The organism is Gordonia prachuapensis, from assembly GCF_036350515.1.
GTDB lineage: Bacteria > Actinomycetota > Actinomycetes > Mycobacteriales > Mycobacteriaceae > Gordonia > Gordonia prachuapensis.
This window is the reverse complement of the sequence record NZ_JAZDUE010000006.1, coordinates 115343-277708: the sequence shown is the minus strand read 5'-3', so window position 1 is coordinate 277708 and position 162366 is coordinate 115343. Positions and strand designations below refer to the sequence as shown.

Below are 162366 nucleotides of genomic sequence, written 5' to 3'. Positions count from 1 at the left end.
GTCAACACCAACTCGATCTTCGGTCGCCCACCTGCCATACCCCAGGATCCCACGCCCGAGCAGCCCGTTTGCCGCGCAACATCCCTCCGTTACAGTTATTTAACGAATTTATGGCGCAGGACACTAGGCGAGTGGCGTATCGAGACCTGGTGTGCGGGATCTCGATACGCTTCCTCGCTGCCGCTCGTCAGCTACTCGATCAGCGGTTGGGGAGTCGCTCGTCGGCTACTCGATCAGCGGGTGGGAGTTGCTCGTCGGCTACTCGATCAGCGGATGGAGAGCGGCTCAGTGGTGCGCCGGCTGGAACGTGCCGTGGCTGGCCGCCTCCTCGGCCCGGATCACATGCATGACCGCATTGATCAGCGCCAGGTGGGTGAAGGCCTGCGGAAAGTTCCCGAGGTGCTGCCCGGTTTTCGCGTCGATCTCTTCCGCGTACAGCTTCAGGGGGCTGGAGTACGACAACAGCCGCTCGCACAACGCCTTTGCGCGCGGCAGCTCACCGATCTCCACCAGTGCGGACACGAGCCAGAACGAGCAGATCGTGAACGTGCCCTCCTCGCCCGACAGCCCGTCGTCGGTCTCCTCCACCCGATACCGCAGAACCAGTCCGCTCTCGGTCAACTCGTCCGCGATGGCGAGGACGGTGTTACGGACGCGGTAGTCGTCGGACGGTAGGAAACGCAGCAGCGGGATGAGCAGCGCGGAGGCGTCCAACGCCGAGTCGCCGTAGCGCTGGGTGAAGACACCGCGCTCGTCGACCCCGTACTCGAGGATGTCCGCCCGGATCTCGTTGGCGATCTCGGCCCACGTCTTCGCGTACGACTTCTCGCCGTGCAACGCGGCGAGACGCGCGCCGCGATCGAGCGCCACCCAGCACATCACCTTCGACGACGTGAAGTGCTGCGGTTCGCCACGGACCTCCCAGATGCCGCGATCAGGCTTACGCCAGTTCTTCACCGCCTCCTCGACCTGCGCCTTGAGCACCGGCCACAAGGTCTCGGGCACCGCCTCGGTCGACTTAGTGTTGAGGTACACCGAGTCGAGCATCGTGCCCCAGATGTCATGCTGCGCCTGGTTGTACGCGCCGTTGCCGATGCGCACCGGGCGTGCCCCGTCGTACCCGGAGAGATGACGCAGCTCTTCTTCTTCGAGGGTGCGTTCGCCACCGACCCCGTACATGACCTGCAGCGGATGGTGTTCGCCGTTCGTCGCGCCGGAGACGTCGGCGATGAAGGAGAAGAAGTCGTCGGCCTCGCGGTCGAGGCCCAGCGTGTACAACCCCCACAGGGCGAACGTCGAATCGCGTACCCACGCGTAGCGATAATCCCAGTTGCGTTCGCCACCAGGCGTTTCCGGAAGGGACGTGGTCGCCGCGGCGAGCAGCGCGCCGGTCGGGGAGTAGGTGAGACCCTTCAGCGTGAGCGCCGACCGCTGCAGGTGGGTCCGCCACGGGTGATCGGGGAACGTGCCGACGTTGATCCACTGCCGCCAGCATTCCGACGTCGACCACATCTTCTGCGCGGCCTCTTCGAAGTTCTGCGGCGCCGGTTGACGGGACCACGACAGCGCCACGAAGCGGTTGTCGCCCTCGACCAGGCGTGTCCGCGCCCGGGCTTCGCGCCCCTCCAGGCCGAGCCGCAGATCCGTCGTCAGCTTGAGCGTCGGACCAGGTGACGTGGTTCCGGTGCCCGTCGCGATCGCCTCGCCGTATGCGGGACCCGAGTACTCCCAGACCGTGTTGCCGCGGTGATAGTCGAATGCCGGCTCACAGCTCAGTGACAGCTCCACGGTGCCCGACACACACCGGACCGTCCGCAGCAGGATGTGCTCGGCGTCCCAGTCGGTGGGGGTGCGGCGATGCGTCGTGGAACGACGTTCATTGTCGTGCCACGGCCCCATCACCAGAGCGTCGCGGACCACGATCCATCCGGTGTCGGTCTGCCACGTCGTCTCGACCATCAGGCTGCCCGGCAGGTACCGGCGGTCCACCGGCACGTTGACCCCGTACGGCGCGAGCCGGAAATGGCCCGCGCTGCGGTCGAGGATGGCGCCGAACACACTCGGCGAATCGGGTCGCGGCACACACATCCACTCGATCGAACCGTTGCGGGCGATCAGACAGTTCGTCTCGGTGTCCGAGAGGAACGCGTAGTCGCCGATCGGGGGAAAGGTGTTGTGACTCGGTGTCGCAGGTGAGAAGGCTTTCGCCTCGGGGTCGACCGGGGCATCGGAATGCGTGCTGTCGACCGAGGCGTCGTGCTCGGCGGAGTCGATCGGCAGTGCAGTGACGGCAGCGTCTTCCGGTGGAGTCATGGCTATATCATTGCGAGCAGCCCCGGGAGACGCCACTCGGCCGTCGCACGGGACGCGACGTGATCGGTGCGCGAACGAGACGAGGTGAACGTGACGTCGGTGCTCTCCTGGTGGGACGGTGTGGAGGAGTGGCTGACCGGCCTCTCCTTCGTTCCGCAACTGCTGGTCACGCTCGTGGTCGTGATCCCGCTCGCCGTCGCCGTGGCGGCTCTTCTCAACGTGCTGGTCGACACCGTCTCCGCGGTGTTCGACCGCCGACGATTCGCCGACGACGACGGAAAGGGGCTGTAGTCGATGTTCCGTTCGCGCGTGACGTGGGCCCTGGTGGCGCTTATCGTGTTGGTGATCCTCGCGTGGCTGCTCACCCGATAGCAGGGCGGCCGCCCCGTGCAGACGCAGGTGGGTTGCGACTACTACGCGCGCGTGACGAAGGCCGCCGCGCCCAGCGACTCCTGATCGGCTGCCGCGCCGTTGGTGGCGCCCAGCCAATACTGGTGGCACACCGCCTCGACGACATCGGGATGGGCGCCGAGCGGACCCGCGACCGTGACGGGCTCCGCATGCGAGTCCAGAGCCGCCTCGACACGTTCGGTCAGCAGGCCCGCGGACAGGAAGTACGGACTGACGACGATGCGCTGGGCGCCCGCGGAGCGTAGCCGCCGGATGGCGTTGCGGAGACGATGCTCACGCGAACCGAGCTTGGTCGCGAACACCACCTCGACGGGGCGATTGATCAGCATCGACAGCTCGATCGCCCGTCGCCGGACATGTGAGTCGGCAGCCCGATCCGACGACCCGACCGCCGTGAGGATCACGCCGACCCGATCTCCGGCCGGGTCGGCGACCCCGGCCTCGGCGATCCGTTCGGCCAGCGCAGCTGCCAAGGGGAAGGTGCCGATGACATCGGTCTGGGTCACTTCACGATGTCCACCCGCATGCCCGGCGATGATCTCCGGCAGGTCGACCTTGCTGTGATAGCCCGCCGCGAACAGCAGGGGGACCACGACGCAGTCACCGACGATCTCGTCGAGCGCGTGACCGACCAACGGCTCGTTCAGGTCGAGATAGGCCAACCGGGTGTCCACACCCGGCAGTGCGGCACCGACTGCGTCGCGGAGGCGTCCGGCGGTCGCGGCGAACCGGGGGTCACGGCTGCCGTGCGCCACGAGCAGGAGAGTGGGGAGCATCAACCTGTGTCAGACGAGTTCCGGCGTCGTCGACAGGTGCAGATGCGCGAGCGCATCGCCCACCAGACCGGCACCGAGGGTGTTGCCACCCTGCGGATCGATCAGCAGGAAGCTGCCCGACTCGCGGTTGACCTGGTAATCGTCGGCGGCGATCGGCTCGGCGGTCTGAATGGAGATACGGCCGATCTGGTTGAGTTCCACGGTGTCCGGCGCGTCGATGAGCGACAGATGTTGCTCGTCGAAGAGCACCTCGAGGCCGCCGACGATCGCCTGCGTGGTGCGGGTGCCGTGCTTGAGCAACAGGCGGGCACCGGGACGCAGGGGCTTCTCCGCCAACCAGCAGACCGTCGCGCTGAACTGCTGCAACGGTTCCGGGGCGTCGGCGACGGCGGCGATGAGGTCGCCGCGCGAGATGTCGACGTCGTCGTCGAGCAGCAGCGTGACACTGCGGCCGGTGTGCGCAGTGGCGAGCTGTCCGTCGGCGGTGTCGATCTGCCGGACGGTGCTGCGGGTGCCCGCGGGCAGGATCACGACCTCGTCGCCCACGGAGACCCGGCCCGCAGCGATCTGTCCGGCGTACCCGCGATAGTCGGGGAACTCCGGTGTGCGTGGACGGATCACGTACTGCACCGGGAAGCGCAGCCCCACCGGACGCGGGTCGGTGACATTCGGCACCGTCTCGAGATGCTCGATCAATGCCGGGCCGTCGTAGTACGGGGTGGCCTCAGACCGGGTGGCGACATTGTCGCCGTGCAGCGCCGAGACCGGGATGGCGGTGACCTGCTCGGCCGACCAGCCCAGCGACCGGGTCAGCTCGGCGAACTCGGCCGAGATCTCTGCGAAGGCGGTGGCCGGATCGTCGACGAGGTCGATCTTGTTGACCGCGAGAACGAGCTGCGGGACACCCAGCAAGGCCATCACCGCGGCGTGGCGCCGTGTCTGGGCGACGACACCGTTGCGGGCGTCGACCAGGAGGATGACCAACTGGGCGGTGGACGCACCGGACACCGTGTTGCGGGTGTACTGAACGTGGCCGGGGGTGTCGGCGAGCACGAAAGAGCGTGCCGGCGTGGCGAAGTAGCGATACGCGACGTCGATCGTGATGCCCTGCTCACGTTCGGCGCGCAGCCCGTCGACGAGCAACGAGAGGTCGGGGCCCTCCAGGCCGCGGTCGACCGAAGCCTTGGTGACCGCGTCGATCTGGTCGGCGAGAACCGATTTCGTGTCGTAGAGCAGGCGGCCGACGAGGGTGGACTTGCCGTCGTCGACGCTGCCCGCCGTCGCAATACGCAGGAGGTCGGGGGCGTGCTTCATCTCAGAAATATCCTTCGCGCTTGCGGTCTTCCATGGCGGCCTCGGAGACACGGTCGTCGCCGCGGGTTGCGCCGCGTTCGGTGAGTCGGGAGGCGGCGACTTCGGCGAGCACGGCCTCGTTGTCGGCGGCGTCGGAGAGCACCGCGCCGGTGGTCGATCCGTCGCCGACGGTGCGGTAGCGGACCACGCGCTTCTCGACGACCTCGCCGTCACGGGGACCACCCCACGGGCCGGTGGTCATCCACATGCCGTCGCGCGAGTAGACCTCACGTTCGTGCGCGTAGTACAGCGGTGCCAGCAGGACCTGTTCGCGGGCGATATAGCGCCAGATGTCCAGTTCGGTCCAGTTGCTCAGCGGGAACACGCGCACGTGCTCGCCGGGGGCGTGGCGGCCGTTGTAGAGGTTCCAGAGTTCCGGGCGCTGACGCTTGGGGTCCCACTGTCCGAAGGCATTGCGCAGCGAGAAGATCCGCTCCTTGGCCCGGGAACGCTCCTCGTCGCGTCGGCCGCCGCCGAACACCGCGTCGAAGCGGTTCTCGGTGATGGCGTCGAGGAGCGGGATGGTCTGCAGCGGGTTGCGGATGCCGTCCGGCCGTTCGGTGAGACGGCCGTCCTCGATGTACTCCTCCACCGAGGCGACATGCAAGCGCAGGTTGTATCGCTCGACGATCTCGTCGCGGAACGTGATGATCTCCGGCAGGTTGTGCCCGGTGTCGACGTGCAGCAGCGAGAACGGCAGTGGCGCAGGCCAGAACGCCTTGATCGCCAGGTGCAGCAGCACGGTGGAGTCCTTGCCGCCGGAGAACAGGATCACCGGGCGTTCGAACTCGCCGGCGACCTCACGGAAGATGTGGATCGCCTCGGATTCGAGGGCGTCGAGGGTGGTGAAGTCGTCGGTGGAGTCGACCACTGTCCGCGCGGTGTCGGGGGTGGTGGTGGACGAGGTGTCGGCGATGGTCATGATGCGTGCAGCCCACATTCTGTCTTGGCGCGACCGGCCCAACGGCCACTGCGCGGATCGGATCCGGGTTCGGGTTTGGCGGTGCAGGGTGCGCAGCCGATCGACGGGTAGCCGTCGTCGACGAGCGGGTTGACCAGCACGCCGTTGGAGTCGATGTAGTCCTGCATGGTCTCGTCCGACCAGGCGGCGATCGGGTTGATCTTCACCAGCCCGAAGCCCTCGTCGAAGGAGATCAGCGGGGCGTTGGCGCGCGTGGGTGCCTCCACGCGGCGGATGCCGGTGATCCAGGCGTCGTAGCCGGCGAGCCCGTTCTTGAGCGGAACCACCTTGCGCAGCCGGCAGCATTCGCCGGGGTCGCGCGCGAACAGGTTGCGGCCCAACAGTTCGTCCTGCTCGGCGACCGTGTGTTCGGGGGTCAGATTGACCATCTCCACGCCGTACACTTGCTCGACCGCGTCACGCGTGCCGATGGTCTCGGCGAAGTGATAGCCGGTGTCCAGGAACAGGACCTTGAGCTTGTTGCCGTGCAGCGCCTCGTCGTCGATGTTCTTGGTGGCCAGGTCGACCAGCGCTGCGTCCTGCATGTTGGACGCGACCACGAAATTGTCGCCGAAGGTCTCGGCGGTCCAGCGCAGCAGGTCGGCGGGAGTGGCGTCGGGGCCGAGGTCGGCCGCGCCCTTCTCGGCGATCGCGCGCAGCTCGTCTTCGCTGAACCGTCGGCCGGTTGCTGTCGTGTCGGTGGACGTGCTCATCGCAGTGCCTCCTCGTCAGCCCGAACGGCCCACTGCGCGAACCGTTCTCCGTCGTGTCGCTGCTCCACGTATTTGCGGACCACCCGGTCGATGTAGTCGCCGAGTTCGGTGGAGAGCACCTTGTGTTGCCGCAGCTTGCGGCCGAATCCGGCGTCCTGGCCCAGGCTTCCGCCGAGGTGGACCTGGAATCCCTCGGTCTGTCCGCCGTTGCCGTCCTCGACCAGCTGGCCCTTGAAGCCGATGTCGGCGACCTGCGAGCGGGCGCAGGAGTTGGGGCAGCCGTTGATGTTCACGGTGATCGGGGTGTCGAGGTCGGCATTGATGTCGGCGAGGCGCTCCTCGAGCTCCGGGACCAGGCGCTGCGAACGCTTGCGGGTCTCGGTGAAGGAGAGCTTGCAGAACTCGATGCCGCTGCACGCCATCAGGTTCCGGCGCCAGTTGGATGCCCGGGCGCTGAGGCCGAGCTTCGCCAGGTCGGCGATGAGCTCGTCGACCTTGTCGTCGGCGACGTCGAGCACCACGAGCTTCTGGTACGGGGTGAAGCGGATGCGGTCGGACCCGACTCGTTCGGCTGCCTCGGCCACCTTGGTCAGGATGGTGCCGGAGACGCGGCCCGCCATCGCGGCGAAACCGACCGAGTTGAGGCCGTTCTTGAGCTTCTGCACGCCGACGTGGTCGCGCGGGGCGGTCAGCGGCTCGGGTGCCGGACCGTCGATCAGCTTGCGGCCGAGGTACTCGTCCTCGAGGACCTGGCGGAACTTCTCGATGCCCCAGTCCTTGATGAGGAACTTCAGGCGTGCCTTGGTGCGCAGTCGGCGGTAGCCGTAGTCGCGGAAGATGGAGACCACTCCCTCCCACACGTCGGGCACCTCGTCGAGCGGAATCCAGGCGCCCACCCGCTGCGCGAGCATCGGGTTGGTGGACAGCCCGCCGCCGACCCAGAGGTCCAGACCCGGGCCGTGTTCGGGATGGTTCACGCCGATGAAGGCGACGTCGTTGGTCTCATGCGAGACGTCCTGCAGGCCGGAGATGGCGGTCTTGAACTTGCGCGGCAGGTTCGAGTACTGCGGGTCACCGATGTAGCGGCGGACGATCTCGTCGATCGCCGGGGTGGGGTCGAGCACCTCGTCGACGGCCTCACCGGCGAGCGGGGAACCCAGGATGATGCGCGGGCAGTCGCCGCACGCCTCGGTGGTGTAGAGCCCGACGCTCTCCAGCCGCTCCCAGATGGTGGGGACGTCCTCGATGCGAATCCAGTGGTACTGGACGTTCTCACGGTCCGAGAGATCGGCGGTGTCGCGGGCGAACTCGGTGGAGAGTTCGCCGAGGGTGCGCAACTGCGCGACGTTGAGTGCCCCGGCGTCGCAGCGCACTCGCATCATGAAGTGGCTGTCTTCGAGGATGTCGATGTTCTCGTCGCCGGTCCAGGTGCCGTCGTAGCCCTCGGCGCGCTGGGTGTAGAGGCCCCACCAGCGCATCCGGCCGCGCAGGTCCTGCTTGTCGATCGACTCGAAGCCCTGCTTGGCGTAGATGTTCTCGATGCGGGCCCGGACGTTGAGCGGGTTGTCGTCCTTCTTGACCTGCTCGTTGGGGTTCAGCGGCTCGCGGTAGCCGAGTTTCCACTGGCCCTCGGCGCGGCGCTTGGCCGGGCGCTTCTTACGGGCGGGCCGCTCACCGGTGGGGGCCGGCGTCGGGGGTGTGTCACGAGTGGTCACGGACACATCGTCGGTGGTGGACGTCATGGAGTCTCCTGGGCTGACGCGCGCATACGCCAGCGGTCACGAAAAGGTGGGCTGGAAACGTGTCGGCATACCCGCTGAGCGGGGACTTCTCAGGGCCGCGTCGTCTTGTCGAGACGACTGGAACACGTGGCTACGGGCGACAGAATGCGCTGCACACGCGTTTGAAATCGATGTGGCGCCGAGCTGCGAGCCACACCCCTGGAGAAGTCACGCCGTTCATAGTGCCACGATCACCCTTGCGTCGTCTACTTGGGGTTATTTTCCCTCACGGTGAGGCAAAGCCCCGCCGGGCGGCTTGCTGCGAGGTCCGGACATAGGTGTCAAGGCGTAGGGGCCGGGGTCTATTCCGCGGTCGGGACCGATTCGGCAGCGCCGCGGGCGGCGCGCATGATGGACACATGAAGGTCGAAAGCGAGCCGGCCGTCGACGATGTCGTCGCGGCCGCCTGTGGCGACGTCGAACCGGCGACGCCGCTCGGCCTGTACCTCCACGTTCCGTTCTGTGCGACCCGATGCGGGTACTGCGATTTCAACACCTACACCGCAGGCGAGCTGGGCAGTTCGTCGTCGCCGGAGTCGTGGCAGCAGGCCGTCGACATCGAGCTGGCGAGCGCGGCGCGGCTGCTGAACCCGGTCCGCCCGGTGTCGACGATCTTCGTCGGGGGTGGAACACCCTCGCTGCTCGGGTCCGCGGGCCTGCGGCGGTTGCTCGACGCGGTCCGCGCGCACTTCACGGTGACCGACGACGCCGAGATCACCACCGAATCGAATCCCGAGTCGACCTCACCGGAGTTCTTCGACGGCCTGCGCGCCGCGGGATACAACCGGCTCTCGCTGGGCATGCAGTCCGCATCGACGCACGTCCTCGCAACACTCGACCGCACGCACACGCCGGGCCGCGCGGTCGCGGCCGCCCACGAAGCCGCCGCGGCGGGCTTCGAACACGTGAATCTCGATCTGATCTACGGGACGCCGGGGGAGAGTGACGCCGATCTGCACGCGAGTGTCGACGCCGTGCTGTCCGCCCCGGTCGACCACGTCTCCGCCTACGCGCTCATCGTCGAGGACGGCACCGCGCTGGCGCGCCGGATTCGCCGCGGAGAGCTGCCGGCGCCGGACGACGACGTCCTCGCCGATCGCTACCAGATCCTGGACGACCGGCTGTGTGCGGCCGGCTTCGACTGGTACGAGGTGTCGAACTGGACCCGCGACGATTCCGGACGGTGTCGGCACAATCTCGCGTACTGGCACAGCCACGATTGGTGGGGAATCGGGCCGGGAGCCCACTCGCACGTCAACGGTGTGCGCTGGTGGAATCACAAGCATCCCGCCCGGTACGCGCAGACGCTCGAAGCGGGGGCGTTGCCCGTCGGCGGACATGAGGTGCTCACCGACGAGGACCGGCACGTCGAATCCGTGATGCTGACCGCCCGGTGTCGCGACGGGTTGCCGGTGGAGAAACTGACCGCGGAGGAATACCGTCGCGCTGCCGCGTTCATTGACGAGGGGCTGCTCCGGCACGTCGGTTCGGTCGGCGCCCGGCTCGTGCTGACCGACGCCGGGCGGTTGCTCGCCGACCGCGTCGTACGGGAGATCCTGGTCGCGGGGTGACGGCCCTTCGTGACGGTCCTCCGCAGGCTCCGGACCTCCTCAGGGGTCGTGGGGTTTGCGGACCTCTTCAGGGGTCGGTGGGGTGGCGGTCCACCGCAGCGGGGAGCGTCCAGCCGGTGCTGCGGGTGGTACGTCGATGGACGCCCGGAGCGGTCGGCGCGCGCCCCGGGGACGGCAGGCGTTCGGTGTCGACCTGATCGGCGACCGAGTCCGCCTGCGGGTCGACGTCGAGCGCATCGAGATCCAGCATCCGGGCGTGGATGATGTCGCGATTGCGCAGTGCGGATCGCACCGCTCGATGCAGTCCGTCCTCCAGATACAGGACGCCTTGCCATCGCACCACGTGGGAGAAGAGATCGCCGTAGAACGTCGAGTCCTCGCTGAGCAGCTTGTCGAGCGCCAGAACCGTCGTCACCGTCGTCAGTTCGTCGAGTCGGAACTGTCGAGGCGGGATCTTGGCCCACGCACTCGCGGACAGACCGTGGTCGGGATAGGGCCTCCCCTCCCGTACCCCCTTGAAGATCATCGAGCACTTCCTGAGTCCTGCGTGCGCACAACCGGCCGGACACGCCGCATCCGGCGGCGATCGCGCAGCGGTTCGTAAGATGTACGTCACCCACTGTATGGCAGAGTCCACGTTCGGGAGGTGTCTCGCATGTCGACCACGGACGATCGCCGATTCGAGATCTTGCGTGCGATCGTGACCGATTTCGTCTCCACGCAGGAGCCCATCGGGTCGAAGGCCCTCGTCGAGCGCCACCAGCTCGGCGTCTCCAGTGCGACGGTCCGCAACGACATGGCCGTCCTGGAGGCCGAGGGCTACATCGCCCAGCCGCACACGAGCTCCGGACGGGTGCCGACCGACAAGGGCTACCGGATGTTCGTCGACCGGATCAGCGAGGTCAAGCCCCTGTCTGCGGCCGAACGTCGGGCGATCCTGTCGGTTCTCGACTCCGGGGTCGACCTCGACGACGTGCTGAGGCGGTCGGTCAAACTGCTCGCCCAACTCACGCGGCAGGTCGCGGTGATCCAGTACCCCGTGCTCTCGACTGCCACCGTGCGCCACCTCGAGGTGGTGTCCTTGTCGCCGTCACGGCTGCTGCTGGTGGTGATCACCGACACCGGCCGGGTCGAACAGCGGATGGTCGCTCTCGCCGGCGACATCGACGAGGACGACTACATCCGCCTGCGGGACATGTTCTCCGCGGCCCTGCACGGCAAGCGCCTGGAAGAGGCCTCGGCGGCGGTCGCCGAGCTCGCCAACGACGCCCCGGTCGACATCCGCGACGCGGCGATCGCGGTGGCCACCATCCTGGTGGAGACCCTGGTCGAGCGCGGTGACGATCGTCTCGTTCTCGGCGGTACCTCGAATCTGGCTCGCTCGGCAGCCGACTTCGCGCCCGTGGTGGGCGGCATGGACACCGTGCTCGACGCCCTCGAGGAGCAGGTCGTGGTGCTCAAACTGCTCGCTACCAGTCAGCGGATGGGGCGGGTGACCGTGCAGATCGGCGAGGAGACGCAGACCGAGAACCTGCGTGGCACCTCGGTGGTGTCGACGGGGTACGGTGCTTCGGGCACGGTGTTCGGCGGTGTCGGCGTGGTCGGGCCCACCCGCATGGACTACCCGGGAACAATCGCGTCGGTCGCAGCCGTTGCCAAGTATGTCGGCGAGGTGTTGTCCGATCGCTGAAGCGTGCTCCGCCCCCGGGGTGGAGCCGCCGCGACGCCACCGACGCCACAGCCCGTGTGACCAAGTGTGAGACGACAGGACCGAGACGACCGTGGCACGTGACTACTACGGAATCCTTGGTGTGGCCAAGGGGGCCAGCGACCAGGAGATCAAACGCGCGTATCGCAAGAAGGCGCGCGAGCTGCATCCCGATGTCAACCCGGGCGAAGAAGAACGCTTCAAGGAGGTCAGTACCGCCTACGAGGTGCTGACCGACCCGGAGAAGCGTCGCATCGTCGATGCCGGCGGCGACCCGCTCGCCGGCCCGGGCGCAGGCGGGTTCTCCGGTGGCGGCTTCGCCGGTGGTGGCCTCGGCGACGTGTTCGAGGCGTTTTTCGGCTCCGGCGGCGGAGGGTTCGGCGGCGGATTCGGTTCCGGCCGCGGCCCGCGCAGCCGGGTGCAGCCCGGTGAACCGGCGCTCGTCGCGGTCGAGCTCGACCTCGAGGAATGCGCGGCGGGGATCAACAAAGAGATCACCGTCGACACCGCCATCCTCTGCGACCTGTGCAAGGGGTCGGGCACCCACGGCGATTCGAAACCGACGAGCTGCGACACCTGCAAGGGGCAGGGCGAGATCCAGGCCGTGCAACGTTCGTTCCTCGGTCAGGTGATGACCGTCCGCGAGTGCCCCACCTGTCACGGTGTGGGCGAAGTGATCCCCGACCCGTGCCGCAAGTGCGGCGGCGACGGACGAGTCCGGTCGCGTCGCACGATGACCGTCAAGATCCCCGCAGGCATCGAGAGCGGAATGCGGGTACGGCTGTCCGGTCAGGGTGAGATCGGACCCGGCGGTGGGCCGGCCGGCGACCTCTACGTCGAGGTCACCGAGCGGCAGCACGAGGTCTTCGTCCGCGACAAGGACGATCTGCACTGCACCATCCGGGTGCCGATCGCCGACGCCGCCCTCGGCAACGAGATCGACGTGGACACCATCCTCGACGGCACCGCGCGCGTCACCATCGCGCCGGGAACCCAGCCCGGACACGTCGTCAAGGTCAGGGGACAGGGCATGCCGCACCTCAACACCGGCGTCCGCGGGACACTGCACGCCCACCTCGAGGTCGTGGTCCCGAGCAAGCTCGACGCCGCGCAGACCGACGCACTGAACCGGTTCCGCGAGGCGTCTGCCGACCAGCCGGAGATCGTGACATCCGCGACCGGCGCGGCGTCCGGAGGATTGTTCTCTCGCCTGCGCAACGCGTTCGCCGGGCGCTGAGGCCCCGGGGCGACCGCGTGAGTCCACCGCTGTTCTGGGTCGACGAAGTACCGCGCGCGGGTTCTGAGATCACCATCAAGGGGTCCGAGGGCCGCCACGCGGTCACCGTCACCCGGCTCGCGGTCGGCGAGGAACTGACCGCCGGTGACGGCCGCGGTTCCACCGCGCAGTGCGAGATCGTCGCGATCACCGGTAAGGACGCACTGGTCGTCCGGGCGCACGAGTACACCTACCGCGAGCCACCGCGGCCACGGGTGACCGTGGTGCAGGCGCTGCCGAAGTCGGAACGTTCGGAACTCGCCGTCGACCTGGCGACCGAGGCCGGCGCCGACGAGATCGTGCCCTGGCAGGCGGCGCGATGCGTAGCCCGCTGGACGGGCAAGTTGGACAAGGGCCGTGACAAGTGGCGTGCCGCCGCGTCGGCCGCCGCCAAGCAGAGCCGACGACCGTGGGTTCCCGAGATCGGGGCGTTGGCATCGACCACCGATGTGCGTAGCCGGTGCGCCGAGACCATCGCCCGCGGCGGCGTCGTCGCGGTGCTGCACGAACACGGGGCTGTGGGACTACGTGAGCTCGCCATCGCCGACGCCCCCGAGGTCGTGCTGGTCGTCGGCCCGGAGGGCGGCCTCGACGACACCGAGATCTCGGATCTCACGGCGCTCGGGGCGTCGCCGGTGATCCTGGGACCGGAGGTCCTGCGGACATCGACCGCCGCCGCCGTCGCGCTCGGTGCTCTCGGCGTCCTGACCGATCGGTGGACCACCCGGTGAAACGGTGTGCGGTCCATCGGGAGAAAGTCGAATACGGCAGTGCGCCATCGCAATTCGGGCACGTCTATCTCCCGTCTGACGGGGTCGCGGCCGGTGTGACGGTGCGGCCGGTGGTGCTGATCCACGGTGGCTACTGGACCACCGAGTTCGGGCTGACGATCGAGACGGCCGTTGCCCGCTTGTTTGCCGAGCGTCGCGCCATGGTGTGGAACGTGGAGTACCGGCGCGTCGGGGAGGACGGCGGTGGCTGGCCCGGGACCGGGCGCGACGTCGTCGCCGCTCTGCGGGCGCTCGACGGTCCGGTCCGTGAAGCGGTGCCCGACGCGGTCGCCGCGCAGGTCGACTGGTCGTCGGTCGCCGTCGTCGGGCATTCGGCCGGTGGTCAGCTGGCCGTGTGGTCGGTCGCGCAGCTCGGCGCACGGACCGACACCTGCCAGATCGATCAGGTCATCGCGCAGTCCGCGGCACTCGATCTCGAACGTGCGGCGAAGCGGCCGTCGGTACGCGGCCTGATGGGCCGGCCCCTCGACGAGATCCCGCACCGCTACCGGGAGGCATCCCCGATCTATCAACAGCCCTTCGACGCGCATGTCGTGGCGTTACATGCCGAGCTCGACACGGCGATCCCCGTCGAGGTGAGCCGGCACTACGTGCAGACCGTGTCGGCAGCCGGCCAATCCGCGGAGCTCGTGGTGGTGCCGGGAGAGGGGCATGACGCATTCGTCGACCCGCTCAGCGCATCGACGCGTCAGACGATCCGTCTGCTCGGCATCTGACCGTGGCGACGACGTGGACCACCGGAATAATGCCTGCTGATGCGCCGTTCAATCGCGTTAGACTGGCAGCACCCCGGCGACACGAACGCGCCGCGAACCCCCTGAGGAGTGATTTCATACGTGAGTGACGACAACCCCGACGTGAGCACGCCGACGAGCAGAACTCCAGCGGGCAGATCTGTCACCTCCAATGTGGAAATCTCTCCCGAGGTGGTGTTCGGCCTGCTCGGGACCAGCGACGTCAATCTCCGCACCCTCGAACAGTTGTTGCCCGCTGACATCCACGTCCGCGGCAACCAGGTGACGTTGACCGGCCCGTCCGCCGACGTCGCCGCCTCCGAACGCGTCATCGCCGAGCTCGTCGACCTCGTGGGCCGCGGCACCCCGCTGACCCCCGACCTCGTCCGCCACAGTGTGTCCATGCTGACCGAGGGGTCGACGGAGTCTCCGGCCGACGTGCTGTCGCTCGACATCATCTCGCGCCGCGGCAAGACCATCCGGCCCAAGACCCTGAACCAGAAGCGCTATGTCGACGCCATCGACAACAACACGATCGTCTTCGGTCTCGGGCCCGCGGGTACCGGCAAGACCTACCTCGGGATGGCCAAGGCCGTGCAGGCCCTGCAGTCCAAGTCGGTGAACCGCATCATCCTGACCCGCCCGGCCGTCGAGGCGGGGGAGCGGCTCGGCTTCCTGCCCGGCACCCTGAGCGAGAAGATCGATCCCTACCTGCGGCCCCTGTACGACGCGCTGCACGACATGATGGATCCCGAGGCGATCCCGAAGCTGATGGCCGCCGGGGTGATCGAGGTGGCGCCGCTGGCGTATATGCGTGGAAGAACGCTCAATGATGCCTTCATCATCCTCGACGAGGCGCAGAACACCACCGGCGAGCAGATGAAGATGTTCCTCACCCGCCTCGGATTCGGCTCCAAGGTCGTCGTCACCGGTGACACCACCCAGGTCGACCTCCCGGGCGGCGCGCAGAGCGGCCTGATGGCGGCGACGCGGATTCTCGACGGGGTCGACGACATCCACTTCTCGACGCTGACCAGTCAGGATGTGGTGCGGCACCGCCTCGTCGCCGACATCGTCGACGCCTACGGGCGCGCCGAGGAGACCGATCGGACGGGTGGCCGACTCCGCGACGCCGACCGACTGCCCGGCAACCGGGCGTCGCGCCGCTCCGCGACCCACGGGCGCCGCTCATGAGCATCGAACTGGCCAACGAATCCGGCGTCGAGGTGCCCGCCGAGATGATCATCTCCGCGGCCCGTTTCGCGGTCGCGGAGATGGACGTGCACCCGGCCGCGGAGTTGTCGATCCTGTGCGTGGACCAGGAGACGATGGCGGACATGCACATGCAGTGGATGGACCTGCCGGGGCCGACCGACGTGATGAGTTTCCCGATGGACGAGCTCGCGCCGGGCGGCCGGCCGGACGCTGCGGAACCCGGACCCGCGATTCTCGGTGACATCGTGCTCTGCCCGGAATTCGCGGCGCAGCAAGCGAAATCGGCCCGTCGGTCCTTCGAGCACGAATTGTCGATGCTCACCGTGCACGGGGTCCTGCACCTGCTCGGCTACGACCACGCCGATGCCGACGAGGAGAAGGAGATGTTCGGCCTGCAGAACCGGATCCTCGAGGACTTCTACGCCGAGCGTCATCGACAGGCACAGCAGCAGCGACAGTCCGACCGCGACACCCGCCTGCTGACCAACATCGGCTTCACCGACACCGAGCGCCCGAACGCCTCCGCCGAGGACGGCTGACGTGGCCGACGACGTCTGGTTCGTCGTTGCCGCGCTCGTACTTATCCTGCTCGGCGGCATCTTCGCCGCCATGGACGCTGCACTCTCCACGGTGTCCATGGCCCGCGTCGAGGACCTGATGAAGGAACAACGAGCCGGTGCGAAACGGTTGGCGACAGTCCTGGACAGTCGCGGCACCTACGTCGGTCTCGCCGTCCTGTTGCGCGTCACCTGCGAGACCGCGTCGGTGGCCCTGATCGCCCTCGCCCTGGCCGACTTCCTCGGCACCGGATGGGGATTGTTCGCGGCGATCGTCGGGATGGCCGTCGTGTCCTATGTGGCGATCGGCGTCGGCCCGCGCACTTTGGGACGTCAGCACGCGTACACGATCTCGTTGGCGTCCGCCGTCGTCCTCCAGACGATCGGCCTGCTCCTCAAGCCGGTGACCCGTCTGCTCATCCTGATCGGTAACGCGGTGACGCCCGGCAAGGGATTCCGCAACGGCCCGTTCGCCACCGAAGTGGAACTGCGCGAAGTGGTCGACCTCGCCGAGGCGAGCGGTGTGGTCGCCGCCGGTGAACGCAGGATGATCCAGTCGGTGTTCGATCTGGGTGACACCAGCGCCCGCGAGGTGATGGTCCCGCGGCCGGAGATGATCTGGATCGAGCAGGACAAGTCGGCGTCGCAGGCCATGAATCTCGCGGTGCGGTCCGGGCATTCACGCATCCCGGTGATCGGGGAGAACCCCGACGACATCGTCGGCGTGGTGTACCTGAAAGACCTCGTCGCCGGGGGCGGCGAGGCGATGGGATCCCGTGTCCACGAGGTGATGCGCGAAGCGGAGTTCATCCCGGATTCCAAGCCGCTGGACAAGGTTCTCGCGGACATGCAGCGCACTCGTAACCACATGGCGCTGCTCGTCGACGAGTACGGCGGTATCGCCGGACTCGTCACCATCGAAGACGTCCTCGAGGAGATCGTCGGCGAGATCACCGACGAATACGACACCGACGAGGTGGCGCCGATCGAGGAGCTCGACGACGGCTCCTACCGTGTGTCGGCTCGGCTGCCGGTCGAAGACCTCGGTGATCTGTTCGACGACATCGACATCGACGACGACGAGGTGGAGACCGTCGGCGGCCTGCTCGGACTCGAACTCGGACGCGTGCCGCTCCCCGGGGCGCGGATCGAGTTGCACGGGCTGCGGCTGGTCGCCGAGGGCGGACCCGACCGGCGCGGTCGCCAGCGCATCATCACCGTCGTGGTGAACCGGGTCGACGACCCGGAGGATGACGACGCCCAGCCGGTTCGAGACCGTGGCGAGAGCGACATGCCCGACGACGATGCAGGCGATGTCAACGGCCATGCGGAATACTCCATGTCCGGACGCGGGCAGCGGCACGACGCCCGCGGCACGGACCGGGACCACTCCAACGGCAGCAAGGACCGATCGTGACCACCTCTCAGAGCGGACCCGTCGAACTGTCCGACGAAGACCAGAAGCTCGTCGTCCTCGCGCGCGGTGCGCTCGCCCGTGCCGAGACCACGAACGCGGCAGCGGTCCGCGACGGTGACGGTCGCACCTACGCCGGGGCACCCGTCGCGACCCGGTCGCTCGAGTTGTCCGGTCTTCAGGTCGCCATCGCGAGCGCGTTGTCGTCGGGGGCCCGCGCATTCGAGGCGGCGGTGCTCGTCAACGGGTCCGCCGATGACCCCGGAATCGAGACCCTGGCCGAGGTCAGCGCCGACGCATACACGGTCGTGACCGACCTGTCGGGCGCGCCGACCGAGCGGGTGGGTACCGCCTGATGGCCGAATTCCGGTCGGGTTTCGTCTGTTTCGTCGGCCGGCCGAACACCGGCAAGTCGACCCTCACCAACGCGCTCGTCGGCGAGAAGATCGCCATCACCTCCAACCGTCCGCAGACCACCCGCCACACGATCCGTGGCATCGTCAACCGCGACGACGCGCAGCTGATCCTGGTCGACACCCCCGGTCTGCACCGCCCGCGGACCCTGCTCGGCCAACGGCTCAACGACCTGGTCCGTGACACGTACTCCGAGGTCGACGTCATCGGGGTCTGTGTCCCCGCCGACGAGTCGATCGGTCCCGGTGACCGCTGGATCGTGTCGCAGGTGCGGCAGATGGCCCCACGTACCACGGTGCTCGGTGTGGTCACCAAGATCGATCGGGTGACCCCCGACAGGGTCGCCGCCCAACTCGTGGCACTCGCCGAGTTACTCGGCCCGGACTCCGAGGTCGTGCCGGTCTCGGCGAAGTCGGGCAAGCAACTCGATGTGCTGACCGATGTGTTGGTGAGCCTGATGGAGCCGGGGCCGGCGTTCTACCCCGACGGGGAACTCACCGACGAACCCGAAGAGGTCCTGATGGCGGAGTTCATCCGCGAGGCCGCCCTCGAAGGTGTTCGCGACGAACTCCCGCATTCACTGGCCGTCGTGATCGAGGAGATCATCCCACGTCACGGTGACGGCAACAGCGACGACGACAACAGCGACGGTGGAGCACCGTCGATGGTCGACGTCCACGCTCTGCTGTACGTCGAACGGGACAGCCAGAAAGGCATCATCATCGGCCACCGCGGCGCCCGACTGAAGGAAGTCGGCACCGTGGCACGCGCCCAGATCGAGAAACTGCTCGGGACGAAGGTCTACCTCGATCTGCACGTCAAGGTCGCCAAGGATTGGCAGCGTGACCCCAAACAGTTGGGACGCATGGGTTTCTGATCGTATGACGCCAGGCTCGCTCGGGTGACAACCCGGACGTCGGACGAGGAGGGGACGGAACGGATGGGCCGCCACGAGAGTCACGAGGGCACCGAGCAGGACGCGGAGGCGGGCACCACGATCGCCGGGGTTCTTCGGTCCCCACGATTTTGGCTGGCGCCGCTGATCCTGGTCGTCGTCATCATGTCGCTGATGGCGGCCTTGTACATGGGCGCCGTCGCCGACCCGCAGAAGAACCTGCACGACTTCCCGATCGCCCTGGTCAACGAGGACCGCGGGGGAGAGGTCGACAATCCCGACGGCGGCACCACCACGCAGAACTTCGGCAACGAGGTCGCCGACGGTGTCGTCTCGGCCGCAGCGGAGAACGGGATCGCAGTCGCGCGCACCGACCGGGTCGCCGCACTCGACGACCTCAACTCCGGCAAGAACTACGGTGTCGTCGTCATCGGTCCGAACTTCACCAATCGTGCGGTGAGCCTGGGTCGTGCCGCGGTTCTCGAGGCCAAACCGGCCCCGATGGCCATCGATGTGTACATCAACCGCGGCTCCGGGACGTTCGCGTCCGCGGTCACCACCACTTTCGCCGACGAACTGTCCGAACAGGTCAACGCGCAGGTCGGCGAGCGCCTGGTGGCGACCGTCCGGCAAACCCTGACCGAGGCCGACGTCGCGTTCTCCGGCGCCGCGCAACTGGCCCTGTCGAACCCGGTCGACGTCCGGATCATCGAACCGACTCAACTGCCCGCCGGCTCCGGGAACGGCCTGTCCGCGTTCTACTACACCCTGCTGCTCATCCTCGCCGGCTTCACCGGCGCGATGATGGTCAGCGTCGTCGTCGACGCCATCCTGGGGCAGACCCCGATCGAGTACGGGCCGTTCTATCAGCTTCGGCAGCGGTTGGCGATCTCGCGGTGGGCCACCCTCGCGACCAAGTGGACGATCATGGTGTTCGTCGCGGTCATCCAATCGGCGCTCTACATCGCGGTGTGCGCCGCGGTCGGCACGTCGCTGCCGAATGCGTTCTCGCTCTGGATGTTCTCCGTGCTGGCGATCTCCGCCGTCGGCATCTCCGCGAGTTCGATGATGGCGGTGTTCGGCAATCCCGGCCTCATCCTCAACCTGATCTTCTTCGTGATCCTCGGGCTGCCGTCCTCGGGAGGTACCGTTCCGCTCGAGGCGAGTCCACGGTTGTTCGCCTGGATCGCCGCGGTGGAGCCGATGCACCTGGTGTATCTGGGCAGCCGCGCGATCCTCTACTTCGACGCCGACTTCGGTGCCGGACTCGGCCGATCGGTGATCCAGTGCGCGGTCGGACTGCTCGTCGGGATCGCGCTCGGCCTGGGTGGGACGAAGCTCTACGACCGCAAGGGTTGGCACCGGTTCCCCGGCGGGATGACCCTTCCGCCGCGACTGGCGCGATTCGTCGACGGCGGCGGTCCGGCGACGATCACCACGCCCTCGCCGGCGCATGTCGCTGCGGTGACACCCGACCGAGGCCCGGACGAGAACTAGTCGCAGGTCTGGGGTCACCCTGGCGCGGCGCATGTCGTGCCGACCGTTGTCGGTGGGCGGTGGAAGAATGAGCCGGTGAGGTTCTATCGGGATGAGGCCGTCGTGCTTCGCCAGCACAAGCTGGGGGAGGCCGACCGCATCATCACGTTGCTCACCCAAGAACACGGCCTGGTGCGTGCGGTGGCCAAGGGGGTGCGCCGCACCCGCTCCAAGTTCGGGGCCCGGCTCGAACCCTTCGCCCATGTCGACATCCACCTGTATCCCGGACGCAGCCTCGATGTGGTGACACAGGTGCACACCCTGCATGCGTTCGCGGACGCGCTGGTCGCCGACTACGGCCGCTACACCACGGCATGCGCGGTGCTGGAGACCGCGGAGCGTCTGGCCGGCGAGGAGCGCGCACCCGCCGCACAACTGCACCGGCTCACCGTCGGCGCACTGGACGCGTTGGCCGCCCATCGCCGCCCCAACCAACTCATCCTGGACGCCTACCTGTTGCGGGCCATGCACTGCGCGGGCTGGATGCCGGCCCTCGACGTCTGCGCGCGGTGTACGCAGCCCGGTCCACACCGGGCTTTCCACGTGGCCGCCGGCGGTGCGGTGTGTATCCATTGCCGCCCGCCCGGTGCCGCGACTCCGTCGCCGGGCGTGCTCGATCTGATGGACGCGCTCTTCCGCGGCCGGTGGGAGCACACCGCCGACGTCGGCTCGTCGCTGCAACGCCAGGCCAGCGGACTGACCGCAGCGCATCTGCAGTGGCACCTCGAACGGCAGTTGCGAACCCTGCCCCTCATCGAACGCGAAGCACCCCATAGGCTGGTGGACACCGCGTGAGAGGAGACGGGCGATGGCGTTACGACCCGGTTCGCGATCCGGGAAGGTCCGATCGGGCCGGACCCGATCATCGGACACCGAGGTCCGGCCGCCAGACCCGCACCCCAGTGGCGCGACGCCACCCAAGCTGCCCGCCGAGCTGATTCCCCGGCACGTCGCCCTGGTGATGGACGGCAACGGGAGATGGGCCCAGGACCGCGGATTGCCCCGCACCGAGGGACACAAACGCGGCGAGGCCGTGCTCATGGACACGGTGTGCGGTTGCATCGAGCTCGGTGTGTCATGGCTGTCGGCATACGCGTTCTCCACCGAGAACTGGTCGCGCAGCCCCGAAGAGGTCCGCTTCCTGATGGGTTTCAACCGTGACGTCATCCGCCGCCGCCGCGACGAGATGAACGAGATGGGCGTTCGGGTGCGCTGGGCGGGTCGGCGACCGCGCCTGTGGCGCAGCGTCATTCGTGAACTCGAGGTCGCCGAGGAGATGACCCGCGACAACACCGTGATGACCCTGACGATGTGCGTCAACTATGGCGGGCGCGCCGAGATCGCCGACGCCGCCAAGGAGATAGCCCGACGGGCGGCGGCGGGCGAGATCGATCCGGAACGCATCACCGAGTCGTCGTTCGCCAAGTACCTCGACGAGCCGGACATGCCGGACGTCGACCTGTTCCTTCGTCCGTCGGGCGAGCAGCGCACCTCCAACTTCCTGCTGTGGCAGTCGGCGTATGCGGAGATGGTGTACCAGGAGAAGCTGTTTCCCGATTTCGACCGACGCGATCTCTGGGCGGCATGTCTCGAGTACGCCAGGCGTGATCGCCGATTCGGCGGGGTGATGCCGACATGACCGAGCCGTCGAACGGCGGGTCTGTCTGGCCGGCCCGCCTGGCCGCGCTGCTCGCGGAGTTCGGTGAGGTCTCCGATGTCGACTCCGATTCGGTTGTCGTGCGGGTCGGTTCCACGCGCGCATCGATCCGTGCCCTGGACCTCGCGGCCGGGCTCGATGTCCTGACGGTGACCCAGTTGGTTGCCGTGGATCTGCCGAACACCGATGTCCTACGCGACGATGTCGAATCCTGCGACGCCCAGCTGAGTTTCGGCGCGCTACGGCGTTCGGATCCGACCGGCGTCACGACAGATGTGTTGCAGTACTACACATTTCCGGCCGGTTCGCTCGACGACATCCCGCTGCTCACCGTCCTCCACATGGTGTTGTCGGCGGGAGCGGATGCGGCGCAGCAGTTGTCAGGGACGTGATCTCACCCTTCGTGACGGCCCTCCGCTAGCGCTCCGGACCTCCTCAGGGAGCGAGGGGTGTGGGGCGACGGTGCGCTCGCCCCGGTCCCTGAGGAGCGAGCTTGCGAGCGCGCCGCCCTGAGTAGCGAGCTTGCGAGCGTATCGAAGGGTATCGAAGGGTCACGAAGGGCGGCGACTCACTGATCGGCGTGGCACGCGCCGCATTCGCCGAAGACCTCCACAGTGTGGTTGATGTCGGTGAAGCCGTGTTGCGCCGCGACCTTGGCCGCCCACTTCTCGACGGGTTCGGCCTGAACCTCGACGGTGGTGCCGCATCGTCGGCACACCAGGTGGTGGTGATGTCCGGACGAGCAGTGCCGGTACCGCGTCTCGCCCGTACCGTCCCACAGCACGTCGATCTGGCCGGCCTGGCTCAGCGCCTGCAGGTTGCGGTACACGGTGGTCAGCCCGATCGATTCTCCGCGCGCCTTGAGTTGCTCGTGGAGTTCCTGCGCGGAGACGAAGTCGTCGCCCGCCGCGAGTGCGTCGGCGATCGCGGCCCGTTGTCTCGTCGAACGGACGCCCGTGACTGGCCGATCGGTCCGCGTTGTCACGAGGCCTCCTTGTCCTGGCCTTGGGACTGCATCGAGGCGGCCGGCGTTTCCATCGAATGTGTGAGCGCATCGGTGACGATGTGCGCAAGGTGGTCGTCGACGAGTTCGTAGACGATCTCCCTGCCGTTACGGTGCCCGCGGACGACCCCGGCGTCCTTGAGTACGCGAAGGTGCTGACTGATGAGTGGTTGGCTGAGCGACAGCGCCCCGACCACCTCGTGGACGCATTGCGGCCGTTCCCGCAGCAGCAGGACGATGGCGATCCGGGTGGGTGAGGCCAGCGCGCGCAGCAGGTCGCTGGCGGCCTCCCACTCGACCGGCCCTGCGGCTTGTGGTTCGGCGCCTGTTACGCAGTCTCGTTCTGGTGCACCCATCTCGCCTATTCTAAAGGAAGCAGTTTTCAATTGGTCCCGGAGTGGATTCCGAGTATGCACATGGGTGTGGCTACCCTGTAAGGGCTGCCGTTCGACCTCGCGCCGATGCGGCGGCATCACCGTGAGAACACCGACTCGTTGGAGAACAGTTAACCGTGGCCGCCCAGTCCAACCGCGTTGAAGCCGTCGTCAACCTCGCCAAGCGTCGAGGTCTGGTCTACCCGTGCGGTGAGATCTACGGCGGAACCCGCTCCGCGTGGGATTACGGTCCGCTCGGTGTCGAGATCAAGGACAACATCAAACGCCAGTGGTGGCGCACGATGGTGACCGGTCGCGAGGACGTGGTGGGCCTGGACTCCTCGGTCATCCTGCCCCGCCAGGTGTGGGAGGCCTCCGGACACGTCGAGGTCTTCACCGATCCGCTGGTCGAATCGCTGCATACCCACAAGCGTTACCGCGCCGATCATCTGCTCGAGGCCTACGAGATCAAGCACGGCCACCCACCGGCCAACGGTCTGGCCGACATCAATGACCCCGACACCGGCCAGCCGGGCAAGTGGACCGAGCCACGCGCGTTCAGTGGACTGCTCAAGACGTTCCTCGGCCCGGTGGACGACGAAGAGGGCCTGCATTACCTGCGTCCGGAGACCGCGCAGGGCATCTTCGTGAACTTCAAGAACGTGATGACCACGGCGCGTAAGAAGCCCCCGTTCGGCATCGCGCAGATCGGCAAGAGCTTCCGCAACGAGATCACCCCCGGCAACTTCATCTTCCGTACCCGCGAGTTCGAGCAGATGGAGATGGAGTACTTCGTCAAGCCGGGTGAGGACGAGGACTGGCATCAGTACTGGATCGACCACCGGTTCAACTGGTACGTCGACCTCGGGATCGACCCGGAGAACCTGCGCCTGTTCGAGCACCCGAAGGACAAGCTGTCGCACTACTCCAAGCGCACCGTCGATGTGGAGTACAAGTTCGGCTTCTCGGGCAACCCGTGGGGTGAGCTGGAGGGTGTCGCCAACCGCACCGACTTCGACCTGTCCACCCACAGCAAGCACTCGGGTGAGGATCTGTCGTTCTACGACCAGGCCTCGGGTGAGCGGTACACGCCGTTCGTCATCGAACCCGCGGCCGGCCTCACGCGTTCGCTGATGGCATTCCTGTGTGACGCGTACACCGAGGAAGAGGTGCCGAACGCCAAGGGCGGCACCGACACCCGGACCGTGCTGAAGCTCGATCGTCGTCTGGCGCCGGTCAAGGTCGCGGTCCTGCCGCTGTCGCGCAACGAGAAGCTGTCGCCCAAGGCGAAGGATCTCGCCGCGGAGTTGCGCAAGCACTGGAATGTCGAGTTCGACGATGCGCAGGGCATCGGCAAGCGCTATCGCCGCCAGGACGAGATCGGTACGCCGTTCTGTGTGACCGTGGACTTCGACACCCTCGACGACCAGGCGGTCACCGTGCGTGAGCGCGACACGATGAGCCAGGAACGGGTCGCGCTCGACAAGGTCGTCGAGTATCTCGGCGGCAAGTTGCTGGGGTCCTGACCCTTCGAGACCCTCGCAAGCTCGCTCCTCAGGGATCGGGTGACCACCTGATCCCTGAGGAGACCCGGAGCCTGCGGAGGGTCGTCACGAAGGGTTGCGCCGGTGCTACCTGCGGATATCTGTCATAGTTGTGAGTGGAGTTGTCGTCGGCCCGGGCACGGGGTCCGGTGTGCCGTGCGGCGAGGAGAGCGAGTGAAACGGTGACCGTCAGCGGCAAGGTCGTGCACTACGACGCAAATCGGGGATTCGGATTTCTCGCGCCGGAGTCGGGTGGCGCCGACGTCTTCCTGCACATCAACGACATCGACATCGACGAGAACGCGCTGAAACCGGGTGCGAAGGTCGAGTTCGACGTCGAGGAGACCGAGCGCGGCAGCAAGGCGGTCAACGTGGCCGTCACCGAGGCGGCACCCGCCGAGGAAGCACCGAGCGGCCGCCCCCACCGCCGCGACAACCATGACCACGGCCGGTCCCACGGCGGCGGCGATCGTCCCCGACGGTCGCGGGGTTCAGGGTCACTCGACTCGTCGGCGTTCATCGAGGAGATCACCGAACTGCTACTCGACTCGTCCGACGACCTGACCGCCGGACAGATCATCGCGATCCGCCAGCGCATCACCGATTTCGCGGTGGCCCGAGGCTGGGTGCTTGACTAGCACGACCGGCATGTCCGCCATTCCGCTGACGGCTCAGTACGGCGACGAGGCCGTCGAGCGGATCGTGCCGGAGGCCCCGAAAGTGGCCAGCCTGCCCGGCACCCGGACCGACCATCGCAGCGACTACGCGCGTGACCGGGCCCGTGTGCTGCATTCGGCGGCGTTGCGTCGTCTCGCCGACAAGACACAGGTCGTCGGCCCGCGTGAAGGCGACACCCCACGCACCCGGCTCACGCACTCGCTGGAGGTCGGCCAGATCGGTCGCGGCATCGCGATCGGGCTCGGGTGCGAACCGGACCTCGTCGAGCTCGCCGGGTTGGCGCACGACATCGGGCACCCGCCGTACGGGCACAACGGTGAGCGCGCATTGAACGAGGTCGCGGCCGACATCGGTGGATTCGAGGGCAATGCGCAGAACCTGCGGATCCTCACCCGTCTCGAACCCAAGCTGCTCGACGCCCGTGGGCGGAGCGCGGGACTGAACCTCACGCGTGCCTCCCTCGACGCCACCCTCAAGTACCCGTGGACGCGTCGACTGCCCGCGGTGAAGTTCGGTGCATACGACGACGACGCGTCGGCGCTCGCCTGGATCCGGCGGGACGCCCCGCCGGGACGACAGTGCATCGAGGCACAGGTGATGGACTGGTCCGACGACGTCGCCTACTCCGTCCACGACCTCGAGGACGGAGTGATCGCGAACCGGATCGACCTGCGATCGCTGGGCGATGCGACCGATCAGCGCGGCCTCGCCGACATCGGCGTCAAGGAGTTCGACGGCCTCGAGGCCAACGCACTCATCGACGCCGCGCAGCGACTGTCGCGGATGGACATCGTCGCCGCAGCCGGCGGTCACGACGGCAGCCTCGACAGCGCGGTGACGCTGAAGCGGCTGACCAGTGAATTGATCGGCCGGTTCGCATCGGCTGCGATCACCGGCACCCGAGCGGTGGTGGGGGACCGGTCGGTGGCGCGCTACGACGCAGATCTGAGTGTGTCACCGCTGGTGGCGGCCGAGGTCGCGATCCTCAAGACGTTGGCGTTGCGCTACATCTTCTCCAACGAACGTCACCGCGCGATCCAGCAACGGCAGCGCGAGCGCATCCATCGGGTGGCGGTGTGGTTGACCGCCGCGGCACCCGGTGGCCTGGACCCGATCTTCGTCCCCTTCTGGCAGGAGGCCGCCGACGACGGTGCCCGGCTGCGCGTCATCGTCGATCAGATCGCGTCGATGACCGAGGGACGTCTGGAGCGCACCGACCGCCAGAACTCGGGTGCACAGGCACACCTCGGCTGAGTCCGCCCACGGGTGCGGCGTAGGGGCGGGCACTCACTACACTGGTCGGCGTGCCAGGCCGAATTCCCGATCGCGACATCACGGCGATCCGTGAGCAGACGCGCATCGAGGAGATCGTCGGCGACTACGTGGCACTGCGTCGGGCCGGAGCCGACAGTCTCAAGGGGCTGTGCCCGTTCCACGACGAGAAGACCCCCTCGTTCCACGTCCGGCCGAACCACGGCCACTTCCATTGCTTCGGCTGCGGGGAGGGCGGCGATGTCTACAGTTTCCTGCAGAAGCAGGAGCACATCAGCTTCGTCGAAGCCGTACAGCAACTCGCCGATCGTATCGGCTATCAGATCCACTACGAGGGTGGCGGTACGGCCATCGTCCGCGACCGCGGGACCCGCGCTCGGCTGGTCGCCGCCAACGCCGCCGCGCAGAAGTTCTACGCCCAACAGTTACAGTCGCCCGAAGCCCAACCGGCCCGCGACTATCTGACCGAGCGGAACTTCGACGCCACGGTGGCAGCCACCTTCGGCTGCGGCTACGCACCCGCGGGGTGGGACGTGATGACCAAAACCCTGCTGGCGCAGGGATTCGAGTTCAGTGAACTCGAGGCGGCCGGATTGTCCAAGCAAGGACGCAAAGGTCCGATCGACCGATTCCATCGGCGCCTGCTGTGGCCGATCCGCAACCTCGGCAACGACATCATCGGTTTCGGCGCGCGCAAACTGTTCGACGACGACAACCTCGGCAAGTACATGAACACGCCGGAGACCATGCTGTACAAGAAGTCTCAGGTCCTGTTCGGACTCGACCACGCGAAGAAGAACATCGCCAAGGGTCACCAGGTGGTGGTGGTCGAGGGATACACCGACGTGATGGCCATGCACCTGGCCGGGGTGACCACGGCGGTCGCATCCTGTGGCACGGCGTTCGGCGAGGATCATCTGGCGCTGCTGCGGCGGCTGATGATGGACGACTCGTACTTCCGCGGCGAGGTCATCTACACCTTCGACGGTGACGACGCCGGAAAAGCGGCCGCCCTCAAGGCTTTCGAGGGTGAGCAGAGCATCGCGGGCCAGACGTTCGTCGCGATCGCGCCGGACGGGATGGATCCGTGTGAATTGCGCCAGGCTCGCGGTGACGGTGCGGTCCGCGACCTCGTCGCGCGGCGCGTCCCGATGTTCGAGTTCGCCATCAAGGCGTTGCTCGGGGGCCACGACCTCGACACCGCCGAGGGGCGGGTCCACGCCTTGCGGGACACCGTCCCCGTGGTCGGCCAGATCAAGGATGTCGCCCTGCGCGACGAGTACGCCCGACAGCTCGCCGGCTGGGTCGGCTGGGAGGACGTCGCTCAGGTGCTCGGCCGGGTCCGCGAGGAGGGTGCGCGGTTCGCCCGCGCCACTGGTGGGGGGCCGGCGGTCAACGGGTCCCGTCCCGATCGGGTGACCTCGATTCGTCGGCAGCGGCCCGAAGCAGCGTCCGCGCCACCCACGGCGCGGCCACTGCCGGGAGACCCCCGGCTGTGGCCGCAGCGCGAGGCGCTCAAGGCGGCGCTGCAGTACCCGGCGATCGCCGGCACCGTCTTCGACTCGCTGCCCGTTCAATGCTTCACCGACCCGGCGTACGCCTCCATCCGCACCGCGATGTCCGCCGTCGGTGGCACCTCCAGCGGCATGGGTGGTGCCGAATGGGTGGACGCCGTGCACCACGCCGTCGACGACGCCGTCATCGGTCCGCTCGTGACCGAACTCGCGGTCGAATCCATGCCGGTCGGCGAGAACAACATCTCGCGCTACATCACCAGCGTGCTCGCCCGACTCCAGGAGGTGTGGGTGGGCGCGCAGATCGCCGACATCAAGTCCCGTCTGCGGCGCATGGCGCCCGGCGAGGACCCCGACGCCTACAATGCCGTGTTCGGGGATCTCGTGGCACTGGAGGCCTACCGCCGCAGTCTGCTCGAGCAGGCGGTCGACCCGGATGTGGGTGTCGGCTGACCGGAGCTCGGTGACCAGCCCGCGTTTCTCCGTTGCTCGAGTGGCCGGCGAGCGGTCTTTCTTCCGTTGATCGAGTAGCCGGCGAGCGGTCTTCTCCCGTTGATCGAGTAGCCGGCGAGCGGTCTTTCTCCCGTTGATCGAGTAGCCGACGAGCCGCTAGGCGAGTCGGTGTATCGAGATCCACTCTGGCGCAGGTGGTCTCGATACAGCCCTCGCCTAGCGGCTCGGGCCTACTCGACCGGCGGTGGGGGCTTACTCGACCGGCGGTGGGGACTCGGCCGGCGGTGGGGACTCGGCCGGCGGTTGGGGGGGCTCGACCGGCGGTGGGGGCTCGATCGGCGGTGGGGGCTCGATCGGCGGTGGGGACTCGATCGGCGGTGGGGGCTCGACCGTTGGTGACCCAATCAGCTGCGGGAGATGCTCGTCGACAGCCATGACCCCAACCACTCGATGGCATCGTGTCCGGCGGCGTCGACGACGAACGACTGGTAGCTGACATGGCTCTCCGAGCGGTAGAAGCTCCCCGCACTGATTGCGTCGGTGATCAGCGTGGCGGGATCGGCGATCGCGTACTTGCTGACGATCCGGGTCACGGCCACCGCGGAACTCCGGAAGTCCTCGGAGACCGCGTCGACGCCGTTGCCCGACTGTGCTTTCGCGGTCACGATGCCCCGGGATACCGCGACGAGTTCGCGACCGAGACGTCGTAGCTCCGCGCGCGGTTCTGCGGTGACGGGCACCGACTTGGCGCCCGCACGTCGGCCGAACTCCGCCGCAGCCACCCACGTCAGCTCCTGGATGCGGCCCACGAGGTCGGCGACGCGCTCGATGTCGATGTGGGCGAGCCCGGCCGCCACCAGGGCCATCGCCTTGGTGAATCCGGTGTCGTCCGGAATCAGCGCGAGCGTGGCCGACACCTCGGTGAAGTCGACGGACGCGGCGAGGGTGACGAGCGGGCGCAGATCGCTGTTCAGGGTCGTCGCCGTCGCGTGAGCGGCGGCGAGGTCGCCGTCTGCGATGAGGCCGGGGAGCCGTCCCAGTCCGTCCGCGATGCCGGTCAGGTCGAGGGAGGCGAGGGTGGTGGCTGCTCCGGCGGCTCGGTGTACCGCGGCCGCGGCCTGGTCCGGGGTCTTGCCGAGGACGGAACCGAGCTGACCCAGGAACGGGTTGTGCTTCTTGTCGATCGAGCAGTACAGGTCGGCGGGTGCGCAGATCGAGGACACCCTGCCGGCGAGGCTGCCCATCCCGTCCGGCCTGGGGTCGGCGATACCGATGCCGTCGGCCCGGGGTCCGACGATGGTCGCGCCCTGGGTGCCTGCCCGCGGGTCGGCGAGCAATGCGACCGCCAGCACCTGGTCGGGGCTCACCGGACCGAGCCGGTTCCCGATGGCCGAGGCGAGATCGCCCGCGGCGTCGGCGCCCTGACTGTAGCCCGTGATCGTGACCTTCACGGCCGGGTGATGTTCGATGACGTCGCGAAGAACCTGCGCCGCATTGTCGAGCGCCGAGGCCTTGCTCGCGCCGTAACTCTCACCGTTGTCGAAGGCGCGGGCGATGTAGGGCAGGAAGTAGATCTGGGCCGCGTCTCCATGGTCGCGGCGGATCCGTTCGGCGATCGGACGCAGTGCGCCGGTGGCGCGGTGTGGATCGGCTGTTTCGTCGGTCTCCCACGTTCCGGGGATGAAAAGGTTGAAGCTCGTGACGGAATTGCCCGCTGACGTATCTGCGATGGCGGCCCCGGGCGCAGCGATCATCGACAGTGCCGCCGCTCCGACGGTGAGAAGGCTCACGGATCGACCGACGGTGGGCCGACGCAGGCCGTCGTCGGCCGGCGGTGAGGTGTGCAGCTCTCGAACTGCAGGCAGCAATCGCATCGGGTGTCCGCACGGGGTCTGAGGGAGATGGATCGGGTTGCCGATCCGGCAGCTGCAACATGGCGACGCTCGATGTGATGATGTCGAACAGTACCGCGCGCGCGTTCGGATTCGCGCGACTTTCACACCTTCATGCGACACCGTCGCGGGTCCGCCTGGTGAACAGTTGGGAATGAGTCTGGCGGACAGCGGAATTGCTGTTCCTGCCGCCGACTACTGGGGCTGGTGTTGCCCGTGTTTCCGTCCAGGGTCAGACCCAGAAATACCGAACAGTCTTGTGCCGCGGGCGGATTCGAGACCCGCTGTTCGTTAGCGCAACGAAGAAGACTTCGGCGCAATCAGTCTCGCGTCCGGCCCGGTGGAGAACTGCGCGCGGAGGTTGTCGTGAGCGGAACGCGGGATCGGGGGAGTGGGGCGGGCGGGGCTCGAACCCGCGACCTACGGATTATGAGTCCGCGGCTCTAACCGACTGAGCTACCGCCCCCGGCCGGGCACTGCGCATGCCCGACGCTGCACATTACCGCACGTCATGTCGCATCGGTCGAACGCCGCGGTCATCCCGCGGCCGCCGCTAGACTGCAGGGAATCAGCACGTGAGGGCACGAGTCGACGAACGAGGAGCGCATGACGGGGGCCGACGAGGCGAGTGTGGACAGCGACCTCCCCGAGAGCCTTGTCGACGTGGCGGGTCGCCGGATCCGCGACGCCATCCTGTCCGGCAGCCTCACGCCCGGCCAGAAGATCGTCGAAGAGACGCTGTGCGCCGACCTGGGGATCAGTCGAGCGCCCGTGCGCGAGGCCCTGCGGTTGTTGGCCCAGCAGGGACTGGTCGAACACCAGCCGCGGCGGGGGACGCGCGTGGCCGAGTGGTCGCCGCGCGACATCGTGCAGCTGTTCGAGCTGCGTCAGGTGCTCGAACGGTTCGCCGTGGAGTCGGCTCTGCCGCTCGCGGACCCGAAGCGGCAGCTCGAGCCCGTCCGCGCGGCCGTCGAAGAGATGAAACGAGCAACCGACGAGCTCTCCAAGGACGACGCGCACCGTCGCTTCCACACTGCGGTCGTCGGCCTGGCCGGGAACCGTCAACTCGACATCGCGCTCGAGCCGATCCTGCTCAAACTGCAGCTCCCGATGGCGGTCAACCTACGCACGGAGACCGCAGATCACCACGGACCGGACGACGGGGTGAAGCGGCACCTCGCGATCCTGGAGGCGTTGGAGACCAACGACCCGGTCGCCGCGGTGTCGGCCCTTCGTGACCACAAGCACCTGCAATACCTCGATCTTGCGGCTCCGCCGGTCAACGGCACGGATACCGCCGACGCGCGCTAACACAACCGACACACAACGGATCCGCAGGCGCCACAATTCTGTCGACAATCGACGGTATGGCAGATGTGCATCCGCCCGCCGGACCGGTCCTCGGTCCCTCGGTCGCGGAGATCCTCGACGACCATGTGAGCGGCAGCGGGTCACCGGTACGCACAGCGCGCACCGTCGCCGACGCGATCGAGGCCCGCGGCGACGACGGGACCTGGCTGTCGACGGTCGGGAGAAGTGAGTTGCTCGCGGCGGCCGCAGAACTCGAGCGTCGCCCCGGCGCGCGGGCGCTGCCGCTGTACGGGGTGCCGTTCGGTGTCAAGGACAGCATCGATGTCGCCGGCACCCCGACCACCCTGTCCTGTCCGGACTTCGCCTACGTCGCGGACACCACCGCGCCGGCGGTGCAACGACTCCTCGACGCCGGCGCCCTCTACGTGGGCAAGACGAACCTCGATCAGTTCGCCACCGGCCTCAACGGGACGCGTACGCCGTACACCGTGCCGCGCAGCGTATACGGCGGCGACATGATCTCGGGCGGGTCGAGTTCCGGCTCCGCCCTCGCGGTCGCCCTCGGCGAGGTGCCGTTCGCGGTCGCGACGGACACCGCCGGATCGGGCCGGGTGCCCGCCGCGCTCAACGGCATCGTCGGATACAAGCCGTCTCGGGGACTGATCAGTACCACCGGACTGGTACCCGCGTGCAAATCCCTCGACTGCATCACGATGATGGCCGGCCGCATCGACGACGTCGACCGCGTGATGGCGGTGATGGCCGGTCCCGACGACACCGATCCGTGGTCGCGCGATCGCGGACCGCGTATCACCGGCGCTCCGATACGGGTCGGATTGCCGCCGGAGACCGAACTCGAGTTCTTCGGTGACGATGCGATGCGGGCCGCTCATCACGCGTTTCGGAACCGGCTCGCACACCAGGGATTCGCCGTGGACCTCGAGATCGTCGAGGTGTCACTGGAACCGTTCCTCGCGGCCGGCGAACTCCTCTACGCCGGTCCGTGGGTGGCCGAACGCCTGGTGGTGTTCGCGGACTTCCTCGCCACGCATCCCGACTCCATCCATCCGGTCGTCCGCGACATCCTGCGCAGCGGCGAGAAGTACACGGCCGTCGACGCGTTCGCGGCTATGCAGACCCTCCAGGAGCTGCGCGCCGCTGTCGGCCGCATATGGCGGGACCTCGATGTGCTGGCCCTACCGACGATCGGCCGCACCTTTACGGTCGAGGAGGTTCTCGATCAGCCGATCGAGGCGAACACGATGCTCGGTCACTACACACACTTCGGCAACCTCCTCGACCTGCTCGGAGTGGCGATCCCGCAGGGCCACACCGCCGACGGCCGTCCCCACAGCGCCATGTTGCTGGGGAACGCGCTCTCCGACGACACGGTGCTGCACCTCGCGGCAGCCCTTCTCGACGAGCCGCGCACCAGCGCGGCCGCACCCGACGCCCACAGCACAGAGAGGCTCACCTCGTGGCCGACATCGTGACCATCGCCGCCGAACCGGCTCCCTTCGACCTCGAGCCGTCCCGCGCGGCCCTGGTCCTCATCGACATGCAGCGTGACTTCCTGCTGCCCGGCGGCTTCGGGGAAACCCTCGGCAACGACGTGAGCCAACTGCAGCGGGTGGTGTCGCCGCTCACGAAGCTTCTCGACGCGGCGCGCACTACGGGGATGTTGGTCATCCACACGCGTGAAGGCCACCTGCCGGACCTGTCGGACTGCCCGCCGGCGAAGCTCAACCGCGGGGAACCGTCGAAACGGATCGGCGACCCGGGGGCGTTCGGGCGCATCCTGATCCGCGGCGAGTACGGCCACGACATCATCGACGAACTCGCACCCGCGGCGGGTGAGGTCGTGATCGACAAGCCTGGCAAAGGGGCGTTCTACGCAACGGATCTGCACGCGGTGCTGGACGAACACGGCATCACCCAGTTGCTCGTCACCGGTGTCACCACCGAGGTCTGCGTACACACCACCACTCGTGAGGCCAACGACCGCGGATTCGACTGTGTCGTCGTATCCGACTGCGTCGGTTCGTATTTCCCTGAGTTCCAACGGGTGGGTCTGGAGATGATCGCCGCGCAGGGCGGGATCTTCGGCTGGACCGCGCCGAGTGCTGCGCTGATCGCCGCCCTCACCGACCACACGGCAGCGTCGCCGTCGACCGCAGTGTCCTGAGCCAGCCACTTCACCTGTTGCCGAGAGGATTCGACGCGCATGAGCACGACCACCGATCCCGCCCCGCCCACCGGGCCGTCATCACCGCCGACCCCGCTGACCATTCCGTGGTGGACCCGCGGAGACACCAACGCCTTCTTCGGGCTCGGTTTCAACATCCTCGTCAACGTCCTGACGCTGACCGGTCTGATGATCGCCGTGGTGCAGGTCCCGGCCGGGGCCGTCCTGGGCACGGTCCTGCCGGCGCTCGGGGTCGCGCTGATCCTGGGCAACCTGTACTACACGTTCCTCGCGCGGCGGCTGGCCAAGCGGGAGAACCGAACCGACGTGACCGCCCTGCCCTACGGGCCGAGCGTGCCGCACATGTTCATCGTCGTCTTCGTCGTCATGCTCCCGGTGTTCCTGGCCAGTGGTGACGCGATGCAGGCGTGGGAGGCCGGCCTGGCCTGGGCGTTCATGATCGGCGTGATCGTCATGATCGGCGCCTTCGTCGGCCCGTACGTCCGCAAGTTGACCCCGCGTGCGGCCATGCTGGGCACGCTCGCGGGCATCTCCATCACCTTCATCTCGATGCGTCCGGCCGCGCAGATGTGGGAGGTCGCGTGGATCGGTCTACCGGTGCTGGCGATCATCCTGATCGGATTCTTCACCGACGTGAAGCTGCCGGGGAACATTCCCGTCGGACTCGCCGCGCTGCTGGTCGGTACGGCGATCGGCTGGATCGGTGGGTACATGTCGGTGCCCGACCTCGAGCAGGCGGTCTCCGACATCGCGATCGGAATACCCGACCAACGTTTCGACATGCTGTTCTCCGGCCTCGGTGACCTGGCGCCACTGCTCGGTACGGCCATCCCGCTCGGCGTCTACAACTTCACCGAGGCGATGAGCAACGTGGAGAGTGCCGCGGCCGCCGGGGACAACTACAACCTGCGCAGTGTGCTGCTGGCCGACGGCGCAGGCGCCTGTGTCGGCGCGGCATTCGGCTCACCGTTCCCGCCCGCCGTGTACATCGGACACCCGGGGTGGAAGGACGCAGGCGGGCGCGCGAGCTACTCGCTGGCCAGTGGGGCGGTCATCGGCGTGCTCTGCTTCGTCGGACTGTTCGGGGTCCTCGAGGCCCTGCTGCCGGTTCCGGCGATCGTGCCCATCCTGCTCTACATCGGCCTGCTGATCGGTGCGCAGGCGTTCCAGGCGGTGCCCCGTATCCACGCCATCGCGGTGGTCGCGGCCATCCTGCCCAACCTGGCGGAGTGGGGTAGGGGCATGATCGACAACGCGCTGAGTGCGGCCGGGACCACGGCCGAGGAAGTCGGCGCCGAGGCGCTCGGCAACGCCGGGCTCGTGTACGAGGGACTGAAGACGTTGGGTGAGGGCGCGGTCCTCGTTGGACTTGTCCTGGGCACCATCGTCACGTTCATCCTGGACAAGAAGTTCCACTTCGCCGCCATCGCCTGCGGGGTCGGTGCGGTGATGTCATTCGTCGGCCTGATCCATGCGCCGGAGGTGAGTTGGGCCGCGAGCCCGGAGGTGTCGCTGGGCTACGTGCTCTTCGGTGTCGTGTGCATCGCCTACTGGTTCCTGCCGAACGCCCGCACCCCGCGCACCGTCGACGAGGCGGACGTCGTGGCGGGACACTGAGTTACAGATCGACGCAGGTAGGACCCACCGGAGAACACTCGCGCAGGCGTTTTGTTCTCCGGTGCGTCCATGCGCTAGAGTCAGCAGTCGGTTCGAGAGCATTCCCCCATAGCTCAATTGGCAGAGCATTCGACTGTTAATCGAACGGTTACTGGTTCGAGTCCAGTTGGGGGAGCAAACGTCAACGCCCGTCACCGCAGGTGGCGGGCGTTTGTCGTATCCGTTGTCGGAGGCCCGGTCTACCGTGTGTGACATGGCTCTCTCCACCTCCGAACGCGAAGAATTCCTGTCACAACCGCACATCGCGGCGCTGGCAGTCGAGGCGGGGCCCGACCGTGCGCCGCTCGTCGTGCCGATCTGGTATCAGTACGAGCCCGGCGGTCGCCCCTGGTTCCTCACCGGCACCACATCGCGCAAGATCGAACTGATCCGGGCAGCGGGTCGATGCACCCTGATGGTCGAGACCCTGGAACCGACGATCCGCTACGTCGCCGTGTCGGGGGAGGTCGTCGACTACACCGAGGGCACCCGCGAGCACCTCACCGAAATGGCGGCCCGCTACCTTCCCGCGGACAAGGTCACCGGGTACGTCGACTTCGCCATGGACGACCACGGAGACCAGACGAAAGTCGTACTCCGGCCACAGCATTGGGTGTCCACCGACCTCGGCAGCATCTGAGGGTCAGACCTCCGCCGCCTCCCGGTGGCGTGCGAGGTCCCGGCGAAGATCTGCGACCTCGGCACGGAGCAACTGGAGTTCGGCGGAGGTGGCCGCCGAGTTGGCTTCGTCGTCGTCGGCGACACGCTGGACGATCCAGGACGCGATGGTCGCGGTGACGACACCGATCACACTGATCCCGCCCAGCATCAGGAACCCGGCGATGACGCGGCCGGTGAGGGTGATGGGCGAGTAGTCGCCGTAGCCGACCGTGGTGACCGTCGTCATCGACCACCACACCGCGTCACCGAACGAGGTGATGGTGGCATCGGGTAGTTGCCCCTCGGTCTCGTAGATGGCCAAGGACGCCACATAGATGAGCAACATCGCGCTGGCCGCGGTGTAGAGCACCACCCGCCCACGGATCGCGCTGCCGAGCGCCTTCTGCAACACGCCGACGAGGATGAGCAGTCGGAGGAGTCGCAGCGGCCGCAGCATCGGCAGGACCACGATGGCCAGATCGGCGAGGTGGCGGATGAACCACGATCCGCGGTGTGGCGCCACCGAGAGACGGACGACGTAATCGATGGCGAAGCAGACCCACGAGGCGAAGATGACGACATCGAGGATCGTGTCGACGGTGTCGCTCGGGTTGGCGAGGACCTGGACCGAGTACGCGGCGAGGAACAGCAATGCCATCGCGACGAGCGGCCATTCGGTGCGGCTTTCCCACCAGGCGAGGCGCTCGCCGCCGCCACGTCGGTCGACGGCCGAAGGGTCGCGGAGATTCGCGTCGGTGTCGGCGGAATCCATCTCGAGTGCACCTCTCGTCTCGTGGGGCACCGCGACGTCGTCGGGCCGCGGCGGGTCCGGAGACCTCTCAAACGGCCGGCGCCGCCCAGGGCGGGGCAGGTCGTCGGGGGTGACCTGCCCCGCCCTGGGCGGCGCACAAGACGAGAGTACCCGACACTCGTCCGATCGCTCAGTCGACGCTCCGTCGACGCCGCTCGCCTGGCTGTTCGGCGCGTCTGCGGCCGGCTCGTCACCCGTCGTCGGTGGCGTCCTCCCAGATGCCGGTCGACTCGAGGTGTCGGGTCAGCCGTGCTGCGCCGTCGAGGAACTGACGCCGGGTCTGCTCGACAACCTGCTCGCGGTCGCCGGTCCGGTAGGCCTCGATCAGCTTCGCATGTGAATCCACGGCGACCTCGCCCCAGTCCGGGTCGGTCGCATACAGCTGTGCGGGTGTGTAGCGGGTGGCGCTCAGCAGGAACCAGGCCAGCTTGCCGCCCGACGCGATGTGGTTGTGCACGCGATGGAATTCGAACTCGGCCCCGGCCACCTGACTGCTGTCCCCGGCCCCGAGAGCGCTGCGTAACTGCTGGTTGTGCCACTCGAGATCGGCGATCTGCTCAGGGGTGATGGCGGCAGCGGTACGGAGCGCGAGCTTGACCGCGATCTCACCCTGCAACCAGAACAGATCCTCGACATCGGTGCGGCTGAGCTCGGCGACGATGTACCCGCGATGGGGTGCGAGATTGACCATCCCCTCGCCGCGCAGTGTGAGCAGGGCCTCGCGGACGGGCGTCACACTCACCCCGAGCCGTTCGGCGGTCTCGTCCATCCGCACATACTCGCCCGGCCGGATCGCCGCGGTCATGATCTGCCCCCGCAGGTGCGCCGCGACCTCTTCGGACAGCTGGGGCCTGCGCCGCAGACGAGGGGACGCCTTCGCCCGCGGCGCGCCCTCAGAGCCCGAAGGTCTTGCCGATGATGTCGCGCTGGATCTCATTTGTGCCACCGTAGACCGTCGAGATGATCGCACCACGCATCAATCGCTCTGCGTCGAATTCGGTTGCGTAGCCGTAACCACCCATCATCTGCATCGCGTCGATCGTCATACGCTTCGAGGTCTCGGTGGCCTTGAGCTTCGCCATCGACGCCTCCCGCGGCAACAGCTTGGTGGGATTGTCGTCGGCTTCCTTGGCGACCGCATAGACGAGTTGACGCGTGCACTCGATCTCCGTCGCCAGATCGGCCATCCGGTGACGCATGGCCTGGAACGTCCCGATCGGTCGGCCGAACTGCTTGCGCTCGGTGATGAAGGCCAGCGTGTCGGCAAACGAGCGCTCGGCCACCCCGAGCTGCATCGCCGCGAGGATGAGCCGTTCGGTGTTGAGCCCGGCCATCAGCTGATTCCAGCCGTTGCCGACCTGTCCGACGACGGCCGAATCGGGGACCTCGCAGTTGGTGAAGTACAGGTCGTTGACCTCTCGGCCGCCGAGGGTGTCGATGCCCTTGATCTCGAGCCCGGGCGTGCCTGCCGGGATGTGGAACTGGGTCAGTCCCTCGTGCTTCTTGTCCGTCTTCTCGGTGCGTGCGATCAGCAGGATGGACTTGGCGAAGTGCGCGTTCGAGCACCAGGTCTTCTGCCCGTTGATGACCCAGCCGCCGTCGACTTTCTCGGCGCGGCAACTCAGGTTCGCGACGTCGGAGCCGGCCTCCGGTTCCGACATCGAGATCGACAGCGAGTCGCCCTCGACGACGCCGGCGAGTACTTCTTTCTTGAGCTGGTCGTCGGCGAACTTCTCGTAGGCGGCCGCGGTGATCAGCGTCGGACCGATACCCCCGATGGGGGCGTTTCCGCGCATCGCTTCCTGGAGCAGGATGCACATCTCGACGTTTCCGGCGCCCGCGCCGCCGAACTCCTCGGGCACGACGATGCCGGTCCAGCCCAGCTGCGCCATCTTGACGTAGAGCTCCTGCGAATGCAGTTCTGCGCCGTTGTCGGTGAGCGCGTCGCGCTGTTCGCGCGTGCCGGCCTCGCGCTGACAGAAGTCGGCAATGGCCTTGGCGAATGCGGTCTGCTCGTCGGTGAAGGACACCATCGTGGGATCGGACCTCTCGTGATTCAGGAGTGAGTCTGAACTCTTGTCGGCATCGAAAGTATCACATCACATATATTTGATAGGGAATGGCGTGAGCTGTGCCACAGCGCACGGTCGCTACATTGGTCGCATGCCCAAGTCCCAACGATCTGCGCCGCCCGACGAACGGCCGACGCAGGATGTCTCCGCACCGGACGAGGTCACGTCCCTCGACGGTGAGCGGTTCCTCGAGGTGAATCGATCGACCCGGGACCGCTTGCGGGCGGAGGCCGATCGGCCCGGGTGGCTCCGGCGGCGGCGTGGGCGGCGTCCGGGCATCGTCGACGACGACGAGGCGCGCGACGTCGCGGCCCCACGAGTTCGCCGGGGGCGGCCGCGCGTCCTGGTTCTCGCATTGGGTGTGCTGGTCGTGGTGTTCGCCGCGTCCACGGCGTTCTTCGCGACGAAGTGGGTGCAGGCGGAGAATCGTGCCGAGGAGGCCGGACCCTCGCAGGCCACACGGTCTGAGGTCATGGATCTCGCCCGCGAGTATGCCGCGGTCATCGCGACCTATGACCCGGCCCGCTACGACGACCTGGATCGACGGATCCGGGAGATCTCGACAGCCGAGTTCGCGAACACGTACATCACGTCGTCGCAGGACGCTCGCCGCGGCAACGCGTCGGTGCGGGGCGTGTCCCGGGCGGTGTCGAACGACGCCGGGGTGCAGTCGCTGTCGGACGACGAGGCGGTGGTGTTGGTCACGCTGGACCAGACGGTCACCTCGCCGGAGGTGAGTTCGGAGCTGCCCGAAGGCATTCCGTACCAATCCCGGGTCAAGGTGACGCTGGAGCGCCAAGACGGCCGATGGCTACTCGCCGGCGTGGACACGGTCTGAGTTGGTCGTTACGGTCTCGCCGAGCAGGATGCGAAGCCCGAGGGTCGAGATGCGGTCCGGGCTGGGATCGCGGTGTGAACGGGTGAGATCCATGATGACGTTGAGCGCCGCCTGTACCAGGAACCTCGCCTGCGCAGGCGACAGCTCGGGCCGGTCGCGGGTCAACCACGCTGCCCACTCCTCGACGTTGATGCGCTGCTGACTGCGTAGTTCTGTTCGCTGCCGGGCCTCGATGTTGCCGATCTCGCGCGAGTAGACGGCGAGGATGTCGTTGTCGGTACAGCACATGTCGATATACGCGTTGACGAGGGCGACGATCGCTTCGCGGGGTGTGCCGGCCCGTGACAAGGCGTCCGCGATCAGGGTGGTGACGCGGTCGGAGGCGCGCCAGAAGGTTGCCTGCAGGATCGCGGCCTTGCTCTCGAAGTGCCGATACACGCCCGACGGTGGCAGGTCGGCGGCTCGGGCGATGTCGTCGATCGTCACGTCGTGGAACCCGCGCGCCGCGAACAGGCGGATCGATTCGGCCAGCAACACTTCGCGTTTCGACGTCGGAGACAGACCGCCCGTCGATTCGGTGGGGGGTGACGATCCGGGCGGCAACTCGACGTCGGACAAGCGTGTCGCCGCGTCCGTGATCAGATCGACGATCTGTCGCGCCGACATCACCGTCCGGTGGGTCGCGGGGCTGGCCACCACGCTGGTCATCGCGGCGGTGATCAGGTCTGCCGAGGTGTGGTCGAGATCTCGGCGGCACCCGAGCAGAGCCCCGCGCATCCGCCGGTGTTGGGCGACCACGATCGCCCGGACGTACTGCGCGTCGTCGTCCTCGAGATAGTCGGCTTCCCAGTGATAGATCCCACCGGTGCGGCGGTTCGCCACGGCGGCCGCGGTCAAGGCGGCCAGCAGTGCGCGTAACTCACCCGCCGGATCGTCGGGGGTCACCGGCACGGCGGCGGTGGCGGTCGCCAGGGCGTCCGCCAAGGAGCGGGCGGTCTCGGCGAACAGTGCGTACTTGTTCGGGAAGTGCCTATACAGCGCGGGCGCGGAGATCCCCGCGGCTTCGGCGATGTCGTCGAGACGCACGGCGTGATATCCGCTGTCACTGAACGCCTTGGCTGCGACGCGCAGGATGACCTCGCGCCGGTCGGCCGGACGGCGGCGGGGCGCGCGGCCCTCCGACGCGGTCGGGGTCGACGAACGGGAAGCCATGGGATGCGAGCTTAGCCGGAGTCGATCTTCTCCACGGTCGATTCGCATCTGTCGAACAAAAGCCCAGCACGATGCCCATGCGTGAGGAAAAAAGTTAACGAGTATTCTCGTGATCTAGATCGCACTGTGATAGTAATGTTGGCGTCGACCCACCTGCGACAGGCGGGCACGACAGAGCCGGAGGGGTGAGGCGAGCAGTGAGTGACAACGAAGCCGTCGTCGACGAGGTTCGGGCCGAAGTGGATGCCCGAGGTGTGGCCCGAATAGAGATCGATCGACAGCATCGGATGAACGCGCTGAACGGCGCGGCGTCGGCCACGATCATGGAAGCGCTCGGCGAGTGGTCGCAGCGTGACGACGTGCGGGTGGTGGTCATCGACGGTGTCGGGGGCAGTTTCAGTACCGGTGCCGACGTGATCGACATCGCCCAGGCGGCCGGTGGGAATCCGACCGGGGGCCTCGACGCCACCCAGGCGCGCGGGGTGATCTCGTCGGGATCCGACCTCGCACGGGCGGTTCGGTCGGTGCGGGCCCCGGTCATCGCCGCGGTCGACGGCCCGGCCGTCGGCATCGGCGCATCCCTGGCGTTCGCGTCGGACCTCGTCTTCGCGACCGAGCGGTCCTACTTCCTGTTGGCCTTCATCAACATCGGACTCATGCCCGACGGTGGTGCGTCGATGTCGGTTGCGGCGTCGGTCGGGCGTGCCCGCGCCAACGCCATGGCGTTGCTCGGCGAGAAGCTACCCGCGGCAGAGGCATTCGGCGCCGGACTGCTCAGTGGCCTGGTTGCCGACCGGGAAGCTCTCGACGCGAAGGTGGACAAGGCCGTCGGCAAACTCGTCGGAACCTCGGCGAGTGCGTTGCGGCTGACCAAGGCCGCGCTCGACGCCCACACGATGGGTGACTTCGAGGCGGCCCTCGACCGCGAACTGGACGGGCAGACCGAGCTGCTGCAATCGGCCGAGTTCCAGGCCGCGATGGCCGCATTCGCCGGCAGCAGCAAGTCCTGACCTCTCCATCCTGAGATTCCCACGTACTCAACATGAAACGCGACCGGTTCAGCAGTCGCACGAACGGAGGAAGACCCACATGACCGCCACCATCGATTCGGCCAGCGACCTCACCACCGAGCCGCTGCGCTCACGCCGCAACCACTGGAACAACCAGGTGCGGCGTCACGCCTTCATGACGCCGGACGGTCCCGCGCTGAAGTTCCTCGGTCAGGTGACCACCTGGCGTCAGCTCGATGAGCGCACACGGGCGTTCGCCGCGGCATTGACCCGGCGTGGTGTCGGCTTCGGCGACCGGATCCTGCTGGTCATGCTCAACCGCACGGAGTATGTCGAGGCGACCCTGGGCGCCAACCTGATCGGGGCCATCCCGGTGCCGGTGAACGTCCGGATGAGCCCGGCCGAGATCGCGTTCCTGGTCGCCGACAGCGGCGCGAAGGTGATCATCACCGAGTCCCTGCTGGCGCCGCTCGCCGACGCTGTGAGTGCATCCACCGGGGCGATCGACTCGACGATCGTGGTCGGGGACACCGACAACGAGGCGCACCTGAAGTACGAGGCCCTGATGGCCGAGGACGCATCGGACCTGCAGGACATCGACATCCCGGAGGAGACCGTCGCCCTCATCATGTACACCTCGGGCACCACCGGTAAGCCCAAGGGCGCCATGCTGACCCACCAGAATCTGCAGGCGCAGGCCGTGACCTGCCTGCAGGCACTGCAGACCCGCCCCGACGACATCGGTGCCTGCGTCGCACCGATGTTCCACATCGCCGGCCTCGGCGCGATGACGCCGCTGTTCTACATGGGTGCGTTGTCGGTGATCCATCCGCTCGGTGCGTTCGATCCGAACGACATGCTCGACACCCTCGAGCGCGAGGGCACCACCTCGATCTTCCTGGTGCCTGCTCAGTGGCAGGCGGTGTGCGCCGCCCAGCAGGCAAAGCCGCGCAAGCTGAACCTCCGGGTCATCAGCTGGGGTGCCGCCCCGGCCTCGGACACGGTGCTGCGCGCGATGAGCGAGACCTTCCCGGACGCCATCAACGTCGCCGTCTTCGGCCAGACCGAGATGTCGCCGATCACGTGTGTGCTCGAGGGCAAGGACGCACTGCGCAAGATCGGGTCGATCGGCAAGGTCGTGCCCGCGGTGACCGCGCGTGTGGTCGACCCGGAGATGAACGACGTCAAGCGTGGTGAGGTCGGCGAGATCGTGTACCGCGGCCCGAACATGATGAAGGGTTATTGGCAGAACCCGCAGGGTACGGCCGACGCGTTCCACGGCGGCTGGTTCCACTCGGGCGACCTGGTCCGTGAGGACGACGAGGGCTTCCTCTACGTCGTGGACCGGGCCAAGGACATGATCATCTCCGGTGGCGAGAACATCTACTGCGCCGAGGTCGAGAATGCCCTCTTCGGGCACGAGAAGATCGCCGAGGCGGCGATCATCGGTCGCGCACATGAGAAGTGGGGTGAGGTGCCCGTGGCCGTCGTCGTGCTCGCCGAAGGCGTCGAGGACCTGACGCTCGAGGAGATGGAACCGTACCTGAACGAGAACCTGGCGCGCTTCAAGCACCCGAAGGATCTCGTCATCGTCGACGAACTGCCGCGCAACGCCGGCGGCAAGGTGGTCAAGCCGACGTTGCGTTCGTCCTACGGCAGCAAGGACGCCGGCCTGGCCAAGTGATCTGTCGCCGGGTCGTGGCGCCGACCCGGCACGTGTGAGCGGACCGTGTGCACTCGGGGCAGTGCACACGGTCCGTTCGTCGTCTCCACCCGAATCCACCAAGCGAACTAGAACACGTTCCATTTTTCCCGGAAAGTGACTAGGGTCTCTCCTAGGTCGTCGGCGTGACACCGGGGGGCGACTACCGTCGGGCCGAACGCCGTCAGAAGTGGAGGATGCGAAGTGAAGACCAAAGGCGCACTGCTGCGGGAGAACAACAAGCCGTGGGAGATCGAGGAGATCGAGATCGGCGATCCGCAGCGGAGCGAGATCAAGATCAGGATGGAAGCGGCCGGTATGTGCCACTCCGATCACCATCTGATGACCGGTGGCATCCCAATGGCCGGGTTCCCGATCCTCGGCGGCCACGAAGGTGCCGGTGTGGTCGAAGCGGTCGGCGAGGGCGTCACCGACTTCGAGGTGGGCGATCACGTCGTGCTCTCGTTCATCCCCTCCTGTGGCAAGTGCCCGTCATGTAAGGGCGGACTGGCCAACCTGTGCGATTTCGGAGCCATGCTCCTCCAGGGTGAGGCGGTGTCCGACAACACCTTCCGCATCCACACCGCCAAGGGTGAGCCCGTCTACCCGATGACGCTGCTCGGCACCTTCTCGCCGTACATGGTCGTCCACGAGGCGTCGGCGGTGAAGATCGACAAGGACATCCCGTTCGAGGTCGCCGCCCTGTGTGGTTGTGGCATCCCGACCGGCTACGGGTCGTCGACGCGCAGTGGTGACGTGCGACCCGGGGAGGACGTGGCCATCGTCGGCGTCGGGGGCGTGGGGACCGCCGCGCTGCAGGGCGCGGTCATCTCCGGAGCACGCAACGTCATCGCGATCGACCCGGTGGAGTGGAAGCGTGAGCAGGCCATGAAGTTCGGCGCCACCCACGCCTTCGCCTCGGTGGAGGAGGCAGCGATGAGTATCGCCGAACTCACCGCTGGGCACATGTGCCACAAGGTGATCGTCACCGTCGGCGAGGTCCACGGCAAGGACGTCGACACGTGGATGGGCATCACCGCCAAGGCGGGCACCTGCGTGCTGACCGGTATGGGCAACATGATGGAGAGCGAGGTCACGCTGAACCTCGCGATGCTGACCCTGCTGCAGAAGAACCTGCAGGGCACCATCTTCGGCGGCGCGAACCCGAAGCTCGACATCCCGCAGTTGCTGTCGATGTACCGCATGGGCAAGCTCAACATCGAGGACATGATCACCCGCCGGTACCGCCTGGACCAGATCAACGAGGGTTACCAGGACATGCTCGACGGCAAGAACATCCGCGGCGTGATCCGCTACACCGACGCCGACCGCTGACGTGCGGCATCGGTAGGGTTGCCATGTGTCTGCACTGGATGCCCTAGCGACGTGGCCGGTCGATCACGCATCGGCCGCCATCATCACCTCGAGCGGTGTCGTGGCCTACCACGGCGACCCCGAGCAGGTCTTCGAACTGGCCTCGGTCACCAAATTGCTGGTGGCCGAGGCCGTTCTCGTCGCGGTGGAGGAGGGGGCCGTCGACCTCGACGACGCCGCAGGCCCTCCGGGCGCGACCGTCGGGCATCTGCTCGCCCATGCCTCGGGGTTGGCGTTCGACAGCCGCGACGTCGCGGCCGACGTGGGGACCCAACGGATTTACTCGAGCGCCGGTTTCGAGGTGTTGGCCGACACCGTCGAGGCTGCCACTGACATCGGGTTCGCCGACTACCTGCACCAGGCCGTCGCGGAACCGCTCGGCCTGGGGTCGACGACGTTGGCCGGACCGGCCGGCCACGGCGCGCGGTCCTCGGTGGCCGATCTCGCGCGATTCGCCGCCGAGCTGTTGTCGCCGACCCTGGTGTCTCCGCAACTGTTCGCCGCCGCGACATCGGTGCAGTTCCCCGGTCTCGACGGCTTCGTCCCGGGCTACGGCAAGCACCGACCCAACGACTGGGGATTCGGATTCGAGATCCGGTCGGACAAGCGGCCGCATTGGACCGGAACCACCAACTCTCCGTCCACCTTCGGTCACTTCGGACAGACGGGTACCTTTCTGTGGGTCGATCCCGACCTGGAGGCGGCGTGTGTCGTCTTGACCGACCGGGCGTTCGGCGCGTGGGCGAAGCCGCTGTGGAGCGAGTTCAACGACACGGTCGTCGCCGAGCTGAATTCGAGGACCAAAACCTGAGAATGCACTCCAGAAACTAGCGCAACACGTGCAACATGAGGCACAATCGTCCTCACAAGTGTGATATCCGGTTCGCGAGGTGTGTTGGGGAAGACGTTCCTCGTCGAGACCGGAGGTGAACAAGGTGCGCAATCTGAATCAGTTTGCGGACATGACGACTGGCGTGGTGTACATCCACTCGGCGCCGGTGGCGCTGTGCCCGCATGTGGAGTGGGCTCTGTCGTCGACCCTTAATGCGCGGGCCAACCTGAAGTGGTCGGCGCAAGAGGCCGACCCCGGGATGCAACGTGCCACCGTGGACTGGACGGGGCCGGTCGGTACTGCCGCGCGCCTGGTAACAGCGCTGCGTGAGTGGTCGGGCCTGCGCTTCGAGGTGACCGAGAACGCCAGCGACGGTGTCGACGGCGAACGCTTCTCCTACGTGCCCGGTCTCGGACTGTGGCGTGGCTCGACGAGCGCCAACGGTGACGTCGTGATCGGCGAACTCCAGTTGCGCGCACTGATCGACCGTCAACCCGACAGCATCGGTCTCGCCGGCGATCTGGAAGCCGCCCTCGGGACGGCGTGGGACGACGCGCTCGAGCCCTACCGGATGGGCGGCGCAGGCGCCGAGGTCACCTGGTTGCAGCAGCGGGTGGGGTAGCGACACACCTCTGCTGATCGCGAAGGCACGGCGACATCTCGCTGACGCGTGGGCACGGCAACCTCTCGCTCACGCGTGGGTACGGCAACCTCTCGCTGATCGAGTAGGTGACGAGCGGCAGCGAGGAGCCGTATCGAGATCTCGGTACGGGCAGGTGATCTCGATACGCCCTCCGCTAGCGCTCCGGGCTACTCGATCGGCGGTGGGGCGCTCCGGTGACTCGACCACGCGGGACACTCGATCGGCGGTGGGGCGCTATGGGGTTCCTCAGGGACCGGGAGGACCCGGTCAGAGCGGAATGTTCTTGTGCCGACCGCGACGCGCGGGGGCGGCGGCGAGCGCCTCGGCGATGCGGCTGCGCGTGGTGGCGGGGTCGATCACGTCGTCGACCACGCCGATCGACTGGGCGCGGCCCACACCACCGGCGATCGCCTCGTGTTCGGCGGCCAGGCGGTCGTGCAGGGCCTCGCGCTCATCGTCCGGTGCTGCGGCCAGGGCCTTCTTGTGCAGGATGCCGACCGCGGCCTTGGCGCCCATGACGGCGACCTCGGAGCCGGGCCAGGCGAACACCGCCGTCGCGCCGAGCGCGCGGGAGTTCATCGCGATGTAGGCGCCGCCGTAGATCTTTCGGGTCACCAAGGTGATTCGTGGGACGGTGCACTCGGCGAAGGCGTGCAACAGCTTCGCCCCGCGGCGGACCACGCCGTTCCATTCCTGTCCGACGCCGGGCAGATAGCCCGGCACATCGGTGATGACGATCAACGGGATACCGAACGCATCGCACAGGCGGACGAATCGGGACGCCTTCTCGGCACTCTCGGAGTTGAGGCACCCGCCCATGCGCAGTGGATTGTTGGCGATCACGCCGACGCTGCGGCCGGCCAGCCGGCCGAAGCCGACGACGATGTTCGGCGCCCACTTCGCCTGCAGCTCTTCAAAACTGGAGATCTCGGTCTCGTGGTCGGCGGCGAGCTGGGTGTCGAGGAGATGCTCGACGACGGGGTGCACGTCGTAGGCGCGCCGATTCGATTCCGGCAGCAGGGCTTTGAGATCGGTGTCGCCCGCCTCGGCCTGCTCACGGTTGAAATGGCCCTGCCTGCTGAACGTCGACACCAGGCGGCGAGCACGCCAGTAGGCGTCCGGTTCGGAGTCCGCGGTGATGTGGCTGACGCCCGACTTCTTGCCGTGGGTGTGGGGACCGCCGAGCGTCTCCATGTCCACCGATTCGCCGGTGACGCTCTTGACCACGTCCGGCCCGGTGACGAACACACGGCCGGCGGGGGCCATGATCACCACGTCGGTCAGCGCCGGGCCGTAGGCGGCTCCGCCGGCCGCGAAGCCGACGACCACCGAGATCTGCGGTACGTAGCCGGAGGCCCGCACCATCGCCTCGAACACGCCGCCGACCGCGTGCAGGGCTTCGACACCCTCGGCCAGGCGGGCGCCACCGGAATGCCAGATCCCGACGACGGGGGCCTGCTCGGTGATGGCGGTGTCGATCGCATTCACGATATGCGCGCACCCCACCACACCCATGGCACCGCCCATCACGGTGCCATCGGTGCAATAGGAGACCGTCCGTACGCCGTCGACCAGACCGATCGCCGCCTGCACGCCCGACTTGTCGCGGGTGTGCAGCAGCGAGACGGTCCCTTCGTCGAAGAAGTTGGTCAACCGCAGCAACGGATCCCGGGGATCCGCTGCCTCCTCACGGCCGGTGATGGGAGCCAATGTGGTCAACGGGGTCTCCTGTGGTGTCGGGTGCGTCAGTAGCGACCGAAGGTGAGCGCCACGTTGTGCCCACCGAACCCGAACGAGTTGCTCAACGCGTAGTCGATCTGCCCGTAGCGGGCCTCACCGTGCACGACGTCGACATCACATTCGGGGTCCTGGTTCTCCAGGTTGAGCGTCGGCGGGATGACCCCCTCCTCCACGCTCTTGATGGTCAGGACCGACTCCAGCGCCCCGACTGCGCCGATGGAGTGACCCAGCGCCGACTTCGGCGCATAGACCGCTGCGTGCTGACCGACGGCCATGTTGATGCCCACGGCCTCGGCGGTGTCACCGATCGGTGTCGCCGTGGCGTGCGCGTTGACATGGGTGATGTCGGCCTTGGTGAGCCCGGCCGTCTGGATCGCGCGGGTCATCGCCCGTGCGTTGCCCTGGCCACTGGGGTCAGGGGCGACCAGATGGAAGCCGTCGGACGTGATGCCTGCACCGAGGACACGCGCATGGATGTGCGCGCCACGGGCACGGGCATGCTCCTCACGTTCCAGCACGAGCATCGCGGCGGCCTCACCGAACACGAATCCGTCGCGATCCTTGTCGAACGGACGCGACGCGCCGGCCGGATCGTCGTTGCGCGTGCTCATCGCCCGCATCATCGAGAACGCGGCGATCGGGATCGCGTCGATGTGTCCTTCCACACCGCCGGTCACCACCATGTCCGCGTCGCCCATGACGATGTGCCGCCACGCGTGTGCGATCGCCTCGGCACCCGACGAACACGCCGAGACGGGGGTGATCACACCGGCACGCGCGCCGACGTTGAGTCCGACGACCGCGGCGGGTCCGTTCGGCATCGCCATCGAGACGGCCAGCGGAGAGACCTTGCGGTAGTTGCCGGACTCCTCGATCGCCTTCACGGCGTCGACCATCGCGTCGCCGCCGCCCTGGCCGGTGCCCAACACGACCGCGAGGCGGTCCGGGTCGACCTCGGGCTCGCCGGCGTGGGCCCACAGGCGCTTGCTCATCACGTGGGCGATGCGCTCGACGTAGGCCATACGGCGTGCTTCGACGCGGGTGACCTCTTCGGCCGGGTCCGCCAGAAGGCGTCCGCCGACCCGGCACGGCAGTTCGCCGTACTGGGTGACGAAGGGATCGGTGAGTTCCCGGATACCCGACCCACCCGCAAGCAGATTCTTCCACGTGCTGTCGAGGTCCTCACCCAGAGACGTGGTGGCGACCATCGAGGTGACCACCACGCTCGGGAAGTTCCCGCCCAGCGTGGAGTATTCGCGGAGGGACGGGGAGCTCACGAGTTCTTGTCTGCCTCGACCTGGGCCTGGATGGCAGCCGCGGCCTCGGGGTTCTCGGCCTCGAGCTTCTGGATGTAGGCGACGGCGTCACCCACGGTCCGCAGGCCGGCGAGATCCTCGTCCGGGATCTTCACGCCGTACTTGTCCTCGGTCTGGACAGCGATCTCGACCATCGACAGCGAGTCGATGTCCAGGTCGTCGACGAACGACTTCTCCATGGTCACCTCGGACGGCTCGATGCCGGTGACTTCCTCGATGATCTCGGCGATGCCGGCAATGAGTTGTTCCTGGGTGGCAGCCACTGTGTGGTTCCCTTCTGTGTAGTGCAATGCTTCTGCGAATGCAGTGCTCTATTCGATCCGGAGCACTCGTGAGCACCCCGCCCACGAGGGCTTGGACAACCGGCGAACCGGTTTTCCGGGGGTCACGGTCTGGCGCCGTGACCGCTATCCAAGTTCGGTGATGGCGTCGAGGCCGTCGGGATCCTTGAGGGCGAGCGTGGGTGTGCCCTTCAGCTCGCGTTTCGCGATGCCCGCCAGGGTCCCGGCCGGGGGCAGTTCGACGATGGCGGTGGTGGCCTGCTCGCGCATGTACGCCGAGCACAGGTCCCAGCGGACCGGCTGCGTCACCTGGGCGACGAGCTTGTTCAGTGCGTCGGCACCGCTGGTCACCGGTCGGCCGTCGGAGTTGGAGAGCAATGTGCGCGCCGGCTCGGCGGGCACGATGTTGGCCGCCGCCTCGGCGACGGCGTCCTGGGCCGGGGCCATGAAACGCGTGTGGAACGCGCCGGCGACGGCGAGCTTGCGGATCCGGGCCTTGGCGGGCGGATTCGCGATGAGCTCCTCGATCGCCGCGACCTTGCCGGCGGCCACGATCTGGCCTGCGGCGTTGCGGTTGGCCGGGACGAGGTCGAGCTCGTCGAGGCGGGCGAGCACCTCGGCTTCGTCGCCCCCGAGCACGGCAGCCATGGTGGTGGGCTCGAGCGCACAGGCCTTGGCCATCTCGGCGCCGCGGATCGCGGCCAGCGAGACGGCCTCGTCGGCGCTGATGACCCCGGTGATCGCGGCGGCCGCGAGCTCACCGACGGAGTGGCCGGCGACGATCGCGTCCGCGGGCAGTTCGGACCGCTTGTGCAGCTCGTCGAAGGCGAGCAGCGCGGAGGCGACGACGAGCGGCTGAGTCACCGCGGTATCGGTGATCTCCTCCGCGGTCGCGGTGGTGCCGAGCCGCTCGAGATCGAGGCGGGTCAGTTTGGACCACGTGGCGAGTTGGTCACGCGCACCCGCGAGTTCCAACCATGTGGTCAGCATCCCTGGTGTCTGAGAGCCCTGGCCGGGCGCAAGCATCGTGAGCACGTGACCAGAGAACACCGTCCGGGCGGGTTTTGTGGGTGTTGAGGCCCATGAACCTTGTGGTGTGGATTTGTGGGGTTTCCACAAAGTTCACCGAAGGGGTACCTGGTTCGTCATCACTCCGAGATGCGTTACCAAACTGTGCTCTGAATGGGTTGATCTGCGGAAACGTCTAGAACGGACTGTGGCTGATGTGATTGGTGTGACTCATGAGTGCGATTCGTTTTGGAAGTGTGTCAATCGACCCACAGTGCCCGCGACTCTCAGGACATACGCGTCGCGAGGGTTTGTCGGATCGCGACCTGTGATTTCTGCAACTTTTTTCAGTCTGTAACGGACGGTATTTGGATGTATATACAGAAGACGAGCACAACTCTCGACTGAGCCACCTGAGTCCAGGTATGCCTCGAGCGTTGCATTCAGCGTGCTGCCACCCTTGGCCAGCGGACGCACCAACAGCTCGTGCAACGTCGTCATCGCCGTCTGGTCGCCGTTGAGTGCCCGCTCCGGCAGCACCTCCAGGCTGTGCACCGGCCGCGGGGCGTTCGGCCAGCCCGCCACCGCCGAGATCCCCGACATCGCCTCGTTGGCGCTCGAGTAGGCGCTGCCGAGGTTCGGCATCGTCGGCCCGATCACCACCGGACCGTCGGCGAAGTGCTTGAGCAGGTCGGTCACGAAACGCTCGGTGGGCCGGATGGTCCCGCTGACGATCGCGACGAGGAACTTGCCCTGTACCACCGACAACGCGGAGCGGTCGTGCTGCTTGGCGGTGTTGTGGATGGCCAACGGCACCGAGACGTTCTGTTCCGGCGGGGGAGCGCCGACGATGACGGTTGCGGGTGCATCGGAATCCCAGTTGAGTGCCGCGGCGCGGGACAGGAGCTGCGGGCCGGTGTCGCCGCGCACCACCGCGTCGACGACGAGCGCCTCCAGGCGCGAATCCCACGCACCACGTGACTCGGCAGCCGACGCGTAGATGGACGCCGCGGCGAACCCGATCTCACGGCCGTAGCGCAACACCGACTCGGTCAGCGCCCGCAGCTGCGCGTCGTTGCGGGCGAGTAGCGGCAACCACTTCTCGAAGAACTCCATCGCGACGCGGACCATCTCGACGGTCTGCAGCAGGGTGATGCGCCGGGCCAGGTCCTGCGGCACCACCTGAAACGCCTGCACCGTGAACTTGACGTTGCCCTCGGGGTCCTGAATCCACTCGACGAAGTTGACCACCGCCGTCTGGACCACCAGTTGCACGCTCGCGCGCTGGGCGGCATCGAGGTCGCCGAAGTACGGCAGCTGGTCCTGCATCGAGTGCACGGCCTCGGTGGCCAACCGGCCGCTGTACTGCTTCACCCGGCGCAGCAACGTGTCGGGGAGTGCGTCGTGCACGGTCGCCGGCGCGGGGACATGCGCTCCCCGCTCGCCGAACACATCGGCGGGTGGTGGCTCTGGGTTCAGCGGGGCGTCGGTCACCTTTTCAATCTATGCCTCCGGTCCCGCGTGACCATCCACCGATGGTCACGCGGAACGGAGGAGGTCAGGCGACGCCGGGGTCGCTGGTCTGCTCGGGAGCAGCCGAGACGTCGGTGATCTGGTACTTGTCGGCCGCCTCCTGCGCGACCGTGAACGGGATGTTCCCGTCGCGGGCCAGGCCCACCAGCACCCCGACGACGATCGACTCGGCATCGACGTTGAAGAAGCGCCGCGCGGCCGGCCGGGTGTCGGAGAAACCGAACCCGTCGGTGCCCAGGGTCAGGTAGGTGCCCGGGACGTAGGCGCGGATCTGTTCCTGCACACCCCGCATGAAGTCGCTCACGCCGATCGAGGGCCCGACCGTCTGTGCGAGCACGTCGGTCAGATACGGCCGCGGATTCGCGGTGTTCGGTTCGCGCAGCGCCAGCCGGTCGGACTCGATGCCGTCTCGGGCCAGCTCGCTCCACGAGGTCACCGAGAACACGTTGGCACCCACGTTCCACTCGTCGGCCAGCATCTCCGCGGCGCGCAACGCGTCGGGCATCGTCACCCCGGAGACCAGGATGTTGGCGTAGAACTGCTTGCCGTCCGGTGCCTGCTGGAACCGATAGATGCCCTTGAGGAGGCCGGTGACATCGAGGTTCTCGGGTTCGGCCGGCTGGCTGATCGGCTCGTTGTACACCGTCAGGTAGTAGTAGATGTTCTCCGGGTTCTCGCCGTACATCCGCTCGAGCCCGTTGGCGATGATGTGCCCCAGTTCGAACGCGAAGGCCGGATCGTAGGACACCACAGCGGGGTTGGTCGCCGCGAGCAGCAACGAGTGGCCGTCGGCGTGCTGCAGGCCTTCACCGGTCAGGGTGGTGCGACCGGCTGTCGCGCCGATGGCGAACCCGCGGGCCATCTGATCCGACGCCGCCCAGAAGCTGTCACCGGTGCGCTGGAAGCCGAACATCGAATAGAAGATGTAGAGCGGGATCATCGGCTCGTCGTGGGTGGAGTAGGACGAGCCGACAGCGGCGAACGAACCGGCCGAACCGGCCTCGTTGATGCCCTCGTGGAGGATCTGGCCCTCGGAGCTCTCCTTGTAGGCCAGCATCAACTCGGCGTCGACCGACGTGTACAGCTGCCCGTTGCGGTTGTAGATCTTGAGGCTCGGGAACCACGAGTCCATGCCGAAGGTGCGCGCCTCGTCGGGGATGATCGGGACGATGCGATGGCCGATCTCCTTGTCGCGCAACAGGTCCTTGAAGATGCGGACCAGTGCCATGGTGGTCGCGACCTGCTGTTTGCCCGAACCCTTGCCCGACGTCTTGAGTGCCCTGCTGACATCGGGACGCAGGACCTTCGACTTGGTGCGCCGCGCGGGCAGCGAGCCGCCGAGCTCCTTGCGGCGCTCCAGCATGTACTGGACCTCTTCGGAATCGCGGCCGGGGTTGTAGTAGGGCGGCAGGTACGGGTCCTTGTCGAGCTCTTCGTCGCTGATCGGGATGCGGTTGTTGTCCCGGAACGCCTTGAGGTCGTCGAGGGTCAGCTTCTTCATCTGGTGGGTGGCGTTGCGGCCCTCGAAGTGCGTGCCCAGCAGGTAGCCCTTGATGGTGTGCGCCAGGATCACCGTCGGCTGGCCCTTGTGGGCGACCGCCGCGGCATAGGCGGCGTGCACCTTGCGGTAGTCGTGACCACCGCGCTTCATCTCCCAGATCTGGGCATCGGTCATGTCCTTGACGAGTTCCTTCGTCCGCGGGTCGCGGTTGAAGAAGTGTTCGCGTATGAAGGCACCGTCGTTGGCCCGGTAGGTCTGGAAGTCGCCGTCCGGGGTCGAGTTCATCAGGTTGACCAGGGCGCCCTCGTGGTCGCCGTAGAACAGCTTGTCCCACTCACGGCCCCAGATCACCTTGATCACGTTCCAGCCGGCGCCGCGGAAGAACGACTCGAGTTCCTGGATGATCTTGCCGTTGCCGCGGACCGGGCCGTCGAGGCGCTGCAGGTTGCAGTTGATGACGAAGGTCAGGTTGTCGAGGCCTTCGGTCGCCGCGAAGCTCGCGAAGCCGCGCGACTCCGGTTCGTCCATCTCGCCGTCGCCGAGGAACGCCCACACGTGCTGGTCCGAGGTGTCCTTGATGCCACGGTCGTGCAGATAGTGGTTGAAGCGAGCCTGATAGATCGCGTTCATCGGACCGATGCCCATCGACACCGTCGGGAACTGCCAGAAGTCCGGCATGAGCCGTGGATGCGGATACGAGGGCAGTCCACCGCCCATTCCGGCGTGGCTGTGTTCCTGCCGGAATCCGTCCATGCGGGACTCGTCGATGCGGCCCTCGAGGAATGCGCGGGCATAGATGCCGGGCGCAGCGTGGCCCTGGATGAAGATGTGGTCGCCGCCGCCGGGGTGATCGAGTCCGCGGAAGAAATGGTTGAACCCGACCTCGTACAGGGTGGCCGAGGACGCGTAGGTGGAGATGTGGCCGCCGACCCCGACACCCGGACGCTGCGCGCGGTGCACCATGATCGCGGCGTTCCAGCGGAGGATGCGACGGAAACGGCGTTCGAGTGCCTCGTCGCCGGGGAACTCGGGTTCGACCTCGGTGGTGATGGTGTTGACGTAGTCGGTGGAGGTCAGTGACGGGATGGAGACCTGCTTCTCGCCGGCGCGCTCCAGCATGCGCAGCATCAGGTACCGGGCCCGGGACGGGCCCGCGTGAGCGATCAGTTGATCCATCGATTCGAGCCACTCGGTGGTCTCTTCGGGGTCGGTGTCGGGCAGATAGGACGCCACACCCTCCCTGATGACGCGGACCCGGTTCTCGTCGTTGCCATCGGTGCCGGCCGGCTGCGATCCGTTGCCGCCGGTGGTCGTCGTGTGCTCTGCCTGTTCGGTCACTGTGATGCCTACTCCCTCGGTCGGCCGGTGCACGGTGGTGTCCGGCGTGCGATGACTCGGGCGTCGCTCCGATGATGTCGGGACCGCGACGTCCCACTTCACATCGTGCCCCATGTCACCGCGCTTGGCACCGGGTGGGCGAGCTTGCTGCCACACACTCTCACCTGCGGTAGCGTTTCAATGCTTGTTACTCATGGGTCAGGAGAAGGATGCGGCACGGACGGGGCGATCGGATCGTGGCGGGCGTGGTCGGCGACGTGACAACGCCGTCGGTGCGTCGAGCCGGCGGGCTGGCGGTCCTGGCCCTGATCGCGGTCGGGTGTGCGTCGCCGATCGACGGTTCCGGCACGGCCGCCCCGGGTGAGGTCACCGCCTACGAGGCCCAGCGGTCGGCGTCGATCGCCTCGTCCATCAGGCAGGACGGGGTGGACCTGTGTCGTCAGGCGATGTCGTCGATGGTGGTCATGGTGCGCGGATACAACGTGTTCGTCGAGCGGCTCAGTGAGGTCCACGCCTACGGCGAGGTCGGCGACCTCGACGAGAAGGCGCGCGCCAGCCTGATCGCCGGCTCCGATCAGATCCGGGGCAAGCTCACCGAGAAGACGCCCGAGGACGTTCGGGAGCCGACGACACGGTTCCTCGACTCCACCGCCCGGCTCGGCGACGCCATCGGGGACAGGCGGCTCACCGGCCTCAATCCCGTTGCGGTGCAGTGGACTCGGGACAAGAGGGCAGTTCTCGATACGTGCGAGCGCTATTTGCCGATCCCGCCGGTGTCGGATGCGTCACCCGCCCCGGAGCCGGGGGACGCACCGGCCACCGCTCCCGACGACCCGGCACCGCCCACCTCCTGAATGGGTCCCGATGAACGTCGCCGCGCCGGTGTCGGTCGGCTGTCCGCAATACCCCTGTTCGGGTTGCACCTCGAGCATTTAGGCTGTTCCCTAAGCTGACAGTCGAATTCGCATTGGCAGGGAGGTCGCACGCGGTGGTAGCCGCCACAGAGTCCAGCAGCGCTGGGGGCAGTAGCGCCCACAAGCTCGGATTCACGTCCGGCATGGTGGTGCAGGAGCTCGGTTGGGACGAGGACACCGACGACGACCTGCGCGCCGACATCGAGGATGTCATCGGCGAGGAGATGCTCGACGATGACGCCGACGATGTCATCGACGTGGTCGTCCTCTGGTGGCGCGACGGCGACGGTGATCTCGTCGACGCCTTGATGGATGCCATCAGCCCGCTCGCCGACGACGGGTACGTCTGGGTGTTCTCGCCGAAGACCGGCACCGACGGGCATGTCGATCCCAGTGAGATCGCCGAGTCCGCGCCGACGGCGGGTCTGACCCAGACGAACGTCGTCAGCCTCGGGCGATGGTCGGGATCTCGGCTGGTGCAGCCGAAATCCCGGAAGCGCCCATGAGCGACGACGACCCTGCGGGTCCGACGCGGCCGCTGGGCGTCGGCGCGACGGCGCCCGACTTCGAACTCCGCGACCAGAACAACCAGCGGGTGTCGCTGAGCGCCCTGCGCGCCGACGGCGAAGTGCTGCTGGTGTTCTTCCCGTTGGCGTTCACCGGCACCTGTCAGGGCGAGCTCGGCTACATCCGGGACAACGAGCCCCGGTTCGTCCGCGACGGCCTGCGAACGGTCGCCATCTCGGTCGGTCCGCCGCCGACGCACAAGGTGTGGTCGTCGGCGCAGGGTTTCCTGTTCCCGATCCTGTCGGACTTCTGGCCGCACGGTGAGGTCGCCTCGACCTACGGGGTGTTCAACGAGGGTTCCGGTTACGCCAACCGGGCGACGTTCCTGGTGGACCGCGACGGTGTCATCACCTTCGCCGACATGCTCGGGCCCGGTGAGGCGCGCGATTCGGATCTCTGGGAGAAGGCGCTCCTCGCGGTCAACTAGTGTCGCGCGTTGCCCCGGCCGCGCCGCCGGGCGAGGCGGGCAAGACGCGGCAGTATCGCCTTCTGCAGTGGTACGGGAATGCCCGCGAGGTAGCCGTCCTGCAGATCCCAGAAGAGCGCGAGGTCCAGTGGATTGCGCGGCACCCCGTACATGTTCGTGCGTCCCGCGGCGTCGAGGTCGTGCCACGTCTCGAACATCTCGCGGTGCCGACCCGGCGGGGTGATGACGTGGTCGATCGCGCTGTCCGGATCGATGCTCCAGAACTCGTGGACCTGACGAGGGTGGACCGTGACGGTCTCACCCGGACCGACGACGACCGTGCGGCGGTCGACCCGACAGCGCAGTCGCCCGGATGTCACGGTGAACGTCTCGGCCAGCTCGGGATGCCAGTGCGGGCCGGCCAGTCGTCCGGGCCGCGGGATCTCGTGCCGCAGGTGTAAATGCTGCGTGCCGTCGTCGTCGATGAGTGTGCCGAGGATCTGCACACTGTGACCGTCCCGGAAGGTCAGCGTCTTGCCGTCCATATTTACCAAGGTTACCTTGGTAAATATGGACGGGGAAGCGTCGTCGCGGCTACTGCTGAGATCGCTGGTCGAGGTCACCCGGGCGTTCGAGGACCGCGTGTTGTCCGGGTTGGACATCGACGGCGTGCGTCCTGCCCACCTGGGCGTCTTTCGCTATCTGCGCCCGGACGGCAGCCGGATCGGTGACCTGGCGACGTCGGCGGGCATGTCCGGTCAGGCGATGGGGGAGCTCGTCGGCAAGATGCGCGAGCTCGGGTTTGTCGACGTGGTCGCGGACCCCGCCGATCGGCGGGCTCGGCTGGTCGTGCTGACACCTCGTGGCAGAGACGCGATGGCAACGTACGCGGCGCGGGTCCGCGAGGTCGAGGAGCAACTCGCCGGACAGATCGGTGCCGACGGTGTGGCCGACCTGCGGTCCCTGCTGGCTCGGTGCGCCGACGCCCTCGGGGTCGCGCGCTGATCCGGAGGTTGGTTTTGGGCTGCGGCGCGTGACCCATTACATTCATGAGTTGGTGTTCCGGTGTCGCTTCGCCGGTGTCGCCTCCGCGCGTATAGCTCAGCGGTAGAGCTCTGGTCTTACACACCAGCGGTCAGGGGTTCGAATCCCTTTGCGCGCACCGTCGCACCTTCGGTGCATCCAGCGATCGGCCGCTGCTACCCCCACCCCGAAACACGTTCTCGCGCATCGGCGAATCCTTCATCGACTGTTCATCCGCCTCGACACTGCGACGCGGAGAACCGTCGGTAGCGTCGAGGGTGCCGAGGGATCGATAGTCGCCCTTCCCGGGCGGGTCCCGAGGACGCACCACCTTTGTCGATCACCCCGCAGCACGGGGACTCCGGGGGTGGTGCCGACACTCACAGCGCTTCGACTGCTCACGGGCGGTCGAGGCGCTGTGTGCTCACCGGCCGGTGTTTCCTCGGTGATGTCCGACGACGACCGTGGCCGAGAGTTCCTCCGACGAGACCACCGACGTGAGCAGTCCGTGGTCCGACAGCGCCTCGGCCGTCAGCGTCGCCTGGGCCGCCCCGGTCTCGATCAGCACGTGTCCGCCCGGTCGTAGCCAGGCGCCGGCCTCCGCCCCGATCCGGCGGTGGTGATCGACGCCTTCGGGCCCGCCGTCGTGGGTGTGTCGCGGTTCGTGGTCGCGCGCCTCGGACGGCATGTGGCCGAGTTCGCCGGTCGGTACATACGGCGCGTTCACGACCACGAGGTCGATCCCACCCTTGAGATCGGCCGGCAGTGGTTCGAACATGTCCCCGCAGAACACCTGGCCGCCGATGGGCTCGATGTTGCGGGCCGCGCACCGCGCGGCGGCCGGGTCGATGTCGGCGGCGTAGAGCCGGACGTCGGGGACCTCGTGGGCGATGACGAGTCCGATCGCACCGGTCCCGCAGCACAGGTCCACCACGACGGAACCGGGTGGGCACACCGCAACGGCCTGTCGGACAAGCCATTCCGTGCGTCGTCGGGGAACGAACACGCCGGCGTCGATGAGTACGGTCTGCCCGCAGAACGTCATCTGGCCGATGACCACCTCGAGTGGTTCGCCTGCGACCCGGCGGGTCAGCCTGGCCTCCAGGTCGGCGGGATCTGCGGCCCGGGCCAGCAGCAGCTGCGCCTCCTCCTCGGCGAACACGCATCCCGCCGCCTGGAGCCGGCCGGTCGTCCGGGCCAGCAACTGGGGATCCGAGTCGGGGTTCATCCGGTTCCCACGCTGTCGACCGCACGCCGGTACCGGGCGGCGACCTCGTCGTGATAGCGCGCCACCGCACGGCACTCGTCGACCAGTTCGGGTGGGTCGAGCACGGTGAAGTCGGCCTCGAACGCACGCAGCCACCGCGCGATACTCACCAGCGACGTGCTGAACAGCACCAGCTCGCAGCCGTGCTCGTCGCCGGCTTCGATCGTTCCCCAGTCGTCGTAGACCATCGCGGCCACCGTCTCCATCGGCGCGTGGACACGGACCCGCGCCGATGCGCGCCGGTACACCGCGCCGAGACTGCGGGTCAGGAAGCCGGTGGCGCCGCCCTCCGGCAACTCCCGGGGCGTGAACCGCGGACCGGTGGGCGTCTTCGGCTCCATCCGATCGACTCGGAACGACCGCCAGTCCTCGCGTCCGAGATCCCATCCGATCAGATACCAGCGCAGCCCACTGCGGACCAGGCGATACGGCTCGATCTCCCGTCGGCTCTCGACGCCGTCGCCGCGGCGGTAGTCGAACCGCAACCGCTCAACGCGGTGGCATGCGGTGGCGATCTCCGTCAGCACCGCACCCGACACCGGATGGCGCTCCTCACGCGGCACGGCCTCCATGGTCAGCGCGTCGAGACGGTGACGCAGCCGGGAGGGCATCACCTGCCGCAGCTTGGTCAGTGCGCCCGCCGACGCCTCGGCCATGTCGCTGACCGAGCCCGTGGTGATCTCGTTGAGACCGAGGGCCACTGCGAGCACCTCCTGATCGTCGAGCAGCAGGGGAGGCATCTCCGCGCCCGCACCCAGCCGGTATCCGCCGCCGACGCCGACCGTCGCATCGACCGGATAGCCGAGTTCGCGGAGCTTGTCGACGTCACGCCGCACCGTACGGGTGGTGATGCTCAGGCGCTCGGCGAGTTCGGAGCCCGACCATTCGCGCCGCGTCTGCAGCAACGTCAACAGGGAGAGCAGTCGCGCCGAGGTTTCCAACATGTCGTCATCTTGCTCCCTTTTGCGGACAGATGCTGACCGCAATCGAGCAGTCCGTCGGCTGTGGTGTCAGTCGCGGGCGCCGGCAGCAAGCTCGTCGGGATGCGCACCCACTCTCGCTCCGGTGTCGAGTGCGGCGATCGCGGCCATGTCCGCGTCGTCGAGTTCGAAGTCGAGGACGTCGATGTTCTGCGCGATGCGCTCCTCGTGGACCGACTTCGGGATGACGATCACCCCGTTCTGAAGGTGCCATCGGATCATCACCTGCGCGGCCGACCGGCCATGGCGCTCGCCGATGTCGGTGAGGGCTGGATCGGTGAGCAGGGTGTTCGGCGAGGAGTCGGCGCCCCAGCCGGAGCCGCTGCCGCCCAACGGACTCCACGCCTCGACTGCGATGCCCTTCGTCGCGCAGTACGAACGCAGTTCCTGCTGCGCCAGCCGTGGATGCAGTTCGACCTGATCGACGGCCGGGACTTCCCCGGTCGCGTCGATGATGGCGTCGAGATGGTGTGGCTCGAAGTTGGACACGCCGATCGCGGAGGCCTTGCCCGCATCCCGGATCTCGACGAGGGCCCGCCACGTCTCGATCATCCGGTCGCGGTTCTGCAACGGCCAGTGGATGAGGTAGAGGTCGACGTGATCGAGGCCGAGCCGCTCGAGGCTCGCGTCGATCGCGCGGTGCGCCCGGTCGCGACCGTGGTCGGCGTTCCACAGCTTCGTGGTGACGAAGACGTCGCCACGATCGACCCCGGAAGCGGTGATGCCACGACCCACCGCGGCCTCGTTTCCGTAGGCGGCCGCCGTGTCGATGTGGCGATACCCCGCAGTGCCGATGGCGTATTCGACGGCTTTCTCGGTGTCGGAGTCGTCGGCCTGCCACACGCCGAGCCCGAGCTGGGGGATCAGCGCGCCGGTGGACAACTCGATGGTCGGGAGATCGGTGCTCATCTCTCCAGGCTATCGATCCAGGCCATCGGTCGGCCGTGGGTTCACGACGAGCCGAGAGTCGGCCGCGTCAGGAAGAACTGCCAGATCAGTTGGGTCGCCGACATCGCGCCACCGACGCTGCCGGTGCCGTGGCCGCCCACCGCGGCGGGCCACCGGTGACCACCGCCACGCAGGCGGTAGTGCACGACCGACGAACCGAGGCCTCCGCACAGCGGCCAGGAGAGGCGGTCGACCGAGTGAGTGAGCGGCATGGTCAGGGGTGCGTCGACACAGCCCGCCCGCTGCGTCCAACGCCGCAGCCGGCTCGCCGACGACAGATACCGCTCGCCGAACCGGGTGCCGCCCTGATACGAGATGGTGCGGTCGGCGGTGCCGTGGAAGTCGATCAACGAGATCGCGGGCCCGGAACCGCATCCGGCCACCGAACGCGCGTACACGGCTGCGGACACCGTGGCGAAGCCGGCGAACTCCCGGGACATCCGGCAGGCCAACAATGCGACGAACCCGCCGCCGTTGGACCGGCCGACGGCGAAGGTGCGGGAGCGGTCCACACATGCCCGGGTGCGCAGATCACGCAGGATCTCGCGGGTGAAGGCGACGTCGTCGGCGCGGGGCGATGCATACGGGGCGCCCTGCCACGCCGACTGATCTTTGCGGCCGGGCAGGCCCATCGGGTAGACGACGATCGCCGGCAGATTCGACAGGCCGGTGTAGTTCGCGAACGTCGCGGCGCGTTCGGCTCGGCCGTGGTACGCGATGATCAGTGGCATCGGAATGTGGCCGGTGTAGATCGAGGGAATGTGCACCTGGTAGCGCCGGCTCACCCCGCGCATCTGCACTGATCGCATAATGGTCGAGCCCGCTCGCATCGATGCTGTACCGCAGCCGGCGACCGGGTTTGCGGCGACAGCAGACGTCGTCGGTGCTGGAGCTCGGCGATCGGGCTCGGGGGCCGCGCCGCCGGTCGTCACACCCTCGATGAGCAGTATCAGCGCGATGACGGTGCACCACGTCGCGACGGCGAGGCGTCGCACTGTGCGACGTCGGGTGGCGGACACCGCAACAGGATATGGCGGCACACCCGCCGAACGGGGCGGGTTCGCGCGGTCCGCGGAATCCGCACCGAGCTCGAGGTGATCTGACATTCTTGGCCGGTGTCCCGAAGTGTCGCGCTGCGGCGTGGCCGCACCGTGGTGATGGCGTTGGCGTCTGTCGTCGCGGTGGCGGTCACCTCGCTCACCGTCTCGGCCGATGTGCATGCGGCTCCGCAGGCACTCCCTCGCGACTTCGCCTGGGGTGTCTCGTCGTCCGGATTCCAGAGCGAAGGCTCCTCACCGGACAGCAATTGGACGCGATACGCGGCCTCCGGCCGAACCCACGACCGGATCGGCTCGTCGGTCGACTTCCGGCACCGCTACCGCGAGGACATCGCCCGGGCCGCGGACCTCGGTGTCGGCGTGTACCGCGTCGGGGTCGAGTGGGCCCGGGTCGAACCGCGGCCGGGCGTGGTGGATCGCGCCGAACTCGCCTACTACGATGACATGATCGCCGCGATCGTCGAGGCCGGGATGCGCCCGATGATCACCCTCGACCACTGGGTCTATCCCGGCTGGATCGCCGATCGCGGTGGATGGGCCAGCGCATCGACGCCGGCGCTGTGGCTGCGCAATGCCCGCCGCGTCGTCGACCGATACGCACGCCACGACCCGTACTGGATCACCATCAACGAACCGTTCACCTACGTCACCAACGAGATCCGGGCCGGCTCCATCGCACCGACCGCGGTCCCGACGATGCTCGACCGGCTCGTCGACGTCCATCGCACGATCTACCACCACATCCATCGCCGCGATCCGGACGCGATGGTGTCGTCGAACGTCGCTTACATCCCGACCGTCGAACCGCTGCTCGACACGCAATTCGTCGACCGCGTCGCCGACACCCTCGACTTCATCGGGGTCGATTACTACTACTCGATCTCACCGGCCGACACCAACGCCTGGAATGCGGCGATCGAGCAGCAGTGGAACGCGCCCGTCGCGGCCGACGGCCTGTACTACGCGCTCCGCGACATGGCGCGGCGCTACCCGTCCAAGCCGCTGTACGTGGTGGAGTCGGGTATGCCCACCCGAGACAGTGCGGGGCGTCCGGACGGCTACCGGCGCGGTGATCATCTCCGTGATCTCGTCTACTGGGTGCAGCGGGCCAGAGGCGACGGCATCGACGTCATCGGGTACAACTACTGGAGTCTCACCGACAACTACGAGTGGGGAAGCTACACACCGAGATTCGGGCTCTACACGGTGGACGTCGCGACAGATCCGATCCTGACCCGTCGGCCCACCGACGCGGTCGCAGCCTATCGGCAGATCACCGCGGACAACGGGGTGCCGGCGACCTACCGGCCGACTCGCCCCGCCGAGTTCTGTTCGCTGGTCGCGGCGCCGGCGAGCTGCACCGAGCCCGTTCGCTGACTTCGAAGGAGCCCGCCCATGGCCAAGACCGTCCTGCCCATCGCCCCGATCGTCGACGCCCTCGTCGCGCAGTGGGCGACTCTCGAGCGCGTGGTGTCGCCGCTGTCCGACGAACAATGGTCAGCTCCGTCGATCCTGCCCGGGTGGTCGGTGGCCGACATCGTCGCGCACGTGGTCGGAACGGAGAGCCTGCTCGAGGGACGTGACGTCCCCACGACGCGCGACGTCGCCGCCCTCGAGCATGTCCGCAATCCGATCGGCGAACTCAACGAACGGTGGCTCGATCACTATCGTCCGGTGACCCGCGCCGACGTGATGGCCGCCTACGAGGAGATCGTGGGTGTGCGCACCGAGGCGCTACGCGCCATGACCCAGAACGACTTCGACGGCGACGCGCTGACCCCGGCCGGCCCGGACACGTATGGCCGATTCATGCGCATCCGGGTGTTCGACTGCTGGATTCACGAGATCGACATCCGTGACAGCACCGACGGTTCGGTGCCGTCGGACGACGTACCGGCGGCAGTCGCCCTCGACGAGATCGCCACCTCGTTGCCGTATGTCGTCGGCAAGCGCGCCGGGACGCCGAAGGGGACATCGGTGCTGTTCGCGATCGAGGGCCCCGGGGCGCGTCAGATCCGGATCTATGTCGATGACCGTGCCGCCACCGTCGACGCCTTCCCGGACGGCGATGAATCCGCCGACGTCACGCTGACGCTCGACTCGATCGACCTCGGGCGGTTGGTCGGCGGGCGGAAGACCGCGAATCCGGCGCGGGTCGCGATCGCCGGCGACCGGGCGGTCGGGGAGGCCATCGTCGCGAAGTTGGACTATGTCATTTGAGTTCTTCGAACGGGTGTTCGCTTGGGTTTTGTTGTATGGATGGTGCGATTCACGGCAGGAAAGTGGACGTCATCTGATCGGATGAGTGGTGGGGGGGGATTTCGATACGGCTCCTCGCTGCCGCTCGTCGCCTACTCAATCAGCGGGAGGGGACGGCTGCTGCCACTGGTCGCCTCTCAATCAGCAGAGGGGACTGCTCGCTGCTGCTCGTCGCCTACTCAATCGGCGGATGTGTCGGCGGGATCGGTGATCACCGAGCCGGAGCCGAAGTCCCGGGCTTGTCGGCCGGCGAGAATCTTGGCGGGCTGCGGATCGGCGAGCAGCGTGCGGACCAGGCCGGGGCCGGCCTCGATCGCCTGATCCGAGGCGACCAGCACCAGGTTGCCGGTGCGGCGGCCTTTGAGCATCGCCGCATCCGCCACGACGGCGACGTGCTCGAACACCGATGCGGCCGTGGTCACCTCGGCGCGCGCGAGGGTCAGGTCCCGATTGTCGCCGCAGTTCGCGAGGTACAGACCGCCGGGCGTGAGGACGCGCCGCACCTCGACGACGAACTCGCGAGTGGTGAGATGCCGCGGCGTGCGGGCCTCCGCGAATGCATCCCGGATGATCACGTCCCGTGTGTCCTCACGGAGTGATTCGAGAACCTCCCGGGCATCGCCGACGCGGATGCGCAGACGCGGCGCGCGGGGCAGGTCGAACCACTCACGCGCCAGCCGGGCCAGCGCCCCGTCGATCTCGACGGCCACCTGCCGCGACGCCGCGTAACGGTCGGCGATGAACCGGGGCAGCGCGCATGCCGCCGCCCCGAGATGCAGGACGCGTAAGGCGGCGTCGTCGGGGTGCACCTCGGCGATCATGGCGGCCATCTGCCGCATGTACTCGAAGTCCAGCACGCCGGGATCGGGATGGATGTGTGAACTCTGGGCCCCGTTCACGGTCAGCAGCCAGCCACCCGCCACGGTGTCGGGCATCAGTTCGGCGACTCCGGTGTCGATCGGGTGGGTGCCGGCGACCGGTTCGGCGCGGGATCTGGCCATCGCGGTGAGTCTATGTGCCCGTGCGTGTGCGCTGCCGCGAGCGTCGATACGATCGCCGACGTGCCCGACTCCAGTCGTCCCGACGTTCGATCGGTTCGCATTCCCCCTCGCGTCGGCGTCGCGGCCGGGCTCCTGATCGGCCTCGTCGCCGACCGCGCCGTGGGGGACCCACGGCGCCTGCATCCGGTGGCCGGCCTGGGCCGGGCGATCGGGCTGGCGGAGTCGTGGCTGTATCACGACACACGTCGCCACGGGGTGCTGCTCGCCGGCCTCTGTGTCGGCACCGCGTGGACGGCCGGCGAGCTTGTGGGCGCCCGCACCCGCGGTGCGGCCCGCGTGGTCGTGACGGCTGCGACCACCTGGTCGGTGCTCGGCGGGACGACGTTGTGCCGGGTGGGGGAGGACATGGCCGACCTGCTCGACGACGGCGACCTCGACGGAGCGCGGGCTCTCGTGCCCAGCCTCTGCGGACGCGATCCGGAGGCGCTCGACGCGGCCGGGATGGTCCGGGCAGCAGTGGAATCGATCGCCGAGAACACCTCTGACGCTGCGGTGGCACCGCTGTTCTGGGGCGGGGTGGCGGGCCTGCCCGGCCTCGTCGCGTACCGAACCGTCAACACTCTCGACTCGATGGTCGGCTATCGCTCGCCACGTCACGAACGGTTCGGATGGGCGTCGGCGCGGCTCGACGATCTGGTCAATCTGGTGCCCGCCCGTCTCTCCGGGCTGCTCGTGGCGGCCCTGGGAGGTGCACCGGGGCGCAGTGTCGGCGCCTGGCGCCGCGATGCGCGTGCCCACCCCAGCCCGAACGCGGGTGTCGTCGAGGCGGCGTTCGCCGGGGCGCTCGGGGTACGGCTGGGCGGCCGCACCGAGTATCCGCACGGCGTCGAGCAGCGACCCGAGTTGGGTAGCGGTCCGGCAGCGACCACGGCCGACCTGCGGGCGGCGGCGCGACTGTCACGTCGTGTGCAAGTTGGTGCCGCGCTTGTCGCAGCGGGTCTGGCGGTGGGTGTCAGCCGCCGTAGCGGTGCGTGAGTTTGGCGCGGACATCGTCGTCGGCGGTCTCGGCATCCGGGCCGCTGCCCACCTGGTGACGTTGACGGGAGCCCGACGCGGCGCCCGCGTCCCGAAGATCGGCGCGGACACGACCACGCCGCCCGCGTGACGCCGGTGAGGCGTCCGGACGGGAGGGCGCCCCGCTGCCGTCGGCCCGATCGTCGCCGTCGCCCCTCGCCGCCCCACCGGTGGCCGCCTGCCCGGCGCGACGCCGTTGGCGGATCTCCGCATAGATGAAGTAACCCGCCCCCAACGGCGCCATGATGCCGAAGGCGAGCCACTGCAGCCCGTAGGAGAGGTAGGGCCCGGAGTCCAGCTGGGGAAGGGGGATCTCGCCGAGCGATCCGGGCTGGTCGGGTGAGAGTTGCAGGTAGAACGGGTCGAGATCGGTGTCGACGGCGCGGCCGACCTCGGCCGGATCGATGGTGTAGACGGCCACCGTGTTCGCTTCGCTGTGTGCGCCGCGGCCAGGCGAGGTGCCCTCGCCCTTGCGTATCCGCGCCTCGATCGTGGTGACCTCCGAGGGTGCGGCCGGGATCGGCGGCAACGCGTCCTGCTCGGGGCGGACGTAGCCGCGGTTCACCAGGACGACACGCGAGCCGTCATCGACGGCAAAGGGGGTCAGCACCTCCACGGCCGGCCGTTCCTCGACCGAACGCAGGCGCACGGCCACCTCTCGGTCGGTGAGATAGCGGCCGGTCAGGGAGACCTCGCGCCATTCCGTCGACGGGTCGAACGGGGCGCCCGGCGCGGCGACCTCGTCGATCGGAACCGGCGCCTGGGTCATCGCCGCCTCGATCAGGTCGTTGCGTTCCTCGGTGTCACTGCTCTTGCCCAGCTGCCACGGAGCCAACAGGGTGAAGCACATCGCCGCGAACGCGACGACCACCACGCCCAGGGCGAGCCACCCGGGGCGTAGGAACGTCCGCACCACATGCACCCCTCAACGGTACCGAGCGGCGGAAGTCGGGGGTCGTCGTGCCGTGCACTCGACGGCGACGGGCCAGGGTAGCGTTGACGAAATGCGAGATTTCCTGTGCCGGACCTGCGGTCAGCGATTGTCGTTCGAGAACAGTCTGTGTCTGAACTGCAAGAGTGCACTGGGATTCTGGCTGCCGACTCGCGCCATCTACGTGCTCGACGACTCCGGGCGCGCCGAAGTCGATGGCCTCCTCCTCGAGCGTTGCGCCAATAATCTTGTCGCGCAATGTAACTGGCTGGTGAAGTGGTCCGGCGTGCCGACGATGTGCGCGTCGTGTGCGCTCACCCGTACCCGACCGTCCGACGACGAGGTGGATGCGCTCGCGGAGTTCGGACGTGCCGAGACGGCCAAACGTCGCCTCATCCTCGAACTCGACGAGCTCGGTCTGCCGATCCGCGGCCGCGACGAGGACCCCGAGACCGGGCTGGCGTTCGACCTGTTGTCGAGTTCACAGTCGTCGGTGGTGACCGGACACGCCAGCGGCGTCATCACCCTCGACCTCGCCGAGGGCGACGACGTGCACCGCGAGCAGATGCGCGTGGAGTTGGAGGAGCCGTATCGCACGGTGCTCGGGCACTTCCGCCACGAGATCGGCCACTACTACCAGCTCGTCCTGATCGACGACTCGAACCGGGCGCAGTTCGACGACCTGTTCGGGGATCCCGACGAGGATTACCAGGCGGCCCTGGATCGCCATTACTCGCAGGGGGCGCCCGAGGGGTGGGCGCGCGACTACGTGTCGTCGTACGCGACCATGCACCCGGCCGAGGACTTCGCCGAGACTTTTGCCCACTACCTGCACATTCGCGACACCCTCGACACGGCGGCGGCGTTCGCGATGGCTCCGGCGGGGTCGACGCTCGACAGTGTGCTGCCCGGCGACGTCGGGTTCGAGCGCCTCGTCGAGTGGTGGCTTCCGCTGACGTGGGCGCTCAACCAGATCAACCGCTCGATGGGTCACCCGGACCTGTACCCGTTCGTGCTCCCGGAACGGGTGCTCGACAAGATCCGGTTCGTGCACAACCTGGTGTTGCCGGGCTGAGCCGCGGGTCGGCCCGGACGGGCGAAGGGGTCAGTCGGCGCGGACGTTCGCGCGCACCCAGTCGAGCAGGCCGGGGACCGATGCCTCGATCTGTTGGCGGGTGATCTCGAAGTCCTCGCCGGTGCCGTAATACGGGTCGTTGAGGTCCAGGTCGGCGGGATCTGCCGTGGGGTCGAAGCTGCGCAACAGGCGCACCTTGTCGCCGAGCCGCTTGCGTTCCAGCTCCCGGACGTGGCCGGCGTCCATGGCGACCAGCAGGTCGGCGTCGAAGTGTTCCGGTGAGAGTTGCGCGGCGACGTGGCCGTCCGGATAGCCGTGTGCCAACAGTTCGGTGCGCGCACGGTTGTCGGCCGGTTCGCCGGTGTGAAAGCCACTCGTCCCGCAGCTGTCCACATGTACCTGCCCGGACAGGCCCGAATTCTCGAGGGCCGCCCGGAAGATGTTCTGTGCCATGGGCGACCGGCAGATGTTGCCGGTGCACACGAAACACACGTGCAATTGATCAGACACCCAGTACCTCGCGCAGATCTGCGATGGACCCGACGGCCCAGGCCGCCGAGCCGTCCTCCCCGTCCAGAGCGTAACCCCAACCCACGATGACCGCTGGGATCCCGTACAGCGCGGCACCTTCGACGTCGTGAGCGCGGTCACCGATCATCACCACCGGGCCGTCGGTCACATGCTCGCCGGAATCGGCCCGGACACCGAGCCGTGCCAGTGCGTGCGCGATGACGTCGGATTTCGCGCGGCGGGAGCCGTCGTCGCTCGCACCGGCGATCACGGCGAAGTGGTGGGCGAGGCCGAAGTGTTCGAGGATCGCCACGGCCGTCTTCTCGTTCTTCGACGTCGCCACCGCGAGGGTCCGACCCGCGGCGCGCAGATCGGCGAGGACGTCGGCCATGCCGTCGTACACGGCGTTCTCCAGCCAACCGGTGTCGGTGTAACGCTCGCGGTAGGCGCGCATCGCGGCGTCCGCGGTGGCCTGATCGAGTCCCATCCCGGTGAGGGTGTCGATCATCGGCGGGCCGGCGATACCGGCGACGAGGTCGGGCGAGGGGTCGGGCGCCCCGACCGTCGACAAGGCGTACCGGAAACTGTTGGCGATACCGGCGAAGCTGTCGGTGATCGTGCCGTCGAGGTCCACCAGCAGCACGGTGGACGGATCGGCGGGGTCGGCGCGGTGGGCGGCGATCTCGGGAGTTCCAGGTGTGTCGGTCACTGCTCCATCGTGCACGTAGGCTGGGGATTTATGACATCGGGGCTGTTCGCACGGGACCGACACGGTGATGCCGACGCCGAACCGGGACTCGTCGACTTCGCGGTGAATGTCCGTGCCGGGCCGCCGCGTTTCGTCGCCGACGCCCTGGCCGAACGGATCGCCGATCTGGCCGCTTATCCCTCACCGCGCGACGAACACTTGGCCGTCGAAGCGGTCGCGGCGGCGCATGGACGACGTCCGGACGAGGTGTTGCTCCTGGCCGGTGCCGCCGAGGGATTCGAGCTGCTGCCGCGCCTCGCCCCGCGGCTGGCGGCGCTGATCCAGCCGTCGTTCACCGAACCGGAACTCGCATTGCGGGCGGCGGGCGTACCGATCGCCGACGTGATCCTGCCCCCGCCATGGGAACTGGACGTGACGGCGGTCCCGGACGAGGCCGATCTGGTGGTGCTCGGCAACCCCACCAATCCCACCTCCGTCCTGCATCCGCGCGCCGAGATCGAGCGGCTGCGTCGGCCAGGCCGGATCGTGGTGGTCGACGAGGCGTTCGCCGACGTCACGACGGACCCGCTGACCGGGGGTCACGAACCGTGTTCGGTCGCAGCCGAAGCGGCCGACGATGTGATCGTCATCCGGAGTGTGACAAAGACATTCGGTCTGGCCGGGTTGCGCGCGGGGTATCTGCTGGCCCACCCCGATCTGATCGGCCGACTCGCCGTCGGGCGGCGGCCGTGGCCGTTGGGCACATTGGCGCTCACCGCGCTGCAGCAGTGTGTCGGACCGGTGGGGCAGGACTACGCACGGACCGAGGCACGCCGTATCGCCGAGGACCGCACCGCGATGGTCGCCATGCTGGAGACGGCCGGTATCGAGGTCTGCGTTCCGCCACGCGCGTCGTTCGTCCTGGTCCGCGTACCGGGCGCGTTGGCCCTGAAAGGCCGGTTGCGGCACAGCGGATTCGCGATCCGCAGCGCGGCGAACTTCGTCGGGCTCGACGACGAGTACGTGCGCTTGGCGGTACGAGATCCGGCCACCACGCGGACGCTCGTCGACACCATCACGGCCTTACGAGAGGAGATGGCAGCATGCCGACAACCGTCGCCGAGGTGATCGGTGCACTCGACCGCGCCTACCCGCAGCATCTGGCCGAACCGTGGGACTCGGTCGGTCTCGTCTGCGGCGACCCGGCCGAGCCGGTGGATTCGATCCTGGTGTGCGTCGATGTCACCGACGACGTGGTGGCCGCAGCCATCGGGATGGGCGCACAGATGATCGTCGCGCACCATCCGCTGCTGTTGCGGGGAGTGGACTCGGTGGCCGCCGACACCGCGAAGGGACGTATCGTGCACCGGCTGATCCGGTCGGGCATCGCATTGTTCACCGCGCACACCAACGCCGACAGCGCACGCCCGGGGGTGTCCGATGCCCTCGCCGAGTCACTCGACGTACTCGACACCGTCCCGATCGACGCGAGATCGTCGGCGCCGGTCGACAAGTGGGTGGTGATGGTGCCGGAGGGCAACGCCGAGCAGGTGAGCGAGGCGATGTTCGCGGCCGGTGCAGGCGCGGTCGGGGAGTACCGCGACTGCTGCTGGACGGTGGTCGGCACCGGTCAGTTCGAGGCGCAGGAAGCCGCCAACCCTGCCATCGGGTCCATCGGGGAACGCACCCGGGTCGATGAGGAGCGGGTGGAGATGGTGGCCGACCGTCGGCTGCGGCGCGCGGTGCTGACGGCGCTGCGCGGGGCTCATCCCTACGAGGAGCCCGCGTTCGACATCCTCGAGGTCGCCGACACCGCGATGGACGTCGGACTGGGTCGGATAGGTCGGCTCGAGGCGCCGACAACCGTCGCCGAGTTCGCCCGCAAGGTGGCCGATCGGCTGCACGTGCCGTCCGGCGTGCGCGTCGCCGGCGCCGCCGATGCCCCGGTCGAGACGGTCGCGGTGTGCGGCGGGGCGGGAGATTCGCTCCTCGACGCCGTCGCCGCGGCGGGTGCGGATGTGTACGTCACCGCCGATCTGCGTCATCATCCCGCCGACGAGAGCCTGCGGCGAGGTGGACCGGCACTGATCGACGCGGGGCACTGGGCCACCGAGTTCCCGTGGTGCGGCCAGGCGTCGCGACTGCTGGCGGCGGACCTGCACGTCACCGTTGCGGTGCACCGCGAACCGACCGATCCGTTCGCGTTGGTCACCCGACCCTGACCACCGGAACCCGACCACCTTGAACCTGACCTACCCCAAACCTGACTACTCCGCCGGGCCGGTCGGGCGGGCGCGTACGGTATGTGGCACCCGCGGCACCGTGGGCGAGAACAGCACAGGGGAGCCGGGCGCCCGGAGTGGACGTGGCAGGGGATGAGGCACGGGTGACGACAGCACAGTACGACCGCGAACAACGGAGGTGGCCACGGTGAAGGTGGATGCCGGAGCGCAACGACTACTCCTCGATCTCGCCGACGTCGACGCCGAGCTCGCCCGGATCGACCATCGTCGGACGTCGCTGCCCGAAGATGCCGAGCTCGCCGACCTCGCCACCCGCGCCGACGCGGCCCGCGACGATCTGGTTCGCGCGGAGATCTCCGCCGAGGACCTCACCCGCGAGTACCGGCGGATGGAGGGCGAGGTGAACGGCATGGCCGCGCGCGAGGCCAAGGACTCCCAGCAACTCACCGCGGGCGGACTCGCCCCCAGGGCGTTGTCGGAACTGCAACACGAACTGACCGGGCTGGCGCGTCGTCGCACGATCATCGAGGACGACATGCTCGGTGTGATGGAACAGCAGGAGGCGATCGCCGCCGAGCAGCAACGCGCGTCCGCGACCCTGGAGCACCTGGCCACGGAGACCGCGAGTGTGCGCGAACGCCGCGACGCCGCGATGGCCGATCTCGAGGCCGACCTCGAGGCCGCGACGTCGCGCCGCGCCGCACTCGTCGCCGACGTCGCGCCCGAACTCCTCACGATCTATGACCGGCAACGGTCGTCCGGCCGTGTCGGTGCAGGACTGTTGCGCGCCCGCCGCTGCGGCGCGTGCCGGATGGAACTCGACCGCGGCACCATCGCATCGATCACGGCGGCCGCGCCCGACGAGGTGATCCGATGCGAGGAATGTGGAGCCATCCTCGTGCGGACGGCCGAGTCGGGTATCTGATGTCGGGAGAGGCGATGTCGGGAGCGACGGCCACCGGCGACCGGGCGCCGACATGGCAGGGCCAACGAGTCCGGCCGACCCGATTCCTGCTCCTGCGCCACGGCCAGACCGCGCTCTCGGTCGAGCGCAGGTACTCAGGCCGGGGGAACCCGGAACTCACCGACCTCGGACGTCGGCAGGCGGCCGCGGCGGCCGAGCGCCTCGGGGCCGACACGGATATCACCGCGGTGGTCTCGTCCCCGTTGGGCCGCGCGCTGACCACGGCGCGTGCGGCTGCTGACCGTCTCGGTGTCGAGGTCGAGATCGACGACGGTTTCATCGAGACCGACTTCGGTGCCTGGGAAGGTCTGACGTTCGTCGAAGCCGCCGAACGCGACCCCGACGTGCACGGCCGATGGCTCGCCGACACCACGATTCCCGCGCCCGGCGGCGAGAGCTTCGGTGAGGTCGCCGAGCGGGTGAATACGGCCAAAGATGCCCTGCTGCAGCGCTATCCCGGGCAGACGGTGCTGGTCGTCTCACACGTCACGCCGATCAAGTCGCTGTTGCGCGAAGCGCTGGGCAGTGGACCCGAACTGCTCTTCCGCCTCCACCTCGACCTCGCGTCGCTGTCGATCGCCGAGTTCTTCCCGGATGGCGGGTCGGTCGTGAAACTGGTCAACGACACCAGCCACCTCACCTGACCCGTCGACCGCCACGGCTATCCTGGATGGGCGAACGAGTCGGCCGGGCGGCCGCGGTGCGCGGAACGGCCCGTAGACGGGTACGCCGACACCGAGGAAAGTCCGGACTCCACAGAGCAGGGTGGTTGTCAACGGCAACCCGGGGTGACCCGCGGGACAGTGCCACAGAGAACAGACCGCCGTCGATCGGTCCTTCGGGGCCGATCGACGGTAAGGGTGAAACGGTGCGGTAAGAGCGCACCAGCGGCGCGGGTGACCGCGTCGGCTCGGTAAACCCCACCCGGAGCAAGGCCGAAGCTCGCACCACGGGAAACCGTGCGTGCGGGTGCGCGGATGATCGAGGGCTGCTCGCCCGAGTCCGCGGGTGGGCCGCTCGAGGTACCCGGCGACGGTGTGCCCAGATGGATGGTCGCCGCCCGGTCTCTTCTGATCGGGTACAGGATCCGGCTTACACGCCGACTCGTTCGCCCTTCGCGGGTCCGCGTACCCGGCGATGTCGCCTACAGTCGGTGACGTGCAGCGCGTACTGTCGGCTCCCGACCTCGACTTCGATGCGGTTCGAACCGAACTCGGGGTGAGCGAGGACTACGGGGCGGCAGCACAGGCCGAGGCCGACGGTGCCGTGGACCGATTCGCCGCCGAGCGCGAGGATCACACCGTCCTGCCCTTCGTGACGATCGATCCTCCGACGTCGATGGATCTCGACCAGGCGGTGCACATCGTCGGCGACGCCGATGGATTCGTCGTCCGGTACGCGATCGCCGACGTCGCGGCGCTGGTCGAACCCGAGGGCGCGCTCGACCAGGAGAGTCGGCGACGTGGCACGACGATCTACTTCCCCGACCGCTCGGTCCCGCTGCATCCGCGCTCGTTGTCCGAAGGCGCGGGTTCGCTGCTGCCCGGGCAGGTTCGCCCATGCGTGTTGTGGACCATCCGCGTCGCGACGGACGGGACGGTCGGCGACGTCGACGTCCGCCGGGCACTGATGCGTTCGGTGGCCAAACTCGACTATGCCGGGGTGTCGCAGGACGGCGCCGCCGGGCGGCTGCATCCGTCGATCGAGGCGCTGCCGGCCTTCGGTGAATTGCGGCACCGGCGTGCGCTCGAACGGGGCGCGGTCGAACTGGACCTGCCGGACCAGGAGGTGATGCGCGCCGACGGCGGATGGACCCTCCGGTTGGCCCCGCACACGCCGGCGGACATGTGGAACTCCCAGCTGTCGTTGCTGACCGGGATGTGCGCGGGCACGATCATGGCCGACGCCGGCATCGGACTGCTCCGCACCATGCCCCGGGCGGGCAGCGACGCGGTCGCCGCGCTCGTCGCGTCCGCGTCCGCACTCGGTGTCGAGTGGCCCGACGGTGCGACGCCGGGCCAGTTCCTGGCCGGGTTGCCGCGTGATGCGCCGACCACGCTCGCGCTGATGTCCGCCGGAGCGGGGTTGATGCGCGGCGCCGATCACCTCGCGCTCGACGGTCAGACCGAGGTGCCGCCCGCGGAGAAGATGACCCACGCTGCGATCGGTGGCCTGTATGCGCATGTCACCGCACCCCTCCGACGGCTGGGCGACCGGTTCGCGACCGAGGTCTGTCTGTCGGTCACCAGCGGGAAACCGGTGCCCGACTGGGTGATCCGCGCGCTCCCGACGCTGCCGCGGGTGTTGCGGTCGGCGGCGTCGCTGGCGTCGGCGGCCGACCGCGCGAGCATCGACCTGGCGGAGGCGACGCTGCTCGCGGACCGGGTGGGTGAGACGTTCGACGCCGTCGTGCTGCATGCGGCGACGCAGCGGCGTCCGGCCCAGGTGTTCTTGACCGAGCTCGCGGTGATCGCCCAGTGTGACGGCGACCCGGAGCAGGGTCGTCGTGTGTCCGTCGAGTTGCAGGTAGCCGATCCGGCGGCGCGGAAGGTGCTGTTCGCGCCGGTGTGAGTGGGCGAGCCTGGGTGCAACAGGTCTCGATACGCCGACTCACTTCGTTCGCCGGCTACTCGACCAGCGGAAGGAAGTTCGCCGGCTACTCGACCAGCGGAAGGAAGTTCGCCGGCGAGTCGACCAGCGGACGCAGGGTCAGAGATCCTTGGCGGCCTTGCGGTACTCGGCCAGCGCGCGTTCGCCGTCGACCTCTTGGCGGGCGTCGATCCGACCGAGCACGAACATGTCCCGGCCGGACAGGGTGCCGGACGCGGCGAGGTCACGGAGCCGATCCCGATTGATCCGGGTGTCGTTGTAGTCGCCGAGCGCCGATTGCACCCGCTTGGCGACGGCGGCGACGTTCTTGTAGCGCTTGCGGCCCAGCGGCTCCGCGGCGTCGGTGCTGTAGCGCAATCGCTTGGCACGCTTGCGGATCACGTGCAGCTGCTCCTCCCACTCCGGGGATCGCTCACCCATCGACGCCAGCGTGGACTGCGCCTTGCGGATGCTCTTGCGGTTCTTCTCGATCGATCGGTCGACGGCGGTGCCGGCGTCGAGTTCGGCGTCGGGGCCGGGCGGCGGTGACGCGACGAGTTCGTCGATGGCGTCGAGCAATGCGAAGTACCGCTCCGAGTTCATCGCGACGTGCGCCGCCTTGATGGCGCGGTCGTGGATCGTCGTCTCCGCGCCGGTGAGTTCGGCGATCAGCTCCGCCGACGCGTTCTCCGAGCGCAGCAGCCCCTGGTCGATGGCGATCTGCACCTCGGCATCGCGCGCGTCCCCGAGGATCCTGGCCAGCAGTTTCAACTCGTTGCTCAGATGTTGGGTGCGGACCGGATCGAGGACGGTGGGGAAGCCGGCGAAAATGCTGCGGAGACGACGGCACGCCACCCGCATCTGGTGCACCGCATCCTCGGCGTCGACCCGGACGAGCGGATCGTATGCGATCAGCGCGTTGCGGTGGATGGCGATGTCGGTGACCACCAGATCCAGCGCCGTCGGGCGGCGTCCGAGATGCGGTTCGACGACGGTCGGGGTGGTACCGATGGCGCGGGCCAGTTTCGACGCCGACGATGCTTCCCGACCACCCGTGTTGCGCAGCAGTTTGTCCGCGGCCTTGAGCAGTCGGGTGTCCCGGCCGCCGTCGAGCATCTCGAACTCCCACTCGGCCCACTCCTGGAAGTGGCCGCCGGGCAGCAGGGACTGCGCGGTGACGAGGTCTTCGGCGAACTCGGCGACAGGGCGTCCGTCCGCGCCCATGAGCGTGGTCACCGTCCGCTTGGTGGACACCGCGGCGACCGGGATGAGCTTGCGGGTCCGGGTCAGCGCGACCACCGGGTTGATCAGCTCGGCGGGGACGCTGCCCTCGGCGGGCGCCTCGTCGAATCCGATCTGGAGCTCGCGTCGCGCCCCGGGCACGCCGGAGGGCCGCTTCAGATGCCAACCGGCGTCATGCCCGCCGGTGCGGCGACGCATCGTGATCCGGTTGCCGGCGAGGTCGAGGTTCTCGGTGTCGAAGTAGGTGGCGTCGAGCTGGAACGTCTCCGGTGGCGTCGCCCCGATCACGCCGGGCAGGACTCGGAGATCCGGTGCGGTGTGTCCCGCATCCACGTCGAATTTCAGTTCCACCTCGACCTGTTCGGATGCGGCCACCGGTCCTCCTGTTGCATGCCACGGCGTCGACTTCTTCGCGCCCGTTCGTCGTGCCGAGTCTAGTGTTGTGGTTCCCCGATCATGCGGAGCGACCTGCGAAGTCGTCGGTCGCGGTGATCAGGTGGTGGCGGATACCGGGCTCGAACGAGGCGTGGCCGGCGTCGTCGACGATGTGCAGGGTGGCCTGCGGCCACGCCCGATGCAGGTCCCATGCGCTGCGCATCGGGCAGACGACGTCGTAGCGTCCCTGGACGATGACCCCGGGGATGTGGGCGATCCGGCCGATGTCGGCCAACAGTTGTCCGTCGTCGAGGAAACCGTGGTGGACGAAGTAGTGGTTCTCGATCGTCGCGAAGGCGAGGTCGAAACGTGGGTTCCCCGCATCCATTCCGACATTGTCGTCGGTCTTCTTGGGCAGCAGATAGCTCGTCGCCTGTTCCCAGCCGGTCCACGCGCTCGCGGCCGTGCGCGCGACGTCGCGGTCGGCCGACGTGAGCAGCCGGTGGTAGGCGGCGACGAGATCGCCGTCGCGCTCCGCCTCGGGAATGGGGGCCAGGTAGGACTCCCACAGGTCGGGGAAGATGTGCGCGGCACCGCCGTTGTAGTACCAGTCGATTTCGCTGCGCCGCAGCAGGAAGATGCCGCGCAGGACGAGTTCGGTCACCCGGTCGGGGTGGGTCTGGGCGTACGCAAGACCGAGGGTCGAACCCCACGAGCCGCCGAACACCTGCCATCGCGCGATGCCGAGATGCTCACGCAGACTTTCCATGTCGGCGATCAGGTGCGGCGTGGTGTTGATCGACAGGTCGGCGCCGTCGGCGATGTGCGGGCGCGACCGCCCGCACCCACGCTGGTCGAACAGCACGATGCGGTAGCGCTCGGGGTCGAAGAATCGGCGCTGATCCGGCGACGTCCCGCCGCCGGGACCGCCGTGGACGAACACCACCGGCTTGCCGTCGGGGCGGCCGGAGGTCTCCCAGTAGATCTGTTGGCCGTCGCCGACGTCGAGGTGGCCGTGCTCGTACGGTTCAATCGGCGGGTAGAAGTCGCGCATGGGCCAACCCTAGAGCGTGGTCGAGAACCGGCTCACCGATCCCCGAGGGCCCACCGGTAGATGAGGGCGTACCCGATCCCTGAGGAGCCCGGAGCTTGCGGAGGGCGTCACGAAGGGCGCTTCGTGACGCGGGCTCGCAGGCTCACCCGCTCCTCAGCGAGCAGGGGGTGACGCGGGCTCGCAGGCTCACCCGCTCCTCAGCGAGCAGGGGGTGACGCGGGCTCGCAGGCTCACCCGCTCCTCAGCGAGCAGGGGGTGACGCGGGCTCGCAAGCTCACCCGCTCCTCAGCGAGCAGGGGGTGACGCGGGCTCGCAAACTCACCCGCTCCTCAGCGGGCAGGGTAACGCGACGGGGGACGGGTCAGTAGCTGTGCTCGGGTGCGGGGAACGTTCCGCGGCGCACCTCATCGGCGTACTGCTCTGCCGCCGAGCGCAACTCCGATCCGATGTCGGCGAATCGCTTGACGAACTTGGCGGTCTTGCCGTGGGTGAATCCCGCCATGTCCTGCCACACGAGCACCTGTGCGTCGGTCTCGTTGCCCGCGCCGATGCCGACGGTGGGGATGGTGAGTTTGCGGGTGATCTGGCCGGCGAGGTCGGCGGGGACCATCTCCATCACGACGGCGAACGCACCGGCCTCCTGGACGGCGATCGCATCGGCGACGAGTTGGTCGCCGGCGTCGCCGCGACCCTGGACGCGGTAGCCACCGAGTCCGTTGACGCTCTGCGGCGTGAACCCGATGTGCGCCATGACGGGGATACCGGCCGCCGTGAGGGCCGCGATCTGATCGGCGACGCGCTCACCGCCTTCGAGCTTGACCGCGTGTGCGCCGGTCTCCTTGAACACCTTGATGGCCGACTCGAGCGCCTGCTGGGGGCCGGCCTCGTAACTGCCGAACGGGAGGTCGGCAACGACAAGGGCATGCGGAGCGCCTCGCACGACGGCGCGGATCAGCGGGATGAGTTCGTCGACGGTGATCGGGATGGTGGTGTCGTAGCCGAGGACGACGTTGGCGGCGGAGTCGCCGACGAGGAGTACGGGAATCTCCGCGGCGTCGAAGATGCGCGCGGTCGAGTAGTCGTAGCAGGTCAACATCGACCACTTCTCGCCGTCGGCCTTCATCTGCGCGAGATGCTGGACACGGGTGGGTCGGCGACGCCGAGAAGTCACCGACGAGGAATCGCCCGCGACGGGGCCGGATGCGCCATACACCGAAGTTTCGGACATCGTTGTCTCTTTTCTGCCTCGAGTCCTGCCGTGCAGGTACCCGGGATGGGGCTGGACATTTCTCATTCTGTCATCGGGTCACACGTCATCACACGTCACTGACCTGTGGTTTTTCTCACACACTGGTGCTCGGGTCGGCGAGCGGCACTCGTACGATCGCACCCATGACCTGCACCGGCACCGCGAATCTGCGTGCGGCCGTGATCGCGGCGCTCGTCGCCATCGCGGTCGTCGGCGGATGCCGGGTGATGCCGTCGGACGGTGCTTTCGACTGGCACAGTTGTGGTCCCGGCGACGGTGTCGCGCCGGCCGCGATCCCGACATCGGTCGCCCATCGGGTGACGTGTGGGCGCTTGATCGTGGAGTTGGACCCCGACGATCCCGGCGCGGGCACGGTCACGCTTGCGGTGGCGCGCCTGGCGGCGGCCGGACCGAGCAGCGGCACGCTCGTCATGAATCCGGGCGGGCCCGGCGGATCCGGTGTCCGTGCACTGGCGGGCTCCGCCGCGGTGCTGGCCTCGCAGCCGTTCAGCGCCGACCACGACGTCGTGTCCTTCGATCCACGCGGCGTCGGGGCGTCCCGTCCCGCTGTCGTCTGCCGCACCGATGCCGAACGGGATGCGGAGCGCGCGATGGACCTCGGGCTGCGGTCGGCCGCGGGCATCGCCGACATCGAGAGCCATCGGCGCACGGTGGCGGACCGGTGCCGCGAGCGGGTCGGTGCCGATTTCCTCGCGCGGGTCGGCACCGCCTACGCAGTGTCCGACCTCGAACAGTTGCGTCGACGACTCGAGGTGGAGGAGATCTCCTACCTCGGGTACTCCTACGGCACCCGACTGGGCATCGAGTATGCACAGCGCCATCCCGAGCACGTGCGGGCACTGATACTCGACGGGATGGTCGAGCCCGACGAGGATCCCATCGATGCCGTCGTCGAGCAGATGGCTGGTTTCCAAGGGGCGTTCGACGCGTTCGCGCGCGATTGCGCGACACGCTCGGAATGCCCGCTCGGCGCCCGCCCGGACCGAGCGGTCGCCGAGTATCGGGAACTGGTGACGCCGCTGATCGCCGATCCGCTACTTGTCGGTGACCGGGCACTCTCGGCCGGTGACGCGGAGACCGCGACGATCGACGCCCTGTACCAGCGGTCCCGGTGGGCGGAGCTGCGTGCGGCGCTCGCGGCACTCGCCGGCGGTGACGGTTCGGGTCTGCTGCGCATGGCCGACGGCTATGAAGGCCGCGACGCCGACGGCGGCTACGACCATCGGCAGGATGCGTTTCTCGCGATCAGCTGCGCCGACGACCGGCGTATCGATGACCCCGAGCGATGGGACGAACTCGACCGCCGAACGCGGGCCGCAGCGCCGTTCGGCGACGATGGTCGCGGTACCGGGCAGGGGCCGACGGGTCTCTGCGACTACTGGACGCCGGCCGATCCGTTGTCCGGCGATGTTGTCGGCGCGGAGTTGCCGCCGGCGGCCCCGACGCCGTTGGTGGTGGCGACCACCGGCGATCCGGCGACGCCATACGCGACCGGTGCCGCCTTCGCCCGGGAGGTCGGGGCGGACCTGATCACGGTGAGTGGTCACGACCACACGGCCGTGTTCGCAGGTGATCGGTGCATCGACGACGCTGTCGCCGGCTACCTCAGTGATCCCACAGAACTGCCAAGAGATCTCACATGTTGAGATGCGTTTCGCAAAAGTGCTGTACACAAACTCCGTCTTGTGCATGTAACACGGATTTAACAGCGTACTTCTAATGTCCGGGTCATGGATCGCCAAAAGGAATTCGTGCTGCGGACCCTGGAAGAGCGCGACATCCGTTTCGTGAGGCTGTGGTTCACCGACGTCCTCGGCTATCTCAAGTCAGTGGCGATCGCGCCGGCCGAGCTCGAGGGAGCCTTCGCCGAGGGTATCGGCTTCGACGGATCGGCGATCGAGGGGTTCTCCCGGGTCTCGGAGGCCGACACCGTCGCCAAGCCCGACCCGTCCACGTTCCAGATCCTGCCGTGGACCACCTCCACCGGACGGCACCACTCGGCGCGCATGTTCTGCGACATCGCGATGCCCGACGGCACCCCGAGCTGGGCGGACTCGCGGCACGTGCTGCGGCGCCAGTTGAACAAGGCGGCCGATCAGGGCTTCAGCTGCTACGTCCACCCGGAGATCGAGTTCTTCCTGCTCAAGGATGCGCCCCTCGACGGCAGTGTGCCCACCCCGGCCGACACCGGCGGCTATTTCGACCAGGCCGTGCACGACGCCGCGCCCAACTTCCGGCGCCACGCGATCGAGGCGCTGGAGTCGATGGGCATCTCGGTCGAGTTCTCCCATCACGAGGGTGCACCCGGCCAGCAGGAGATCGACCTGCGCTACGCCGACGCCCTGTCGATGGCCGACAACGTGATGACGTTCCGCTACGTCGTCAAAGAGGTCGCGATCGAGGAGGGCGTGTGGGCGACGTTCATGCCCAAGCCGTTCAGTGAGCATCCCGGTTCGGCGATGCACACCCACATGAGCCTGTTCGAGGGGGACGCCAACGCGTTCCACAACCCGGACGACCCCATGCAGCTGTCGGCCACCGGCAAGAAGTTCATCGCGGGAATCCTGCACCACGCCAGCGAGATCAGCGCGGTCACCAACCAGTGGGTGAACTCCTACAAGCGACTGATCCACGGTGGTGAGGCGCCCACCGCGGCCACCTGGGGCGGCGCCAATCGCTCCGCGTTGATCCGCCTGCCGCTCTACACCCCGAACAAGGCGTCGTCGCGCCGCGTCGAGGTGCGCAGTCCGGACTCCGCCTGCAACCCGTACCTGACGTTCGCGGTGTTGCTCGCCGCCGGCCTGAAGGGCATCGCCGAGGACTACGAGTTGCCGGAGGAGGCCGAGGACGACGTGTGGGCGTTGACCCCGGCGGAACGCCGGGCGATGGGCTACCGGGAACTCCCGGGAAGCCTGGCCGATGCTCTCACCGAGATGGAGAACTCCGAGCTCGTCGCCGAAGCGCTGGGCGAACACGTCTTCGACTACTTCCTGCGGAACAAGTGGGCCGAGTGGACCAACTACCGCAGCCTGGTCACCCCGTTCGAACTGAAGAGCTACCTGCCTCTCTGACACCTCACCTGGTTGAGAGCAGTCGGGGTCGGCCCGCTACTTTTGGTGTGTGACTTCACTTCGCGGACGCGGCCGCGTGCCCAGCGCGGGGCGGCTGGGGCTGCTCGAGGACTCCGCCCCGGGGCATCTCGCCGATCTCGGTTGGGACAACGACGACGCGGTCGACGTCCTGTGGTCGCTCTCGCGCGCGCCGGACGCCGACCTGGCACTGCGGTCGCTGATCCGGATGAAGGGTGAGATCGATCCCTCCGCCTGGGTCGAACTCGACCGGCTGCTCCGCACCGACCGTGGGTTCCGCGGGCGCCTGTTCTCCGTCCTCGGCTCCTCGGACGCCTTCGGCGATCACCTCGTCGCCGAGACGGACGCGTGGCAACTGTTGCGGTCGTCCGATCTGCCGTCGGTCGACGAGATGAACGAGCGGATGCTCGGCGCGGTGGGCGCGACCCCCGAGCCGGGTGAGATCGAAAAGGGCAACAAGCTCTTTCGTGCCGCGACGACCGGGCCCAAAGCAGTTGTGGCGCTGCGGATCGCGTATCGCAACCTGCTGCTGGAGTTGGCCGCCCACGACCTCGCACCGACCGTCGAGGACGAGCCGGTGCTCTATCTCCCGGAGGTCGGCGGATTCCTCGCCGACGCCGCCGACGCGGCACTGACCGCCGCGCTGGCCGTCGCGATCAGCGAGGTGTGCGGAGAGAAGGAACTGCCGGTGCGTCTCGCGGTCATCGCGATGGGCAAATGCGGTGCGCGCGAACTGAACTACGTCAGCGATGTCGACGTCGTGTTCGTCAGCGAACCCGCCGACGGTACGGCTGCTCGCATCGCCGGGGAGATGATGCGTGTCGGTTCGCTGGCGTTCTTCGACGTCGACGCTGCGCTACGTCCCGAGGGCAAATCAGGGGCGCTGACCCGGACGCTGGAGTCGCACGTCGCCTACTACCGCCGGTGGGCCAAGACGTGGGAGTTCCAGGCGCTGCTGAAGGCACGTCCGATGACCGGCGACATGCAGCTCGCCGGCGACTACGTCGACGCCCTGAGCCCGATGGTGTGGACGGCCGCCGAGCGAGAGGACTTCGTCCCGGAAGTCCAGGCGATGCGCCGACGCGTCGAGTCGCTGGTGCCCGAGGAGCTGCGCGACCGCAATCTCAAACTCGGCAGCGGCAGCCTGCGAGACGTCGAGTTCGCCGTCCAGTTGCTGCAGATGGTGCACGGCCGCGTCGACGAGGAGATCCGGGCCAAGGCAACCGTCGACGCGTTGACGGCGTTGACCGCCGGGGGCTACGTCGGGCGTGACGACGGCGCCAATCTCAATGCGTCCTACCAGTTCCTGCGGTCGCTGGAGCACCGGCTCCAGCTCCAACGCCTGGCGCGGACCCACATGTTGCCCGCATTCGACGACGGCGGGAACATGCGGTGGCTGGCGCGGGCGGCGCACATCCGCCCGGAGGGCGAGCGTGACGCCACCACCGTGCTGCGTGAAGAGCTCACCCGGCAGAAGGCGCGTATCCGGCGGCTGCACGAGAAGCTCTTCTATCGGCCGCTGCTGGAGGCTGCGACGCGCTTCAACACCGATGAACTCACCCTCACCGACAAGTCGGCAGCGCGTCGACTGTCCGCGCTCGGCTACGCCAAACCCGAACGGGCGCTGAGTCATATCCGGGCGCTGGCGTCGGCAGCGGGACGTCGCGGGCAGATCCAGTTGCTGATCCTGCCGTCGCTGCTCGAATGGATCGGCAACACTCCCGACCCGGATGCCGGCCTGCTCAACTACCGCCGGCTGTGCGATGTGATGGACGAGGCCGAGTGGTTCATCCGGCTGCTGCGCGACGACGGCGTCGTCGCCGAACGCCTGATGCACGTGCTGGGCACGTCGGAGTACATCGCGAATCTGTTGATGCGTTCACCGGAGGTGATCCATCTCTACTCCGATGGCGCCAACGGGCCGAAGCTCTGTGAACCGCGCCCGGAGGACGTCGCGAAAGGTCTGATCGCGTCGACCGTCCGTCAGCCGAACCTGAAGCGTGCGGTGGCGGCTGCCCGGTCGCATCGCCGTTTCGAACTCGCGCGGATCGCATCCGCGGACATCCTCGGCCTGATGGATGTGCCCGCGGTCTGCGCCGCGCTGTCGAGTGTGTGGGCCGCGGTGCTCAATGCCGCACTGACGGTGGTGATCGCGGAGTCCGAACGCGACCGCGGGGAACCCGCGCCGGCGCGGATCGCGGTCATCGGCATGGGCCGCCTCGGCGGGGGAGAGCTCGGCTACGGCTCGGATGCCGACGTGCTCTTCGTGTGCGAGCCGGAGTCCGAGGCCGATGAGGCGCTCGCCGTGCGGTGGTCGCAGACGATCGCCGAGAAGGTCCGGTCGATGCTCGGATCGCCGAGCGACGACCCGCCGCTGGAGGTCGACACCGGACTGCGTCCCGAGGGACGCAACGGGCCGGTCGTGCGGACGCTGGCCGCCTACGCCGCCTACTACGAGCAGTGGGCGCAGCCGTGGGAGATCCAGGCGTTGCTGCGTGCGCACCAGGTCGCCGGTGACGAACAGCTCGGGATCGATTTCCTGCACATGGCCGATCGCATCCGCTACCCGGAGGGCGGGGTGTCGCCCGAGGCGGTCAAGGAGATCCGCCGGATCAAGGCGCGGGTGGACTCCGAGCGGTTGCCGCGTGGCGCCGACCCGGCCACCCACACCAAACTCGGCCGCGGGGGACTCGCCGACGTCGAGTGGACGGTCCAGCTGCTCCAGCTACGCCACGCCCATCGGTACGAGTCGCTGCACAACACGTCCACCCTGCAGTCGCTCGATGCGATCGGTTCGGTGGAGCTGCTCGGCGAGAACGACGTCGCGCAGCTGAAGGAGGCGTGGCTGACCGCCACCAAGGCGCGCAACGCGTTGGTGCTCGTCCGCGGCAAACCGGTCGACCAACTGCCGGCGCCGGGCGCGCAGCTGCGAGCGGTGGCCTACGCGGCGGGGTGGCCCGAGGATCAGGCCGCAGAGTTCCTCGAGCACTATCTGCGGGTGACCCGCCGGGCGAAGACGGTGGTCCGCAAGGTGTTCGGCGCGTGATCGGACGAATAGTCCGGTTCGTGCTGCTGCTGGCCGGCTGGGTTCTGCTGGCGGCGGCGGCGGTCGCGGTGTGGCTGCACCGTTTCCCATCCCGCGGCGAGATCACCGTCTACCTGACCAGTGCCGTACCGTTCGCGCTGATCGCAGGGGTGGTCGCGCTGGTCATCTTCGCCGCGACCCGACGATGGATTCTGTTGGCGCTGGCGGTCGCGGTGACCGCGGCGCTCTGCTACGGGCAGGCGCCGCTGTTCCGGGCGCAGGCCGCACCCGCCGGTGAGCCGATCACCGTCGTCAGCGCGAACCTGTTGTTCGGCGGTGCCGACGTCGACGCCCTCGCGTCCCAGGTGCGCGCTGCCGACGCGGATCTACTGTCCGTGCAGGAGATGACCCCGGAGGCCCTGGAGCGACTCCGGGACAGTCCGATCGGCGAGCTCCTCCCGTACGACTACGCCGTTCCCGGCCACACCGCTCTGGGCACCGGCTTGTTCAGCCGGACACCGTTGTCCGGGCAGGCCGAGATCGAGGACACCGTGCTACACAACCTCGGCGCCACCACGGATCTGCCCGGCGCACCCGGCACGAGGGTCTTCGCGTTGCACCCGGGCGCTCCGCTGCCCGGACGCACCGACATCTGGCGCGACGACCTGGCGGCCATCGATCGTCACCTGACATCTGTGCCGCAGGGACCGATCATCGCCGCGGGCGACTTCAACGCGACGTGGGATCACATCCGGTACCGCGGACTTCTCGACCAGGGCCTGGTGGACGCGACCGATCAGGCGGGGGCGGGTTTCTCGCCGACCTACCCGACGGATCGGCCGGGCGGGCGGCCGGTGATCGCCATCGACCGGGTGATGAGCCGCGGGTTCGTCGCGACCTCGCTGCACACCTTCGACCTCCCGGGTTCCGACCACCGCGGCGTGGTGGTAACACTGGTGGCACCATGACGACCACATCTGACGATTCGCGAAGCGATCAGGCCACGCCGGGTTCGGTGTCCGAGGGGCTGCGCTCGGCGACTGCCGAGGCCCACGACCGTGCCGAGCGGGCCACCTTCGTCGACGACCTCATGTCGGGTCGGCTCGACGCGGCCGGCTACCGGCGCATGGCTGCGCAGTTGTACTTCATCTACCGCGCGCTGGAGTCCGTGGGCGACGAACTCGCCGGGGATGCCGTCGCCGGACCGGTCGTCGACGAACGGCTGCGCCGGCTGCCGCGGCTCACCGCGGATCTGACGGCACTCGGGATCGATCCTGACGGTGTCGCACCGCTGCCGGGGGTCGCCGGATACGTCGCGGCGATCGAGGCGACCCGAACCGATCCGGCCCGCTTCGTCGCCCATCACTACACGCGGTACCTGGGGGATCTCAGTGGTGGACAGGTCATCCGGAGCCGGATGAAGCTGCACTACGGGCTCACCGACGACACGCTGAGCTTCTACGTGTTCGACGAGATCGACAAACTCAAGCGGTACAAGGACGGCTACCGCGAGACGCTCGACCGGCTGCCGCTGGACCCTGAGCAGATGCGCGCCCTGATCGACGAGGCCGTCGAGGCGTTCGAGCACAACGAACGGATGTTCGCCGAGCTGGCGGGCTGAGAAGGCGACGGCTCGGGCCGATCAGGCGTCGGCCCGATTCTCCCGGGCCTGCGTGACCCCGGCCTTCACCAGCAGGTACGGGACGACCATGGTGGCCAACGCGGTCACCAGCCAGACGATGACGGTCGCGGCGATCCAGGTCTCCACACCGTCGATCTCGATCCCGTCGCTGCCGATGAGACTGGCGATCAGGAGTGCGACGAAAGTGGACACCAGACCGACGCCCCCGATGAACGCATCGGCATTGCGGTTGACGAACTTGAAGATGAACGGACCCAAGATCGTCTGTGCCGCAGCGAAGATCAGGAGCGCGATGATGAAACCGCTCCAGTGGACCGTCATGTCGTCGAGGATCCACGTCGCGACCAACAGCCCGATGGCCGCGGAGATCAGATAGACGAGGGTACGGATCAGTATGCGGATCATGCGCTCATCCTAAGTGTCGGTGGCCGGGTTCCCATGTCGCCGCGGCCGTGTCGCGGGCCGTGCGTCATCGCGGGCTCACCGGTCGAGCCGGTGTGGGCTCCTCCGCGGTCAGACGCGGCGAGCGCTACCCATCCGCTTGAGGACCGCCGAGCCGATGGCGACCACGATGATCGACCCGATGAGCGCGCCGATCAGGCCACCCCAGTCGAACTTGTCCTCGTCGCCGATCCCGAGCAGGCCGGTGAAGATCCAATAGCCGAGCAGGGCGCCCAGAAGCCCGAGGGCGGTCGACGTCGCCCACGACTTCCACCCGCTCATGTCCTTGAACGCGTCGTTGGGGATGAGCGCGCGGGCGATGGCCCCGCACACGAATCCGAGAGCCAGTGCTGCGATCAGACTTCCGATGTCCATGACACCTCCTGACCGCAGAGTAGCCCGACCGGGTAACGCGGGTGCCGATTTTGGGTGTCTAGAGGATCTCGACCTTGGCGCCCGACTCGAGCGTGATCTCGCTGCGGTCGTCGGAGCTGTTGACGAGTTTGAGGAGGAGCTGATCGGTGCCGGTCGGCGTGGCCGTCTGCACGACGGCGCGGAGGCCGTCGACGCTGATGCGGTCACCGGGGGCGAGGTCTTCGACGAATCTGGTGCGGCTCATGGACTCAACCTAGTTCGAATCCGAGTGAAACGGCAGGGTACAAGGGCCTTAACGTGACACCAATCACCTGCGCACCGATTCCCTGATCACCGGGGGTGAGACGACGAAGGGCGGCCGGGATGAGATCCCGGCCGCCCTCGATGTCCGTGCTGGTGATCAGCAGTCGTAGTAGAGCGAGAACTCGTACGGGTGCGGACGGATCTGCACCGGATCGATCTCGTTCTCACGCTTCAGCGCGATCCAGGTCTCGATCAGGTCCTCGGTGAACACGCCACCCGCGGTGAGGTAGTCGTGATCGGTCTCGAGGCGATCGATGACCGCGGCCAGCGAGGTCGGTGCCTGCGGGATGCTCTTGGCCTCCTCCGGCGGGAGCTCGTAGAGATCCTTGTCGACCGGCTCGTGCGGCTCGATCTTGTTCTTGATGCCGTCGAGCCCGGCCATCATCATCGCGGCGAAGGCGAGGTACGGGTTGCCCGAGCTGTCCGGGCAACGGAACTCGAGGCGCTTGGCCTTCGGGTTGTTGCCGGTGATCGGGATACGCACACATGCCGAACGGTTGCGCTGGCTGTAGACCAGGTTGATCGGGGCCTCGTAGCCGGGGACCAGACGCTTGTAGGAGTTGATCGTCGGGTTGGTGAACGCCAGCAGCGACGGTGCGTGGTGCAGGATGCCGCCGATGTAGTAACGCGCCAGGTCCGACAGGCCCGCATAGCCGGCCTCGTCGTGGAACAGCGGCTTGCCGTCCTTCCACAGCGACTGGTGTGCGTGCATGCCCGACCCGTTGTCACCGAACAGCGGTTTCGGCATGAAGGTGACGGTCTTGCCGTTCTGCCACGCGGTGTTCTTGATGATGTACTTGAACAGCTGCACATCGTCGGCGGCATGCAGCAGGGTGTTGAACTTGTAGTTGATCTCGGCCTGGCCGGCGGTGCCGACCTCGTGGTGGCCGCGCTCCAACTCGAAGCCCGAGTTCTGCAGGTTGGTCGACATCTCGTCGCGCAGGTCGACGTAGTGGTCGTACGGGGCGACGGGGAAGTAGCCGCCCTTCGGGCGCACCTTGTAGCCCAGGTTCGGGCTGCCGTCGGGATCGGTCGGCGATGCGGTGTTCCACCAGCCCGACTCGGACTCGACCTCGTAGAAGGTGCCGTTCATCTCCGATCCGAAGGAGACGGAGTCGAAGATGTAGAACTCGGCCTCGGCACCGAAGAAGCAGGTGTCGGCGACGCCGGTGGAGGCCAGGTAGTCCTCGGCCTTGCGGGCGACGTTGCGGGGGTCGCGGCTGTAGGCCTCGCGGGTGAACGGGTCGTGGACGAAGAAGCTCAGGTTCATCGTCTTGGCCTTGCGGAACGGGTCGATCCGCGCGGTGGCCGGGTCGGGCAGCAGCATCATGTCCGACTCGTTGATCGACTGGAAACCGCGCACCGACGAGCCGTCGAAGGCCAGGCCGTCCTCGAAGATGTCTTCGGTGAACGCCGACGCCGGGATGGAGAAGTGCTGCATCACGCCGGGCAGGTCGCAGAAGCGGATGTCGACGTACTCGACGCCCTCTTTCTTGATGCCCTCGAGGATTTCTTCTTTGCTGCTGTACACCGTGCGGTGACTCCTTAACTTGTTCGGGTGGCCAGCGACCTGGCCCGACTCATCCGCCGCACCGTGAGACGCGGCGCCGGATCTCAGCTGGAACCGTATGGACGCGAGGTTGCCTGGCCGTCAAGGGCATGTTTCTCCTGTGTTACACACCTCTGGTGTCCGGGCAACAAGGTGTCCCGCATCGCAACGATGCCATGCCGCTCCGCGGCGCACCACGCAAGTCCCCGAATAGCCCGTGGCGGCCACCGGGCCGCCGGCGGGCAAAGCACGTCGCAGGGTGGGCCAGGGCACAGGCGCACCCGCACTACGATGGTCACATGCCCGCAACGACACCGTCGGACCTGTCACCCGTCGCGCCCTCCGGGATGGTGCGCTGATGGGCCGCGCGACGGGGTCGTGGCTCTCCGGGCCGCAGATCGGGCCCGAAGGCGGGGGCGGGGCGTACCGCGGCGAGGATCTCGGCCTTCCCGAGACGGGAGCCGGGTCACTGGCCGGCGGTTGGCTCCGCGTTCTCGGGCTGATGGTCGACTGGCTGCTGGCCGGCGGCGTCTCGCTGCTGTTCGTGTCCTTCAGCTCCCCCAACATCGGTACCACGGTGCTCGGCGTGTGGTTCGTTCTCGGCGTCGTCGCGGTGAGCCTCTTCGGCTTCACCCCGGGGCAGTTCGCCGTCGGTCTCCGGGTCGCCCGGGTCGACCATGGACCGGCGAGGACCGAGGCGGAGGTGAGCGGTGAGGTGCAGATCGCCGCGGTCGGCATCGTGCGGGCGCTGGCCCGGCAGGTGCTGATCGTGTTCCTCGTGCCGGCGCTGATCAACGACTACAACGGTCGCGCGTTGCATGACCGGGCGACCGGAACGGCGTTGGTGCGGTCGCGCTAGTGCACGGCCCGCAGGTCAGGCCGATCATCGGCCTGACCACCTACCTGGAGCAATCCCGCACCGGGATATGGGATGTGCGTGCCAGCTTCCTCCCGCAGGTCTATTTCGACGGGGTCACCCAGGCCGGCGGGATCGCGACCCTGCTACCACCTCAACCGGTGGACGCGGTCGTCGCGGCGCGGGTGGTGACCGGGCTCGACGCGCTCGTCCTGACGGGCGGCGTGGATGTGGACCCGGCGACCTACCGAGCCGATCCACATCCCGAGACCGACCCGCCGCGGCCCGACCGCGACGAGTGGGAATTCGCCCTTCTGCACGCCGCCCTCGAGCGTCGGCTGCCGATTCTGGGGATCTGCCGGGGCATCCAGGTGCTCAACGTCGCCCTCGGCGGCACGCTCCATCAGCACCTGCCCGATGTGCTGGGCCATTCGCGACACCGCATGGGTGCCGCGGTGTTCACCGCTACCGAGATCGCGATCACGCCCGGCACGCGGCTCGCGTCATTGCTCGGCGACCGGCACCAGGCGCAGTGCCATCACCATCAGGGGATCGACCGGGTCGCCGACCGGTTGATGGTCAGCGGTCAGGACGCGGACGGCCTCGTCGAGGCGGTCGAGGCGCCCGGCGGCGATTTCGTCGTCGGTGTCCAATGGCATCCCGAGGAGCGTCTCGACGATCTCCGGCTGTTCGCGGCCGTCGTCGATGCCGCCCGGACGTGCGGGTCGTCCGGCCGGAACGACTGACCGACGGTGGGGTCAGCTCTTCCGACGTGCCGTGCGCTGCATGCTGCGCACCTTGGCGTTTCCGGGGATGGGGCCCTTGGGCATGCCCGGACCCTGCTGGTTGCGTCCGCCGAGGGCGGCCAGGCGGCCCTCCAGGGCGTCGATGCGCTTGCCGTTGATGTTCTTCGGCAGCTTGTTGACGTGGCGTTCCAGCTTCTTCAGCGGAATCTGACCGTCCTCGTTGCCGACGACGATCTCGTAGATCGGGGTGTCGCCGACGACGCGTGCGACCTTCTTCTTCTCCTGCGCCAGTAGCGGCTTCACACGACTGGCGGAACCCTCACCGACGAGGACGACACCGGGCTTGCCGATGACACGGTGCACGGCATCGAGGTGCGCGTTACCCGACACCGCCTGCTTGACGCGCCACTGGCCGCGCATGTTGCCCAGCGCCCAGCCGGCGGCCCCCGGCTGTCCCTCGGCACGCTTGTACACCGTGCTCTGCACCCGGCGTCCGAACAGGATGAATGCGGCGAGCAGACCCAGGACGATGCCCAGCGGCAGCAGCAGCCAGACGGACCCGAAGAGCAGGCCGAGCCCGACGAAGATCGCGACGATGAGGACGAACAGGCCGACCATGTACGGGATGAGCCGTTTGTCTTCCTTCCGCTGCATCTGGAAGGCCTGCCACATCTGCGAGCGTCGCTCCTTGGACGCCTGCTTCCGGGCCTTCTTCGCTGCGGCTTTCGCCTCTTTGTCTTGCGCCTTTGCCATGCGACCAGTTTACGGCGCCGTCCAATGGCCCGAGTCGCCGGTTCGGCACGACGCGGACGGTCGTTCATCGGCCCGCTACGAGTTCCGCCGACGGAGGTTCCGGCCGGACGAGGTGAACTGCGGGGACGTGGTGAACTGCGGGGACGAACCGGAGATCGGTTCGGTCAGCGGGCCAGACGGGTCAGGAGGCTGCTGGCCTCCTGGCTGGCCGACCCCTCCTCGGCGAGATGTGCGAGGGCCGAGGGGATGTCCTCCCCGCGGTGGGCCATCGCCTGTGCGTAGAGGCGGCCGGCGCGGTACGACGAGCGGACCAGCGGTCCGGCCATGACCCCGGCGAAGCCGACCTCGGTGGCGAACTCCGAGTGGTCGACGAACTCCTCCGGCTTCACCCAGCGCTCGACCGGATGGTGCCGCGGTGAGGGACGCAGGTACTGGGTGATGGTGAGGATGTCGCACCCGGCCTCGTGCAGATCCACGATCGCCGACTGCACCTCTTCGGGCGTCTCACCCATACCGAGGATCAGGTTCGATTTGGTGACCAGTCCGAAATCGCGTGCCTGGGTGATCACATCGAGCGACCGCTCGTATCGGAACGCCGGACGGATGCGCTTGAAGATCCGCGGCACGGTCTCCAGGTTGTGCGCCAGGACTTCGGGTCGGGCCTCGAAGACCTCGGCGAGCAGGTCGGGCTTCGCGTGGAAGTCCGGGATGAGGTTCTCCACGCCGGTGCCGGGGTTGAGCCGGTGGATCGCGCGGACGGTCTCGGCGTAGAGCCACGCGCCCTCGTCGGGCAGGTCGTCGCGGGCCACGCCGGTGATGGTGGAGTAGCGCAGGCCCATGGCCTGGACGCTCTCGGCGACACGGCGAGGTTCGTCGCGGTCGAGTTCCGCGGGTCTGCCGGTGTCGATCTGGCAGAAATCACATCGACGGGTGCACTGTTCGCCGCCGATGAGGAAGGTGGCCTCGCGGTCTTCCCAGCACTCGTAGATGTTGGGGCACCCGGCCTCCTCGCAGACGGTGTGCAGCCCTTCGCGCTTCACCAGGCCCTTGAGTTCGGTGTACTCGGGACCCATGGTGGCGCGGGTCTTGATCCAGCTCGGCTTGCGCTCGATCGGGGTCTGCGCATTGCGGACCTCGAGGCGCAGGAGTTTGCGGCCGGCCGGAGGTGTGGAGGCAGCGGTGGCGGGATCGCCCGGGGTGTGGGCGGTGGTCGTGTGGTCAGAGGATGCGGACACAGTCACTGCTCCGATGCTACGCCCGTGGTGCTCAGTGCATCCGGTGCGCGGTGGTGGTGGTCGAGGGCTGCCGCGACCGCCGCGGCGACCGGTTCGATCAGCCCGTCGACGGTGAGCGGCGTTCCGGCTTCGCGGGCGAGAGAGGTCACTCCGGCATCGGCGATGCCGCACGGGACGATCGCCTCGAAAGCGGACATGTCGGGGTCGATGTTGAGCGCGAACCCGTGCAGCGCGACCCCGCGTGCGACGCGGATGCCGATCTGGCCGAGTTTGCGTTCGCCTCTGTCATCGACCACCCAGACTCCGGAACGGCCGTCGACACGGGTGGTGGGCACGCCGACGTCGGCGCATACGCGGATCAGGGCCTCTTCGAGGCGGCGGACGTACTCGACCACATCGAGTGGCTCGGCGAGGCGGATGATCGGATACCCGACCAACTGGCCGGGACCGTGCCAGGTGATGCGGCCGCCGCGGTCCACGTCGATGACCGGCGAACCGTCGGTCGGCCGGTCGGCGGGCTCGGTGCGTTTGCCGGCGGTGTAGATCGACGAATGTTCCAGCAGCAGCAGGACGTCGTGGTCGAGGGTGCCGTCGGCACGCTCGGTGGCCAGTCGGTGCTGCAGGTCGTACGCCGTGCGGTAGTCGACGAAACCGTCGAGCCGACGGACCTCGATGGGTTCGCGCGACGACCGGATCGACGCCTCACGCATGGACGTATCCGAGGGCGGTGTCGATGTCGGGGTGGTGGAACGAGAAACCGTGTTCGGTGAGCACATCAGGTGCAACGCGCTGACTGAACAGAATCATTTCCTCGGCCATCTCGCCGCCGACGGCCTTGGCCGCGAAACCCGGCACCTTCAGGATCGTCGGGCGATGCATCGCCCGGCCCATCGCGTCGGCGAACTCGCCGAACGGCAACGACCCCGGGGAGCACAGGTTCACCGGGCCGCTGATCGGGGAGTCGAGCAGGAACAGGATCGCGCGCACCTCGTCGGGCAGGCTGATCCACGAGAAGTACTGCTCGCCGCTGCCGATCGCGCCGCCGAGACCGAACCAGAAGACCGGTCGCAGGCGGCTCAGCAGGCCACCGTCCTTCGCCAGCACCGGCGCGGTGCGCAGCAACACGACCCGGGTGCCGCTGCCGGCGTTCTCGGTCGCCGCGTGCTCCCAGTCGGTCACCAGGCCGGCGAGGAATCCCTCGCCGGCCGGATCCGACTCGATCGCCACATGCGACCCGGTGTTGCCGTAGTACCCGGTGGCCGACGCGCTGAGGAACACCGGCACGCCTGCCGAGGCCACCGCCTCGGCGAGGACCTCGGTGGGGGTGATCCGCGAATCGCGCAGTTCCTGCTTGAACCGACCCGTCCACCGCTGATTGCCGACGCCGACCCCGCCGAGGCCGATCACCGCGTCGACCTCCTGCAGGCTCTCCTCGGGAACTCCGAAAGTCTCGGGGTCCCAACTGAACTCGTCATCCGACAACGCCTCACGGCGAACCAGCCGGACCACGGTGTGTCCCGCCTCGCGCAAGGCAGAGACCACCGCGGAGCCGATCAGACCCTGCGAGCCGGCGACGGCTATCCGCATCGCGTCCTACAGGCCGAGATCGGCGGCGAACGCGCCCTGCTCGAGACGCTTCTTGATCGTCGTCAGGAAGCGTCCGGCGTCGGCACCGTCGATCAGCCGGTGGTCGTAGGTCAGCGGTAGGTACGACATCGACCGCACCGCGATCGACTCCGAGCCGTCGTCGCCGGTGAGGACCACCGGACGCTTGACGATGGCACCTGTGCCCAGCATCGCCGCCTGAGGCGGGACCAGGATCGGCGTGTCGAACAACGCGCCCTGGCTGCCGATGTTGGTGATGGTGAACGTTCCGCCGGCCAGCTCGTCGGGCTTGAGACCACCGGCACCCTTGCGGGCGCGGGCCGCGATGTCGGCGATGGCGCGGGCCAGCCCGGCGATCGACAGGTCGTCGGCGTTGTGGATGACCGGCGACAGCAGACCCTGCTCCGTGTCGACGGCGATGCCGAGATGCACCTTGTCGTAGTAGGTGATCTCCTTCTTGTCCTCGTCGATCGACGCGTTGACGTTCGGGTGCGCCTTGAGCGCCTCGACGACCGCCTTCGCGATGAACGGCAGGAAGGTGAGATTCACACCCTCGGACGCCTTGAACGACTCCTTGGCCTGCTTGCGCAGCGACACGATCTTGGTCATGTCGACCTCGAACACCTGCGTGAGCTGGGCGCTGGTCTGCAGCGACTCGCGGGTCTTCTTCGCGGTGATCTGCCGGATCCGGTTGATCTTCTGCGTGGTGCCACGCAGTTCGGCGAGCTCCGGCTTGATCTCCGGCGACGACGACTTGGCCGGCGCAGAGGCGGCCGGGGCGGAGGGTGTGGGCTCCGGAGCAGGTTCGGGGGCCTTGGCAGCGTCGGCCGCGGCCAGCACATCCTGCTTGCGGATGCGACCACCGACGCCGGTGCCCTTCACGGTGTTCAGGTCGATGTCGTTCTCCGCGGCCAACTTCCGGACCAGCGGGGTGACATACGGCGTCGACGACATCGTGTCCGGTTCGCCCTTCGACACCGTCACCGAGTCGGACTCGGCAGCGGGAGCCGACTCGGGTTCCTTCTTCGGTTCGGGTTCCGGCTTCGATTCGGTCTTCTCGGGCTCCGGCTCGGGCTCCGGCTCCGGTTCGGGCTCCGGCTCGGGCTCGGGCTCGGACTTCTTCGCGGGCGCGGCCGACGCATCGCCGATGACGGCCAGCTTGCCGCCGACCTCGATGACGTCGTCCTCCTGCGCGACGATCTCGAGCAGGGTTCCGGCGACCGGCGAGGGGATCTCGGTGTCGACCTTGTCGGTGGACACCTCGAGCAGCGGCTCGTCGGCGTCGACGGAGTCGCCCACCTCTTTCAGCCAGTTGGTCACGGTGCCCTCGGTGACCGACTCACCCAGTTCGGGCATCACCACGTCGGTGCCCTCGGCGGAACCGCCGCCCTTGGACGATTCGGCCGACGGCTTCTCGGCCGGCGCGTCGGTGTCGGTCGACGGCGACTCCGCAGGCTTCGACTCGCCTTCGGCCTCCGCGGGCTCGTCACCGCCGGACGACGCGGACTCGTCGCCATCGGAGTCGTCCCCGCCTGCCTGCTCGCCTTCCTCACCGATGAGTGCGAGTTCCCCGCCGACCTCGACCACATCGTCTTCCTGCGCGATGATCTTCGTCAGCACACCCGAAGTAGGCGCAGGGATCTCGGTGTCGACCTTGTCCGTCGACACCTCGAGCAGAGGCTCGTCGGCCTCGACGGTGTCACCCTCCTCCTTCAGCCACCGGGTCACGGTTCCTTCGGTGACGCTCTCACCGAGGGCGGGCATTTCGACGGAGAAGGCCATCGTTGTTGACTCCTGAACTCGAGGTGTTGTCGTGTGTCTGCGCGCCGCGGTGTGTGCGCCGGCGGTGCACCGAGACGGCTGAGGCGGGTGAGCCGTCCGTCCCCGGATCACCCTACCCGGATCGCGTCACACAGACGTGGTGTGGCTTGACTTCGCCGCATGGTCATCAACCGTTGGCGACGATGTCCTCGAGCACCCGCGCGATGGTGCGCACCGGGACGCCGGTGCCGCCCTTGGGCGTGTACCCCCACGGGCCCCCGGTGTTGAACGCCGGGCCGGCGATGTCGATGTGCGCCCAGGCGACGGACTCGGGCACGAATTCCTTCAGGAAGATGCCGGCCGCCAGCATGCCGCCGTTGCGGTGATTGGTCACGTTCGCCAGGTCGGCCACCCGCGACTTCAGGTCGGCGCGCAACTCGGTCGGCAGCGGCATGGCCCACGCGTTCTCGCCGACCTCACCGGACAGCGCGGCGACGCGGTCGCGGAACTCCGCGGTCCCCATCACCCCGGGTGTCCGTGCACCCAGCGCGACCATCTGCGCGCCGGTCAGCGTGGCGGTGTCGATGAGGTAGTCGGGGTCGTCCTCGCATGCACGCACGATCGCGTCGGCGAGGATCAGCCGACCCTCGGCGTCGGTGTTGAGCACCTCGACCGTGACACCGCCGTACTGGGTCAGCACGTCGCCGGGCCGTTGCGCGGTCGACGACGGCATGTTCTCCGCCATCGGCACCGTGGCGGTCACCGACACGTCCAGATCGAGTCGGGCCGCCAGGATGGTGGCCGCGATGACCGCGGCGGCCCCACCCATGTCGGAGGTCATGTTCTCCATGTTGGCCGCGGGCTTGATCGAGATCCCGCCGGTGTCGAAGGTGATGCCCTTGCCGACGAGCGCGACCTTCTTGGCGTTCTTCTTGCCGGTGTGGATCAGCCGGAGCAGCCGTGGCAGCCGCGACGACCCCTTGCCGACTCCGATGATGCCGCCGTAACCGGCCTTCTCGAGGGCCGCGTCGTCGAGGATCTCCACCTTGAGCCCGACTGCGCTGCCGAGGCGGCGGGCCCGCTCGGCGAACTCCTCCGGATAGAGGTGGCTGGGCGGCGTGTTGACGAAGTCGCGGGCGATGGCGACGGCGTCGGCCACCGCCGCGGCGTGCTCGAGGTCGGCCTTCGTGGCCTTGTTCTTGTCGTCGGCGATCAGCGTGATGCGGGTCGGCGGCGCCTTCTTGGGCTGCGTCTTGTCGGACCGGAACGCGTCGAATCGGTAGGCGCCCATGAAGAGTCCCTCGGCGGTCGCCTGCAGGTCGACCGTGGACAGGGTGGTGACGACGGTGTCGATCCCGTCGAGTTCGCGGGCGACGACACCGGCTGCCTGACGCAGCTTCTCCGCATCGTCGACGTCGTCGGCGTCGCCGAGGCCCACCGCCACGACCACCTGGACGGGGAGTCCTTCGGGGGCGGGGAGCCGGGTGATCTCGCCGTGCGAGCCGGTGGCACCGAGCCGACGGACCGCCGTGGTGATCGCGTCGGCAGCCGCGTCGTCGAGGACGCCGTCGCCGATCACGAGGGTCGGCTCGGCCTCCGAGTCCTCACCGGGCTTGATCAGTCCGATCACGAGGACCTCGTCCGACTTGCCGAGGGAGGTGGCCACTTCCAGTTCCGGGCCGCGTACGCGGTCGATGGTGTCGTTCTTGCTCACGGTGCCAACTCTAACCATGGTGACCGATCGCGGCGTCGCGGTTCGGTCCCGGCGGGTGGGCCCTAAGGTTGTGGGCATGACCGAACTCCTCGCCGGACCGATCGCCGACCGCCACCAGGCGCTGGGTGCCAGCTTCGCCGCTTTCGGCGGATGGGACATGCCGGTGTCCTACGCCGGGACCGTCGCGGAGCACACCGCCGTGCGTGAGACGGTGGGCATCTTCGACGTGAGTCACCTGGGTAAGGCGGTCGTCGCCGGTCCCGGAGCAGCCGCATACGTCAACCGCGTGCTCACCAACGACCTGGCCAAGATCGCACCCGGCAAGGCGCAATACACGTTGTGCTGCAACGAATCCGGCGGCGTGGTCGACGACATGATCGCGTACCTGGTGAGTGACGACGAGGTGTTCCTGGTGCCGAACGCCGCGAACACCGCCGCCGTCGTCGCCCAACTCGCCGAGGGAGCGCCGGACGGTGTCACGGTCACCGACCAGCACCGCGACTTCGGGGTGCTCGCCGTGCAGGGACCGAAGGCCACCGAAGCGCTCGCAGGGGTCGGGCTGCCGACCGACATGGAGTACATGGCGTTCGCCGACGCCGAGATGTCGACGCAGGCCGGGGCCGTCCCCGTGCGCGTCTGCCGGTCGGGCTACACCGGCGAACGGGGCTACGAGATCCTGCCGCGCTGGGCCGACGCGGGTGCGGTGTTCGATGTGCTGCTGGGCGCCGTCAGTGACCTCGGCGGTCAGCCGGCCGGCCTCGGCGCCCGCGACACCCTGCGCACGGAGATGGGCTACGCCTTGCACGGGCACGAACTGAGTACGCAGATCAGCCCGGTGCAGGCCCGCGCGAGCTGGGCGGTCGGCTGGAAGAAGTCGGAGTTCGCCGGCCGGGAGGCGCTGCAGGCCGAGAAGGCGGCCGGACCGTCGCGTCGCCTGTACGGGCTCAAGGCCACCGGCCGTGGCGTGCCGCGTGCCGACTGCGTCGTGCGGGCCGGGGCGGACGGCACCGAGATCGGTGTGTGCACGTCCGGAACGTTCTCGCCCACCCTCAAACAGGGGATCGCGTTGGCTCTGCTCGCCACCGACTCCGGGGTCGGCAAGGGTGATCAGGTGGTGGTCGACATCCGTGGCCGGGACCTGCCGTGCGAGGTCGTCGTCCCGCCGTTCGTGCCGTCGCACGTCTGAGGCGCGACCCGCCGCCGACGCCGCCGAAATCGGTTTGCCGCCCGGCGGTACGATTGGCCAATGACCTTGCAGTTCACGCGTACCGAGCATCCCCACCCGGTGTCGGAGAATCGTCGTGCGGAGATCCTCGCCGCGCCCGGTTTCGGCAAGTACTTCACCGACAACATGGTGATGGTCGACTACGACGCGGACCGGGGCTGGCACAACGCGCAGGTGCGCCCCTACGGGCCGATCGCCCTCGACCCGTCGGCGATGGTCCTGCACTACGGGCAGGAGGTCTTCGAGGGACTCAAGGCCTACCGGCAGCCGGACGGATCGATCGCGGCGTTCCGCCCCGACGCCAACGGTCTGCGGCTGCAGCGGTCCGCCGAACGTCTCGCGATGCCGCCGCTGCCCGTCGAGGACTTCATCGCCTCGCTGCGGGTGTTGCTCGACGCGGACAACGAGTGGGTCCCTGCGGCCGGCGGTGAGGAAGCGCTGTATCTGCGGCCGTTCATGTTCGCGTCGCAGGCCGGGCTGGGCGTCAACGCGCCGTCGAGCCAGTACATCTACTCCGTCATCGCCTCGCCCGCGGGCTCGTACTTCACCGGCGGAATCAAGCCGGTCAGCGTGTGGCTGTCCACCGAATACGTGCGGGCGGCCCCCGGCGGCACCGGATTCGCCAAGTGCGGCGGCAATTACGCGGCCGCCTTCCTCGCGCAGCGGCAGGCCACCGAGCACGGATGTGACCAGGTGGTCTGGCTCGATGCGGTGGAACGTCGCTACATCGAGGAGATGGGCGGCATGAACCTGTTCTTCGTCTTCGGCTCCGGTGCCGACGCCCGTCTGGTGACGCCCGAGCTGACCGGCTCGCTGTTGCCCGGCATCACCCGGGACTCATTGCTGCAGTTGGCAACCGACGCGGGATTCGCCGTCGACGAACGCCGGATCAGCACCGAGGAACTCCGCAAGGGGGTGGCGTCCGGCGACATCACCGAGGTGTTCGCATGCGGCACCGCCGCGGTGATCACGCCGGTCGGTCGCGTCAAGGGCGACACCGAGGACTACTTGATCGGTGACGGCACCGCCGGTGCGGTCACCCAGGCGTTGCGGGACACGTTGACCGGCATCCAGCGCGGCACCTTCGCCGACACCCACGGTTGGATGACCGAGCTCTACCGCCGGTGATCGGGGACGCCGGGGTCTCAGATCAGTAGCCCCACGACCGCGATCGCGACGCCCAATTCGATTCCGGCGCCGAGGATGTCGCCGTTCATGCCGCCGACCCGGCGGGCGCAGTGGCGGGTGAACAGCCAGCCGGTGAGCAGCACGACCGCGACGACCGCGATGGCCTGCACCGCCGTCGTCATCGCGAAACCGTCCGTGCCCCAACCGGTCGCGGCTGCGGCGAGCACCGCGACCGCAGTCCATGCTGCGATGGAGATCCGCTGGCTGTCCGCGACGAGAGCGCCGAAGCCCTCCGTGTGAGCGGCGACGAGTCCGCGGCGCGCGCCGACAACGGCCACCAGCCGTCCCAGTGCGACCGCGAAACCGATCTCGTACCAACGGTGTTGATCGGTGAGCGCACCGAATCCGACGGCCTGGACCGCCATCACGACGACGAGGGTCGCCACCCCGAACGGGCCTGACGACCCGCTCTTCATCACCTCGGCGACCCGCTCGGGCGGGCCGTAGCACCCGAGTCCGTCCGCGGTGTCGGCGAGGCCGTCGAGGTGCATGCCACGGGTCGCCAGACCAAGCGTCGCGACGATCAGGACGCCGACCAGGGTGGCGGGCAGGTCGGTGAGCGAGAGCAGAGTGGCCACCGCAACGGCCAGTGCTCCGAGGACGGCGCCGACCACCGGCACCGCGGACATCACCGATGCCCCGGTCGAGCGGTTCATCTCGGCCGTCGGCTGGGGGAGGGGCAGGACGGTGAGCCAGCTCAGTGCGACATGGGTGGCCTGCACCGGAGTCCGCATCGGCGGGTGCTCAGGACGGCCCGGTGGCGAGCGCCGGCGACACCTCGTCGTCGGCGGTGTCACGATCGCTGACCCCGGCCTCGTCGAAGGTCGCCATGGAGGTGAGGATGTCGACGGAACTCGTCACCAGCGGAAGCGCGGCCAGGGCGCCGCTGCCCTCGCCGAGGCGCATGGACATGTCGAGCACCGGCACGAGGTCGAGGTGATCGAGGGCGATCGTGTGCGCCGGCTCGACGGAGCGGTGCCCCGCGAGCCACCACCGGGATGCGCCGGGGGCGAGTTCGGCTGCGACCATCGCGGCCGCGGTGACGACCATGCCGTCGAGGATGACCGGGGTGCGTCGGACGGCCGCCTGGGCCAAGAACCCGGCGAGCGCCGTGAGATCCGCACCGGCAACCGTCGCCAGCATCGACAGCGGATCGTGGACGTGGCGACGGGCGCGACGCATCCCGTCGCGGATCGCCGCCGTCTTGCGAATCCAGCCGGCGTCGTCGATACCGGTGCCACGCCCCACGATCTCCACCGGCTCGCGTCGTGCCAGCGCACCGATCAACACGGTGGCCGGGGTGGTGTTCCCGATGCCCATGTCGCCGCCGATGAGGAGGTCGGCGCCGGAGTCGACGAGTTGATCGGCGATCGCGCGCCCGGCAGCGAGGGCCTCGCGGGTCTCCGCCAGTGACAGGGCGTCGGTGGTGGTGAGGTCGCCGCTGCTGCGGCGGACCTTGAACCGCGACACCTCGGGCGGGGTGTCGGCGTCGACCGACATGTCGAACACGTGGACCGTGGCCCCGGCGCGGCGGGCGAGCACGTTGACGGCGGCACCGCCCGCGACGAAATTGGCCACCATCTGCGCGGTCACCTCGGGCGGGAACGCCGACACCCCCGAACGGGCGACGCCGTGGTCGCCGGCGAACACCGCGACCGTGGGCGCGGTGATCGGCCGGGGCGGGCAGACCCCCTGACACGACGACAACCAGATCCCGATCTCCTCGAGCCGGCCCAGGGACCCAGCCGGCTTGGTCAACGTCAGGTGCCGTGCGCGTGCGGCGCCGGCGGTGGCCATGTCGGGCATCTCGATGGCGGGGAAGTTCTCCGCATCCGTGGGGTCGACGGTCGGTGCGGCGGGATCGGCGGATGGCGCGGCCGTCGACGTCGTCGCCGCGACTTCGGTTGCGGTGGGTGGGGTTTCGGGTTCTGTCGGCCGGGTTTCGGGTTCCGTCGGCGAGATCCCGGGTTCCGTCGGCGCAGTTGTGGGTGCTGTCGGCGCGATCTGGGGTTCTGTCGGCGCGGGGGAAGCCGCGGTGGGCGAGGCCGGCAGCTCGACGACGCGACCCGCGATCACCAGGACCACGCGATCGCAGACCGCCGCGACCGCCGCGTTCAGCGCGCCGAGCTCGTCCTGGAACCGGCGGCCGGCCGGGGTCGGTGGGACCACCGCGAGCCCGACTTCCGAGCTGATGATCACCAGCTCGCCATCGAATGAGCCGACGGCGGCGCACAGGTCGCCGGTCAGGTCGGTGACGTCGACGGGTTCGTCGCCCCAGCCCCCGCGTCGGTCGAGCTGTGCGGCGAGCCAGTTGCCGAGGTCGTCGAGCAACGTGGGCGTGTGCGCGTCGGATCGCAGTTCGTCGGAGACGTCGGTGGTCTCGACGGTGGAGTAGCGGTCGTCGCGGCGTCGGCGGTGCTCCGCCACGCGCGCCAACCATTCGGCGTCCGAGGTGGTGGTCGGTCCGGTGGCGAGGTAGCGGACCCGGTCGTGGTCGCCGAGCAGCGTTTCGCCGTATCCCGACTTCCCCGACCGCACCCCGCCCAGTACCAGAGTGCGCATCGGTCGCCCCGCATGCCCGGTGTCGCCGTCGACACCACCGGATTCCGGCGTCCCCCGAGTCGTCACCGAATCAGACCTTGTCGCCCGGCGACACCTGCGGTTTCGGCGCACGCATCATGCGCAACTGCATGGCGCGGGTGAACGAATACCAGCCGAGGCGGAAACCGGTCTGCGACGGATCGACGTCGGGGAAGCGTTCCCGCACCCGTCGGTTCACCAGGCGGCCGAGAAGGACGGCGTCGATCACCATGAACACGACGAACACCAGCAGCACCATGTTCGCGTAGACGGCGAGCTGCGGCACGAACATGACGACGATCAACGCGATCGCGAACGGCATGAACAGTCCGGCGAAGTTACGTCGCGAGTCGACGAGATCGCGGGCGAACCGACGGACCGGACCCTTGTCGCGTGGCATGAGGTAGCGCTCGTCGCCGGACATCATCTTCTCGCGCTGTTCGTTGCGCTGGACGCGTCGTTCGTCGGCGAGCTTGCGCTTCTCGTCCTTCGACATGGTCGACTTTAGCGCCTTCTTGCGGGCGCGGGCCTCCGAACGTGTCGTCGGCGGCGGGGCCACCGGGCCGCGACGCCGGCCTTCCGCCTGGCGCCGCGACGGCGTCGCACGACCTTTGCCCGGCGTGTAGGCGCTGCCCTTGGGGTCGGTGACGTCGGTGTCCGCCGCACCGGCGTCGGTGGTCTGTGACACCGCGTCGTCGGTGCTCGTGGCGGAGGCTTCGTCGTCGGACTTCCATGGCAACTTCACCCTTCCAGGCTAGGTGATCCGCGCTGCCGCGGTTCGCGGACCTCCCTATACTCCAGCGCATGGGTTCAGCCACCGGTGAGCGGTCGATCGCGGCGACGACATGCGCGTTCTGATCGCGCCCGACTCGTTCGGCGACACTTTGTCGGCGGTGGCGGCCGGTGAGGCGATTGCCCGCGGATGGTCGGCGGCGCGGCCGGGGGACGACGTCCGGTGCGCCCCGCAGTCCGACGGGGGTCCGGGATTCGTGGACGTGCTGGCCTCCCGGTTCGGGACGCGGCGAACAGCAACCGTGTCCGGTCCGCTCGGCGCGGCGGTGAACGCGTCGTGGTTGCTCGACGATCGCGGACCGTCGCCCATCGCCTACATCGAATGCGCACAGGCGTGTGGACTGCATCAGCTCGGCGGAGGCCCGACACCGCGCACCGCCATGAGCGCCGACACCGCCGGCGTCGGACATCTCATCACAGAGGCGCTCGAGGCCGGGGCGGCGACGATCGTGGTCGGTCTCGGCGGCTCGGCGACCACCGATGGCGGACGCGGGATGATCGACGCGCTCGGTGGGCCTCGTGACGCGGCGCGGAAGCTGGCCGGTGTCGGCCTCGTGGCGGCGTCGGACGTGGAGAACCCGCTGCTCGGTCGATGGGGTGCGGCGTCGGTGTTCGGGCCGCAGAAGGGGGCCGATCCGGCCACCGTCGACGCGCTCGAACAACGCCTGACCGAATGGGCGCAGGTCCTCGCGGACACGGCGGGTCGGGACATCTCGGCCGAGGACGGGGCGGGTGCCGCCGGCGGCCTCGGTGCCGCGTTGCTGGCACTCGGCGGCCGTCGGGTCTCCGGCGCCACCGTCGTCGCCGACGCGACCGATCGGGCCGCCGACGTCGCGGCGTCGGACCTCGTCATCACCGGTGAAGGGAAGTTCGATTCGCAGACCCTGCGCGGCAAGGTGGTGGCCGCACTGAACGGCGCAGCACGCGCAGCGGGCATTCCGACCCTGGTGTTCGCCGGGCAGGTCGCGCTCACCGCGGACGAGATCGCGGCAGCCGGAATCGCCGGCGCCTACGCGATCGTCGACGTCGCCGGTTCGGTCGAGGTGGCGATGAACGATGCGGACAACCAGCTGGCCACACTGGCCGAGCAGGTGGCCGCAGGGTGGGGCGGCGAAGGATCGGCCGGCCGCGCCCGTGTGTGACGATCGGTGAGTGGCGACCCGGTCGCCGTTCCCGCCGGCCCCGGTGGGCGCTCGCTCGGTAGCCGAGTCACCGGCGCGTTGTACGCCGTCGGCGCCTACGCGCTCTGGGGCTTTCTGCCCCTCTACTTCGTACTGCTCGAACCGACCGGGCCATGGGAGGTCGTCGCCTGGCGGATCCTGCTCTCGCTCGTGTTCTACGCCGTGCTCATCCCATTGGCGGGCGGCTGGGCGCGGCTGCGGGCGATCCTGCGGCGACCGCGGCTCCTCGGATGGACCGCCGTCGCCGGCGTGCTCATCTACCTCAACTGGCAGCTGTTCGTGGTGGCGACGCTCTCCGGGCATGTGATCCAGATGAGCCTGGGCTACTTCATCAACCCGATCGTCACCGTCATGCTCGGGGTGCTCGTGTTGCGTGAACGCCTGCGTCCGATGCAGTGGCTCGCCGTCGGGCTGGCGATCCTCGCGACGCTGGTCATCGTCGTCGGATACGGCGCATTCCCGTGGCTCGCGCTCGGCGTCGCGTTCTCGTTCGGGTTCTACGGGCTGGTGAAGAAGCGCATCGGACCCGCCGTCGACGTGACCAGCGGGTTGACCCTCGAATCGCTGTGGCTGGCCCCGCTCGCGGTCGGCCAGCTCGTCGTCGTGGCCCTCACCACGGGTCTGACGTTCGGGACGTCGGGTCCCGGGCACGCCGCCCTGCTCGCCATGGCCGGCGTCGTCACCGCCGCGCCGTTGATGTTGTTCGCCGCCGGGGCGCGCCGGGTTCTGCTCGTGGTCCTCGGAATCGCCCAGTTCATCACGCCGACGATGCAATTGGTCATCGGTGTCGTGATCCTGGACGAGCCGATGCCCGGCGAGCGGTGGATCGGCTTCGGCATCGTCTGGCTCGCGCTGATCGTGTTCACCACCGACGCGGTCATCGCGGCGCGCCGGCGGGCGACCGAGGTCGCCCCGGACACTCCGATTCGGCAGGAATAGAGTCGGACGGGGTACCGTTGACGTGAGCACGTGGCCTCAACGACGGGTCGGAGACGCCTCCGGCCGCGCGCAGGACTCCCGCCCCGAGACATACAGGAGCATCGATGACCGTTCAGAACGAATCCGGAACCACCACCGCGACCGGTGTCCTTCTGACCGACGCGGCTGCCGCCAAGGCGAAAGGCCTGCTCGACCAGGAGGGCAGGGACGACCTGTCGTTGCGGATCGCCGTTCAGCCCGGTGGTTGCGCGGGCCTGCGCTACCAGCTGTTCTTCGATGACCGCAGCCTCGACGGTGACCTCACCGACGACTTCGGCGGCGTCACCCTTGCGGTGGACCGGATGAGCGCACCCTACGTGGGCGGCGCAACCATCGACTTCGTCGACACCATCGAGAAGCAGGGCTTCACCATCGACAACCCCAACGCGACGGGCAGCTGCGCCTGCGGCGACTCGTTCAACTGAGCGACGTCTCTCGAGACAGCCGACCGCATTCCCGGGTGACCGGGGGTGCGGTCGCTCTCGTCTGTAGGCCTGGGTAGCGTGGACTGCTGTCCAGATCCCCCGGAATGAAGGGCGTCCCACACGTGGCAACCGTTGTCTGCGGCTCCATCGCGACCGATCATCTGATGACCTTTCCGGGGAAGTTCTCCGAACAACTCCTCGGCGACCAGCTCGAACACATTTCGTTGAGCTTCCTCGTCGAGGACCTGGTGGTTCGTCGCGGCGGTGTCGGCGGCAACATCTGTTACGCGATGGGTGTGCTCGGCGGAAACCCGATGCTGGTGGGTGCGGTCGGCGCCGACTTCGGTGAGTACCGGCAGTGGCTCGAATCCCACGGCGTCGACTGCCGCGCCGTGCGCATCTCCGAGACCCAGCACACGGCGCGGTTCATGTGCACGACCGACCAGACGATGGCCCAGCTGGCGAGCTTTTATCCGGGCGCGATGAGCGAGGCCCGCGAGATCGCGCTGTCCGAGGTGTTCGCGGCGACCACGGCACCCGAGCTGGTGCTGATCGGCGCCGACGATCCCGACGCGATGATCCGCCACACCGAGGAATGCCGCCGGCTCGGTATCCCGTTCGCGGCGGACCCGTCCCAGCAGCTCGCCCGCCTCGACGGCGAGCAGGCCCGTGCCCTCATCGACGGCGCCGCCTACCTGTTCACCAACGAGTACGAGTGGGGACTGCTCCGGCAGAAGACCGGGCTGTCGGAAGCACGGATCGCCGAGATGGTCGGGGTACGGGTGACGACGCTCGGCAAGGGCGGCGTGGAGATCGTCGAGAAGGACGGCACCCGCACACACGTCGCGGTGGTCCCGGAGACCGAGAAGGTGGACCCGACCGGCGTCGGCGACGGATTCCGCGCCGGATTCCTCACCGCCCTGAGCAAGGGGCTCGGATTCGAACGCGCGGCCCAGGTCGGTTCGATGGTCGCGGTCCTCGTTCTGGAGACGGTGTCCACCCAGGACTGGACATGGGATCGCGACCTCGCCCTCAAGCGCCTCGCCGACGCCTACGGAGAGCCGGCCGCGGTGGAGATCGCCGCCGCACTCTAGGTCGCAGCGGGCCCCGGGCCGTCACCGCGCCCAGGTCGGCGGGAAAGGGTCGACCGCCGGAACCCAGCTTCACGTCGAGCTGATGGCGTTGGGTGCGCTGGTTCAGAGCCGCACGGGGTAGCTGTGGTCGGTGATGTCGGGAACGATGGATTTCTCGACGAAGATGCCGTGCCACACCATGAACATCAGCAGGGTCCACAGCCGGCGGCTGTTGTCGACGACGCCGGCGCGGTGCTCGTTGAGCATCTCGACCACGGCCTCCTTGTTGAGGATGTGGTCGGTCTGGGAGTGCGCGATGGTCTCGTGGGCCCAGTCGAACATCTCGGTGCCGGCCAGCCAGTGGCGGATCGGTACCGGGAAGCCGAGTTTCTTGCGGTGCAGCACATGCGCCGGGACGATCTGCTCCAGCGCCTGTCGCAGCGCGTACTTCGTCGTGCCGTGGGCGATCTTCTCGTCGAACGGCAGACCTTCGGCGACCCGGAACACCTCGGGGTCGAGGAACGGCACCCGCAGCTCCAGGGAATTGGCCATGGTCATCTTGTCCGCCTTGACCAGGATGTCGCCGCGCAGCCACGTGAACAGGTCGACGTGCTGCATCCGGGCGACGGGGTCGAGCCCCTGCGACATCGCATAGATCGGGCCGGTCACGTCGGTGTGGGTCCACTCCGATCGATAGTCGCGCAGGACGGCGCGCAGTCGGGCGTCGTCGAAGCTGCGGGCGTTGCCGTAGTACCGCTCCTCCAAGGTCAGGGACCCGCGGTGCAGCAGGCTCTTGCCGCGTGTGCCCTCGGGGATGCGGTCGGAGACCCGGCCGGCGATGCGGCGCAGAGCGGCCGGAAGCCGGTCGAACGCGCTCAGCGACAGCGGTTCCTTGTAGATCGTGTAGCCGCCGAACAGTTCGTCGGCGCCCTCCCCGGACAGCACCACCTTGACGTGCTTGCGGGCCTCGCGGGCCACGAAGTAGAGCGGGACCAGTGCCGGGTCGGCGACGGGGTCGTCGAGGTACCAGACGATCTCGGGGATGGCGTCGATGAATTCGCTCGGGCTGACCACCTTGACGATGTGTCGGGCGCCGATCGCCTCGGCGGACTCGACGGCGACGTCCACCTCGGAGTAGCCGTCACGTTCGAAGCCGGTCGTGAAGGTGATCAGGTCCGGGTTGTGCCTGATGGCCAGCGCGGCGATCGCGGTCGAGTCGATGCCGCCGGAGAGGAACGATCCGACGGTCACGTCTGCGCGCATGTGCTTGGCGACCGAGTCGGACAGCACGTCGGCGATCTCGTCGTAGCGAGCCTGGGCACCGCCGGATCGGAACGGACGCACGGTGAACCGCGGCGTGAAGTACCGCTGGATCTGCGGTGCCCGACCGGGCTCGATCGTCGCGTGCGATCCGGACTCCAGTCGTCGGATCGCCGCGTGGAGGGTCTCCGGCTCGGGTACGTACTGCAGCACCGTGTAGTGCTGGATGGCCCGCGGGTCGAGGTCGTCGCCGAGTCCGAGTCGGCCGGTCAGTTCCAGCAGGCTCTTCTTCTCGCTGCCGAATGCGGTACCGCCGGGACCCGTCGCGATGAACAATGGTTTGATGCCGAACGGGTCACGGGCGATGAACAGCGAACGCTGCACGGTGTCCCAGATGGCGAACGCGAACATGCCGCGCAGACGGCGCACCGCGTCGGAACCCCAATGGTGGAACGCGACGACGATGGCCTCGCCGTCACCCTCGGTGTGGAACTCGGCGTGGTGGTCGCGGCGCAGTTCGTCGCGGATCTCCAGATAGTTGTAGATCTCCCCGTTGAACACCAGCGCATAGCGGTCGGGCGCCTCGGGTGGCCCCCAGCGCAGTGGTTGATGCGAGTGCTCGATGTCGATGATCGACAGCCGGTTGAATCCGAACACCAGGTCGTCGTCGTGCCAGGTGCCCGGCTCGTCGGGTCCGCGATGACGCATACAGTGCGAGGCCTCGGCCACGAGGCCGACCGACTCCGATGCCGAACCGTCCGAGGTCAGCAGACCGAGCAAACCACACACCAGACAGGCCTCACTTCGTCGACGTCACCACGCGCTTCTGACGCGTCGAGTATGCCTGACGAACACGGGCCGCAAGGTGTCGGTGTCCCGGCGCGGGTCAGGTGTCCGGGGTGTCCAGGCGCGCAGGTAAACCCCAATCACGAAACGTTGCACGGGTTGGTCTACGCTGCGTAGTACTAGGTGCAAGAATTGCCTTGGCGCTGAGTGTGGCTTGACTCGGCGCGGGCGAAGAAAGCCCTGTGCGAGTCATGTGACATGGCAACTCGGACGACACGGCGTGTCGGACCGAGCGAGCGGGAAGGCGTGAAATTGGCACACGGTGGACGGCCGCGGGCGGACAGAGCCCGTTCCGCATCGCGGACGATCAAGCAGGTCGGTGCTCTCGTCGCACTCGGCATCGGTGCACTTCTCCTGTCGGGTTGTGACGCCCGCACGGTGATGAACTTCGGTTGGCCGTCGGGTGTGACGCCCGAGGCGCAGAAGATGGGCGATCTGTGGACCTGGTCGGTCATCGCCGCGTTGCTGATGGGCATCCTGGTGTGGGCGCTGATCTTCTGGAGCATCACCTTCCATCGCCACAAGGAGGGTAAGGACGAGTTCCCCCGGCAGACCGCGTACAACGTTCCGCTGGAGCTCTCGTACACGGCTATCCCGTTCGTGATCATCGCGGTGTTGTTCTACTTCACCGTCGTCGTCCAGAACGACGTGGAGAGCAAGACCGACGATCCCCAGGTGGTCGTCGACGTGACCGCCTTCCAGTGGAACTGGAAGTTCGGCTACCGCGAGGCCGTGCTCGGCGACGGTACGCAGTACGACGGGTTCGAGGGTGTCGGCAGTCCGTTCGACGTCCAGGCGCAGCGCGAGGCCTCCGAGCACGGTGAAGAACTGCCGCTGCCCGCCGGTGGTCGCGACGACGACATCCGCAACTACCTCAACTTCAACCAGATCGAGACCGTCGGATCGTCCAGCGAGATCCCGGTTCTGGTGCTCCCGACCGGCAAGCGCATCGAGTTCCAGATCGCCGCCACCGACGTCATCCACTCGTTCTGGGTGCCGGAGTTCCTCTTCAAGCGCGACGTGATGCCGTTCCCGGAGCAGAACCACAGCGATCCGGTGTTCCAGATCTCCAGCATCGACCGCGAGGGCGCATTCGTCGGTCGTTGTGCGGAGATGTGCGGCACGTTCCACTCGATGATGAACTTCGAGGTGCGCGCCGTGACGCCGGAGAAGTTCGACTCCTACATCCGGTACCGCGAGGACAACCCGGAGGCGACCAATGCGCAAGCGTTGGAGGCGATCTGCGAGGTGCCGGAGTCGGTGACCACGGTGCCGTTCGAGACTCGGCGCGCCACTTCCGGTGACACCCCGACCGATCTGGGTGACGCCTCCAACACGTCCTTGCAAGGCTGCACGGTGGGAGACTGACGGATGAAAATCGAGGCACGGATCTTCGAACTGCTGACGGCGTTCTTCTTCGTCGCGGCCATCATCTACACGATCTGCACGGCCTTCGCCAGCAAGGGCGTCGAATGGGTCGGCGTGGTCGGCATGTTCTTCAGCGGCGGTCTGACCCTGATCGCCGGCACCTACTTCCGCTTCGTCGCGCGTCGCGTCGAGATCCGTCCCGAGGACTATGAGGACGCCGAGGTCGAGGACGGCGCAGGCGAACTGGGCTTCTTCAGCCCGCACTCGTGGTGGCCGATCCTCATCGCGGCGGGTGCTGCGATGTTCGGTATCGGGTTCGCAACCGGCAACTTCTGGTTCGCGATCTTCGCGTCGGTGGTGATCATCGGTACCGCCGCCGGACTGGTCTTCGAGTACCACGTGGGCCCGGAGAAGCACTAGCCCCACAGAACTGGACACAACGGCCGCCCCCGCTGCGAGATCGGGGGCGGCCGTCGTGGTCTCAGTGGTCTCAGGTGCCCGAGCCGGGCGCGTACACGGGGAGCGCGCGGTAGGCGACGCGGAACGTCGCCTCGTCGTAGCTCTCGCCCACCTCACCGTCGTGCGCGACGACGACCGGGCGGTCGACGGCGGAGAACGAGAACTCGGGGACCTGTAGTTCGCGATAGAGCGGTGACCGTTCGAGGCGTCCACTGAGCAGCGACCCGATGAGACGCAGCGTCGCGAAGCGATGGCCGACCTCGAGGATGCGGACGTCGAGCAGGCCGTCATCGAGCCGCAGGCGCCGCGATGGGGCGAACCCGGACGGCCGGTACAGCGAATTGCCGATCAGGAACAGCGACGTCTCGAGAACCTCGCCGTCGACCCGGATGCGCACCGGGCGGGTACGGCGCATGGTCGAGGTCAGTGCCACCGCGGTCGCGAAGGGGCGACTCAGCTTGTGCTGCAACTTGGTCCGCGTCCGAACGAAGTGTGGATACGCGCCGATGCTGGCGGTGTTCAGCACCACTGTCGCGTCGTTGAGCCGGGTGATGTCGACCCGGATCAGCGCTCCATCGGCGATTGCTCGCGCGGTGTCGGCGGCCGACCTGATGCCGAGATCGCGGGCGAAGTGGTTGTAGGTGCCGCCGGGGAAGACCGCCAAGGGTAGCCCGGCGTCGAGGGCGACCGGAGCGGCGCAGGCGACCGTACCGTCACCGCCCACCACCGCCAACACCTGGGCACGGGTCGAGGCCTCGCGCATCACGGTGGGAATGTCCTCGTCACGGTCGAGCTCGACGATCTCGGCCTCGGGCAGCAGTGAACGTACTTCGCCGAGCATTCGGCCCGCGTCACCGGAACCGGAAGCGGGGTTGGCGATCACGACGACGCCGGCGCCACGCGGACACGTCGGGGCCACCACCCGCGACGGTGGGGGAATCGCGATGCTGTGCTGGGTGACCGGCGGAATCAACCGACCGCCGACGACGGCGACGGTTGCGCCGATCCCGAACCCGGCCAGGACGTCGCCGGGGTAGTGGGCTCCGGTGGCGATGCGCGACAACCCGACCAGCCCTGCCAGCCCGCCCAGCACCAGCCCCGTCGGGGCGTGCTCGATACCCACACCCATCGCGAATGCTGCCGCGCTGGCCGAGTGGCCGGAGGGCAGTGAGTTGGACGTGGGGGTGCGATGGCCGCGCCGTTGCAGAGGTACCGACGCAGTGGCCGGACGTGGACGGTTGCGCACCCGCTTGGCGAGCTGATTGGTGACGAAACTGGTGACCGCGACCGTCGCGATTCCGCGGAACGCCGCCCGTTGTGCCGTCGGCCGGGCGCTGAGCGCCATTCCTCCGGCGATCACCAGCCAGAGCTTGGAATGGTCGGCCGCCCGGGTCAAGCCCGGCATCACGGCGTCCAGGGCAGGGGACTGGGATTGTGCGATGGTCTCGAAGATCTCCGCGTCGAGAGTGCCGAGGCCGCGGGTGATCTCACGCAAACCCGTGGAGTCCCACAGGGATCGGGCGGTCGCTCGGGTGGGACGGGGCGGTCGGATCACTCTTCGATCCTAATCAGACCGCGCCTCTGGCCCGGTGTTCCGGCGGTGACCGAAGTGTCCCGAGAACGCCGGAGGCCACCGCCGCGTGGTGCGACGGTGGCCTCCGGGGCGTGCGAGCAGGTCAGTCGAGCGGATTGCCGCCCTTGTCCTGCAGTTCGCGGAGAGCCTTCTGCTCGGCCCTCTCCGCCTCGTGCTCGCGCTCGATGTTGCGCGCCTGCTGCTCCGGCGGATCCTCGAGCAGGATCGAGCCGGTGCCGGGTGCGCCGGCCGAGCCGAGCTTGTTCATCCGTTTCGGGATCGCCGCGCCCTCGTAGGGGAGCGGGATCGGGTGACCGTGCTCGTCGAGCGGGCCGAGAGGCTGGTGCACCTCGATGTACTCGCCCTGCGGCAGCCGCTTGATGATGCCCGTCTCGATGCCGTGGGCGAGCACGGCGCGGTCACTGCGCTGCAACGACAGTGCCCACCGGTACGCGATGAAGTACGCCAGCGGCGGCACCACGATCAGACCGATACGGCCCATCCAGGTCGTGGCATTCAGACTGACGTCGAACTTCAGCGCGATGATGTCGTTCATGCACATCAGGGTCAGGATGATCCAGAACGACAGGACCAACGCGCCGACGCCGGTGCGAACCGGGACGTCACGGGGACGCTGCAGCAGGTTGTGATGAGCATCGTCACCGGTGAGGCGTTTCTCGATCCACGGATAGGCGAACATCACGGTGAACATGAGTGTGATGATGACGACACACCAGAAGATGGCGGGGATCGTGTAATTCCCGAGATAGAGCTCCCACGCAGGCATCAGCCTCACCAGGCCGTCTGTCCACATCATGTAGATGTCAGGCTGGACGCCGGCCGAGACATGCGCGGGGTTGTACGGGCCGAGGACCCACACCGGGTTGATCTGGAAGACGCCCGCCATGATGGCCAATACACCGGTGGTGATCGCGAAGAATGCTCCCGACTTCACTGCGAAGACCGGCAGGATGCGCACGCCGACGACGTTCTTCTCGGTGCGACCGGGGCCGGGGAACTGAGTGTGCTTCTGGTACCAGACCAGCGCGAGGTGGGCGCCGATCAACGCCAGGATGATGCCCGGGAACAGCAGGATGTGCATCATGTACAGGCGCGGGATGATGATGTCGCCGGGGAACTGTCCCCCGAACAGTGCCCAGTGAATCCAGGTACCGATCAACGGGATACCGAGCACGATACCGCTCATCGCGGCGCGGACGCCGGTGCCCGACAGCAGGTCGTCGGGAAGCGAGTATCCGAAGAATCCCTCGAACATCGCCAGGATCAGCAGGACACAGCCGATGATCCAGTTGGCCTCGCGCGGGCGTCGGAACGCGCCGGTGAAGAAGATGCGCGCCATGTGCACGACGATCGACGCGGCGAACAGCAGCGCCGCCCAGTGGTGGATTTGCCGCACGAACAGGCCACCACGAACCTCGAAGGAGATGTCCAGCGTGGTGGCGTAGGCCTTGGTCATCATCACGCCGTTGAGCGGCTGGTAGGCGCCGTCGTAGATGACCTCGCTCATCGACGGATCGAAGAACAGGGTCAGGTAGACGCCGGAGACCAACAGGATGATGAAGCTGTACAGCGCGATCTCACCCAGCAGGAACGACCAGTGGGTGGGAAACACCTTGTTGATCTGCCGCCGGATGCCCGGGGCGGCGTGATATCGCGAGTCGACCTCGTTGGCCTGTGCCGCGACACGGTCGGCGATGGTCATGACTTACGCTCCCAAAATGCCGGTCCGACGGGTTCGATGAAGTCGCCCGCAGCGACCATGTATCCCTGATTGTTCACCGTGATCGGCAGCTGCGCCAGTGCCCGGGCGGCGGGGCCGAAGATCGGCTTGCCGAACTCGAGCGCGTCGAACTGCGACTGGTGGCACGGACAGAGAATGCGATTCGTCCGCTGCTCGAACAACGAGGTCGGGCAACCCAGATGGCTGCACACCTTGGTGTAGGCGAAGTAGTCGCCGTAGTTGAAGCTCTCCTGGCCCCTGCGCTTGATGGCGCGGGCGGAATCCTCGGGACGCAGGCGGATCAGCATGACCGGGTTGCTCACGTAGCGCAGACCCTCGACGAGTTTGTGCCGTGATTCCTCCGTCTCGCCGTAGCCGTCGGATACGCGCCACGGGAACACCGTCTCCATCGCGCCGGCGTCGAGGTCCTCCGGCCGTACCAGGGCGACCTGATGTGGGTTGCCCGTGTCGCGGCGCAGGAAGATTGTCTCGTTCGGGTCGTCGGCCGGGTTGTAGATCGGTGACCACCCGGTGTGCCACAGGGGCGAGTCGTCGCCCTCGGCCCACGGATTCTTGATGAGACCGCCGAGACCGGCGACCAATCCGGTGAACGCGAAGGCCCCGAGGCCGAAGGCCGCCGAGCCGAGGATCATCTTGCGCCGGGGCAGTGTGGACGTGGTGAGCGAGTCGCCGAACTCGGCTGCGACGGTCTTGCGGTCGACCTCGCCCGAACCACCGTCGTGGCGATCCTGCACCGAGATCTCGGACGGGATGAACTTCTTGGTGAAGAGCACCATGCCGATGCCGATGGACAGCACCGAGAGACCGAACGTCGCGCCCAACAGCGGGGTGTTGAGCGTGTACCGCCAGTAGTCGTCCGAACCGGGGAGCGCGAACTCCCAATGGTTCCAGATGAAGATGATGAAGCAGGCGACCGCGGACAGACCAGCGACGGTGAACCAGATCGCCACCTGGCGCTCGGCGCGCTTCTCGACGCCGGTGCCGGGCTCGGGGAACCGCTCGGCGCGGTGGATGATCTCCACCCCGTCGAGGTTGGTGCCGAGTTTGACCAGCTCGTCGTTGCTCATCTGGTCGAGTTCGTCCTGCGACGGAGTGTCCTTACCGTCGTTTGCACTCATGTCCGTGATCCCATCCACATGGCGCCGGCGACGATCGCTGTCACGCCGACAGCCCACATCACCATGCCCTCACTGACCGGGCCGAAACCGCCGAGGGAGAGGCCGCCCTGCGGGTTCGTCTCGGTGACGTACTTGATGAAGCCGATGATGTCCTGCTTCTCCTCCAGCGAGAGCTGACGGTTGGAGAACTTCGGCATGTTCTGTGGCCCGGTGAGCATCGCGGTGTAGATCTGCTGCTCTTCGACGCCATCGAGGTTCGGCGCGAACTTGCCCGACGACAGGGCGCCACCACGACCGGTGAAGTTGTGGCACGAGGCGCAGTTCAGTCGGAAGAGTTCGCTACCGCGGCCGAGGTTGTCGCCACGCAGCGATTCCTGCGCGAGGACGGGCAGGCCGTCCTCCATCTTCACCGAGCCATCCGGATTGCGTTCGTAGATCACCTGCGGGCCGCCACCCTCGGACTGGATGTAGGCGCCGAGTTGGTCGATCTGGGCCTTGGTGAACTTGGCCGGCTTGCGGATGGCCTGCGCCTCACCGCGTGCGGCGGGCATGCGACCGGTGGAGACCTGGAAGTAGACGGCGGCGTCGCCGACACCGAGCAGGGCCGGGCCACGGTCGTCCACACCTTGCAGGTTGGCGCCGTGGCAGGTGATGCACGAGGTCTCGTACAACTTCTTGCCGTCGGCGATCAACGCGGCGTTCGACTCGTCTGCGACGGCGACCTGCGGCTTCGGCGTGAGGATCGAGGCGAGGACGCCGGCGGACACGAGACCGACGAGCAGCAGCAACGTGCCGCTCGCACGGCGGCGCAGTTTGCGCCGTGACTTCGCCTTGCGCGCCGAGGTGGCCGGCGAACCCGTGCCGGTGGCGGCGTCCACGTCGTCGCTATCCGACGGTCGCGGTGGAGATGAACTCATCTGTGACTCTCTACTAAGCGGACGGACTGTATGTGCTGCTGTCTTGCCAGGTCGGCGGTTGCCCTACCTGATGAAGTAGATCGTGACGAAGAGGCCGATCCAGACGATGTCGACGAAGTGCCAGTAGTAGGACACGACGATCGCGGCGGTGGCCTGGGCCGGCGTGAACTTGGAGAGTTTGGTGCGGATCAGCAGGAAGATGAAGGCGACGAGGCCGCCGATCACGTGCAGACCGTGGAAACCGGTGGCCATGTAGAAGACCGAACCGTAAGCGCTGGAACTCAGTGTGGTGCCGTGTTCGACGAGGTGGATGTACTCGTATGCCTGGCCGGCGACGAAGAAGGCGCCCATCAGGAAGGTGAGGACATACCAGCGGCGGAGGCCGAAGACGTCGCCGCGCTCGGCGGCGAACACACCCATCTGGCAGGTCACCGAGGACAGGATCAGCACCGTCGTGACCGGGATCGCCAGCGTGAGGTTCAGCTCCGTGGGTTCCGGCGGCCACCCGACCGACGAGTTGGCGCGCGCGACGAAATACATCGCGAACAGTCCAGCGAAGAACATGAGCTCACTGGACAGCCACACGATCGTACCGACGCTGACCATGTTGGGCCGGTTCAGCGAGTGCACGCGCGAGGTGATGGCTGTTCCTGAGGTACCTACAGCGCTAGTCACAAAGTGAAGTATGACGGTTCGTAGTAAGCCCTGACCACTTGGGTCCGATATTCACCGGAACTTTTTCTCTTGTCGCTGGTCGTCGCCGCTCACCGGCGTTTCGGCGTGTCTGGAGAACGCGTGGTTTCCTGGGAATGTGACAGGCGAATCCAACCCTGACCCGCCGGGTCTACGGCGTGACCTGAACGGGCGGCCGGTGACCCCCGGGCGCTGGGAGCGGTTGCGTGAGCGCGTGATCGGGCGGCGTCACGACCGGGACCCGCTCGACGCCACCGAGGCCGAGCTGGTGGTCGTCGCCGAATCCGACGACGACGCCGCGGCGAGTTCGGTGGTGCTGGATCGATCGTCCTGGCGACCCGACGACGAGGTCGTACTCCGCCACGTGTTGCGTCTGCCCGCGTCACGGCTCGACGACGCCGTCGCGACCGCTGCTCTGGACGGCTACACATCCGTCGTCGTCGACCAGCGCGCGACCGATACGAACGCGGAGCCCACCGGCGACGGGGAATCCGGCCTGGTCGTCGTGCACCTGGCGCGTGTGCAGACGCTCGACGCCGTGCACCTGTCGCAGGAACGTTCGCGGATGGCCAGTCTCGGCTCGCGGCACCGCGGGGTCGTCCTGCGCTGGGAGGTACTGCAGCGACCGGTGGCGCAGGGTTAGGGCCGCGACCACTACTGTTTCCTCTGTGAGCAGCACCGACTCTTCCGCGTACACCTGGCCGCAGATCCTCGGGCGCGTCACCGACGGCGTCGACCTGACCATCGACGAGGCGTCATGGGCGATGAACGAGATCATGAGTGATGCCGCGACGGGCGCCCAGATCGCCGCGTTCGGCGTGGGCGTCAAGATGAAGGGTGCGGCGCCGACCGAGCTGCGCGGCCTGGCGTCGGCGATGCTCGAGCACGCCACGCTGGTCGACGTGACACGTCCGGCGGTCGATGTCGTCGGCACCGGCGGCGATCGGTCCCACACGGTGAACATCTCCACGATGACGTCGATGGTGATCGCAGCTGCCGGTGTGCCGGTGGTCAAGCACGGAAACCGGGCGGCGTCGTCGAAGAGCGGGGGCGCCGATGTCCTCGAGGCCCTCGGCGTCGGGATCTCCCTCGGTCCCGCGGACGTGGCGAGGTGCGTCGACGAGGTCAACATCGGGTTCTGCTTCGCCCCGGTGTTCCACCCCGCCTTCCGGTTCACCGGACCCCCGCGCAAGGAGATCGGTATCCCCACCGTGTTCAACGTGCTGGGTCCGCTCACCAACCCGGCCCGTCCGCAGAGCGGGCTGATCGGATGCGCCTTCGTCGACCTCGCCCCGGTCCTGGCGAGGACATTCGCGGACCGGGGCAACTCGGTGCTGGTGGTGCGGGGCGACGACGGCCTCGACGAACTGACCACGACGACGACCTCGACGGTGTGGCAGGTCGTCGCCGGCTCGGTCACCGAGCTCAGCCTCGACCCCGCCGACCTCGGCATCGATCGCGTCGAATTGGCCGCACTGCAGGGCGGTGACGCGACGGTCAACGCCGGTATCGCCCGTGATCTGTTCGCCGGCACCCGCGACCCGGTGCGCGACGCGGTGTTGCTCAACGCGGCCGGCGCGATCGTCGCCTTCGAACAGCGGGAGGCCATGTCCGGCGCCCAGTTGCGCGACGCGATGGGCGACGCGATGACGCGCGCCGCGGCGGTGATCGACAACGGCGACGTCGCCCGTCTGCTCGACCGTTGGGCGGCCCTCAGCACCGAACTCGCCGCGTCCCGCTGACGCAGGACGGGATTCGGTGCGGCCGGAGTGTCACTCCTCGCCGATGGAGAACCCGCCTTCCACGTCGGATCGCGAGTAGCTGCGGAACGCGATGTGGGTGGCGCTGTGGGTCACCCCGGGTAAACGGTTGATCTTGCCGGTGACCACGTCGGCGATCTGATCGTGGTCGCGCACTTTGATCTTGGCGATCAGGTCGACATCACCGGCGCAGGAGTACACCTCGGACACGCCGGGGATGTCCGCGACCGCCTGCGCGGTCTCCGGGATCTGGTGGACGTCGGCGTGGATCAGGACGATGGCGGTGATCATGGTTGACACAGTAGTGCGCACCGACGGCCTCACCCGGCACGACGACGCGTCTCCCGGGCGTCGTGTGCCGTGCGCGACCACGCCGACCATCGCTGCGCACAGGCGCCGGGCAGAGCGAACGGTTCGCTGGCCGCGACGATGCGTGCGCCGGGCTCGGTGATCCACCGGTAGAGCAGGGCCGTCTCCTCCAAAGGCGCGCCGAAGAGGGGACCGGATCCCGGGGTCACCGTCTCCGCCGCGGCGACGAGGGTCTGCACCACCGGCATGGGTGCGACGCCGCGTCGCGCGACGCCCGCGCCGGCGAGGCGGCCGTGCCGGATCACCGCGAGCTCCCAGCCTCGTTGGTCGTCCGGGCGGGCCACCACGAGTTCGGCGATCCGGCACAACGCCGACAGACGCTGGCAGCGGGCGAGCACGTCGATCGTCGTCGACAGCCGGTCGCGGTGGCGCGCCGCGCTCTCGAACATCCGGGCGTCGGACAGCTGCGCCAACCGATCGGTGAGGCTGCCGAGTATCTCGTCGGACTCTCCGGTCATCAGGTCACGGACGGCGGCGACCCGGGGCAGATAATCCGGCAGGGTCAACGGCCGATCCGAGGCGGCGGCGCACCCCCCGATGCGAGGCCCGCCCGCCGCCTCCGACCGACACCAATGGTGTGACGCCGAGCCCGATCGGCCTGTGCAACTCCGTAGGCCGGCGGCACCGCCGATGAGGTCGGCGATGGTGGCGGCCGTGGTGCGGTTGCCGATTGGCCCGAGGCAGTCGTCGGTGGGGGTGCGCGAGACCTTCAGTCGTGGGAACCGTTCGCCGGTCAACACCACCCACCAGCCGCGGTGTGGCTGGGTCGAGCGGCGGTTGTAGGCGGGTGCATGTGCGGCGAGCAGGCGGAGCTCGCGGACTCCGGCCTCGAGGCCGTGGGCGCACTCGACATGATCGATGCGGGTGGCCACCGAGACCATCTCACCCATCCGGCGCCGTGGGTCGCCGCCGGTGAAGTAGGACAGCACCCGGCGACGCAGGTCGACCGCCGTACCCACGTACAACACCTCGTCGGAGGGCCCGCGGAACAAATAGACACCCGGCCGCGACGGAACCCCCTGTGCCAGCGACCGCTTGGCCCGCAGTCGCGGATCACGGCGAGGGAGATAGGCGGTCAGTTCGCCGTAGGTGCCCACACCCTGATTGCCGACACGCTCGAGCAGACGATGTAGTACCTCGACCGTCGCGCGCGCGTCATCGAGGGCTCGGTGCGTGGGCCGCACGGACACGTCGAACAGATCGGCGAGCGCGGACAGGCGCACCGACGGTGCTTCGTCGCGGCTGAGGATCCGGCGCGCCAAGGTGACCGTGCAGAGACTGGTGTGGAACGGCCAGTCGATGCCCAGCCGGTTCGCGTTGTTCCGCAGGAACCCCATGTCGAAGCGCGCGTTGTGCGCCACCAGGATTGCGCCGCGGGCGAACTCGACGAACGAGGGGAGTACCGCGCCGATATCGGGGGCGTCGGACACCATCGCCTCGGTGATGCCGGTCAGCGTGACGATCTTCGGGGGGATCCGGCAACCGGGGTCGACGAGGGTGGCGAACTCCCCGATGACCTCGCCGCCCCGGATCTTGACCGCGCCGATCTCGGTGATCCGATCTGTCGCGCTGCTCCCACCCGTGGTCTCGAGGTCCACGACGACCATGGTCGTGTCGAACAGCGAACGGTCGAAACGGTCCTCGTCGTCGTCGGCCCGGCGGTCGGCGGACTCACGATCGAGGTCGAAAAAGGTGAGCTGTCCGCCACCCGTCGTCGTTGCACGCACCACGGACCGAACATTAGTTCGATGTAACGACAGATTCTGGTGTGACAGGCGGGAAAGGTGGGTTCGCGTCGTCGCCCGGCCGTCACTGTCGGTGGTCGCCCCTACTGTCCGTCTCAGGTGGCGAACGGACGCCGACAGGCCGCCCGGACGCCCTCGACATACCCATGTCCGGCAAATGAGATGGAGATCACACATGTACGTCGACTGCCAGACCTGCCCGGGTCGTCCCGCCTCGTGTGACGGATGCATGATGCAGGTGCTCTTCGAGGCTCCCAACAGCGGAAACCCCGTGCTCGAAGGTGGAGGAAAGGTTACGGAATCGGGCCCCTCGGCGGACGCCGAGATCGACGCCGCGATCGATGTCTTCGTCGCTGCTGCGATGGTCACCAGAGGCTCTGCAGTATCTGCAAGAGCCGAAAAAACCACTGCTCAGGACGGCTTTTCGTCGCGTAATCTGCGTATCTTGCGAGCGGGGTGAGCGACGGGCCCCGAGTCCGTACTCGGCGGTCGGTGGACAGACCCGCGTTCGATTTCGTAACCTTTCCGAGACCTTTTCAGAGCGTCCCGCTCCAACAGGAGTGGTCTGGATCGGTCACCGCTCAATCGCCCTCTGGGCGAACCGGGGAACCATCATTTTCGGAGCGATCCGAATTGGGGTGAATCGCGCGTGCCCGACGACGCCAAGGGTGTCATCGACTCGTGTGTAGGGCCAGTCTTCCGGCCCGAATCCGACAGCTAACCCGGTCGGCGGTCGAAGGGAGAGCAAGGAGAAGTCGCTTCGTGGCGAAACATCGTTTGGAGCAGCCCAACCGTGGCAGCAAGGTGGCCAAGCGCGCGGTGGTTGCGGGATCGATCACCGTCGGCTCGCTGGCCGTAGCCGCAGGCCCGGCACTCGCCGCACCTGTGCACGTGCCGAACATCGGCACTTTCGAACTTCCTGGGGTCGACAGCCAGCAGATCCCCCAGCAATTCCAGGAGCCGAAGCAGGTTGCGCCGCAGGCCGCGCCGGTGACCAAGTCGCCCGGAGCCAGTGTCGAGATCCCGAACATCGGCACCTTCACCGTTCCCGGTCTGAACGACGACCAGATCCCGCAGGAGTTCAAGCCCAAGGGTGGCGGCGGCTTCCTCGGCGTGCAGCCCACCGTCGCCCAGAAGGCCGTGAGCAACGCCGAGAGCAAGATCGGTTCGCCGTACTCCTACGGCGCGGCCGGCCCGAACGCCTTCGACTGCTCGGGTCTCGTCTACTGGTCCTACAAGAAGGCCGGCAAGACCATCCCGCGCGACAGCTACGGCCAGCTCGGCGGCGGCACCCCCGTCGCCTCGATCGCGTCGGCCAAGCCAGGCGACGTCCTGATCTTCAACGGCGGCGGCCACGCGGGCATCTACGCGGGCAACGGCAAGTTCGTCCACTCGTCGACCTACGGAACCCCGGTTCAGAAGGACAACGTCAACAACTGGGATCTGACCGGCATCCGACGCTACTGAGCGCCGGACGCGACAGATGTGAGCTTGATGGGTGGGCGGATCACGTGAGCGCGTGATCCGCCCACCTGAATCACCTGCAGGGCACGATGTTCCGGTCGGGCGTCGGCCGCAGGTGATCACGGGGAAGTGGTGGAGGACTGGTGACAGGCGTGGTTTCCGGACGATCGGCGACACGTGGGCGATCGGGGCCGGCGATGCTGGTCGCGCTGCTCCTCGCCGCGGTGGTGTCACTGGGGCAGCTCGGTCCGTCCATCGGCGCCGGAGATGCCGGGGCAGCGCCGGTACGCACACCCGATCAGCTCCTCGCCGAATACAAGAAGCTCAGCGACGACGCCGAGAAGTCGGCCGAGGCGATGCACAACGCGCAGATCGAGTACGACAAGCAGCGCCGGATCGTCGCCGACGCGCGGAAGGCATCGACCGCGGCGGAGCGCTCCCTGGCGTCCACGCAGGAGCGTCTCGCGCAGTATCAGACGCGCGTCGACTCGGTCGTGCGCGCCAGCTACAAGGGTGCCCGCGTCAATCGCCTCTACGCCGTGCTGGTGAGCGACTCACCGCAGTCCCTGCTCGACCAGATGTCCGGCCTCGAACTGATCTCGCGTCAGTCGGCGGCGGATCTCCAGGGACTCAAGGATGCGCGGCGCAACACACAGGCGGCCAAGACCGAGGCCGACGAGACGGCAGCCGAGGCGACCGCCGCCGTCGCCGCGGCCGAGAAGACCCGTGGTGAACTGCAGGCGAAGCAGGCGAACCTGCAATTGCAGGCCGTGCAGATCCGGGCCGTCTACGAATCGATGACCGGTCGGCAACTCGCCGCCCTGCAGGGACCGAAGTTCGATTTCGATCCCCGCGTCGTGCCCAAGGGCACGTCGACCGCACTCATCGCCGTACAGGCTGCACTGACCCGGATCGGCGACCCGTACGTGTGGGGCGCGACGGGGCCGAGCTCGTTCGACTGTTCAGGGCTCATGGTGTGGGCGTATCAGCAGGCCGGCAAGACACTGCCCCGGTCGAGTCAGGCGCAGGGCGGTGCCGGTCAGCCCGTCGACCGGCAGAACCTGCGTCCGGGCGATCTGATCATCTACTACCCGGACGCCCATCACGTCGGCATGTACGTCGGCGACGGCTACGTCATCCACGCCTCGACATTCGGGGTGCCCGTGAAGGTCGTGCCCGTGGACGAGGCGGGACCGTTCAATTCCGCTCGCCGGTACTGAGCGGCGGGCTCCGTGGACGCGGTCCGGTGATCGGCGCTGACGTGTCCGTCGCGCGATTCACCACTGCCACCGGCCTTGTCGGACTGGCGGTCGCGGTGATCGCGGGATGCGGCACCGCCGCACCACCGGTCACCCAGTCGAGCAGCGCGCCGACCACGACGACGTCGGCCAACGTGTACGAGCGACAGCGGACCGCCGGGGTCCAGGCCGCCCTCGACGTGCTCGACGACGCGCTGCGCAGCGGCGACCCGAAGCTGGTCGACACCGTCGTCGACGAAGCGGCCGCGCCCGGGTTCCGCAGGCACCTTCAGGTGATCGCGGCCAACCTGGGCGGCCACGCGGTGCCCGCCGAGTCCGTGGCCCCGGAGTCCGTTCCCACCGCGTCGGTCTCCGCCGAATCTTCCGCAGCGCCCCGTTCGACGGACGAGCGCGAATCCCCGACGGCGTCCCCGTCCTCCCCGACCTCGGTGCCGACGATCCCGCCGCGCGGAACCGCGTTGCGGCTGAAAGAGTTCCGGTACGAGGTCGTCCCCAGTACCGAGGCGGAGGTGCTCGTCCCCGCGGGCCTGCAGCAGCGGCTCGACGCCCAGGGCAGCTCGGATTCGTGGGTGGCGCCGGTCGATCTGCGATATGCGCTGGGCGGTGCGGATACGCCCGGTCTCGACGAACCCGAAGTGACCGTGAACATGCAACTGGTGATGGCGCGCTACGGCGACGACTGGAAGGTGGTCGGGGACGCGACCGCCATCGGGGGCACCGCCGCGCCGGCACAACTCTGGGACCTGCCGGGCCTCGCCGCCACCGATGTCGCCACTGACGGCGGAACGTCGGTGATCGCGTCGTATCCCGGTACCGCCGAAACCGTCGACCGGGTCCGTGGAATGCTGCCGGGAGCGGTGGTCGCCGTCGACGATTTCTGGGGCGAGGACTGGCCGCGCCGGACGGCAGTCGTCGCCACCGATCGACCGGCGGAGTTCCGGGCCCTGGCACGCAGCGCCGGCACCGATGTGACCGGGGCGGCCGCCGCCACCGTCTACAGCCGCATCGACTCCGACGACGACGTCGCGGTGGGGCAGCGGGTGATCCTCACCCCGGGGGCCGACCGACTCTCCGACGCCGCGTTGGGGGTGGTGTTGCGTCATGAGCTGACGCACATCGCCACCCGGGTCGTCACGGCCCCGGGAGCGCCGCTGTGGATCACCGAGGGAGTGTCGGAGTACGTGGGACGCAAGGGCACCTACGGCCGATTCGATGACGCCGCGCCGGATCTCGCCGCGCAGATCCGGGCCGGCGACGTGCCGGCGGACTTCCCGGCCGACCGCGACTTCGCGGTCGATTCCGAGGAGGCCGTCGTGGCCTACCAGTCCGCGTGGTCGGTGGCGGCGTTCGTCGCCGACCGTTTCGGGGAGGACGAGTTGCGTACCCTCTACACCGGTGTCGCGGCCGATGCCGACCCCCGCCGGGCCGACCAGGCGATCTCCGACGCACTCGGGGTGTCGCGTACCGACTTCGTCGCCGATTGGCAACGATGGCTGTCCACCCAGGTGCGCTGATGAATCGGACCCTCTTGATCACCAACGACTTTCCGCCTCGACCGGGTGGGATCCAGTCGTATCTGCAGAACCTCGTCGACCTGCTGCCGCCCGATGACGTCGTGGTGTATGCGCCGCGGTGGCGAGGGCACGAGGAGTTCGATGCGGCGCAGCCGTACACGGTGGTGCGTCATCCGACGACACTGATGTTGCCGACTCCGTCGGTGGCCCGGCGCGCCGCGAAGATCATTCGGAGCCATGACATCTCGACGGTGTGGTTCGGTGCGGCCGCCCCGCTGGCGACCCTCGCGCCTGCGGTACGCCGCGCGGGGGCACGACGTGTCGTCGCGAGCACCCACGGCCACGAGGTCGGCTGGTCGATGCTCCCGGTTGCCCGACAGGTACTCACCTACATCGGCGGTCACGCGGACGCGGTGACGTTCGTGAGTCGTTACACCCGTGGCCGTTTCGCGGCGGCGTTCGGAGCGCACGCCGCGCTCGAGTATCTGCCGCCGGGCGTCGACACCGAGCGATTCGCCCCCGATGCGGGGGCACGGCAGCGGCTACGCGGGCAGCTCGGACTGGGGGATCGGCCGACCGTCCTGTGTCTGTCGCGACTGGTGCCGCGCAAGGGTCAGGATGTCCTGATCCGGGCGCTGCCGCTGATCCGCCGCGAGGTCGGGGACGTGTGTCTGGTGATCGTCGGCGGCGGTCCGCACGCCGAGGCGCTGCGGAAACTCGCGCACGAGAACGCCGTCTCGGACCATGTCGTGTTCACGGGCTCGGTCCCGTCGGCCGACCTACCCGGATACCACAACGTCGCCGACGTGTTCGCGATGCCGGCGCGCACGCGTGGTGGCGGGCTCGACGTGGAAGGGCTCGGCATCGTCTATCTGGAGGCGTCGGCGACCGGGGTCCCCGTCGTCGCCGGGCAATCCGGCGGGGCTCCGGAGACGGTCGTGGAAGGGGTCACCGGGACCGTCGTCGACGGAACCGACATCGACGCCGTCGCATTGGCGATCACCGCGATCCTGCGCGACCCGGCAGCGGCGGCCGAGATGGGTGCGCGAGGCCGTGAGCACGTGCTCGCGACGTGGCAGTGGCGTGCCATCGCCGCGCGGCTGCGACAGCTCCTCTGAGACACCCGTCCGCTGACAGAATCGTCGAAGCGGTTGGGCGAACCGTTATTTCGCGTAGATCGCGTCGATGTCGCCGGAGAACTTGTCCACCACGACATTACGCTTGACCTTCAGCGTCGGCGTCATCTCCCCGGTCTCCTCGGTGAAGTCGTCGGCGAGGATGCGGAACTTCTTGATCGCCTCCGCATGTGACACCGTCTGGTTTGCCGACTCCACCGCGGAGGCGACCTCGGCGCGCAGGTCCGCGTCGTCGGCGAGATCGCCGACCGTCGCATCGGCGGGTTTGCCGTTGCGCTCCTTCCACGCGGGGAAGGCCTCGGGATCGATGGTGACCAGTGCCGCGATGAACGGTTTCGCATCCCCGATGACCACGGCCTGCGAGACGAGCGCGTTCGCGCGGATCACGTCCTCGAGTCCGGCCGGTGACACATTCTTGCCGCCGGCGGTGACGATCAGTTCCTTCTTGCGTCCGGTGATGGTGAGGAAGCCGTCGGAGTCCAGCGTGCCGAGGTCGCCGGTGTGGAACCAGCCGTCCTCGACGGCGGCCGCGGTCGCGTCGGGGTTCTGCCAGTACTCACTGAACACCACGCCGCCGGACAACATCACCTCGCCGTCGTCGGCGATCCGGACACTGTTGCCCGGCAACGGTTTACCGACCGTACCGACCTTGACCGCGCCGGGCGTGTTGACGCTGAACGCGGCGGTGGTCTCGGTCAGCCCGTAGCCCTCGAACACCGGGACGCCGATGCCGCGGAAGAAATGCCCGAGGCGCGGCCCGAGCGGGGCGCCACCGGAGATGGCGGCCTCACACTGCCCGCCGAGCGCGGCCCGCAGCTTGCCGTAGACGAGACGATCGAACAGTGCGTGTTTGACCTTGAGCACCAAGCCGACCGAACCGCGTTCCTCGGCGGCCGAGTAGTCGATGGCGACATTCGCGGCGGCGTCGAAGATCTTTCCCTTGCCGTCGTCGTGAGCCGACTGCCGGGCGGTGTTGTAGACCTTCTCGAACACGCGCGGCACCGACAGGATCACGGACGGCCGGAACGACGCGAACTCGCCGACGAGGGTGCGGGTGTCGGCGTGATGGCCCACCTCCACACCGGCCTCGATGGCGACCAGGGTGATGGCGCGGGCGAGCACATGCGCGAGCGGAAGGAACATCAGCAGCCGCTTGTCCGGTCCCAGCAGTGAGCTCATCGAGCTCGCCAGGACACCGCGTACCTCGGACAGCAGGTTGGCGTGGGTGAGCTCGCAACCCTTGGGGCGTCCGGTGGTGCCCGAGGTGTAGATGAGGGTCGCGGGATCGGCGGAGCGGACGGCGGCGCGGCGCTTGACGACCTCGTCGTCGTGGATCTCCGCGCCTGTCTTCGTCAGGTGCGCGATCGCCCCCTCACCGTCGGTCACGTCGATCTGGAGCACGCTGACCGGGCCGAGACCGTCGATGCCGTCGACGATCTCACGATGACCGTCGTCTTCGACGACGATGGTGGTGGCGCCGGAGTCCCGCATGATCCACTCGATCTGCGGCCCGGAGGACGAATCGTAGATCGGCACGGTGATGGCACCCGCAGCCCAGATCGCGAAATCGATGAGATTCCACTCCAGTCGCGTGCGGGAGAGCAGTGCCACGCGATCGCCGGGTGCGACGCCCGCGGCGATCAGCCCCTTGGCGATCGCGGTGATCTGGGCCGCGGCGTCCGACGCCGTCACCGGCAGCCATTCCTGAGCCGCCTTGCGCCGGAACATCACCTTGTCCGGTTCGCGCTCGGCGATCCGGAAGACGATGTCGGTGCAATCGTCGCTCTCCGAGATGGAGAACTCCGCCGGCACGCTGAACTCACTCATCGGGCCACCTCTCACCTTCGGTTCTCTGCAGCGATGGTAGTCCCGCCGCCGCGCAAACCGTACGCGCGTCCCGCGAGGTCTGCTGTCCCGGGTCACCCGGAGTATGTGAAGCTAGTGATCGTGACGAGCATTCAGGTGGCCGACGAGACCTTCGTCGCGGCAGCTCCGTCGCTGGCGACCGAGATGGTCGGCGACCGGGGGAACTGGCGGCGGTGGTGGCCCGATCTGCATCTCACGGTGACCGAGGATCGCGGTGCGGCTGGTGTGCGCTGGACGGTCGGCGGACCGCTCGTGGGCAGCATGGAGATCTGGTGCGAGCCGGTGCTGGACGGTTTCGTGCTGCATTACTTCCTGCACGCCGAGCCCGAGGGTTCCCTCCCCGACGACCCGCGTGCGCGGGGCACCGCCCTGGCGGACGCCAACCGGGATCGCCGGGCCGCCGGCAAGGTGATGTCCTTCGAGGTGAAGGAGCGGCTCGAGGCCGGTCGCGGGGTGGGCGGACCGGCGGTCACGGATCCGGCCGCGGACGCCGCGTCCAGCGGTGAGAGGGTGGCGCGCTGATGGCCGACCGCACCGAGCGCTCCATCGTCATCAGTGCCGATGCCGCCGACATCATGGCGGTGATCGCCGACTTCGACCACTACCCGGACTGGGTGTCCGCGGCGCGGGAGGTGGAGGTCACCGAGACCGGTGACGACGGCCGCCCACGCGTGGTGCGCTTCGTCCTCGACGCCGGTGTCCTGCAGGACACGTACGTGCTGCGCTACGACTGGGCCGCCGACGGCCGGGAGGTGTCGTGGGCCCTCGTCAGCAGTGACCTGCAACGCGACCAACGCGGGCGATATGTTCTGTCGCAGCAGGTTCCGGGCTCGACCAAGGTCACCTACGAACTGATGGTCGATCTGTTGGTACCCATGATCGGACAGCTCAAGCGGCGTGCCGAGAAGGCGATCACCGAAGCCGCGCTGAACGACTTGAAGAAGAGGGTCGAAGGCTGATCGATCTCACGCCCATCCATGTGGTGATCGGGCCGGGTGGGGCCGGCGTCTCGGTGACCGCGGCCTCCGGCGCCCTGGGCCGGCCGCGCGGCCGGGCCAGCACGTCGTCGGACACCGGCGCCGGCACGACGCTGGTTCCCGAGCACGACACCCTCCTGATCACCGTCGACCGCTTCTCCCCGTCGGCGTCGATCTTCGGCGTCTTCCGCACGCCCGACGAACCGGTGGCTGCCTCGTCACGGTTGCACGTGCTGTCACTGGATCGTCTCGCGTTGTTGGAGCGTGCGTGGTCGGATTTCACGGCCGTCCTCTCGGAGACCCTCGCGAGATCACGCGTGAGTCTGCCGGGCGTCGGCGTGTTGTCGGAGATCTCGGCCGCGGAGCTGACCGCGCTCCCGGGTATCGAGGATTTTCTCGTCCTGCGCCGAATCCGGGACGAAGCGGTCAGCGGAACATGGCGCCGGATCGTCGTCGACGCATCCGGGGTCGGTGACCCGTTCGCGTTCCTGCGGTCCGCGGCGGTGCTGAGTCAGACCTTGAATCGCCTGTGGCCCAGGCATCGACGGCTTGCGGCTGCCGCCGAGCGTCCCGTTCTCGCCCAGCTCACGGCAGCGGTGGACGCCATCGACAGGGATTGCGTCGACATCACCGAGCTGACAACCGACGCCCACAGTGTCGCCGTTCACCTGGTGGTCGGCGCAGATGACCGCGGCGAGCGACTGCTACCCGACTTCCTCGCCACCGTCGACGTCATGGGACTGGCGCTGCGGTCGGTGATCCTGAACCGCGGTGTCGGTGACGGTTGTGACGACCGCATCGCCCGTTTACGGTCGGTGGTGGAAGACGGCGCCGAGATCGACTGCCTCGACGTGCCGCGGGTGGACGGGCCGATCGACCGTGCGGCGCGACTTCGCAAGGTGGGTGTCGGATTGGCGACACCGAACGGCCGCCGGTGCGGTTGCGGCGCCGCGAAGGTGGCCGAGGTCGACGATGCGCAGAAGCCGGCCGGCGCCGACCGGATGTTCGAACTCAGGTGGCGTCAAAGGCTTCCCGACCCCGCGAGCCTGCAGTTGGGTCGCTCGGGCGACGATCTGCTGGTGACGGTCGGCGGGTTCCGGCATCCGGTCCGGTTACCGTCGGTGCTGCGGCGCTGCGTGGTCGTCGATGCGGCCTGGGACGGCACCGAGATCGCGATCACCTTCGTCCCGGACCCCGCGGTGTGGCCACGAGGCCGTTGACGTCGCCTCGTCGCCCGGGGCCTGAGGCCACCCGACGTCACGTACACTACTGCCGAGCCGGACAGGAGAGCTGCCCAGATGACCTCGGACGACACGACCGGACGTGACGGCGACGACGCCGCAGGCCACTCCCGCGGTTCCTCCGGTGACCCGGTGCGTGACCTCCTGCTCGGCCTGGCCGCCCAGATCGATCAGCTCGCCGCCGTGTTCGGTGGCGCCGGGCAACGGCGCCCCGCGGCGACCGGGCAACGCGCCGATTCGTCGTCGGCCGACGCCGCCAACCTGGCCGACCTGTCCGGTGAGATCACCTCGTTGCTCAGCGAACTCGGTGATCTGCTCGCGCGGCTCATCGCCGCGCTGATCGCGGTGCTCGAGGCGATCGCGAGTGCCCTGCGCTCGAGCCCGCCGGGCGCCGGGAACGAGGAGCCGACGTACCAACCGATCTCGGTTCGCATCGACGTGGGTGGGCGCGACGGCGTCCGCCGCCCGCACGGAGAGAGCGAGAGCTGATGGGGGACTTGACGATCGGCATCGACATCGGCGGCACGAGCGTGCGTGCGTCGGTCGTCGACGATCGCGGGTCGATGCTCGACACGCTGCGTGCGGCGACTCCGCCGACCGCGCAGGCGCTCGAGCACTGTCTGGACCGGTTGGTCGGTGAACTGACCTCGCGGTGGGCGGCGAAAGCAGTCGGACTGGCCATCGCCGGGTTCCTCACACCCGACCGGCGGATGATCCGGTTCGCCCCGCACCTGCCGTGGCGTGAGGCCACCGTCGCCGAGGACATGTCCGCCCGCATCGGCATCCCGGTCTTCGCCGAGCACGACGCCAACGCCGCCGCCGTCGCCGAGCAGCGCTTCGGTGCCGCCTCCCGTGGCCGGAACTCGCTCGTCCTGGCGATCGGTACCGGGATCGGTGCCGGCCTGCTGCTGGACAGCGAGATCTACCGCGGCAGCTTCGGGGTTGCGCCCGAACTCGGGCACCTCACCGTGGTCCCCGACGGCCGCCCGTGTTCGTGCGGCAAGCTCGGCTGCTGGGAAAGGTATTGCAGCGGAACAGCACTGGTCGACACGGTGCTCGAATTGCTGGCCGACGGGGACTGGGGTCGCAGTCAACTCGCCGCCGACGTCGCCATGGACCCCGGCGCGCTGACCGGGCGGCGCGTCGCCGGCGCCGCCGCCGACGGCGACGCGGTCGCATTGGCCGCGTTCGCGCAGTTCGCCGCGTCGCTCGGCCAGGGGCTGGCGATGATCGCCGACATCTTCGATCCCGACCTCATCGTGCTGGCGGGCGGGGTCGGCGCGGCGTCCGGGTTGTTCCTGGACGAGGCGCGCGAACACTACGCGCGGCTGGTGACCGGGGCCGGCCACCGGCAACTCGCGCGTATCCGCGGTACGCAGCTCGGCGAGAGCGCGGGCGTGATCGGTGCGGCAGAAGTTGCGCGCCAAGCGATCAACGCGGAGCTCTCGGCGGTGCGCGGCCGAAGATGAGGATGTGTATCGTTTCTGCGGGGCCGGTCGGATTCGGCCCGGTGCGACAGGTCTCGGCGGGTAATGTCTGAGGCGGCGGCGATCGACGAAGTTCGGAGTCTTCGATGTGGTACTACACGTTTAAATTCGTGTTGCTCGGGCCGATTCTGCGAGTGCTCGGCCGTCCCAGGATCGAGGGGCTGGAGAACATTCCCGACCGCGGGCCGGCGATTCTCGCCAGCAATCATCTCGCCGTCATGGACAGTTTCTATCTGCCGCTGATGGTGCGGCGTCGCATCTACTTCCTGGCCAAGAGCGAATACTTCACCGGCACCGGCGCCAAGGGCGCGTTCCAGAGGTGGTTCTTCTCGGCGGTCGGCCAGATCCCCATCGACAGGTCGGGGGCGGAAGCGGCCGCCGGAGCCCTGACCGCGGCGCGCCGGCAGCTCGAAGCCGGGCACCTCATGGGCATGTACCCCGAGGGCACGCGTTCACCGGACGGGCGCCTGTACAAGGGCAAGACAGGTCTGGCCCGGGTCGCCCTCGACACCGGGGTGCCGGTGATCCCGGTCGCGATGATCAACACCGACAAGCTCAATCCGCCCGGAACGGTCATCCCGCGCCCGGCGCGCATCGTCGTGAAGATCGGCAAGCCGCTCGATTTCGCCCGGTACGAGGGAATGCAGGGCAACCGGTTCATCGAGCGCGCCGTCACCGACGAGATCATGTACGAACTGATGCAGCTGGGCGGTCAGCAATACGTCGACATCTATGCCGCCTCGCTCAAGAACAAGCCCGCGGAGCCGTCGACACCCGCAGCCGCCTGAGTCGGGAGTGGGCCCCGCTCCCTGAGGTGCGAGGAGCGCAAGCGACGAGCCACGAACCGTTCCCTGAGGTGCGAGGAGCGCAAGCGACGAGCCACGAAGGGCGGGTCGAGACTGCCGACTACTTCGCGGTGACGTCGGCGAGCGCGGGCCGGGGCCGCGCGGAGTCGTCGCCGGTCCACTGGGGCGGCAGCAGCAACACGACGAGCAGCAGGCCCAGACCCCACAGCGTGTAGGCGTTGCCGACGATGTGGTCGACGACCGACCACTGTCGCACCGCCGACGACAGGAACTGGAACGGCCCGAGCGCGAAGACGACGACACCCGTCAGAGCGACACCGCCGTACGCGATCCGCAGCCGCCGGTCGGTGCTGCGCACTGCGATCACCGTCGCGGCCAGGATCGTCGGTACCGCCCAGACCCAGTGGTGCGCCCACGATGTGGGCGACACCAGCAGTCCCCACACCGCGGCGACGCAGGCGACCAACACCGCCACCACGCCGCCGGACGCGTTTCCCTGCGGACCGCGCAACGCCTCGAACGCCGACACCGGACGGCATGCACGGACCGCGGCGAACGCGAGGGCGGTGACCACCAGTGAGCTGGCCACCCACAGCAACTGTTCGGTCGTCTCCTCGTGGGGCACCAGACGAATCCACATCGCATTCAGGTTCTGGTTGATCCGTCCCGCTGGGTCCCCGATGCGCGTCGTGTGGAAGAGCGTGTGCGTCCAGTACGTCAGCGAGTCGGCGGGCAGCCAGATCCAGGCGAGGAGGCCGGCACCGAGGAAGGTGCCCACCGCGGTCAGTGCCGACCGCCACTGCCGAGCCGTGAGGAAGACGGTGACGAACACCATCGGCGTTAGTTTCACCGCGCCCGCGAGTCCGGTGAGCACCCCGCGCGCCGGACCTGCGGCCCGCGCGCGTCCCCGGCCCACGACGAACAGGTCGACGACGATCAGGGTCATCAGGATGATGTTGATCTGCCCGAAGCCCAATGTCATCCACAACGGATTCGACCACAGGGCAACCGAACCGACCAGCAGTGCGATCCACCAACGGTTGGCCGGTGCGCCCACCGACGACACCCCGAGGACGATGTGCACGATCACGACGACGAGTCCGGCGGTGAGCAGCGACATCAGCAGGCCGGCGATACCGAGTCCGAGCAGACCCAGCGGGACGAACCCGATGGCGGCGAACGGGGGATAGGTGAACGGAAGCCAGATCCCGTCGCTGGTGAACGGCATCGACCCGTCGGCGTACAGGCTCTGGCCCTGCTGCCAGATCTGCGCACCGAGGCGGTAGACGTCGAGGTCGATCCGGGTGCGGGTGCCGAAGCTCGATGTGAACGGGACGCCGACGATCTGCAGGATCACCGACACGGCGAAGGTCGCGGCGATCACGACGCGGGCGCGGGTCGACGGCACCCATCGTCGTAGCCGGGTCTCGACCCCGGACAGATCGGTCTCGGACAGAACAGTCATGGTCTCGACGATTCTCCGCTCACATGGTGTGTGAATACTGTGGGGTATGCGGTTCTTCTACGACTCGGAGTTTATCGAGGACGGCACCACGATCGAGCTCATCTCCATCGGTGTCGTCGCCGAGGACGGTCGCGAATACTACGCGGTGTCCACCGAGTTCGATCCTGCACGAGCGGGCGTCTGGGTGCGAGCGAACGTGCTGCCGAAGTTGCCGTCGCCGGCGTCGCCGTCGTGGCGCAGCCGTCGGCAGATCCGCGACGACCTGCTCGCATTCCTCACCGAGGCCGATGACGAGGTGGAACTGTGGGCGTGGGTCGGTGCCTACGACCACGTGGTGCTGTGCCAGCTGTGGGGCCCCATGACGGCGTTGCCGCGCGCGATACCCCGGTTCACGCGGGAGTTGCGCCAGCATTGGGAGGCCGTAGGCCGTCCGGCCTTGCCGCCGTCGCCGCGGGACGCGCACGACGCGCTCACCGATGCGCGGCACAACTGGCGCCGCTGGCAGGTCATCGAGGAGTCCCGGCGCGGGTAGTCGTCGGCCCAGGGCAGCGGCCCCTCGGGGAGTTGTCCGACGCGCTCGACTACCCTGTATTCGTGGTGACCAACTGGACCGTAGACGTTCCGATCGAGGACCTTCCGGAACTCCCGCCGTTGCCCGGTGACCTGCAGACCCGCTTCGACGACGCCATTTCCCGGCCGGCGTTGCAGCAGCCGAGCTGGCCCGCCGAGGAGGCGCGCAAGATGCGCACCGTTCTCGAGAGCGTGCCGCCGATCTGCATGCCGATCGAGGTGCAGGCGCTGTCCGCGCAGCTCGCCGAGGTCGCCGAGGGTCGGGCGTTCCTGCTCCAGGGCGGCGATTGCGCGGAGACCTTCGTCGACAACACCGAACCGCACATCAAGGGCAACATCCGGACGCTGCTGCAGATGGCCGTGGTGCTCACCTACGGCGCCAGCATGCCGGTGGTGAAGGTCGCCCGGATCGCCGGGCAGTACGCCAAGCCGCGATCGGCGGACACCGACGCGCTGGGCCTGCTGTCCTACCGGGGCGACATGATCAACGGGTTCCTCGCCGAGGAGACGGCCCGCGTGCACGACCCGTCCCGACTGGTCCGCGCCTACGCGAACGCCGCCGCGGCGATGAATCTGGTTCGCGCCCTGACGGGTTCGGAGGCAGATCTGCGCCGCGTGCACCTCTGGAATCGCGAGTTCGTCCGCACGTCGCCGGCCGGGGCTCGATATGAGGCGCTCGCCTCGGAGATCGACCGTGGTCTGCGGTTCATGGACGCCTGCGGGGTGACCGACTCGAATCTCGACTCCGCGTCGATCTTCGCGTCGCATGAGGCCCTCGTCGTCGACTACGAACGCGCGATGCTGCGGCTGGCCGACGATCCGGACAACCCGGACGAGAAGGTGCTCTACGACCTGTCCGCGCACTTCCTGTGGATCGGGGAGCGCACCCGTCAGCTCGACGGCGCCCACATCGCACTCGCGGAGCTCATCAGCAATCCGATCGGGGTCAAGATCGGACCGACGACGACGCCGGAGCAGGCCGTCGAGTACGTGCAACGTCTCGATCCGCACAACCGGCCGGGCCGGCTCACACTGGTGTCGCGGATGGGCAACGGCAAGGTGCGCGATGTCCTGCCGGCGATCGTGTCCGCGGTGGAGGCGACCGGACACAAGGTGATCTGGCAGTGCGATCCGATGCACGGCAACACCCACGAGTCGTCCACCGGTTTCAAGACCCGCCACTTCGACCGCGTCGTCGACGAGGTGCAGGGTTTCTTCGAGGTCCACCATGCGCTGGGCACTCATCCGGGCGGCGTGCACATCGAACTCACCGGTGAGGATGTCACCGAGTGTCTCGGTGGCGCCCAGGACATCTCCGACCTCGACCTCGGCGGCCGCTACGAGACCGCCTGCGACCCGCGGCTCAACACCCAGCAGTCACTGGAGCTCGCCTTCCTCGTCGCCGAGATGTTGCGCGGCTGAGCCCATCTGCTCAGATGAGGTAGGTCTGTCCGACCCACCAGCAGACCGCCGCGACGGCGACCGCGAGGACGAGGACGAGCCCGATCCAGATGGCGGCGCGCAGGGCGCCCCGGTCGTCCTGCTCGGTCGGCAGGTCACCTACCGCGCGAGTCCGCTGAGCCTGAGGCGGCCGACTCTGCTCCGGCGCCGATGGAGGACCGGGTCGGGACTGCATCTTCGTCTGCCGCGGGGGCGGCGGCGCCGCGGGCGCGGCGGCCGGCGGCACCCCGGCGCGCACCCGTGCCATGGTCTCGCGCTCCGCGGACCGGTGTGGTGCGGGCACGGTGAAAGTCGGCAGTTCGAGTTCGTCGGCAGCGGCGATCAGGGCGCGCTGCATGTCGAATCCGTCGGCGTACCGGTCGGCGGGGTTGCGTTCGGTGGCACGCAATACGATCTCGTCGAACTCCTCGGGCACGCCGTCGACGACGTCACCCGGCGCGGGGACGTCGTAGCTGAGCCGTTGATAGGCGAGGGCGAGAGGGGTGTCGCCGCGGAACGGTGTTCGGCCGGTGAGTAGTTCGAACATCATCACGCCCATCGAGTACACGTCGCTGCGGGCGTCCGCGTCCCCGGAGTCGACCTGCTCGGGCGACAGATACGCGGCGGTCCCCAGGATGACGCTGGCGGAGGTGACCCCGGCCTCGGCGACGGCGCGGACCAGACCGAAGTCGGCCACCTTCACCTCGCCCTGATCGGAGATGAGGACGTTCTCGGGCTTGACGTCCCGGTGCACGAGGCCGGCGGCGTGCGCCGTCCCGAGCCCACCGAGGACAGGGTCGGCCACGGCCGTGACGGCGTGCGGCGGCATCGGTCCCCGTTCGCGCAGCAGCTCGCGCAGACTGCCGCCTTCGAGCAGTTCCATCACCAGGAAGACGACACCGTTGTCGATCCCCTGGTCGTAGACGGCGACGAGCCCGGGGTGTTTCAGTCCGGCGACGGCGCGTGCCTCGAATTCGAACCGGCGCAGGAACAACGGGTCGCCGCTGTAGCGTTCGTCCATCACCTTGATCGCGACCGACCGGCCCAGCCGCAGGTCGACCCCGACATACACCGCCGACATCCCGCCGCGCGCGATGGGCGCGTCGACGCGATAGCGAGCCTCCAGGGTCGAGCCCAGGAGGGGGTCGGCGGGATGTGTCACGGGGCCGAATCTACCGGGCGCCGCCACGGTGACCGGGGACCGAACCGGTCGGCGAGCCGGTAGGCTTCGGATCGTGGGTTCACTACCGCTGTCGCAGGACAGTCTCCCGTCCGACATCGCCACGCTCACCGTCGACGAGGCTGCCGGGCGGCTGCGTGTCTCGTCCAACCGTGTGCGCACGCTGATCCGGGATCACCAACTCCTGGCCGTGTCCCGTGAGGGTCAGCCGGCCATCCCCGAGGTCTTCTTCGACGACCTGGGAATCGTCAAGCATTTCACCGGACTCGTGGAGGTGCTGCTCGACGGCGGGTACTCCCGCGACGAGGCGATGCGATGGCTGTTCACCGTCCAGGACGACCTCGGGATCCATCCGGCGGAGGCGTTGCACACGCACTCGGCGCGTGAGGTCATTCGTCGTGCGCAGGCCCAGGCGTTCTGAGATCGGCGCGAGAGTCGTTGTCCGGCACCGCGTCATCGACCGGGGCGGTGAACCAGTCGACCACTCGGCCCAGCCGTAGTGGGTCGCGGTGGAGCAACGAGACCGCTGCCAGCGTCGACAGGGCCGTGGCCAACAGGGTTTCCGGCAGCTTGTAGAACACGATCGAATCGTCGGGCTGGAACACGATCAGCATGAACGTGGACACGAACACGACCAGGGCCCGGACCCGCCCCGGCAGGGTGAACGCCACTGCGAGGCACAGCAGCCAGGTGTAATACCAGGGCAGGGTCGACGGTTCGAGGAGCAGCACCGCCAACATCGCCCACACCATTGCGGCCATCGCGGTTCGTTCGTCACGGCGGCCCCACCACCACAGGGCGACGAGCACGATCGCCAACACGACCGCGCCGATCGCTCGCGTCACCGTGAGTACGGGTTGCAGGTTCAGCGCGGTGAACGGCGCGGCGACGAGAGTCACCAGATGACCCATGAGGGTGGGGACGGAGAACCAGTTGATGATCCGGTCGGCCCAACCCAGACCGGTCAGCCACCCCAATCCCAGGCCGACGGCGGCGGTACACACGGCGAACACCGCGACGGTGACCCCGACAACGGCGGCGAAGACCCGGAGACGGTCGGCGGGTCGCACCGGTCGGCGGGCGCGGATGTGCGCCAACCAGATCCACACGACGAACGGGATCGCGATGCCCGCGGTGACCTTGATCGACACCGCGAGCCCCAGCACCACCAGGCCGGAGATGTGACGTCCGGTGACGACCAACGTGACCCCGGCGACCAGGATGCCCATCAGCAGCAACTCGACATGGGTGCCGGCGACGAGGTGGATGAGGACCATCGGGTTGGCGACCGCAAGCCACAGGCCGGCCTGGGGTGATGCCGAGAAGTGCACGGCCAGACGGGGAATCGCCCACACGGCCAGCAGCAGCCCCGGCAGCAGCGCAAGACGCATGGCGTAGACGCCGAGGATCACGTGATCGCCGGTGATCTCGGTGACGATGCGCGTCACGCCGACGAAGAAGGGGCCGTAGGGTGCGGTCGTGGTGGCCCAGACCTGGGCCATGCTGTCCAGCAGCGGACCGGGATAGTGGGCGGGGCCGTCGGCGTACGGGTTGAATCCTTCACGGAACACCGCGCCCTGGGCGAGGTAGGCGTACACGTCCCGGCTGTAGACGGGGACGGCGATCAGCAACGGTGCCGCCCACGCCAGCACCCCGACGCGCAGGGCACGCACCGACGGGATGGCGGAGCAGTCGGCGATCCCGCGACCCAGACGTACCCATGCGATCACCATGGCGGCGACCCCGAGCCAGAACACCGTGCCGAACAAGGTCTTCCCGTGCCCGTAGGTGATCATCGACAGGCCCAGATCCTGCGCGACGGTGTTGTTGCGGGCGATGTCGCCGACGCCGAAGCTGCCGATGCAGACGGCAATGGCCCCGATGACGCCGAGGAGTAGATCGCCCGAGGCGGGTGTGCCGCGTATGCGGCGCCACAGCGACTGCTGTGGCGGAGCGCCGGAATCGGCCGGCGGAGAGCCGGGTGCGGTCATCCCGGTCACGTCGTGCGGTGCGCGATCCGCCCGGCGAATGCGACGAGTTCGGCGCGGACCACATCGGAAAGCGGTGCGGTGTCGAGGGTGTCGAGTGCGGCGGTCAGGAGCGACGTGATCTGACGCTCGATCTCGTCGACGGCGCCGACATCGACGAGAATGCCGCGGGCCGTGCTGATCTCGTCATCGGAGAGGGGGCGTCCGAGGTGGTCGCGCAACGTCGTGGCGAGGGCCGGGTCGTGCCGTGCGGCGTTGGAGATGCCCACGGCCAGCAGGGCGGTGCGCTTGCCTGCGGCGAGGTCGTCGCCGGACGGCTTGCCGGTCTGCGCCGGATCGCCGAACACCCCCAACAGGTCGTCGCGCATCTGGAACGCGATACCGAGATCGTGTCCGACCGAACGCAGGTCGGCGATCAGCGTCTCCGGGGCGCCGGCCAGCGTGGCGCCGAGTTCGAGTGGGCGGGCAACGGTGTAGGCGGCCGTCTTGAACTCCATCACGCGATACGCGGAATCCATCGACTCGTCGCCGGCGGCCTCGTTGACGATGTCGAGGTATTGCCCGGCGAGCACCTCGGTGCGCATCGACGACCAGACCCGTCCGACGGCGGCCGGTAGCGCACGCGGTGTCTCGGCGGACGGGGCGCCGGGGTGATGGCCGTGCACCATGTCGTCGGCCCACGACAGCGCCAGATCGCCCATCAGGATCGCGGCGGCCACGCCGTGGTGGGCGGCGTCGCCGGTCCACTCGTCGGTGCGGTGGCGACGCTCGAACTCGCGGTGGACGGTCGCCCGTCCGCGGCGGGTGTCGGAGCGGTCGATGATGTCGTCGTGGATCAGGGCGCACGCCTGGACGAGTTCGAGGGCGGCGGCGACGCGTAGGGCGTCGGCATCATCAGGGCCGTCCGGGGCGACCACCGTGTCCGTCGACGATCGCCCGGCCATCCAGCCGGCGTAGGCGAAGACCGGCCGGACCCGTTTGCCGCCGGACAGGACGAACTCGCGGAGAACCTCACCGGCTGTCCCGACCCGCCGATCGATCCGGGCCGCGACCGGCACCGCGCGGTCGAAGAATTCGCCGAGCGCGGATTCGACGGCCGCGGGGACGTCGTCGAGCCCGGACGGGATCGGGAGTGCGGAGGTCACCCTGACAGGCTAGTGCGCCGACCGCCCACCGCCGGACGACCGGCCCGACCGATGCGCGAGGACCGATCCGTACAATATCCAGGTGACCTCAACCGCCATCCCAGCACCGTCGATCGTCGATCGACTCTCGGTACCTCATCGCGGCCCGGTCCCGTTCTCGGTCGAGTTCTTGCCGCCACGGGACGCGGATGCCGAGGTTCGGCTGTGGCGCGCGGTGCGGACGTTCGAACGACTCGGACCGGCGTTCGTGTCCATGACCTACGGCGCCGGTGGATCCACTCGGGACCGTACCGTGCGGATCGCAGGCGATCTGGCCACGCAGACCACGCTGCTGCCGGTGGCACACCTCACTGCCGTGAACCACAGCGTCGACGAGTTGCGCGCCCTCGTGGGCGCCTACGCCGACAAGGGCATCACCAACATCCTGGCGTTGCGCGGCGACCCGCCCGGCGACCCGCTCGGCGAATGGACCAAACATCCCGAGGGGGTCGAGTACGCCGAGGAGTTGGTGCGTCTGATCGGGGATCTGGGAGACTTCCACGTGGGTGTCGCCTCGTTCCCGGAGGGCCATCATCGGGCGATCGACCTCGATCACGACACCCGAACGCTGGTCGGAAAGCTGCGGGCCGGGGCGGAGTACTCGATCACCCAGATGTTCTTCGACGTCGATGACTTCCTGCGGTTGCGTGACCGCGTCCACCGCGCCGACCCCGAACAGGGTGGCAAGCCGCTGATCCCGGGGATCATGCCGATCACGTCCCTGGCCACCGTGCGTCGTATGGCCGAGCTGTCGGGTTCGGTGATCCCGGACGACGTGCAGGAACGGTTCGCCGCTGCCGCCGGCGACGGCGCGGAGGAGAACCGGGAGGCGGTGCGCGCCGTCGGTATCGATTTCGCCACCGAGATGGCCCAACGGCTGATCGCCGAGGGCGTCCCGTGCCTGCACTTCTGCAGCCTCAATTTCGCGAAGGCGACGAGTGAGGTGCTCGAGCGTCTGGGCGTCGACGCCCGATCGGCGATGCCCGCCGCCTCGCACTGACCTGCCGTCAGGGGCGGGTTCGGGAATCCGCCGGTTCGCCTGCGCCGGCCCGAGACGAGGTGTCCCCTGTCGGGTTCTGCGCTGTCGGGTTCTGCGCTGTCGGGTTCTTGCGTGTCGCTCCGCTCTTGCCACCCGACCGACCGGTGCCCTGCGGACGACGCGGGCGACCGGGTCGGGGGCTGCGATCGCGGTTCGCGAACGCCAGCCGCGCCACCAGCAGCACGACGACCAGACAGATCAACGCGAGGAACCACGACCAGCTGCTGACGGCCGCCGTCGCCGGGTCGGGATAGGTCGAGTCCGCGCTGAAGTCCGCGGGTTCGCCGGCCTGCGGGGACCACCGGACGGTCCGTTCGCCGACCTGCTCGCCGTTCGTCGCGGTGACCGGACCGCCGAACACGATGGTCAGCTCCACCAGGTCGCGCCCGGCGGTGAGGTTGGTGAGATCGGCGTTGCCGCGGAAACGGACGACGTCGCCGCTGCGTTGCGCGCTGAGGTCCATGCTCATCGCCGCGTCGCCATAGGCCGCCGCGACGATGTCCCCGAGCTGTCCGAACTGTCCACTGGTCAGGTCGGTGAAGACCGCGCGGGTGCCCACATAGGGCGGTTCGGGTTCCTGGCCGTCCTCGGCGGATGATTCGTCCTCGGGTTCGTTCTCCTCCGGATCGGGCACCGTCGAGTACTCCGACATCGTCACCCGCGACGCCATCGACTCCGGTACGTCGAGTTGCGGCGCGCCGCGTGGGTTGTCCGGGGAGGTCGCCACGATGACGGTGCCGGAGAACCGGTCGCCGACCGTGGTCGAACGCTCGAGACAGCCACTGAGCGCGGGAGTGGCGACCACGAGCGACAACAACAGCAGGATCGCTGGCCAACGGGGAGACGAACGCACGGTGTCATCGTGCCAGACGACCGCCTCGGCACGTGGTCGACGCACCCGGCCACGTCGTCGCGGTGGTTCGCCGATCAGCGTCGGCTCGGATCAACGGCGGTGCAGGGCCAGGTGCGCGGCGATACGCCCGCTGGCGCCGGTCACCCCTCCGCCCGGGTGTGTCGACGCCCCGGCCAGGAACACGCGGTCGGCGCCGGGGACCCGGTGCCCGGACAGATCGGGATGCGGACGCCAGAAGAACATCTGGTCGATGCTCATCTCGACGTGCATGATGTTGCCGCCGATGAGGCCGAGTTCCTGCTCGAGGTCCTCCGGGGACTGGATGTGGGTGTGTCGGATGTGGTCGCCGATCCCGGGGGCGTGGCGGTCGAGTTCGGCGACCACGGCTGCGGCGGCCTGCGGCGCGGCCTGCTGCCATGGCGTGCCGTCGGCGAGATGCCGGGGATGCCACTGCGCCCACAGGTTGATCAGGTGCTGACCCGGAGGGGCGATGGTCGGGTCGACGGCCGAATACGCCATGGCGACCACCGCGGGACGCTCGGGCAGGGCCCCGACGCCCGCCGCGACCTGCGCCCGTCGCAGATGCGCGCGGTCGGTGACGAGCAGCCCCAGCGCCGATCCCACCCCGTGGGGCGGGAGGTCCGTGGGCAGGTCGGGGTAGTCGGGGAGTGCATCGGTGCCCAGGCGGACGGCCATCCCGATCCCGTCCCCGACGACGATCTGTGATCGCCATCGATCGACGACCTCGCGGTCGTATCCGCCGGCGGCGAGCAGGTCCAGCGTGCTCAGCACGTGACAGGCGGCGACAACCGTTCTGGCGCAGCGGCCGTCCCCGTCCGCGGTGTCGACCCGCCAGTGGTCGCGGCAGCGCGAAATCGCCGCGGCGGGCCGGCCGGTGGCCACCTCGCCGCCGTCCGTGGCGATCCGGCGCAGCAGGGCCTCGGTGAGGGCGCCGCTACCGCCGATGGCCCGGCCGGGCGGGATGTCGTGCTGGAGCGCGGCGAAACCGATCATCGGTGCGGTCCCGGGTGCGTTCATGGGCGGCCCGGACTGCGCACCGAACCAGGCCAGTGCGGCCTTGAGCGGCTCGGCGGTGAACCACCGGTCCAGCAGGGCGTCACCAGAGGACATCAGTTCCTGGGTGAGGGAGAGCATGCTGCCGGTGCGCCGCCCGACCGGCCCGGACCGGGCGGTGGTGGCCGTGGCCCCCAGTCCGGCGAACGCGGTCGCGAATCGTCCCGGTCCGGCGGCGGAATAGAACGACCGCATCACCGCCCGCGCCCGCGGCCGCCAGACCTCGACGAACCGTCGGTACGCCTCGGCATCGGCGGTGCCGACCGACTGCGCTATCGACGCGCACGTCGCGTCGAGGTCGGTTCGGAAGATGATGGGCGATGACGATGCGGTGCCGGGTGCGAACGCCCACGGATCGCAGTCGACATAGCGCAGACCGTGGCCGGCCAGGTCCAGTTCGTCCGGGATCGGAGAGTGCCGGATCATCAGATGCGCCGAGGAGCCGCGATCGACCCGATAACCGGGGAACCGCTCGACCGTCGAGACCGCGCCGCCGGGAATCGCGTCCCGTTCGAGGACGAGCACCGATCTGCCTGCCTGCGCGAGGTACGCCGCCGCCACCAACCCGTTGTGACCGGCGCCGACCACGACGGCGTCGAGCATGGGATGACCGCCCGACGATGTGGGCGTCCGTCGAAGGCGGCGCAGGCCGGTCATCGGGGACGGCGGGCGTGGTCGGGCAGGTGGCTCGGGGTCAGGGGCAGCGGCCTGCCGAGGAAGGCGAACGGGCGCGGATCGCCGGTGAAGGTGAAGTTGCGGAGCACGTCGGTGAATCCCAGGCGCCGATACAGGGACCAGGCCCGGTTGTCCTCCGCGGGGATCTCCGGTGTGGACAGCAACACCGTGCTCTCCGGCCGGTTCTCGAGGAGACGACCGAGCAGCCACTGGCCGATGCCCTGACCCTGCGCGGTGGGATGGACGTGGATCTCGGTGAGCTCGAAGTAGTCGCGGGTGATCTCGTCGACGACGTCGGCGCTGTGGCCGGCATGGCGCAATCCGACGCGCAGCTGCTGGTTCCACCACTGGTCCGGAGCGCCGCGGTACCCGTAGGCGATGCCGACGAGTATTTCGTCGTGTGGGTCGGCGACGGGCCGTCCGAGACGGCGCCGCGCGACATCGGACGACCGGATCCCGGTGGGGGCCGTGGTCGCGACGGCACCCACGGCGCGCCAGCCGGGACGGGTGATGTGGTCGCGCCAGAGGGCCGCGCGATGAACCTCCGTCCCGCGCGGATAGTTCATCGCGGTCACATAGATGTCCAGCGCCGGGTCGAGCCACACGTGGGCATCCTGGCCGGTCAGGTCAACGAGGCGGATCGTCAACGAACGTCTGTCCTCTCGTCGAACTCTCGGCATCCGGGTCGGCGGCCGTCTTGAACGTGTCCTACCCGCTAGCTATATTGAATATGTCGAACGGGTGTTCGATGAATCAGCCTCCGCAAGCTGTTCTGATCGCCCGACGACACGAGGCGTCGGCTCCGGCGGCGAACGAGGGAAGCGTTTGCTGTCGGGCCGGCGTTGTAACAAGGCAGTAGTAGGCAAACCGGTGACGAACCAGGGAGGTGACGATGCCGAGCTCGATCCGTTCGCCCCGGTCGACGGCGGATGTCGACCCGATCGTCGTCCGACGCAGCCGCGACCTGCTCGACCGCGCCCATGTCCTGTTCGACAACGCCGATGGTGTCACGGATTCCGCCGAACGGTTTCGCCAGTTCTACCTCACGGCGCTCCGGGCCGCGGGCGCGGTCCTGGAGATCCACGAGCCCTCGACGCGGCCCGCTCGGCGGAGGCATTCGCGCAGCGCATGGAACCGCCTGCCCGTCGTGATCCCGGCTCTCGCGGAGCACGCCGACTTCTTCGCGGCCCGGTCCCACCTCCGCCTCGACATCGAGTCCGGCCTGGTGCGCGCGGTCGACGACCGAGTCGTCGCGCAGACCCGTTCGCGGGTGATCGGCCTGCTCGACGATGTCGAAGAGCTCCTGATCGCCTACGAACAGGGCAAGTCGGTCGACCCGGACATCGCCCCGGATCGGTCTGCGTGAACCTGTGGATCCGACGCAACCAGAGGTAATGGTGGTCGCCGGAAGATTCTGCTCGTATCATGAGGTTTGAAGCCGTACAAGCGGCTCTATGGGCGTCGACGACGACCGCGGTACCAGGACGGATCGCGGGCGGGGTCGGTTGGAGTTGGGATAAGGAGGGTCGGTGCCTCTCTCGGAGCACGAGCAGCGCATGCTCGAACAGATTGAAAGCGCTCTGTATGCCGAAGACCCGAAGTTCGCGTCGAGCGTCAAGCGTCGCCGCCTCGGAAGGTCGTCCAGTGGTCGGCGTCGTCTGCAGGCGGTGGCGATCTTCGTCATCGGCCTGGTTCTGCTCGTGGGCGGACTCGTCGTCGAAGTTCGTGTCGGTGGGTTCCCGATCATCAGCCTCATCGGCTTCCTGATCATGTTCGGGGCGGGCCTGATGGCACTCTGGGGCGGCGACGGTCGATCCTCGGGTGGCGACCAAGGGTCCGGAACGACGGCAACCAAGCAGGCGAAGGCCGGCGGGCCGAAACGCAAGTTCTCTGAACGCATGGAAGATCGCTTCAACCGTCGGTTCGAGCAGGAGTAGCCCCGCTCGACCTGTCGGTACGCATCTCGGCGTCAGGCCGCACACCTCATCGGTGTGCGGCCTTCGTCGTTCCCGGGCCCGCCTAGCGACCCCACCGTGGTCCGCGCCGGACTCCCCACGCCGCCCCACCCGGTTCCCCCACAGCGCCCCACCCGGGCTCCCCACTTCGCCCCACCGTGCTCTCGTGACAGTCAGACAGCCGTATCACCAGCATCGTTGACATCATCTGGCCCCATTGATCCCACCGGCTGACCGGGCCACACGCCGGGCGCGTCACTGCGACGACTGGGTGAAACATGCCACTGAACTGGTAATTCTCGATAGTGTGGGGCGAGAGTGGTGTGTTGGGGGTGGAAAGTGGTGGAAAGTGGGGTACTGTGGCAGCACTGGGTGAGACGGACCGGACGTCGAACCCGGTGGGGCAGGAGGTGGCGACATGTCCGTGCGATTTGTCGGCACCTACACGCCCAGGCTCGACGACAAAGGGCGACTGACGTTGCCCGCCAAGTTTCGCGATGCATTGGCAGGAGGGGTGATGGTCACACGAGGCCAGGACCGCAGCCTGTCGGTGTATCGGGCCGAGGAGTTCGACGCGATCGCTGAGCAGACGATGGCGGCGTCGCGCAACAACCCCGAGGCGCGGGCGTTCCAGCGGTACTTCTTCGCGAGTACCGATGAGCAGCGACCCGACGGGCAGGGCCGGATCACCCTGTCATCCGAGCATCGGACCTACGCGGGCCTGTCGAAGGACTGTGTGGTGATCGGTGGGTTCGACCACCTCGAGATCTGGGACGCCCAGGCATGGCGCGACTACCAGAGCGCCCACGAGGAGGACTTCTCGGCCGCAGGCTCTGCCGCATTGGACACCTTGCTCTGAGCAAGCTCGATGGGGCAGTCGGACAAGTGAACAGCGAATCGGGTGGGTCGAGGCCTCGGCCCGGCGCGACCCTGGCGTACTTCCCCAACGCCAGGTGCGTGATCGGGTCGAGACCCCGCCCCATCGGACATGCCGGCGCGCTCGGTCTCGAACCGAGGCGTGCCGGTTTCACCTGTATTCACGTCGAACCACACAGTCCGAGGAGAGGGTCGGTGGACGCACGCGAGGACGAGCCGAAGGGCCACGGCGGCCGGGCCGACCGCTCCGGCGAACACGGCCACCTCCCCGTTCTGGCCGACCGGATGATCGAACTCCTCACACCTGCCCTCGGCGGTGCCGACCCGATCGTCGTCGACGCGACCCTGGGGGCCGGAGGTCACACCGAACTGATGCTGGCCGCCAACCCCCGCGTCCGGGTCATCGGGATCGACCGGGATGGTTCCGCACTCGACATCGCCGGCAAGCGGCTCGCCGGACACGGTGATCGGTTGATTCTGCGGCAGGCACGATTCGACGAGATCCCGGCGGTCCTCGACGATCTCGGCATCGACCTGATCGACGGTGCGCTGTTCGACCTCGGCGTGTCGTCCATGCAGCTCGACCGAGAAGACCGCGGATTCGCCTACGCCGTCGACGCACCCCTCGACATGCGGATGAACGCGGGCGACACCACAACGGCCGCAGACATTCTCAACACCTACTCGCACGGCGACCTGGCACGCATCCTCTCGGCATACGGCGAAGAGCGTTTCGCCGGCCGGATCGCATCGGCGATCGTTCGCGAACGTGAGCGCGAGCCGTTCCGCACCAGCGCGCGCCTCGTCGAACTGCTCTACGCGACGATCCCGGCAGCCACCCGCCGCACCGGTGGACACCCCGCCAAGCGGACGTTCCAGGCGCTGCGGATCGAGGTGAATCACGAACTGGACGCGCTGACGCGTGCCCTGCCCGCGGCGCTGTCGGTACTGCGGGTCGGTGGACGCGTCGCCGTCATGAGCTATCAATCACTCGAGGACCGGATCGTCAAGCGGGAGTTCGTCGCCCGGACGACCTCGACGTCGCCGAAGGGCCTGCCGGTGGAGTTGCCCGGGTCCGCACCGGACTTCCGGCTCGTCACCCGGGGCGCGGAGCGCGCCGACGACGACGAACGTGCCCGCAACCCGCGCTCGGCCCCGGTTCGGGTCCGTGTGATCGAACGTGTCGAGGAAAAGGACCGCGCATGACCCTCACGCACGACATCGCCGTCGACGACGAACAACCGGACACGAGTGGACGCGAGCGTCTGACCGACGGAGCCAAGGCGCGGACCACGAGATCTCGTGCGGCGCAACGGGCCATCGCGCGGCGCGAGAAGCGCCGCGAGCGGGAGGCCCGGGTGACCGAACGCGCCGAGGCGCGATCGGCGACCCGTCCGCGTTCGTCCGTCCCGCTTCGTGCCCGCATCACCGGCGTCCCGTTCGTGGTCCCGGTCATCGCATTGCTCGTGGTGGGTCTCGGGCTCAGTCTGTGGCTCTCCACCAAAGCCGCTGCCGATTCCTACAAGCTCGGCGTGGAACGGCAGGAGAACCAGGCCCTCGTGGATCGCCGCGACTCGCTCAAGCGGACCTACGAGTCCGGCAACTCCGCACCCGAATTGTCGGACAAGGCTTCTCAGCTCGGCATGATCCCGGCGCAGAACCCCGCGCGGATGGTCGTGGACGGGCCGGGCAAGCCGAGGATCATCGGCGAACCGGAACCCGCACAGGGGAGGGCCCTGCGATCGATCAACCCGCCGACGGAGCCGGATCCGGTCGAGACCATCGACCCGAAAGAGGTCGACGACTCCCAGGGGTTGCCCGGCACCGCAACCGATTCCGACGAATCCGGCGGGGCGGACGATTCCAACGAGACGGCCGACACCACCGAACCGGACGATGCGCAGACGCCCGAGGCCGCAGCCGGCCAGGCGCCGGCGAACGGGGGGCAGGCGGATCCGGCCCCCGGGGCGACCCGGCCGACGTCGCCGACGGTTGCTCCCGCGCCGAATGTCCTGCCGCCGAACGGCAACGCGCCGAGCTCAAATTCGGCGGAGTCGCGGTAACGGAGCGGACAATTGGCAACCATGACACGTGCCGTCTTCCAACGCTTCGACGCGAGTGGATCCGGTGGCGGGCGAGGCGGTCGGAGTGGCCGCAACTCGGCATCGTCGGGTCGCGGTCCCCGACGGCCCGACTCGTTCCTGGGGCGGAGCCGGATCGCCGGCATCATCGTGATCCTGGCCGTCGTGGCGGTAGCGGTCCGCATGGTCGTCGTCCACACGATCGAGGCGTCGTCGATCTCCGCCGAGGCCGCACAGCAGCGTGAGTACACCGAGATCATGACCGCCAAGCGGGGTGCGATCCTCGATCGCAACGGCCGCCCGTTGGCCTACACCGACGAGGCGCGGGCCCTGACGTTCCTGCCGAAGGCGGTTCGCACATCGATCGAGGAGGCGCATCGGAAGGACGACGCGCTGCCCGGGGTCGACGAACGGTTGGGCGAGATCGCGCGAGGCGTGTCGTCGGCGCTCGGCGGATCGATCGAGGAGCAGGATCTGCTCGACAAGCTGCGCAGCGACGACACCTTCGTCTATCTGGCGCGCTCGGTCAGCCCCGAGGTCGCCGGCAAGATCACCGAGGAGTTCCCGGAGGTGGGCGCCGACCCGCAGGCCATCCGGCTGTACCCGGGGGGTTCCCTGGGCGCGAACATCATCGGGGACGTCAACTACGACGGCAACGGACTGATCGGCCTCGAGGCATCGCTGGATTCGACGCTCGCGGGCACCGACGGCTCCAAGACCTATGACCGCGGCTCCGACGGCGCGGTCATCCCCGGCAGCACCCGCAACGTCCATCCGGCGATCAACGGGGCCGCGGTACGACTGACCATCGACTCCGACGTGCAGTGGTTCGTGCAGAGTCAGGTGTCGGCCGCCAAGGCGGCCTCGGGTGCCCGCAACGCGTCGGCGGTGGTGCTCGACGCGCACACCGGCGAGGTCGTCGCCATGGCCAACGACAACACGTTCAACGCGTCCCAGCCCCTCGAGGAGCAGAAGGACGCAGACCTCGGCAACCGATCGGTGACCTCGCCGTTCGAGCCCGGCTCGGTCAACAAGATCATCACCGCCGCCGCCGCCATCGAGTACGGGGTGACCAGTCCGACCGAGGTCCATCGGGTTCCGGGCAGCATCCAGATGGCCGGTGTCACCGTGAAAGACGCGTGGGCGCACGGCGTCGAGCCCTACACGACGACCGGCATCTTCGGGAAGTCGTCGAACGTCGGAACACTCATGCTCGCCCGGAAGGTGGGCGAGGAACGCTTCGCGGATATGGTCGATCGATTCGGGCTCGGCCAGCGCACGGGCGTCGGCCTCCCCGCCGAGAGCGCCGGCGAGGTGCCCGCGCTGAGCCAATGGTCGGGTGGATCGTTCGCGAACCTCCCGATCGGGCAGGGTCTGTCGATGTCGCTGCTCCAGATGACCGGGATGTACCAGGCGATCGCCAACGACGGTGTACGCGTCCCGCCCCGCATCATGCTGTCGGAGCAGCGCGACGGGCAGGCGGCCGATGAGCTGGCCAGGCCCGCCGGCGTGCGGGTGGTCAGCCCGGAGACCGCGACGACGGTTCGCAACATGTTCCGTGCGGTGCTGCAGGACGATCCGATGGGCGTGCAGCAGGGGACCGGCTCCTCCGGCGCGGTCGCCGGCTACCAGATGTCGGGCAAGACCGGAACCGCCCAGCAGGTCGACCCGGAATGCGGGTGCTATTCGAACTCCCGCTACAACATCACCTTCGCCGGAATCGCGCCGGCCGACGATCCGCGCTATGTGATCGGGATCATGCTCGACAACCCGCGGCGGAGCTCGGACGGTTCGGGCGGACAGTCGGCGGCGCCGCTGTTCGGGACCATCGCCTCCTGGCTCATGCAGCGTGACCGGGTGCCGCTGTCGGCCAAACCGCAACCGCGGCTGACCCTCGAGGCGCGCTGACCGCGGGCGTCACCCGGGTCACCGACACTCACGCGACGACGGGGTCTCGCCGGTACGCGACGGTCGGTCGGCTGACGGTATCGTGAGTGAGTTCTCCGACGGCCCGGCCCGGGCCGACCGAGTTGAGCAGCAAGGAGGCGGGAGCAACCAGATGGCGTCGACTCGCCGTAAGCGCTCGAAGGTCGCCGCGGTGATGCTTCGGCCGACCAGTGTGACCCCGACCCCGGTGTCGGTGTTGTCGGCGTCCACCGGGGCCCGCGTGGACCTGGTCGGCTCCGTGGCGGCCGACGTGGAGGTCACCGGCGCGACCCTGCGCGGCCAGGACGTGATGCCCGGCGACCTGTTCGCCGCGTTGCCCGGCGACCGCACCCACGGCGCCCAATACGCCGATCAGGCCGTGGCGGCCGGGGCGACCGCGATTCTGACCGATCCGGCCGGCCGGGCGGAGTTGTCGCGGGTCCTGCCCTCCGACGCGGCGGTCGCGGTCCTCGTGCACCCGAAGCCACGCGACGTCCTGGGCCAGGTCAGCGCCCGGATCTACGGTCACCCGTCGCGGCGGATGAAGCTGATCGGGATCACCGGCACCTCGGGAAAGACCACCACGGCCTACATGGTCGAGGCCGCCCTGCTCGCCGCCGGACATTCCGTCGGACTCATCGGCACCGTGCAGACCCGGATCGACGGGGTTGCCCAGCCGAGCACGCTCACCACACCCGAGGCGCCCACCCTGCAGGCGCTGCTGGCGATGATGCTCGAGAAGGGCGTCGACGCAGTCGTGATGGAGGTGTCCAGTCATGCCCTTGCGCTCGGTCGCGTCGACGGTGCGCACTTCGCGATCGGCGCGTTCACCAACCTGTCGCAGGATCATCTGGACTTCCATCGCACGATGCGTGCCTACTTCGAGGCCAAGGCGCAACTGTTCGCGCCGGCGGCGTCGACGAGCGCGGTCCGCTCGGTGATCTGCGTCGACGACGAATGGGGCCGGCGCATGGTGGAGGTCGCGCGGGGCGATCGTCGATCGGCTGACCGTCACGCCGCCCTGGTCACGGTGTCCACCGGAGCCGTACCCGCGCAGTGGCATGCCGGCCCGTCGACGGTGGACGCCGACGGGGTGCAGCACGCCGAGGTGACCGCACCCGGTGGCACGCAGCACGACCTGACCGTTCCGCTGCCCGGCCGCTACAACATCGCCAACGCGTCGATGGCGCTGGCGATCGCGGTGGGCGCGGGTGTGCCCGCCGGTGTCGCGATCGAGGCGATCGCCGGGATCTCGGTGCCCGGCCGTCTCGAGCGGATCGACCGGGGGCAGGAGTTCCTCGTCGTCGTCGACTACGCCCACAAGCCCGCCGCGCTGGACGCGGTCATCGCGACGCTGCGCGCGCAGACCCGCGGCCGGATCGCGGTGGTCGTCGGCGCGGGCGGCGACCGGGACACCGGAAAGCGTCCGATGATGGGCGAGATCGCCGCGCGTGGAGCCGATCTCGCGATCATCACCGACGACAACCCGCGTACCGAGGAGCCGGCGGCGATCCGGTCGGAGGTGCTGGCCGGAGCGCGAGCGGTCGACCCCACCGAGGCGGGCGAGGTCCGCGAGATCGGTGATCGGGCAGAGGCGATCGCAGCAGCGACCCGCTGGGCGCAGCCCGGCGACACGGTGCTGGTCGCCGGCAAAGGCCATGAGACCGGGCAGGAGATCCACGGCGTCAAGCACCCGTTCGACGATCGCGAGGTCGCCGCCGAGGCGCTCGACGACCTGACCGCGCAGACCCCACGCGAACGGGAGCGACGATGACGGCCACGGTGCTGGTGGCGCCGGTACCGGCCGATGTCGACGCCGCCAAGACGTTGCTGCGCGAACTGGTCGCGACCGCGGCGGCCACCCGCGCCGCAGACCCCGATGTGCGCACCTGGGCGATCCTCGGGCAGTTGACCGTCGCCGCCGACATCTCGGAGAACGACGGTGTGGTCGAACATGATCGAGTCGGCCGTCAGGCAGTACGGTTGGCCGTCGACAAGACTCTGTGCGTCGGCGATTCCCGCTCGGTGCGCGCGTTGCATCAGGGCGCTGTCATGGAAGGCTCGTGGGGAGACGAGGTGCGCCAGGTCGGCACGGCCGCCGAGGCGCGTGAGCTCCTGACGAGCGACGTCGCATGGCGTCCGGGGCCGGGCGACGTGATCCTGGTGGCGGGCTCGGATGCGGGAGTCGCCGAGCTGGCCGGGATCTGGCGGCAGGAGAATCCCGCGTGAGCCCGTGGCGGACGTACACCGGCGACAATGACGAACGAGAGGCAGCGACGAGCGTGGCAGGGCACAGACGCACACTGCAGACGGGCACCCGGCTGACGGGCATACCGCAGACGGGCACACTGCCGGGCTCGGCGCGGATGAAGGCGGGTCGGTGACACAGATCCTGATGGCGGGCGGCATCGCGCTCGCGGTGTCGATCCTGTTGACCCCATTGTTGATCCGGCTGTTCACCCGCCAGGGGTTCGGCCAGGAGATCCGGGTCGAGGGGCCACAGAGTCACCAGACCAAACGCGGTACACCGTCGATGGGTGGCGTCGCCATCCTCGCGGCGCTGTGGGCGGGCTATCTCGGCTCACACCTGTTCGGCATGTTCACCGGCGGCACCGGGATGACCGCGTCCGGCCTGCTCGTCCTCGGGCTCGCGACCGCGCTGGGCGGTGTCGGCTTCCTCGACGACATCATCAAGATCCGCAAGCATCGCAACCTCGGACTCAACAAGACGGCCAAATCCATCGGACAGTTCGGCGCGGCGATCCTCTTCGGCGTGCTGGTGCTGCAGTTCCGCAACGACGCCGGATACACGCCCGGGAGCACCCACCTGTCGTATGTCCGTGACATCGACGCGATCTCGATGTGGGCGCCGGTGTTCGTCATCTTCTGCTGGCTCGTCGTCGCCGCATGGTCGAACGCGGTCAACTTCACCGACGGTCTCGACGGCCTCGCCGCCGGCTCGATGGCGATGGTGCTCGGCTCATACGTGTTGGTGACCTTCTGGCAGTACCGCAACGCCTGCACCGGCGGCCCCAAGTCGACCGAGGAGATCACCCCCGGTTGTTATGTGGTCCGGGATCCGCTCGATCTCGCGCTCATCGCGGTGGCGGGCGGTGGCGCATGCCTCGGATTCCTGTGGTGGAATGCCGCGCCGGCCAAGATCTTCATGGGCGACACCGGTTCGCTCGCACTCGGCGGAATGCTGGCCGGTCTGTCGATCACGACCCGGACCGAACTCATCGCGGTCGTCATCGGCGCCCTGTTCGTCGCGGAGATCATCTCGGTGGTCATCCAGATCGCGTTCTTCCGCACCACTGGTCGCCGCGTCTTCCGAATGGCGCCGTTCCATCACCACTTCGAACTCGGCGGGTGGGCGGAGACCACGGTGATCATCCGGTTCTGGCTGCTCACCGCCATCGCGTGCGCCCTCGGCCTGTCCCTGTTCTACAGCGAGTTCCTGGCCGTCAGTGGCTGAGGACACCGCCGTGGACGTCACCGCGCTCGCCGGCGCGTCCGTGCTGGTGGCCGGCGCGGGCACCGCCGGACGCTCCGCTGCGCGCTACCTCGCGCACGTCGGCGCAGAGGTCACCGTCACCGATGCCCGGTTCGGCGCCGGGTATGACGACGACGAACTCACCGCCCTCGGGATCGCGCAGATCGCGACCTCGCAATTGCTCGACGGCACCGCGTCGCGCGAACCGGCCGCCCTCGACGGGTACTCGCTGGTGATCGTGTCGCCCGGATTCGCCCCCTCGCATCCGCTGATGCAACTGGTGAGCGACAGCGGGATCCCCGTCTGGGGGGAGGTGGAACTGGCCTGGCGGATCGATCGGGCCGGGCTGCTCGGCCCGCCGCGCACCTGGCTGGTGGTCACCGGCACCAACGGAAAGACGACGACGACCTCCATGCTCGCCGACATCGTCGCCGGTGGGGGACTCGCCGGCGCGGCATGCGGCAACATCGGCCTGCCGGTGCTCGACGCCATGCGGGCCGAACCGCGGGTCGACGTCCTGTGCGCCGAGCTGTCATCGTTCCAGCTCTACTGGGCACCGTCGGTGGCGCCGGATGCGGGCGTGGTCCTCAACGTCGCCGACGACCACCTCGACTGGCACGGGTCGTTCGACGCCTACGCCGAGGCCAAGGCCATCGCGCTGCAGGGCCGGGTGGGGGTGGTCGGCCTCGACGATGCTGTCGCCTCCGGGCTTCCGGTCGTCGGTCGCCGGGTGGGCTTCACCCTCGGCACCCCCGCCGCCGGGGAACTCGGGGTGACCGACGGCTGGCTGGTGGACCGGGCGTTCGGGTCCGACGCCCATCCGCGGGACCTTGTCGACATTGCCGCCGTCCACCCACCCGGGCCGTCCGGTGTCGCCGACGCCCTGGCCGCCGCGGCTCTTGCGCTCGTCGCCGGGATCTCGCCGGAGCAGGTCGGCGACGGCCTGCGTGCATTCCGCCCGGCCGCGCACCGCGGGGAGGTGGTGGCGCGGGTCGAGGACATCGACTACGTCGATGATTCGAAAGCCACCAATCCGCATGCCGCGTGTGCCGCGATCCTCGGTCACCGTCGGGTCGTGCTGATCGCCGGGGGGCTGCTGAAGGGCGCATCGGTGGACGCGATGATCCGCGACACCCGGGACCGGTTGGCCGCCGTCGTCGCGATCGGCCGGGATCGGCAGCTGATCGTGGAGGCGATCTCGCGACACGCCCCAGAAGTCCCAACAGTCACAGTATTCACAGGGGACGATGATCGGGTGACCGTTCAGCACGCCCCCGCGACGCCCGAGGCCCCCACCATCGTGGACTTCCCCACGATGATCCCGTCCGGTGCAGTGCCTCCCGGCGCGGTCGGCGGGTCCCCGACGGCGGTCCTGACCCGCGCGGTCGAGGTGGCGGCGCATCTCGCGCGGCTCGACGACCACGGTCCGGACACGGTGCTTCTGGCGCCCGCCGCCGCCTCGTTGGACATGTTCCCCGGCTACGGAGCGCGGGGTGACGCCTTCGCCGATGCCGCACGGGCGCTACCCGGTGCAGCCGTTCCGGCTGCCGGCCATCCCGGCGGTACGGCGCGGTGAGCACGCCGACCGAGAAGGCGTCGCCGGATCGGTCGGCGACCGGCGGTCGAGATCGCTCCCGGCGGGCCTCGTCCGAGGGGTCCTGGCCTGCGGCGATCTCCGAGGGCATCGGCAACCTGCTGTCGCGGCCGCTGGCCTCCTACCACCTGATCCTCACGATCGCGTTCCTGCTGACCGCATTCGGGCTGGTGATGGTGCTGTCCGCCTCGTCGGTGGAGGGCTATTCCAAAGAAGGCTCGGCCTACGGACTCTTCGCAACCCAGGTCATCTTCGCGTTGCTGGGCCTGGCCGTCTTCTACGTGATGCTGCGTCTGCCGGTGCGGCTGCTGCGGCGCGTGGCCGCCCCGCTGATCGTGGTGACGACGATCCTGCTGGCGCTGGTGCTGGTGCCGGGCATCGGCACCCTGAGTCAGGGCGCCCGCCGCTGGTTCGTGGTCGGTGGGCTGTCGGTGCAGCCGTCGGAACTGGTCAAGGTGGCGTTGTGCGTCTGGGGCGCCCACCTGCTCGCCTCGCGGCGCCGGGAGAACGCCTCCCTGAAGGAGTTGCTGATCCCGCTGCTGCCGGTGGCACTCCTGATCTGTGTGCTGATCGTTCTCGAACCGAACCTGTCGACCACGATCACGATCGCGATCATCGTGGGTGCGTTGTTGTGGTTCGCCGGGCTACCCGTCAAGGTGTTCCTGTCCTTCGCGGCGGTCGGCGTCGCACTCGCCGTCCTGCTCGCGCTGGTCGAGGGCTACCGGTCCCAGCGGGTGATGAGCTTCCTGGGCTCGATCGACGATCCGCAGGGCGCGGGATATCAAGCGCGACAGGCGACGTTCGCCCTTGCCAACGGCGGTGTCTTCGGCGTCGGGCTGGGACAGAGCCGGGCCAAATGGAACTATCTGCCCAACGCCCACAACGACTTCATCTTCGCGATCATCGGTGAGGAACTCGGCCTGGTGGGCGGGCTTCTGGTGGTCCTGCTCTTCGCGATCCTCGCGTTCATCGGCTTCCGGATCGCCGCGCGATCGGTGGATCCATTCCTGCGCCTGATGACCGCCACGGTGACCGTGCTGATCACCGCGCAGGCATTCATCAACATCGGGTACGTCGTCGGCCTGCTGCCGGTGACGGGTATCCAGTTGCCGCTCCTGTCGGCGGGCGGGACCTCGACGTTGACCGTCCTCGCGATGCTCGGGCTGCTGGCCAACGCGGCACGTCACGAACCGGAGGCGGTGGCCGCCCTGGTCGGCGGTGAACCGAGCCGGTTCGGACGATGGTTGCGGCTGCCGACACCGGTGCCCTACCGGCCGACCCGGGCCGACGCGCTGCGCGATCGCCTCGATCGTCGCCGGCCGGAGCGTGCACGTACCGCCCCGCCCGCGGCCAACAGGTCGAAGTGGCCGCGACTGCGTGGTGCGGCGCGCGGGTCGGCCGAACCGTCGGCGCGGCGGTCGACGGGTGACGGCCGGGCACCACGTACCTCCCGGGTCCGGGTGGACTACCGTACGGGGTATTCCGGCACACGCGGGAACGGTGCGGACCGGGCATCGACATCGCGGTCGACCGGCGGGTCCACCCGTTGGGGCGGCGTCGGTGGCGTGACCGCGAACGCGCCGGGCGGTCGACGGTCGGGCTCCACCTCGTCGTGGCGGCCGGACGGACGTGGCGGCACCCGGCGCTGACACGCGGTCACACCGTCTGTCCGCCGGTGGGTCGACGATGGATTCGGACAATCAGTTCGGGACCGGCGGTCAGGGAACGCGGTCCGGGACAGGGAAAGTGGAGTGGGTCAGCGGTGAATTCTGAGCGAAACCGGTCGCGGTCGGATCGGCCGCTGTCGGTGGTGGTCGCCGGCGGCGGGACCGCCGGGCACATCGAACCCGCACTCGCGGTCGCGGATGCGGTCACCCGTCTCGATCCCACCGCTCGGGTGACCGCCCTGGGCACGACCCGCGGTCTGGAGACAAGTCTGGTGCCCGAGCGCGGTTACCAGCTCGAACTCATCCCGGCGGTGCCGTTGCCGCGCAAGCCCGGGATGGAACTCGCCAAGACGCCGGCCCGCCTCCTCGGTGCGGTGTCGGCGGCGCGGTCGGTCCTCTCTGCGGTCGGCGCGGATGTGGTGATCGGGTTCGGCGGCTACGTGTCGCTGCCCGCGTATCTGGCAGCGCGGATGCGTGTCCGTTCCCGTAGTCGACTGCCGATCATCATCCACGAGGCGAACGCCAGCGCGGGCATCGCGAACAAGGTCGGCGCGCGGTTCGCGGACCGGGTGATGGCGGCGGTCGGCGGCTCGGGTCTGGACGCGGACGTCGTCGGCATCCCCGTGCGCGGCGTGATCACCGAACTCGACCGGCCGGGACTGCGGGCGAAGGCCCGCCACTACTTCGGCCTCGACGAGGACGCCCCGACCCTCCTGGTGTTCGGGGGTTCGCAAGGGGCGCAACGGCTCAACGAGGCCGTCGCGGGTGCGGCCGGCCCGCTCGGCAAGGCCGGGGTGGGTGTCCTGCACGCGTACGGCCCGAAGAACACGATCAACCCCGATTCGCCGTCCGGCGCTCCGCCGTATCGAGGCGTCGGCTACCTCAAGCGCATGGACCTGGCCTATGCGGCCGCCGACCTCGTCATGTGTCGGTCGGGTGCGATGACGGTCGCCGAGGTGTCGGCCACCGGACTGCCCGCGATCTACGTGCCCCTCCCGCACGGCAACGGCGAGCAGCGCCTCAACGCCCTGCCGGTCGTCGACGCCGGCGGCGGCATCATCGTCGACGACGCGGACATGTCCGCCGACTGGGTGGCGCGCGAGGTCCCGGCGATGCTGTCCGACGCCGACCGGCTGGCGGCGATGTCGAGCGCCGCGGGGCGGACCGGGCATCGCGATGCCGCCGACTCCGTCGCGTCCGCCGCGCTCGAACTCGCCGCCGAACATCGCGCCGGAACCTACCGGGCACGTCTGCGCTCCGCGTTTCGCTCGCCGGGATCGGGCCCGCAGACGTGACAATGGATGGGCAGGACAGTCGGTCGACGGTCACACGGCGACGGCCCGAGCGGGAGGTGAGGCGATGAGCGGCGGGGACCCGTCCGCACCCATCGGAGACCTGCCCGAGCAGCTGCGTCGGGTTCACATGGTCGGCATCGGCGGCGCCGGGATGAGCGGGCTGGCGCGAATCCTCCTCGCCCGCGGTGGCCAGGTGTCCGGGTCGGACGCGAAGGCGGGCCGGGGCATCCTCGCCCTGCGCACCCGCGGTGCACGCATCCAGGTCGGTCACGATCCATCCGCCCTCGATCAGCTGCCCGGCGGCCCGTCGGTCGTGGTCACGACCCTGGCCGCGATCCCGAAGACCAATCCCGAACTCGTGGCGGCGCGGGCGCGCGGCATCCCGGTGTTGCTGCGACCGCACGTCCTCGCCGAGTTGATGCAGGGCTACCGGACGCTGCTCGTCGCCGGCACGCACGGCAAGACGTCGACGACGTCGATCGCGGTCGTCGCGCTGCAACACTGCGGCCTCGATCCGTCGTTCGCGGTGGGCGGCGAGCTGAACGAGTCCGGCACCAACGCCCACCACGGCAGTGGCGGGATCTTCGTCGCCGAGGCCGACGAGAGCGACGGGTCGCTGCTCGAATACGAACCCGACGTCGTCGTGGTCACGAACATCGAGGTCGACCACCTCGACTATTTCGGGACCGAGGAGGCCTACGTCGAGGTCTTCGACTCGTTCGCCGAACGGATCAAACCGGGCGGGACGTTGGTCGTATGCCTCGACGACGAGGGCGCCGCCCGGTTCGCCGGTCGATGCGCCGACGGGCTCGCCGACCGCGGCATCACCGTGCTCGGCTATGGAGAAGGCAGCCACGCCGCGCTGGCGCCGACCGTGAACCATGTCGCCACGCTGCTGTCGTGGGCGGCGCGCGGTGCCGGCGGCACCGCACGCGTCCGCTTCGGAGCACCACTCGCCGATCCTGCGGTCGAGTGTGTGATCGACCTGACGCTGCCGGGAAAGCACATGGCGCTCAACTCGATCGGTGCTGCCGTCGCATGCTGCGTCGCGGGCGGCGAGCTGCCCGGTGTGCTCGACGGGGTGGCCGCGTTCAGCGGTGTGCACCGGCGCTTCGAGTTCCGGGGCCGCGTCGGCGGTGTCGAGGTGTACGACGACTACGCGCATCATCCGACCGAGGTGCGTGCTGTCCTGTCCGCGGCGCGCCAGGCCGTCGAGAGCGTCGCCGAGGCCGGTGTCGGACACACCGAGCACGGTGGTCCGGGCCGCGTCGTCGCGGTCTTCCAACCCCATCTGTACTCCCGTACACGTGAATTCGCCGACGACTTCGCCGCCGCCCTCGACCTCGCGGACCAGGTCGTCCTCGCCGACGTGTACGGCGCGCGGGAGGAACCCATCCCCGGCGTGAGCGGCGCCGCCATCGCCGCCCGGGTGACCCGGCCGGTCGTCTTCCAGCCGGATCTCTCGGCGCTCGCGCGGACCGTCGCCGACCTGGTCCGACCCGGCGACCTCGTGCTGACCCTGGGCGCCGGCGACATCACCATGCAGGGTCCCGAGATCCTGGCGGCC

Annotated in this window: 149 protein-coding genes, 3 tRNA genes, 1 other RNA gene and 1 riboswitch (1 of these 154 running past the window's edge); of the genes, 91 read left to right on the top strand and 62 right to left on the bottom strand. The window is 68.3% G+C overall.

Features of this window, described 5'->3' with window-relative positions:
- Positions 1-285: 285 nt before the first annotated feature.
- Complete coding sequence (locus V1Y59_RS09565) at positions 286-2313, bottom strand: glycoside hydrolase family 15 protein (protein ID WP_330504588.1); 2028 nt, start codon at positions 2311-2313, stop codon at positions 286-288.
- Positions 2314-2403: 90 nt separating this feature from the next.
- Here V1Y59_RS09565 and V1Y59_RS09560 point away from each other — a divergent pair, with 90 nt between their 5' ends.
- Positions 2404-2604 carry a hypothetical protein gene (locus V1Y59_RS09560; RefSeq protein WP_330504611.1) on the top strand — a complete coding sequence of 67 codons (201 nt, stop codon included), beginning with the start codon at positions 2404-2406 and terminating at the stop codon, positions 2602-2604.
- Between the two features lie 122 nt (positions 2605-2726).
- On the opposite strand, the gene V1Y59_RS09555 is transcribed toward V1Y59_RS09560, so the two are convergent.
- From V1Y59_RS09555 to V1Y59_RS09535, 5 genes are read right to left on the bottom strand one after another with little or no spacing between them, the layout of a single operon-like run.
- Complete coding sequence (locus tag V1Y59_RS09555) at positions 2727-3500, bottom strand: sirohydrochlorin chelatase (RefSeq protein ID WP_330504587.1); 774 nt, start codon at positions 3498-3500, stop codon at positions 2727-2729.
- A 9-nt stretch (positions 3501-3509) separates the two neighbouring features.
- Entirely contained in the window at positions 3510-4814 is a 1305-nt protein-coding gene (locus V1Y59_RS09550) for a sulfate adenylyltransferase subunit 1 (RefSeq protein WP_330504586.1), read from the bottom strand.
- Position 4815: 1 nt separating this feature from the next.
- On the bottom strand, positions 4816-5793 hold the full coding sequence (gene cysD, locus V1Y59_RS09545) for a sulfate adenylyltransferase subunit CysD (RefSeq protein ID WP_431309137.1): 978 nt from the start codon (positions 5791-5793) through the stop codon (positions 4816-4818).
- The gene (locus V1Y59_RS09540) at positions 5772-6527 is read right to left on the bottom strand and encodes a phosphoadenylyl-sulfate reductase (protein WP_330504583.1); all 756 of its coding nucleotides are present in this window, start codon (positions 6525-6527) and stop codon (positions 5772-5774) included. Before V1Y59_RS09540 ends, cysD begins: the two co-directional genes overlap by 22 nt.
- Positions 6524-8269, bottom strand: coding sequence for a nitrite/sulfite reductase (locus V1Y59_RS09535; RefSeq protein ID WP_330504582.1), 1746 nt, complete (start codon positions 8267-8269; stop codon positions 6524-6526). Before V1Y59_RS09535 ends, V1Y59_RS09540 begins: the two co-directional genes overlap by 4 nt.
- Before the next feature lie 398 nt (positions 8270-8667).
- Between V1Y59_RS09535 and hemW the strand changes: the two genes are divergently transcribed.
- The gene (hemW, locus tag V1Y59_RS09530) at positions 8668-9879 is read left to right on the top strand and encodes a radical SAM family heme chaperone HemW (RefSeq protein ID WP_330504581.1); all 1212 of its coding nucleotides are present in this window, start codon (positions 8668-8670) and stop codon (positions 9877-9879) included.
- 67 nt (positions 9880-9946) lie between these two features.
- Here the strand turns inward: hemW and V1Y59_RS09525 are convergent, their stop codons facing one another.
- Positions 9947-10405 (bottom strand): type II toxin-antitoxin system VapB family antitoxin, encoded by a 459-nt coding sequence (locus tag V1Y59_RS09525; RefSeq protein WP_330504580.1) that lies wholly within the window; start codon positions 10403-10405, stop codon positions 9947-9949.
- A gap of 129 nt (positions 10406-10534) precedes the next feature.
- Between V1Y59_RS09525 and hrcA the strand changes: the two genes are divergently transcribed.
- The 13 genes from hrcA (at position 10535) to V1Y59_RS09460 (ending at position 22468) form a co-directional block, all read left to right on the top strand.
- Positions 10535-11569 (top strand): heat-inducible transcriptional repressor HrcA, encoded by a 1035-nt coding sequence (gene hrcA / locus V1Y59_RS09520; protein ID WP_330504579.1) that lies wholly within the window; start codon positions 10535-10537, stop codon positions 11567-11569.
- A gap of 91 nt (positions 11570-11660) precedes the next feature.
- Positions 11661-12824 carry a molecular chaperone DnaJ gene (gene dnaJ / locus V1Y59_RS09515; protein WP_330504578.1) on the top strand — a complete coding sequence of 388 codons (1164 nt, stop codon included), beginning with the start codon at positions 11661-11663 and terminating at the stop codon, positions 12822-12824.
- 17 nt (positions 12825-12841) lie between these two features.
- Entirely contained in the window at positions 12842-13594 is a 753-nt protein-coding gene (locus tag V1Y59_RS09510; protein WP_330504577.1) for a 16S rRNA (uracil(1498)-N(3))-methyltransferase, read from the top strand.
- Entirely contained in the window at positions 13591-14370 is a 780-nt protein-coding gene (locus V1Y59_RS09505; protein ID WP_330504576.1) for an alpha/beta hydrolase family protein, read from the top strand. Before V1Y59_RS09510 ends, V1Y59_RS09505 begins: the two co-directional genes overlap by 4 nt.
- A 120-nt stretch (positions 14371-14490) precedes the next feature.
- Positions 14491-15582 carry a PhoH family protein gene (locus V1Y59_RS09500; RefSeq protein WP_330504575.1) on the top strand — a complete coding sequence of 364 codons (1092 nt, stop codon included), beginning with the start codon at positions 14491-14493 and terminating at the stop codon, positions 15580-15582.
- A complete protein-coding gene (gene ybeY / locus V1Y59_RS09495; RefSeq protein WP_330504574.1) occupies positions 15579-16142 on the top strand; it encodes an rRNA maturation RNase YbeY in 564 nt (187 codons plus the stop codon). Before V1Y59_RS09500 ends, ybeY begins: the two co-directional genes overlap by 4 nt.
- A 1-nt stretch (position 16143) precedes the next feature.
- Positions 16144-17577: a hemolysin family protein gene (locus V1Y59_RS09490; RefSeq protein WP_330504573.1), complete on the top strand. Its 1434-nt coding sequence runs from the start codon at positions 16144-16146 to the stop codon at positions 17575-17577.
- Positions 17574-17930 carry a cytidine deaminase gene (locus V1Y59_RS09485; RefSeq protein ID WP_330436518.1) on the top strand — a complete coding sequence of 119 codons (357 nt, stop codon included), beginning with the start codon at positions 17574-17576 and terminating at the stop codon, positions 17928-17930. The genes V1Y59_RS09490 and V1Y59_RS09485 overlap by 4 nt, the downstream gene beginning before the upstream one ends.
- Positions 17930-18865, top strand: a complete 936-nt coding sequence (gene era / locus V1Y59_RS09480; protein ID WP_330504572.1) for a GTPase Era — start codon at positions 17930-17932, stop codon at positions 18863-18865. The genes V1Y59_RS09485 and era overlap by 1 nt, the downstream gene beginning before the upstream one ends.
- 63 nt (positions 18866-18928) lie before the next feature.
- The gene (locus V1Y59_RS09475) at positions 18929-20380 is read left to right on the top strand and encodes a YhgE/Pip domain-containing protein (RefSeq protein ID WP_330504610.1); all 1452 of its coding nucleotides are present in this window, start codon (positions 18929-18931) and stop codon (positions 20378-20380) included.
- 75 nt (positions 20381-20455) lie between these two features.
- Complete coding sequence (gene recO, locus V1Y59_RS09470; RefSeq protein ID WP_330504571.1) at positions 20456-21214, top strand: DNA repair protein RecO; 759 nt, start codon at positions 20456-20458, stop codon at positions 21212-21214.
- 13 nt (positions 21215-21227) lie between these two features.
- Complete coding sequence (locus V1Y59_RS09465) at positions 21228-22058, top strand: isoprenyl transferase (protein WP_330504570.1); 831 nt, start codon at positions 21228-21230, stop codon at positions 22056-22058.
- The gene (locus tag V1Y59_RS09460) at positions 22055-22468 is read left to right on the top strand and encodes a hypothetical protein (protein WP_330504569.1); all 414 of its coding nucleotides are present in this window, start codon (positions 22055-22057) and stop codon (positions 22466-22468) included. The genes V1Y59_RS09465 and V1Y59_RS09460 overlap by 4 nt, the downstream gene beginning before the upstream one ends.
- Before the next feature lie 176 nt (positions 22469-22644).
- Here V1Y59_RS09460 and V1Y59_RS09455 read toward each other — a convergent pair whose 3' ends face one another.
- Positions 22645-23061 (bottom strand): Fur family transcriptional regulator, encoded by a 417-nt coding sequence (locus tag V1Y59_RS09455; protein ID WP_330504568.1) that lies wholly within the window; start codon positions 23059-23061, stop codon positions 22645-22647.
- Entirely contained in the window at positions 23058-23435 is a 378-nt protein-coding gene (locus V1Y59_RS09450) for an ArsR/SmtB family transcription factor (protein WP_330504567.1), read from the bottom strand. Before V1Y59_RS09450 ends, V1Y59_RS09455 begins: the two co-directional genes overlap by 4 nt.
- A gap of 155 nt (positions 23436-23590) precedes the next feature.
- On the opposite strand from V1Y59_RS09450, the gene V1Y59_RS09445 reads away from it, so the two are divergent.
- The 4 genes from V1Y59_RS09445 (at position 23591) to dnaG (ending at position 28914) form a co-directional block, all read left to right on the top strand.
- The gene (locus tag V1Y59_RS09445; protein ID WP_330504566.1) at positions 23591-24979 is read left to right on the top strand and encodes a glycine--tRNA ligase; all 1389 of its coding nucleotides are present in this window, start codon (positions 23591-23593) and stop codon (positions 24977-24979) included.
- A 200-nt stretch (positions 24980-25179) separates the two neighbouring features.
- Positions 25180-25635: a cold-shock protein gene (locus V1Y59_RS09440; protein ID WP_330504565.1), complete on the top strand. Its 456-nt coding sequence runs from the start codon at positions 25180-25182 to the stop codon at positions 25633-25635.
- Positions 25636-25645: 10 nt separating this feature from the next.
- Positions 25646-26929: a deoxyguanosinetriphosphate triphosphohydrolase gene (locus V1Y59_RS09435; protein WP_330504564.1), complete on the top strand. Its 1284-nt coding sequence runs from the start codon at positions 25646-25648 to the stop codon at positions 26927-26929.
- A gap of 50 nt (positions 26930-26979) precedes the next feature.
- The gene (gene dnaG, locus V1Y59_RS09430; RefSeq protein WP_330504563.1) at positions 26980-28914 is read left to right on the top strand and encodes a DNA primase; all 1935 of its coding nucleotides are present in this window, start codon (positions 26980-26982) and stop codon (positions 28912-28914) included.
- A 404-nt stretch (positions 28915-29318) separates the two neighbouring features.
- On the opposite strand, the gene V1Y59_RS09425 is transcribed toward dnaG, so the two are convergent.
- Both V1Y59_RS09425 and V1Y59_RS09420 read right to left on the bottom strand, forming a co-directional pair.
- Entirely contained in the window at positions 29319-30788 is a 1470-nt protein-coding gene (locus tag V1Y59_RS09425; protein WP_330504562.1) for a cutinase family protein, read from the bottom strand.
- Between the two features lie 410 nt (positions 30789-31198).
- A tRNA-Ile gene (locus V1Y59_RS09420) sits at positions 31199-31272 on the bottom strand.
- Positions 31273-31412: 140 nt separating this feature from the next.
- Between V1Y59_RS09420 and V1Y59_RS09415 the strand changes: the two genes are divergently transcribed.
- The 6 genes from V1Y59_RS09415 to V1Y59_RS09390 all read left to right on the top strand — a co-directional run bounded on the left by V1Y59_RS09415 (position 31413) and on the right by V1Y59_RS09390 (position 36619).
- On the top strand, positions 31413-32117 hold the full coding sequence (locus tag V1Y59_RS09415; RefSeq protein ID WP_330504561.1) for a GntR family transcriptional regulator: 705 nt from the start codon (positions 31413-31415) through the stop codon (positions 32115-32117).
- A 56-nt stretch (positions 32118-32173) separates the two neighbouring features.
- On the top strand, positions 32174-33610 hold the full coding sequence (locus V1Y59_RS09410; RefSeq protein WP_330504560.1) for an allophanate hydrolase: 1437 nt from the start codon (positions 32174-32176) through the stop codon (positions 33608-33610).
- Positions 33595-34302: a cysteine hydrolase family protein gene (locus tag V1Y59_RS09405; RefSeq protein WP_330504559.1), complete on the top strand. Its 708-nt coding sequence runs from the start codon at positions 33595-33597 to the stop codon at positions 34300-34302. The genes V1Y59_RS09410 and V1Y59_RS09405 overlap by 16 nt, the downstream gene beginning before the upstream one ends.
- Positions 34303-34341: 39 nt before the next feature.
- Entirely contained in the window at positions 34342-35940 is a 1599-nt protein-coding gene (locus V1Y59_RS09400; RefSeq protein WP_330504558.1) for a SulP family inorganic anion transporter, read from the top strand.
- Between the two features lie 102 nt (positions 35941-36042).
- Positions 36043-36115, top strand: a tRNA-Asn gene (locus tag V1Y59_RS09395).
- Positions 36116-36193: 78 nt separating this feature from the next.
- Positions 36194-36619 carry a pyridoxamine 5'-phosphate oxidase family protein gene (locus V1Y59_RS09390; RefSeq protein WP_330504557.1) on the top strand — a complete coding sequence of 142 codons (426 nt, stop codon included), beginning with the start codon at positions 36194-36196 and terminating at the stop codon, positions 36617-36619.
- 3 nt (positions 36620-36622) lie between these two features.
- Here V1Y59_RS09390 and V1Y59_RS09385 read toward each other — a convergent pair whose 3' ends face one another.
- From V1Y59_RS09385 to V1Y59_RS09375, 3 genes are all read right to left on the bottom strand, one after another.
- On the bottom strand, positions 36623-37297 hold the full coding sequence (locus tag V1Y59_RS09385; protein ID WP_330504609.1) for a potassium channel family protein: 675 nt from the start codon (positions 37295-37297) through the stop codon (positions 36623-36625).
- A gap of 343 nt (positions 37298-37640) precedes the next feature.
- Positions 37641-38387, bottom strand: a complete 747-nt coding sequence (locus V1Y59_RS09380; protein ID WP_330504556.1) for a GntR family transcriptional regulator — start codon at positions 38385-38387, stop codon at positions 37641-37643.
- On the bottom strand, positions 38344-39483 hold the full coding sequence (locus V1Y59_RS09375; protein WP_330504554.1) for an acyl-CoA dehydrogenase family protein: 1140 nt from the start codon (positions 39481-39483) through the stop codon (positions 38344-38346). The genes V1Y59_RS09380 and V1Y59_RS09375 overlap by 44 nt, the downstream gene beginning before the upstream one ends.
- 130 nt (positions 39484-39613) lie before the next feature.
- Between V1Y59_RS09375 and V1Y59_RS09370 the strand changes: the two genes are divergently transcribed.
- Entirely contained in the window at positions 39614-40360 is a 747-nt protein-coding gene (locus V1Y59_RS09370) for a hypothetical protein (protein WP_330504552.1), read from the top strand.
- Here the strand turns inward: V1Y59_RS09370 and V1Y59_RS09365 are convergent.
- Complete coding sequence (locus tag V1Y59_RS09365; protein ID WP_330504551.1) at positions 40334-41572, bottom strand: TetR/AcrR family transcriptional regulator; 1239 nt, start codon at positions 41570-41572, stop codon at positions 40334-40336. The two genes, V1Y59_RS09370 and V1Y59_RS09365, sit on opposite strands and share 27 nt — an antisense overlap.
- Before the next feature lie 197 nt (positions 41573-41769).
- Between V1Y59_RS09365 and V1Y59_RS09360 the strand changes: the two genes are divergently transcribed.
- The 5 genes from V1Y59_RS09360 (at position 41770) to V1Y59_RS09340 (ending at position 47112) form a co-directional block, all read left to right on the top strand.
- On the top strand, positions 41770-42582 hold the full coding sequence (locus tag V1Y59_RS09360) for an enoyl-CoA hydratase-related protein (RefSeq protein WP_330504550.1): 813 nt from the start codon (positions 41770-41772) through the stop codon (positions 42580-42582).
- A 79-nt stretch (positions 42583-42661) separates the two neighbouring features.
- Positions 42662-44266: a fatty-acid--CoA ligase FadD5 gene (fadD5, locus tag V1Y59_RS09355; protein ID WP_330504549.1), complete on the top strand. Its 1605-nt coding sequence runs from the start codon at positions 42662-42664 to the stop codon at positions 44264-44266.
- Positions 44267-44488: 222 nt separating this feature from the next.
- Positions 44489-45619, top strand: a complete 1131-nt coding sequence (locus V1Y59_RS09350) for an NDMA-dependent alcohol dehydrogenase (protein ID WP_330504548.1) — start codon at positions 44489-44491, stop codon at positions 45617-45619.
- A gap of 25 nt (positions 45620-45644) precedes the next feature.
- Complete coding sequence (locus V1Y59_RS09345) at positions 45645-46469, top strand: serine hydrolase domain-containing protein (protein ID WP_330504547.1); 825 nt, start codon at positions 45645-45647, stop codon at positions 46467-46469.
- Positions 46470-46593: 124 nt separating this feature from the next.
- Complete coding sequence (locus tag V1Y59_RS09340) at positions 46594-47112, top strand: DUF3145 domain-containing protein (RefSeq protein WP_330434481.1); 519 nt, start codon at positions 46594-46596, stop codon at positions 47110-47112.
- Positions 47113-47400: 288 nt separating this feature from the next.
- Here V1Y59_RS09340 and V1Y59_RS09335 read toward each other — a convergent pair whose 3' ends face one another.
- From V1Y59_RS09335 to aceE, 6 genes are all read right to left on the bottom strand, one after another.
- A complete protein-coding gene (locus tag V1Y59_RS09335; RefSeq protein WP_330504546.1) occupies positions 47401-48852 on the bottom strand; it encodes an acyl-CoA carboxylase subunit beta in 1452 nt (483 codons plus the stop codon).
- A 26-nt stretch (positions 48853-48878) separates the two neighbouring features.
- Entirely contained in the window at positions 48879-50150 is a 1272-nt protein-coding gene (locus V1Y59_RS09330; RefSeq protein ID WP_330504544.1) for a KasA/KasB family beta-ketoacyl-ACP synthase, read from the bottom strand.
- Positions 50147-50452 (bottom strand): meromycolate extension acyl carrier protein AcpM, encoded by a 306-nt coding sequence (acpM, locus tag V1Y59_RS09325; RefSeq protein WP_330434484.1) that lies wholly within the window; start codon positions 50450-50452, stop codon positions 50147-50149. Before acpM ends, V1Y59_RS09330 begins: the two co-directional genes overlap by 4 nt.
- 144 nt (positions 50453-50596) lie before the next feature.
- Entirely contained in the window at positions 50597-51505 is a 909-nt protein-coding gene (locus V1Y59_RS09320; protein WP_330504543.1) for an ACP S-malonyltransferase, read from the bottom strand.
- Between the two features lie 204 nt (positions 51506-51709).
- A complete protein-coding gene (locus V1Y59_RS09315; RefSeq protein ID WP_330504542.1) occupies positions 51710-52972 on the bottom strand; it encodes a PucR family transcriptional regulator in 1263 nt (420 codons plus the stop codon).
- Between the two features lie 64 nt (positions 52973-53036).
- Positions 53037-55850: a pyruvate dehydrogenase (acetyl-transferring), homodimeric type gene (gene aceE, locus V1Y59_RS09310; protein ID WP_330504541.1), complete on the bottom strand. Its 2814-nt coding sequence runs from the start codon at positions 55848-55850 to the stop codon at positions 53037-53039.
- A 209-nt stretch (positions 55851-56059) separates the two neighbouring features.
- Here aceE and V1Y59_RS09305 point away from each other — a divergent pair, with 209 nt between their 5' ends.
- From V1Y59_RS09305 to V1Y59_RS09295, 3 genes are all read left to right on the top strand, one after another.
- Entirely contained in the window at positions 56060-56704 is a 645-nt protein-coding gene (locus V1Y59_RS09305) for a hypothetical protein (RefSeq protein WP_330504540.1), read from the top strand.
- A gap of 134 nt (positions 56705-56838) precedes the next feature.
- Positions 56839-57270, top strand: coding sequence for a DUF3052 domain-containing protein (locus V1Y59_RS09300; protein ID WP_330504539.1), 432 nt, complete (start codon positions 56839-56841; stop codon positions 57268-57270).
- Complete coding sequence (locus tag V1Y59_RS09295; RefSeq protein WP_330504537.1) at positions 57267-57758, top strand: peroxiredoxin; 492 nt, start codon at positions 57267-57269, stop codon at positions 57756-57758. The genes V1Y59_RS09300 and V1Y59_RS09295 overlap by 4 nt, the downstream gene beginning before the upstream one ends.
- On the opposite strand, the gene V1Y59_RS09290 is transcribed toward V1Y59_RS09295, so the two are convergent.
- A complete protein-coding gene (locus V1Y59_RS09290) occupies positions 57755-58282 on the bottom strand; it encodes a cupin domain-containing protein (RefSeq protein WP_330504536.1) in 528 nt (175 codons plus the stop codon). The genes V1Y59_RS09295 and V1Y59_RS09290 overlap by 4 nt on opposite strands.
- A gap of 25 nt (positions 58283-58307) precedes the next feature.
- Here V1Y59_RS09290 and V1Y59_RS09285 point away from each other — a divergent pair, with 25 nt between their 5' ends.
- Both V1Y59_RS09285 and V1Y59_RS09280 read left to right on the top strand, forming a co-directional pair.
- Positions 58308-58742 (top strand): MarR family winged helix-turn-helix transcriptional regulator, encoded by a 435-nt coding sequence (locus V1Y59_RS09285; RefSeq protein WP_330504535.1) that lies wholly within the window; start codon positions 58308-58310, stop codon positions 58740-58742.
- An 85-nt stretch (positions 58743-58827) separates the two neighbouring features.
- Positions 58828-58899 (top strand) — tRNA-Val (locus V1Y59_RS09280).
- Between the two features lie 285 nt (positions 58900-59184).
- Here the strand turns inward: V1Y59_RS09280 and V1Y59_RS09275 are convergent.
- From V1Y59_RS09275 to V1Y59_RS09260, 4 genes are all read right to left on the bottom strand, one after another.
- Entirely contained in the window at positions 59185-59988 is an 804-nt protein-coding gene (locus V1Y59_RS09275) for a putative protein N(5)-glutamine methyltransferase (protein ID WP_330504534.1), read from the bottom strand.
- Positions 59985-60971 (bottom strand): helix-turn-helix transcriptional regulator, encoded by a 987-nt coding sequence (locus V1Y59_RS09270; protein ID WP_330504533.1) that lies wholly within the window; start codon positions 60969-60971, stop codon positions 59985-59987. Before V1Y59_RS09270 ends, V1Y59_RS09275 begins: the two co-directional genes overlap by 4 nt.
- Before the next feature lie 66 nt (positions 60972-61037).
- Complete coding sequence (locus tag V1Y59_RS09265) at positions 61038-61916, bottom strand: aldo/keto reductase (protein WP_330504532.1); 879 nt, start codon at positions 61914-61916, stop codon at positions 61038-61040.
- Between the two features lie 41 nt (positions 61917-61957).
- Entirely contained in the window at positions 61958-62974 is a 1017-nt protein-coding gene (locus V1Y59_RS09260) for a CE1 family esterase (protein ID WP_330504531.1), read from the bottom strand.
- Positions 62975-63112: 138 nt separating this feature from the next.
- Between V1Y59_RS09260 and V1Y59_RS09255 the strand changes: the two genes are divergently transcribed.
- Both V1Y59_RS09255 and V1Y59_RS09250 read left to right on the top strand, forming a co-directional pair.
- Positions 63113-64390: a glycoside hydrolase family 1 protein gene (locus V1Y59_RS09255; protein ID WP_330504608.1), complete on the top strand. Its 1278-nt coding sequence runs from the start codon at positions 63113-63115 to the stop codon at positions 64388-64390.
- Positions 64391-64408: 18 nt separating this feature from the next.
- A complete protein-coding gene (locus tag V1Y59_RS09250) occupies positions 64409-65233 on the top strand; it encodes a maleylpyruvate isomerase family mycothiol-dependent enzyme (RefSeq protein WP_330504530.1) in 825 nt (274 codons plus the stop codon).
- Between the two features lie 218 nt (positions 65234-65451).
- On the opposite strand, the gene V1Y59_RS09245 is transcribed toward V1Y59_RS09250, so the two are convergent.
- On the bottom strand, positions 65452-66273 hold the full coding sequence (locus V1Y59_RS09245; protein WP_330504529.1) for a spermidine synthase: 822 nt from the start codon (positions 66271-66273) through the stop codon (positions 65452-65454).
- 60 nt (positions 66274-66333) lie between these two features.
- Between V1Y59_RS09245 and V1Y59_RS09240 the strand changes: the two genes are divergently transcribed.
- Positions 66334-67308 (top strand): cobalamin biosynthesis protein, encoded by a 975-nt coding sequence (locus tag V1Y59_RS09240; protein WP_330504528.1) that lies wholly within the window; start codon positions 66334-66336, stop codon positions 67306-67308.
- Here the strand turns inward: V1Y59_RS09240 and V1Y59_RS09235 are convergent.
- Entirely contained in the window at positions 67286-68269 is a 984-nt protein-coding gene (locus tag V1Y59_RS09235) for an SURF1 family cytochrome oxidase biogenesis protein (protein WP_330504527.1), read from the bottom strand. The two genes, V1Y59_RS09240 and V1Y59_RS09235, sit on opposite strands and share 23 nt — an antisense overlap.
- An 82-nt stretch (positions 68270-68351) precedes the next feature.
- Here V1Y59_RS09235 and V1Y59_RS09230 point away from each other — a divergent pair, with 82 nt between their 5' ends.
- A complete protein-coding gene (locus V1Y59_RS09230; RefSeq protein ID WP_330504526.1) occupies positions 68352-69353 on the top strand; it encodes a zinc-binding metallopeptidase family protein in 1002 nt (333 codons plus the stop codon).
- Positions 69354-69383: 30 nt separating this feature from the next.
- Here the strand turns inward: V1Y59_RS09230 and V1Y59_RS09225 are convergent, their stop codons facing one another.
- Positions 69384-69863, bottom strand: a complete 480-nt coding sequence (locus tag V1Y59_RS09225; RefSeq protein ID WP_330504524.1) for a low molecular weight protein-tyrosine-phosphatase — start codon at positions 69861-69863, stop codon at positions 69384-69386.
- Positions 69856-70572, bottom strand: a complete 717-nt coding sequence (locus tag V1Y59_RS09220; RefSeq protein WP_431309136.1) for an HAD hydrolase-like protein — start codon at positions 70570-70572, stop codon at positions 69856-69858. Before V1Y59_RS09220 ends, V1Y59_RS09225 begins: the two co-directional genes overlap by 8 nt.
- A gap of 30 nt (positions 70573-70602) precedes the next feature.
- Here V1Y59_RS09220 and cobC point away from each other — a divergent pair, with 30 nt between their 5' ends.
- The 6 genes from cobC to V1Y59_RS09190 all read left to right on the top strand — a co-directional run bounded on the left by cobC (position 70603) and on the right by V1Y59_RS09190 (position 76329).
- On the top strand, positions 70603-71679 hold the full coding sequence (gene cobC, locus V1Y59_RS09215; protein ID WP_330504523.1) for an Rv2231c family histidinol phosphate aminotransferase CobC: 1077 nt from the start codon (positions 70603-70605) through the stop codon (positions 71677-71679).
- Positions 71655-72773, top strand: a complete 1119-nt coding sequence (locus V1Y59_RS09210; RefSeq protein ID WP_330504522.1) for a Nif3-like dinuclear metal center hexameric protein — start codon at positions 71655-71657, stop codon at positions 72771-72773. The genes cobC and V1Y59_RS09210 overlap by 25 nt, the downstream gene beginning before the upstream one ends.
- A gap of 208 nt (positions 72774-72981) precedes the next feature.
- The gene (locus tag V1Y59_RS09205) at positions 72982-73719 is read left to right on the top strand and encodes a zinc ribbon domain-containing protein (RefSeq protein ID WP_330504521.1); all 738 of its coding nucleotides are present in this window, start codon (positions 72982-72984) and stop codon (positions 73717-73719) included.
- Positions 73720-73733: 14 nt separating this feature from the next.
- Complete coding sequence (locus tag V1Y59_RS09200) at positions 73734-74402, top strand: bifunctional RNase H/acid phosphatase (RefSeq protein ID WP_330504520.1); 669 nt, start codon at positions 73734-73736, stop codon at positions 74400-74402.
- Positions 74403-74437: 35 nt separating this feature from the next.
- An RNA gene (gene rnpB / locus V1Y59_RS09195) (RNase P RNA component class A) lies at positions 74438-74869 on the top strand.
- A 47-nt stretch (positions 74870-74916) separates the two neighbouring features.
- Entirely contained in the window at positions 74917-76329 is a 1413-nt protein-coding gene (locus tag V1Y59_RS09190; protein WP_330504519.1) for an RNB domain-containing ribonuclease, read from the top strand.
- Positions 76330-76467: 138 nt separating this feature from the next.
- On the opposite strand, the gene V1Y59_RS09185 is transcribed toward V1Y59_RS09190, so the two are convergent.
- The 3 genes from V1Y59_RS09185 to panB all read right to left on the bottom strand — a co-directional run bounded on the left by V1Y59_RS09185 (position 76468) and on the right by panB (position 80246).
- Positions 76468-77964, bottom strand: coding sequence for a CYTH and CHAD domain-containing protein (locus V1Y59_RS09185; RefSeq protein WP_330504518.1), 1497 nt, complete (start codon positions 77962-77964; stop codon positions 76468-76470).
- 79 nt (positions 77965-78043) lie between these two features.
- Entirely contained in the window at positions 78044-79018 is a 975-nt protein-coding gene (gene pip, locus V1Y59_RS09180) for a prolyl aminopeptidase (protein WP_330504517.1), read from the bottom strand.
- 361 nt (positions 79019-79379) lie between these two features.
- The gene (gene panB, locus V1Y59_RS09175) at positions 79380-80246 is read right to left on the bottom strand and encodes a 3-methyl-2-oxobutanoate hydroxymethyltransferase (protein ID WP_330504516.1); all 867 of its coding nucleotides are present in this window, start codon (positions 80244-80246) and stop codon (positions 79380-79382) included.
- A gap of 164 nt (positions 80247-80410) precedes the next feature.
- On the opposite strand from panB, the gene V1Y59_RS09170 reads away from it, so the two are divergent.
- The 5 genes from V1Y59_RS09170 (at position 80411) to V1Y59_RS09150 (ending at position 88023) form a co-directional block, all read left to right on the top strand.
- Positions 80411-81934 carry an alpha/beta fold hydrolase gene (locus tag V1Y59_RS09170; protein WP_330504515.1) on the top strand — a complete coding sequence of 508 codons (1524 nt, stop codon included), beginning with the start codon at positions 80411-80413 and terminating at the stop codon, positions 81932-81934.
- Between the two features lie 84 nt (positions 81935-82018).
- Positions 82019-83359, top strand: a complete 1341-nt coding sequence (glnA, locus tag V1Y59_RS09165; protein WP_330504514.1) for a type I glutamate--ammonia ligase — start codon at positions 82019-82021, stop codon at positions 83357-83359.
- A gap of 49 nt (positions 83360-83408) precedes the next feature.
- Entirely contained in the window at positions 83409-86423 is a 3015-nt protein-coding gene (locus V1Y59_RS09160) for a bifunctional [glutamine synthetase] adenylyltransferase/[glutamine synthetase]-adenylyl-L-tyrosine phosphorylase (RefSeq protein WP_330504513.1), read from the top strand.
- On the top strand, positions 86423-87370 hold the full coding sequence (locus tag V1Y59_RS09155; protein WP_431309141.1) for an endonuclease/exonuclease/phosphatase family protein: 948 nt from the start codon (positions 86423-86425) through the stop codon (positions 87368-87370). Before V1Y59_RS09160 ends, V1Y59_RS09155 begins: the two co-directional genes overlap by 1 nt.
- Positions 87367-88023 (top strand): biliverdin-producing heme oxygenase, encoded by a 657-nt coding sequence (locus V1Y59_RS09150; RefSeq protein ID WP_330504511.1) that lies wholly within the window; start codon positions 87367-87369, stop codon positions 88021-88023. The genes V1Y59_RS09155 and V1Y59_RS09150 overlap by 4 nt, the downstream gene beginning before the upstream one ends.
- A gap of 21 nt (positions 88024-88044) precedes the next feature.
- On the opposite strand, the gene V1Y59_RS09145 is transcribed toward V1Y59_RS09150, so the two are convergent.
- From V1Y59_RS09145 to glnA (V1Y59_RS09130), 4 genes are all read right to left on the bottom strand, one after another.
- On the bottom strand, positions 88045-88449 hold the full coding sequence (locus tag V1Y59_RS09145) for a hypothetical protein (RefSeq protein WP_330504510.1): 405 nt from the start codon (positions 88447-88449) through the stop codon (positions 88045-88047).
- Positions 88450-88557: 108 nt separating this feature from the next.
- On the bottom strand, positions 88558-88860 hold the full coding sequence (locus V1Y59_RS09140) for a GlsB/YeaQ/YmgE family stress response membrane protein (protein WP_330434551.1): 303 nt from the start codon (positions 88858-88860) through the stop codon (positions 88558-88560).
- Between the two features lie 58 nt (positions 88861-88918).
- Positions 88919-89104 (bottom strand): hypothetical protein, encoded by a 186-nt coding sequence (locus tag V1Y59_RS09135; protein ID WP_330504509.1) that lies wholly within the window; start codon positions 89102-89104, stop codon positions 88919-88921.
- 156 nt (positions 89105-89260) lie between these two features.
- Positions 89261-90694 carry a type I glutamate--ammonia ligase gene (glnA, locus tag V1Y59_RS09130; RefSeq protein ID WP_330434555.1) on the bottom strand — a complete coding sequence of 478 codons (1434 nt, stop codon included), beginning with the start codon at positions 90692-90694 and terminating at the stop codon, positions 89261-89263.
- Between the two features lie 376 nt (positions 90695-91070).
- On the opposite strand from glnA (V1Y59_RS09130), the gene V1Y59_RS09125 reads away from it, so the two are divergent.
- On the top strand, positions 91071-91571 hold the full coding sequence (locus V1Y59_RS09125) for an RDD family protein (RefSeq protein ID WP_330504508.1): 501 nt from the start codon (positions 91071-91073) through the stop codon (positions 91569-91571).
- Complete coding sequence (locus V1Y59_RS09120; RefSeq protein ID WP_330504507.1) at positions 91571-92314, top strand: gamma-glutamyl-gamma-aminobutyrate hydrolase family protein; 744 nt, start codon at positions 91571-91573, stop codon at positions 92312-92314. The genes V1Y59_RS09125 and V1Y59_RS09120 overlap by 1 nt, the downstream gene beginning before the upstream one ends.
- Positions 92315-92326: 12 nt before the next feature.
- Here V1Y59_RS09120 and V1Y59_RS09115 read toward each other — a convergent pair whose 3' ends face one another.
- The 6 genes from V1Y59_RS09115 to V1Y59_RS09090 all read right to left on the bottom strand — a co-directional run bounded on the left by V1Y59_RS09115 (position 92327) and on the right by V1Y59_RS09090 (position 99382).
- Complete coding sequence (locus tag V1Y59_RS09115; protein ID WP_330504506.1) at positions 92327-93067, bottom strand: DUF4191 domain-containing protein; 741 nt, start codon at positions 93065-93067, stop codon at positions 92327-92329.
- A gap of 164 nt (positions 93068-93231) precedes the next feature.
- Entirely contained in the window at positions 93232-94212 is a 981-nt protein-coding gene (gene lipA / locus V1Y59_RS09110; RefSeq protein WP_330504606.1) for a lipoyl synthase, read from the bottom strand.
- Between the two features lie 92 nt (positions 94213-94304).
- Positions 94305-95012: a lipoyl(octanoyl) transferase LipB gene (lipB, locus tag V1Y59_RS09105; protein ID WP_330504505.1), complete on the bottom strand. Its 708-nt coding sequence runs from the start codon at positions 95010-95012 to the stop codon at positions 94305-94307.
- Positions 95005-95889 carry a TIGR01777 family oxidoreductase gene (locus V1Y59_RS09100; protein ID WP_330504504.1) on the bottom strand — a complete coding sequence of 295 codons (885 nt, stop codon included), beginning with the start codon at positions 95887-95889 and terminating at the stop codon, positions 95005-95007. The genes lipB and V1Y59_RS09100 overlap by 8 nt, the downstream gene beginning before the upstream one ends.
- A gap of 6 nt (positions 95890-95895) precedes the next feature.
- The gene (sucB, locus tag V1Y59_RS09095) at positions 95896-97689 is read right to left on the bottom strand and encodes a 2-oxoglutarate dehydrogenase, E2 component, dihydrolipoamide succinyltransferase (protein WP_330504503.1); all 1794 of its coding nucleotides are present in this window, start codon (positions 97687-97689) and stop codon (positions 95896-95898) included.
- A 166-nt stretch (positions 97690-97855) separates the two neighbouring features.
- Positions 97856-99382, bottom strand: coding sequence for a leucyl aminopeptidase (locus V1Y59_RS09090; RefSeq protein WP_330504502.1), 1527 nt, complete (start codon positions 99380-99382; stop codon positions 97856-97858).
- A 76-nt stretch (positions 99383-99458) separates the two neighbouring features.
- Between V1Y59_RS09090 and gcvT the strand changes: the two genes are divergently transcribed.
- Positions 99459-100568 (top strand): glycine cleavage system aminomethyltransferase GcvT, encoded by a 1110-nt coding sequence (gcvT, locus tag V1Y59_RS09085; RefSeq protein WP_330504501.1) that lies wholly within the window; start codon positions 99459-99461, stop codon positions 100566-100568.
- A gap of 60 nt (positions 100569-100628) precedes the next feature.
- Positions 100629-101735, top strand: a complete 1107-nt coding sequence (locus V1Y59_RS09080; RefSeq protein ID WP_330504500.1) for a branched-chain amino acid aminotransferase — start codon at positions 100629-100631, stop codon at positions 101733-101735.
- A gap of 17 nt (positions 101736-101752) precedes the next feature.
- Here the strand turns inward: V1Y59_RS09080 and V1Y59_RS09075 are convergent, their stop codons facing one another.
- From V1Y59_RS09075 to V1Y59_RS09065, 3 genes are all read right to left on the bottom strand, one after another.
- Positions 101753-102529, bottom strand: coding sequence for an adenosylcobinamide-GDP ribazoletransferase (locus V1Y59_RS09075; protein ID WP_330504499.1), 777 nt, complete (start codon positions 102527-102529; stop codon positions 101753-101755).
- A 10-nt stretch (positions 102530-102539) separates the two neighbouring features.
- Positions 102540-104357, bottom strand: a complete 1818-nt coding sequence (cobT, locus tag V1Y59_RS09070) for a nicotinate-nucleotide--dimethylbenzimidazole phosphoribosyltransferase (RefSeq protein ID WP_330504605.1) — start codon at positions 104355-104357, stop codon at positions 102540-102542.
- A gap of 70 nt (positions 104358-104427) precedes the next feature.
- Entirely contained in the window at positions 104428-105120 is a 693-nt protein-coding gene (locus tag V1Y59_RS09065) for a DUF3043 domain-containing protein (RefSeq protein WP_330504498.1), read from the bottom strand.
- Between the two features lie 100 nt (positions 105121-105220).
- On the opposite strand from V1Y59_RS09065, the gene V1Y59_RS09060 reads away from it, so the two are divergent.
- From V1Y59_RS09060 to V1Y59_RS09045, 4 genes are all read left to right on the top strand, one after another.
- Positions 105221-106309: a glycerate kinase family protein gene (locus V1Y59_RS09060; RefSeq protein WP_330504497.1), complete on the top strand. Its 1089-nt coding sequence runs from the start codon at positions 105221-105223 to the stop codon at positions 106307-106309.
- A gap of 6 nt (positions 106310-106315) precedes the next feature.
- A complete protein-coding gene (gene rarD, locus V1Y59_RS09055) occupies positions 106316-107287 on the top strand; it encodes an EamA family transporter RarD (protein ID WP_330504496.1) in 972 nt (323 codons plus the stop codon).
- Between the two features lie 104 nt (positions 107288-107391).
- Positions 107392-107751 carry a HesB/IscA family protein gene (locus tag V1Y59_RS09050; RefSeq protein WP_330434584.1) on the top strand — a complete coding sequence of 120 codons (360 nt, stop codon included), beginning with the start codon at positions 107392-107394 and terminating at the stop codon, positions 107749-107751.
- Positions 107752-107873: 122 nt separating this feature from the next.
- Complete coding sequence (locus V1Y59_RS09045) at positions 107874-108845, top strand: carbohydrate kinase family protein (RefSeq protein ID WP_330504495.1); 972 nt, start codon at positions 107874-107876, stop codon at positions 108843-108845.
- 102 nt (positions 108846-108947) lie between these two features.
- Here the strand turns inward: V1Y59_RS09045 and asnB are convergent, their stop codons facing one another.
- Positions 108948-110873, bottom strand: a complete 1926-nt coding sequence (gene asnB / locus V1Y59_RS09040) for an asparagine synthase (glutamine-hydrolyzing) (protein WP_330504494.1) — start codon at positions 110871-110873, stop codon at positions 108948-108950.
- Positions 110874-111236: 363 nt separating this feature from the next.
- On the opposite strand from asnB, the gene ctaC reads away from it, so the two are divergent.
- Positions 111237-112298: an aa3-type cytochrome oxidase subunit II gene (gene ctaC, locus V1Y59_RS09035; RefSeq protein WP_330504604.1), complete on the top strand. Its 1062-nt coding sequence runs from the start codon at positions 111237-111239 to the stop codon at positions 112296-112298.
- 3 nt (positions 112299-112301) lie between these two features.
- On the top strand, positions 112302-112718 hold the full coding sequence (locus tag V1Y59_RS09030) for a cytochrome c oxidase subunit 4 (protein ID WP_330504493.1): 417 nt from the start codon (positions 112302-112304) through the stop codon (positions 112716-112718).
- 70 nt (positions 112719-112788) lie between these two features.
- Here V1Y59_RS09030 and V1Y59_RS09025 read toward each other — a convergent pair whose 3' ends face one another.
- The 5 genes from V1Y59_RS09025 to ctaE form a co-directional block, all read right to left on the bottom strand.
- On the bottom strand, positions 112789-114312 hold the full coding sequence (locus V1Y59_RS09025) for a bifunctional phosphatase PAP2/diacylglycerol kinase family protein (protein WP_431309135.1): 1524 nt from the start codon (positions 114310-114312) through the stop codon (positions 112789-112791).
- 121 nt (positions 114313-114433) lie between these two features.
- Entirely contained in the window at positions 114434-116053 is a 1620-nt protein-coding gene (gene qcrB / locus V1Y59_RS09020; protein ID WP_330504492.1) for a cytochrome bc1 complex cytochrome b subunit, read from the bottom strand.
- Complete coding sequence (gene qcrA / locus V1Y59_RS09015; protein WP_330504491.1) at positions 116050-117210, bottom strand: cytochrome bc1 complex Rieske iron-sulfur subunit; 1161 nt, start codon at positions 117208-117210, stop codon at positions 116050-116052. The genes qcrB and qcrA overlap by 4 nt, the downstream gene beginning before the upstream one ends.
- Entirely contained in the window at positions 117207-118127 is a 921-nt protein-coding gene (qcrC, locus tag V1Y59_RS09010; protein ID WP_330504490.1) for a cytochrome bc1 complex diheme cytochrome c subunit, read from the bottom strand. The genes qcrA and qcrC overlap by 4 nt, the downstream gene beginning before the upstream one ends.
- Before the next feature lie 63 nt (positions 118128-118190).
- The gene (ctaE, locus tag V1Y59_RS09005) at positions 118191-118802 is read right to left on the bottom strand and encodes an aa3-type cytochrome oxidase subunit III (protein WP_330504489.1); all 612 of its coding nucleotides are present in this window, start codon (positions 118800-118802) and stop codon (positions 118191-118193) included.
- Between the two features lie 136 nt (positions 118803-118938).
- Between ctaE and V1Y59_RS09000 the strand changes: the two genes are divergently transcribed.
- Both V1Y59_RS09000 and trpD read left to right on the top strand, forming a co-directional pair.
- The gene (locus tag V1Y59_RS09000; RefSeq protein WP_330504488.1) at positions 118939-119463 is read left to right on the top strand and encodes a hypothetical protein; all 525 of its coding nucleotides are present in this window, start codon (positions 118939-118941) and stop codon (positions 119461-119463) included.
- Positions 119464-119488: 25 nt separating this feature from the next.
- Positions 119489-120562, top strand: a complete 1074-nt coding sequence (gene trpD / locus V1Y59_RS08995; RefSeq protein WP_330504487.1) for an anthranilate phosphoribosyltransferase — start codon at positions 119489-119491, stop codon at positions 120560-120562.
- Between the two features lie 30 nt (positions 120563-120592).
- Here the strand turns inward: trpD and V1Y59_RS08990 are convergent, their stop codons facing one another.
- Both V1Y59_RS08990 and V1Y59_RS08985 read right to left on the bottom strand, forming a co-directional pair.
- Positions 120593-120871 carry an Lrp/AsnC family transcriptional regulator gene (locus V1Y59_RS08990; protein ID WP_160901131.1) on the bottom strand — a complete coding sequence of 93 codons (279 nt, stop codon included), beginning with the start codon at positions 120869-120871 and terminating at the stop codon, positions 120593-120595.
- 29 nt (positions 120872-120900) lie between these two features.
- On the bottom strand, positions 120901-122676 hold the full coding sequence (locus tag V1Y59_RS08985) for a DEDD exonuclease domain-containing protein (RefSeq protein WP_431309140.1): 1776 nt from the start codon (positions 122674-122676) through the stop codon (positions 120901-120903).
- Between the two features lie 247 nt (positions 122677-122923).
- Between V1Y59_RS08985 and V1Y59_RS08980 the strand changes: the two genes are divergently transcribed.
- The 5 genes from V1Y59_RS08980 to V1Y59_RS08960 all read left to right on the top strand — a co-directional run bounded on the left by V1Y59_RS08980 (position 122924) and on the right by V1Y59_RS08960 (position 128049).
- Positions 122924-123154 (top strand): hypothetical protein, encoded by a 231-nt coding sequence (locus V1Y59_RS08980; protein WP_330504483.1) that lies wholly within the window; start codon positions 122924-122926, stop codon positions 123152-123154.
- 108 nt (positions 123155-123262) lie between these two features.
- Positions 123263-123442: riboswitch (cyclic di-AMP (ydaO/yuaA leader) on the top strand.
- A gap of 14 nt (positions 123443-123456) precedes the next feature.
- Complete coding sequence (locus tag V1Y59_RS08975; RefSeq protein ID WP_330504482.1) at positions 123457-124161, top strand: C40 family peptidase; 705 nt, start codon at positions 123457-123459, stop codon at positions 124159-124161.
- Positions 124162-124355: 194 nt separating this feature from the next.
- On the top strand, positions 124356-125378 hold the full coding sequence (locus V1Y59_RS08970; RefSeq protein WP_330504601.1) for a C40 family peptidase: 1023 nt from the start codon (positions 124356-124358) through the stop codon (positions 125376-125378).
- A 26-nt stretch (positions 125379-125404) separates the two neighbouring features.
- On the top strand, positions 125405-126931 hold the full coding sequence (locus V1Y59_RS08965; RefSeq protein WP_330504481.1) for a gluzincin family metallopeptidase: 1527 nt from the start codon (positions 125405-125407) through the stop codon (positions 126929-126931).
- Positions 126931-128049 carry a glycosyltransferase family 4 protein gene (locus tag V1Y59_RS08960; RefSeq protein WP_330504480.1) on the top strand — a complete coding sequence of 373 codons (1119 nt, stop codon included), beginning with the start codon at positions 126931-126933 and terminating at the stop codon, positions 128047-128049. Before V1Y59_RS08965 ends, V1Y59_RS08960 begins: the two co-directional genes overlap by 1 nt.
- A gap of 45 nt (positions 128050-128094) precedes the next feature.
- Here V1Y59_RS08960 and V1Y59_RS08955 read toward each other — a convergent pair whose 3' ends face one another.
- Positions 128095-129894: an AMP-dependent synthetase/ligase gene (locus tag V1Y59_RS08955; protein WP_330504479.1), complete on the bottom strand. Its 1800-nt coding sequence runs from the start codon at positions 129892-129894 to the stop codon at positions 128095-128097.
- A gap of 105 nt (positions 129895-129999) precedes the next feature.
- Between V1Y59_RS08955 and V1Y59_RS08950 the strand changes: the two genes are divergently transcribed.
- From V1Y59_RS08950 to V1Y59_RS08925, 6 genes are all read left to right on the top strand, one after another.
- Positions 130000-130455, top strand: coding sequence for a hypothetical protein (locus V1Y59_RS08950; protein WP_330504478.1), 456 nt, complete (start codon positions 130000-130002; stop codon positions 130453-130455).
- Positions 130455-130892, top strand: coding sequence for an SRPBCC family protein (locus V1Y59_RS08945; RefSeq protein ID WP_330504477.1), 438 nt, complete (start codon positions 130455-130457; stop codon positions 130890-130892). The genes V1Y59_RS08950 and V1Y59_RS08945 overlap by 1 nt, the downstream gene beginning before the upstream one ends.
- Before the next feature lie 20 nt (positions 130893-130912).
- A complete protein-coding gene (locus tag V1Y59_RS08940) occupies positions 130913-132130 on the top strand; it encodes an ArsA family ATPase (RefSeq protein ID WP_330504476.1) in 1218 nt (405 codons plus the stop codon).
- A 78-nt stretch (positions 132131-132208) separates the two neighbouring features.
- Positions 132209-132640: a hypothetical protein gene (locus V1Y59_RS08935; RefSeq protein WP_330504475.1), complete on the top strand. Its 432-nt coding sequence runs from the start codon at positions 132209-132211 to the stop codon at positions 132638-132640.
- Complete coding sequence (locus V1Y59_RS08930; RefSeq protein ID WP_330504474.1) at positions 132640-133620, top strand: ROK family protein; 981 nt, start codon at positions 132640-132642, stop codon at positions 133618-133620. Before V1Y59_RS08935 ends, V1Y59_RS08930 begins: the two co-directional genes overlap by 1 nt.
- 104 nt (positions 133621-133724) lie before the next feature.
- Positions 133725-134426: a lysophospholipid acyltransferase family protein gene (locus V1Y59_RS08925; RefSeq protein ID WP_330504473.1), complete on the top strand. Its 702-nt coding sequence runs from the start codon at positions 133725-133727 to the stop codon at positions 134424-134426.
- 118 nt (positions 134427-134544) lie between these two features.
- Here V1Y59_RS08925 and V1Y59_RS08920 read toward each other — a convergent pair whose 3' ends face one another.
- On the bottom strand, positions 134545-135909 hold the full coding sequence (locus V1Y59_RS08920; protein WP_330504472.1) for a glycosyltransferase 87 family protein: 1365 nt from the start codon (positions 135907-135909) through the stop codon (positions 134545-134547).
- Positions 135910-135955: 46 nt separating this feature from the next.
- Here V1Y59_RS08920 and V1Y59_RS08915 point away from each other — a divergent pair, with 46 nt between their 5' ends.
- Positions 135956-136441 carry a polyadenylate-specific 3'-exoribonuclease AS gene (locus tag V1Y59_RS08915; protein ID WP_330504471.1) on the top strand — a complete coding sequence of 162 codons (486 nt, stop codon included), beginning with the start codon at positions 135956-135958 and terminating at the stop codon, positions 136439-136441.
- A 65-nt stretch (positions 136442-136506) separates the two neighbouring features.
- Positions 136507-137901 (top strand): class II 3-deoxy-7-phosphoheptulonate synthase, encoded by a 1395-nt coding sequence (locus V1Y59_RS08910; protein ID WP_330504600.1) that lies wholly within the window; start codon positions 136507-136509, stop codon positions 137899-137901.
- 10 nt (positions 137902-137911) lie between these two features.
- Here the strand turns inward: V1Y59_RS08910 and V1Y59_RS08905 are convergent, their stop codons facing one another.
- Positions 137912-139081, bottom strand: a complete 1170-nt coding sequence (locus tag V1Y59_RS08905) for a protein kinase domain-containing protein (protein ID WP_330504470.1) — start codon at positions 139079-139081, stop codon at positions 137912-137914.
- 73 nt (positions 139082-139154) lie between these two features.
- Here V1Y59_RS08905 and V1Y59_RS08900 point away from each other — a divergent pair, with 73 nt between their 5' ends.
- Complete coding sequence (locus V1Y59_RS08900) at positions 139155-139520, top strand: Rv2175c family DNA-binding protein (protein WP_330504469.1); 366 nt, start codon at positions 139155-139157, stop codon at positions 139518-139520.
- On the opposite strand, the gene V1Y59_RS08895 is transcribed toward V1Y59_RS08900, so the two are convergent.
- Together V1Y59_RS08895 and V1Y59_RS08890 are read right to left on the bottom strand one after the other, a co-directional pair.
- Positions 139489-141090, bottom strand: coding sequence for an alpha-(1->6)-mannopyranosyltransferase A (locus V1Y59_RS08895; protein ID WP_330504468.1), 1602 nt, complete (start codon positions 141088-141090; stop codon positions 139489-139491). The genes V1Y59_RS08900 and V1Y59_RS08895 overlap by 32 nt on opposite strands.
- 5 nt (positions 141091-141095) lie before the next feature.
- On the bottom strand, positions 141096-142232 hold the full coding sequence (locus V1Y59_RS08890) for a polyprenyl synthetase family protein (RefSeq protein WP_330504467.1): 1137 nt from the start codon (positions 142230-142232) through the stop codon (positions 141096-141098).
- Positions 142233-142314: 82 nt separating this feature from the next.
- On the opposite strand from V1Y59_RS08890, the gene V1Y59_RS08885 reads away from it, so the two are divergent.
- On the top strand, positions 142315-143271 hold the full coding sequence (locus tag V1Y59_RS08885) for a methylenetetrahydrofolate reductase (RefSeq protein WP_330504466.1): 957 nt from the start codon (positions 142315-142317) through the stop codon (positions 143269-143271).
- Between the two features lie 7 nt (positions 143272-143278).
- On the opposite strand, the gene V1Y59_RS08880 is transcribed toward V1Y59_RS08885, so the two are convergent.
- The 3 genes from V1Y59_RS08880 to V1Y59_RS08870 form a co-directional block, all read right to left on the bottom strand.
- Positions 143279-144163, bottom strand: coding sequence for an LppM family (lipo)protein (locus tag V1Y59_RS08880; RefSeq protein WP_330504465.1), 885 nt, complete (start codon positions 144161-144163; stop codon positions 143279-143281).
- Between the two features lie 90 nt (positions 144164-144253).
- A complete protein-coding gene (locus V1Y59_RS08875) occupies positions 144254-145840 on the bottom strand; it encodes a phytoene desaturase family protein (RefSeq protein ID WP_330504464.1) in 1587 nt (528 codons plus the stop codon).
- Positions 145841-145890: 50 nt separating this feature from the next.
- The gene (locus V1Y59_RS08870; protein WP_330504463.1) at positions 145891-146559 is read right to left on the bottom strand and encodes a GNAT family N-acetyltransferase; all 669 of its coding nucleotides are present in this window, start codon (positions 146557-146559) and stop codon (positions 145891-145893) included.
- 245 nt (positions 146560-146804) lie between these two features.
- Between V1Y59_RS08870 and V1Y59_RS08865 the strand changes: the two genes are divergently transcribed.
- The 13 genes from V1Y59_RS08865 to murC form a co-directional block, all read left to right on the top strand.
- Positions 146805-147278 carry an SAV_6107 family HEPN domain-containing protein gene (locus V1Y59_RS08865; RefSeq protein ID WP_330504462.1) on the top strand — a complete coding sequence of 158 codons (474 nt, stop codon included), beginning with the start codon at positions 146805-146807 and terminating at the stop codon, positions 147276-147278.
- A gap of 163 nt (positions 147279-147441) precedes the next feature.
- Positions 147442-147849 carry an SCO2097 family morphological protein gene (locus V1Y59_RS08860; RefSeq protein ID WP_330504461.1) on the top strand — a complete coding sequence of 136 codons (408 nt, stop codon included), beginning with the start codon at positions 147442-147444 and terminating at the stop codon, positions 147847-147849.
- A gap of 436 nt (positions 147850-148285) precedes the next feature.
- Complete coding sequence (gene mraZ / locus V1Y59_RS08855; protein ID WP_330504460.1) at positions 148286-148726, top strand: division/cell wall cluster transcriptional repressor MraZ; 441 nt, start codon at positions 148286-148288, stop codon at positions 148724-148726.
- A 302-nt stretch (positions 148727-149028) separates the two neighbouring features.
- Positions 149029-149949 carry a 16S rRNA (cytosine(1402)-N(4))-methyltransferase RsmH gene (gene rsmH, locus V1Y59_RS08850; protein ID WP_431309139.1) on the top strand — a complete coding sequence of 307 codons (921 nt, stop codon included), beginning with the start codon at positions 149029-149031 and terminating at the stop codon, positions 149947-149949.
- The gene (ftsL, locus tag V1Y59_RS08845) at positions 149946-150806 is read left to right on the top strand and encodes a cell division protein FtsL (RefSeq protein ID WP_330504458.1); all 861 of its coding nucleotides are present in this window, start codon (positions 149946-149948) and stop codon (positions 150804-150806) included. Before rsmH ends, ftsL begins: the two co-directional genes overlap by 4 nt.
- Positions 150807-150827: 21 nt before the next feature.
- Complete coding sequence (locus V1Y59_RS08840) at positions 150828-152732, top strand: peptidoglycan D,D-transpeptidase FtsI family protein (RefSeq protein WP_330504457.1); 1905 nt, start codon at positions 150828-150830, stop codon at positions 152730-152732.
- A 151-nt stretch (positions 152733-152883) separates the two neighbouring features.
- A complete protein-coding gene (locus V1Y59_RS08835) occupies positions 152884-154524 on the top strand; it encodes a UDP-N-acetylmuramoyl-L-alanyl-D-glutamate--2,6-diaminopimelate ligase (RefSeq protein ID WP_330504456.1) in 1641 nt (546 codons plus the stop codon).
- Complete coding sequence (locus V1Y59_RS08830; RefSeq protein ID WP_330504455.1) at positions 154521-154979, top strand: UDP-N-acetylmuramoyl-tripeptide--D-alanyl-D-alanine ligase; 459 nt, start codon at positions 154521-154523, stop codon at positions 154977-154979. The genes V1Y59_RS08835 and V1Y59_RS08830 overlap by 4 nt, the downstream gene beginning before the upstream one ends.
- A 151-nt stretch (positions 154980-155130) precedes the next feature.
- Complete coding sequence (gene mraY / locus V1Y59_RS08825) at positions 155131-156225, top strand: phospho-N-acetylmuramoyl-pentapeptide-transferase (RefSeq protein ID WP_330434665.1); 1095 nt, start codon at positions 155131-155133, stop codon at positions 156223-156225.
- Positions 156226-156235: 10 nt separating this feature from the next.
- Positions 156236-157819 carry a UDP-N-acetylmuramoyl-L-alanine--D-glutamate ligase gene (murD, locus tag V1Y59_RS08820; protein WP_330504454.1) on the top strand — a complete coding sequence of 528 codons (1584 nt, stop codon included), beginning with the start codon at positions 156236-156238 and terminating at the stop codon, positions 157817-157819.
- Positions 157816-159486, top strand: coding sequence for a putative lipid II flippase FtsW (gene ftsW, locus V1Y59_RS08815; protein WP_431309134.1), 1671 nt, complete (start codon positions 157816-157818; stop codon positions 159484-159486). Before murD ends, ftsW begins: the two co-directional genes overlap by 4 nt.
- A 113-nt stretch (positions 159487-159599) precedes the next feature.
- On the top strand, positions 159600-160799 hold the full coding sequence (gene murG / locus V1Y59_RS08810; protein WP_330504453.1) for an undecaprenyldiphospho-muramoylpentapeptide beta-N-acetylglucosaminyltransferase: 1200 nt from the start codon (positions 159600-159602) through the stop codon (positions 160797-160799).
- 64 nt (positions 160800-160863) lie between these two features.
- Positions 160864-162366, top strand: partial view of a UDP-N-acetylmuramate--L-alanine ligase gene (gene murC / locus V1Y59_RS08805; protein WP_330504452.1) — the 5' portion only. The gene runs 75 nt beyond the window's last position; the window shows 1503 of its 1578 coding nt (coding positions 1-1503); its start codon is at positions 160864-160866; its stop codon lies off the right edge, out of view.

Coding starts and splice junctions, on each gene's coding strand:
- V1Y59_RS09525 (WP_330504580.1), bottom strand. CDS start 10,405: ATGATCTTCAAGGGGGTACGGGAGGGGAGGCCCTATCCCGACCACGGT.
- V1Y59_RS08945 (WP_330504477.1), top strand. CDS start 130,455: ATGGCCGACCGCACCGAGCGCTCCATCGTCATCAGTGCCGATGCCGCC.
- V1Y59_RS09050 (WP_330434584.1), top strand. CDS start 107,392: ATGACCGTTCAGAACGAATCCGGAACCACCACCGCGACCGGTGTCCTT.
- rsmH (WP_431309139.1), top strand. CDS start 149,029: ATGATCGAACTCCTCACACCTGCCCTCGGCGGTGCCGACCCGATCGTC.
- V1Y59_RS09380 (WP_330504556.1), bottom strand. CDS start 38,387: ATGAGATCCAGCGCGACATCATCGGCAAGACCTTCGGGCTCTGAGGGC.
- V1Y59_RS08935 (WP_330504475.1), top strand. CDS start 132,209: ATGACCTCGGACGACACGACCGGACGTGACGGCGACGACGCCGCAGGC.
- V1Y59_RS09425 (WP_330504562.1), bottom strand. CDS start 30,788: ATGCGATTGCTGCCTGCAGTTCGAGAGCTGCACACCTCACCGCCGGCC.
- qcrC (WP_330504490.1), bottom strand. CDS start 118,127: ATGAGTTCATCTCCACCGCGACCGTCGGATAGCGACGACGTGGACGCC.
- V1Y59_RS09270 (WP_330504533.1), bottom strand. CDS start 60,971: ATGTTGGAAACCTCGGCGCGACTGCTCTCCCTGTTGACGTTGCTGCAG.
- era (WP_330504572.1), top strand. CDS start 17,930: ATGGCCGAATTCCGGTCGGGTTTCGTCTGTTTCGTCGGCCGGCCGAAC.
- V1Y59_RS09030 (WP_330504493.1), top strand. CDS start 112,302: ATGAAAATCGAGGCACGGATCTTCGAACTGCTGACGGCGTTCTTCTTC.
- V1Y59_RS09265 (WP_330504532.1), bottom strand. CDS start 61,916: ATGAGCACCGATCTCCCGACCATCGAGTTGTCCACCGGCGCGCTGATC.
- V1Y59_RS09285 (WP_330504535.1), top strand. CDS start 58,308: ATGGACGGGGAAGCGTCGTCGCGGCTACTGCTGAGATCGCTGGTCGAG.
- V1Y59_RS09385 (WP_330504609.1), bottom strand. CDS start 37,297: ATGGCATTGCTGTTCCTCGCCGCGTACTCGGTCCAGGTCCTCGCCAAC.
- V1Y59_RS09135 (WP_330504509.1), bottom strand. CDS start 89,104: ATGAGCCGCACCAGATTCGTCGAAGACCTCGCCCCCGGTGACCGCATC.
- V1Y59_RS09450 (WP_330504567.1), bottom strand. CDS start 23,435: ATGGGTGCACCAGAACGAGACTGCGTAACAGGCGCCGAACCACAAGCC.
- ftsL (WP_330504458.1), top strand. CDS start 149,946: ATGACCCTCACGCACGACATCGCCGTCGACGACGAACAACCGGACACG.
- V1Y59_RS09460 (WP_330504569.1), top strand. CDS start 22,055: ATGACCGAGCCGTCGAACGGCGGGTCTGTCTGGCCGGCCCGCCTGGCC.
- panB (WP_330504516.1), bottom strand. CDS start 80,246: ATGTCCGAAACTTCGGTGTATGGCGCATCCGGCCCCGTCGCGGGCGAT.
- V1Y59_RS09415 (WP_330504561.1), top strand. CDS start 31,413: ATGACGGGGGCCGACGAGGCGAGTGTGGACAGCGACCTCCCCGAGAGC.
- V1Y59_RS09295 (WP_330504537.1), top strand. CDS start 57,267: ATGAGCGACGACGACCCTGCGGGTCCGACGCGGCCGCTGGGCGTCGGC.
- V1Y59_RS09435 (WP_330504564.1), top strand. CDS start 25,646: ATGTCCGCCATTCCGCTGACGGCTCAGTACGGCGACGAGGCCGTCGAG.
- V1Y59_RS09255 (WP_330504608.1), top strand. CDS start 63,113: ATGGCGTTGGCGTCTGTCGTCGCGGTGGCGGTCACCTCGCTCACCGTC.
- V1Y59_RS09080 (WP_330504500.1), top strand. CDS start 100,629: ATGACCTTGCAGTTCACGCGTACCGAGCATCCCCACCCGGTGTCGGAG.
- glnA (WP_330504514.1), top strand. CDS start 82,019: ATGGATCGCCAAAAGGAATTCGTGCTGCGGACCCTGGAAGAGCGCGAC.
- V1Y59_RS09230 (WP_330504526.1), top strand. CDS start 68,352: ATGCGAGATTTCCTGTGCCGGACCTGCGGTCAGCGATTGTCGTTCGAG.
- V1Y59_RS09125 (WP_330504508.1), top strand. CDS start 91,071: ATGGGCCGCGCGACGGGGTCGTGGCTCTCCGGGCCGCAGATCGGGCCC.
- gcvT (WP_330504501.1), top strand. CDS start 99,459: ATGACCGAACTCCTCGCCGGACCGATCGCCGACCGCCACCAGGCGCTG.
- V1Y59_RS08955 (WP_330504479.1), bottom strand. CDS start 129,894: ATGAGTGAGTTCAGCGTGCCGGCGGAGTTCTCCATCTCGGAGAGCGAC.
- V1Y59_RS08875 (WP_330504464.1), bottom strand. CDS start 145,840: ATGCTCGACGCCGTCGTGGTCGGCGCCGGTCACAACGGGTTGGTGGCG.
- lipB (WP_330504505.1), bottom strand. CDS start 95,012: ATGCGTGAGGCGTCGATCCGGTCGTCGCGCGAACCCATCGAGGTCCGT.
- V1Y59_RS09410 (WP_330504560.1), top strand. CDS start 32,174: ATGGCAGATGTGCATCCGCCCGCCGGACCGGTCCTCGGTCCCTCGGTC.
- V1Y59_RS08830 (WP_330504455.1), top strand. CDS start 154,521: ATGACGGCCACGGTGCTGGTGGCGCCGGTACCGGCCGATGTCGACGCC.
- V1Y59_RS09305 (WP_330504540.1), top strand. CDS start 56,060: ATGCGGCACGGACGGGGCGATCGGATCGTGGCGGGCGTGGTCGGCGAC.
- ybeY (WP_330504574.1), top strand. CDS start 15,579: ATGAGCATCGAACTGGCCAACGAATCCGGCGTCGAGGTGCCCGCCGAG.
- V1Y59_RS09555 (WP_330504587.1), bottom strand. CDS start 3,500: ATGCTCCCCACTCTCCTGCTCGTGGCGCACGGCAGCCGTGACCCCCGG.
- V1Y59_RS09115 (WP_330504506.1), bottom strand. CDS start 93,067: ATGGCAAAGGCGCAAGACAAAGAGGCGAAAGCCGCAGCGAAGAAGGCC.
- cobC (WP_330504523.1), top strand. CDS start 70,603: ATGACATCGGGGCTGTTCGCACGGGACCGACACGGTGATGCCGACGCC.
- V1Y59_RS09365 (WP_330504551.1), bottom strand. CDS start 41,572: ATGGCTTCCCGTTCGTCGACCCCGACCGCGTCGGAGGGCCGCGCGCCC.
- pip (WP_330504517.1), bottom strand. CDS start 79,018: ATGCGCGACTTCTACCCGCCGATTGAACCGTACGAGCACGGCCACCTC.
- V1Y59_RS09535 (WP_330504582.1), bottom strand. CDS start 8,269: ATGACGTCCACCACCGACGATGTGTCCGTGACCACTCGTGACACACCC.
- V1Y59_RS09540 (WP_330504583.1), bottom strand. CDS start 6,527: ATGAGCACGTCCACCGACACGACAGCAACCGGCCGACGGTTCAGCGAA.
- V1Y59_RS09075 (WP_330504499.1), bottom strand. CDS start 102,529: ATGCGGACTCCGGTGCAGGCCACCCATGTCGCACTGAGCTGGCTCACC.
- V1Y59_RS08990 (WP_160901131.1), bottom strand. CDS start 120,871: ATGATCACCGCCATCGTCCTGATCCACGCCGACGTCCACCAGATCCCG.
- V1Y59_RS09465 (WP_330504570.1), top strand. CDS start 21,228: ATGGCGTTACGACCCGGTTCGCGATCCGGGAAGGTCCGATCGGGCCGG.
- V1Y59_RS09060 (WP_330504497.1), top strand. CDS start 105,221: ATGCGCGTTCTGATCGCGCCCGACTCGTTCGGCGACACTTTGTCGGCG.
- qcrA (WP_330504491.1), bottom strand. CDS start 117,210: ATGAGTGCAAACGACGGTAAGGACACTCCGTCGCAGGACGAACTCGAC.
- V1Y59_RS09200 (WP_330504520.1), top strand. CDS start 73,734: ATGTCGGGAGCGACGGCCACCGGCGACCGGGCGCCGACATGGCAGGGC.
- V1Y59_RS09210 (WP_330504522.1), top strand. CDS start 71,655: ATGCCGACAACCGTCGCCGAGGTGATCGGTGCACTCGACCGCGCCTAC.
- V1Y59_RS08970 (WP_330504601.1), top strand. CDS start 124,356: ATGCTGGTCGCGCTGCTCCTCGCCGCGGTGGTGTCACTGGGGCAGCTC.
- V1Y59_RS08835 (WP_330504456.1), top strand. CDS start 152,884: ATGGCGTCGACTCGCCGTAAGCGCTCGAAGGTCGCCGCGGTGATGCTT.
- V1Y59_RS09400 (WP_330504558.1), top strand. CDS start 34,342: ATGAGCACGACCACCGATCCCGCCCCGCCCACCGGGCCGTCATCACCG.
- V1Y59_RS08915 (WP_330504471.1), top strand. CDS start 135,956: ATGCGGTTCTTCTACGACTCGGAGTTTATCGAGGACGGCACCACGATC.
- V1Y59_RS09475 (WP_330504610.1), top strand. CDS start 18,929: ATGGGCCGCCACGAGAGTCACGAGGGCACCGAGCAGGACGCGGAGGCG.
- cysD (WP_431309137.1), bottom strand. CDS start 5,793: ATGTGGGCTGCACGCATCATGACCATCGCCGACACCTCGTCCACCACC.
- V1Y59_RS08925 (WP_330504473.1), top strand. CDS start 133,725: ATGTGGTACTACACGTTTAAATTCGTGTTGCTCGGGCCGATTCTGCGA.
- sucB (WP_330504503.1), bottom strand. CDS start 97,689: ATGGCCTTCTCCGTCGAAATGCCCGCCCTCGGTGAGAGCGTCACCGAA.
- V1Y59_RS09390 (WP_330504557.1), top strand. CDS start 36,194: ATGGCTCTCTCCACCTCCGAACGCGAAGAATTCCTGTCACAACCGCAC.
- V1Y59_RS09370 (WP_330504552.1), top strand. CDS start 39,614: ATGCCCAAGTCCCAACGATCTGCGCCGCCCGACGAACGGCCGACGCAG.
- V1Y59_RS08895 (WP_330504468.1), bottom strand. CDS start 141,090: ATGACCGCACCCGGCTCTCCGCCGGCCGATTCCGGCGCTCCGCCACAG.
- mraZ (WP_330504460.1), top strand. CDS start 148,286: ATGTCCGTGCGATTTGTCGGCACCTACACGCCCAGGCTCGACGACAAA.
- V1Y59_RS08960 (WP_330504480.1), top strand. CDS start 126,931: ATGAATCGGACCCTCTTGATCACCAACGACTTTCCGCCTCGACCGGGT.
- cobT (WP_330504605.1), bottom strand. CDS start 104,357: ATGCGCACTCTGGTACTGGGCGGGGTGCGGTCGGGGAAGTCGGGATAC.
- qcrB (WP_330504492.1), bottom strand. CDS start 116,053: ATGACCATCGCCGACCGTGTCGCGGCACAGGCCAACGAGGTCGACTCG.
- V1Y59_RS09250 (WP_330504530.1), top strand. CDS start 64,409: ATGGCCAAGACCGTCCTGCCCATCGCCCCGATCGTCGACGCCCTCGTC.
- V1Y59_RS08980 (WP_330504483.1), top strand. CDS start 122,924: ATGATGCAGGTGCTCTTCGAGGCTCCCAACAGCGGAAACCCCGTGCTC.
- hrcA (WP_330504579.1), top strand. CDS start 10,535: ATGTCGACCACGGACGATCGCCGATTCGAGATCTTGCGTGCGATCGTG.
- V1Y59_RS08920 (WP_330504472.1), bottom strand. CDS start 135,909: ATGACTGTTCTGTCCGAGACCGATCTGTCCGGGGTCGAGACCCGGCTA.
- V1Y59_RS09150 (WP_330504511.1), top strand. CDS start 87,367: ATGACGACCACATCTGACGATTCGCGAAGCGATCAGGCCACGCCGGGT.
- fadD5 (WP_330504549.1), top strand. CDS start 42,662: ATGACCGCCACCATCGATTCGGCCAGCGACCTCACCACCGAGCCGCTG.
- V1Y59_RS09550 (WP_330504586.1), bottom strand. CDS start 4,814: ATGAAGCACGCCCCCGACCTCCTGCGTATTGCGACGGCGGGCAGCGTC.
- V1Y59_RS08840 (WP_330504457.1), top strand. CDS start 150,828: ATGACACGTGCCGTCTTCCAACGCTTCGACGCGAGTGGATCCGGTGGC.
- V1Y59_RS09275 (WP_330504534.1), bottom strand. CDS start 59,988: ATGAACCCCGACTCGGATCCCCAGTTGCTGGCCCGGACGACCGGCCGG.
- V1Y59_RS09140 (WP_330434551.1), bottom strand. CDS start 88,860: ATGGACATCGGAAGTCTGATCGCAGCACTGGCTCTCGGATTCGTGTGC.
- V1Y59_RS09100 (WP_330504504.1), bottom strand. CDS start 95,889: ATGCGGATAGCCGTCGCCGGCTCGCAGGGTCTGATCGGCTCCGCGGTG.
- V1Y59_RS09375 (WP_330504554.1), bottom strand. CDS start 39,483: ATGGTGTCCTTCACCGACGAGCAGACCGCATTCGCCAAGGCCATTGCC.
- V1Y59_RS09565 (WP_330504588.1), bottom strand. CDS start 2,313: ATGACTCCACCGGAAGACGCTGCCGTCACTGCACTGCCGATCGACTCC.
- V1Y59_RS09145 (WP_330504510.1), bottom strand. CDS start 88,449: ATGATCCGCATACTGATCCGTACCCTCGTCTATCTGATCTCCGCGGCC.
- V1Y59_RS09245 (WP_330504529.1), bottom strand. CDS start 66,273: ATGGCCAGATCCCGCGCCGAACCGGTCGCCGGCACCCACCCGATCGAC.
- V1Y59_RS09170 (WP_330504515.1), top strand. CDS start 80,411: ATGACCTGCACCGGCACCGCGAATCTGCGTGCGGCCGTGATCGCGGCG.
- V1Y59_RS09290 (WP_330504536.1), bottom strand. CDS start 58,282: ATGGACGGCAAGACGCTGACCTTCCGGGACGGTCACAGTGTGCAGATC.
- V1Y59_RS08930 (WP_330504474.1), top strand. CDS start 132,640: ATGGGGGACTTGACGATCGGCATCGACATCGGCGGCACGAGCGTGCGT.
- V1Y59_RS08865 (WP_330504462.1), top strand. CDS start 146,805: ATGCCGAGCTCGATCCGTTCGCCCCGGTCGACGGCGGATGTCGACCCG.
- hemW (WP_330504581.1), top strand. CDS start 8,668: ATGAAGGTCGAAAGCGAGCCGGCCGTCGACGATGTCGTCGCGGCCGCC.